180 protein-coding genes, 3 tRNA genes, 2 pseudogenes, 2 CRISPR repeat arrays and 1 riboswitch are annotated in these 206799 nt (G+C 67.9%); of the genes and pseudogenes, 105 read left to right on the top strand and 80 right to left on the bottom strand.

The window, feature by feature from the left end; genetic code table 11:
* Nucleotides 1–269 precede the first annotated feature (269 nt).
* Nucleotides 270–1496 carry an alpha/beta fold hydrolase gene (locus CHC02_RS09660; RefSeq protein WP_089391250.1) on the bottom strand — a complete coding sequence of 409 codons (1227 nt, stop codon included), beginning with the start codon at nucleotides 1494–1496 and terminating at the stop codon, nucleotides 270–272.
* Nucleotides 1497–1824: 328 nt separating this feature from the next.
* Here CHC02_RS09660 and CHC02_RS09655 point away from each other — a divergent pair, with 328 nt between their 5' ends.
* From CHC02_RS09655 to CHC02_RS09580, 16 genes are all read left to right on the top strand, one after another.
* Complete coding sequence (locus CHC02_RS09655) at nucleotides 1825–3090, top strand: glutamate-5-semialdehyde dehydrogenase (protein WP_089391249.1); 1266 nt, start codon at nucleotides 1825–1827, stop codon at nucleotides 3088–3090.
* Nucleotides 3090–3752, top strand: coding sequence for a nicotinate-nucleotide adenylyltransferase (gene nadD / locus CHC02_RS09650; RefSeq protein ID WP_089391248.1), 663 nt, complete (start codon nucleotides 3090–3092; stop codon nucleotides 3750–3752). Before CHC02_RS09655 ends, nadD begins: the two co-directional genes overlap by 1 nt.
* Nucleotides 3753–3763: 11 nt before the next feature.
* Complete coding sequence (rsfS, locus tag CHC02_RS09645; protein ID WP_009617292.1) at nucleotides 3764–4117, top strand: ribosome silencing factor; 354 nt, start codon at nucleotides 3764–3766, stop codon at nucleotides 4115–4117.
* A gap of 6 nt (nucleotides 4118–4123) precedes the next feature.
* On the top strand, nucleotides 4124–4591 hold the full coding sequence (gene rlmH, locus CHC02_RS09640; RefSeq protein ID WP_009617293.1) for a 23S rRNA (pseudouridine(1915)-N(3))-methyltransferase RlmH: 468 nt from the start codon (nucleotides 4124–4126) through the stop codon (nucleotides 4589–4591).
* 9 nt (nucleotides 4592–4600) lie between these two features.
* The gene (gene mrdA / locus CHC02_RS09635; protein ID WP_089391247.1) at nucleotides 4601–6487 is read left to right on the top strand and encodes a penicillin-binding protein 2; all 1887 of its coding nucleotides are present in this window, start codon (nucleotides 4601–4603) and stop codon (nucleotides 6485–6487) included.
* A 50-nt stretch (nucleotides 6488–6537) separates the two neighbouring features.
* Nucleotides 6538–7641, top strand: a complete 1104-nt coding sequence (gene rodA / locus CHC02_RS09630) for a rod shape-determining protein RodA (protein ID WP_089391260.1) — start codon at nucleotides 6538–6540, stop codon at nucleotides 7639–7641.
* Between the two features lie 21 nt (nucleotides 7642–7662).
* Nucleotides 7663–8685, top strand: coding sequence for a lytic murein transglycosylase B (mltB, locus tag CHC02_RS09625; protein WP_089391246.1), 1023 nt, complete (start codon nucleotides 7663–7665; stop codon nucleotides 8683–8685).
* Nucleotides 8682–9713: a septal ring lytic transglycosylase RlpA family protein gene (locus tag CHC02_RS09620; RefSeq protein ID WP_089391245.1), complete on the top strand. Its 1032-nt coding sequence runs from the start codon at nucleotides 8682–8684 to the stop codon at nucleotides 9711–9713. The genes mltB and CHC02_RS09620 overlap by 4 nt, the downstream gene beginning before the upstream one ends.
* Before the next feature lie 89 nt (nucleotides 9714–9802).
* Nucleotides 9803–10963 carry a D-alanyl-D-alanine carboxypeptidase family protein gene (locus CHC02_RS09615; protein ID WP_089391244.1) on the top strand — a complete coding sequence of 387 codons (1161 nt, stop codon included), beginning with the start codon at nucleotides 9803–9805 and terminating at the stop codon, nucleotides 10961–10963.
* Between the two features lie 195 nt (nucleotides 10964–11158).
* Nucleotides 11159–11449 (top strand): DUF493 domain-containing protein, encoded by a 291-nt coding sequence (locus tag CHC02_RS09610; RefSeq protein ID WP_074981961.1) that lies wholly within the window; start codon nucleotides 11159–11161, stop codon nucleotides 11447–11449.
* Nucleotides 11449–12111: a lipoyl(octanoyl) transferase LipB gene (gene lipB / locus CHC02_RS09605; protein ID WP_089391243.1), complete on the top strand. Its 663-nt coding sequence runs from the start codon at nucleotides 11449–11451 to the stop codon at nucleotides 12109–12111. The genes CHC02_RS09610 and lipB overlap by 1 nt, the downstream gene beginning before the upstream one ends.
* On the top strand, nucleotides 12108–13091 hold the full coding sequence (gene lipA / locus CHC02_RS09600; RefSeq protein ID WP_009617302.1) for a lipoyl synthase: 984 nt from the start codon (nucleotides 12108–12110) through the stop codon (nucleotides 13089–13091). Before lipB ends, lipA begins: the two co-directional genes overlap by 4 nt.
* 377 nt (nucleotides 13092–13468) lie before the next feature.
* Nucleotides 13469–14011 (top strand): fimbrial protein, encoded by a 543-nt coding sequence (locus tag CHC02_RS09595; protein ID WP_139210175.1) that lies wholly within the window; start codon nucleotides 13469–13471, stop codon nucleotides 14009–14011.
* 47 nt (nucleotides 14012–14058) lie between these two features.
* Complete coding sequence (locus CHC02_RS09590) at nucleotides 14059–14790, top strand: fimbrial biogenesis chaperone (protein WP_089391241.1); 732 nt, start codon at nucleotides 14059–14061, stop codon at nucleotides 14788–14790.
* Nucleotides 14787–17342: a fimbria/pilus outer membrane usher protein gene (locus CHC02_RS09585; RefSeq protein WP_244160889.1), complete on the top strand. Its 2556-nt coding sequence runs from the start codon at nucleotides 14787–14789 to the stop codon at nucleotides 17340–17342. Before CHC02_RS09590 ends, CHC02_RS09585 begins: the two co-directional genes overlap by 4 nt.
* Nucleotides 17343–17376: 34 nt before the next feature.
* Entirely contained in the window at nucleotides 17377–18381 is a 1005-nt protein-coding gene (locus CHC02_RS09580; RefSeq protein WP_089391240.1) for a fimbrial protein, read from the top strand.
* A 420-nt stretch (nucleotides 18382–18801) separates the two neighbouring features.
* Here CHC02_RS09580 and CHC02_RS09575 read toward each other — a convergent pair whose 3' ends face one another.
* From CHC02_RS09575 to leuS, 11 genes are all read right to left on the bottom strand, one after another.
* Nucleotides 18802–20082 (bottom strand): lytic murein transglycosylase, encoded by a 1281-nt coding sequence (locus CHC02_RS09575; protein WP_089391239.1) that lies wholly within the window; start codon nucleotides 20080–20082, stop codon nucleotides 18802–18804.
* A 101-nt stretch (nucleotides 20083–20183) separates the two neighbouring features.
* Nucleotides 20184–20474, bottom strand: a complete 291-nt coding sequence (locus CHC02_RS09570) for a hypothetical protein (RefSeq protein ID WP_089391238.1) — start codon at nucleotides 20472–20474, stop codon at nucleotides 20184–20186.
* A 179-nt stretch (nucleotides 20475–20653) separates the two neighbouring features.
* Nucleotides 20654–21820: a porin family protein gene (locus CHC02_RS09565; RefSeq protein WP_089391258.1), complete on the bottom strand. Its 1167-nt coding sequence runs from the start codon at nucleotides 21818–21820 to the stop codon at nucleotides 20654–20656.
* Between the two features lie 76 nt (nucleotides 21821–21896).
* Nucleotides 21897–23180 (bottom strand): purine-cytosine permease family protein, encoded by a 1284-nt coding sequence (locus tag CHC02_RS09560; protein ID WP_244160890.1) that lies wholly within the window; start codon nucleotides 23178–23180, stop codon nucleotides 21897–21899.
* Nucleotides 23181–23409: 229 nt separating this feature from the next.
* The gene (gene arfA, locus CHC02_RS09555) at nucleotides 23410–23562 is read right to left on the bottom strand and encodes an alternative ribosome rescue factor ArfA (RefSeq protein ID WP_089391236.1); all 153 of its coding nucleotides are present in this window, start codon (nucleotides 23560–23562) and stop codon (nucleotides 23410–23412) included.
* Nucleotides 23563–23644: 82 nt separating this feature from the next.
* Nucleotides 23645–24601 (bottom strand): AraC-like ligand-binding domain-containing protein, encoded by a 957-nt coding sequence (locus CHC02_RS09550; protein ID WP_089391235.1) that lies wholly within the window; start codon nucleotides 24599–24601, stop codon nucleotides 23645–23647.
* A gap of 109 nt (nucleotides 24602–24710) precedes the next feature.
* The gene (capA, locus tag CHC02_RS09545) at nucleotides 24711–26792 is read right to left on the bottom strand and encodes a caprolactamase subunit alpha (protein WP_089391234.1); all 2082 of its coding nucleotides are present in this window, start codon (nucleotides 26790–26792) and stop codon (nucleotides 24711–24713) included.
* A 10-nt stretch (nucleotides 26793–26802) separates the two neighbouring features.
* Complete coding sequence (gene capB, locus CHC02_RS09540; RefSeq protein ID WP_089391233.1) at nucleotides 26803–28539, bottom strand: caprolactamase subunit beta; 1737 nt, start codon at nucleotides 28537–28539, stop codon at nucleotides 26803–26805.
* A gap of 444 nt (nucleotides 28540–28983) precedes the next feature.
* Complete coding sequence (holA, locus tag CHC02_RS09535) at nucleotides 28984–30021, bottom strand: DNA polymerase III subunit delta (RefSeq protein ID WP_089391232.1); 1038 nt, start codon at nucleotides 30019–30021, stop codon at nucleotides 28984–28986.
* 39 nt (nucleotides 30022–30060) lie between these two features.
* The gene (locus CHC02_RS09530; protein ID WP_089391231.1) at nucleotides 30061–30675 is read right to left on the bottom strand and encodes an LPS-assembly lipoprotein LptE; all 615 of its coding nucleotides are present in this window, start codon (nucleotides 30673–30675) and stop codon (nucleotides 30061–30063) included.
* Nucleotides 30676–30737: 62 nt separating this feature from the next.
* Entirely contained in the window at nucleotides 30738–33359 is a 2622-nt protein-coding gene (gene leuS / locus CHC02_RS09525) for a leucine--tRNA ligase (protein ID WP_089391230.1), read from the bottom strand.
* 237 nt (nucleotides 33360–33596) lie between these two features.
* On the opposite strand from leuS, the gene CHC02_RS09520 reads away from it, so the two are divergent.
* Nucleotides 33597–34025, top strand: coding sequence for a hypothetical protein (locus CHC02_RS09520; protein ID WP_089391229.1), 429 nt, complete (start codon nucleotides 33597–33599; stop codon nucleotides 34023–34025).
* 50 nt (nucleotides 34026–34075) lie between these two features.
* Nucleotides 34076–34837 carry a YdcF family protein gene (locus CHC02_RS09515; RefSeq protein ID WP_089391228.1) on the top strand — a complete coding sequence of 254 codons (762 nt, stop codon included), beginning with the start codon at nucleotides 34076–34078 and terminating at the stop codon, nucleotides 34835–34837.
* A gap of 191 nt (nucleotides 34838–35028) precedes the next feature.
* Here CHC02_RS09515 and lnt read toward each other — a convergent pair whose 3' ends face one another.
* From lnt to miaB, 5 genes are all read right to left on the bottom strand, one after another.
* Nucleotides 35029–36561: an apolipoprotein N-acyltransferase gene (lnt, locus tag CHC02_RS09510; RefSeq protein WP_089391227.1), complete on the bottom strand. Its 1533-nt coding sequence runs from the start codon at nucleotides 36559–36561 to the stop codon at nucleotides 35029–35031.
* A 390-nt stretch (nucleotides 36562–36951) separates the two neighbouring features.
* Nucleotides 36952–37791 carry a CorC family transporter gene (locus tag CHC02_RS09505; protein WP_089391226.1) on the bottom strand — a complete coding sequence of 280 codons (840 nt, stop codon included), beginning with the start codon at nucleotides 37789–37791 and terminating at the stop codon, nucleotides 36952–36954.
* 21 nt (nucleotides 37792–37812) lie between these two features.
* On the bottom strand, nucleotides 37813–38274 hold the full coding sequence (gene ybeY, locus CHC02_RS09500) for an rRNA maturation RNase YbeY (protein WP_089391225.1): 462 nt from the start codon (nucleotides 38272–38274) through the stop codon (nucleotides 37813–37815).
* A complete protein-coding gene (locus tag CHC02_RS09495) occupies nucleotides 38267–39283 on the bottom strand; it encodes a PhoH family protein (RefSeq protein WP_089391224.1) in 1017 nt (338 codons plus the stop codon). Before CHC02_RS09495 ends, ybeY begins: the two co-directional genes overlap by 8 nt.
* Before the next feature lie 88 nt (nucleotides 39284–39371).
* Complete coding sequence (gene miaB, locus CHC02_RS09490) at nucleotides 39372–40712, bottom strand: tRNA (N6-isopentenyl adenosine(37)-C2)-methylthiotransferase MiaB (protein WP_089391223.1); 1341 nt, start codon at nucleotides 40710–40712, stop codon at nucleotides 39372–39374.
* 130 nt (nucleotides 40713–40842) lie between these two features.
* Here miaB and CHC02_RS09485 point away from each other — a divergent pair, with 130 nt between their 5' ends.
* Nucleotides 40843–41175 (top strand): DUF1820 family protein, encoded by a 333-nt coding sequence (locus CHC02_RS09485; protein ID WP_089391222.1) that lies wholly within the window; start codon nucleotides 40843–40845, stop codon nucleotides 41173–41175.
* A gap of 76 nt (nucleotides 41176–41251) precedes the next feature.
* On the opposite strand, the gene CHC02_RS09480 is transcribed toward CHC02_RS09485, so the two are convergent.
* From CHC02_RS09480 to CHC02_RS09465, 4 genes are all read right to left on the bottom strand, one after another.
* Nucleotides 41252–41797, bottom strand: a complete 546-nt coding sequence (locus CHC02_RS09480; RefSeq protein WP_089391221.1) for a tetratricopeptide repeat protein — start codon at nucleotides 41795–41797, stop codon at nucleotides 41252–41254.
* 215 nt (nucleotides 41798–42012) lie between these two features.
* A complete protein-coding gene (gene hemL / locus CHC02_RS09475; RefSeq protein ID WP_089391220.1) occupies nucleotides 42013–43296 on the bottom strand; it encodes a glutamate-1-semialdehyde 2,1-aminomutase in 1284 nt (427 codons plus the stop codon).
* A 61-nt stretch (nucleotides 43297–43357) separates the two neighbouring features.
* Entirely contained in the window at nucleotides 43358–43981 is a 624-nt protein-coding gene (gene thiE, locus CHC02_RS09470) for a thiamine phosphate synthase (protein ID WP_089391219.1), read from the bottom strand.
* A 19-nt stretch (nucleotides 43982–44000) separates the two neighbouring features.
* Entirely contained in the window at nucleotides 44001–44798 is a 798-nt protein-coding gene (locus CHC02_RS09465; RefSeq protein WP_089391218.1) for a hydroxymethylpyrimidine/phosphomethylpyrimidine kinase, read from the bottom strand.
* 180 nt (nucleotides 44799–44978) lie between these two features.
* Here CHC02_RS09465 and CHC02_RS09460 point away from each other — a divergent pair, with 180 nt between their 5' ends.
* The 13 genes from CHC02_RS09460 to deoC all read left to right on the top strand — a co-directional run bounded on the left by CHC02_RS09460 (nucleotide 44979) and on the right by deoC (nucleotide 61935).
* Nucleotides 44979–47366 (top strand): hybrid sensor histidine kinase/response regulator, encoded by a 2388-nt coding sequence (locus CHC02_RS09460; RefSeq protein ID WP_089391217.1) that lies wholly within the window; start codon nucleotides 44979–44981, stop codon nucleotides 47364–47366.
* A gap of 115 nt (nucleotides 47367–47481) precedes the next feature.
* Nucleotides 47482–48129 carry a TetR/AcrR family transcriptional regulator gene (locus tag CHC02_RS09455; protein WP_089391216.1) on the top strand — a complete coding sequence of 216 codons (648 nt, stop codon included), beginning with the start codon at nucleotides 47482–47484 and terminating at the stop codon, nucleotides 48127–48129.
* Nucleotides 48126–49775 carry an acyl-CoA dehydrogenase family protein gene (locus CHC02_RS09450; RefSeq protein WP_089391215.1) on the top strand — a complete coding sequence of 550 codons (1650 nt, stop codon included), beginning with the start codon at nucleotides 48126–48128 and terminating at the stop codon, nucleotides 49773–49775. Before CHC02_RS09455 ends, CHC02_RS09450 begins: the two co-directional genes overlap by 4 nt.
* Nucleotides 49776–49838: 63 nt before the next feature.
* A CRISPR array of direct repeats spans nucleotides 49839–50172; the repeat unit is 29 nt; unit sequence GTGTTCCCCGCGTATGCGGGGATGAACCG.
* 251 nt (nucleotides 50173–50423) lie between these two features.
* On the top strand, nucleotides 50424–53108 hold the full coding sequence (locus CHC02_RS09445) for a CRISPR-associated helicase/endonuclease Cas3 (protein ID WP_089391214.1): 2685 nt from the start codon (nucleotides 50424–50426) through the stop codon (nucleotides 53106–53108).
* On the top strand, nucleotides 53105–54670 hold the full coding sequence (casA, locus tag CHC02_RS09440) for a type I-E CRISPR-associated protein Cse1/CasA (RefSeq protein ID WP_089391213.1): 1566 nt from the start codon (nucleotides 53105–53107) through the stop codon (nucleotides 54668–54670). The genes CHC02_RS09445 and casA overlap by 4 nt, the downstream gene beginning before the upstream one ends.
* Complete coding sequence (gene casB, locus CHC02_RS09435) at nucleotides 54667–55188, top strand: type I-E CRISPR-associated protein Cse2/CasB (protein WP_089391212.1); 522 nt, start codon at nucleotides 54667–54669, stop codon at nucleotides 55186–55188. Before casA ends, casB begins: the two co-directional genes overlap by 4 nt.
* 11 nt (nucleotides 55189–55199) lie before the next feature.
* Nucleotides 55200–56333, top strand: coding sequence for a type I-E CRISPR-associated protein Cas7/Cse4/CasC (gene cas7e / locus CHC02_RS09430; RefSeq protein WP_089391211.1), 1134 nt, complete (start codon nucleotides 55200–55202; stop codon nucleotides 56331–56333).
* 2 nt (nucleotides 56334–56335) lie between these two features.
* A complete protein-coding gene (cas5e, locus tag CHC02_RS09425; protein ID WP_089391210.1) occupies nucleotides 56336–57007 on the top strand; it encodes a type I-E CRISPR-associated protein Cas5/CasD in 672 nt (223 codons plus the stop codon).
* Nucleotides 56982–57593 carry a type I-E CRISPR-associated protein Cas6/Cse3/CasE gene (gene cas6e / locus CHC02_RS09420; protein WP_089391209.1) on the top strand — a complete coding sequence of 204 codons (612 nt, stop codon included), beginning with the start codon at nucleotides 56982–56984 and terminating at the stop codon, nucleotides 57591–57593. The genes cas5e and cas6e overlap by 26 nt, the downstream gene beginning before the upstream one ends.
* A complete protein-coding gene (gene cas1e, locus CHC02_RS09415; RefSeq protein ID WP_176450316.1) occupies nucleotides 57593–58510 on the top strand; it encodes a type I-E CRISPR-associated endonuclease Cas1e in 918 nt (305 codons plus the stop codon). Before cas6e ends, cas1e begins: the two co-directional genes overlap by 1 nt.
* The gene (gene cas2e / locus CHC02_RS09410) at nucleotides 58507–58806 is read left to right on the top strand and encodes a type I-E CRISPR-associated endoribonuclease Cas2e (RefSeq protein ID WP_089391208.1); all 300 of its coding nucleotides are present in this window, start codon (nucleotides 58507–58509) and stop codon (nucleotides 58804–58806) included. Before cas1e ends, cas2e begins: the two co-directional genes overlap by 4 nt.
* A gap of 66 nt (nucleotides 58807–58872) precedes the next feature.
* Nucleotides 58873–59452: direct repeats of the CRISPR family, unit length 29 nt; unit sequence GTGTTCCCCGCAGGTGCGGGGATGAACCG.
* Nucleotides 59453–59616: 164 nt separating this feature from the next.
* Nucleotides 59617–61092 (top strand): AMP nucleosidase, encoded by a 1476-nt coding sequence (gene amn, locus CHC02_RS09405; protein WP_089391207.1) that lies wholly within the window; start codon nucleotides 59617–59619, stop codon nucleotides 61090–61092.
* Between the two features lie 84 nt (nucleotides 61093–61176).
* Complete coding sequence (gene deoC, locus CHC02_RS09400) at nucleotides 61177–61935, top strand: deoxyribose-phosphate aldolase (RefSeq protein WP_089391206.1); 759 nt, start codon at nucleotides 61177–61179, stop codon at nucleotides 61933–61935.
* Nucleotides 61936–62244: 309 nt separating this feature from the next.
* On the opposite strand, the gene CHC02_RS09395 is transcribed toward deoC, so the two are convergent.
* Nucleotides 62245–63291, bottom strand: coding sequence for an MBL fold metallo-hydrolase (locus CHC02_RS09395; RefSeq protein WP_089391205.1), 1047 nt, complete (start codon nucleotides 63289–63291; stop codon nucleotides 62245–62247).
* A gap of 95 nt (nucleotides 63292–63386) precedes the next feature.
* Here CHC02_RS09395 and CHC02_RS09390 point away from each other — a divergent pair, with 95 nt between their 5' ends.
* Nucleotides 63387–63995: a pseudouridine synthase gene (locus CHC02_RS09390; protein ID WP_089391204.1), complete on the top strand. Its 609-nt coding sequence runs from the start codon at nucleotides 63387–63389 to the stop codon at nucleotides 63993–63995.
* A gap of 7 nt (nucleotides 63996–64002) precedes the next feature.
* Here CHC02_RS09390 and CHC02_RS09385 read toward each other — a convergent pair whose 3' ends face one another.
* Both CHC02_RS09385 and CHC02_RS09380 read right to left on the bottom strand, forming a co-directional pair.
* On the bottom strand, nucleotides 64003–64206 hold the full coding sequence (locus CHC02_RS09385) for a DUF2788 domain-containing protein (RefSeq protein ID WP_009617380.1): 204 nt from the start codon (nucleotides 64204–64206) through the stop codon (nucleotides 64003–64005).
* A gap of 421 nt (nucleotides 64207–64627) precedes the next feature.
* Nucleotides 64628–65107: an Lrp/AsnC family transcriptional regulator gene (locus CHC02_RS09380; protein WP_009617381.1), complete on the bottom strand. Its 480-nt coding sequence runs from the start codon at nucleotides 65105–65107 to the stop codon at nucleotides 64628–64630.
* Nucleotides 65108–65550: 443 nt separating this feature from the next.
* On the opposite strand from CHC02_RS09380, the gene CHC02_RS09375 reads away from it, so the two are divergent.
* Nucleotides 65551–66699: a DUF6515 family protein gene (locus CHC02_RS09375; RefSeq protein WP_089391203.1), complete on the top strand. Its 1149-nt coding sequence runs from the start codon at nucleotides 65551–65553 to the stop codon at nucleotides 66697–66699.
* Here CHC02_RS09375 and CHC02_RS09370 read toward each other — a convergent pair.
* Genes CHC02_RS09370 through CHC02_RS09360 form a run of 3 tightly spaced genes read right to left on the bottom strand, consistent with a single transcriptional unit; the run spans nucleotide 66692 to nucleotide 68517 of the window.
* Nucleotides 66692–67582, bottom strand: coding sequence for a cation diffusion facilitator family transporter (locus CHC02_RS09370; RefSeq protein WP_089391202.1), 891 nt, complete (start codon nucleotides 67580–67582; stop codon nucleotides 66692–66694). The two genes, CHC02_RS09375 and CHC02_RS09370, sit on opposite strands and share 8 nt — an antisense overlap.
* 1 nt (nucleotide 67583) lies before the next feature.
* Nucleotides 67584–68099, bottom strand: coding sequence for a DinB family protein (locus CHC02_RS09365; protein ID WP_089391201.1), 516 nt, complete (start codon nucleotides 68097–68099; stop codon nucleotides 67584–67586).
* A gap of 1 nt (nucleotide 68100) precedes the next feature.
* Nucleotides 68101–68517: a hypothetical protein gene (locus tag CHC02_RS09360; RefSeq protein ID WP_009617385.1), complete on the bottom strand. Its 417-nt coding sequence runs from the start codon at nucleotides 68515–68517 to the stop codon at nucleotides 68101–68103.
* 169 nt (nucleotides 68518–68686) lie between these two features.
* On the opposite strand from CHC02_RS09360, the gene hrpB reads away from it, so the two are divergent.
* The 6 genes from hrpB to CHC02_RS09330 all read left to right on the top strand — a co-directional run bounded on the left by hrpB (nucleotide 68687) and on the right by CHC02_RS09330 (nucleotide 76704).
* The gene (gene hrpB, locus CHC02_RS09355) at nucleotides 68687–71203 is read left to right on the top strand and encodes an ATP-dependent helicase HrpB (protein WP_089391200.1); all 2517 of its coding nucleotides are present in this window, start codon (nucleotides 68687–68689) and stop codon (nucleotides 71201–71203) included.
* 122 nt (nucleotides 71204–71325) lie between these two features.
* On the top strand, nucleotides 71326–72642 hold the full coding sequence (locus CHC02_RS09350; RefSeq protein ID WP_089391199.1) for a type II toxin-antitoxin system HipA family toxin: 1317 nt from the start codon (nucleotides 71326–71328) through the stop codon (nucleotides 72640–72642).
* Nucleotides 72639–73028: a helix-turn-helix domain-containing protein gene (locus tag CHC02_RS09345; RefSeq protein ID WP_109936206.1), complete on the top strand. Its 390-nt coding sequence runs from the start codon at nucleotides 72639–72641 to the stop codon at nucleotides 73026–73028. Before CHC02_RS09350 ends, CHC02_RS09345 begins: the two co-directional genes overlap by 4 nt.
* 116 nt (nucleotides 73029–73144) lie before the next feature.
* Nucleotides 73145–73801: a paraquat-inducible protein A gene (locus CHC02_RS09340; RefSeq protein ID WP_089391198.1), complete on the top strand. Its 657-nt coding sequence runs from the start codon at nucleotides 73145–73147 to the stop codon at nucleotides 73799–73801.
* Nucleotides 73788–74408, top strand: a complete 621-nt coding sequence (locus tag CHC02_RS09335; protein ID WP_089391197.1) for a paraquat-inducible protein A — start codon at nucleotides 73788–73790, stop codon at nucleotides 74406–74408. The genes CHC02_RS09340 and CHC02_RS09335 overlap by 14 nt, the downstream gene beginning before the upstream one ends.
* Complete coding sequence (locus CHC02_RS09330) at nucleotides 74401–76704, top strand: PqiB family protein (RefSeq protein WP_089391196.1); 2304 nt, start codon at nucleotides 74401–74403, stop codon at nucleotides 76702–76704. Before CHC02_RS09335 ends, CHC02_RS09330 begins: the two co-directional genes overlap by 8 nt.
* Nucleotides 76705–77081: 377 nt before the next feature.
* Here CHC02_RS09330 and CHC02_RS09325 read toward each other — a convergent pair whose 3' ends face one another.
* The 5 genes from CHC02_RS09325 to mksB all read right to left on the bottom strand — a co-directional run bounded on the left by CHC02_RS09325 (nucleotide 77082) and on the right by mksB (nucleotide 84607).
* Nucleotides 77082–78641, bottom strand: a complete 1560-nt coding sequence (locus tag CHC02_RS09325) for an ABC transporter permease (RefSeq protein WP_089391195.1) — start codon at nucleotides 78639–78641, stop codon at nucleotides 77082–77084.
* Nucleotides 78641–79648, bottom strand: a complete 1008-nt coding sequence (locus CHC02_RS09320) for an iron ABC transporter substrate-binding protein (protein WP_089391194.1) — start codon at nucleotides 79646–79648, stop codon at nucleotides 78641–78643. The genes CHC02_RS09325 and CHC02_RS09320 overlap by 1 nt, the downstream gene beginning before the upstream one ends.
* Nucleotides 79649–79771: 123 nt before the next feature.
* Complete coding sequence (mksF, locus tag CHC02_RS09315) at nucleotides 79772–82609, bottom strand: Mks condensin complex protein MksF (protein ID WP_089391193.1); 2838 nt, start codon at nucleotides 82607–82609, stop codon at nucleotides 79772–79774.
* Nucleotides 82606–83340: an Mks condensin complex protein MksE gene (mksE, locus tag CHC02_RS09310; protein ID WP_089391192.1), complete on the bottom strand. Its 735-nt coding sequence runs from the start codon at nucleotides 83338–83340 to the stop codon at nucleotides 82606–82608. The genes mksF and mksE overlap by 4 nt, the downstream gene beginning before the upstream one ends.
* Nucleotides 83330–84607 carry an Mks condensin complex protein MksB gene (gene mksB, locus CHC02_RS09305; RefSeq protein WP_089391191.1) on the bottom strand — a complete coding sequence of 426 codons (1278 nt, stop codon included), beginning with the start codon at nucleotides 84605–84607 and terminating at the stop codon, nucleotides 83330–83332. The genes mksE and mksB overlap by 11 nt, the downstream gene beginning before the upstream one ends.
* Nucleotides 84608–84798: 191 nt before the next feature.
* Between mksB and CHC02_RS09300 the strand changes: the two genes are divergently transcribed.
* The 9 genes from CHC02_RS09300 to CHC02_RS09260 all read left to right on the top strand — a co-directional run bounded on the left by CHC02_RS09300 (nucleotide 84799) and on the right by CHC02_RS09260 (nucleotide 92820).
* Nucleotides 84799–85404 carry a hypothetical protein gene (locus CHC02_RS09300; RefSeq protein WP_089391190.1) on the top strand — a complete coding sequence of 202 codons (606 nt, stop codon included), beginning with the start codon at nucleotides 84799–84801 and terminating at the stop codon, nucleotides 85402–85404.
* A 160-nt stretch (nucleotides 85405–85564) separates the two neighbouring features.
* Entirely contained in the window at nucleotides 85565–86629 is a 1065-nt protein-coding gene (locus CHC02_RS09295) for a hypothetical protein (RefSeq protein WP_089391189.1), read from the top strand.
* 15 nt (nucleotides 86630–86644) lie between these two features.
* Nucleotides 86645–87190 (top strand): DUF6160 family protein, encoded by a 546-nt coding sequence (locus tag CHC02_RS09290; RefSeq protein WP_089391188.1) that lies wholly within the window; start codon nucleotides 86645–86647, stop codon nucleotides 87188–87190.
* 58 nt (nucleotides 87191–87248) lie between these two features.
* Nucleotides 87249–88253 carry a DUF6160 family protein gene (locus CHC02_RS09285; RefSeq protein WP_089391187.1) on the top strand — a complete coding sequence of 335 codons (1005 nt, stop codon included), beginning with the start codon at nucleotides 87249–87251 and terminating at the stop codon, nucleotides 88251–88253.
* A 106-nt stretch (nucleotides 88254–88359) separates the two neighbouring features.
* Nucleotides 88360–89169, top strand: coding sequence for an energy transducer TonB (locus CHC02_RS09280; protein WP_089391186.1), 810 nt, complete (start codon nucleotides 88360–88362; stop codon nucleotides 89167–89169).
* Nucleotides 89166–89618, top strand: coding sequence for a ribosomal protein S18-alanine N-acetyltransferase (rimI, locus tag CHC02_RS09275; protein ID WP_009617416.1), 453 nt, complete (start codon nucleotides 89166–89168; stop codon nucleotides 89616–89618). Before CHC02_RS09280 ends, rimI begins: the two co-directional genes overlap by 4 nt.
* A gap of 163 nt (nucleotides 89619–89781) precedes the next feature.
* Complete coding sequence (locus CHC02_RS09270) at nucleotides 89782–91026, top strand: C69 family dipeptidase (protein ID WP_089391185.1); 1245 nt, start codon at nucleotides 89782–89784, stop codon at nucleotides 91024–91026.
* Nucleotides 91027–91092: 66 nt separating this feature from the next.
* Complete coding sequence (gene can / locus CHC02_RS09265) at nucleotides 91093–91737, top strand: carbonate dehydratase (protein WP_089391184.1); 645 nt, start codon at nucleotides 91093–91095, stop codon at nucleotides 91735–91737.
* Between the two features lie 87 nt (nucleotides 91738–91824).
* The gene (locus CHC02_RS09260; protein ID WP_089391183.1) at nucleotides 91825–92820 is read left to right on the top strand and encodes an isocitrate/isopropylmalate dehydrogenase family protein; all 996 of its coding nucleotides are present in this window, start codon (nucleotides 91825–91827) and stop codon (nucleotides 92818–92820) included.
* A 2-nt stretch (nucleotides 92821–92822) separates the two neighbouring features.
* On the opposite strand, the gene CHC02_RS09255 is transcribed toward CHC02_RS09260, so the two are convergent.
* The gene (locus tag CHC02_RS09255; protein WP_089391182.1) at nucleotides 92823–93017 is read right to left on the bottom strand and encodes a hypothetical protein; all 195 of its coding nucleotides are present in this window, start codon (nucleotides 93015–93017) and stop codon (nucleotides 92823–92825) included.
* Between the two features lie 604 nt (nucleotides 93018–93621).
* Here CHC02_RS09255 and CHC02_RS30725 point away from each other — a divergent pair.
* From CHC02_RS30725 to CHC02_RS09205, 10 genes and pseudogenes are all read left to right on the top strand, one after another.
* Nucleotides 93622–94056 carry a type IV pilin protein gene (locus CHC02_RS30725; protein ID WP_089391181.1) on the top strand — a complete coding sequence of 145 codons (435 nt, stop codon included), beginning with the start codon at nucleotides 93622–93624 and terminating at the stop codon, nucleotides 94054–94056.
* The gene (locus CHC02_RS09245; protein ID WP_089391180.1) at nucleotides 94053–94523 is read left to right on the top strand and encodes a pilus assembly FimT family protein; all 471 of its coding nucleotides are present in this window, start codon (nucleotides 94053–94055) and stop codon (nucleotides 94521–94523) included. The genes CHC02_RS30725 and CHC02_RS09245 overlap by 4 nt, the downstream gene beginning before the upstream one ends.
* Nucleotides 94489–94899: a type IV pilus modification PilV family protein gene (locus CHC02_RS09240; RefSeq protein WP_141137690.1), complete on the top strand. Its 411-nt coding sequence runs from the start codon at nucleotides 94489–94491 to the stop codon at nucleotides 94897–94899. The genes CHC02_RS09245 and CHC02_RS09240 overlap by 35 nt, the downstream gene beginning before the upstream one ends.
* Nucleotides 94896–95552: a PilW family protein gene (locus CHC02_RS09235; RefSeq protein ID WP_139210176.1), complete on the top strand. Its 657-nt coding sequence runs from the start codon at nucleotides 94896–94898 to the stop codon at nucleotides 95550–95552. The genes CHC02_RS09240 and CHC02_RS09235 overlap by 4 nt, the downstream gene beginning before the upstream one ends.
* A gap of 15 nt (nucleotides 95553–95567) precedes the next feature.
* Complete coding sequence (locus CHC02_RS09230; protein WP_089391177.1) at nucleotides 95568–97544, top strand: bactofilin family protein; 1977 nt, start codon at nucleotides 95568–95570, stop codon at nucleotides 97542–97544.
* Between the two features lie 792 nt (nucleotides 97545–98336).
* Nucleotides 98337–98642, top strand: coding sequence for a HigA family addiction module antitoxin (locus tag CHC02_RS09220; protein ID WP_089391256.1), 306 nt, complete (start codon nucleotides 98337–98339; stop codon nucleotides 98640–98642).
* A gap of 82 nt (nucleotides 98643–98724) precedes the next feature.
* Nucleotides 98725–98873, top strand: a pseudogene (locus tag CHC02_RS30505) (hypothetical protein); the annotation flags it as partial.
* A complete protein-coding gene (locus tag CHC02_RS09215) occupies nucleotides 98870–99958 on the top strand; it encodes a phage integrase (RefSeq protein WP_089391175.1) in 1089 nt (362 codons plus the stop codon). The pseudogene CHC02_RS30505 and the gene CHC02_RS09215, both read left to right, overlap by 4 nt.
* A gap of 80 nt (nucleotides 99959–100038) precedes the next feature.
* Complete coding sequence (locus CHC02_RS09210; RefSeq protein WP_089391255.1) at nucleotides 100039–100284, top strand: FitA-like ribbon-helix-helix domain-containing protein; 246 nt, start codon at nucleotides 100039–100041, stop codon at nucleotides 100282–100284.
* A complete protein-coding gene (locus CHC02_RS09205; protein WP_089391174.1) occupies nucleotides 100281–100700 on the top strand; it encodes a type II toxin-antitoxin system VapC family toxin in 420 nt (139 codons plus the stop codon). Before CHC02_RS09210 ends, CHC02_RS09205 begins: the two co-directional genes overlap by 4 nt.
* Before the next feature lie 81 nt (nucleotides 100701–100781).
* On the opposite strand, the gene CHC02_RS09200 is transcribed toward CHC02_RS09205, so the two are convergent.
* The 10 genes from CHC02_RS09200 to CHC02_RS09155 all read right to left on the bottom strand — a co-directional run bounded on the left by CHC02_RS09200 (nucleotide 100782) and on the right by CHC02_RS09155 (nucleotide 107971).
* Nucleotides 100782–100858: transfer RNA gene (locus tag CHC02_RS09200), tRNA-Met, on the bottom strand.
* A gap of 177 nt (nucleotides 100859–101035) precedes the next feature.
* Nucleotides 101036–102136, bottom strand: a complete 1101-nt coding sequence (ychF, locus tag CHC02_RS09195) for a redox-regulated ATPase YchF (RefSeq protein ID WP_089391173.1) — start codon at nucleotides 102134–102136, stop codon at nucleotides 101036–101038.
* Nucleotides 102137–102160: 24 nt separating this feature from the next.
* Nucleotides 102161–102745 carry an aminoacyl-tRNA hydrolase gene (pth, locus tag CHC02_RS09190; protein WP_089391172.1) on the bottom strand — a complete coding sequence of 195 codons (585 nt, stop codon included), beginning with the start codon at nucleotides 102743–102745 and terminating at the stop codon, nucleotides 102161–102163.
* Nucleotides 102746–102787: 42 nt separating this feature from the next.
* The gene (locus CHC02_RS09185; protein WP_089391171.1) at nucleotides 102788–103396 is read right to left on the bottom strand and encodes a 50S ribosomal protein L25/general stress protein Ctc; all 609 of its coding nucleotides are present in this window, start codon (nucleotides 103394–103396) and stop codon (nucleotides 102788–102790) included.
* 106 nt (nucleotides 103397–103502) lie between these two features.
* Entirely contained in the window at nucleotides 103503–104444 is a 942-nt protein-coding gene (locus CHC02_RS09180; RefSeq protein WP_024128138.1) for a ribose-phosphate pyrophosphokinase, read from the bottom strand.
* An 84-nt stretch (nucleotides 104445–104528) separates the two neighbouring features.
* A tRNA-Gln gene (locus CHC02_RS09175) sits at nucleotides 104529–104603 on the bottom strand.
* A 57-nt stretch (nucleotides 104604–104660) separates the two neighbouring features.
* Nucleotides 104661–104735, bottom strand: a tRNA-Gln gene (locus CHC02_RS09170).
* 32 nt (nucleotides 104736–104767) lie between these two features.
* A complete protein-coding gene (gene ispE, locus CHC02_RS09165) occupies nucleotides 104768–105616 on the bottom strand; it encodes a 4-(cytidine 5'-diphospho)-2-C-methyl-D-erythritol kinase (RefSeq protein ID WP_089391170.1) in 849 nt (282 codons plus the stop codon).
* Between the two features lies 1 nt (nucleotide 105617).
* Complete coding sequence (gene lolB / locus CHC02_RS09160; protein ID WP_089391169.1) at nucleotides 105618–106241, bottom strand: lipoprotein insertase outer membrane protein LolB; 624 nt, start codon at nucleotides 106239–106241, stop codon at nucleotides 105618–105620.
* 8 nt (nucleotides 106242–106249) lie between these two features.
* Nucleotides 106250–107971 carry a tetratricopeptide repeat protein gene (locus CHC02_RS09155; protein WP_089391168.1) on the bottom strand — a complete coding sequence of 574 codons (1722 nt, stop codon included), beginning with the start codon at nucleotides 107969–107971 and terminating at the stop codon, nucleotides 106250–106252.
* Between the two features lie 190 nt (nucleotides 107972–108161).
* Between CHC02_RS09155 and hemA the strand changes: the two genes are divergently transcribed.
* From hemA to CHC02_RS09125, 6 genes are all read left to right on the top strand, one after another.
* Entirely contained in the window at nucleotides 108162–109430 is a 1269-nt protein-coding gene (gene hemA / locus CHC02_RS09150) for a glutamyl-tRNA reductase (protein WP_089391167.1), read from the top strand.
* A complete protein-coding gene (gene prfA, locus CHC02_RS09145; protein WP_089391166.1) occupies nucleotides 109427–110509 on the top strand; it encodes a peptide chain release factor 1 in 1083 nt (360 codons plus the stop codon). Before hemA ends, prfA begins: the two co-directional genes overlap by 4 nt.
* A gap of 6 nt (nucleotides 110510–110515) precedes the next feature.
* Nucleotides 110516–111346: a peptide chain release factor N(5)-glutamine methyltransferase gene (prmC, locus tag CHC02_RS09140; RefSeq protein WP_089391165.1), complete on the top strand. Its 831-nt coding sequence runs from the start codon at nucleotides 110516–110518 to the stop codon at nucleotides 111344–111346.
* A complete protein-coding gene (locus tag CHC02_RS09135) occupies nucleotides 111340–112095 on the top strand; it encodes a molybdopterin-synthase adenylyltransferase MoeB (protein ID WP_089391164.1) in 756 nt (251 codons plus the stop codon). Before prmC ends, CHC02_RS09135 begins: the two co-directional genes overlap by 7 nt.
* A complete protein-coding gene (gene murI, locus CHC02_RS09130; protein WP_089391163.1) occupies nucleotides 112088–112882 on the top strand; it encodes a glutamate racemase in 795 nt (264 codons plus the stop codon). Before CHC02_RS09135 ends, murI begins: the two co-directional genes overlap by 8 nt.
* Nucleotides 112883–113008: 126 nt before the next feature.
* The gene (locus CHC02_RS09125; protein ID WP_089391162.1) at nucleotides 113009–113533 is read left to right on the top strand and encodes an acyloxyacyl hydrolase; all 525 of its coding nucleotides are present in this window, start codon (nucleotides 113009–113011) and stop codon (nucleotides 113531–113533) included.
* A gap of 268 nt (nucleotides 113534–113801) precedes the next feature.
* Here the strand turns inward: CHC02_RS09125 and phrB are convergent, their stop codons facing one another.
* The 4 genes from phrB to CHC02_RS09105 form a co-directional block, all read right to left on the bottom strand.
* Nucleotides 113802–115274, bottom strand: coding sequence for a deoxyribodipyrimidine photo-lyase (gene phrB / locus CHC02_RS09120; protein ID WP_089391161.1), 1473 nt, complete (start codon nucleotides 115272–115274; stop codon nucleotides 113802–113804).
* Nucleotides 115271–116221, bottom strand: a complete 951-nt coding sequence (locus CHC02_RS09115) for a MerR family transcriptional regulator (RefSeq protein WP_089391160.1) — start codon at nucleotides 116219–116221, stop codon at nucleotides 115271–115273. The genes phrB and CHC02_RS09115 overlap by 4 nt, the downstream gene beginning before the upstream one ends.
* Nucleotides 116211–117170, bottom strand: coding sequence for a YbgA family protein (locus CHC02_RS09110; RefSeq protein WP_089391159.1), 960 nt, complete (start codon nucleotides 117168–117170; stop codon nucleotides 116211–116213). The genes CHC02_RS09115 and CHC02_RS09110 overlap by 11 nt, the downstream gene beginning before the upstream one ends.
* Nucleotides 117171–117287: 117 nt before the next feature.
* The gene (locus tag CHC02_RS09105; protein WP_089391158.1) at nucleotides 117288–118271 is read right to left on the bottom strand and encodes an NAD(P)/FAD-dependent oxidoreductase; all 984 of its coding nucleotides are present in this window, start codon (nucleotides 118269–118271) and stop codon (nucleotides 117288–117290) included.
* A gap of 267 nt (nucleotides 118272–118538) precedes the next feature.
* Between CHC02_RS09105 and CHC02_RS09100 the strand changes: the two genes are divergently transcribed.
* Nucleotides 118539–119465, top strand: coding sequence for a TIGR01777 family oxidoreductase (locus tag CHC02_RS09100; protein WP_089391157.1), 927 nt, complete (start codon nucleotides 118539–118541; stop codon nucleotides 119463–119465).
* Nucleotides 119466–119474: 9 nt separating this feature from the next.
* On the top strand, nucleotides 119475–120500 hold the full coding sequence (hemH, locus tag CHC02_RS09095; protein WP_089391156.1) for a ferrochelatase: 1026 nt from the start codon (nucleotides 119475–119477) through the stop codon (nucleotides 120498–120500).
* Between the two features lie 358 nt (nucleotides 120501–120858).
* Here hemH and CHC02_RS09090 read toward each other — a convergent pair whose 3' ends face one another.
* The gene (locus CHC02_RS09090; RefSeq protein ID WP_089391155.1) at nucleotides 120859–123000 is read right to left on the bottom strand and encodes a methyl-accepting chemotaxis protein; all 2142 of its coding nucleotides are present in this window, start codon (nucleotides 122998–123000) and stop codon (nucleotides 120859–120861) included.
* Between the two features lie 193 nt (nucleotides 123001–123193).
* On the opposite strand from CHC02_RS09090, the gene CHC02_RS09085 reads away from it, so the two are divergent.
* Together CHC02_RS09085 and CHC02_RS09080 are read left to right on the top strand one after the other, a co-directional pair.
* On the top strand, nucleotides 123194–124012 hold the full coding sequence (locus CHC02_RS09085) for a M48 family metallopeptidase (RefSeq protein WP_089391154.1): 819 nt from the start codon (nucleotides 123194–123196) through the stop codon (nucleotides 124010–124012).
* A gap of 79 nt (nucleotides 124013–124091) precedes the next feature.
* Nucleotides 124092–125075 (top strand): NAD-dependent epimerase/dehydratase family protein, encoded by a 984-nt coding sequence (locus tag CHC02_RS09080; RefSeq protein ID WP_089391153.1) that lies wholly within the window; start codon nucleotides 124092–124094, stop codon nucleotides 125073–125075.
* A 552-nt stretch (nucleotides 125076–125627) separates the two neighbouring features.
* Here CHC02_RS09080 and CHC02_RS09075 read toward each other — a convergent pair.
* The 5 genes from CHC02_RS09075 to CHC02_RS09055 all read right to left on the bottom strand — a co-directional run bounded on the left by CHC02_RS09075 (nucleotide 125628) and on the right by CHC02_RS09055 (nucleotide 130595).
* Nucleotides 125628–126071, bottom strand: a complete 444-nt coding sequence (locus CHC02_RS09075) for a ketosteroid isomerase-related protein (RefSeq protein ID WP_089391152.1) — start codon at nucleotides 126069–126071, stop codon at nucleotides 125628–125630.
* Nucleotides 126072–126156: 85 nt separating this feature from the next.
* The gene (locus CHC02_RS09070; protein WP_089391151.1) at nucleotides 126157–126738 is read right to left on the bottom strand and encodes a TMEM165/GDT1 family protein; all 582 of its coding nucleotides are present in this window, start codon (nucleotides 126736–126738) and stop codon (nucleotides 126157–126159) included.
* Between the two features lie 77 nt (nucleotides 126739–126815).
* A riboswitch (yybP-ykoY riboswitch) is annotated at nucleotides 126816–126956 on the bottom strand.
* 39 nt (nucleotides 126957–126995) lie between these two features.
* Nucleotides 126996–128462, bottom strand: a complete 1467-nt coding sequence (locus CHC02_RS09065) for an amino acid permease (protein ID WP_089391254.1) — start codon at nucleotides 128460–128462, stop codon at nucleotides 126996–126998.
* A 124-nt stretch (nucleotides 128463–128586) separates the two neighbouring features.
* Entirely contained in the window at nucleotides 128587–129591 is a 1005-nt protein-coding gene (locus tag CHC02_RS09060; protein ID WP_089391150.1) for a methyltransferase, read from the bottom strand.
* 41 nt (nucleotides 129592–129632) lie between these two features.
* Nucleotides 129633–130595: a 2-hydroxyacid dehydrogenase gene (locus CHC02_RS09055; protein WP_425262378.1), complete on the bottom strand. Its 963-nt coding sequence runs from the start codon at nucleotides 130593–130595 to the stop codon at nucleotides 129633–129635.
* A gap of 83 nt (nucleotides 130596–130678) precedes the next feature.
* Here CHC02_RS09055 and CHC02_RS09050 point away from each other — a divergent pair, with 83 nt between their 5' ends.
* The 4 genes from CHC02_RS09050 to CHC02_RS09035 all read left to right on the top strand — a co-directional run bounded on the left by CHC02_RS09050 (nucleotide 130679) and on the right by CHC02_RS09035 (nucleotide 135224).
* Nucleotides 130679–131308, top strand: coding sequence for a LysE family translocator (locus CHC02_RS09050; protein ID WP_089391148.1), 630 nt, complete (start codon nucleotides 130679–130681; stop codon nucleotides 131306–131308).
* A 147-nt stretch (nucleotides 131309–131455) separates the two neighbouring features.
* The gene (locus CHC02_RS09045) at nucleotides 131456–132184 is read left to right on the top strand and encodes a gluconate 2-dehydrogenase subunit 3 family protein (protein WP_089391147.1); all 729 of its coding nucleotides are present in this window, start codon (nucleotides 131456–131458) and stop codon (nucleotides 132182–132184) included.
* A complete protein-coding gene (locus tag CHC02_RS09040) occupies nucleotides 132181–133959 on the top strand; it encodes a GMC family oxidoreductase (protein ID WP_089391146.1) in 1779 nt (592 codons plus the stop codon). Before CHC02_RS09045 ends, CHC02_RS09040 begins: the two co-directional genes overlap by 4 nt.
* Before the next feature lie 11 nt (nucleotides 133960–133970).
* Nucleotides 133971–135224 (top strand): c-type cytochrome, encoded by a 1254-nt coding sequence (locus tag CHC02_RS09035; protein WP_176450315.1) that lies wholly within the window; start codon nucleotides 133971–133973, stop codon nucleotides 135222–135224.
* 40 nt (nucleotides 135225–135264) lie between these two features.
* On the opposite strand, the gene CHC02_RS09030 is transcribed toward CHC02_RS09035, so the two are convergent.
* Entirely contained in the window at nucleotides 135265–136440 is a 1176-nt protein-coding gene (locus CHC02_RS09030) for an acetyl-CoA C-acyltransferase (RefSeq protein WP_089391145.1), read from the bottom strand.
* Between the two features lie 192 nt (nucleotides 136441–136632).
* Here CHC02_RS09030 and CHC02_RS09025 point away from each other — a divergent pair, with 192 nt between their 5' ends.
* The 4 genes from CHC02_RS09025 (at nucleotide 136633) to CHC02_RS09010 (ending at nucleotide 142432) form a co-directional block, all read left to right on the top strand.
* Nucleotides 136633–138315, top strand: a complete 1683-nt coding sequence (locus CHC02_RS09025) for a fatty acid--CoA ligase (RefSeq protein WP_089391144.1) — start codon at nucleotides 136633–136635, stop codon at nucleotides 138313–138315.
* Between the two features lie 199 nt (nucleotides 138316–138514).
* Nucleotides 138515–140383, top strand: coding sequence for a DUF1302 domain-containing protein (locus CHC02_RS09020; RefSeq protein WP_089391143.1), 1869 nt, complete (start codon nucleotides 138515–138517; stop codon nucleotides 140381–140383).
* 112 nt (nucleotides 140384–140495) lie between these two features.
* A complete protein-coding gene (locus CHC02_RS09015) occupies nucleotides 140496–141869 on the top strand; it encodes a DUF1329 domain-containing protein (protein ID WP_089391142.1) in 1374 nt (457 codons plus the stop codon).
* Between the two features lie 110 nt (nucleotides 141870–141979).
* Nucleotides 141980–142432, top strand: coding sequence for a response regulator (locus tag CHC02_RS09010; RefSeq protein ID WP_089391141.1), 453 nt, complete (start codon nucleotides 141980–141982; stop codon nucleotides 142430–142432).
* Nucleotides 142433–142743: 311 nt separating this feature from the next.
* On the opposite strand, the gene ypfJ is transcribed toward CHC02_RS09010, so the two are convergent.
* Together ypfJ and CHC02_RS09000 are read right to left on the bottom strand one after the other, a co-directional pair.
* Nucleotides 142744–143640: a KPN_02809 family neutral zinc metallopeptidase gene (ypfJ, locus tag CHC02_RS09005; RefSeq protein WP_089391140.1), complete on the bottom strand. Its 897-nt coding sequence runs from the start codon at nucleotides 143638–143640 to the stop codon at nucleotides 142744–142746.
* Nucleotides 143641–143707: 67 nt separating this feature from the next.
* The gene (locus tag CHC02_RS09000; RefSeq protein ID WP_089391139.1) at nucleotides 143708–144580 is read right to left on the bottom strand and encodes a PhzF family phenazine biosynthesis protein; all 873 of its coding nucleotides are present in this window, start codon (nucleotides 144578–144580) and stop codon (nucleotides 143708–143710) included.
* A gap of 143 nt (nucleotides 144581–144723) precedes the next feature.
* Here CHC02_RS09000 and alaC point away from each other — a divergent pair, with 143 nt between their 5' ends.
* Nucleotides 144724–145950, top strand: a complete 1227-nt coding sequence (alaC, locus tag CHC02_RS08995) for an alanine transaminase (protein WP_089391138.1) — start codon at nucleotides 144724–144726, stop codon at nucleotides 145948–145950.
* A 278-nt stretch (nucleotides 145951–146228) separates the two neighbouring features.
* Here alaC and CHC02_RS08990 read toward each other — a convergent pair whose 3' ends face one another.
* Complete coding sequence (locus tag CHC02_RS08990) at nucleotides 146229–146663, bottom strand: DUF411 domain-containing protein (protein ID WP_089391137.1); 435 nt, start codon at nucleotides 146661–146663, stop codon at nucleotides 146229–146231.
* A 173-nt stretch (nucleotides 146664–146836) separates the two neighbouring features.
* Between CHC02_RS08990 and CHC02_RS08985 the strand changes: the two genes are divergently transcribed.
* The 3 genes from CHC02_RS08985 (at nucleotide 146837) to CHC02_RS08975 (ending at nucleotide 148198) form a co-directional block, all read left to right on the top strand.
* Nucleotides 146837–147304, top strand: a complete 468-nt coding sequence (locus CHC02_RS08985) for a DUF4345 family protein (protein WP_089391136.1) — start codon at nucleotides 146837–146839, stop codon at nucleotides 147302–147304.
* 155 nt (nucleotides 147305–147459) lie between these two features.
* On the top strand, nucleotides 147460–147810 hold the full coding sequence (locus CHC02_RS08980) for a hypothetical protein (RefSeq protein ID WP_089391135.1): 351 nt from the start codon (nucleotides 147460–147462) through the stop codon (nucleotides 147808–147810).
* An 85-nt stretch (nucleotides 147811–147895) separates the two neighbouring features.
* Nucleotides 147896–148198, top strand: coding sequence for a DUF1883 domain-containing protein (locus CHC02_RS08975; RefSeq protein ID WP_089391134.1), 303 nt, complete (start codon nucleotides 147896–147898; stop codon nucleotides 148196–148198).
* Between the two features lie 6 nt (nucleotides 148199–148204).
* On the opposite strand, the gene CHC02_RS08970 is transcribed toward CHC02_RS08975, so the two are convergent.
* The 3 genes from CHC02_RS08970 to CHC02_RS08960 form a co-directional block, all read right to left on the bottom strand.
* Nucleotides 148205–148699, bottom strand: coding sequence for a DUF4136 domain-containing protein (locus CHC02_RS08970; protein ID WP_089391133.1), 495 nt, complete (start codon nucleotides 148697–148699; stop codon nucleotides 148205–148207).
* Nucleotides 148700–148772: 73 nt separating this feature from the next.
* On the bottom strand, nucleotides 148773–149864 hold the full coding sequence (gene trmA, locus CHC02_RS08965) for a tRNA (uridine(54)-C5)-methyltransferase TrmA (protein ID WP_089391132.1): 1092 nt from the start codon (nucleotides 149862–149864) through the stop codon (nucleotides 148773–148775).
* 117 nt (nucleotides 149865–149981) lie between these two features.
* Entirely contained in the window at nucleotides 149982–151277 is a 1296-nt protein-coding gene (locus CHC02_RS08960; protein WP_089391131.1) for an NCS2 family permease, read from the bottom strand.
* Nucleotides 151278–151606: 329 nt separating this feature from the next.
* On the opposite strand from CHC02_RS08960, the gene CHC02_RS08955 reads away from it, so the two are divergent.
* The 3 genes from CHC02_RS08955 (at nucleotide 151607) to CHC02_RS08945 (ending at nucleotide 155695) form a co-directional block, all read left to right on the top strand.
* Complete coding sequence (locus CHC02_RS08955; protein ID WP_089391130.1) at nucleotides 151607–152074, top strand: SecDF P1 head subdomain-containing protein; 468 nt, start codon at nucleotides 151607–151609, stop codon at nucleotides 152072–152074.
* A gap of 215 nt (nucleotides 152075–152289) precedes the next feature.
* On the top strand, nucleotides 152290–153993 hold the full coding sequence (locus CHC02_RS08950) for a molecular chaperone HscC (protein WP_089391129.1): 1704 nt from the start codon (nucleotides 152290–152292) through the stop codon (nucleotides 153991–153993).
* Between the two features lie 10 nt (nucleotides 153994–154003).
* Complete coding sequence (locus CHC02_RS08945; protein ID WP_089391128.1) at nucleotides 154004–155695, top strand: J domain-containing protein; 1692 nt, start codon at nucleotides 154004–154006, stop codon at nucleotides 155693–155695.
* Between the two features lie 63 nt (nucleotides 155696–155758).
* On the opposite strand, the gene glyA is transcribed toward CHC02_RS08945, so the two are convergent.
* Together glyA and CHC02_RS08930 are read right to left on the bottom strand one after the other, a co-directional pair.
* Nucleotides 155759–157012: a serine hydroxymethyltransferase gene (glyA, locus tag CHC02_RS08940; protein ID WP_089391127.1), complete on the bottom strand. Its 1254-nt coding sequence runs from the start codon at nucleotides 157010–157012 to the stop codon at nucleotides 155759–155761.
* Nucleotides 157013–157358: 346 nt separating this feature from the next.
* On the bottom strand, nucleotides 157359–161630 hold the full coding sequence (locus CHC02_RS08930; RefSeq protein ID WP_425262379.1) for an EAL domain-containing protein: 4272 nt from the start codon (nucleotides 161628–161630) through the stop codon (nucleotides 157359–157361).
* 247 nt (nucleotides 161631–161877) lie between these two features.
* Here CHC02_RS08930 and ettA point away from each other — a divergent pair, with 247 nt between their 5' ends.
* Together ettA and gdhA are read left to right on the top strand one after the other, a co-directional pair.
* Nucleotides 161878–163542: an energy-dependent translational throttle protein EttA gene (gene ettA, locus CHC02_RS08925; RefSeq protein ID WP_089391124.1), complete on the top strand. Its 1665-nt coding sequence runs from the start codon at nucleotides 161878–161880 to the stop codon at nucleotides 163540–163542.
* Between the two features lie 230 nt (nucleotides 163543–163772).
* Nucleotides 163773–165107 carry an NADP-specific glutamate dehydrogenase gene (gene gdhA, locus CHC02_RS08920; RefSeq protein ID WP_089391123.1) on the top strand — a complete coding sequence of 445 codons (1335 nt, stop codon included), beginning with the start codon at nucleotides 163773–163775 and terminating at the stop codon, nucleotides 165105–165107.
* A gap of 319 nt (nucleotides 165108–165426) precedes the next feature.
* Here gdhA and CHC02_RS08915 read toward each other — a convergent pair whose 3' ends face one another.
* The 6 genes and pseudogenes from CHC02_RS08915 to CHC02_RS08890 form a co-directional block, all read right to left on the bottom strand.
* Nucleotides 165427–166449, bottom strand: coding sequence for a cytochrome-c peroxidase (locus CHC02_RS08915; RefSeq protein ID WP_089391122.1), 1023 nt, complete (start codon nucleotides 166447–166449; stop codon nucleotides 165427–165429).
* Nucleotides 166450–166575: 126 nt separating this feature from the next.
* Nucleotides 166576–166940: pseudogene (locus CHC02_RS08910) on the bottom strand (hypothetical protein).
* A gap of 86 nt (nucleotides 166941–167026) precedes the next feature.
* Nucleotides 167027–168052 carry an RNA 3'-terminal phosphate cyclase gene (rtcA, locus tag CHC02_RS08905; protein WP_089391121.1) on the bottom strand — a complete coding sequence of 342 codons (1026 nt, stop codon included), beginning with the start codon at nucleotides 168050–168052 and terminating at the stop codon, nucleotides 167027–167029.
* Nucleotides 168049–168849, bottom strand: coding sequence for a nucleotidyltransferase domain-containing protein (locus CHC02_RS08900; RefSeq protein WP_089391120.1), 801 nt, complete (start codon nucleotides 168847–168849; stop codon nucleotides 168049–168051). Before CHC02_RS08900 ends, rtcA begins: the two co-directional genes overlap by 4 nt.
* Nucleotides 168850–168861: 12 nt before the next feature.
* Nucleotides 168862–170076, bottom strand: a complete 1215-nt coding sequence (locus CHC02_RS08895; protein ID WP_089391252.1) for an RtcB family protein — start codon at nucleotides 170074–170076, stop codon at nucleotides 168862–168864.
* Nucleotides 170077–170813: 737 nt separating this feature from the next.
* Nucleotides 170814–172364 carry a vWA domain-containing protein gene (locus CHC02_RS08890; RefSeq protein WP_089391119.1) on the bottom strand — a complete coding sequence of 517 codons (1551 nt, stop codon included), beginning with the start codon at nucleotides 172362–172364 and terminating at the stop codon, nucleotides 170814–170816.
* A gap of 212 nt (nucleotides 172365–172576) precedes the next feature.
* Here CHC02_RS08890 and rtcR point away from each other — a divergent pair, with 212 nt between their 5' ends.
* A complete protein-coding gene (rtcR, locus tag CHC02_RS08885; protein ID WP_089391251.1) occupies nucleotides 172577–174181 on the top strand; it encodes an RNA repair transcriptional activator RtcR in 1605 nt (534 codons plus the stop codon).
* A gap of 13 nt (nucleotides 174182–174194) precedes the next feature.
* On the opposite strand, the gene CHC02_RS08880 is transcribed toward rtcR, so the two are convergent.
* Nucleotides 174195–176060, bottom strand: coding sequence for an Lnb N-terminal periplasmic domain-containing protein (locus tag CHC02_RS08880; protein ID WP_089391118.1), 1866 nt, complete (start codon nucleotides 176058–176060; stop codon nucleotides 174195–174197).
* A 57-nt stretch (nucleotides 176061–176117) separates the two neighbouring features.
* Complete coding sequence (locus CHC02_RS08875; RefSeq protein ID WP_009617533.1) at nucleotides 176118–176606, bottom strand: DUF3015 domain-containing protein; 489 nt, start codon at nucleotides 176604–176606, stop codon at nucleotides 176118–176120.
* A 231-nt stretch (nucleotides 176607–176837) separates the two neighbouring features.
* Here CHC02_RS08875 and CHC02_RS08870 point away from each other — a divergent pair, with 231 nt between their 5' ends.
* From CHC02_RS08870 to bamJ, 6 genes are all read left to right on the top strand, one after another.
* A complete protein-coding gene (locus CHC02_RS08870; protein WP_089391117.1) occupies nucleotides 176838–177167 on the top strand; it encodes a TraR/DksA family transcriptional regulator in 330 nt (109 codons plus the stop codon).
* 99 nt (nucleotides 177168–177266) lie between these two features.
* The gene (locus CHC02_RS08865; RefSeq protein WP_089391116.1) at nucleotides 177267–179750 is read left to right on the top strand and encodes a Lon protease family protein; all 2484 of its coding nucleotides are present in this window, start codon (nucleotides 177267–177269) and stop codon (nucleotides 179748–179750) included.
* A gap of 179 nt (nucleotides 179751–179929) precedes the next feature.
* Entirely contained in the window at nucleotides 179930–180271 is a 342-nt protein-coding gene (locus tag CHC02_RS08860) for a PA4575 family protein (RefSeq protein ID WP_089391115.1), read from the top strand.
* A gap of 168 nt (nucleotides 180272–180439) precedes the next feature.
* On the top strand, nucleotides 180440–180934 hold the full coding sequence (locus tag CHC02_RS08855) for a TIGR00645 family protein (RefSeq protein WP_064581933.1): 495 nt from the start codon (nucleotides 180440–180442) through the stop codon (nucleotides 180932–180934).
* A gap of 124 nt (nucleotides 180935–181058) precedes the next feature.
* A complete protein-coding gene (locus tag CHC02_RS08850) occupies nucleotides 181059–181358 on the top strand; it encodes a DUF6482 family protein (protein ID WP_089391114.1) in 300 nt (99 codons plus the stop codon).
* A gap of 69 nt (nucleotides 181359–181427) precedes the next feature.
* Nucleotides 181428–182051, top strand: coding sequence for a BamJ family beta-barrel-assembly machinery protein (bamJ, locus tag CHC02_RS08845; RefSeq protein WP_089391113.1), 624 nt, complete (start codon nucleotides 181428–181430; stop codon nucleotides 182049–182051).
* Between the two features lie 629 nt (nucleotides 182052–182680).
* Here the strand turns inward: bamJ and CHC02_RS08840 are convergent.
* Complete coding sequence (locus tag CHC02_RS08840) at nucleotides 182681–182905, bottom strand: PA4570 family protein (protein ID WP_009617547.1); 225 nt, start codon at nucleotides 182903–182905, stop codon at nucleotides 182681–182683.
* A gap of 175 nt (nucleotides 182906–183080) precedes the next feature.
* Entirely contained in the window at nucleotides 183081–184049 is a 969-nt protein-coding gene (locus CHC02_RS08835) for a polyprenyl synthetase family protein (protein ID WP_089391112.1), read from the bottom strand.
* 240 nt (nucleotides 184050–184289) lie between these two features.
* On the opposite strand from CHC02_RS08835, the gene rplU reads away from it, so the two are divergent.
* The 5 genes from rplU (at nucleotide 184290) to CHC02_RS08810 (ending at nucleotide 187908) form a co-directional block, all read left to right on the top strand.
* On the top strand, nucleotides 184290–184601 hold the full coding sequence (gene rplU, locus CHC02_RS08830; protein WP_009617549.1) for a 50S ribosomal protein L21: 312 nt from the start codon (nucleotides 184290–184292) through the stop codon (nucleotides 184599–184601).
* Nucleotides 184602–184625: 24 nt separating this feature from the next.
* Entirely contained in the window at nucleotides 184626–184883 is a 258-nt protein-coding gene (rpmA, locus tag CHC02_RS08825; protein ID WP_089391111.1) for a 50S ribosomal protein L27, read from the top strand.
* Between the two features lie 151 nt (nucleotides 184884–185034).
* On the top strand, nucleotides 185035–186255 hold the full coding sequence (gene cgtA / locus CHC02_RS08820; protein ID WP_089391110.1) for an Obg family GTPase CgtA: 1221 nt from the start codon (nucleotides 185035–185037) through the stop codon (nucleotides 186253–186255).
* 62 nt (nucleotides 186256–186317) lie between these two features.
* Nucleotides 186318–187436 carry a glutamate 5-kinase gene (proB, locus tag CHC02_RS08815; RefSeq protein ID WP_009617553.1) on the top strand — a complete coding sequence of 373 codons (1119 nt, stop codon included), beginning with the start codon at nucleotides 186318–186320 and terminating at the stop codon, nucleotides 187434–187436.
* Between the two features lie 10 nt (nucleotides 187437–187446).
* Complete coding sequence (locus tag CHC02_RS08810; protein WP_089391109.1) at nucleotides 187447–187908, top strand: CreA family protein; 462 nt, start codon at nucleotides 187447–187449, stop codon at nucleotides 187906–187908.
* Between the two features lie 404 nt (nucleotides 187909–188312).
* Here the strand turns inward: CHC02_RS08810 and rpsT are convergent, their stop codons facing one another.
* Nucleotides 188313–188582 (bottom strand): 30S ribosomal protein S20, encoded by a 270-nt coding sequence (rpsT, locus tag CHC02_RS08805; protein ID WP_009617555.1) that lies wholly within the window; start codon nucleotides 188580–188582, stop codon nucleotides 188313–188315.
* 244 nt (nucleotides 188583–188826) lie between these two features.
* On the opposite strand from rpsT, the gene murJ reads away from it, so the two are divergent.
* From murJ to ispH, 6 genes are all read left to right on the top strand, one after another.
* Nucleotides 188827–190365 carry a murein biosynthesis integral membrane protein MurJ gene (murJ, locus tag CHC02_RS08800; RefSeq protein WP_089391108.1) on the top strand — a complete coding sequence of 513 codons (1539 nt, stop codon included), beginning with the start codon at nucleotides 188827–188829 and terminating at the stop codon, nucleotides 190363–190365.
* 106 nt (nucleotides 190366–190471) lie between these two features.
* The gene (ribF, locus tag CHC02_RS08795; RefSeq protein WP_089391107.1) at nucleotides 190472–191410 is read left to right on the top strand and encodes a bifunctional riboflavin kinase/FAD synthetase; all 939 of its coding nucleotides are present in this window, start codon (nucleotides 190472–190474) and stop codon (nucleotides 191408–191410) included.
* A gap of 23 nt (nucleotides 191411–191433) precedes the next feature.
* Nucleotides 191434–194268 (top strand): isoleucine--tRNA ligase, encoded by a 2835-nt coding sequence (ileS, locus tag CHC02_RS08790; RefSeq protein ID WP_089391106.1) that lies wholly within the window; start codon nucleotides 191434–191436, stop codon nucleotides 194266–194268.
* 253 nt (nucleotides 194269–194521) lie between these two features.
* Entirely contained in the window at nucleotides 194522–195028 is a 507-nt protein-coding gene (gene lspA, locus CHC02_RS08785; RefSeq protein WP_089391105.1) for a signal peptidase II, read from the top strand.
* Nucleotides 195021–195473: an FKBP-type peptidyl-prolyl cis-trans isomerase gene (gene fkpB / locus CHC02_RS08780; protein ID WP_089391104.1), complete on the top strand. Its 453-nt coding sequence runs from the start codon at nucleotides 195021–195023 to the stop codon at nucleotides 195471–195473. The genes lspA and fkpB overlap by 8 nt, the downstream gene beginning before the upstream one ends.
* Before the next feature lie 81 nt (nucleotides 195474–195554).
* On the top strand, nucleotides 195555–196499 hold the full coding sequence (gene ispH / locus CHC02_RS08775) for a 4-hydroxy-3-methylbut-2-enyl diphosphate reductase (protein WP_089391103.1): 945 nt from the start codon (nucleotides 195555–195557) through the stop codon (nucleotides 196497–196499).
* Nucleotides 196500–196727: 228 nt separating this feature from the next.
* Here the strand turns inward: ispH and CHC02_RS08770 are convergent, their stop codons facing one another.
* The 7 genes from CHC02_RS08770 to CHC02_RS08740 form a co-directional block, all read right to left on the bottom strand.
* Nucleotides 196728–197159, bottom strand: coding sequence for a type IV pilin protein (locus tag CHC02_RS08770; RefSeq protein ID WP_176450314.1), 432 nt, complete (start codon nucleotides 197157–197159; stop codon nucleotides 196728–196730).
* Between the two features lie 11 nt (nucleotides 197160–197170).
* Entirely contained in the window at nucleotides 197171–202144 is a 4974-nt protein-coding gene (locus tag CHC02_RS08765; protein WP_089391101.1) for a PilC/PilY family type IV pilus protein, read from the bottom strand.
* Between the two features lie 15 nt (nucleotides 202145–202159).
* Nucleotides 202160–202693 (bottom strand): pilus assembly PilX family protein, encoded by a 534-nt coding sequence (locus tag CHC02_RS08760; protein WP_167364777.1) that lies wholly within the window; start codon nucleotides 202691–202693, stop codon nucleotides 202160–202162.
* Nucleotides 202690–203472: a PilW family protein gene (locus CHC02_RS30395; protein ID WP_167364779.1), complete on the bottom strand. Its 783-nt coding sequence runs from the start codon at nucleotides 203470–203472 to the stop codon at nucleotides 202690–202692. Before CHC02_RS30395 ends, CHC02_RS08760 begins: the two co-directional genes overlap by 4 nt.
* Nucleotides 203473–203483: 11 nt before the next feature.
* A complete protein-coding gene (gene pilV, locus CHC02_RS08750; protein ID WP_089391098.1) occupies nucleotides 203484–204038 on the bottom strand; it encodes a type IV pilus modification protein PilV in 555 nt (184 codons plus the stop codon).
* A complete protein-coding gene (locus CHC02_RS30390; RefSeq protein WP_167364780.1) occupies nucleotides 204035–204514 on the bottom strand; it encodes a GspH/FimT family pseudopilin in 480 nt (159 codons plus the stop codon). The genes pilV and CHC02_RS30390 overlap by 4 nt, the downstream gene beginning before the upstream one ends.
* A gap of 149 nt (nucleotides 204515–204663) precedes the next feature.
* The gene (locus tag CHC02_RS08740) at nucleotides 204664–205176 is read right to left on the bottom strand and encodes a GspH/FimT family pseudopilin (protein WP_089391096.1); all 513 of its coding nucleotides are present in this window, start codon (nucleotides 205174–205176) and stop codon (nucleotides 204664–204666) included.
* Between the two features lie 176 nt (nucleotides 205177–205352).
* Here CHC02_RS08740 and thiO point away from each other — a divergent pair, with 176 nt between their 5' ends.
* Nucleotides 205353–206462 (top strand): glycine oxidase ThiO, encoded by a 1110-nt coding sequence (thiO, locus tag CHC02_RS08735; protein WP_089391095.1) that lies wholly within the window; start codon nucleotides 205353–205355, stop codon nucleotides 206460–206462.
* The last annotated feature ends 337 nt before the right edge of the window (nucleotides 206463–206799 follow it).

The following is a 206799-nucleotide window of genomic DNA, read 5'->3' as shown; positions in this document are numbered from 1 at the left end:
ACTTCGAAGCGCTGTTGCCGTGGAACTGCCCGCCGACGAGCGCATCCTGATCACCGCAACTCGTCAAAGGAAGACGGGGTTTATGGAGCGGATACGTTGCAGTGGAGCGCTGTTGTGATTGGTTGGATACTCTCATGGCAGGTCGTTATGAACTCCCGGTCGCTGCGAGAGAGTGCTGTCGCAGAAGCCCTGCGATGGGGTGTCCTATCTTGTATTCAGTTCATGCGTAGGGCGGATAACCGCTCGCGGTTATCCGCCGTTCCGTCGTGTCAGGCTGCGCAGGCGCCTTGCTGCAACGGCACCACCATTCCCGCCAGGCTGGCGCTGGCCTGGGGATCGCCGTGGGGGAAGATGAAGGCCATGCCCTCCGTGGTGCGGCGCAGCGGCAGGATGTCCAGTTCCTCCACGCCCGGGATGGCCAGGCGCCAGCCGCGTTGCGGCAGTTCGGCCGGCAGGTCGGCGTGGACCAGTCCGCCGAAGTAGCCGACTTCCGCCAGTTCGGCGCGCCATTGGCCGCCGTCGGCGTGGCTGAGCAGGGCGCGCGGTTGCGGTGGCGCCAGGCGCGGTTCGAAGCGGCGTTCCAGGTGCGGCAGCTGCGCGCGCTGGAAGCGCTTGCTGCCGGCGGCGTTGCGCGGCAGCGCCTGGCCTTCGAGGAACGGGGCGTACAGCCGGGCGCAGGCGCCGCGGCGTTCGAACTGGGCCAGGTGGTCGGCGTCGTGGATCAGGGCGAACTCGGCGTCCGTGCAGGCCAGGGCGAACTCGGCGTGCTCCCAGGGCTGGGTGAAGTGGTCGTATTCGCCGGCCAGCACCAGGGTCGGGCACTGCGGGTGGCGCTGGAAGCCGCCGAAGGCCAGCAGGCGCCGGCTGTTCTGCCGGTAGCGCTCGACCTCCGCCGGCGTCAGGCGTTGCAACTGGCGCAGCAGGGCCTTGCGGAACACCGGGGAGACGCCGGTATCGGCCAGGCGCAGCGGGTTGACCAGGCCGGTCAGCACGCCGTTGGCGAAGGGTTCGTGCTGGCCCAGGTCCAGGCGCGCCAGGGCTTCCTCCAGCAGGGCGCGGGCGCCGGGGCGGCCGAAGGCGGTGATGCCGGCCAGCAGCAGGCGCGCGCAGCGCCCGGGGTGGCGGGCGGCGAAGAGGGCGGCCAGGGCCGAGCCGTAGGACAGGCCGATGGGCATCAGCGGCGGCAGGCGCAGGGCCTCGGCGAAGGCGGCGATCAGGTCGGCCAGGTCCTCCAGGCTCAGCTCCGGCGCCAGTTGCAGGTTGCCGCCCTGGCTGGGCAGGTCGAGGAGGATCACCGGGTGCCCGGCGAGCAGCTCGCTGACCTCGCTGGCGAAGGAGCGGAAGCTCTGGAAGGCGCCGCCGAGCAGCAGCACCGGTGGACGCGGGTCGTCCGCGCGGTGGGCGAAGGCCTGGTAGTGGAGTTGCCAGCCGTCCAGTTCGAGCACCGCCGGGGCGGCGCTGAGCGTCTGGGCGCTGTAGTCGGTGCGGTAGCGCATGGCGAACCTCCGGCGGTGTTCCGCCTGTTGTCGTTCTTCCCTGGCGTGCCGGATGGCGAAAGGCTGGCGTGGTGCGGCCGGGTGGCTCCAAGGTAGACAGAGGCCGGCCTTTTGTTTACCCAACCTTCGGGCGGGCGAAATCGCAACGGACTGTTGCCGGGCGCCGCGGGTGTCACCGTTCCGCGGCCGGGGCGCGGCCCGCGGCGCCCGGGCGGCGTTACCGGCGTCGTGGCGGGACGCCCTGTCTACCGGCTGGCTGCTGTGGCTGGGCGGGCGCAGGCGGGGCCGCTATAATCGCGCATTTCCCTCACGCAGACGCGTACGAACCATGACCGAGTCCGTCCTCGACTATATGAGCCGCCTGGGCCGCGCCGCCCGCGAAGCCTCGCGCGTCCTCGCGCGGGCTTCCACCGCGCAGAAGAACGCCGCCCTGCTGGCCGCCGCCGATGCCCTGGACGCTGCCCGCGAGCAGCTCGCCCACGCCAACGAGCAGGACCTGGCCGCCGGCCGGGCCAATGGCCTGGAGCCCGCCATGCTCGACCGCCTGGCGCTGAGCCCGGCGCGCATCGACGACATGATCGAGGGCCTGCGCCAGGTGGCCAAGCTGCCGGACCCGATCGGCGAGATCCGCGACATGCGCTTCGTCCCCTCGGGCATCCAGATCGGCAAGATGCGCGTGCCCCTGGGCGTGATCGGCATCATCTACGAGTCGCGGCCGAACGTGACCATCGACGCCGCCAGCCTGTGCCTGAAGTCGGGCAACGCCACCATCCTGCGCGGCGGCTCCGAGGCCATCCACTCCAACCAGGCCATCGCCCGCTGCATCCAGCAGGGCCTGGCCGCGGCCGGCCTGCCGGCGAGCGCCGTGCAGGTGGTCGAGACCACCGACCGCGCCGCCGTGGGCGCGCTGATCAGCATGCCGGAGTACGTCGACGTGATCGTGCCGCGCGGCGGCAAGGGCCTGATCGAGCGCATCAGCCGCGAGGCCAAGGTGCCGGTGATCAAGCACCTGGACGGCGTCTGCCACGTGTTCATCGACGAGTCGGCCGACCTCGGCAAGGCCATCCGCATCGCCGACAACGCCAAGACCCAGCGCTACGCGCCGTGCAACACCATGGAAACCCTGCTGGTGCACAAGGCCATCGCCGAGCGCGTGCTGCCGCCGCTGGCCGCCATCTACCGCGACAAGGGCGTGGAGCTGCGCGGCGACGCCGCCACCCGCGCGCTGCTGGGCGCCGACGTGCTGGAGGCCACCGAGGAAGACTGGCGCACCGAATACAACGCGCCGATCCTGTCGATCCGCATCGTCGACGGCCTGGACAGCGCCATCGAGCACATCAACACCTACGGCTCGCAGCACACAGACGCCATCGTCAGCGAGAACTTCAGCAACGCCCGGCGCTTCCTCGCCGAGGTGGACTCGGCTTCGGTCATGGTCAACGCCTCGACGCGCTTCGCCGACGGCTTCGAGTACGGCCTGGGGGCGGAGATCGGCATCTCCACCGACAAGCTGCACGCCCGCGGCCCGGTCGGCCTGGAAGGCTTGACCAGCGAGAAGTACGTGGTCTTCGGCGACGGGCACGTGCGCACCTGATGGGCAAGCAACGCCCGCGGCGGATCGGCCTCTTCGGCGGCACCTTCGATCCGGTGCACATCGGTCACCTGCGCAGCGCGCTGGAGACCGCCGAGCTGCTGGGGCTGGACGAACTGCGCCTGCTGCCGGCGGCGCGCCCGCCGCACCGCGGGGCGCCGCAGGTCTCGGCGCAGCAGCGCCTGGCCATGGTCGAGCTGGCGGTGGCCGGCGTCGCGCCCCTGACGGTGGACGCCCGCGAGCTGGCCCGGGACAAGCCGTCCTACACCATCGACACCCTGGAATCGCTGCGCGCGGAGCTGGGGAGCGAGGTGCAGCTGTTCCTGATGGTCGGCTGGGATGCCTTCTGCGGCCTGCCCGGCTGGCATCGCTGGGACGAACTGCTGCAGCACTGCCACATGCTGGTGCTGCAGCGCCCGGATGCCGACGTGGAGGCGCCGGAAGCCCTGCGCGACCTGCTGGCGGCGCGCAGCGTGGCCGACCCCAACGCCCTGTCCGGCGCGGCTGGGCAGGTCACTTTCATCTGGCAGACGCCCCTGGCGGTGTCGGCCACCCAGATCCGCGCCCTGCTGGCGCAGGGGCGCTCGCCGCGCTTCCTGGTGCCGGACGCGGTATTGAACTACATCGAGGCGCACGGGCTGTACCGCGCGTCCCTGGCAAACTAGAGAGTCATTCAATGCAAACCGAACAACTGGTCGAGCTGGCCGTCGCCGCTCTGGAAGACATGAAAGCGCAGGACATCACCGTCCTCGACGTGCGCGACAAGACCAGCATCACCGACGTCATGGTCATCGCCTCCGGCTCCTCCAGCCGCCAGGTCAAGTCGCTGGCCGACAACGTCCTGGAGAAGGTCAAGGAACAGGGCGTCAAGCCCATTGGCAGCGAAGGCCAGGAAGGCGGCGAGTGGGTGCTGATCGACCTGGGCAACGTGGTGGTCCACGTCATGCAGCCGGCCACCCGCCAGTTCTACGACCTGGAGCGCCTCTGGCTCGGCGCCGAACAGAGCCGCGCCCACCACAGCGGCGAGTAAGCGCCCTTGCGCCTGCGTCTGATCGCGGTCGGCTCGCGCATGCCGCGCTGGGTCGAGGAGGGCTGGCAGGAGTACGTCAAGCGCCTGCCGTCCGAGCTGTCCCTGGAACTGGTGGAAATCCCGCTGAACACGCGCGGCAAGAACGCCGACGTGGCGCGGCTGATCCGCCAGGAGGGCGAAGCCATGCTGGCCAAGGTGCAGCCCGGTGAGCGGGTGGTGACCCTGGAAGTCGAAGGCAAGCCCTGGAGCACTCCGCAGCTGGCCGCCGAACTGGACCGCTGGCGCCTGGACGCGCGCACCGTCAACCTCATGGTCGGCGGCCCGGAAGGGCTGGCGCCGGAGGTCTGCGCGCGCAGCGAACAGCGCTGGTCGCTGTCGCCGCTGACCTTGCCGCACCCGCTGGTGCGCATCCTGGTGGGCGAGCAGATCTACCGCGCCTGGACGGTGCTGTCCGGGCACCCCTACCACAAGTAGCCGTACTCGATGCCGCAGCCGATACAACTCAAGGACCACGAGAAGGACGCCCGCCTGGTGCGCCGCCGGGTCGTCGTCGGTGCGGTGGCGATCTTCCTCCTGGCCCTGGTGCTGGTGGCGCGCATGTACCACCTGCAGGTCACCCAGTACGAGTACCACTCGACGCTGTCGGAGAACAACCGCGTCCACGTCCAGCCGATCCCGCCGAACCGCGGCCTGATCTACGACCGCAATGGCGTGCTGATCGCCGACAACCGCCCCAGCTTCAGCCTCACGGTCACCCGCGAGCGCACCGAGAACCTGCAGCAGGAGCTGCAGGCGCTGGTGGAGATCCTCGGCCTGACCGAGGAGGACAAGGCGATCTTCGAGAAGCGTATGAAGCAGGGCCGGCGGCCGTTCGAGCCGGTGCCGATCATGTTCGAGCTGTCCGAGGAGCAGATCGCCCGCATCGCCGTGAACCAGTACCGCCTGCCGGGCATCGACGTCACCGCGCAGTTCGTCCGCCACTACCCGCTGGGCGAGCACTTCGCCCACTCGGTGGGCTACGTCGGGCGGATCAACGAGGCCGAGCTGAAGGTGCTCGACCCGGTCAACTATTCCGGCACCCACCACATCGGCAAGACCGGCGTGGAAAAGTTCTACGAGGCCGAGCTGCACGGCACCGTGGGCTACGAGGAGGTCGAGACCAACGCCCGCGGCCGCGTGCTGCGCGTGCTCAAGCGCACCGACCCGGTGCCGGGTAAGGACATCGTCCTGAGCATCGACAGCAAGCTGCAGGCCAAGGCCGAGGAGGCCCTGGGCGGGCGCCGCGGCGCCATCGTGGCGATCCAGCCGGCCACCGGCGAGGTGCTGGCGATGGTCAGCCAGCCGAGCTACGACCCCAACCTGTTCGTCACCGGCATCAGCTTCAAGGACTACTCGGCGCTGCGCGACTCCATCGACCGCCCGCTGTACAACCGCGTGCTGCGCGGCCTGTACCCGCCGGGCTCGACGGTGAAGCCGGCGGTGGCCCTGGCCGGCCTCGACGCCGGGGTGGTCACGCCCGGCTCGCGGGTCTTCGACCCCGGCTACTACCAGTTGCCCAACTACGACCACAAGTACCGCAACTGGAACCGTTCCGGCGAGGGCTGGGTGAACCTGGAGACGGCGATCATGCGTTCCAACGACACCTATTTCTACGACCTCGCCCACAAGCTGGGCATCGACAGGCTGCACGACTACATGAGCCGCTTCGGCTTCGGCCAGCGCGTGTCCCTGGACATGTACGGCGAATCCCCGGGGCTGATGCCCTCGCGCGAGTGGAAGCGCGCCACCCGCCGCCAGGTCTGGTTCCCCGGCGAGACGCTGATCCTCGGCATCGGCCAGGGCTACATGCAGTCCACGCCGCTGCAGCTGGCGCAGATGACCGCGCTGATCGCCAACCACGGCAAGTGGATCCGCCCGCACCTGGCCAGGACCGTCGACGGCCAGCCGCCGGTCGACCCCGAGCCGATGCCGGACATCGACCTGCGCGAGCCGGGCAACTGGGAACTGATCGACTCCGACATGCAGCAAGTGGTGCACAATGCCCGCGGTACCGCGCACAAGGTCGGCGCCGCCTCGGTCTACCGCATCGCCGGCAAGTCCGGTACCGCGCAGGTGGTGGCGATCAAGCAGAACGAGCGCTACGACCGTTCCAAGCTCAACGAGCGCAACCGTGACCACGCGCTGTTCATCGGCTTCGCCCCGGCGGACAACCCGCAGATCGCGGTGTCGGTGATGGTGGAGAACGGCGAGTCCGGCTCAGGCGTCGCGGCGCCGGTGCTCAAGCAGGTGATGGACGCCTGGCTGCTGGACGAGAGCGGCAAGCTCAAGCCCGAGTTCGCGCCACAGGTGGCGGAGGCGCCGAAGCCATGAGCATGAACATGAACCCGAACTTCGACCGCACGCTGTCCAACGAGGACGTGATGAAGCGGCGCGCCAGCCTGCTGCAGCGGCTGCACATCGACGGCCTGTTGCTGCTGCTGTTGCTGGTGCTGGGCGCGGCCGGCCTGTTCGTCCTCTATTCGGCCAGCGGCAAGAGCTGGGACCTGCTGCTCAAGCAGGCCTCGTCCTTCGGCCTGGGCCTGGTGATGATGTTCGTCATCGCCCAGATCGAGCCGCGCTTCCTGGCCCGCTGGGTGCCGCTGGGCTACCTGATCGGGGTGCTGCTGCTGGTGGTGGTGGACGTCATGGGCCACAACGCCATGGGCGCCACGCGCTGGATCAACATCCCCGGGGTGATCCGCTTCCAGCCCGCCGAGTTCATGAAGCTGTTCATGCCCATGACGCTGGCCTGGTACATGTCCAAGCGCAACCTGCCGCCCAACCTCAAGCACCTGGTGATCAGCCTGGCGCTGATCGGCGTGCCCTTCGTGCTGATCCTCAAGCAGCCGGACCTGGGCACCGCCATGCTGGTGCTGGCCTCCGGCGCCTTCGTGCTGTTCGTCGGCGGCCTGCAGTGGCGCTGGATCCTCGGCGCGGTGACCGCGGCGGTGCCGGTGGCGGTGGCCATGTGGTTCTTCGTCATGCACGATTACCAGAAGCAGCGCGTGCTGACCTTCCTCGACCCGGAAAGCGACCCGCTGGGCACCGGCTGGAACATCATCCAGTCAAAAGCAGCCATCGGTTCCGGCGGCGTATTCGGCAAGGGCTGGCTGCTGGGCACCCAGTCGCACCTGGATTTTTTGCCCGAAAGCCATACGGACTTTATCATTGCCGTACTCGGCGAAGAGTTCGGCCTGGTGGGGGTCTGCCTGCTGCTGGCCCTGTACCTGATGGTGATCTACCGCGGACTGGTGATCACGGCGCAGGCCCAGACGCTGTATGGCAAGCTGCTGGCCGGCAGCATCACCATGACCTTCTTCGTGTACGTATTCGTCAACATTGGTATGGTCAGCGGGTTGCTGCCGGTCGTGGGGGTTCCGCTTCCCTTCATCAGCTACGGCGGAACTTCGCTGGTGACGCTGATGTCAGGGTTCGGGGTTTTGATGTCGATTCATACGCACCGGAAATGGATCGCCCAGGTTTGAAGAAGAAACGTTGAGACCAGAGTGAAGAAAGGAATGCAGATACTGCGCGAGTGGGCCGTCAGGGGTGTCCATTGGGTGGGACTGGCCGGGGCCATCGGCTTCGGTGGCGCCGCCCAGGCGGGCGACTACGACGGCTCGCCCCAGGTCGCCCAGTTCGTCGGGGAAATGACCCGCGACTACGGCTTCGCCGACGAACAGCTGCTCTCGCTGTTCCAGGACGTCGAGCGCAAGCAGTCGATCCTCGACGCCATCTCCCGGCCCGCCGAGCGCGTCAAGCCGTGGAAGGACTACCGGCCGATCTTCCTCACCGACGCGCGCATCAAGCGCGGCGTGGAGTTCTGGAACCAGAACGCCGAGGCCCTGGCCCGCGCGGAGAAGGACTACGGCGTGCCGGCCCAGTACATAGTGGCGATCATCGGCGTCGAGACCTTCTTCGGCCGCAACACCGGCAACTACCGGGTGATGGACGCGCTGTCCACCCTGGCCTTCGACTACCCGCCGCGCGCCGACTTCTTCCGCAAGGAACTCAAGCAGTTCCTCCTGCTGGCCCGCGAGCAGCAGGTCGACCCGCTCGGCCTGAACGGCTCCTACGCCGGCGCCATGGGCCTGCCGCAGTTCATGCCCAGCAGCTTCCGCGCCTACGCCGTGGACTTCGACGGCGACGGCCACATCAACATCTGGACCGACCCGACCGACGCCATCGGCAGCGTCGCCAGCTACTTCAAGCAGCACGGCTGGCATGCCGGCGAGCCCGTGGTGTCGCAGGCCGAGCTGAGCATGGACAGCGCCCAGGACGCCATCACCCAGGGCCTGGAGCCGCAGATGAACCTCGGCCAGCTGCGCGCGGCGGGCTGGCGCACCCATGACGTGCTGCGCGACGACCTCAAGGTCACCGCCATCCGCTTCGAAGGCGCCGATGGCCCCGAGTACTGGGTCGGGCTGCCCAACTTCTACGTGATCACCCGCTACAACCGCAGCGCCATGTACGCCATGGCGGTCCATCAGCTGGCCGGCGAGATCGTCCGGGCGCGAGGTGTCCAGTGAACCAGCGACTGAAGCGACCGGGCTTCTGGTCGGCGGCGGCGTGCTTCGGCCTGAGTGCCGTGCTGCTCGCCAGCTGCACCAGCTCCCGGGCTCCGCAACCGGCGAAAAGCGGCGGCCTTTCCGGGCCGATGGACTACAACCGGCCGCACCGCGACGGCGCCCCCTGGTGGGACGTCGACGTGTCGCGCATCCCCGACGCCGTGCCGATGCCGCACAACGGCCCGTTCAAGAACAACCCCTACACCGTGCTGGGCAAGACCTACTACCCGCTGAGCGACGCGCGCGCCTACAGCGTGACCGGCACGGCGTCCTGGTACGGCACCAAGTTCCACGGCCAGGCCACCGCCAACGGCGAGATGTACGACCTCTACGGCATGACCGCGGCGCACAAGACGCTGCCGCTGCCCAGCTACGTGCGGGTGACCAACCTGGACAACGGCAAGAGCGTCATCGTCCGCGTCAACGACCGCGGCCCCTTCTATTCCGACCGCGTCATCGACCTGTCCTTCGCCGCCGCCAAGAAGCTCGGCTACGCCGAGAGCGGCACCGCGCGGGTCAAGGTCGAGGGCATCGACCCGCAGCGCTGGTGGGCCGCCCAGGGCCGCCCGGTGCCCATGGTACTGGCGCAGCCGAAGATGGCGCCGGCGCAAAGCGCGCCGGTTGCCAGTGCGCAGCCGCAGGCGGTGGCCATGGCCCAGCCGATCGAGGTCTACACCCCGCCGCCGGCGCAGCACGCCGCGCCCGTGGCGCCGGTGCAGGTCGACTCAAAAAAAAACGCTTCATTACCAGCCGCTGGCCTGTATCTCCAGGTGGGTGCCTTCGCCAACCCGGACGCTGCGGAACTGCTCAGGGACAAGATCAGCGGCATGACCTCGGCCCAGGTCTTTATCAGCTCGGTCGTGGTCAACAGGCAGACCCTGCACCGGGTACGCCTGGGGCCGATCGGAACGCAGGATGAAGCGGCGCGGATGCAGGACAGCATCCGCCTGGCCAACCTCGGCCAACCCAAGCTGGTGCGCCCGGACTGAACGCGGCGCACCGATGAAGCGGCACGCCAGAGGCCGCCCGGGAATTCCCCCAAGGGATTGTTTGACCATTAGTGAACCCAGAGAGACGGATGAATATCATCACCATCGCCAAACGCCTGTCCATGCTCGTGTTGCTCAGCGCCCCCGTGGCCGGCTGGGCGGCTGAATCCGTTGTCCCCGCCGCGCCGCAACTGGCGGCCAAGGCCTGGGTGCTGATGGACGGCGCCAGCGGCCAGGTCCTGGTGGAGAACAACGCCGACGAGCGCCTGCCCCCGGCCAGCCTGACCAAGCTGATGACCGCCTACATCGCCACCAAGGAGATCGAGGGCGGGCGCATCGCCGAGAGCGACCAGGTCACCGTCAGCGAGCACGCCTGGCGCACCGGCGGTTCGCGCATGTTCATCAAGCTGGGCTCGCAGGTGTCGGTCAGCGACCTGCTGCACGGCATCATCATCCAGTCGGGCAACGACGCCTCCGTCGCCCTCGCCGAGCACATCGCCGGCAGCGAGGACGCCTTCGCCGACATGATGAACAACACCGCGCAGAAGCTGGGCATGACCAACTCCCACTTCATGGACGCCACCGGCCTGCCGAACCCGGAGCACTACTCCTCGGCCCGCGACATGGCGACCCTGGCCCGCGCCATCATCTACGGCGAGCCGACCCACTACGCCATCTACGCCCAGAAGGAATTCCTCTGGAACAACATCAAGCAGCCCAACCGCAACCTGCTGCTGTGGCGCGACAAGACCGTCGACGGCCTGAAGACCGGCCACACCGAGGAAGCCGGCTACTGCCTGGTGGCCTCCGCCGTGCGTGACGGCCAGCGCATGATCGCCGTGGTGTTCGGCACCAACAGCGAGCAGGCCCGCGCCGCCGAGACGCAGAAGCTGCTGACCTACGGCTTCCGCTTCTTCGAATCGCAGACCTTCTACAAGAAGGGCGCCGAGCTGACCAAGGCCATGGTCTGGAAGGGCGCCGAGCATGAAGTGAAGGCCGGCCTGTCCGAAGACCTGACCATGACCGTGCCGCGCGGCCAGCTCAAGCAGCTGCAGGCCAACATGGTGCTGCAGCCGCAGCTGATGGCCCCGATCCAGCAGGGCCAGGTGATCGGCAAGGTGGAAGTGAAGCTGGGCGACAAGGTCGTGCGCACCTCCGACCTGGTGGCCCTGAACGCCGTGGAGGAGGGTGGTATCTTCCGCCGCCTGTGGGATAGCATCCGCCTGTTCTTCTACGGCCTGTTCAACTGACCGACGGTCCCCCGGGCTCGTACTTTTGTATACAAGCCCGGGAATTTCTACGCATGCGCGCGCCCGACTCAGGTAAAATGCGCGCCTGCGCCTGATCGACCTCCCCGTGGCGTCGGCAGCCGTCAGGTCCGATCCATCCGGAACCTCCCGACCCGGGAGCTTCGTACGGAGGCGGGCTACCCGCCCGCGACAGCCATGACTGAAACCACTGATACCAGCACTCCCCCCGCGCCCAAGATCGAGTTCCCCTGCGAACGCTACCCGATCAAGGTGATCGGTGACGCCGGCGACGGCTTCGCCGACCTGGTCGTGGAGATCATCCAGCGCCATGCGCCGGACCTGGACGTCACCACCCTGGTGACCCGCGACAGCCGCAACGGTCGCTTCCTCTCGGTGCAGGTGCTGATCACCGCCACCGGCGTCGACCAGTTGCAGAACATCCACAGCGACCTGCGCGCCAGCGGTCGCGTGCACATGGTGCTGTGATGCCCGGGGCCGGTCCTTCCCTGGGCTTCCGCGAACTCGGCGTGCTGCCCTACGAGCCGACCTGGCACGCCATGCAGCGCTTCACCGCCGAGCGCGACGAGGGCACGCCCGACGAAGTCTGGCTGCTGGAGCACGAGCGGGTGTTCACCCAGGGCCAGGCCGGCAAGGCCGAGCACGTGCTGCTGCCCGGCGACATCCCGGTGGTCCAGGTGGACCGCGGCGGCCAGGTGACCTACCACGGCCCCGGCCAACTGGTGGCCTACCTGCTGCTCGACGTGCGCCGCTCGCACCTGGGCGTGCGCGAACTGGTCACCCGCATCGAACAGAGCCTGATCGGCCTGCTCGAGGGCTTCGGCGTCAACGCCGTGTCCAAACCCGACGCCCCGGGCGTCTACGTGGACGGCGCGAAGATCGCCTCCCTCGGCCTGCGCATCCGCAACGGCCGGTCCTTCCATGGCCTGGCGCTGAACGTCGACATGGACCTGGAGCCTTTCCGTCGTATCAATCCCTGCGGCTACGCAGGCATGGCCATGACCCAGCTGCGCGAGCTGGCCGGCCCCGTCACCCTGGCCGAGGTGCGCGAACGCCTGCGCGGCGAACTCACCGAGCGTCTTGGCTACGCTGAACAGAAGACCCTAACGGGCGGGATCGAACTGAGATGAGCACTGTTGTGGAGACCCCGGGCCAAGGCAAGCCGGGCAAGGTGGAAGTCGGCGTGAAACTGCGCGGCGCCGAGAAGGTGGCGCGCATCCCGGTGAAGATCATCCCCACCGAGGAACTGCCGAAGAAACCCGACTGGATTCGCGTGCGCATCCCGGTCTCCCCGGAGGTCGACCGCATCAAGCAACTGCTGCGCAAGCACAAGCTGCACAGCGTCTGCGAAGAGGCCTCCTGCCCGAACCTGGGCGAGTGCTTCTCCGGCGGCACCGCGACCTTCATGATCATGGGCGACATCTGCACCCGCCGCTGCCCGTTCTGCGACGTCGGCCACGGCCGGCCGAAGCCGCTGGACGTGGACGAGCCGACCAACCTGGCCATCGCCATCGCCGACCTGCGCCTGAAGTACGTGGTGATCACCTCGGTGGACCGCGACGACCTGCGCGACGGCGGCGCCCAGCACTTCGCCGACTGCCTGCGCGAGATCCGCAAGCTGTCCCCCGGCATCCAGCTGGAAACCCTGGTCCCGGACTACCGCGGGCGCATGGACATCGCCCTGGAAATCACCGCCGCCGAGCCGCCGGACGTGTTCAACCACAACCTGGAAACCGTGCCGCGGCTGTACAAGTCCTCGCGTCCGGGTTCGGACTTCGAGTGGTCGCTGGACCTGCTGCAGAAGTTCAAGCAGCTGGTGCCCCACGTACCGACCAAGTCCGGCCTGATGCTCGGCCTGGGCGAAACCGACGACGAAGTCATCGAGGTCATGCAGCGCATGCGCGAGCATGACATCGACATGCTGACCCTCGGCCAGTACCTGCAGCCCTCGCGCAACCACCTGCCGGTGCAGCGCTTCGTGCACCCGGACACCTTCGCCTGGTTCGCCGAGGAAGGCGCGAAGATGGGCTTCAAGAACGTCGCCTCCGGCCCGCTGGTGCGTTCCTCGTACCATGCCGACCAGCAGGCCCACGGCGGCAAGATCGGCTGAGCGCCCCTGTCGCGATGAAAAGGCCGGCCCGGCAACGGGCCGGCCTTTTTCATGGGCGCATGTCTTGGCCCCGTGTCCATCCGTCTCCCGCCGCCATCCCCTCTACCGCGCCCCCTCCGGGGGAGCGCAGCGGCTTGTTGCATGTGCGTGATGGCACTTTGCCAGAAAACCCTCTGGGCCCCGGGCACCCCGGCTGACCGCCGGGGAGGCCGGGTTCGCCGTTCTTAATTGCCATTTCCTACGATTTATAGGGGGTTTCTTACCTTAATCCATTTTCTCATTTGCCCGACCATTTGTTCGGGGCCCCGGAGGCCCCGGACAACCAACGTGTGGAGCCCGGCAAGGGCAGCCACCGCATTGACCTGGAGTTCGAACAAATGAGCAAGAAGCTGATAGCCGCCCTGGCCAGCCTTTCACTCGCCGGCCTGTCCGGTACGGCGCTGGCCGCCGACGGCACCCTCACCTTCGAGGGGGTGATCAATAGCAAGACCTGCATCCTGGACCCCGGCAGCGCCAGCCAGACCGTCAACCTGCCGCCGGTGAGGGCCTCGGAATTCCAGAACGCCGGCCAGGCGGTCGGCGAGCAGACCTTCTCCCTCAAGGCCAGCGGTTGCGACGCCGACGCCATGGTCGCGGCGGTGTTCGCCAGCGGCGGCAACGTCGACCCGGCCACCGGCAACCTGAACAACACCATCCCCACCAGCGCCGGCGGCACCGATGCGCAGGTCGCCCTGTACCAGGGCGACGGCAGCACCAAGCTCGACCTGAGCGACCCGGCCAGCTCCGGCGGCTACCAGACGCAGACCGATGGCTCGGGCAACGCCACCCTGGAGTTCGTCGCCAAGTACATGTCGAAGAACGCCACCACCGCCGCCGGCGTGCTCAAGACCAACCTGCAATACACCATGAGCTACCAGTAAGCCCGCCGCCCCGGGGGCACCTCCCCGGGGATACCATCGAGGTCTTCATGAGCATCCCCAAGCGCGCCGTCGCAATGATGGCAGGGCTGGCCTTTGCCGCCAGCCTGAGTTCCGCCACCTGGGCCGCCGTCAGCGTCCAGGGCACCCGCCTGGTCTATCCGGCCAGCGAGCGCGAGATCACCGTCCGCCTGAGCAACGACGGCCAGGTGCCCGCGTTGATGCAGGTGTGGATCGACCGTGGCGACATCCAGGCCCAGCCCCAGGATGCCGACGCGCCCTTCGTCGTCACCCCGCCGATCTTCCGCCTGGACCCGGCCAAGGGCCAGTCGGTGCGGGTCGCCTTCAGCGGCGAGAACCTGCCCGCCGACCGCGAGTCGCTGTTCTGGTTCAACGCCCTGGAAATCCCGCCGATGCCCGAGGCCAGCGAGCGCAGCTACATGCAGATCGCCGTGCGCTCGCGGCTGAAGCTGTTCTACCGCCCGCCGGCGCTGGCCGGCAGCGCCGCGGCGGCGGCCCGCGCGGTGCGCTGGCAGGTGCTGGAGCAGGGCGGCAAGCGGGTGCTGCGTGGCGACAACCCCTCGCCCTACCACGTCTCCTTCGCCAGCCTGGGGCTGCGGCAGGGCGGGCGTAGCCACGACCTCGGCCCGGGCATGATCGAGCCCTTCGCCAGGGGCGATTTCGCCCTGCCCGCCGGCGTGCGCCCCGACGGGCTCGTGCTGGAGTACCGCTGGATGAGCGACTACGGCGTGGCCAACGAAGAGCGGGTGGAGGTGCCGTGAACGGGCGACGACCCCGCGCCGAGCTGATCCGCTACTGGAGCGGCCGCCGCGGCAGCGCCGTCGCCCTCGGCACGCTCGCCGCCCTGCTGGCCGGCCTGCCGAGCCTGGCCGGCTGGGCGAACGAGCAGCCGCTGCGCTTCGACACCGACTTCCTGCGCAACGCCCCGGGGCAGGACATCGACCTGTCGCGCTTCGAGCAGGGCAACCCGGTGCAGCCCGGCCGCTACACCCTGGACCTGTACCTCAACGGCAACTGGATGGGCCGCCAGCGCCTGGAGATCGACGCGGACGCCGGGGTGTGCTTCAGCCGCGAACAACTGCGCGAACTCGGCCTGGCCGAGGAACGCCTGCCAGCGGCGAGCCGCGCCGCGCTGGAGGCCGCCGAGCCGGGCTGCGTCGACATCCAGCGCCTGCTGCCGGACAGCCGCGCCACCCCCGACCTGGCCGACATGCGCCTGCAGCTGAGCATTCCCCAGGCCTACCTGCGCCGGGTGCGCGCCGACCAGGTCGACCCGGCCGACTGGGACAGCGGCGTGACCGCGGCCTTCGTCGACTACAACGCCAATGCCTACCGCAACGAGGTCAACGGCCGCAGCTCCGAGCAGTACTACGCCGGCCTCAACAGCGGGCTGAACCTGGGCGACTGGCGCCTGCGCCACAACGGCAGCTACAGCCGCGTCGACGGGCGTTCGGACTACAACTCGGTCAGCAGCTACGTCCAGCGCGACATGGCCGGCCTGAAGTCGCAGCTGACCCTGGGCGAGTACTACACTCCGGCGGACCTGTTCGACAGCGTGCCCTTCACCGGCGTGCAGCTGGCTTCCGACGAGCGCATGCTGCCCGACTCGCAGCGCGGCTTCGCCCCGGTCATCCGCGGCGTGGCCGAGAGCAATGCGCGGGTCACGGTGCGCCAGGGCGGCAACATCCTCTACGAAACCACGGTGGCGCCCGGCCCCTTCGTCATCGACGACCTCTACGGCACCGGCTATGCCGGCGACCTGGAGGTCACCGTCAGCGAGGCCGACGGCCGCGAGCGACGCTTCACCGTACCCTTCGCCAGCGTGGCGCAGTTGCTGCGCCCCGGGGTGTCGCGCTACAGCGTCAGTGCCGGCAAGTACCGCGACGAGCGCCTGGACAGCACGCCGAACTTCGTCCAGGGCACCTACCAGCGCGGCCTGTCGAACCTGTGGACCGGCTACACCGGCAGCCTGGTCGCCGACAACTACCTGGCGTTGCAGGGCGGCCTGGCGCTGAGCACCTCGCTGGGCGCCTTCGCCTTCGACGTCACCCGTTCCCGCGCCTCCGGCCTGGACCCGTCGCACGGCCTGGGCGGCAGCGCCAGCGGCGAGAGCTACCGGCTGAGCTACAGCAAGCTGGTGGAAACCACCGGCACCAACTTCATGGTCGCCGCCTACCGCTTCTCCAGCGAGGGATACCTGGGCCTGGGCGAGTTCGCCGAGCTCAGCGAAGGCTCCGGCGGCCTGGGGCGCTTCCGTCAGCGCAACCGCTTCCAGGCCAACATCAGCCAGCCGCTGGGCGAGGGCTGGGGCAACTTCTACCTCAGCGGCTCGGCGCAGAACTACTGGAACGCCGGCGCCGGCAGCGACGTCAGCTACCAGGCCGGGTACACCAATGGCTGGCGCTGGGGCAGCCTGAACCTGTCGGCGAGCCGCACCCGCTCGCTGTCCGGCGAGAGCCAGAACCAGTACCTGCTCAGCCTCTCGCTGCCCCTGGGCTACACGCCCGGCGCGCCCTTCCTGAGCAGTTCGTACAGCCGCACCGACAATGGCACCAGCGACGCCCAGCTGGGCCTGTCCGGCGCCCTGGGCGAGGCGGGCAGCTTCAACTACGGCGTCTACGCCTCGCGCAGCCGCAACGAGGGTGGCAGCAGCGCCAGCAGCGGCGCCAACGCCCAGTATCGCTCCGCAGCCGCCACTCTCTCTGCCAGTGCCAGCGATGGCGATGGCTACCGGCAACTGGGCGTGGGCGCCAGCGGCAGCCTGATGGTGCATGGCGGCGGGGTGAACTTCAGCCCCGACCAGGGCGAGACCAAGGTGCTGGTCGAGGCCAGCGGCGCCGCCGGCGCCCGCCTGCTGAACAGCTATGGCGCGCGGGTGGCCGGCAACGGCTATGCCTTCGCCAGCGGCCTGATGCCCTATCGGCGCAACCAGGTGGCGCTGGACCCACGGGGCCTGGCCGAGGACGTCGAGCTGGAAGCCACCGAGCAGACGGTGGTGCCGACCTTCGGCGCGGTGGCCCTGCTCAGGTACCCGACGCGCAGTGGCCAGCCGTTGCTGCTGACGCTGCGCGATGCGGCCGGCGGCAAGCTGCCGGTGGGCGCCGAGGTACTCGACGTCGCCGGCACCAGCCTGACCCTGGTGGGCCAGGGCAGCCGGGTGTTCCTGCGTGCCGACCAGGCGCAGGGCGAACTGCTGGTGCGCTGGGGCGCCAGCGCCGACCGCCAGTGCCGCGCCAGCTACCAGTTGCCCGAAGGCAAGCCCGAGGGCCAGCCGTTCTTCCTGGTCGAATCGCTATGCCGTTCTTCCACCTGATGCACGGGGCCGCAAGTTGCCCTGGAGGCTCCGTATGCCGAGAGTGATGCTATTGCCACTGCTGTTGCTGTTCCTCGCGCCGTCGGCCTGGGGTTTCAGCTGCTCCTTCGCGGATGGCTACCAGAAATCCAGGTTCCCCATCTCCATCGACAAGGTCGTTTCCTCGCCGCGGGACAAGCCGATCGGCAGCGTTCTGCATGACTTCACCTGGCAAACGGCGACTGGGGTGACCATCGACTGCGGGGGGTGGCCCTGGGAGCGGGGCACCGTGCAGGGGTGGCTCGCCGGCGGGTTTGGCGCGCCGGTGCAGGGCATCCCCGGCTACCCCAATGGCGACCTGATGGAGAGCGGCATCCCGGGCGTGGGCATCCAGGTCTGGTGGTGCAACTATGCATCCGACTGCCCGAGCCCGCCTGCGGCCAACCGCAGCACCTCGCTGGTGCAAAGGTTGAACTGGGGTTTCCGCGGCGGTACCTATGTGCCGCGGAACATCTGGTGGGTGCGGCTGGTGAAGACCGGTGAGATACAGGCCGGGGCCCATGGCTTCAACGGCATGGCCACGGTGCGCTATGCCGACCTGGATATCGCCGAACTGACCGTCCACGGCACCGTCAGCACCGCAGTCCCGGCCTGCCGTATGCAGACGCGCGATCTGGTGGTGCGCATGCCCACGGTCCACGTCGGCGTCTTCCAGCGGCCGGAGGAAACGGGCGCCGTCGAGCGGCCCTTCGACATCGTCCTGGACTGCGACGCGGGCATCCGCCTGAGCTACCGGATCGACCCGCTGCACGGCATGGAAACCCCCTTCATCATGCGCAACCGCCCGGGTGCCGGCATGGCGAACGTCGGCATCCAGATCCTGAAGGCCAACACCGCCACACCCGAGACGGTGCAGCTTGCCGTCAAGCATGCCTACCTGGACGCCACCGAAGTGGGCCTGCTGCGCATGCCGTTCCTGGCCAGGTATGTAGCCATGTCGCCAGGGGCCACGCCGGGGCTGGTCTCCACCTCGGCCATGCTCACCCTGAGCTACGAGTGATGCGCTGCACGATCGAGGCCGCGATGCTCGTCAGGCAGGTGGATGCCGTTTCGGTGGGGTAGGCGTTCCGGCAGGCGCTAGTAGTCCGTAATCCATGGCTGACGCTGCCGGGCACCGCTTCCCACTCTTTCCTCTTGCAGGACTCAGGGGCAATTCGCCTGGGCTGTCAGGGGGCTGTTTATTCGGAGCCATCCTGCGCTTCATCATGGGGGCAGGTGGGAGCCGGGACGATAGGCGAACGCCGTCACTTTCGCCCCAGGATCCGCTGAAGCTCGGGTTGACCGACGATCGTACCTGGTCGGAAGTCTCGGTGCGGCGGTACGGTGAGGGCTTCGGCGTTGTTCACCTTGTTCACCTTGTTCTACGAGTGAGGAGGGGGATGCCGGTGCGAGCCGGCGCCGCCGGCTCGCACGGTGGGCTTCAGTCGCCCTGCTGCAGGTGCGCCAGCAGCGCCGGCGTGGGGTAGCCGTCGGCCGGCAGGCCCTGGCTCTGCTGGAAGGCGCGGATGGCCGCACGGGTATTGGCGCCGATGATGCCGTCCGGGTTGCCCGGCTGGTAGCCGCGGGCGGCCAGGCCTTCCTGCAGGGCGATGCGCTCGCTGCGGCTGAGCGGGCGGTCTTCCACCGGCCAGCCGGCCTCGATGCGGCCCAGGCCCTTGAAGCTGTCCGACAGCAGCCCGACGGCCAGGGCGTAGGCGGTGGAGTTGTTGTACCTGAGGATGGCGCGGAAGTTGTCCAGCACCAGGAAGGCCGGCCCGCGGTAGCCCGCCGGCAGCAGCAGCGAGGCCGTGGCCTGGGGGTTGCCCGGCAGGCGCCCGCCCACCGGCTGCACGCCCAGGCGCAGCCATTCGCTGATCGGCTTGCGGATGCCCATGTCGGCCTGGGCGTAGTCGAAGCCCTGGGCCAGGCGCACCTCGAAGCCCCAGCTCTGGCCGGGCTTCCAGCCCGAGGCCTGGAGGTAGTTGGCGGTGGAGGCCAGGGCATCGTCGGCCGAGCGCCAGATGTCGCGGCGGCCGTCGCCGTCGAAGTCCACCGCGTACTGGTCGTAGGTGGTGGGGACGAACTGCGTCTGGCCCATGGCGCCGGCCCAGGAGCCGACCATGTCGGTGGCCGGCACGTCGCCGTGCTGGATGATCCGCAGGGCGCTCAGCAGTTGGCCGTGGGCGTAGTCCGGGCGGCGCCCCTCGTAGGCCAGGGTGGCCAGGGAGCGGATCACGTTGCGCTCGCCCATGTTGCTGCCGAAGTTGCTTTCCATGCCCCAGATCGCCACCACGGCCTCGGCATCCACCGTGTAGCGGCTGTCGATGCGCTGCAGCACCGCGGCGTTCTGCGTCAGCTTGCCCTGGCCGTTGCGGATGCGCGCCGGCGACACGGCGCCGGCCAGGTACTCCCACACCGGGCGGGTGAACTCCGGCTGGGCGCGGTCGGCGGTGAGCACCGCCGGGTCGGGCTCGAGACCGGCGAAGGCCTGGTCGAAGGTCTGCGGGCTGATGCCGGCGGCCAGGGCCTGCTGGCGGAAGCCGTCGCGCCAGGCCTCGAAGCTGATGGAAGGCAGCGGCTGGCCATCGGCGCCCTGCAGCGCGGTGGCCGCGGACGGCGGCGAGTTCGCCGCCGGCGCGTCGGCGCAGGCGGAGAGCACGCAGGCACTGAGGAGGGTCAGGCAGAGGGGGAACAGGCGGAAGGGTGAAGCGGGTGTGCGCATTGCGCTCCTCGGCGGGTTCTTCAGGCAGCGGCCACCTTAGCATGCGGACGACGGGGCGTCTGCCGCCGGGCCGGGTGCCACGATGACAGGCTGTTGCAGGTTCAGGGGGAGGACTTGGCCTTGGCGGCGCTCTGTTCCAGTTCCTTGAGCATCTGCTCGTAGGCCGCGCAGTCGTCCGGGCGTTCCTTGCTGGAGCGGCTCTTCTTCATGGCGGCGAGCTGTTCGTTGAGGCGCTTGGCGGTCTGCGGGTCGCGCTGGGTGATGGAGGCGACCTTTTCCGCCACCTGGCGCCCCTTGGCCTCGGCTTCCTGGTCGGAACAGAAGGCCCAGGCCGAATTGGCCACGGGCAGCAGGGCCAGCACCAGGCCGGCGGCGAGTGTCCTGGTGTTCATCGTGCATCTCCGGGTATCCTGTCTATTCCATGGAGGCCGCGCGGGGGCAGGAGTTCCATCGATCTTGCCGGAGGGCGGGCAGCGGCCATGCTCGCCTGCACCCCCGGCACCGTTCGCCGGGGAAGCCTCCGTGCTTCCCCTGCGGGTGGATGCCACCTGTCGCGGGGGCAGGCCGGGCCTCAGAAGTAGTAGCCGATGTTGCTGTACAGCTGGTTTTCCCAGTGGCCGGTGCCGCCGGCGCCCAGGCTCTGGGTGTAGTCGCTGCCGCCGATGTACGGGTCGTTCCTGCCGTGCAGCCATTCCAGGGCTATCCACAGCGGGCCGAGGCTGAACGAGCTGCCCAGGATGAGGCGCTGGGAGTCGCTGAAGGCGCTTTCGTCCTTGTCGAACAGGCTGTAGTTGCCGTAGACCTTGATGCCGGAGAGCCAGCCGTAGCGGCCGGGGATGTCGTAGCTGAGGTCGGCGACGTAGAGGTTGCCCCTGGCCGCGACGTTGAAGGTGCCGTCGAAGCTGCCGAAGCTGACCAGTTCGTCGGTTCCCGGGTTCTTCGCATTCATCTGCTGGCGTGTCGCCTGCGCCTGGATGCCCCAGGGGCCGCGCTTGCCGCTGTAGTGCAGGGCGAAGGCGTAGCGGCTGCCGTTGTCGTCGGTGTCCCGGTTGTCCAGGGTCGAGCCCAGCACGGAAGCGCCGATCTCCGAATTCCAGCCGCCGGCTTCGAACTTGCGGGCCAGCCGGCCGACCAGGATGTTGCGTTCATGGTTGTCGCTGCCGCCGGCCACGTAGTCGTCGGCCGTGGCCACGCTGGTGCCGTAGGTGCGCCCGCCGCGGCTGGTGCCGCGCCCCTGTTCCGCCGGGATGGGGTAGTAGGCGGCCTGCAGGTCCCAGCCATCGGTGTTCTGCAGGTATTTCACGCCGATGTCCTGGGTGTCTTCCAGGCCTATCACATTGCCCAGGGTCTCGAAGAAGGTGCTGCCGAAATACGGCAGCAGGCCGAACGGGATGGGCGTCTGGCCGACCTGCACCTGGCGCTGCGCGGAGAACCTGTAGCCGACCCAGGCGTATTCGGCGAAGGCGATGTCGCCGACCCGGTCGGTGTATTCGTAGGGGTAGGCGTCGCCATAGAAGCGGTACTTGGCCGCGGCTATCCAGGTGTCGGAATGGTAGTCGGCGGTGAGGAAGAAGGTGTCGAAGCTGAACTTGGAAATATCCCGGTCAGGGTCGTAGTCCAGGCGGCCGCGCAGGGCGCCGCCGAGGTCGAGGTCGTCGGTGATGGATACCGCGTTGGCCGGGTGGGCCAGCAGGGCCAGCGGCAAAATGCAGGCGATAAGCCGGAGATGCAGTTGCATCATGGACTGCTCCAATGTTTGTCGGTTCTTGTTGTCGGGAGCGGGCGGCGCCGGGCCGCCCGTGGCCTGGGCCCGGTCAGCCGATGTCGCTTCCGGCCAGCGGGCGGCGGGCGAGGGAGGGCGCCCACAGGTAGCCGAGGAAGGCCAGGCAGAAGGAGGCCGGCGCGGAGAAGCTGGACAACTCGGCATGGCCGAGCAGGGCGATGCCCACCGCGGCGGAGAGGAACCAGGCCAGCAGGCCGCGGGTGTTGAAGGCGGGCAGTTGCGCGGGATAGCCGCCCGGCTGGCCGCGCGTCCTGCGGATCTGCGCCAGGGCGATCGCCACCCAGGAGACGATGAAGATGCTCTGGTACGACAGCGCCTGGAGGATGTAGCCGAAGACGTCCAGCAGCATCAGCAGGTAGACCAGCGTCCCGGTCAGCAGCGCCCAGGCCGCGTAGGGCACCCGGCCCAGGCCCAGGCGGGCGAAGAAGGCCTGCATGTTGGTCGCGGCGAGGAAGAAGTTGCCGGTGTTGATGCGCGTCTGGGTGATCCAGACGAACAGCAGGCCGCCCAGCCCCATCAGCTTGATGATCGCCAGCACCACCGAGACCTCGCTCAGGCCGCCGTCGCCGGGGATGGTGGCGGCGAGGAAGATGCCGACCATGCCGTTGAGCAGGAAGGTGACCACGTAGAAGGGCATGCCGAAGTTCACCCGCGCGTGGTAGTCGCTATCCTCGGGCCGGCCGTAGCGGGCGTAGTCCCAGGTGTACATCATCAGCACCCAGACGCCCATGAAGTAGGTGAAGCAGTTCCACCAGCCGTGCGCCACCGGGCCGCCCGGCGGCGTCAGCTCCAGCCAGGCCGTGGAATAGCCGTATTCGGCGATGCTCATGCCGACCAGGGCGAACAGGCCGATGAGGTAGAGCGGCAGCAGCAGGCCGTTGAGCTTGTCCAGCCGGCGCATGGTGTTGCCGAAGATCATCAGCACGCTGTAGATCACGACCACCAGCGCCGAGGCGTGGGTACCCAGGGCGGGGAAGCTGTGCTGCAGCGCCACGGCCATCACCGAGCCCTCGAACACGCTGTAGTAGACCGCCGTGGCGCAGAAGATCAGCGTGGCCAGGGCCGCGCCGGCCTTGCCGAACAGCACCTGGGAGAAGAGCGCCACCGACAGCCCGCTGGCGATGGCGTAGCGGCTGATGATCGCGTTGATTGCCCCGTAGCTGAGTACCGACAGCAGCAGGCCGATGAGTGCGTTGAGGGTGCCGTAGCCCATTGCCAGCGCCGCGGCGACCACCAGGTAGAACATCGCGCTGCAGATGCCCCACCAGGCCATCGTCAGCGAGCCGCGGCCGAGCCGCTGGGCCTCGGGAATCACTCCCGCGGCGAGTTCCGTGGATGAAGCCGAATTCGAGATTGCTCCTGCCATGACCGTCCCCTTGTTGTTGTTGAAATGAGCGGTTGCACGACAGTAGGGGAATGGCCTGGCCGGGTATTTGCCGACAGCGCAGGAAGTTTTGTCGGCCAGCGCAAGCGGGCGGGCAGGGGCTTAGGCAGGGGGAGGGGGAAGGGCGAAGAGGGTGGTGCGGGGGGCTTTGGAGGGGATTTCAGGCTGCCAGAAACAACGAAGCCTCCCAGTTGCGGGAGGCTTCGCGGCGGTAGCTGCCTTTGCCTTTGAGCGGCTGTTCCTGGCGGCTGCGGAACAGCGGTTGGGCTACCAGGGACTTGGCCTTGTTCGGCCGTTTGGCTTTCTTCGCCATGGTCTTCTCCTCGGGACGAACGCCCGCCCATTGCGGGCATCGGCATCATCGGCGCTTTCAGCGGGGATGTCCAGGCCGCAGGTCAGTTGATCCGCGCCGCCCTGCGCAGCTCGCCGGGCGCGATGCCGTAGCGGGCCTTGAAGGCGCGGTTGAAGTGGGCCTGGTCGGCGAAGCCCCAGCGGTAGGCCAGCTCGCCGATGGACGGCGGTGGCGGCGTGGCCAGCAGGGCATCGTGGCACGCCTGCAGGCGCAGTTCGCGGACCCACTCCTGCACGCTGCGGCCGCTGCCCTGGAACAGCCGGTGCAGGTAGCGCACCGAAATGCCGCAGGCCTGGGCGATGCCGGCGGGGTTCAGGCTGCTGTCGTCGAGGTGGCGGTGGATGTGCTGCTCGACGCGGCGCAGGTGGGCCGCGGCGACGGCGCTGGACTGGCTTTCGCCGGGGTGCTGGCGTTCCAGGGCCATGCCCAGCAGTTCGAGCAGCTGGCGGCTCAGGCGCTGGCCGTCGCCGGGTTCGAGCTCGCCCAGGCGGCGCGCGCTGAGGGCCAGGTAGTCGGCGAACAGCGCACCGGCGCCGCGGGTGGCGTCGAAGTTCAGCGCGCAACGCTGGTCGGGCGTGGCCACGTGGCGGCGCAGGGTGCGTTCGGGCAGTTTCAGCACCCACAGGGCGTTGCTCTGGGCGTAGAGGAATTCGTAGGGTTCGCCGCTGCGTTCCAGCACGAAGCTGCCGGGCTGGCAGACGGTACGGCGGCCGCGCTGGGTAAATTCGAAACAGCTGCGCAGGGGCAGGGAGAGCAGAAACGACTCGTCCTCGCACTGGCCGAGATGGTGGTTCTGGCGGCGGTAGCGCAGGGGGGAGGAGTCGAGGTAGGACAGGCTCAGGTCGCCCAGGCTGAAAAGCTCCAGCCGGCCCTGGAAGCTTTCGCCTGCCATGTAGTCCAGTTCCAGCGGGAAATAGGTGTCGCTGACGCAACGCTTCCAGTATTCCTGGCGTTGCGCGCCGGCAATGGCGGTGGTGTCGAAGCTGGTTTGCTTGGTCATGGCAGAAGCGCTTGCAGCGTGTTCGGGTTGTAATGTCCATGCAGCTCTTGTGCCTTGATGGCCGGGCGCCCCGGCGCCGGACCTCCGCGGGAGGTCCGGCGTTCCGGGCTCAGCGCTGGCGGCTCAGACGGTAGCAGCCGGATTCGTGCAGTTCCACCACCCAGCCGGGGCGGATGAGGATGTTGGTGGTGGCTTCCTCGACCACCGCCGGGCCGTGCAGGCGGTCGCCGGCCAGCAGCAGCTCGCCCTGGTACACCGGGGTGTCGGTCCAGATGCCGTCCTCGCCGAAGAGCATCGGTCGGCTGCCGGCCAGGGCCCGTTGGGCGTGGCCGTCGCTGGCCGGCAGGCTGGGGAAGGGCGGGCGCGAGACGCGGCCGATCACCTGGCTTTCCAGGTTGACGATCTCCACCGGGTTGTCCGCCTCGGCGTAGGTGTAGAGCGCCTCGTGGCGGCGGTGGAAGGCCTCGACTATGGCCGGCAGGGTGTCGGCGTTGACCTGCAGGTCGCCGATTTCCACCGTGCATTCGTGGATCTGCCCGACGTAGCGCATCTCCAGGCTGCGCACCACGGCGATGTCCGCGTCGGCGAAGCCGTCGCCGCGCAGGGTGGCGCGGCCCTGCTGTTCCAGCTCGGCGAAGGCCGCCTCCAGGCCGGCCAGGTCGGCGTCCTCGCGGGCCAGGATGGGGTAGGTGGCCAGGTAGTTGTGCTTCACGTCGGAGAGGATCTGCCCCAGCGCGCACAGGCCCGAGGCGACCCTGGGGATGAGCACGGTGTCGATGCCCATGTCCTCGGCCAGCGCGGTCATGTGCACGCCCGCCGCGCCGCCGGCGCCGATCAGGGCGAAGTCCCGCGGGTCGTAGCCGCGCTCGATGGACACGCGGCGGATGCCGTTGACCATGTTGGCGTTGACGATGGCGTGGATGCCCCAGGCCGCCTTGTCCACGTCCATGCCCAGGGGCTCGGCGATCTTCGCGCGGATCGCCGCCAGCGCCGCCTCGCGGTCCAGGCTGATGCGCCCGCCCAGGCGCGCCTCGGGGTTGAGGTAGCCCAGCGCCAGGTTGGCGTCGGTCACCGTCGGCAGCTCGCCGCCCTGGCCGTAGGCCACCGGGCCGGGGCTGGAGCCGGCGCTCTGCGGGCCCACCTCGAGCATGCCGTAGGGGTTGATGTGGGCGATGGAGCCGCCGCCGGCGCCGAGGGTCTCGACCTGGATCATCGGCACGCCGATGCGCTGGCGCAGGAAGTCGGCGTCGCGGCTGAGGTTGGTCTTGCCTTCGCGGGTCAGGGTGATGTCGAAGGAGGTGCCGCCCATGTCCACGGTGATGACGTTGCGGATGCCGAACGGCTGGGCGACGAACAGCCCGGCCTGGGGCGCCGAGGCCGGACCGGAGTTGATCGCGTTCACCGCGCGGCCGCGCATGTGCTCGCCGGTGGCCAGGCCGCCGTTGGACTGGAAGTAGCGCACCGGGCGCTGGGCGCCGAGCTGGCGGAAGTAGTCGTCGATCTTCGCCACGTAGCGCGCCATCACCGGGCTCAGGTAGGCGTTGACCAGGGTGGTGGAGGTGCGGGTGTATTCGCGGATCTGCGGGAACACCTCGGTGCCGCTGCAGACGAACACCCCCGGCAGCATCTCGCGCAGGATGGCCACGGCGCGCTGCTCGTGGGCCGGGTTGCGCACCGACCAGAGGAAGGACACGGCGACCGCCTCCACGCCCTGTTCGGCGAACAGCCGCGCGGCGTCGCGCACGTCGCTCTCGTTCAGTGGCGTGTGCTCGCGGCCGTCGGCGAGGATGCGCCCGCGCACTGGGCGGCGCAGGAAGCGCGGGGCCAGTTGCGGCGCCGGGGGGTAGTCGGGGTCATAGCGGTAGCCTTCTTCCTTGTGGCCCAGGCGGATCTCGATGCTGTCCTCGTGTCCGGCGCTGGCCAGCAGGCCGACCTTGACGCCCTTGAGCTCGATCAGCGCGTTCAGCGCCACCGTGGTGCCGTTGATGCAGAGGTCGCAGTTGGCGACTATCTCTTCCACCGGGCGGCCCAGCGCCTGGCTGATCTGGCGCAGGCCGTCGGCGATGGCCAGGGTGCCGTCCTGCGGGGTGGAGAGCGCCTTGAACAGGTGCACGCGGCCTTCGCGTTCGGCCAGGATGAAGTCGGTGAAGGTGCCCCCGGCGTCGACGCCGAGGCGGTATTGGCTGTGCATGTCGGGTTCCTCAGGCGGTTTGGCGGCGTTGGGCGGTGGCTTTCTGGTCGATCTCGCCGGCGCTGGTCAGCACCACGCCGTAGTCGAGTTCGGCGCCGCGCGGCGAGACCAGGCCGTCGCGCACGTCGCGCGCCACGGCCTCGGGCAGGCGGCGGAAGGCCGGGCCGTAGCCGCCGCCCCCGGGGGTGCGGTTGACCAGGCGCTCGCCGGGCTTGAGCACGGTCATGACGTTGCGGGTGTGCTTCTCGTGCTCGCCGTCGCGGATGATCTCCACGCCGCCCAGCTTGGGCTCGTCCAGGCCGTTGGCCGCGCCGGCGGCGCCCATGGTGGTGCGCTGGCGGCCTTCGCCGAAGGAGATCACGGTCATCTCGTGGTCCAGCGGCTCCACTTCCAGGCAGGTGCCCGAGCCGCCGCGCAGCTGGCCGGCGCCGGCGCTGTCGGCCATCAGCGCGTAGCGGTGGATGAGGATCGGGTAGCTGTACTCCAGCAGCTCGATGTCCCCGGAGTAGAGCGCGCCGAAGCAGCACAGCGGGCCGCAGGCGTGCCAGCCGTCCAGCTCCGAGGTGGCGCCGGCGCCGGAAATGATCGAGGCCAGCACCATGGTCACGTATTCCTCGCCGGTGCGCGGGTCGACGCCGGCGATGTTCACCCCGCTGGTGTGCCCCCAGGAGGCGGTGACGCGTTCCGGCGCGGCCTGCTCGAAGGCCTGGCGCACGGCGTCGGTGAGGGTCTCCATGGGCGTGGTGGTGCAGTTGACGTGGGGCGCCGGTTCCTCGGCGTTGCACAGGGTGCCTTTCGGCCCCAGGTCCACGGTCACGCAGCGATAGAGCCCGGCGTTATAGGGCGGCGGCACCTGGGCGAACATCATCAGCCCGAGGTAGATGCCCGACATCGAGTTGCCGGCGTAGGAGTTGATGAAGTAGGGCACCTGGGGCGGGCTCTGCACGGCGATGTGGCAGCTGTCGTCCCTGATGGTGACGGTGGCGCTGATGGCCAGCTCGCCCAGGCCGTGGCCGGAATCCTCCAGCACCGCGTGGCCGGTGTAGCTGCCGTCGGGCACCGAGCGGATCAGCTCGCGCATCTGCCGGTCGGCCATGTCCTTCAGTTCGGCGATGCACTCGCGCACCGTGGCCACGCCGTACTTGTCGAGCAGGGCGATGAGGTTGCGCTCGCCGACGCGGCAGGCGCCGTACTGGGCGTTGAGGTCGCCCTCCTGGTTGCGCCGGGCGCGCATGTTGGTGAGCAGCAGGTTGATCACGTCCTCGCGGCGGCGGCCTTTTTCCCACAGCTTCACCGGCGGGATGCGCAGGCCCTCGGCGTAGATTTCCTTGGCGTCGGGGTTGTAGCCGGCCGGCACCGGGCCGCCGATGTCGGTGAGGTGGCCCTTGCACACGGTCCAGAACACCAGCTCGCCCTGGTAGAACACCGGCTTGTACATGCAGCAGTCGATGATGTGGCTGCCGGCGTAGGTGGGGTCGTTGTGGTAGATCACGTCGCCTTCGGCGACGTCGTCGCCGAAGTAGCCGGACACGGCCTTCATCGCCGGGATCAGCGAGCCCAGGTGGATGGGGATGTCCTGGCCCTGCAGGATCATTTCCGAATGGTGGTCGAAGAGCGCGTTGGAGTAGTCGTGGGCGAGGTTGAAGACGCTGGAGCGGCTGGTTTTTTCCAGCGTCAGGGTCATCTCGCGCTGGGTCATCTCCAGCGCGCCGCGCACCACGGCCAGGGTGATCGGATCGGCCGGCATCGCTTTGTTCTCCTTATCGGCGGGTCGATGGGGCGACGATAGGGAGCTGCCGACCAGGCGTATTGCGCGGCAGCGCAGTGGTTCTTGTCGTGCAGCGCACAGCTGCCGAACGGGGGCTTTCCGGCATCAACCTGCAGGAGCGCCATGTAGGAGCGAGCTTGCTCGCGAATGGTGTTTGCCGGTGGCGGTTGTGTTTTGGATCGACTCCGCACCCTCTCCCCAGCCCTCTCCCGCAAGCGGGAGAGGGGGCCGTCCGGCGTGGCGGGGAGGTTCGGCATCAACCTGTAGGAGCGGGCCCTGCCCGCGATTCGCGCGCAGGGCGCGCTCCTACAAGGGACTGCCGAGGCTGGCATGGTGTAGGAGCGGATCTTATCCGCGAAACGCGCCGATACGTCCGGCTATCGCGGACAAGGTCCGCTCCTACGGGGGAGACGGCAGGGGAGATCAGCCCGGCGGCAACGGCAGGCGCTGGCCGGCCAGCAGCAGTGCCAGGCGTGCCAGGCCGTTCCAGGCGTCGCCCTGGGCCTGGCCCTTGATCTGCGCGTCGATCAACTGGGCGTCCTGCAGCAGCTGGTTCCAGCGCGAACCGCTGTGCCGTTGCAGGGCGCGGGTGAGCAGGGGGCGGCGCTTGTCCCACACCGGCGGGCGGCACTGGGCGAAGGCCTTGTCCAGGGGCACGCCCTGGCCGAACAGTTGGGCGATGCCGGCCAACTGGCGGATCTCCCGGGCCAGGGCCCAGAGGATCACCGGCGGTTCCACGCCCTCGCCGCGCAGGCCTTCGAGCATGCGCAGGCTGTGCGCGGCTTCGCCGGCCAGGGCGGCGTCGATCAGGCCGAAGACGTCGAAGCGCGCGCTGTCGGCCACCGCCGCCTGCACGGTGGCGGCGTCGAGCTGGTTGCCGTCGGCCAGCAGCTTGAGTTTCTCGATCTCCTGCGCGGCGGCCAGCAGGTTGCCTTCCACCCGCGCTGCGATCAGGTCCACCGCGTCCTGGCTGGCGGCCAGCCCGGCCTGGGACAGGCGCTGGCGGATCCACTGCGGCAACTGGTGCACGTCCACCGGCCAGATCTGGATGAACTGCGCGGCCTCGCCGTCGATCAGCGCCTTGGCCCACTTGGTCTTCTGGGTGGCGCCGTCGAGCTTGGGCAGGGTAACCAGCAGCACCGTGTCTTCCGGCGGCCGCTGCAGGTATTCCTGCAATGCCGCGGCGCCCTTGTCGCCGGGCTTGCCCGAGGGCAGGCGCAGCTCCAGCAGGCGCTTCTCGGCGAACAGCGAGAGGCTGGCGCCGGCCTCCAGCAGCAGGCCCCAGTCGAAGTTGGCCTCGGCGTTGAACACCTGGCGCTCGCTGAAGTCGCGCTGGCGGCAGGCGGCGCGGATGGCGTCGCAGGCTTCCTGGCAGAGCAGCGGTTCGTCGCCGCTGACCACGTAGACGGGGGCCAGGCTGCCCTGCAGGTGCTTGGCGAGTTGGGCGGGATTGAGCTTCATGAAAGTACGGGGGCCGGCATGGCCGGCCCCCTGGTCCTCTTACTGCGCCTTCGGCAGTTCGATCGGCGACTGCTGCGGCTGCTGCCTGGCCGCCTCGTCCGCGGCCTTGAGCGCGTCGGCTTCGGCCTTGGCCTTGGCTTCGGCCTGTTGCTGAAGGTATTCCAGGCGGGCCGGGGTGAGCATCTGCAGGCGCAGGGCGAGCTGCTGCACCAGGTCGCGGCGCATTTCCTTGCGCAGCTGGGCGGCTTCCTGGTCGGAGCCGATCAGGTTGTTCTCGTCGTGCAGGTAGACCTTCTGCACCTCGACCTTGTCGGTCATCAGCAGCAGGTTGTTCGCGCCGCGCACCTCGTAGTCGACCGTGGTGGTCAGCTCGTACTCGGCGCTGCGCGCCGAGCTGCTGTAGCTGGCGGTGCGCTGGGTCTCGGCCTCGCGGGCGAGGAACAGGTGGTAGGGCGCGCTCCTGGTCACCTTCACGCCGCTGTTCTCCAGCAGGCGCTGCAGGTCCTTGACGGTGTCGCCATAGGCGTTGCGCGCGCTCAGGTCGACTTCCTTCAGCGCGAAGTTCGTATCGCCCAGGCCGCGCAGGTGGAAACCGCAGGCGGCCAGCAGCGTGGTCAGGCCGATCAGCGCGATGCCGGTCAGGATACGTTTCATCAAGCTTCCCTCACTCCTGTTGATCCGGGTTGCCCGCGGCAAGGCGCCGCGGGCGAATGCCATCAGTTGGCGACGATGTTGACCAGCTTGCCGGGGACCACGATCACCTTGCGGATGGTCAGGCCGTCGGTGAAGCGCAGCACGTTCTCGTTGGCGCGGGCGGTGGCCTCGACGTCCTCGCGGCTGGCCTGCGCCGGCACCTCGATGTGCCCGCGCAGCTTGCCGTTGACCTGCACCACCAGTTGCAGGGTGTTCTGCACCAGCGCGCTCTCGTCGACCTGCGGCCAGGGCGCGTCGATCACCGCGCCATTGTGGCCCAGTTCGTGCCAGAGCACGTGGCAGATGTGCGGGGTGATCGGCGCCAGCAGCAGGGCGACGGTCTCCAGGCCTTCCTGCAGCAGGGCGCGGTTGCCGGCGTCTTCCTGCGGGACCTTCTCCAGCACGTTCATCAGCGTCATCACCGCGGCGATGGCGGTGTTGAACTTGTGGTTCTGGCCGATATCCTGGCTGGCCTGCTTGATGGCCAGGTGGATGGCGCGGCGGATTTCCTTCTGCGCGTCGTTCAGGGTGTCCTGCGCCACCGCGGCGGCGAAGCCGGCGTTGACGTGGGCCTGGGCCAGGCGCCAGACGCGGCGCAGGAAGCGGCTCGCGCCCTCGACGCCGGAGTCGGACCACTCCAGGCTCATGTCCGGCGGCGAGGCGAACATCATGAACAGGCGGCAGGTGTCGGCGCCGTAGGCGTCGATCATCGCCTGCGGGTCCACGCCGTTGTTCTTCGACTTGGACATCTTCTCGGTGCCGCCGATCTCCACCGGCAGGCCGTCGGTCTTCAGGCGCGCGCCCACGACCTTGGCCTTGGCGTCGCGCTCGACTTCCACGTCGGCCGGGTTGAACCAGTCCTTGCCGCCGTTGGCGGTGGTGCGGTAGTAGGTCTCGGCGACCACCATGCCCTGGGTCAGCAGGTCCTTGAACGGCTCGTCGGAGTCGACCAGGCCTTCGTCGCGCATCAGCTTGTGGAAGAAGCGCGCGTACAGCAGGTGCAGGATGGCGTGCTCGATGCCGCCGATGTACTGGTCCACCGGCAGCCAGTAGTTGGCGGCCTTCCTGTCCAGCATGCCGTCCTCGAACTGCGGGCAGGCGTAGCGGGCGAAGTACCAGGACGACTCGACGAAGGTGTCCATGGTGTCGGTTTCGCGCTTGGCCGGCTGGCCGCATTTCGGGCAACTGCACTCGTAGAATTCCGGCATCTTCGCCAGCGGCGAGCCGGCGCCATCCGGCACCACGTTCTCCGGCAACACCACCGGCAGCTGGTCGGCCGGCACCGGCACGTCGCCGCAGGCGTCGCAGTGGATGATCGGGATCGGGCAGCCCCAGTAGCGCTGGCGGCTGATGCCCCAGTCGCGCAGGCGGAACTGGGTGCGTGCCTGGCCCAGGCCCTTGGCGGCGAGGTCGGCGCCGATGGCGTCGAACGCGGCCTGGTAGCCGAGGCCGTCGTACTTGCCGGAGTTGACGGTGCGCACGCTGTCGTCCTTGGCGCCGTACCACTCCTGCCAGGTGCTGGCGTCGTAGCCGTCGTCGCCGGCGGCCAGGGTGATCACCTGCCGGATCGGCAGGTGGTACTTGTTGGCGAACTCGAAGTCGCGCTCGTCGTGGGCCGGCACGGCCATCACCGCGCCTTCGCCGTAGGTCATCAGCACGTAGTTGGCGATCCACACCGGCAGCTTCTCGCCGGTCAGCGGGTGCTCGACGAACAGGGAAGTGGCGACGCCCTTCTTCTCCTGGGTGGCGATGTCCGCCTCGGCGACGCCGCCGCGCTTGCACTCGTCGATGAACGCCTGCAGGGCCGGCTCGCGCTGGGCGGCCAGGGTGGCCAGCGGGTGCTCGGCGGCCACGGCGACGTAGGTGGCGCCCATCAGGGTGTCCGGACGGGTGGTGAAGACCTTCAGCTGGCCGGCCTCGCCGATCGAGGCCTGGTCATAGGGGAAGGCGATCTCCATGCCGCGGGACTTGCCGATCCAGTTGCGCTGCATGGTCTTGACCTGTTCCGGCCAGCCCGGCAGGTGGTCGAGGCTTTCCAGCAGCTCTTCGGCGTAGGCGGTGATCTTGAAGTAGTACATCGGGATCTCGCGCTTCTCGATCAGCGCGCCCGAACGCCAGCCACGGCCGTCGATGACCTGCTCGTTGGCCAGCACGGTCTGGTCCACCGGGTCCCAGTTCACGGTGCCGTTCTTGCGGTAGATCACGCCCTTCTCGAACAGGCGGGTGAACAGCCACTGCTCCCAGCGGTAGTAGTCGGGCTTGCAGGTGGTGACCTCGCGCGACCAGTCGATGGCCAGGCCCAGGCTGTTCAGCTGGGCCTTCATGTAGGCGATGTTGTCGTAGGTCCAGGCGGCGGGGGCGACGTTGTTCTTCATCGCGGCGTTCTCCGCCGGCATGCCGAAGGCGTCCCAGCCCATCGGCTGCAGGACGTTGCGGCCCCGCATGCGCTGGTAGCGGCTGATCACGTCGCCGATGGTGTAGTTGCGCACGTGCCCCATGTGCAGCTTGCCGCTCGGATACGGGAACATCGACAGGCAGTAGAACTTCTCCTTGCCGGGGACTTCCTCGACACGGAAGGAGTTGTGTTCGTTCCAGTACTTCTGGGCCTGGGATTCGATCTCGAGAGGCTGGTATTGCTCGTGCATGGCGCGACTTGGACCTGTACGGAATAGACGGCGCGGCCGTGGGAGCTGAGCGGGCGCTCCCGTCTTGCCGGGGCACCGCGGCGGCCGGCCGGCAAGGGGCTGCATAAAGCCTCGTAGCATACATGAGCCCTCCCCGAGCCGGTAGCCCGCGCCGTTTGTCGCGCGCTCGGTGGCCCGAGGGCCGGGACGCTAAGCTTGGCCTGAGGGCGGGAGGTTTCCGCCTGCTTGAGGTGACTGATGGCTGAGCTGCATCGTGCGAGTTTGTCGGGTCCCGGTCTTTATGAGCGGTTGCTGCATCGACTTGAACTGGCCCTGGACGAGGCCGAGACCGCGGAACGCCTGCGCGATGAGCATCCCGAGGAGTTGGAGCTGCGCGGCCTGAGCAGTGCCGAGATGCAGCTGATCCGCGCCTATCTCGACCAGGACGTGAACTGGCTGCGCGGCTGGCACGCCGCCGCCGAGGAACTGGCGCTGATCGAACACGCCCCCGCCCGTTCCACGCGGGCGCGCCTGGGCGGCAGCGCCGGCAAGACGCGCCCGTCGCACCGCCACCTGCAGTTGCTCTGCGCGCTGTGCGGCACCCCGGTGGTCTACAACCGCCAGCATGGGGTGATGCCCTGCACCTCCTGCGGCTCGCAGTTGTTCCGCGGTTCCCGCGGGCGTTGAATCCGCGCGTTCATCCGCTAGGCTGTGGCGCTTCCTGAAAGGAGTCGCCGATGCCGCTGCGCTACCTCGTCAAGCAGATCCTGATGCCGCCGGGCATCCTGCTGATCCTCCTGTTGCTGGGCTTTTTCCTGCGCCGCCGCCGGCCGAGGCTGGCGGCGGCCTGCTTCGTCGCCGGGTTCGCCGGCTTCTGGCTGCTCAGCCTGCCGCTGACGGTGGAGTGGGGCGCGCGCCTGCTGGAGCGCCAGCCGGCCCTGGCCCGTGGCGAATGGGCGGCCCTGGCGCAGCGCGCCGAGGCCATCGTCATCCTTGGCGCGGGCCGCGAGCGCGGCGACCCGGCCTGGGGCGACGACCAGCCCGGGCTGATGGCCCGCGAGCGGCTGCGCTACGCCGCGCGCCTGGCCAAGGCCAGCGGCCTGCCGCTGCTGACCTCCGGCGGCCTGCACTACGGCACGCCGCCCAGCGAGGCGCAGCTCATGGCCACCAGCCTGGCGGACGACTACGGGGTGAGCGTGCGCTGGCAGGAAGGGCGCAGCCGCACCACCTGGGAGAACGCCACGATGAGCGCGGAAATCCTCCGCCAGGCGGGCGTGCGCCGGGTGGTGCTGGTCACCCAGGCGCAGCACATGCCCCGCGCGGTCTGGAGTTTCGAGGCCAACGGCCTGGAGGTGGTGCCGGCGCCAATGGGCTTCATCGGCGTGGACAACGCCCGGCCGTTCGGCGGCTGGCTGCCGGAGGCCAAGGCGTTCTGGCAGAGCAACCAGTTGCTCAACGAGGCGCTGGGGTTGCTGGGGTACCGCCTGTTCTACCGCTGAAGGGGGGGCATCGCGGACCTTGTCCGCGATTCGCGCGCAGGGCGCGCTCCTACAGGGGAATGGCGCGTGGCCGGCTATCGCGGATGAATCCTACGATCGTGCTTCCCTGGAGCGTAGGGCGGATAACCGTTCGCGGTTATCCGCCGCCTGACCTTGGCCACACCTTGCTCGGCGTCGAACCGGACTCGATGTCAGCCGAACATCCTGCGCTGCTCGGGCGCGACCTGGCGGCGCGCCACGGCCCAGATCGCCAGGACCACCGCCAGGGTGCCCAGCGGCCACAGGCGCCATTTCAGGTAGGGGGTCAGGCCCTGCATCGGGGTGGCCTCGCCGCGCAGCACGCCCTGCTGGAACTGCGGGATCTCGTGGGCGATGCGGCCCTGCGGGTCGATCAGCGCGGTGACGCCGTTGTTGGTGCCGCGGATCATCCAGCGCCCGGCTTCGAGGGCGCGCATCTGCGCCATCTGCAGGTGCTGCAGCGGGCCGATGGAGGTGCCGAACCAGGCGTCGTTGCTGATGGTCAGCAGCAGCTGGCTCCGGGCCGCGAGGCCCGCGGCGAATTCCGGGTAGACCACTTCGTAGCAGATGTACGGCGCGATGGCGTAGCCCTTGGCCTTGAGCAGCGACTGGTCGGCCGGGCCGCGGGCGAAGTCGGACATGGGCAGGTCGAAGAAGCTGATCAGGCCGCGCAGCAGGTCCTGCAGCGGCACGTACTCGCCGAAGGGCACCAGCTTCTGCTTGAGGTAGTCGCCGCTGCCGTCGCCGACCACGGTGATGCCGTTGTAGTAGTGCACGCCGTCGGCGTCGCGCTGGCGCATGGGCACGCCGGTGATGAGCGCGGCGCGCTTCTGCTTCGCCATCTCGTCGAGCATGCCCAGGTAGCCGCCGGCCTGGTCCTTGAGCAGCGGCACGGCGGTTTCCGGCAGGACGATCAGGTCGACGTCGTGCTGCTCGGCGCTGAGGTCGCGGTACAGCTCCAGCTGCGCGGTGACGTGCTTGGGGTCCCACTTCATGTCCTGGGCGATGTTGCCCTGGATGGCGGCGACGGTCAGCGGCGCGCCGGCGGGGCTGGTCCAGGCATGGCCCTTGAGGACGAGGCCGGCGATCCACGGGGCCAGCAGCAGCACCAGGCCGACGACCAGTTGCGTCGGGCGGAAGGTCAGCTGCGGCAGGTTGATCAGCAGCGCGGCGCACAGGGCGATGCTGAAGGAAATCAGCCAGACGCCGCCGATCGGGGCCAGGCCGGCCAGGGGGCCCTGCAGTTGGCTGTAGCCGGTGTAGAGCCAGGGGAAGCCGGTGAGGAACCAACTGCGGAACACTTCCAGGCCCAGCCACAGCGCGGCGAAGGCCAGGGCATCGCTGACCGGCGCGTTGTTGCGCCGCAGCATGCGCGCCCAGAGCCAGGCCGGCAGGCCGAAGAAGAACGCCACCCCGGCGCTGAAGCCGACCACCAGGAAGCCGGCCAGGGCCGGCGAGGCGCCGCCGAAGTCATGGATGCTGTAGTAGATCCAGCCGGTGCCGGCGAGGAAGGCGCCGAAGCCGTACCACCAGCCGCGCCACAGCGCCGAGCCCGGGGTGACGCCGCGCAGCCCGAGGTAGAAGAGGGCGACGGAGAGCAGTGCCAGCGGCCAGATGCCGTAGGGCGCCAGGGCCAGCGGGGTGATGGCGCCGGCGGCCAGGGCCAGCAGATGGCCCGGCCAGCCGGGACGGGTGATCCAGCGCATCGGTATTCCTTGGAAGCGATTTGGCGATGCGCAAGAGTAATGGAGAGACGAACGGTAGGCTATGGGGCTGCGGCGAAAAGCCATGAGGCGTCTGCGACGCTGTGTTGCAGGACGTCGGAATGGGCTGTAGGAACAACTGTCTTGCGCCGAGGTGCTCTTCGTAGGATGGGTTGAGCTTGCGATACCCATGCTGCCGTGGTGATGGGTATCGCTTCGCTCAACGCCATCCTACGAAAAGCCGTGCTTCCTGGAACCGTAGGAGTGGACCTTGTCCGCGATAACCGGATGTCCCGGCGCGATTCGCGGATAAGATCCGCTCCTACGCTGTCCCACCCACGCCATTCCCCGTAGGGATAACCGTTCGCGGTTATCCGCCGTTGGCCCCCGGTTTCAGTCGCGCAGCGGCGTCAGGCGCAGCAGGTGCAGGCGGCGGCTGTCGGCGTTGAGCACGCGGAAGCGGAAGCCACCCAGCTCGGTGGTCTCGTTGCGCTTGGGCAGGTGGCCGAAGGCGCTCATCACCAGGCCGCCGACGGTGTCGAATTCCTCGTCGGAGAATTCCGCGCCGAAGAAATCGTTGAAGGCCTCCACCGGGGTCAGCGCCTTGACGATGAAATCGCCGCTGGGCAGCGGCTTGATGTAGCTGTCTTCCTCGACGTCGTGCTCGTCCTCGATGTCGCCGACGATCTGCTCCAGCACGTCCTCGATGGTCACCAGGCCCGCCACGCCGCCGTACTCGTCGATGACGATGGCCATGTGGTTGTGGTTGGCGCGGAACTCGCGCAGCAGCACGTTCAGGCGCTTGGACTCGGGCACGAAGGTGGCCGGGCGCAGCAGGTCCTTGATGTTGAAGGCGTGGCTGCCGTCGTGGAGGATCAGCGGCAGCAGGTCCTTGGCCAGCAGCACGCCCATCACGTCGTCGAGGCTTTCGCCCACCACCGGGTAGCGCGAGTGCGCCGCCTCGATGATCGCCGGGAGGAACTCGCGCGGGCTCTGGCTGGCCTTGATGCTGATCATCTGCGAGCGCGGCACCATGATGTCGCGCACCTGCAGGTCGGCGACCTGGATGGCGCCTTCGACGATGGACAGCGCCTCGCTGTCCAGCAGCTTGTTCTCGTGGGCGTCGCGCAGCAGCTCGAGGAGCTCCTGGCGGTTTCTCGGCTCATGGGCAAAAGCCTGGGTGATCTTGTCCAGCCAGGACTTATGCCCGTTGCTCGATCGGTCTTCGCTCATCTTTCCTTTGCTCGTTGGCTTTTATTCTTCATCCGCCGCATACGGGTCGGGGTAGCCCAGTTCGGCCAGCAATTGCCGTTCCAGGGCCTCCATTTCCTCGGCCTCGGCGTCCTCGATATGGTCGTAGCCCAGCAGGTGCAGGCAGCCGTGGATCACCAGGTGGGCCCAGTGCGCCGCCGGCGCCTTGCCCTGTTCGGCGGCTTCGCGCTCGACCACCGGCACGCAGATCACCAGGTCGCCCAGCAGCGGGATGTCCAGCAATTCGTCGGGTACGTCGGCGGGGAAGGACAGCACGTTGGTGGCGTAGTCCTTGTGCCGCCAGGTGCGGTTCAGCTCGCGGCCCTCGGCCTCGTCCACCAGGCGGATGGTCAGCTCGGAGTCGGCCTGGCGCTGGCGCAGGGCCAGTTCGCACCAGCGGCGCAACTGCGCCTCGCCGGGCAGGCCGGCGGCATCGCTTGCGACCTGCAGGTCGAGTTCAAGCATCGCCGGTTTCCCTGGGCGCGCGCTCGCCGTCCAGGCGCACCGGCTGGCGCGCCTCGAAACGTTCGTAGGCCTCGACGATGCGCTGCACCAGCGGGTGGCGCACCACGTCCTTGGGCTTGAAGTGGGTGAAGCTGATGCCGGGGACGTCGCGCAGCACTTCCATCACGTGCTTGAGGCCCGAGCGGGTGCCGCGCGGCAGGTCGACCTGGGTGATGTCGCCGGTGATCACCGCGGTGGAGCCGAAGCCGATGCGGGTGAGGAACATCTTCATCTGCTCGATGGTGGTGTTCTGGCTTTCGTCGAGGATGATGAAGCTGTTGTTCAGCGTGCGGCCGCGCATGTAGGCCAGCGGCGCGACCTCGATCACCTGGCGCTCGATGAGCTTGGCCACGGTCTCGAAGCCGAGCATCTCGTACAGGGCGTCGTACAGCGGGCGCAGGTAGGGGTCGATCTTCTGCGACAGGTCGCCGGGGAGGAAGCCGAGCTTCTCGCCGGCCTCCACCGCCGGGCGCACCAGCAGGATGCGGCGGATCTGCTCGCGCTCCAGGGCGTCCACGGCGCAGGCCACGGCCAGGTAGGTCTTGCCGGTGCCGGCCGGGCCGATGCCGAAGTTGATGTCGTGGTCGAGGATCGCCTTGACGTAGCGCTGCTGGTTGGCGCCGCGCGGGCGGATGTGCGCCTTGCGCGTCTTCAGCGTGATGCTGGGCACCTCGCTGGCGCTGGCCAGGTCTTCCAGGCCGGATTCCTGGAGGAACAGGTGGACCATGTCCGGGGTCAGCTCGGTGCCGCTCTGCGCCTCGCGGTACAGGCGCTGCAGCAGGTGCTCGGCGGCCTGGGTGCGCGCGGCCTCGCCAACCAGTTCGAACTGGTTGCCGCGGTTGCGGATCTCGATGTCCAGGCGTTTCTCGATCTGGTGCAGGTGCTCGTCGAACTGCCCGCAGAGGTTGGCGAAGCTGCGTGCGTCGAAGGGTTCCAGGGTGAAGCGGTGAAGATCCAGGGGGGCGTTCAAGGTGCTGTCGGTATGACCATTGGGAAATAGGGATGTCCGAAGAATAACCCCGGCGGCCCGTGTGGGAAAGTCGGGCGCCGGGATGGCTTCAGTGACGGGTGGGCTCGACCAGGCGGCCACGCAGCGAGTTGGGCAGCGCTTCGTAGATTTCCACCTCGGCGAACTGGCCGATCAGGCGCGGGTTGTCGCAGGCGAAGTTGACCACGCGGTTGTTCGCCGTGCGGCCCTGCAGCTGGCCGGGGTCGCGCTTGGAGTAGTCGGTGACGAGGATGCGCTGGACGCTGCCGACCATGCGTCGGCTGATCTCGAAGCCCTGCTGCTGCAGGCGCGTGTTGAGAATCATCAGGCGCTGCTTCTTCACCTCGTCCGGGGTGTCGTCCGCAAGGTCCGACGCCGGGGTGCCCGGGCGCTGGCTGTAGATGAAGACGAAGGAGTAGTCGAAACCGACTTCTTCCACCAGCTTCATGGTCTGCTCGAAGTCCTTGTCGGTCTCGCCGGGGAAGCCGACGATGAAGTCCGAGCTGATGCAGATGTCCGGCACCGCGGCCTTGAGCTTGCGGATGCGCGACTTGTATTCCAGCGCGGTGTGGTTGCGCTTCATGGCGGCCAGCACGCGGTCCGAGCCGGACTGCACCGGCAGGTGGACGAAGGGCACCAGCTGCGGCAGTTCGGCGTGGGCGGCGATCAGCGCATCGGAAAATTCCAGCGGGTGCGAGGTGGTGTAGCGGATGCGCTCGATGCCGTCGACCTCGGCGACCACCCGCAGCAGCTCGGCGAAGTCGGCGATGCGCCCGTCATGGGTGGCGCCGCGGAAGCCGTTGACGTTCTGCCCCAGCAGGGTGACTTCCTTGACGCCGTTCTCGGCCAGGTGGATGACCTCGGCGAGCACGTCGTCGAACGGCCGGCTGACTTCCTCGCCGCGGGTGTAGGGCACCACGCAGAAGCTGCAGTACTTGCTGCAGCCTTCCATCACCGAGACGAAGGCGGTGGGGCCGTCGACGCGCGGCTCGGGCAGGCGGTCGAACTTCTCGATCTCCGGGAAGGACACGTCCACCTGCGGCCGGCGGGTGGTGCGCGCGGCGTCGATCATTTCCGGCAGGCGGTGCAGGGTCTGCGGGCCGAAGACCACGTCGACGAACGGCGCGCGCTCGCGGATGGCGGCGCCTTCCTGGCTGGCCACGCAGCCGCCGACGCCAATCACCAGCTCCGGCTTCTGTTGCTTCAGGGCCCGCCAGGCACCCAGTTCGGAGAACACCTTCTCCTGGGCCTTTTCGCGGATCGAGCAGGTATTGAGGAGGATCACGTCGGCATCTTCGGCCTTCTCGGTCAACTCCAGGGCATGCTCCTCGCCCAGCAGGTCGGCCATGCGCGAGCTGTCGTACTCGTTCATCTGGCAACCGTGGGTCTGAATGAAAAGCTTCTTGGCCATGCGCGCTTCGTCGGGGGAATCCAAAATGACCGGACATTATAGTGGCGCGAGGGGCCCGTTCCTAGGGTTGCGCGCCAGGCGGCTGTGCTATGATTCGCGCCTCTTTTCGCAGAGCTGTCATCCGCCGTTCATGAACAAGCGCGAGAACCCGATCTACAAAGTGGTCTTCCTCAACCAGGGCCAGGTGTTCGAGATGTACGCCAAGCAGATCTACCAGAGCGAACTGTGGGGCTTTCTGGAGATCGAGGAGTTCGTCTTCGGCGAGCGCACCCAGGTGGTCGTGGACCCCAGCGAAGAGAAGCTCAAGGCCCAGTTCGAGGGCGTGATCCGCAGCTTCGTGCCGCTGCACGCGATCATCCGCATCGACGAGGTGGAGCGCCTGGGCACGCCGAAGATCAGCGAGGCCAAGGGCGGCGGCAACGTCATGCCGTTCCCGATGCCGATGCCGGATAAAAACAGCTAGAAGCTTCAAGCCTCGAGCTGCAAGTAACGCGGGAGAGTGCTTGCAGCTTGCAGCTTGCAGCTGCGGCCTCCGGCCGCTACGGCAACGGCGAAAACGGCGTATTGCCCGCGGTCTGCAGTTCGATCAGGTAGTTGCGGAAGATCTGCCCCAGCACCTTGCTGGCGATGTCCAGTTCGTCCTTGCTCATCTGCTCGGCGACCAGGTCGGCGCTGTCCATGGCGTCTTCGGCGCCGTTCACCGCGGCCATCTTCAGCACTATGTAGGCCTGGATGTTGTTGGCCTTGACCCCTTCGCCGCGGAAGAACATGGTCCCCAGGCGCCACTGGGCCTGGGCGTGGCCCTGCAGCGAGGCTTTTTCGTACCAGCGCAGCGCGGCCGGGAAGTCGCGCGGGGCGCGTTCGCCGGTGTAGTAGTACTCGCCCAGTTCGAACTGCGCCTCGGCGTCGCCGCCGTTGGCGATCTGCTGGCAGCTGGCCAGGGCCTGCTGCAGTTGCTCGGGAACCGTGTTCAGGGTGCAGCGGCCGGTCGCCGGGACCAGCAGCGAGTTGCCTCCCGCCTGCGCGAACAGGGGCGAGATGAACAACAGGCTGCCCAGCAGCAGGGCGCGACCAGAACGGTACATGGGGAGAAACGGCCTCCGGCAACGGGGCGGGCGCGATGCCCGGCCGGCGAAAACGTGCCGGCCTGCACATTATGAAATAAGCCGACGCTTCCTTACAAAGTCTTTACGGTGTTTTTCGCGGTTTCCGTCCGAATGGCCAAGAAACTGGCGTAGGAGGTGCCTGGGAAGCGTAACGACGGAAAATTGGCCGCGGCGAACGCCGCGGCCGGAGGGGCTCACTTGAGGGCGGCGAAGGCGCGCTCGGCGGCGTCCAGGGTCAGCTTCAGCTCGGTGTCGCCGTGGGCGATGGAGGTGAAACCGGCCTCGTAGGCGCTGGGCGCCAGGTACACGCCGCCTTCCAGCATCAGGTGGAAGAAGCGCTTGAAGCGCTCGGCGTCGCTGGCCATCACGTCGGCGAAGGTGACGATGTCGTCGGCGCCGCTGAAGTACAGGCCGAACATGCCGCCGGCCTGGGTGGTGACGAACGGGATGCCGGCTGCATCGGCGCGTTCCTGCAGGCCCTGGAGCATGCGGCTGGTGTAGTCGGTCAGTTCGTCGTGGAAGCCCGGGCGGCTGATCAGCTTCAGGGTGGTCAGGCCGGCGGCCATGGCCAGCGGGTTGCCCGACAGGGTACCGGCCTGGTAGACCGGGCCCAGCGGGGAAATCCGCTGCATGATCTCGCGCTTGCCGCCGAAGGCGCCCACCGGCATGCCGCCGCCGATGATCTTGCCGAAGGTCGACAGGTCCGGGGTCACGCCGTACAGGGCCTGGGCGCTGCCGAGGGCGACGCGGAAGCCGGTCATCACCTCGTCGAAGATCAGCACCACGCCGTGCTTGTCGCAGGCCTTGCGCAGGCCCTGGAGGAAGCCCGGGGCGGGCGGCACGCAGTTCATGTTGCCGGCCACCGGCTCGACGATGATGCAGGCGACCTTCTGGCCGTATTCGTCCAGGGCCTTCTCCACCGCCTCCAGGTCGTTGAACGGCAGGGTCAGGGTGTGCTTGGCGAAGTCCGCCGGCACGCCCGGGGAGTTCGGCACGCCGAAGGTCAGGGCGCCGGAGCCGGCCTTCACCAGCAGGCTGTCGGAGTGGCCGTGGTAGCAGCCCTCGAACTTGATGATGTCGTCGCGGCCGGTATAGCCGCGGGCCAGGCGGATGGCGCTCATGGTCGCCTCGGTGCCGGAGCTGACCATGCGCACCATGTCCATGGACGGCACCAGCGAGCAGACCAGGTCGGCCATTTCCACTTCCAGCGCGGTCGGCGCGCCGTAGGACAGGCCGTGCTCCAGCTGGCGGCGCACCGCATCGAGCACTTCCGGGTGGGCGTGGCCGAGGATCATCGGGCCCCAGGAACCGACGTAGTCGACGTAGCGCTTGTCGTCTTCGTCCACCACGTAGGCGCCTTCCGCGTGCTTGAAGAACAGCGGCGTGCCGCCGACGCTCTTGAAGGCGCGCACCGGCGAGTTGACGCCGCCGGGGATGTGCTTCTGGGCGTTGGCGAAGAGGAGTTCGGAACGGGACATGGCGACCTCTCGTTGGGATCCGTGAAAGCGGGGCGGCGCGCAGCGGCGCCGCGGGAAAAGGTTAGAACAGCGCGGCGAAGGCGCGGGCGCGGCGCTCCACCTCGGCCGGGGTGTCGGCGGCGAAGAGCGCGTTGATCACCGCCAGCAGGTCGGCGCCGCGGCCGATCAGGCCGGGGGCGTTTTCCAGGGTCACGCCGCCGATGGCCACCAGCGGCACGTTGGCGAAGCGCGCGCGGGCCTGCTCCAGCAGCTCGGGGCTGGCTTCGGACGCGCCGGGCTTGGTCAGCGACTGGAAGAAGCGGCCGAAGGCCACGTAGTCGGCGCCCTCGGCGACGGCCTGGTCGGCCAGCTGCAGGCTGCCGTGGCAGGTGGCGCCGATGATCGCCTGGCGGCCCAGCAGGGCGCGGGCGGCGGCCAGGGAGCCGTCGGTCTGGCCCAGGTGCACGCTCACGCCCAGGCGCGCGGCCAGCTCGGCGTCGTCGTTGACGATCAGGGTGGCGCCGTGGCGCTCGCACAGCTCGCGCAGGGCCTCGGCCTCGCGCAGGCGGCGCGACTCGTCGCTGGACTTGTCGCGGTACTGCAGCAGGCGCGCGCCACCGCGCAGCGCGGCCTCGACGTAGGGCAGCAGGCGGCCGTCGGCGAGCAGCTTGCTATCGGTGATGGCGTAGAGTCCGCGGAGTTTCATGAAGGCCTCGGCAGGTGAATCAGGAGCAGAAGTCCAGCGGCAGCCGGCGCGGGACGTACTGGCCGCGGCCGGGGGCCTCGGCGTCGCGCAGGGTGCGCCAGGTGTAGTCGAGGGCGCTGCGCACGGCGCTGGCCAGTTCCTCGCCCAGGGCCAGGCGGCCGGACAGGGCGCTGGCCAGGGTGCAGCCGGAGCCGTGGTAGCTGCCCGGCAGGCGCTGGCAGGTGAAGGTGTGCTGGCTGCCGTCGCGGCCGTACAGGCGGTTGTGCACCTCGGACTCGTCGCCGTGGCCGCCGGTGATCAGCAGGTTGCGGATGTATGGCAGCAGCTTCTCGGCGCACTCGTCGGCGCTGCCCTCGGGCAGCTCGGCGAGGATGCGCGCCTCCGGCAGGTTCGGCGTGGCGATGGCGGCCACCGGGAACAGCCGCTCGCGGATCGCGTAGCCCACCTCGTCCTTGCCCAGGGCGCCGCCGCCGCCGGCGCGCAGCACCGGGTCGCAGACCAGCGGCACGCCGGGCAGCGACTGCATGATCTCGACCACGGTGTCGACCATCTCCACCGAGCCGAGCATGCCCAGCTTGACCGCGGCCACCGGCAGGTCGGCGATCACGGCGTTGGCCTGGGCCAGCACCCACTCGCGGTCGAGCACGCGGAAGTCGGAAACGTTGACGGTGTCCTGAACGGTCAGCGCGGTGACGGCGGGCGCCGCATGGCAGCCTTGGGCGATCAGGGCTTCGATGTCGGCCTGCAGGCCGGCGCCGCCACTGGGGTCGTGGCCGGACAGGCAGAGCACTACGGGACGGGAGGTTGGCGTTTTCATGGCGCGGGAGCTTACCACTAAACCCGGCAGGCGTCGTTTGCCCCGATCCCCGGCCCGGCGCTCCTTGCTCCCCCCGCCGGCGTGCTAAAGTTGGCCGATTCGAAAATCACGCCCACAGGGCGCGTCAACCGCGGGAGAAGGGGCTCCCGGGCGCCGTCCGGAGGGGCACTGCGGGGTAGCATGCAGCGCTGGCTGATCCTCTTCCTTCTCCTTCTTTCGCCGCTGGTCGGCGCGGTCAGCTTCGACGAGCACACCAGCCGCCTGCCGCTGGGCCACGCGATCGACGTCTTCGAGGACGTGCGCGGCACCGCCGACATCGCCGACATCACCTCCGCCGCCCTGGCCGACAGCTTCCGCCGCCACGACCGCGACGTGCTCAACGCCGGCTACTCGCGCTCGGTGTTCTGGATCCGCCTGGACCTGGACTACCGCCCGCAGGAGTCCCAGGACCCGGCGCACTGGCTGCTGGAGCTGGCCTACCCGCCGCTGGACCGCCTGGACCTCTACCTGCCCGGCGCCGACGGCAGGTACCAGCTGGCCCAGCGCACCGGCGACACCCTGCCGTTCGCCAGCCGGCCGATCAGCCTGACCAACTACCTGTTCGACCTCAAGCTCGCCCCGGGCAAGCCGCTGCGCGTCTACCTGCGCCTGGAGAGCCAGGGCTCGATCCAGGCGCCGCTGACGCTCTGGTCGCCCAAGGCCTACATGGAGAACCTGCCGGGCAACGTCTACGTGCTGGGCATCATCTACGGCGTGCTGCTGGTGATGCTGGTGTACAACCTGTTCATCTTCGTCAGCGTGCGCGACACCAGCTACCTCTACTACATCCTCTACATCGCCTCCTTCGGCCTCTACCAGGTCTCGGTCAACGGCGCCGGCATCGAGTACTTCTGGCCCAACAGCCCCTGGTGGGCCAACGCCGCCACGCCCTTCCTGATCGGCTCCGCCAGCCTGTTCGGCTGCCAGTTCGCCCGCAGCTTCCTGCACACCCGCGAGCACAGCCCGTGGGTCGACCGCACCCTGCTGGCGCTGATGGCCGTGGGCGCGCTGGTGATGCTGCTGGCGTTCTCGGCCAGCTACGCGCTGTCGCTGCGCCTGGCCACCTACCTGGCGCTGGCGTTCGTGGTGGTCATCTTCAGCGCCGGCATCCTCGCCTGGCTGCGCGGCATGCGCGTGGCGCGCTACTTCATCTTCGCCTGGACCGCCTTCCTCCTCGGCGGGACCATCAACACCCTGATGGTGCTGGGCTTCCTGCCCAACGTGTTCTTCACCATGTACGCCAGCCAGATCGGCTCGGCCCTGGAAGTGGGCCTGCTGTCGCTGGCGCTGGCCGACCGCATCAACGCCATGAAGGAGGAGCGCACGCGCATCCTCCAGGAGTCCAGCCGCAAGCTGGAGCAGCTCAACCTCGAGCTGGCCAACAGCAACCGCCTGAAGGACGAGTTCCTGGCCACCGTCACCCACGAGCTGCGCACGCCCATGAGCGGGGTGATCGGCTCGCTGGAGCTGATGCAGACGGTGCCCATGGACGTGGAGCTGGCGCAGTACCAGAAGACCGCCACCGGCTCGGCGCGCGACATGATGCGCATGGTCAACGACATCCTCGCGCTGATCGAGCTGCAGGCCGGCAAGCTCTACCCGCGGCGCGAGCCCTTCAGCCTGCGCGGCCTGTTCGACAGCCTGCGCGCCCAGTACGCGCCGCGCGCCGAGGCCAAGGGCCTGCGCTTCGACCTGCAGCTGGACGAGAGCCTGCCCGACACCCTGGAAGGCGACGCCGGCAAGCTGGCCCAGACCCTGGGCTACCTGCTGGACAACGCCATCAAGTTCACCCACCAGGGCGGCGTGGGCCTGCGCGTGGACGGCCAGCGGCAGAGCGACGGCGTCGCCCTGCGGGTGGCGGTGCAGGACTCCGGCATCGGCTTCGAGACGCCGGCCAACGATGCGCTGTACCAGCGCTTCCACCAGCTCGACGGCTCGCTGACCCGCGAGTACGGCGGCCTGGGCATCGGCCTGGCGCTGTGCCGCCAGCTCACCGGGCTGCTCGGTGGGCAGCTGCAGCACCATTCCACCCCCGGGCGCGGCAGCCGCTTCGTCCTCGAACTGAACCTCGGCCAGCCGGCGCAGGGCTTCAGCGTGCCGCCGCGCCGCGCCGGCGGCCAGGCCCTGCGCCGCCCGGACCAGTGCACGGTGCTGGTGGTGGAGGACAACGCCATCAACCAACTGGTGATCCGCGGCATGCTGCTCAAGCTGGGCTACCGGGTGCGCACCGCCGACAACGGCTCGGAGGCCATCGACCTGCTGCGCCGCGAGGGCGTCGACGCCGTGCTGCTGGATTGCCAGATGCCGATCATGGACGGCTTCGCCACCTGCCGGGCGATCCGCGCGCTGCCCCAGGGCGGCGAGCTGCCGGTGCTGGCCATCACCGCTCACAGCCACAGCGGCGACCGCGAACGCTGCCTGGCTGCGGGGATGAGCGACTACCTGGCCAAGCCGGTGAAGTTCGAGGAACTGCAGACCCTGCTGCACGACTGGCTGCTGTGCCAGCCGGCGCTGCCCAGCCACGCCTGATCCGCCACGCGCAGCGGCCGCTGGCCGGAACGCCCGCACCGCTGGCGCAATTCCCCCTATGGCCAAGCCCTGAACCGTGATTCACTGCTTGAAACAGTGAATCCGGATTCAGAACATGGTCTACCGTCTCACCGAAGCCCGCCTGCAGAAAGATGTGGAGCTGCGCGAGCGCATCCTCCAGCTGGCCCTGGCGCGGGTCGCCGAGGGCGGCTTCGCGGCGCTGACCATGCAGGGCCTGGCCGAAGAGGCCGGCATCGCCACCGGCAGCCTGTACCGGCATTTCCGCGGCAAGGGCGAACTGGCCGCCGAGGTCTTCGCCCGCGCCAGCCAGCGCGAGGTGGACGCCCTGGCCGTCGTCCTGCGCGGCACCGGCGGGCCCGCCGGGCGCCTGGCCCGCGGCCTGCGCCAGTTCGCCCGGCGCGCCTGGGACAGCCGGCGCCTGGCCTTCGCCCTGATCGCCGAGCCGGTGGACCCCGAGGTGGACGAGCAGCGCCTGCTCTACCGCGAGGCCTACGCCGAACTGTTCGGCGAACTGCTGGAAGAGGGCGTGCGCAGCGGCCACTTCCACTGCGGCCCCACATCATTGATCGCCGCCTGCCTGGTGGGGGCGATCGCCGAATCCCTGGTCGGCCCGCTGTCGCCGCCGGCCCGTGCCGCCCGCGATGCCGGGCAACCCAGCCCGGGCCTGGAGCAAGTCAGCCAGGCCCTCGTCGATTTCTGCCTGCGCGCCGTCGGCGCGCCCCAGCCGGAGGAACCGCGATGAACCTGCACCAGTACGCCGAGACCCACGAAGTCAGCAACCAGGTACCGCCGCTGGATGGCGCCAACCTCTACCGCGTCGACCTGCCGCTGCAGGAGTGGCTGCGCCGCTACGACGGCGGCTGGGCCGAAGCGCGCCTGGACGCCTATGGCGCGCTGGCCGGCGGCCCGCTGATGGCCGCCGGCTTCCTGGCCAACGAGAACAAGCCGGTGTTCAAGAGCCACGACCGCTACGGCCACCGCATCGACCTGGTGGAATTCCACCCGGCCTACCACGAGCTGATGCGCACGGCCATCGAGCACGGCATCCCGTCCATGCCCTGGACCGACCCGCGCGCCGGCGCCCACGTCGCCCGCGCCGGCCTGAGCTACCTGCACAGCCAGGCCGAGGCCGGCACCGGCTGCCCGCTGACCATGACCTTCGCCAGCGTGCCGGCGATCCGCCTGCAGCCGGACATCGCCGAGAAATGGCTGCCGAAGATCCTCGCCACCGAGTACGACCCGCGCAACCTGCCGATCGAGCAGAAGGCCGGCGCCACCATCGGCATGGCCATGACCGAGAAGCAGGGCGGCACCGACGTGCGCGCCAACACCACCCGCGCCTACCCGGTGGGCATCCCCGGCCCGGGCCAGGCCTACGAACTGGTCGGGCACAAGTGGTTCTGCTCGGCGCCCATGTGCGACGCCTTCCTCACCCTGGCCTACACCGACAAGGGCCTGACCTGCTTCCTGCTGCCGCGCCACCGCCCGGACGGCACCCGCAACGAGTTCTACGTGCAGCGCCTGAAGAACAAGCTGGGCAACTGGTCCAACGCCTCCAGCGAGGTGGAGTACCGCGGCGCCCTGGCCTGGATGGTGGGCGAGGAGGGCCGCGGCGTGCCGACCATCATCGAGATGGTGGCCATGACCCGCTTCGACTGCATGGTCGGCTCCAGCGCGCTGATGCGCCAGGCGCTGACCCAGGCCGCGCACCACTGCGCCTACCGCCAGGTCGGCGGCCGCGTGCTGGCCGAACAGCCGCTGATGCAGAACGTGCTGGCCGACCTGGCCCTGGAAAGCGAGGCCGCGCTGGCCCTGACCATGCGCATGGGCCGGGCCCTGGACCACCTGCACGACGAGCAGGAAGACAAGTTCGCCCGCCTGGTCACCGCGGTGGGCAAGTACTGGATCTGCAAGCGCGCCCCGGCGATGATCAACGAGGCCGCCGAATGCCTGGGCGGCGCCGGCTACGTCGAGGACACCATCCTCCCGCGGCTGTACCGCGAGGCCCCGGTGAACTCCACCTGGGAAGGCTCGGGCAACGTCCAGTGCCTGGACGTGCTGCGCGCCCTGTCGAAGGAGCCGGGCGTGCTCGACGCGCTCTTCGCCGAACTCGGCGACGGCCACGGCGACGCCCGCCTGGCCGCCTTCATCGGCAACCTCAAGGCCTCCTTCGCCGACACCGCCGACATCCAGTTCCGCGCCCGCCAGCTCACCGAGGACGTGGCCGTGGCCCTGCAGGCCAAGCTGCTGCTGGAAGCCGGCAACGCCACCGTCGCCGACGCCTTCATCGGCAGCCGCCTGGGCAACGGCGGCCGCGTCTACGGCACCCTGCCGCGCGGCACGGACGTCGAAGCGCTGGTGGCGCGGGCCACGCCGCATCTGGCGTGAGGAAAGGTCGGTAGAAAAGAGAGTCTTGAAAAAACGGCGCTGGATCAATAGGTTGCGGGAAGTGTGTTCCCCGCGTATGCGGGGATGAACCGACTCCTTGCGGGTGCGCTCTTGCTTGCGCTTAGTGTTCCCCGCGTATGCGGGGATGAACCGTTAGCGGCGGGACGATCTACTCTTCGAATAACGTGTTCCCCGCGTATGCGGGGATGAACCGGTTTTCTTCGGAGCTTCCATGTCGGTCGTGGCGTGTTCCCCGCGTATGCGGGGATGAACCGGCCTGGAACACCGGGGCGCCGAACTGGACGGAGTGTTCCCCGCGTATGCGGGGATGAACCGTTCTGCAGCTCGGCACGCCCCTGCTGGGCATCGTGTTCCCCGCGTATGCGGGGATGAACCGTCATAATCAGCTTCCTCCTAAGTGAGCAGGTTGTGTTCCCCGCGCGCTTGGGCGTGGGGGTGAACCGTACGTGAACAAGCGCTCCGAGATATGGGGTGAATGTTCCCCGCATATGCGGGGATGCCTCGATGGCGCTTCGTTCGCCTTCAAGGGCTATCGTCGCCCTCTGTGTGTCATTGACGCAGATGCTGGCGAATGCTGGCATTTTGCAATAATGTCGAACGCCATTGGTGGACAGTGGAGGTTCCCGGATGGGCGAAGGCAGGCTGTCGTTTTCCGGTCTCAGCGCTGCTGGTCGTGCAGTCTGGGCGAAGAGCGGCGACGAGGGCGGCCATGGGCTGCTGGCGCACCTGCTGGATGTGGCGGCGGTGGCCGAAACGCTGCTGGAAATCGAGCCCGCCTCGACTCGACGTTGGGCCTCCCGTGCCCTTGGCGTCGACGAGGCCGAAGTCGGGCGCTGGGTAGCCGCCATCGCCGGGTTGCACGATTTCGGCAAAGCCATTCCCGGCTTCCAGGCGAAGTGGCCGGATGGCATGGCGGCCGACCAGGCCCATGGGCTGGCCTTCCCTGCCAGTGCCTGCAACCAGGGCCGACACGACCTCGCGACAGCCAGCCTGCTGGGTAGGGCCTTGCTGGGTGTGGTCGCCATCGAGGCAGGTTGGCTGCGGGATGCGGTCCAGGCGGTCAGCGCCCACCACGGCTATCACTTTCTTCCCGACGAAACGAACCAGGGCAGGCCTTTGGCTGAGCCCGCCACCTGGCCGGCCGTGCGCGACGAGATTCTGCGTGGCTACTGGCAGGTCCTGGCGCCCAATGGGGCTCCAGCGCTCGATGAGCTTTCCCTCCCGGCGGTGAACTGGCTGGCCGGGCTGACCAGCGCGGCGGACTGGATCGCCTCCAATCCGGAATGGTTCGTGCCCGACCAGCGTGGGTTCGACGACCTGGCCGACTATTTCCGGAATGCCTGCCGACTGGCCCGCCTGGCCTTCAGCCAGATCGGCTGGCGGCCCTACCGGCCCCTGCTGGCCGGGCCGGCGGATACCGACGCCGTGCTGGCCCGTATCGTCGGGCGTCCCGGGCTGTCCGCACGTCCTCTCCAGCGGGTTGGCGACCAACTGTTACAAGGCGTCCGCGGGCCCGCGCTCGTCGTGGTGGAGGCTCCGATGGGCGAGGGCAAGACCGAGTTCGCCTTTCTTGCCCACCTGCGCCTGCAGGCCGCCAATGGCCATCGCGGTCTGTACGTGGCGCTGCCGACCCAGGCCACCGGCAACGCGCTGTTCGACCGGGCCTTGACCTTTCTGGAGCAGTTCACGACTGGCCCGCTGGATGTGCAGTTGGTCCATGGCGGGGCTGGAATGAACGAGCAGGTCCGCCATCTGCGCGGCATCGACCATTCCTCCGCCGAGAGCCTCTCGGCTTCGGCCTGGTTTTCCCAACGCAAGCGTCCTCTGTTGTCGGCTTATGGCGTCGGCACCATCGATCAGGCGCTGTTCGCTGCGCTGAACGTCAAGCACCACTTCGTCCGCCTGTGGGGGCTGGCCAATCGCGTCGTGGTGCTGGATGAGGTCCATGCCTACGACACCTACACCTCCGGCCTGATCGCTGCCTTGCTGCGCTGGCTGAAAGCGCTGGGCTGCTCGGTGGTGCTGATGAGCGCGACCTTGCCGCTGGGACGGCGCGCCGAACTGTTGCGAGCCTGGGGCGTGTCGCCGGACCAGGTGCCGGAGCTGGACTATCCGCGCCTGCTGGTCGCCGACGAGGGCGGCATACAGGGCGAGCACTTCGGCGCCCGGCCGCAGTCGTCGATCCGCCTGGCTGGGCTGGACGAAAGCCTGGACACGCTGGCCGATACGGCGGTCGAACTGCTCGCAGGCGGCGGCTGCGGGGCACTGATCGTCAATACCGTGGAACGGGCGCAGAAGCTCTACATCGGCTTGCGCCAGCGTCTCGGCGATGAGGTCCCGCTGCTGTTGTTCCATGCCCGTTTTCCTGCGGATGAGCGCGCCGAACGCGAGCGCGAGGTGCTTGCCGCCTTCGGCACCCAGGGGGACCGCCCGCGGCGGGCATTGCTGGTCGCCACCCAGGTGGCAGAGCAATCCCTCGATATCGATTTCGACTTCATGCTCAGCGACCTGGCGCCGGTCGACCTGTTGCTGCAGCGTGCCGGGCGGCTGCACCGCCATGACCGTGAGCGTCCCGCTAAGCACGTGCAGGCCTGCCTGTGGGTGGCCGGCCTGCGGAACGGCGAATTGCCCGAACTCGAGAACACCGCCTGGCGCCATGTCTACGATGCCTACATCCTGCTGCGTACCTGGGCGCTGTTGCGGGACGGGGAAAGCCTGAGCCTGCCTGCGGATATCGATCGCCTGGTCCAGGCGGTATATGGCGACGATCCCTTGCCCGATGGTCTGGAAGAGAAGGCCAGGGCACTGATCGAGATCGAATCCTATGGCGAATACCTGGCGCGGGTGCAGAAGGAGCGGCGCGAATCCTTCAACATCGCTATCGATCCTGCGGAGGAGCCGCGCAGCGCCTACAACGGAAAACCGCGAGGCAGCGAGGAGGGCGAAGGTGTCGGGCTGGAGAACAGGACGCGCCTGGGACCAGAGTCGATCACCCTGATCCCGGTCGAGGAAGTGGAGGGCGGCTGGTGCGTGCGCCCCGGCGAGCCGTCATTCGACCCGGCACGACCGCTGGACGATGCCCAGGCCCGCCGCTTGTACGAGCGCCAATTGAAAGTGTCTCGCCGGGCATTGGTCGCGCACTTCAAGCGTATCGACCTGCCCGCCGCGTTCGAGCATCCGCTGCTGCGGAACTGCTATCCATTGCCGTTGCGGCAGGGGCAATACCCTGGGGAAGGCCTGAGCCTGCGGCTGGATAGCGTGCTTGGGTTGGTGTATGGACCTGTCGATGGAGCGAATGAGGGAATGGCATGAACAAGGACTTCTGCCTGCTGGACGAACCCTGGCTACTGGTGCGCTTTGCCGACGGGCGCGTCGAGGAGTTGGGGCTGCTTGAGGTATTCGCCCGCAGCGGCGAGATCGTCGCCCTGGCGGACACCGCGCCGCCCAACCTGGTGGCGCACTACCGGCTGCTGCTGGCCATCACCCACCGGGCGCTGAGCGAGGCGTTCGGCCGCTGGCGGGAAAAGGACCGTGCCCGCTGGTTCCGCGAAGGGCTGCCGCAGGCCGAGATCCGCGGCTACCTGGAAACCTGGCGCGAGCGCTTCTGGCTGTTCCACCCCGAGCAGCCTTTCATGCAGGTGGCCGCACTGGCGACAGCCGAGGAAACCCGCGACAAGTACAAGCCCTGGACGCAGATCGCCCTTGCCAGCGCCAGTGGCAATGCACCAATGGTGTTCGATCATGCCTGCGACCTGACGCCGACGGCCATTCGGCCTGCGCTGGCCCTCGCCACCCTGCTCGGTTTCCTGCAGTTCACGCCCGGCGGCCTGGTCAAGAGCCTGCGCGACTCGGACAAGGCCGGTGCCTTGGCCAATACGGCGGCGGTGCTGCCGTTGGGGGAAAACCTGGCGCAAACGCTCTGCCTCGCATTGCACCCTGCGCCTCGCAACGACGCCGAGCCCGATCTGCCGACCTGGGAGCGTGAGTCGCCAAGCATTGCCGCCTTGCGCGGGGAGCCGCTTCTGGCCACAGGCCCCAATGATCGCTACACCCGCTTGAGCCGTGCAGTACTGCTGCGCCGCGAGGCGGACGGCAACGTGCGCTGGCTGCACTATGCTGCCGGCCTGGCCTTGGGTGAGGACCCGAACGCGCCGGACCCGATGGCCAGCTTCCGGGCCGGCAGTAACGGCCTGGTGCGGCTGACCTTCAGCGAAGGGCGCGCCCTGTGGCGAGACCTGCCGGCGCTGGTGCCCCATGCGGGCGCGGGCAGCCAGGCCGCCGCGGTGGTGCAGAACGCGATCGGGTTGCATGGCAACCTGGCGCACTTCGAGCCGGTGCACCAGCCATTACTGGTCGCCGGCCTGGCCAGCGACCAGGCCAAGCTGCTGCGCTGGCGCCTGGAGCGGATTTCCCTGCCGTCGGCCCTGCTTCTGGAGCCGGACAAGGCCCTCTACCTACGCGGGCGCCTGGAACTGGCCGAGACGCTGTTCCTGGAACTGAGGCGCCTGGCCAGCGGCATGCTCGCCGAGACCCTGCCTGACCCCGCCAGCAAGGACACCCGGGCCCGGGCGCGCAGCCTGGTGGACGCCGGGCCGCTGGCCGCCAGCTACTTCGCGGCAGCGGAGCGGGCCCTGCCCGAGTTGCTCGACGGCATCGGCGCCGGGGCGCTGGACGAAGCGGAGTCTCTCTGGCGCGGTGTTCTGCATCGCTCTGCCGAGGCGGCCTGGCAGCAGGTCCTGGCCGGGCTGGGGTACTCCTCCCGTGCCTTGCGCGCCGACGCCCGCTATTGGCCCCGCTTCCGTGGCCTGCTGAAGGCGCAGTTGGCGATTTCCGACGATCCCACCATAGACGTAGACAAGGAGGCCATGTCGTGAGTGACCACGCCGAAAAGTTCATCGAGTACCTGGCCGCGCTCAAGGACTGGGACCGCGGGGCCATGGCCGCATTGCGCCATAGCCTGGCCTTCGAGCCGGGCGCCTACCCCAGGGCCTTTCCCTATGTCGAGCGCTTCGCCGGTGCTGCCGCCCATGAGCGCGATGCCCATCGGCTGGCGCTGTATGCCGTGGCGGGGTTGTTCGCGCGCCACCCGCTGCGGCGGCCGCAGAGTTTCGCCGCGGCCTTGGGTGAGCTGCTGCGCCTGCGGCAGAGCCCGAGCATCGAAAGCCGCTTCGTTGCCCTGCTCGGCGCCGATGCCGAGAACATCGTCGAGTACCTGCGCCAGGCCGTCAGCCTGCTGGCCGCCGATGGCATCGGTTTTGATCATGCCCGCCTGCTGGTGGACCTGTCGCAGTGGCTGAACCCCGGCACCGACCCGAGCCGTCTGCGCCAGCGCTGGGCCCGCGACTTCTACCGGGCCGCCCAGCCCGTCAGCGAATACACCGATAGCGAGTAAAGGAAGACTTCATGAGCCTGTTCCTCGAATTCCACCTGATCCAGAACTTCGCACCCTCCAACCTCAACCGCGACGACACCGGGGCCCCGAAGGACGCCATTTTCGGTGGCCAGCGCCGTGCACGGGTGAGCAGCCAGTGCTTCAAGCGGGCCGTGCGCCTTGCCGCGAAACAACACGAACTGCTGCCCGAGGCCAACCGCGGCATTCGTACCAAGAAACTCAAGGCCCTGCTGCTCGAACGCCTGGCCGGACGTGATGCCGAGGAAGCCGGCGCCAAGGTCGAGGCTGCCCTGGGCGCCGCCGGCCTCAAGCTCAAGGACGACGGCAAGACCGAGTACCTGCTGTTCCTCGGTGAGGGCGAGGTGGCGGCCTTTGCCGCGTTGATCGAACAGCACTGGGACGAACTGCCGGTCGGCGGCGACAAGAAGAGCAAGAAGGACGCCAAGGCGAGCCTGCCAGCGGAAATCATCAAGAAGGCCAAGGCCCTGCTGGACGGCGGCAAGGCCGTCGACGTCGCGCTGTTCGGCCGTATGCTGGCGGACATGCCGGCGGTCAACCAGGACGCCGCCTGCCAGGTGGCCCATGCCATCAGCACCCATCGGGTGGAGCGCGAGTTCGACTACTTCACCGCGGTGGACGACAAGGGCGATGAAGGCGAGACCGGTGCCGGGATGATCGGCCAGGTGGAATTCAACTCCGCCACCCTCTACCGCTATGCCGTGCTCGACCTGCGCAAGTTGCTGGGCAACCTGCAGGAGGACCGGGAGCTGGCGCTTTCGGCGGTGGAGGCCTTTACCCGGGCCCTGGCGCTGGCCATCCCCACCGGCAAGCAGAACAGCTTCGCCGCGCACAACCCGCCCGAATTCATCGGCGTATGCCTGCGTCATGCCAGCCCCCTGAGCCTGGCCAATGCCTTCGAGCGGCCGGTGTCGCCGCGTGCCGACCAGGCGCTCACCGAGCAGTCGGTCGAGCGCCTGACTGCCTACGAAGACAAGCTGGCGCCTGTCTATGGGGCGCCGCAGGACCGTTGGCTCAGCCTCGACCTCACCGACCGCTGGCCGGCGGACAAGGGGGAACGGCTGGCCAGCCTGGCCGCCCTGGCCCAACGCGCGCGCGAACTGGCGGCCGATGCGCTGGGGGCTTGAGCATGGCCACCTTGCTGTTGCGCCTGCAGGGGCCGATGCAATCCTGGGGCACCACCAGCCGCTTCGACGAACGCGATACCCAACTGGAGCCCTCCAAATCCGGGGTGCTCGGCCTGGTCTGCGCCGCGCTCGGCCGTGACCGCCGCGAGCCGGTGGATGACCTGGCGGCCTTGCGCATGGGCGTGCGTGTCGAACGCGAAGGCGTGCCGATGCGCGACTACCAGACCGCCACCGGCGTGGTGATCGCCTCCAGCGGCAAGCCCGACCTCGATCGCACTGTCGTCAGCCCTCGCTACTACCTGGCGGACGCGGTGTTCCTGGTCGGCCTGGAGGGTGAGCGTGCGCTGCTGGCCGACGTCCATGCCGCCCTGGCCCGTCCGGTCTGGCCGTTGGCGCTGGGGCGCAAGAGCTTTGTCCCGACATCGCCTGTCCATTTGCCCGAGGGACTACGCGACCAGTCGCTGGAGTATGCGTTGGCGAACTGTTTCTGCCTGCTGGAAGGTGGTACGCCGCGAACGCCCAGGCGGCTACTGCTCGAGCACCCCAACGAAGGCAGTGTGCGCCTGGACCAACCGGTTGCCCCCTTCGCCGAGCGGCGTTTCGGCCCGCGCTTCGTCAAATCCGCACTGTTCACCCCCGGAGGCGCGCATGCACCTGACCCGACTGCGGCTTGACCCGCGTAGCGCCCAGGCGCGGCGCGACCTCGGCGATGCCTACGAGATGCACCGTACCCTGGTGCGCGCCTTTGTCCGCGATGAGCAGCACTCGCCGCCACGCATCCTCTGGCGAGCGGAACCGACCTCCGCCTGGAGCGATCCGGTGGTGCTGGTCCAGGCACAGGAGGTGGCCGACTGGTCGGTGCTCCAGGCCCTGCCGAACTACCTCAAGGGGCCGGTGGAAACCCGCCCACTGGCGCCGGAGCAATGGCTGCAGGAGGGGGAGCGCTTCCGTTTCCGGCTGTTCGCCAACCCGACGGTGACGCGCGAAGGCAAGCGTCTGGGACTGGTGGCGGAGGACGCCCAACTGGCCTGGCTCGCTCGACAGGGCGAACGGCTCGGTTTCTCGGTGGAGGCCGCCTTGGTGACCGGCAGCGAATTGCTGCGCAGCCGCAAGAGCGAGCATCGCATCAGCCTGCTGAGGGTGTGCTTCGAGGGGCGCCTGCAAGTCCGCGACCCGGCTGCGCTGGCCCAGGCGCTGCGTGCCGGTATCGGGCCGGGCAAGGCCTTCGGTTGCGGCCTGCTCAGCCTGGGGCGGGGTTGATGCTGCCGCCGCTCAAGCCTCTGCCGATGAAGGATCGCGTTTCGATGATCTTCATCCAGTACGGGCAGATCGACGTGCTGGACGGCGCCTTCGTCGTCATCGACAAGAGCGGCGTGCGCACCCACATACCGGTGGGCTCGGTGGCCTGCATCATGCTCGAGCCGGGCACGCGGGTATCCCACGCCGCGGTGCACCTGGCGTCGACGGTCGGCACCTTGCTGGTGTGGGTGGGGGAGTCGGGCGTGCGCCTGTACGCCAGCGGCCAGCCCGGCGGCGCCCGGGCTGACCGCCTGCTCTACCAGGCCAGGCTGGCGCTGGACGACGAGTTGCGCCTGAAGGTCGTGCGCAAGATGTACGAGCTGCGCTTCCAGGAGCCCGCGCCGGCCCGGCGTAGCGTGGAGCAATTGCGCGGCATCGAAGGCGCGCGGGTGCGCGGAACCTACAAGCTGCTGGCGCGCCAGTATGGCGTCGACTGGCGCTCGCGTAACTATGATCACCAGCAATGGGATGCCGCCGATATTCCCAACCGCTGCCTGTCCGCCGCTACCGCGTGCCTGTACGGCATCACCGAGGCGGCAGTGCTGGCGGCTGGTTATGCACCGGCGATCGGCTTCATTCATACCGGCAAGCCGCTGTCCTTCGTCTACGACGTGGCCGATCTGTTCAAGTTCGAAACCGTGGTGCCCCTGGCGTTCCGCATCGCTGCCCAGTCTCCGCCGGAGCCCGAGCGCGCCGTGCGCCTGGCCTGTCGCGATCTGTTCCGCAGCAGCAAGCTGCTGGGGCGGATCATCCCGAGCATCGAGGAAGTGCTCGCGGCCGGCGGAATTTCTCCCCCCGAAGCACCACCGGAATCGGTGCCCCCGGCGATTCCCAACCCCGAGGGCATCGGCGAGGCCGGTCACAGGTCGCAGGGATGAGCTTTCTCGTCGTGGTGACCGAAAACGTCCCGCCGCGCCTGCGCGGCCGGCTGGCCATCTGGCTACTGGAGGTGCGCGCGGGCGTCTACATCGGCGACGTGTCCCGACGCACGCGGGAAATGATCTGGCAGCAACTGAGCGAAGGCCATGGGGATGGCAACGTCGTGATGGCCTGGGCAAGCGCCCATGAGTCCGGCTATGAGTTCCAGACCTTGGGGCCGAACAGGCGTTTGCCCGTGGAGTTCGATGGCTTGCGATTGGTGGCTTTTCAGCCGCTGGATAGCCCTGATCTTTAAGGAGAAAAATTCGGTAGATTTTTAGCGGCTGATTTTCTCTTTGTAGAACAGTTGGTTACGCTAAGAGTGTTCCCCGCAGGTGCGGGGATGAACCGTTCCCGCCAGGAGCCCCCTGATGTCCACTATCGTGTTCCCCGCAGGTGCGGGGATGAACCGACGGCATTCACAACCGTAGCGTCAGGCAACTTGTGTTCCCCGCAGGTGCGGGGATGAACCGGTCAGGACGCTGATGACGGTCCAGCCGATGATGTGTTCCCCGCAGGTGCGGGGATGAACCGGAAACCCCATGAGCGATTTCAAGAAAGGCCGGGTGTTCCCCGCAGGTGCGGGGATGAACCGGACCCGCACTATGCGGCTGTCCTGGGCACCCGGTATTCCCCGCAGGTGCGGGGATGAACCGAACGCCAGCAGATGGCCGCCGGGCTTCAGTACGGTGTTCCCCGCAGATGCGGGGATGAACCGGCGACGAGTCCGGATGTCTTGGCCTAGTCGCGGTGTTCCCCGCAGGTGCGGGGATGAACCGTCGCGGCGGGCCGCCAGCCAGGCCTTGTAGGCGTGTTCCCCGCAGGTGCGGGGATGAACCGATTGATCTCGCGGGTCTCGTAGTCCACGGCCCCGTGTTCCCCGCAGGTGTGGAGATGAACCGAACAACAAGTTGCTCGTTCGCCCCGTCCGTAGGTATTCCCCGCGTATGCGGGGATGTGCCGCCGGAGCAACTGGTCGGCTCACCGTTCAGGCACAAAATCCGTCATCCCCTTCCTGCAAATAAGCAGGCAAGATGGAGCTGATCGCTCAGACAGGAAGCCCACCATGAATGCCGAGCTCGGCGACGCCTTCGTCGTCGCCCATACCGCAGAAGAGGCGGTCGACCGCCTTGCCGCCCTGCACCAGCGCGCCACCGGGGCGCTCAGCCAGGCCCTGCGGCGCTACCTGAAGACCCGCGAGCAGCCGGCAGCCGAAGAGCGTGCGCTGTTCCGCTACCCGCTGCTGCGCCTGTCCTACCTGTGCCAGGGCGAAGTGCCCTCGACCACCCGCGCCTATGCCAAGGTGCAGACGCCGGGCAACTACGCCGTCACCATCACCCACCCCGAGGCCTTCCGTAAGTACCTGCTGGAGCAACTGCGGCCGCTGATGGAAGACTTCACCGTGCGCGTCGAGGTCGGCCCCAGCGAGCAGAACATCCCCTATCCCTACGTGGTGGAGCAGGGCGACGAGCTGGCCGGCTCGGGGGTGACCGCCGCCGAGCTGGCGCGGGTGTTCCCCAGCACCGACCTGTCGGCCACTTCCGACGGCATCGCCGACGGCCTGTACCAGTGGGAGGGCGCCGACCCCATGCCGCTGGCGCTGTTCGACGCCGCGCGCACCGACTTCTCGCTGCGCCGCCTGGTGCACTACACCGGCAGCGACTGGCGCTGCGTGCAGCCGTGGATCCTGCTGACCAACTACCACCGCTACGTCGACCAGTTCATCCACATGGGCCTGGAGCGCCTGCACGAGGACCCGCGCTTCGTGCGCATGGTGCTGCCGGGCAACGTGGTGATCGAGCGCGACATGGACCGGGGCGAGGCCAACGCCATCATCGCCGGCGTCGAGTGGCACCGCTTCCAGATGCCGGCCTACCACCTGATCGCCAGCGACGGCGATGGCGTCACCCTGATCAACATCGGCGTCGGCCCGTCCAACGCCAAGAACATCACCGACCACCTGGCCGTGCTGCGCCCGCACTGCTGGCTGATGATCGGCCACTGCGGCGGCCTGCGGCAGTCGCAGACCATCGGCGACTACGTGCTGGCCCATGCCTACATGCGCCGCGACGGTATCCTCGACCGGGTGCTGCCGCCGCACATCCCGATCCCGGCGCTGGCCGAGGTGCAGGTGGCGCTGCAGGAGGCCGCGGCGCTGGTCACCGGCGAGCGCGGCGAGGCGCTGAAGCGGCGCCTGCGCACCGGCACCGTGCTCACCTACGACGACCGCAACTGGGAGCTGCACTGGGCCCAGGAGCGCCCGCTGATCAACCTGGCGCGGGCGGTGGCGGTGGACATGGAGAGCGGCACCATCGCCGCCCAGGGCTATCGCCTGCGGGTGCCCTACGGCACGCTGCTGTGCGTCTCGGACAAGCCGCTGCACAGCGAGATCAAGCTGCCCGGCGCCGCCAGCGCCTTCTACCAGCGCGCGGTGAGCCAGCACCTGGCGATCGGCATCGCCGCCGTCGACCTGCTGCGCACCCAGCTCAACTCGCTGCACTCGCGCAAGCTGCGCAGCTTCGACGAACCGCCGTTCCGTTGACCCCGCGCATGGCCACGGGCCTTTCCCGCCCGCGCGGGGAAGGCCCGTGGCAGGATGGCGCAAAGGCCGCCACCGGAGGACGCCATGGCTGAACCCCTGCAACCGACCCGCGCCGAGCGCGCCGCTCGGCTACTGTCGCTGCTCGATTTGACCTCGCTGAACGCCGACGACGACATGCCGCGCATCGTCCAGCTCTGCCGCCGGGCGTTGACGCCCTACGGCGAGGTGGCGGCGGTGTGTGTCTACCCGCGCTTCGTGCATGTGGCGCGGCGTACGCTCAATGGTTTTGGTGCGCGGGCGGTGAAGGTCGCGAGCGTGTGCAACTTTCCCGCCGGTGATGCGCCTTTGGCCGAGGTGGTGGAGGAGGTGCGGCGCACCCTCGCCGAGGGCGCCGACGAGATCGACCTGGTCTATCCCTGGCAGGCGCTCAAGGCTGGACGGGCAGATGGGGCGGTGGAGCTGATCCGGGCCTGCAAGGCGCTTTGCGGGCCTTACCATCGGCTCAAGGTGATTATCGAAAGTGGCGAGCTGGCTGAACCCGAGTTGATTCGCACGGCCTGTCGCGAGGCCATCGCCGGTGGCGCCGACTTCCTCAAGAGCAGTACTGGGAAGGTGGCCGTGAACGCCACGCCGGAGGCTGCGCGGGTGATGCTGGAATGCATCGTCGAGACTGGTGGCAAGGTGGGCTTCAAGGTGGCTGGTGGTATCCGCAGTCTGGATGATGCCGAGGTCTATCTGGCTATTGCGCAAGAGATGCTTGGGGATGATTGGATTACGTCCGAGCACCTGCGCTTCGGGGCTTCTGCGTTGCTCGATGAGCTGTTGCGCGAAATGGAGGCGTGACTTTTGTAGGAGCGAGCTTGCTCGCGAATTGGGGGTTATTTCTGGCTACGGTGCTTTGGGGGGACTCCGCTCCCTCTCCCCAGCCCTCTCCCTGAAGGGAGAGGGAGCCGTTCGGCGTGCGCTGGCATTTCAGCACTCCCTGATGCTTCGCATAGCGCCTGATATTTCCATGAGGCACGTCTTCCACGTCGGCACGGACTAGCCCCCTCTCCCTTCAGGGAGAGGGCTGGGGAGAGGGGCGGCGTTCGGATTGGCACCAATGGTTCCGGGAGACTCCGGTCGAGAGCCCCCCACACACGAAGCTGAGCCCTACCCACCCATCCGCCCCACCAACCACTGCTCCCCCGGCTTTGGCGCCCGAAACGCCTGGCTGTCCACGCCTTGTTCATCCAGCGCCCGGGCCAAGTCGTGGACGGGGGCGAACTGGCCTTCGTCGCTGAGGCGGAAGGTGCCGAAGTGGATGGCCATGCTGCACTGCGACTCCAGGGTGCGGTGGGCCTGCACGGCGTCGTCCGGGTTCATGTGGTGGTGGCGCATGAACCAGCGTGGCTCGTAGGCGCCGATGGGCAGCGCGGCGAAGCGCATCGGCCCGAAGCGTTCGCGGATCAGCCCGAACTCCGGGCCCAGGCCGGTATCGCCGGGGAACAGCACGGGGCCGTCCGCCGATTCCAGCACGAAGCCCAGCCACAGGGTTCGGTTGGTGTCGTAGCGCGAGCGCGCCGACCAGTGCTGCGCCGGCACGCCGGTGAGCCGCATGCCCTCGTGCAGCGGCAGGCTCTGCCACCAGTCCAGCTCGTGCACCTCGACGAAGCCGCAGGCGCGGATCAGTTCGGCGTTGCCCAGGCCGGTCACCACCTTCGCTTGCGGGAAGCGCCGGGCCAGCTCGCCCAGGCTGCCGACGTCCAGGTGGTCGTAGTGGTTGTGGCTGACCAGGATCAGGTTGATCGGCGGCAGTTCGTCCAGGGCCAGGCCCGGCGGATGGTGGCGCTTGGGGCCGACGAAGCTGAAGGGGCTGGTGCGCTCGCACCACAGCGGGTCGGTGAGGATGTTCAGGCCGCGGTGCTGGATCAGCAGGGTGGCGTGGTTGACGTAGGTGACGCGCAGTTCCTCGCCGCTGACCCGCGCCGGAGTTTCCGGGCGGCGCTCGGGGCCGGGCTGTTCGATCCAGGCCAGTTGCCTGTCGCGCTCCAGCTGCCACTTGAGGAACTCGCGGAAACCATGGTGCGGCTTGGCGTCCAGGTTACGGAAGCGCAGGCCGTCGAAGTTCGTGTTCTGCGGGCCGCGGTAGCCGCCGCCGAGGCGGCCGGCGAGGTTGAGCAGGGTGATCAGCCAGGGGGAGCGACGGGCCTTGGGCATGGTGGATGCTCTGCGTGCTCTTGCAGGGGGTGTTGGCACAACCTAGCATGCCGGCCCATGCTTGTGCTCCGCCGACCTGTTGCCGTTTCCTGCCCATGCCCCGTCCGCCTCGTCCCGCCCCCCGTCGTCCCGCGCCACGCCGTGTAGCCAAGGCTCCGCCGGCGCAGCCGCGGCTGATCCTGCTGAACAAGCCGTTCGACGTGCTGACGCAGTTCAGCGATGGCGAGGGCCGGGCGACGCTCAAGGACTACGTACCGGTGCCCGGCGTCTATCCCGCCGGGCGCCTGGACCACGACAGCGAGGGCCTGCTGCTGCTGACCAACGATGGCCGCCTGCAGGCGCGCATCGCCGACCCCAGGCACAAGCTGCCGAAGACCTACTGGGTGCAGGTGGAGGGTGAGCCGGACGAGGAACAGTTGCAGCGCCTGCGCGAAGGCGTGCAGCTCAACGACGGCCCGACGCTGCCGGCCGAGGCGCGGCGCATCGACGAGCCGCGGTTGTGGGAGCGGGTGCCGCCGGTGCGTTTCCGCAAGTCGGTGCCCACCGCCTGGCTGGAGCTGGTGATCCGCGAGGGGCGCAACCGCCAGGTGCGGCGCATGACGGCGGCGGTCGGCCTGCCGACCCTGCGCCTGGTGCGGGTGCGCATCGGCCCCTGGGGCCTGGACGGGCTGCAGCCGGGGGAATGGCGCGAGGTGCAGCCCTAGGGCTGGATCAGAAACCGCCTTCCAGGCCGGCGACCACGAAGGACTTGACCAGGAAGCCGAACACGCCGAGGCCGAGGGCGAAGAACAGCACCATGGTGCCCATGCGCCCGGCCTTGGACTTCTTGGCCAGGTCCCAGACGATGAAGGCCATGAACAGGACCAGGGCGCTGACCAGCCCGTACATCATCCAGTCTTCGAAACTCTCGTTCATTGCTGCTCCTGCCCGGCGCGGGCGCTTGAGTGGGGGCCGGAAGGTCCGGCGGTCGCGAGGACGGGCGGCATTATAAGGGCTTGGTCGCTTGGTGATCAGCGCTGCTCAGAAAGTGAGCAGAAACTCCTGCGCGAGGGCGGCGATGGCCGAGGAAGTCCCGCCGCAGCGGGCCTGGCGGGAAATAGTCGAGCGCCGAGCGCCATCGGCAGGACGCGGGGTGCGCGCATTTGTCGCAGGTCGCGCCGGGTTGCTTTTCGTAGGAGCGGGCCCTGCCCGCGATTCGCGCGCAGGGCCCGCTCCTGCAGGGGAACCGCTCCGCCGATGCGCCGGGGCCACGGCCAACGCCAAGGTCAACCCCGGAGCCGCCGAGGATCAAGGTCAAACGGCGGATAACGCCGTAGGCGTTATTCGCCCTACGGCTTCAGCTGCGCAGGTGTTCCAGCGGCAGTTCGGTGCTGGCCATGATGTTGCGCAGCACGAAGCTGGAGCGCACGCTGGTCACGCCCTCGATGCGCGTCAGGGTGCCGAGCAGGAAGTGCTGGTAGTGCTCCATGTCCGGCACCATCACCTTCAGCTGGTAGTCCGCGTCCATCCCGGTGACCAGGCTGCATTCCAGCACTTCCGGGCACTGCGCGATGATCGACTGGAAGTGCTCGAAGCGCTCCGGGGTGTGCCTGTCCATGCCGATCAGGACGAAGGCGGTGAGGCTCAGGCCGAGCTTCTTGCTGTCCAGCAGGGCGACCTGGCGCAGGATGTAGCCGTCGTCCTCCAGTTGCTTGACGCGCCGCGAGCAGGGCGAGGGCGACAGGCCGATGCGCTCGGCCAGTTCCTGGTTGGAGATGCGCGCGTCGCGCTGCAATTCGGCGAGAATTCGCAGGTCGTAGCGGTCCAGTTTGTTCATTGTGGCCTCGAAAATTTATCGGCTTGCACGTTCTTATACATTTTTGGTGATTTATTGCGCAACGGATAGTTTGACGCGCAATCTTCGCAATCCCCTGCCGCTTCGCTCCCCGTAACATGGCTCCAGAAATCACGGCCCGGACCCACACGTCCACGGCGATCCGCCCAATCAGGCGCATCGCGGCCTGCCGACCCGATCGGGTCGCCCAGGCCACCGGGCTACGCACCGCCCAGAAGGTGGAGCGAGGTGAGCCGGCGCCAGAAGCGACGAGCCAGGACGAGTTTCCCGAGGGGAGGTCAGTGACCTCCCCTTTTTCTTGCCCGCGATTCGCCCGCCGACCTTTACCTTGACTTTACCCTGGCACCCGCGATGCGCGGCCTGCGCGGTTGTCTATCTGTCATGCAAATGAGCGAGGTCGGCCGGCAGGCCGCTGCGAGGCATTCATGAAGTCGGGCATCTGGTGTCTGGCATCCGTTGGGCTGCTGTCACTGGCGATCGCCGGCCAGGCCTTCGCCGAAGGGCAGGGGCCCGGCCATGGCGGACAGGGTGGGCATGGTGGCGGCAATGGGGGCGGCCAGTGGCAAGGCCGGCCGCAAGGCAATCAGGGCGGCCAATGGCAGGGCCGGCCGCAGGGCAACCAGGGCGGCCAATGGCAGGGCCGGCCGCAGGGCAACCAGGGCGGCCAATGGCAGGGCCGGCCGCAGGGTAACCAGGGCGGCCAGTGGCAAGGCCGACCCCAGGGCAGCCAGGCCAGCCAGGGCCAAGGCCGACCCCAGAACAACTGGAACGGCCAATGGCAGGGCCGCCCTTCCCATGACGACCGTGGCCCCGACCACCGTCCGGGGAATTGGACCACCCAGTGGTCCAGCCCCAGCCAGGGCGGCGGCAATGGTCGTGGCTCCGATCGTCGCCCCGGCGACTGGACCACGCAATGGCCGGGCCTCAACCATGGCGACCGTGACGACCACGGCCCTGGCCGGCCTTCCGCCGGGGGCGGCTCCTGGCAGGGCCGGCCGCCGTCCGCGCCCGGCAATGCCTGGCATGGTCGCCCGGGCGGCAACTGGGGGCCGCATCCGTCGAACTGGCGGCCGGGCTATGTGGTGGACCGCGTGCCCTCGGGTTATTACCGGGTGCCCTGGCGCGGCAGCGACTACTTCTTCAACGACGGCTACTGGTACCGCCCCCATGGCGCGCGCTACGTGGTGGTGACGCCGCCCTACGGCGTGCGGGTGAGCTACCTGCCGTCCTACGCCGAGCAGCTGTGGTTCGGCAGCATGCTGTACTTCCTCGCCGCCGGCACCTACTACCTGTTCGACAATTCCTCGCAGACCTACGAGGTGGTACCGCCCCCGCCGCAGGTGGCGCAGGCCCCGCTGCCGACGGGCAATCCCTACGACGTGATCGCCTATCCGATGTACGGGCAGAGCCCGCAGCAGCAGGCCCAGGACCACTACGAGTGCCACACCTGGGCGGTCGGGCAGAGCGGCTTCGACCCGGCCATGGCCGGCTATGCGCCTTCGCAGCAGGCGGTGGATGCCTACCGCGGGGCGCTGGGCAGCTGCATGCAGGGGCGTGGCTACAGCGTCAACTGATGGTCTCGCGGCCTACCACTTCCAGCGGGTCGGCGTGCACCAGCACCTCGGCGCGGGGGAACTCGGCGCGGATCGCCAGCACGGCCTGGTCGCACAGCGCATGGGCCTGGGACAGGCGCATGTCGCCGGGCAGCTCCAGGTGCAACTGGACGAACCAGCGGTCGCCGGAAATGCGCGTGCGCAGGTCGTGGGCGCCGGCCACCCCGGGCACCTGGCGCACCAGTTCGAGCATGCGCTCGCTGACGTCCGCCGGCAGCTCCTCGTCCATCAGCACCGCCACCGACTCGCGGGCGATGCGCACCGCGCTCCAGAGGATGTAGGCGGCGATGCCCAGGCCGAACACCGCATCCATCCGCGGGAAGCCGTAGTGCGCCAGGAGCAGGGCGACCAGGATGCTGCCGTTGAGCAGCAGGTCGGAGCGGTAGTGCAGCGAGTCGGCCTGCACCGCCAGCGAGCCGGTGCGCTTGATCACCCGGCGCTGCAGCGCCAGCAGGGCCACGGTCAGCGCCAGGGACAGCAGCATGACCAGGATGCCCCAGCCGGTGGCGCCCAGCGGTTCGGGGTGCTGCAGGCGATCCAGCGCCTGGGTGCCGATGAGCACGGCGCTGACCGAGATGAACAGCGCCTGGCCCATGCCCGACAGGGATTCCGCCTTGCCGTGGCCGTAGCGGTGGTCCTCGTCGGCCGGGCGCAATGCATAGCGCACCGCCAGCAGGTTGAGCAGCGAGGCGGCGCCGTCCAGCAGCGAGTCGGTCAGGCCGGCGAGCAGGCTCACCGAGCCGCTGTACCACCAGGCCAGGGCCTTGGTCACCACCAGGATGACGGCCACCGCCAGGGAGGCGCTGGTGGCCAGGCGCAGCAGGCGGGCGCGGTCCTTGTCCAAGTCAGCGGGTGTCCTGGCGTTGCGGCAGGAAGTAGATGTAGTCGAGCAGCGGCGCCGGTTGGCCGAGGGCGGTGAGCGCGGCGCTCATCTGCCCGCGGTGGTGGGTGCCGTGGTTGACCAGGTGCTGGACGATGTCGGCCAGGCTCTGACGGTGCTCCTGGCCGGCCATGTTGCGGTATTCCAGCTGCTTGCCGAGGTCACGCTCGTCCTGCCGGGCCAGCCACTGCTTCCAGCCCTGCACGCCTTCGCGGAGGAAGTCGGCCAGGGCGGCGCGGTCGGGCGCCGCCTCGGTGTCCAGGCGGGTGAACTGCCAGGGCCGGCCGGCGACGCGGTCGAGCCAGATGCGGTCGACCACCGCGAGGTGGTTGAGGGTGCCGTGCAGGCTGCCGAAGAACAGCCCGCGCGGCTCGCGGTAGGCGGCTTCGTCCAGGGGCGCGACGGCCTCGAGGATGCGCTCGTGGGCCCAGAGATGGTAGTCGAGGAGTTTTTCCAGGTGGCGCCCCAGTACCGCGTGCATGTCAGCCCTCCAGCTTGAGCCCCAGGCTGGCCAGCTGCTGCGGGTTGCCGACGCGCTGGATCAGGCGTGGGTCGTCCAGCGGCAGGGCACGGCCGGTCTCGCGTTCGATGATTGCCTTGAGTTTGGTCCGGTCCACCTGGCCGTCGGCGCCGACCGCCTCGTGCAGTTTCTCGGGGGCGACGGAGTACTTCTCGTCCGGCAGGTAGATGGCTCCGGTGGCGAAGTCTACGCCGAAGGCGATCAGCCCCGGGATGATGTAGAACAACAGTCCGATGGCGTCGAACACGGCGATGGCCGGGTCGATGCGGCCGTCGATCTGGCCGCGGCGGTCGGGGTAGAACAGGGTGCCGCAGGCGGCCAGCTGGCTCAGCAGGGCTGCGCTGAGAACCGCGCAGGAAACTCGGGTGGCAAGACGCATGGAGGACCTCCTGGAGGATACTTCCGGCAACTATATCAACGAGGCGCGGGGCGCCTCCATCGGCAGGCCGTGCTACCTGTAACTGGGACTGCGGCGGAGTGGCTGCGGTTCGCCGTTATAATCGCCGGTTCGTCATTTCCGTCTGCTTAAGGGTGGATGAAATATAGCCATGAACGCCCTCCCCATCGATGCCGTCCTGCCGGCCCTGCGCCAGGCCCTGAGCGCGCGCCACGAGGCCGTGCTGGAGGCGCCGCCCGGCGCCGGCAAGACCACCCGGGTGCCGCTGGCGCTGCTCGACGAGCCCTGGCTGGCCGGGCAGGGCATCCTCATGCTCGAACCGCGCCGCCTGGCCGCCCGCGCCGCGGCCGAGCGCCTGGCCGCCGAACTGGGGGAGCGGGTCGGCGAGACGGTCGGCTACCGCATCCGCCTGGACAGCAAGGTGGGGCCGAAGACGCGCATCGAGGTGGTCACCGAGGGCATCCTCACCCGCCGCCTGCAGGATGACCCGGCGCTGGAAGGCGTGGGGCTGGTGATCTTCGACGAGTTCCACGAGCGCAGCCTGGACGCCGACCTGGCCCTGGCGCTGACCCTCAATGGCCGCGAGCTGCTGCGCGACACCCCGCTGAAGGTGCTGGTGATGTCCGCCACCCTGGAGGGCGAGCGGCTTGCCGCGCTGCTGGACGACGCGCCCGTGGTGCGCAGCGAGGGGCGGATGTTCCCGGTGGACCTGCGCTGGGGCCGGCCTTTCCAGCCCGGCGAGTTCGTCGAGCCGCGGGTGCTGCAGACGGTGCTCCAGGCCCTGGCCGACGGGCCCGGCAGCCTGCTGGTGTTCCTCCCGGGCCAGGCCGAGATCCGCCGCGTCGCCGAGCAACTGGGCGAGGCCCTGGCCGGCCGCGACGAGGTGCTGCTGTGCCCGCTGCACGGCGAGTTGGAGCTGTCCGCCCAGCGCGCCGCCATCGAGCCGGCGCCGCCAGGCAGGCGCAAGGTGGTGCTGGCCACCAATATCGCCGAGACCAGCCTGACCATCGACGGCGTGCGCGTGGTGGTGGACGCCGGGCTGGCGCGGGTGCCGCGCTTCGACCCGGGCAGCGGCATGACGCGCCTGGAGACCCAGCGCATCTCCCGCGCCTCGGCCACCCAGCGCGCCGGCCGCGCCGGGCGCCTGGAGCCGGGCGTGTGCTACCGGCTGTGGTCCGAGGCGCAGCACGAGCAACTGCCGGCCTACGGCACGGCGGAAATCCTCCAGGCCGACCTCGCCGGCCTGGCCCTGCAACTGGGCCGCTGGGGCGTGGAGCCCGGGGAGCTGGCCTGGCTCGACGTGCCGCCGGCTGCCGCCTATGCACAGGCGCGCGACCTGCTCGATCGCCTCGGCGCGCTGAACGACAAGGGCGCGCTCAACGCCCATGGCCAGGCCATGGCCGAACTGCCGGCGCACCCGCGCATCGCCCACCTGCTGCTGCGCGGCCAGGCGCTGGGCCTGGGCAGCCTGGCCTGCGACGTCGCCGCGCTGCTGGGCGAGCGCGACATCCTGCGCGGCGCCGGCGCCGACCTGCACGAGCGCACCGCCCTGCTGGCCGGGGAGTCGGCCGGCAACCGCGCCAGCCGCGGCGCGGTGCAGCGCGCGCGGCAGCTGGCCCGGCAATTCCGCGGCTACCTGCGCGGCCAGCCGGCCGAGGCGGTGGCCGACCCCGATCACCCGCGCTGGCTCGGCGCGCTGCTGGCCTTCGCCTATCCCGACCGCGTGGCCCGCCAGCGCCGCGGGGGCGGTGGCGAATACCGCCTGGCCAATGGCCGCGCCGCGCAGTTCGGCGAGCCGGACGCGCTGATGAAGGAGCCCTGGCTGGTGGTCGCCGACCTGGGCAGCCGCCAGGGCCAGCGCGAAGAGCGCATCTACCTGGCCGCCGCCCTGGACGCGGCGCTGTTCGACTCGGTGCTGGCCGAGCAGGTGAGGGTGCACGACGAGCTGGACTGGGACGAGCGCGAAGGCGTGCTGCGCGCCGAGCGCCAGCGCAAGGTCGGCGAGCTGGTGCTGTCCAGCGAGGCGCTGCCCAACCTCGACGCCGAGGCCCGCAGCCGCGCGCTGCTCGGCCTGGTGCGGCGCAAGGGCCTGGAGCTGCTGCCCTGGACCCCGGAGCTGCGCCAGTGGCAGGCGCGGATCGCTTTGCTGCGCCGGCTCGACCTGGAAAGCAGGGGCGAGAGCGAGTGGCCCGACGTCGGCGACCCGGCCCTGCTGGCGAGCCTGGAGGCCTGGCTGCTGCCCTACCTGGGCAAGGTCTCGCGCCTGGCCCACTTCGCCAGCCTGGAGCTGTCCGGCATCCTCCACGGCCTGCTGCCCTGGCCGCTGCCGCAGCGCCTGGACGAACTGGCGCCGCGCACCCTGCAGGTGCCGTCCGGCTCGAACATCCGCCTGGACTACAGCGAATTCCCGCCAGTGCTGGCGGTGCGCCTGCAGGAGCTGTTCGGCCTGGCCGACACCCCGCGCATCGCCGGCGGCCGCCTGGCGGTGAAACTGCACCTGCTGTCGCCGGCGCAGCGCCCGGTGCAGGTGACCCAGGACCTGGCCAACTTCTGGCGCAGCACCTACGCCGAGGTGAAGAAGGACCTCAAGGGCCGCTACCCCAAGCACTACTGGCCGGACGACCCGCTGATCGCCGAGCCGACCACGCGGGCCAAGCCGCGCAGATGAGCATGAGTCGGAATTAAAATACTGGTTCACTGTCTGCTCACTACTTGAACCGGAATTGTATTGCCGGAAAATGCGGGTATAGCTAAATTGGTCGGTATTAGAGTTCCGATTCAGGCGCCCACATGTCCGAGCAACTCACGCTCCAGACCTACGTCGACGGCCAGTGGCACGATGCCCTGGTGCTGACGGTCGAGAACCCCGAGAAGGTTTCGCTCGGAGCGACCTCGGCCGGCTATGCCACGGACTACCTCGTGACGTTCATCGAGCGGATGGACTCGGTGATGGAGCCGGCGGTGAGCGTGAACTTGCCGCTGGGCTGGAATTCGGTGCGAGGTACCGGGTACCCGGCCTTCGTCTACGACATCATTCCCGCGGGCGCGGCATACCGTTCCCTGCTCAAGCGGTTCGGCGGCGACAAACCCGAGGGGATGGACGTGGGGCTCTTCCTCTTCAAGCGCTGCACGCCGTCGCCCATCGGGCATCTGCGGGTGAAGGAGTCGTTCGACTATCTCGATACCACGCGCAAAGAGGCCTTCGCGCGCCAGGAGGTGGAGGACAGGACGAACGAGTTCCTCGAATACGCCTACGAGACGGGGGCCGCGCTGGGCGGCGCCACGGGGGCGCAAGGCGAGGCGCCGAAGCTGCTCATGGCCGAGGACGACCAGGGGCAGCTTCATGCCGACGCCATGCTCGCGGACGACCAGGTGCGCCGGCACTGGCTGATCAAGTTCGCCCGCAACCGGGTGAGCGAGACCGACAAGGCCATTCTTCGGGCCGAATACCACTACTACCGGGCCATCGCCGAGCTGGGGCTAGACACCGTTCCCATCGATGGGCTGGCGCTTTGCGAGGGGACGCGGCCGAGTCTGTGGATGCCCCGCTTCGACCGCCGCATAGTCGATGGACGGGTCGAGCGCATTCCCATGGAATCGATCTACTCGGTCTGTCAGGTGACCGAACAGGGGCAGAGGATGGCCCACGAGGACGTTCTCCAGCGCCTAGCTGCCCTCTGGACTGCCAATGGCCAGGGCGCGGAAGTGGAGAACCTGGTATTCGAATATGTCCGGCGCGACCTGCTGAACAAGATCCTCGGCAATTCGGACAACCATGGTCGGAACACTGCGATCTTCCGCAGCGCCGGTCGGTTCCAGTTGGCGCCTGTCTATGACCTGGCGCCGATGGTGCTCGATGCCGAGGGCATAACGCGCGCGACGAAGTGGGAGAGCGAACGCAGGGGGAATCCGGATTGGGCCGAGGTCTGCGCCGCCCTGAAGGGCATTGCCGAGCCGAACGCCCTGATGGCTCGCCTGAAGAAGGCCGCGCAGGCATTCAGGGCCCTTCCCGAATTGCTCGCGGACCTGCCCGACGAGGTGAAGCGCTCGGCGAACATCCCACTCAACCATCTGGACAGACGCCTGGGCGAATGGGGGCTGCTATGAGAGACATCACCGTCGAGGAGCGCCAACGGCTGATCGACGACATCCTCCGGGCGAACGTGCAGGGCCGGGAGTCGCTCGGTGTTTCCATCCGTCGGCTGCGTGTCGAGGTCACCGGGTTGGACCAGGACACCTTCGCCGCCATGTGCAGGATGTCGACGAAGGCGCTCTACCAGCTGGAGAACGACAAGGGGAATCCCACCCTCGGAACGCTCAACGGCATCCTCAACAAGTTCGGCATGAGGATGGCGCTGGCTTCGATCGTGGCCGATGCGGCGTTCCCGGCGCGGTCCGGCAAGGCCGAGGGCCGGCCCCTTCCTCGCGGTACCAGCCCCTCCATGGCGAAGCGCCGGGCAGCGGCCGGGCCTGCCGGGAAGAGCAAGGCCTGAAGGCGCACCCATGGCCAGCGCCGCGGGTGCGTTTCGCAGGCTTTCGAGGGCGGCCGGACGCAGCGCCAGAGCGGCCGCCTCGGCTACAATAGGCACAAATCGCCGCGAGTCCCCCCATGTCCGAAACCGATAGCCGAGCGCTGCAAGACCTGCCGCTGGAGCAGCTGATCGCCTGCCATGAATGCGACCTGCTGATGCGCCGCGAGCCGGTCCCCACGGGTAGCCGCTCGGTCTGCCCGCGCTGCGGCTACGAGCTGGAGATCCACCGCCCGCACATGGTGCGCCGCGCCCTGGCGCTGGTGATTACCGCGCTGATCCTGTACGTGCCGGCCAACTTCCTGCCGATCATGAAGATCAGCATCCTCGGCCAGACCGGCGTCGACACCGTCTGGAGCGGGGTGCTGGGGCTGTACAACTCGAACATGCAAGGCGTCGGTATCGTGGTGTTCCTGTGCAGCATGGTGATCCCCCTGGCCAAGCTGCTGTGCCAGCTGTTCGTGCTCTGCAGCCTGCGTTTCGACGTGGCGCGCGCGCAGGCCATGCAGCTGCTGCGCTGGTACCAGCACCTGCGCGAGTGGGGCATGCTGGAGGTCTACCTGATGGGCATCCTGGTGGCCATCGTCAAGCTGATCGACATGGCCGAGCTGCACATCGGCGTGGGCCTGGCCTGCTTCATCGGCCTGCTGTTCAGCCAGATATGGCTGGAGGTGACCATGTCGCGCCACCAGGTGTGGGAAGAACTGGCCGGGGAGTTCGACGATGAGGGCCATTGACGCCGGCATCCTCACCTGCGGCGAATGCCACCAGCTCAACCGCGCCACCGGCGAGGAGCCGCAGCACTGTTCGCGCTGCGGCTCGGCGCTGCACGCGCGGCGGCCGAACAGCCTCACCCGCACCTGGGCGCTGCTGATCACCGCGGCCATCCTCTACATCCCGGCGAACCTGCTGCCGATCATGACCGTCAACTTCCTCGGCAGCGGCACCCCGGCGACCATCATGGAAGGGGTGGTGGAGCTGATCCACGCGGACATGATCCCGGTGGCCGCGGTGGTGTTCGTCGCCAGCATCCTGGTGCCGACCTTCAAGCTGGTCGGCATCGCCCTGCTGCTTTACTCGGTGCAGCGCCACCAGCCGATGTCGGCGCGGCAACGCATCCTGATGTACCGCTTCATCGAATGGATAGGTCGCTGGTCGATGCTCGATATCTTCGTCATCGCCATCCTCGTGACCCTGGTGAACTTCGGCAACCTGGCCAGCATCGAGGCGAACCTCGGCGCGGCCGCCTTCGCCAGCGTGGTGGTGCTGACCATGCTGGCCGCAGTGACTTTCGATCCCAGGCTGATCTGGGATAACACGGACGCGGAAAACGACGATGAGTGAACTCCCCACCCCCAAGCTGCGCAAGACCACCAACTGGTCGGCGATCTGGATCCTGCCGCTGATCGCTCTGGCGATCGGCGCCTGGCTGGCCTGGCGGGCCTACGATCAGGCCGGGGTGACGATCAACATCCAGTTCGAGAGCGGCGACGGCATCCAGGCGAACAAGACCGAGGTGATCTTCAAGGGCATCGCCGTGGGCAAGGTGATCGACCTGCACGTGAACAGGCCGACCCTGGGCGTGACCGCCACGGTGGAGATGCGCAAGGAGGCCATCGAGTACCTGAGCGAGCGCACGCGCTTCTGGCTGGTCAAGCCGCGGGTCTCGCTGGCCGGGGTGACCGGGCTGGAGACCCTGGTGTCGGGCAACTACATCGCCATCGACCCGGTGAAGGGCGAGCTCAACCACGACTTCGTCGCGCTCAAGGAGCCGCCGCCGCTGTCCGACAGCCTGCCCGGCCTGCACCTGGTGCTCAAGGCCGAGCGCCTGGGCTCGCTGGAGCAGGGCAGCCCCATCTACTACCGGCAGATCCAGGTCGGCCAGGTGAAGAGCTACCAGTTGGCCGAGGACCAGAAGACCATCGAGGTGAAGGTCCACATCGAGCCGGCCTACGCCAACCTGGTGCGCAAGCACACGCGCTTCTGGAACGCCAGCGGCATCACCCTGTCCGGCAGCCTCAGCGGCCTGAAGCTGCGCACCGAGTCGCTGGCCAGCATCGCCGCCGGCGGCATCGCCTTCGCCACCCCGGACAGCTACCCGGACAGCCCGCCCACCGACCCGACCAAGCCGTTCCGCCTCTACGAGGACTACGACGCCGCCCAGGCGGGCCTGGCGGTGCGCCTGAAGGTCGACGACGTCAGCGGCCTTTCCGCCGGCAGCACCCCGGTGATGTACAACGGCGTGCAGGTCGGCACGGTCAAGACCATCGACATGAACAAGGACTTCAACGGCGCCACCGCGACCCTGTCGATGGACCCACGCACCGAAGACTTCCTCAACACCAAGGCCGAGTTCTGGCTGGTCAAGCCGAGCATCTCGCTGGCCGGCATCACCGGCCTGGAGGCGCTGGTGAAGGGCAACTACATCGCCGTGCGCTTCGCCAAGGACGGTGAGCCCACCCGCGACTTCACCATCCGCCCGAAGGCGCCGCCGCTGAACCTCGACGCGCCGGGCCTGCACCTGGTGCTGACCAGCGACCGCCTGGGCTCGCTGGAGGTGGGCACGCCCATCCTCTACCGGCAGATGAAGGTCGGCACCGTGCAGAGCTACCAGCTGTCCCGCGACCGCCAGCGGGTGGTGGTGGGCGTGCACATCGAGCCTGAATACGCGGCCCTGGTGAACACTTCCACGCGCTTCTGGAACGTCAGCGGCGTGACCCTGAGCGGCGACCTCAACGGCATCAAGTTCAAGAGCGAGTCGCTGCAGACGCTGATCAGCGGCGGCATCGCCTTCGACACCCCGGACCCCAAGGCCGCGCCCATCACCAAGGTGCGCCGCTTCGCCCTCTACGACAGCGAGGAAAGCGCCCACGCCAAGGGCCAGGTGATCGAGCTGCGCGCCGATTCGGCCGACGGCCTGCGCGAGGGCACCGTGATCCGCTACCGCGGCCTGGAAGTGGGCCACGTGGAGCAGGTGGACCTCAGCCGCGACCTCGCCGGCGTGGTGCTCAAGGCCCGCCTGGTCAAGGCCCGGGACAGCATCGCCCGCCAGGGCAGCCGCTTCTGGGTGGTCTCGGCGCAGCTCGGCCTGGGCGGCGCGGAGAACCTCGGCACCCTGGTCAGCGGCCCCTACATCGAGGTGCTGCCGGCGGCCAAGCCGGGCCCGGCGCAGAACAGCTTCAGCCTGCTGGCGCAGCAGCCCAACCGCCTGCTCGACGCCGACGGCCTGCGCCTGACCCTCAGCGCCGCCCGCCGCGGCTCGCTGAAGCCGGGCGTGCCGGTGACCTACCGCGAGGTGCAGGTGGGCAAGGTCACCTCCTTCGAGCTGGGCGAGCAGGGCGACCGGGTGCTCGTCCACATCCTCATCGAGCCGCGCTACGCGCCCCTGGTACGCACCGGCAGCCGCTTCTGGAACACCAGCGGGGTAGGGGTGGACGCCGGCCTGTTCAAGGGCGTGAAGGTGCGCACCGAGTCCTTCGAGACCATCCTCGCCGGCGGCGTGGCCTTCGCCACCCCGGACAACGCCCAGATGGGCGCCGCGGCGCGGCCGGGGCAGACCTTCGCGCTGTTCGACGAGTACCAGGACGAATGGCTGCAGTGGGCGCCGAAGATTCCGCTGGGGAAGGCGGTGGGCGAGTAGGGCGTATAACCGTTCGCGGTTATACGCCGCTTATCCAAGGCCAAGCGCCCCGCCGGGAGACCGGGCGGGGCGTTTTCCTTTTGAGAGCTTTTCGTAGGAGCGAGCTTGCTCGCGAATCGTGTTCACCGGTGGCTTCGGTGCTTGGGTCTGGCTCCTTTCCCTCTCCCTAAAGGGAGAGGGGACCGTTGGGCAGACGCTGGTGTTCTGGAGTCAGCCGGCAACACCCAAAACTGCCGGCTGGAACCGGATCTTCTCTCGGCACGGACAAGCCCCCTCTCCCTTCAGGGAGAGGGCTGGGGAGAGGGTGCTCTTCGGGATGATACCTTTCGCGAGCAAGAGCCAGGCGCCCCCCTCGCTCCTACGAAAAGCCTGGCGCCTCAGCGGCTGCTGCGCGCCGCCCGGGTGGTCAGCAGGTACACCGGCACCCCCGAGATCAGGATCAGCAGCGCCGCATAGGGCGCCGCCGCCGCGTACTCTAGCGTCGAGGTATGCACCCACACCGCCGTGGCCAGTGTCGTCAGCCCGGTGGGCCCGAGCACCAGGGTCGCGGTCAGTTCCTTCATGCTGTCGAGGAACACCAGCACGAAGCCCGCGCCCATGGCCGGGGAGATGATCGGCAGGGTGATGCGCAGGAAGGCGCGCAGCGGCGTCTGGCCCAGCGTGCGGGCGGCTTCCTCCAGTTGCGGCGAGGCCTTTTCCAGGGCCACGCGGATCGGCGCCTGGGCCAGGGGCAGGAACAGCAGGGCGTAGGCGATCAGCAGCAGGGCGCTGGTCTGGTACAGGTCCGGGACGTAGTGCAGGGCGAAGTACACCAGCGACAGGGCGATCACCAGCCCCGGCAGGGCCTGCAGCAGGTAGGGCAGGCGTTGCGCCCAGCGCGCCAGCGGCCCGGGGTAGCGCACCACCAGGATGCTCACCGGCAGCGCCAGCAGGCAGCCGAGCAGGGCGCCGCCGAAGGACAGCGACAGCGACGACAGCAGCGCCTGGCCGATCTCCAGCAGCGGGAAGGCCGCCGAGGCGCCGGTGAGCAGCCAGTAGCCGAGCATGGCCATGGGGATGCCGGTGCCGATCACCACCAGCGCCACCAGTAGCAGTTGCAGCGGCCATTTCCAGGCGTGCAGGCGCACCCGCTCGGCCTGGCGTGCGCTGCCCTGGCCGGTGCGCACCAGGCGGCCGCGGCCGCGCATGCGCAGTTCCAGCCACAGCAGCAGGAAGCACAGCGCCAGCAGCACCGAGGAGAGCATGGCCGCGGTGGCGTTGCTGAATTCCAGTTCGAATTCCTGGTAGATCGCCGTGGTGAAGGTCTGGAAGCGCAGGATCGACAGGGCGCCGAACTCCACCAGCATGTGCAGCGCCACCAGCAGGCTGGTGGCGGCCAGGGTCGGGCGCAGCAGCGGCAGAGTCACCCGCCGGAACACCTGGCGGCGCGACACGCCGAGCATGCGCGCGCTTTCCTCCAGCGACGGGTCGAGGTTGCGCAGGGTGGCCGCCAGCGGCAGGTACACCAGCGGGTACTTGGACATGGCCATGACCAGCACCGCGCCGCCCAGGCCTTCGTAGGCCGGGCTCAGCGACACCCAGGTGAAGCTGCTGACGAAGGAGGGGATGGCGAACGGCAGGCACAGCAGCACGTTCCAGTAGCGCCGCCCGGGCAGGTCGCTGCGCTCCACCAGCCAGGCGCAGGCCAGGCCGAGCAGGGCGCTGAGCACGGTGACCAGCACCAGCAGCTTGAGGGTGTTGCCGAACAGGCGGAACACGTAGGGCCGCCAGAGCAGTTCCCAGGCCACGTGCCAGCCCGAGTCCCAGGCCTTGGCCGCGACGTAGAACAGCGGCAGCGCCGCCAGCAGGGCGAGCAGGACGACCGGCGGCAGCAGCCACAGCGGCGCCTTGCGCCCGTGGCCGCCGCGGGCCTGGACCACGGGCGCGGCGATGGACATCAGTTCAGGCCGACGTCGCGTTCGAGGTCCAGCGCGTCCTTGGCCTCACCCATGTCGGCGGGGCTGAGTTGCGGCGGGTTCAGCTCGGCGAACGGCTTGAGCTGCGGGTCGGCCTGCATGCCCTTGCGCAGCGGGTACTCGGCGGACTGGCTGAGAATGGCCTTCTGGCCCTCTTCGCTGAGCATGAAGGCGACGAACTGCTGGGCTTCCTTCGGGTGCTGGCTGGACTTGAGCACGGCGGCGCCGGAGACGGTGACCAGCGCGCCCGGGTCCTGGTTGCCGAAGAAGTACAGGCGCGAGTTCAGTTCGCCCTTCTCCTTCTTCAGGGTGTACCAGTAGTAGTTGTTGATCAGCGCCATGTCGACCTCGCCGTTCTCCACGGCTTTCATGGCGGTGACATTGTTGGTGTAGATGGCGCCGAAGGCCTTCAGCCCGGTCAGCCAGTCCTCGGCGGCGTCGCGGCCCTTGAGCTTGATCACGGCCGAGACCTGCTCGAGGAAGGCGCCGCTGGTGGGGACGAAGCCGAAGCGCCCGGACCACTGCGGGTCGGACAGGTCCATCAGGCTCCTGGGCAGGTCCTTCTCGTCGATCTTCTTCGGGTTGTAGGCCAGCACCCGGGCGCGCGCGGTGATGCCCACCCAGTCGCCCTTGCCGCCGGCGTTCTGCGCCTCGACCAGGGCCAGGGTGGCGGCGTCCAGCGGGGCCAGCAGGCCGGCGCCGGACAGGCGCATCAGCGGCGGCGATTCCTCGGTGTAGATGACGTCGGCCGGCGAGCGCGCGCCTTCCTCGGTGATCTGGCTGGCCAGCTGGCCATCGCCGCCCTTGCGGATCTTGACCTGGATGCCGGTCTTGTCGGTGAAGGCCTTGGCGATGGCGATGCCGGTGGCGGCGTGCTGGCCGTTGTACAGGGTGAGGGTGACCGGATCGGCCGCGGCATGCAGAGACAGGCCGCCGAGCAGGCAGGCCAGGACAGCGCCCTTGACGCCGGCGAGCAGACGAACAGACATGGAAACTCCCGTGGTGTCGCCAATGAGAATGCAAGCCATTATATGTAACCTGGCCTTTCCGGCCAAACTCCATAGCCTGCTCATGAACACCGCCGCCGGTTGCGTGCCGGCGGCGGCGGGCGGTCAGGCCGGTTCCGCGGCCTCCTCGGCCTCGGCGGCGGGGCGGTCGACGGCGAGTTCGCGGCGGCGGATGAACTTCCAGTCCGCCTCGTCGATGTAGATGCCGCTGGGCCCGCTGCCGCCTTCCAGGTCGATGGCCACCTGCGCCGACACCTGCGGCTTGACGCTCGCCAGGATGGGCACGAAGCCCAGCTGCAGGCTGGTCTCCAGCAGCGCGGCCTGGTTGCGCTCGTCGATGTCGGCGGCCTCGTCGAGGTAGTAGGGCAGGCGGATGCGCCCGGCCTGCTCGCGGTCCATCAGGTGCAGCAACAGGTACATGTTGGTCAGCGCCTTGATGGTCATGGTGGTGCCGTTGGAGGCGGCGCCGTCGATGTCGGTGTGGACGATCGGCTGGCCGCCGACCTTGGTGATCTCGAACGCCAGCTCGAACAGGTCCTTCAGGCCCAGCTGATTGTTGTTCGCCGCCACCAGGCGCGACAGGTAGTCCTTGGCTTCCTCGTTCTTCGCATCCTGCTCGGCGCTCTGGGTCAGGTCGAACACCGAGAGGTTCTCGCCTTCCTCGTACTGGCCGGCGCTGTGGATGATCTGGTCGATGTGCTTGAGCGCCTCCTTGTTCGGCGCCAGCACGATGCGGAAGCTCTGCAGGTTGGAGACCTGGCGCCTGTTGATCTCGCGGTTGAACAGGGCCAGCTGGTGTTCCAGGTTGTCGTAGTCGCTGCGGATGTTGCGCAGGGTGCGGGCGATGTCCGTCACGGCCGCACGGCGCGCCTTGGCCAGGGTCAGGGCCTCGTCGGTGCGGTGCGCATAGGCGTTGATCAGCAGCTGCAGGCGGCGCTCGGGGTCGTCCTCGCTGTCGAACTTGGCCACGCCCTTCAGGCGCACCTGGGCGTACAGCGCCTCGATCTGGCCGTCGATGCGCTGCAGTTGCTGCCAGGTGTCCTGGTAGTCGTTGAGCAGCGGCAGCAGGTTGTCCAGGGAGTCGTCCACCGGCTCCATGAACGGCGTGCCGAAGGGCAGGTCGGCGGGCAGCAGCTGGCGGCGGCGCAGGGCGTCGTCGAGGGTGCGCTGCTTGGCTTCCAGGTCGGCCAGTTGGCGGCCCACCAGCTGCAGCTTGGCGGACAGCTGCTGGACGCGCTCGGTGAAGGCGTCGGCCGAGCGCTTGAGTTCGTCCTGGGTGGCTTCCAGCTGCGCCAGCTTCTCCAGCTTGGCCGGTTCCTCGGCGCTCAGGGTCTGGCTGCGGCGGAAGTCTTCCAGGGCCTTCTGCGCGTCGAGCACGTCCTGGTACAGCTTGTCGGCCTGGGCCTTGCTGGCGTTACGGTCGGCGGCCACGGCCTGCTGCGTCCTGAGCTGCTTGAGCTCCTTCTCCAGGCGCTCCTTCTGGTCGCGCAGGGCGGCGCGGTCGGCCAGGGCCTGCAGCGCCGGCGGCTCGATGTGCGACAGGTCGATGGCAAGGCCGGGCACTTCGAAGCGCTCGCCCTTGAAGGCGTCGAGGATCTTCTCGACGCTGCCGACCCACTGGCCGTCCTCGTCCAGGCTCACGCCCTTGTCGCCCAGCGGCAGGCTGAACAGCGCGCCGTTGAACAGGCGCATCAGGCGTTCCACGTCCTGCTGCGAGAACTCTTCGCGCAGGCGGGCGTAGCTGTTGTTGTCGGCGTGTTCGAGCTGCTGGCGCACGCTTTTCACGCGCTTCTCCAGGTCGCGCACGCGCTCGTCCAGGTCTTCGCTGGTGAACTGCCGCGAGTGCGCCAGGGCGCCGGCCAGCTCGTCGTGGGCGTCCTTGGCGGCGAGCAGTTGCTGCTCCAGGACCTTGGCGTCCTCCACCAGGGCGAAGCGGTTCTTCAGCACCGCCAGCTCGCCCATCCAGCGCTGGATTTCGCTGATCTCGCGCTCCAGGCGCATCAGTTCGGCGGTGCCGCCGCGCTGTTCGTTCTGCAGGCCGTCCTGCTCGTTGCGGTAGTGCTCGGCCTGGATCACCAGCTCTTCCTTGCGCGCCCCGGCGTAGTCTTCCCAGGTGCCCAGCAGGTTGTCGAGCAGCGGCGAGAGGCGGTGCATCTTGCCGCGCAGGAATTCGCGCTGCTGCACGCCGTTGGCCAGCGCCTCGACCAGCGGGCCGGCGGCCACCAGGGCCTGGTAGTCGCCCTCCATGCGGCGCACGTCGCGGAAGGCTTCCTCGCAGGCGGCGATGTAGTCGACGCTGCCCGAGCGCAGGCTGTGCTCGAAGGCGTCGAGGAACAGCTGCTTGAGCTTGGCCGCGGTGATCTCGCGCATGTGCAGCAGGTTGATGAACAGCGAGCGGAAGGTCTTCAGGCTCTGCTCGCTGGTGGAGCGCAGCGGGATCAGCGTCAGGTCCAGCGGCACCGAGGTGTGCCCGCCGACCAGCAGCCGGCGCAGTTCGTCGGGCTTGAGTTCGTAGGCCTTCAGCCCTGCGCGCTCGAGGCTGGCGTACAGCTCGCGCAGGCGCAGGCAGGTGCCGTTCTTCTGGTAGTGCTCCAGGTCCAGCTCGCCCTGGTAGGCGAAGAACTGGTGGCCGAAGCCGCCGCCCGGGCCGCGCCCGCCGCAGCCGATGACGTGGCGGCCGTGGGGCAGTTCCAGCTCGATGAGGATGTAGCTGGTGTCGGTGGCGAAGTAGAACTTGCGCGAGGCTTCCAGGCTGTACTTGCCGAAGCTCATGTCCGACATGCGCGCCAGGATCGGGAACTGCAGCGCGTTGATCGACGCCGACTTGCCCAGGTTGTTGGCGCCGTACACCGACAGCGGCTGCTCCAGGGGGAAGATGCCGAGGCTGTAGCCGGCGGTGTTGAGCAGGGCGAAGCGGCGAATGCCGTAGCGTTCCTGGGTCATGCCTGGGCCTCCATGTCGGCTTGTTCTTCGGCGATGGCGCGGGCGAGGGCGTCTTCCTCGCTTTCTTCAATGGCTGGCGCGGCTTCGCTCGCCACGGGCGCCGGCGGCTGGTACGGCTCTTCCAGGCTGACGATGGGCTCCTCGTCCTCCTCGGCCAGGGCCGGGGCGACGTAGGCCAGGTCCTTGGCGTGCAGGCTGGCGGCCAGGTCGCGGTCCTGCTGCACCGACAGGCAGACGTCGAGGAAGCGGTGGATCGGCGGCAGGAAGCGGTACACGCCGTTGTCCTCGGCGGCGAAGCCGAGCTGGGTGAGGCGGCGCATGACCTTTTCTTCCAGTTCTTCCTGGGTGGTCACTTCGGCCTGCAGGAACAGGTCGCGGTACTTCTCCAGCAGCGGCGGCAGCTCGTCGCGGCCGATGCTGCCGCCGTCGAGCACGGCCAGCGGGTCGCGGCCCTGGTCGGCCAGGTGCTCCACCAGGATGAAGGTGAACAGCGCCAGGCGCTGGGCGGTCTTGTTGACCTGGGCGCCGACCTGCTCGGGCACGAAGTAGTAGAAGCCGCGGGTGTCGCAGACCAGCTCGAAGCCCAGCGAGCGGAACAGCGCGCGGTACTGGTCCTGCTGGTTGGACAGCTGGCTGTACAGCTCGGGGTCGCGGCGGCTGATGTGGAAGCCCTTGAACAGCTCGCGGAAGATGGGCCCGAGCTGGGTCAGTTCGGAAAGATTAATCTGCATGGGTATCGCTCGCTTTGCCGCCCTGGCCGGCCGGTGCGGCGAGCAGGGCGAAGGAGCACAGGCTGACGCTGTGCTGGGCGGTATCGTAGTCGCGGCGCTCCAGGCGCTCGCGCTGGAAGCGGCCGTCGCGCGACAGGCGCGAGAACCAGTAGAGCAGCTCGTCGGTGGCGCCCTCGGGCTCCTGCTCCAGCAGCCAGACCATCAGGTCCGGCAGCGGCAGGGCGGCCTGGCAGCGCTCGAGCATCTCCCGCGCGGTGCGCGGCGCCGTGCGCGGGCCGTCGCCGCCACGCTTGCCGCTGGCCTTGGGGAAGTGCGCGGGCTTGGGCTCGAAGCGGGCCAGGGCGAAGACGTAGCTTTCCACCTGCGAGGCGCTGCCGAGGAAGGTGCTCTGCGGCCGGGTGAACAGCGGCAGCGCGGCCTGCGGCACGGCTTCGATGCCCTTGCGGCGGATCACCGACAGGGCCAGGGCGGCGCCGCGGGTAATGGCGTTGTGCCTGCGGGCTTCCTCGCGCAGCGGCAGCAGCAGTTCGCGGGCGCGGCGCAGGGTGAGCTGGGCGGTGGTCTGCATCTCCAGGATGCGCGCGTGGGTGCGCAGCAACTGGTCGTCGTCCACCAGTTGGCCCAGGCGCTGCTGTTCGCCCAGCAGGCGCAGCAGCACCTGCTCGACGCGGCGCACGCCCTGCTCGAAGGCGCCGTCGGCGGAGACCAGCTGGATCATCGGCTCGACGTATTCGTCCCAGGTCGCCAGGACCTCGGCGTAGCGCTGGCGCAGGGGAATCTGCCGGTCGCTGGTCTTGGCCCGCTCGGCCACGGCGATCAGCGCCTGTTCGTCGTTGGCCAGCTTCTTCAGCACGTCGCGCACGCGCATGTCGAGCAGCCGCAGCTGGCGCGCCAGGTCGTTGCCGTCGCGCACCTCGAAGGCGTCGCGGATGTAGCCGGCCAGGCGTTCCAGATGGCGCAGGTAGGCCTCGATCTCCAGGCACAGGCCCAGGCGGTGCTCGTGGCGCAGGTAGGCGAGGAAGTCGTGGATCTGGGCGTTCAGCTCGAAGCGGTTGGGGCTCTTGGCCACCGGCACCAGGATGTCCAGGCGGATCCACTGGTCGAGCAGGGCGGTGACGTCCGCCGGGCTGCCTTCGGGCAGCTGCGCCGTGAGTTGCAGGCGCAGCTCGGCCAGGCTCAGGGTGCCGCTGTCGAAGCGCTCGCAGAGCGGCTCCAGCAGGGCCCAGTGTTCGGCGAGGGCGCGCAGTACGCGTCGGGGGTCGATCATCGGGTAACCGCAGGTGACGGGTAAAGGGGGCGATTGTACTGCAAAGGTCCGCCCGCGGCGGAAGGGGTGACGAAACGCGGCAGTTTACGCCGTGCGGGATGTCGCCACGGCCCTGAAAAGCGGCCTTAACCCCCTGAAATTCCTGGCATGTTTTCTGCCAGTTGGCTCTCAGCCAATAGCTAATTGCCGCCATGACTTACGACGCCGCACTCGCCAAGGCCCGCTGGGCCGAACTGGAGCGCCAGGACGACCTGGACTGGGACCTGGACGCCATCACCGACCGCAGCGAGGCCATCGATTTCCTCAGGCGCTTCGAGAACCGCCTGTGCATCTATTCCTCCTACGTGGAGAAGCTCTACAGCAACTACAGCTTCGTGATCCCGGAGAGCCAGGAGGGCGGCATCACCATCCTGCCCAACGAGCAGGCCTGGTTCGACACCTTCCACGACATCCCCGCCGCCGCCGTGGAGCCCACCGGCATCCACATCCTGCCCGGCGAGACCATGGGCCACAGCGGCCTGTACCTGAAGATCCCCGGCGAACACCGCCTGGTGGGCTCCGCCGAGCTGCCGTTCCAGGACGGCCTGAAGCTGCTGATCCGCCGCTACCGCATGCGCGACGAGCCCTTCCTGCCGGTGCTGGTCAAGGGCGACCTGCGCGAGTACGAGGCGCGCATGCCCTCGCTGCACCTGCACCGGCTGAACAGCGCGAAGCTGCAGGCGCAGTCGCGGCTGAACCTGGAGGCCATCAAGGGCGCCATCGCCGAGCACCTGATCGGGCTGTTCCGCCACGGCTGACGGGGTTGTTACGCCAGTGTGACCTTGGGTAACACGGCGGCCACCTGCCAGCAGCCGATTCTCGACTATGGGTCGGGCCGCAAGGGCCGACGGCTCCCTATAGTGGCAGACAGGGCTTTTGTCCCTGGGTCGGCGAACGAGAAAAGAACAAGAGGTGGCCATGGCCAGCAGCCGTATCAGCCTTCCGCGCCCCACCCGTCTTGCGTTGGCGACGGGCGCCTGCCTTGCCTGGATGGCCCTGGCGGCGCATGCCGACATGGTCGCCCTGGACGACGACCAGCTCTCCGACGTGCAGGGCGCCGGCATCGGCTTCGTGGTGGACAACGCCCTGATCGACGGCAGCAAGGCCACCACCACCGTCACCGGGCTGAAGGACCCCAACGGCAAGGACGTGTCCATCGCGGTGCGCAACCTCTACCTGGGGGCCACCGGCAGCAACCACGGCAGCAACCTGCAGCCGGTCACCATCGGCCGCCTGACCTATCCCTTCAAGCTCAACCTGGCCAAGGGCTCGGTGCTCACCACCCAGCTCGCCGACGGCCGCGTGGTCAACACCCTGCCCAGCGACGCTGACGTGCTCGAACTGGCCTTCCCGCCGCTGATCGCCAACAACGCCGGGCAGCCCTGCATCAGCGGCTTCGCCGGCGCCGGCAACGGCTGTTCGAGCCGCGCCAGCGAGAAGGTCGACCTGGGGGCGCGCTTCGACTTCACCGTGCCGGTCAGCGGCGGCACCCGCACCGACGTGCTGGCCCTGGACTTCCAGGACCTGGCGATGGACGGCAGCTACCTGCGCCTGTGGGGCTCCAGCGCGCGCAGCCAACTGGTCGGCGAGCTGCGCCTGAACCTCTATGCCAAGACCCTCGACATCCTCTCCTGCGCCGCGGGCAACGCCAGCTGCGCCAGCGCGGCGGAGAAGGCCGCGCGCAGCGTCTACCTGACCAACGCCTACGCCAGCGTCGCCCTGGGCTACGGCAAGTCCCAGCCGCTGCTGCTGTCGGTGACCGCCGACGGCAACTTCATCCTGGAGCTGCCCACGCTGACCGCGGCGGCCGCGGCGGACTTCTACGCCAACGCGCCGCGCACCAGCCTGGTGATCGACAACCTGAACATCGGCGGCACCCGGGCCTCCTACGGCGCGGTGCCGACCGGCGGGGTCAACCTGGGGCGCAGCGAGTTGTCCGGGCTGAGCTTCAACTACCTCAAAGTCACGTCCCACAACCTCTGAGCGGAGCACGGCACGATGAACCTTCCACCGCTGCTGCCGACCAGGCGCCTGTCACGGGCCGGCGCCGTCGCGCTGCTGGCGCTGCTGGCCGGCACCGCCGCGCAGGCCGAGCTGCGCACCCTGCCGGACGACGACCTCGGCCGGGTGGTCGGTCAGGACGGCCTGAGCCTGGGCGTCACGGTCAACGTCCAGAAGACCCCCAGCATCACCCGCTGCCCGGGCGGCTGCGGCGCGCGCGTGGCGATCCAGCCGGCGGGCAGCGGCAACAACTTCCTGGTGCTGGACAACATCAGCGGGACCTTCAGCTTCGACGAGGTCACGGTCGACATCCTGTCCATCAACAGCGGCTTCGGTGGCGACGGCGCCGCCTTCAACCGCCAGGTCTTGCGGGTGGGCCTGAAGGACGTCAACTTCAACGGCGTCAGCATGACCCTGGCCGGCGCCAACAAGGCCCGCAGCACCGATGCGGGCCTGGTGCAGACCGACCTGCTCAGCGCCCGCGTCGACGGCGTGCTGCACGTGCAGGGCAACCTCAACCTGTTCCAGGTGCCGGCACGATGAGGGGAGCTCGCATGGCCGGGACCAAGCTCCAGGGGGAAAACCAATGAGGCTCTTTTCCATGCGGCGCCTGCTGCTGACTGGCCTGCTGCTGTGCCTGGGCGGCGGCGCTAATGCCGAGCTGCGGGCGCTGAGCGACAGCCAGCTGTCCGACGTCACCGGCCAGGCCTTCATCAACCTGGCCACCGACGCCGCCGCGGGGATCAACTACACCCGGCTGAACATCGGCGCCACGGTGGAGACGCAGCTGAACATGAACAAGCTGCAGCTCGGCCTGTACGACCGGGCCGGCGAGGCCGCCAACAGCGCGGACATCTCCATCAACAACTTCGCCCTGGGCACGGTCAACAACAAGACCGGGCAGATCAACCCCTTCACCATCGTCGACCCCTACGTGGAGTTCGCCTACGACGGCAACAAGATGGTCGGCGTGCGCATCGGCTTCAACCAGGCCAAGGGCGTGCTGTCCGGCGATATCCAGAGTCTCACCGGGAACATCCCGGTGCACATCAAGGGCACCGCCCAGGCCATCTACGACAAGGCCTCGGTGGGGCAGCAGCTGTTGCTCGGCCTCGCCGGCATCTACCCCAGCAGCACCGTGGAGGCGGATGCCGGCCTGGTCACCTCCGGCGGCGCCAGCGACCCGGTGCGCGGCACCTACGCCGGCATGACCAACGGCTCGCGGCTGGACTGCACCAATGGTTGCGTGCCGCTGTGGACGGACATCGTCACCGGCCTGTTCACTTCCAACAGCTGCGCCATCCTCGGCATCACCACCTGCTTCAAGCTCAGCCAGTTCCAGTCGCTGCCGGTGGGCGACCTGAGCCAGGCCGGCCTGGCCGGCGCCGCCAAGGGCTTCTTCATCTCCCTGCAGAGCCAGGACGTGCAGTGGCGCGACATGGACACCGGGCAGATGATCACCGCGCTCAAGGGCGCCTTCATGAACATGCCCAAGTACCGCGACGCCAACGGCAACCTGGTCTCGCCGATCAACATCGACTTCAACCAGGCCTTCAACGGCATTCCCCGTCAGGACACCTGCGTCGGCATGAACAAGGGCTGCTGAGCGGCCCATCCGCCGGCCGGCCTTTCCGTCGGGCGCGTTTCACGCGACAATTCCGCTCCGTTGCGTTTAGCCCTGCGCCCGCAGGATGCCCACAGGTACAGGACTCTTGATCGAAGAAGCCCGCCGCCGCGCCTATCTTGGCGCCATGCAGGTCGCCTCCTGGCTGCCGCGCGTGGTGCTGCCCTTCGCCGCGCCTTCGCGCCCGCAGCTGCTGGAAGCGCCGGAGCCCGTCCAGGCCCCGGCGCCGAGCGTTGCGCCCGAAGTCGCCAGCACGCCGGCCGCCGCGCCGGAGAGGCCGGCGCCCACCCCCGAGGCCCGGCCGTCGATCCCGGTGGTGGTGCCGCGCCCCGCCGCCCAGGCCCGCACGCCGGTGGCCGCCGAGGCGCCTGCCGAAGCCGAGCCGGCCGCGCCGCGCGCCCCTGCGGAGCCGCCGCCGCGCTTCACGCTGCAGCTGCTACGCGCCGGCGCCTGCGTGCTGCTGGTCGAGCTGCCCACCGGCGAGCCCCTGGCCAGCCGCGACCCGGCCTACCTGCTGCTCAAGGACCTGCTGCGCGCCGCCGGCCTGCCGGACAGCCCGCAGTTGCTCGGCGAGCCGGTGCGCTGGCCGCTGCTCTCCGGCGGCAACATGGACCAGGGCCCGCAGGCGGCCCGCGAGTTCGTCCAGGGCTTCGTCGCCGCGCGCCTGGAAGACAGCGGCCCGTGCCGCTGCCTGTGGCTGGTCGGCCGGCCCGCCGTGCGCTTCGCCGGCGAGGCGGACGACGAGGCGTTGCTGCGCGAGCTGCCGATCGAGGAACTCGGCGTGGCCTGGGCCATCCCGGGCCTGGAGCGGCTGAGCGACGAACCCGCCCTCAAGGGCGAGCTGTGGCGCGCCATGCGCCGGGTGCGCCAGCGCTGGCTGGACCAGGACGCAGAATGACCGACGCGATTTCCTTCCGCCCGATGACCGAGGCGGACCTCGATGCCGTGCTCAAGATCGAGTACGCCGCCTTCAGCCACCCCTGGACCCGCGGCATCTTCACCGACGGCCTGAAGAGCTACGACTGCTGGCTGATGTTCGAAGGCACCCAGCAGGTCGGCCACGGCGTCATCCAGATCATCCTCGACGAGGCGCACCTGCTGAACATTACGGTGAAGCCGGAGAGCCAGGGCCGCGGCCTCGGCCTGCGCCTGCTCGAGCACCTGATGGCGCGGGCCGGCGAGCTGGGCGCGCGGGAGTGCTTCCTGGAGGTGCGCGAGACCAACCAGAGCGCCTACCGCCTGTACGAGCGCTTCGGCTTCAACGAGATCGGCCGCCGGCGCGGCTACTACCCGGCGGTGGGCGGGCGCGAGGATGCCCTGGTGATGGCCTGCACGCTGCTCGACTGACCGGCATCCCGGCCATATCCGGCCGCCGCGCACAGGCGTAGGCTGGGCGATCAATAACAAGAACAAGGTCGCGACATGAAGCCAACCGCTGCAGCGGCGGCGCCTGCCCGTCGTCATCCGCTTCCCGCCTCACATGCCGCCGGCGCGCGGCAGGGGGGCGTCCATGTGTGACACCCTCGTCCTGCGCGCCGACGGCTGCACCTGGTTCGCCAAGAACAGCGACCGCGAGCCCTCCGAGCCGCAGCGCCTGCTGCGCCTGCCGGCTGTGCATGGCGATACGGCCAGGCAACTGCGCACCACCTACCTGGAGATCCCCCAGGTGCCCGACCGCCATGCCGTCATCCTCAGCCAGCCCGCTTGGCTGTGGGGCGCGGAAATGGGCGTCAACGAGCACGGCGTGGCCATCGGCAACGAAGCGGTCTTCACCCGCCTGGTGGACCAGGGCGGCGAGGCGCTGCTGGGCATGGACCTGGTGCGCCTGGGCCTGGAACGCGGCGCCAGCGCGCGCGAGGCCCTGGAAGTGATCACCGGCCTGCTGGAGCGCCACGGCCAGGGCGGGCCGGCGGGCTTTCGCAACAAGCGCCTGCGCTACGACAACAGCTTCGTCATCGCCGACGCCGGCGAGGCCTGGGTGCTGGAGACCGCCGGCCGCCTGTGGGCCGCCCGGCGGGTGCAGCGCTGGGCCGTCTCCAACGCCCTGAGCATCGGCCACGAGTACGACCTGTGCAGCCACGACCTGCCGGCCCACGCGCGCCGCCTGGGTTGCTGGAACGGCCGCGGCGACTTCCACTTCGCCCGCGCCTTCGATGGCCGCCTGCTGCCCTGGGTGGCCGGGGCGCACCAGCGCCGGCGGCTGAACCAGGAGTTCCTCGCCAGCTGCCCGCGCGAGCCCGGCTGGGAAGCCCTGGTGGTGGCCCTGCGCAACCATGGCCGGCGCGACCACAACTTCACCCGCCACGACAACCGCCAGGTGTGCATGCACGCCGGCAGCTTCTGGCGCCCCTCGCAGACCACCGCCAGCCTCATCGCCCGCCTGGGCCCGGACGGCCCGCGCCTGGCCGCCACCGGCACCTCGGCGCCGTGCCTGTCGCTGTTCCAGCCGCTGGGCTTCGAGGCGGCCGCCGGCGCCAGCCTGCTCAGCAAGGCCGACGACCCGCTGGAGCAGGCGCTGTGGTGCCGCTTCGAGGCGGTGCATCGGCGCGCCCTGGTGGACCCCGAGTTCGCCGCGGCCCTGCGCGCCGGGCACGCCTGGCTCGAGGCCGAGCAGCTCGCCGCGCTGGACCGCCGCAACCCCGACTGGGCGCGCCTGGCCGCCGAGGCCGAGGCCTGGCACGCCGCCTGGCAGCAGCTCGCCGGGCAACTGGAGCCGCGCCTGCCGCGCTGGTGGCGGCAGCACGCCACGCCCTGAGCGGTAGCGCTTGTCAAAGGCCGCCGGCGTTACGTAAGGTGCGCCAGCCGAAGAGGAGGAGCCACCATGAGCGACCTGGAACAGCTGTTCGAGAACAATGCCCGCTGGGCCGAGGCGATCAACCGAGAAGACCCGGATTTCTTCGCCAAGCTGGCGCGCCAGCAGGCCCCCGAGTACCTGTGGATCGGTTGCTCCGATGCCCGGGTGCCGGCCAACGAGATCGTCGGCATGCTGCCCGGCGACCTGTTCGTCCACCGCAACGTCGCCAACGTGGTGCTGCACACCGACCTCAACTGCCTGTCGGTGATCCAGTACGCGGTGGACGTGCTCAAGGTGAAGCACATCCTGGTCACCGGCCACTACGGCTGCGGCGGCGTGCGCGCCTCGCTGCAGGACCAGCAGTTCGGCCTGATCGACGGCTGGCTGCGGACCATCCGCGACCTCGCCTACGAGTACCGCGAGCACCTGGCGCAGTTCGCCACCGAGGAAGAGCGCGTCGACCGCCTGTGCGAGCTGAACGTCATCCAGCAGGTGGCCAACGTCAGCCACACCAACATCGTGCAGAACGCCTGGCACCGCGGCCAGCCGCTGTCGGTGCACGGCTGCATCTACGGCATCAAGGACGGCCGCTGGAAGAACCTCAACGTCACCGTCAGCGGCCTGGACCAGTTGCCGCCGCAGTACCGCCTGCGCCCCATCGGCCAGCTCTGAGCCGTCCCTGCCGGTCGTCCGGCCTGCCTCGCCGGGCGGGCCGGCTGGCCCGAAGATAGTGGGTAGGTTGTCCACGACGAGACGAGCATGCGTGAACTCTGCGTGATCCCCGGCGACGGCATCGGCCGCGAGGTGCTGCCGGCGGCGGTGGCCGTGCTGCAGAAGCTGCTGCCCGGGCTGCGCCTGCGCGAGGCTGAGGCGGGCTGGGACTGCTTCCAGCGCCATGGCACCTCGGTGCCGGAAGCCACCCTGGAGGCCCTGCGGGCATGCGGGGCCGGGTTGTTCGGCGCGGTGTCCTCGCCCAGCCACAAGGTGGAAGGCTACCGCAGCGCCATCCTGCGCCTGCGCCAGGAACTGGGCCTGTACCTCAACCTGCGCCCGGTGCGCACCTGGCCGGTGGTGTCGCCCCGCGCCGGTGTCGACCTGCTGGTCCTGCGCGAGAACAGCGAAGGCCTGTACAGCGGCCGCGAGCACTGGGAAGCCGACGGCGTGGCCATCGCCGAGCGGGTGATCAGCCGCGCCGCCTGCACCCGCCTGGCCCAGGCCGCCTCGGGCATCGCCCGGCAGCGCCAGGCGCGGCGCATCACCCTGGTGCACAAGGCCAACGTGTTGCCGCTGACCTGCGGCCTGTTCCGCGACACCTGCCGCGACCTGCTGGTGACCGAAGGCTGGGGCGACGTGCTCGACGAGCGTCTGGTGGACGTGGCCGCCCTGCAACTGGTGGAGCGCCCGGAAGCCTTCGACCTGATCGTCACCAGCAACCTGTTCGGCGACATCCTCTCCGACCTCGCCAGCCACTGGGGCGGCGGCCTGGCCCTGGCGCCGTCGCTGAACCTGGGCGAGCGGCTGGCCCTGGCCGAGCCGGTGCACGGCAGCGCCCCGGACATCGCCGGCAGCGGCCGCGCCAACCCGCTGGCGGCCATCCTCAGCGCCGCCATGCTGTTGCGCTTCCACTGGCACGACGAAACCGGCGCCGCGCGCATCGAGCGTGCGGTGGAAGGCTTCCTGCGCGACGAAGGCCACCTCGACCATGGCCTGGAAACCACCCGCGTGGTGGGCGAGGGCGTGCTGCAGCGGCTCTAGGGCTACCCCTGCTCGGGGTGGGCGGCCAGCCAGGTCGCGCTGCCGCTGCCCACGGCCAGCAGCGGCAGCACCGCGAGCATCGCGCGCAGGCCACCGCCCATGGGCAGCGCCTGGACGAACAAGGTCCATTCCCGGGCCGCCAGCCCCAGGAACAGGGAAAGACAAACCACAACCAGTGTGCGGACGAGATAACGCATGGCGACGTCCTGAACGAGCGGGAAAAAGAGACCATTGCCCGCTCGGAGCGGGGGCGGGCAATGGCCATGCGGGAGTGCAGGAAATGGAAGAACCTGCCGGGACAAAGGTAGCGTCCGGGGATGCCGTTAGCTAGCTAACGAGCGTGCGAAGGAGTTTTTCCCTGGGTGAAACAATCGTTACTTTCCAGGAAGTCTTGTTCCCGAAAGTTTGTAGGAAATATATGGGGAAGTTGATAGTCGTGATTTCTGCCTGGTGAGTTTGGAGCGATATCCAGGTCGCCCGGTAATTTACGGTTTTCAGATTGTACTTTTCATCCGGCTGATACTTTTTCGTGATCCCATGGATATATGCCTCGTCGATTCAGGGTGTCCGTATTACAGAAAATTCCTAGGAAATATAACGTTTTGAGAAGCAAGCTGGATTTTTTGATTGACGGGGTTTGCAGCGTGAGTGCGGACTTATTCCGTTCGGCCGCTTAAATGTGAGTCCTTCCGTTGTTTTGCTTTCTCCTGGTGGCTTTTCCCCGCTCCGTGACTTTAAGTGGAAAAAGACGCGCAACGCCGCGCGGCACCGTTTTTCCACTCTTCCAGAGCAAGTCCAGACATGCGTCATCGTCCACTCGACTGTCGACAGCGCGGTTTTTCGCTGATCGAGCTGCTCGTCGCCGTTGCGGTGGTCGGCATCCTCTCCGCCATCGCATTACCGGCGTACGACCACTACATCAACAAGTCGCGGATCCGCTCCGCGCAGGTGGACCTCGTCGCCCTGAGCATGGTCATCGAGGCCGGCTACCAGCGCTCGATGGCCTTTCCCGAGGGCGAGTTCAAGGGCACCTCCGCGGTCATGCGGCAGTTCGACGGCTGGCGCCCGTCCGAGCGGGCCTTCAGCTATTCGGTGAGCTCGCTGCCCGGCGGCTACCGGGCCAAGGCCAGGGGCGCCGGCCTCAGCGGCTCGGCGAAGAACTGCAACATGAGCATCGACGAAAAGGGCGTGCGCCGGGGCGATTGCCCCCATGGCGGCGGCAGGGACTGGAAATGAGCCCGAAGCACGCCGGCTACACGCTGATCGAGATGATGGTGGTGGTGGGGCTGGTGGGGCTGCTGGCGATGCTCGCGTCCCCCTTCACCACGACCTGGGTCGAGCACGCCAGGCTGAACACCGCCGAAGGCATCTGGCGCGAGGCCTATGGCCGGGCCAAGGCCGCCGCGCTGCGCAACCCGCACGGCATCGGCGGGGACCGGGCGGCCAGCTTCGTCTGCCTGGGCAAGGGCCAACTGACCGTGCGCTCGGCCAGGGACGCCGACACCCCCGCCAGCTGTACCTCGCCAGTGCTCTGGCAGGCCCGCCTGCCCGAGAAGCTGACCACCCGTCCCAAGGCCGGGAGCCACGCCCTGGTCTGCATGTCCTTCAACAACCGCGGGAGCTCCAGCACGGATGCCACCTGCGCCGGCAACGAGCTCGAACTTGTCTATGGACGCTCCAGTCTTTCCGTCTCCCTCCACTGAGGCCCGCGGCCAGCAGGGCTACGTGCTGCTGGATGCCCTGATCGGCGTGGTGCTGATGTCGATCCTCTGCCTGGGGCTGGCCCTGGGCATGGCCATGACCCTGGCCAACCAGCGCAACGGCAACCTGCAGGCCCTGGCGGTGGCGCAGATGCGCGACCTGCTGCAGCGCAATGGCCAGGACGGCGTCGACCTGTGCGCCCGCGAAGGGGCCGTCATCCAGTTGCCCGGCTCCGCCCGGCCGATCCCGGTGACGGTCACGGGCTGCGCCGCCACCACCGTGCAGGTGGCCGGCACCACCCTCGGGAAGATCAGCCCGCCGCTGCTGCTCAAGGTGTCCCTGGATGGCGACGAAATCGCCGTGGGAGGCGGGGCATGAGGGGCCGGCAAGGGGGCATGAGCCTGGTCGGCCTGATGGTGGGCCTGCTGATCTCGGTGCTGGTGATGCTGGTGCTGATGACCAGCCTGAGGACCTTCTCGTCCATCGGCACCCAGGCCAGGCGCGAGGCCAACCAGGACGGCGAGCTGGCCACGGCCCTGGTCTCGCTGCAGATGGACATCCAGGGGGCGGGCTACGGCATGGCGGCAGGCGCGGGCGAGGCCCTGGCCGTGGCCCGGCTCGCCCTGGACGGCCAGGCGGAGCCCCGGGAGGCCTTGCTCTGGCGCTTCCGGGACGGCGCGCTGCCCACCTGCGGCGGCCTCGTCGAGCGGGCGGGGCGCGATGCGGAAAGCGGCCAGCCCCTGCGCATCCTCTCGCGCCTGCGGGCGCCCGACTGCTCGCTGGGTACCGGCCTGGCGAGCCTCGCCTGGGCGCCGGCCGAGGACCTGCTGCTGTTCCGCAACCGCAGCGAAAGCCAGCTGCGCATCGAACTGGCGGAGGAGGTGTGCTCGCCGTTCGGCGCGATAGGCGAGGCCCGGAGGCACCCCACGGTCACCCTTTCCGCGCCCAGCTCGACGCAGCAGGCCGGGGCCGACGTGCCTCCGGTCAGCTACCGCATCTGCCTCCTCAACCTTCCTGCATCCGACGCCTGACGGGGATCGTCCACCATGAATGCACCTTCTCGCCAACGCGGCGCGGCAACCATCCTCACCGTCCTGGTCAGCGCCCTGGCGCTGGGCGTCATCGCCCTGTCGCTGATCTTCAGCGTGCGCGGCAACCAGGACCGGCAAGTGGCGGCGCAGGCCGCCAGCCAGTCCCAGGCCGGCGTCTGGACCGGCGTGGAGGTCTTCCGCCGGTACTTCCTGAAGCTGGCGGAGGAGGACTCGCAACTGCCCGAGGACGAGTCGCGGCTGGCCCGGCTGGCCGTGGGCGACGAGCGGGAGGCCAGCCTGGGAAGCAATGCGCTGACGCTGAAGATCATCGACGTCGAGCCGCCCGGGGAGGCGGAGGAGGACAGGGCGTACAGCATCACCGCCGACCTGCGCAACCGGCATGCGGTGGCGCAGGCGGCGACGCTGCTGCGGGTCGTCTACCAGGTGACGCCCGGCAGCGCCCCCGGCCCGGAGCACGACGGCGTCATCGACATCCACGGCGATCTCAACGCCTCCGGCGACATCGACATCCAGGGCGAGGAAAACGCCAAGCTCAACGTCGATGGCTCGGCGACCCTCAAGGGCTCGGTCAACGGCGTGGAGTCGCTGCGCGCGACCAAGGACATCACCCTCGAAGGCAGCGCCAGCGTCGGCGAGGCCTACGCCAACGGCACCCTGACGCTGAAAGGCTCGGCCTCCGTGCTCAAGGGCTCGGCGCTGGGCGGCATCGCCATGCAGAGCGGGGCGCAGAGCGGAGAACTGAACACCAACGGCAACCTGCTCATCGACAACGGCCGCGTGGAGACCGGCAACGCCCTGGGCGAGATCCGCGCCGGCGGCGCCGGCTACGGCAGCCTGACTGCCGGCAGGACGCTCACCCTGCGCAACGGCATGGCCGAAACGGCCAATGCGGTGGGGAACATCGCCATCAACGCCTGGCTCGACGTGCGGAGCATCAACAGCCGGGCGACCGTCACTTGCCCGGCGGTAGGCTGGACCACGTTCGACAGCATCAGGGCGCTGGCTGTCAGCAACTGCCCGGCCATCGACAAGGTCCAGGCGCCGGCGGAAGTCAGCTTCGAACTGATGGCCAGGCTCGAGCCCTACGTCATGCCGCAGAAACCGACGGTGGACGCCTACACCCTCAAGGCGGGGGCCAACTACGTCTTCGAATTCGTGGCGGGGCAGCGCCGGGTGACCGTGCGCAACGTCAACGGCCTCGCCGATGGCGAGTACTTCCTGGGCAACTACTCCCACGACGGCAGGGGCTGGAGGGACTTCCTCTGCCTGCAGGTCGACGCCAGCGCCAACTGCCTCGACCCGGCCCCGGCCGATCGCCGGCAGGCCCGGACGATCTGCCAGGGCCACGCGAGCGAGCAGGGCTGCCTGTCCTACGACAGCCGGAACAGGAAGTGGACCCTGGCGGGCAAGAGCCTGGCGCCCGGCGTCCTGTGGTTCGAAGGGGACCTGCACATCTCCAACGGTAACTACCACAACAGCTTCCTGTCGACCCGCTCGATCAGCACCGGCGGCCAGGTGGTCGTCTCGGCGGTCAACTACAGCGGCTTCAAGTTCATCTGCAGCATCCAGTACCCCCACATCGACTTCACGGGGCTCTACCCCAGCAACCTGTGCGACATGGCGATGGGCAAGCTGAAGAGCAACTCCATCGGCAACATAGGACTGCTGGCCGGCGGCGTGGTCGACGGCCAGTTCCGGGGCGGCGACATCACCCTCGGCAGCCAGAGCGAAATCAACGGCAGCGTCATCGCCGGCAACCGCCTGTCCGCCACGGGCGACAGCAAGATCCGCGGCTACATCACCGCCGCCGGCTGGGGAGAGGGCAGCAGCGACTTCCTGAACGACCTCGAACTCGACCTGGCGGACCTCCCGCCGGACTACAGGCCGGAGGATATTCCGGGCATGGGCTCGTGCTTGTCCAACTGCGACGTGAAGGCCAGCGCCAGGGCGAAGTGGGTGAGGTACCTGTGAGGGGAAGACGATATCCGCATAGGGAGCAAAGACAGATGCGGCTTATGGACAGGCTCGATGACTTCAACAGCCTGGTGGAAACCTTCCACTTGCTGAGGTCCCCGGCTAACGCCGCTCACCTGGCACGCTCGCTGGCTCAGATGGAGGCCGGCAAGCCGAGTCGTCGCAAAAGGACGCGTAAGGGGGATAAGGGAAGTAGATGACATCAACCGCCTGGTCATCGGCGGACGGGGAGGTGTTGGAGGCTCCAGGTCGACGGTTCACGTCCTACGGCACATCTTCGCCAGGCATTACAGGATGCAAGGAAGGGACCCCCTAATCTTGCAGAGCATTCCGGGACGCTCCTTGAACATCATGAGCATGTCACCTGAGCACTTGGAGCCCTTCATGCCTCTATCTACGTTAATGCAGTCGACCGAGATATCCGACGTTACTGAAACGGCTGACGACGACGATGTCGAGTTGTGCCTGATCGTGGAGCAGCGTCGCGAAGAGCCTTCCAGGGATGTTTCGTTGGATGAGCTTTGATCCCGATTGCATTGGAGGTTCCTATGGTCACCATCAGAAGCGAGTTGGACATCGAGCCTCCTGTTAGCAAGTGCAAGGCCCGTGCGGCGGACTTCGACGAATGATCTTGCTCGATACCCGTGTTCTTTCAGTATTGAGACGGGCTGAGCTGGAATCGGCCGTTATGCTCTGGATCGATGCGCAGCCCGTGCTCGATCCCTGGAAGAAATAGCCCGCATCGCTAACTCAGTCAGGCCATTAGTGGGCTACCACGAGGGGGAGATCATGAAAACCAACGGAATGCGCCCCGTCCATCCAGGGGAAGTCCTCCGTGAAGAGTTCCTGCTGGAGCTGGGGATAACTCCGACGACCTTGGCACGAGCCCTCAAGGTGTCGGTTCCGACCGTCAACGACATCATTCGCGAGCGTCGAGATGTCTCCGCGGATATGGCTATCCGCTTGGCTCGCTACTTCGGCACGTCGGCTGATTTCTGGATGAACCTGCAGAGCGCGTGCGCGCTGGCCACTGCCTATGCGGCAAATGGTGAGCAAATCGTGCACGAAGTTGAGCCACTGGCCGGTCGTGGCTAGAGCTAGCTACCGAGGGAATGCAAGGGCCTCGCGAATGGCGATGCGGGCGGAAGAGGGGAGATAGGTTGTAGTCTGCCGCCCCAAAAAGGCCATCGAGTCCGCCCGTAAGCTGGAGTTCTGGCACGTGATCGAGGATCACTACTTCGCCAAGGGGTGACTCGGAAGGAGTTCGAGAAGCACATACACCGGCTGATGTGTGATCGCTACTTGAAGAAGGGCTATGCGATATGACGGCCCGCAAGGATGGGAAGACGTGGACCGCTGACTTCTACGACAACGGCCGTTCTGGTCGGCGTATCCGTAAGAAGGGCTTCGCCACTAGGTCAGCAGCCATCCGCTATGAGCAGGACTATTTCGCTGTGAAGGGGGAGACGAGACGCCCGTTGGATGACCGCCTCTCCGATCTGGTGAAGGTCTGGCATGACCTCCATGGCTGCACCCTGAAAGATGGTGAACAGCGCCTGGCGCGATGCTATGCCTTGGCCAAGCGCCTTGGTGATCCGCTCGCCTTCGAATTCGACTCCCTGGCCTGGGCGCGTTATCGACAGCATCGACTGACCGAGGTGAAGCCCGAGACGGTCAACCATGAGCAGCGCTACCTGTCGGCGATCTTCTCGGAGCTGATTCGTCTCGGCTCATGGCACAAGGTGAACCCACTGGCCAAGGTCCGCCAGATCAAGACCGATCAGGTGGAGCTGACCTTCCTGACACTGGACCAGGTGTCGCTGCTGCTGGCGGAGTGCAAGGCCAGCACCAACACGCATACGTACCCCGTTGCTATGTTGTGCCTCGCCACAGGTGCCCGTTGGGATGAAGCCGAAAGCCTTTCCCGAGGCGCCGTCCAGGGTGGGAAGGTCCACTATCACCGAACCAAGAACCGGCAGAGTAGGGCGGTGCCCATTCCCAAGGACCTGGAGAGGCTGATTCTCAATCGAGGCATGCCTGGCACCGGTCGTCTGTTCATGTCCTGCCGTGCCGCCTTTCGCGGTGCTTACCGCCGTTGTGGATTCCATACGCCGGGCCAGATGACGCATATCCTACGGCACACCTTCGCAAGTCATTACATGATGGGCGGAGGCGACATACTGACGTTGCAGCGCATTCTCGGGCATTCCTCCATCACCATGACCATGCGTTATGCACACCTGTCGCCGGAGCATCTGGAGTCCGCCATGCGTCTATCACCCCTTGTGCAGTCGGAGCATCAACTGGATTCAGCAGACATCGACGAAGCTGAAGACGATATGGAGCTATGCCGAATCGTTGAGAAGCGAGTGAACGAGCCGTCTCGGGAGGTTTCTCTGGATGAGCTGTGAACGTTGTCAGGAACCGTTGGTGTAATGGGAGGAGCCCTAGTATGCTATCAGTGATTTCATTGATTGCGTCGGAGGCGATTATGGCCAGCATCACTATTAGAAACCTGGATGAAGATCTCAAAGCCAAGCTTCGCGTGGTTGCCGCCAGCCACGGCCGCTCGATGGAAGAGGAGGTGAGGGTCATCCTCGCTCAAGCGCTCTCCAAGGGAGAGAAGGGTGGGGGCTTGGGTAGCCGAATCCATGCCCGCTTTGCGTCGTTGGGAGGGGGTGAACTGGAACTGCCGGAGCGTAAAACCAAGGCCCGCGCAGCGGATTTTGACGAATGATTCTGATCGACACCAATGTGCTTTCGGAGCTGATGCGAGCCAAGCCTGATCCGGCAGTTGTGGCTTGGCTTGATGCGCAGTCTGTGAGTGATTTGCACATCAGCGCGATCACCGTGGCAGAGATTCTCTACGGCGTAGCCAAGCTGCCCGACGGGAAGCGTAAACAGGCGCTCCACACCATGGCTCTTGCAATGTTCGGGGAATACTTTGCCGGTAACATCCTGCCGTTCGATGCCGATGCAGCGGTGCACTATGCCGAACTGGTGGCTGCGAGCGAAGCGCGGGGCGAGGTTGCCGATATGGCGGATGGGCAGATTGCGGCGATCGCCAGGTTGAATGGCGCGCAGATCGCCACACGGAATGTCCGGCACTTCGAAAGCTTTGGTGTTCCGCTGATTGATCCCTGGAAGGGCTAGGCGGTAGACACGCTGTAGTCACTTTGTAGTCACTACAGGCAAAAGAAAAGGGGCTAGCTTTCGCTAACCCCTTGAAAATAATGGTGGCTACACCGGGACTTGAACCTGGGACATCAGCATTATGAATGCTGCGCTCTAACCGACTGAGCTATGTAGCCGAGTGGCGCGCATTTTCCGGATCTTTCGGGGGGCTGTCAACCCCCTTTGGCTAGATATTTTTCTGTTCTTTCAAGCGTTTAGCGGGACGAGCGGTAGGGCGGGAACGAAAAAGGCCCCGCGGGGTGCTCGGGGCCTTTTCTCGTCCTGGGCTGGCGCTTTGGGCGCCTGCGAAGGGCTTAGACGTTGAAGCGGAAGTGCATCACGTCGCCGTCCTTGACGATGTAGTCCTTGCCTTCCAGGCGCCATTTGCCGGCTTCTTTCGCGCCCTGTTCGCCCTTGAACTGGATGAAGTCGTCGTAGGCGACCACTTCGGCGCGGATGAAACCTTTTTCGAAGTCGGTGTGGATCACCGCCGCGGCCTGCGGGGCGGTGGCGCCGACGCGGACGGTCCAGGCGCGGACTTCCTTTACTCCGGCGGTGAAGTAGGTCTGCAGGTGCAGCAGTTCGTAACCGGCGCGGATCACGCGGTTCAGGCCGGGTTCTTCGAGGCCGAGGGACTCGAGGAACATGTCCTTCTCCTCGCCGTCGTCCAGTTCGGCGATCTCGGCCTCGATCTTGTTGCACACCGGCACCACCATGGCGCCTTCTTCCTCGGCTATGGCTTTCACCACGTCCAGGTGCGGGTTGTTCTCGAAGCCGTCTTCGGCGACGTTGGCGATGTACATCACCGGCTTGCTGGTCAGCAGATGGAAGCCGCGCACCAGGCGCTTCTCTTCGTCACCGAGGTTCTTCATCAGCGAGCGCGCCGGCTTGCCTTCGCTGAAGTGCGGGATCAGCTTCTCCAGCAGGGATTTCTGCGCGATCGCATCCTTGTCGCCGCCCTTGGCGTTGCGCGCGACCTTCTGCAGCTGCTTCTCGCAGCTTTCCAGGTCGGCGAAGATCAGTTCCAGTTCGATGATCTCGATGTCGCGCTTGGGGTCGACGCTGTTGGCCACGTGGATGACGTTGTCGTCCTCGAAGCAGCGCACCACGTGGGCGATGGCGTCGGTCTCGCGGATGTTGGCGAGGAACTTGTTGCCCAGGCCTTCACCCTTGGAGGCGCCTTCCACCAGGCCGGCGATGTCGACGAATTCCATGGTGGTGGGGATCACCCGCTCGGGCTTGACGATCGCCGCCAGGGCGTCGAGGCGCGCGTCGGGCATGGGGACGATGCCGCTGTTCGGCTCGATGGTGCAGAAGGGGAAGTTCTCTGCCGCGATACCCGATTTGGTCAGGGCGTTGAACAGGGTGGATTTGCCGACGTTGGGCAAGCCGACGATGCCGCAGTTGAAGCCCATGCTGTGTACCTCTGGCGAGACGTGTCAGGCCTTCGGGCTGTGCAGCTTCTGCATCGCGCGGGTCCAGTCGCCTGCGAGCATTTCCGGCAGCACGCCGAGGGCGGAATCGATGCTGGCGTCCAGCAGCTCCTGCTCGCTGCGCGGGGCGCGGCCGAGGACGAAGCCGGAGACCAGGCTGCTGTGCCCCGGATGGCCGATGCCAAGCCGCAGGCGATGGAAGCCGTTCTGGTTGCCGAGCTGGGCGATGATGTCGCGCAGCCCGTTGTGCCCGCCGTGGCCGCCGCCCTTCTTGAGCCTGGCGGTGCCGGGGGGCATGTCGAGTTCGTCGTGGGCCACCAGGATGGCTTCGACCGGGATGCGGAAGAACCCGGCGAGCGCCGCCACGGCCTGGCCGCTGCGGTTCATGTAGGTGGTGGGGATGAGCAGACGAACGTCGCGGCCCTGGTGGCTGAACTTGCCGACCAGGCCGAAATACTTCCTGTCGGGGCTCAGGCTGACGCGTTCGCGGTCGGCCAGGCGCTCGACGAAAAGGGCCCCCGCGTTATGCCGGGTCTGTTCGTATTCCGGGCCTGGGTTGCCCAGGCCAACGATCAGTTGCACGGCGGTCACGACGGGGGCCCTTTCCTTGGAGGCTAAGAGGCTGGCGAGTGATTACTCGGCAGCGCCTTCACCTTCTTCCTTGACTACGCGCGAAGCGTGGATGTTGGCCACGGCCAGGTCGTTGCCATGGGCCAGCTGAACCAGTTCCACGCCTTTCGGCAGCTTGAGGTCGGACAGGTGAACGATCTGGCCGACTTCGACTTTCGCCAGGTCGACTTCGATGAATTCCGGCAGGTCTTTCGGCAGGCAGGAAACTTCGACTTCGGAGATGACGTGGGAAACTTCACCGCCGCCTTGCTTGACGCCAACTGCGGTTTCCTCGTTGAGGAAGTGCAGCGGAACGTGAGCGGTCAGCTTGTGGTCGGCGACGACGCGCAGGAAGTCGGCGTGCATGACGAAGCCTTTGGCCGGGTGGCGCTGCAGGGCCTTGATCAGCACGGTTTCCTTGGCGCCATCGACGTTCAGGGCGATGACGTGGCTGAAGGCAGCCTCGTTTTCCAGCAGCTTGGCGATTTCACGCAGTTCCAGGGTCACGGAAACCGGGGCTTTCTCGCCGCCGTAGATGACCGCGGGAACCAGACCGGCATTACGACGCAGGCGGCGGCTCGCACCTTTCCCCAGGTCGGAACGCGCTTGGGCATTCAGAACAAAGTCAACCATTACACTATCTCCAAAATGACAAGATCGCCCGAGCGCTTGCGACCAGCGTTCGGGCGACTCTTCAAATGCCCCGCCGCGGCGGGGCGCTTTCGTCAGGCCCTGTTCCTCAGCGGAACATGGCGCTGATCGATTCTTCGTTGCTGATCCGGCGCATGGCTTCGGCGACGACCGGCGCGATGTCCAGTTGACGGATGCGGCCACAGGCCTGGGCAGCGGCGGACAGCGGGATGGTGTTGGTCACCACCAGCTCGTCCAGTACGGAACCCTCGATGTTCTCGATGGCACGGCCCGACAGCACCGGGTGGGTGCAGTAGGCGATGACCTTGGCGGCGCCGTGCTCTTTCAGAGCCTTGGCGGCGTGGCCGAGGGTGCCGGCGGTATCGACCATGTCGTCGACCAGTACGCAGGTACGGCCTTCGACATCACCGATGATGTGCATGACTTCGGACTGGTTGGCCTTCGGGCGACGCTTGTCGATGATGGCCAGGTCCACGCCCAGGGACTTGGCGACGGCGCGGGCGCGCACCACGCCACCGATGTCCGGGGAGACGATCATCAGGTTCTCGAAGCGCTGGTCCTCGATGTCGTCGACCAGCACGGGCGAGCCGTAGATGTTGTCGACGGGGATATCGAAGAAGCCCTGGATCTGGTCGGCGTGCAGGTCGACGGTGAGGACGCGGTTGACGCCCACGACGGTCAGCATGTCGGCCACGACCTTGGCGCTGATGGCCACGCGGGCGGAACGCGGACGGCGATCCTGGCGGGCATAGCCGAAGTAGGGGATGACCGCGGTGATGCGAGTGGCCGAGGAGCGGCGGAAGGCATCGGCCATCACCACCAGTTCCATCAGGTTGTCGTTGGTCGGCGCGCAGGTCGGCTGGATCAGGAAGACGTCCTTGCCGCGGACGTTCTCGTTGATTTCGACACTGATTTCGCCATCGGAGAACTTGCCGACGGAAACATCACCGAGGGGAATGTGCAGTTGACGCACGACTCGGCGTGCCAGGTCGGGGTTGGCGTTCCCCGTGAAGACCATCATCTTGGACACGCGCAGTACCTGCCGGCTGAGGGTGGGCCTGATGAACCAAAAAGCTGTTCAAAGGCCGTGGCTTTTGAACAGCTTTTTTGTATATGGCAGGGGCGGCTGGATTCGAACCAACGCATGGCAGGATCAAAACCTGCTGCCTTACCGCTTGGCGACGCCCCTATGAATTTTGCTGTGCAGCGCTTCGGTTACCGTCGTACGCAACCCCCGTGGGGTTAATGGCAGGGGCGGCTGGATTCGAACCAACGCATGGCAGGATCAAAACCTGCTGCCTTACCGCTTGGCGACGCCCCTGTATCGTACAACCGAATGCTCTGCATCCCTTCTCAGGTCAGTTCTTGAAGCTTGCGATGCAGCAGGGAGGTGTTGCGACCCCGTGCGACGAAGCTTGGCAGAGTGGCCGGAAGTTGGCGGCGAACTTTATCAGCATCGCCCTGGTTTGGGAAGCTCCCAAACACACAAGCTCCGGTTCCGGTCAATCTGGCCGATGTGAATTTGTTCAACAACATCAGCGCGTTACGTACAGCTGGGTAACGTTTCTCGACGACCGTCTGACAGTCGTTTCGACCGTCCACCCCGAGAAGGCTGCGAACTTTAATGGGCGGAGTATCCCGTGTCAACTCGGGATCGGAGAAAACTTCTGCTGTGCTGACAAAGACTTGCGGCACGACGACGAGGAACCAGGGCTCCTCCAGTTCGACCGGCGTGAGCCGCTCGCCCACCCCTTCGGCGAAGGCCGCGCGGCCGCGCACGAACACCGGCACGTCGGCGCCCAGGCCCAGGCCCAGGGCCGCCAGGCGGTCCTCGTCCCAGCCCAGTTGCCAGAGGTGGTTGAGGCCGACCAGGGTGGTGGCCGCGTCGGAGCTGCCGCCGCCGATGCCGCCGCCCATGGGCAGGCGCTTGTCCAGCCAGATGTCGGCGCCCAGCCTGGTGCCGGACTGCTCCTGCAACTGGCGCGCGGCGCGGACGATCAGGTTGCTGTCGTGGGGCACGCCGGGGATGTCGGTGTGCAGGCGGACCTGCCCGTCCTCGCGGGGGGCGAAGTGCAGTTCGTCGGCGTGGTCGAGGAACTGGAACAGCGTCTGCAGCTCGTGGTAGCCGTCGGCGCGGCGGCCGAGGACGTGCAGGAACAGGTTGAGCTTGGCCGGGGCCGGCAGGGTCAGGCGCGCTTGCATGTCAGCGGGCCTGGCCGAGCAGGCGCGGCTGCCAGCTCTTGATCACCAGGGTGACGTCCAGGTCCTTGCCGTGCAGCTTCAGGCGCTCGGGCAGCCAGTAGCCGTCCTGCTGGGCGTAGCTGCTGTATTCCACGTCCCAGCCGTCCTGCTCCAGGCGCGCCAGGCGGCTGTCGCTGTCGAGGGTCAGGCGGCTCTTGCTGTCCGGCGCCGGCAGGCCGCGTACCCACCAGAGCAGGTGCGACACCGGCAGGCGCCAGCCCATCTGCTGCTCCAGCAGGGCCTCGGGGGACTCGGCCTGGTAGCGGCCCTGCCCGGCGACTTCCAGTGTCACCGCGCCCTCGCGCCCGGTCAGGCGCGCGGCGCCGCGGCCCAGCGGGCCGGACAGGCGGATGTCGTAGTAGCCCTGGCGTTGCAGCCAGAACAGGGTGCCGCTGCCGGAGTCCTTCGGGGCGCGGATGCCGACCTTGCCGTCGATCTGCCAGCCGTCGAGGGCGGCGACGCGTTCCTTGTGGGTCTTCCAGCTGTCGGCGTTGCCCTGGCCTTGCAGGGCTTCCTGGGTGGTGAAGCCGGCGCAGCCGCTGAGCAGGAGCAGGGCGGCGGCGCCAAGGACGTGAATCAGACGCATGGGAAATCTCAGGGGGTCTTGGACCCGGTCAGGCGCAGCAGGGTGTCGCGCAGCACCGGGCTATCGGGCTGGTTCTGCAGGGCGGCGCTCCAGACTTCGCGGGCCTCGCGCTGCTTGCCGCGGGCCCAGAGCACTTCGCCCAGGTGCGCGGCCACTTCGTGGTCGGGGAATTTCTCCAGGGCCTGGCGCAGGTAGGTCTCGGCCTGGTCCAGGTTGCCCAGGCGGTAGTTGACCCAGCCCAGGCTGTCGAGGATGGCCGGGTCGTCCGGGTTCAACTGGTGGGCCTTCTGGATCAGCTCGCGGGCCTCGTCGTAGCGCGTGGTGCGGTCGGCCAGGGTGTAGCCCAGGGCGTTGAGCGCCATGGCGTTGTCCGGCTCGCGCTGGATGATCAGGCGCAGGTCCTTCTCCATCTGCACCAGGTCGTCGCGCTTCTCCGCCAGCATGGAGCGGGTGTAGAGCAGGTTGAGGTCGTCGGGGAACTGCTTGGTGCCCTGCTCGATGACCTGCCAGGCGCGGTCGGCCTGGTTGCGGTTGGACAGGCCCTCGGCCTCGATCAGGTACAGCTGGATGGCGTAGTCGGGCTGGCGCTCGCGGGCCTCGGCCAGGCGCCGCGAGGCTTCCGCGCTGCGCCCGGAGTCCATGAGGATCTCGCTCTGGCGAAGCTGCGCCGGGAGGAAGTCGTTGCCCGGGCCGACCTGGGCGTATTCCTTGAGCGCGGTCTCCGGGTCCTTCTGCTCCTCGGCGAGGCGGCCGAGGTTGAAGTGCGCGGCGTCGGTGTGGCTGTCGCGCTCGACCAGTTCCTGCAGGTAGACCTTGGCCTCGTTCCAGGCCTGGGCTTCCAGGCACACCAGGGCCAGGGAGAAGCGCAGGTCGTCGTCGTCGGGGAACTGCTGCACCAGGGCGGAGAACTCGGCCTTGGCGTCGTCCAGGCGGTTCTGCTCCACCAGCAGGCGGGCGTAGGCCAGGCGTACGCGCTTGTCGTCCGGGTGCTCCTTGATGCCGGCCTTGAGCAGCGGCAGGGCCTCGTCGCTGCGCTTCATGCTCTGCAGCAGGCGCGCGCGCAGCAGCATGGGGGCCACGTCATGGCGGCTGGCCGGCTTGCTCTCCAGCAGGCCCAGGGCCTCCTGCGGGCGGCCGTCCTGCTGCAGCAGCAGGGCCTTGCCGAACAGCAGCTGGCCGTTGTCGGGGTACTTCTTCAGCAGGCGGTCGAAGCTCTGCAGCAGGCCGGCGCGGGTGTCGGCGTCGGTTTCCGCGGCGGACAGGGCGAGGAAGTCGAAGTGGGTGTCGCCCTGGCCGTTGAGGACCTTCTCCATGTACACCATGGATTCGTCGTACTGGCCGGTGCGCGCCAGCTGCAGGGCGGCGGCGCGCTGCGCGTCGAGGTCGTCGGGGGCGGCCTTGGCCCAAATCAGCGAGGTGTCCAGGGCTTCCTGGTCGGCGCCCAGGTACTCGGCGATGCGGAAGGCGCGCTCGGCCACGCCCGGGTCCTGGGTCTGCCTGGCCTGGTCGACGTAGTTGGCCAGGGCGATGTCGAAGCGGTTGCGCTGGCCGGCGATCTCCGCCACCAGCAGGGAATACAGGGTGTCCTCGCTGAAGGAACCGTACTTGCGGCCCTTCTCCGCGCTGGCCGCACTGTCCTTGGCCGGCTTCGGCGCCGGTTCCTTGTGCAGCATGGATTGGCAGCCACCGAGCAGCAACAGGGCGGTCAGCAGCGCTAGGGATTTGTTCATAGACGAAAGAGAGGGACCTGGACGGCGGGTTGTGCCCCATCATGACATAAGCCATTCGGCAAGCCCATGGGGTGGGGGCAGCCAAAACCCAGCATAGACGCACAGATCGACTGCTTGTATTGCGGTGGTTGTCCTCTACCGGTCGACGTAGGACAATTGCGGGCTTCCCGAATTACCTCAGCGATCCCGCATGGCCTTCATTGCCCTTGGCATCAACCACAAGACAGCTTCGGTGGCCGTCCGTGAGCGCGTGGCGTTCACGCCCGGGCAGATGGTCGAGGCCCTGCAGTTGCTCTGCCGGCTGACCGCCAGCCGCGAGGCGGCGATCCTTTCCACCTGCAACCGCAGCGAACTCTACCTGGAGCTGGAGCACCCGGAGGCCGAGGACGTGCTGGCCTGGCTGGCCGACTACCACCGCCTGAGCCTGGACGAGCTGCGCAGCTGCGCCTACGTGCACGAGGACGAGGACGCGGTGCGCCACATGATGCGCGTGGCCGCCGGCCTGGACTCCATGGTGCTGGGCGAGCCGCAGATCCTCGGCCAGATGAAGTCCGCCTACGCCGTGGCCCGCGAGGCCGGCACCATAGGCCCGATGCTCGGTCGCCTGTTCCAGGCCACCTTCAGCACCGCCAAGACCGTGCGCACCGACACCGCCATCGGCGAGAACCCGGTGTCGGTGGCCTTCGCCGCGGTCAGCCTGGCGCGGCAGATCTTCAGCGACCTGCACCGCAGCCAGGCGCTGCTGATCGGCGCCGGCGAGACCATCACCCTGGTCGCCCGCCACCTGCACGAGCAGGGCGTGAAGCGCATCGTGGTGGCCAACCGCACCCTCGAACGCGCCAGCCTGCTGGCCCAGGAGCTGGGCGCCGAGGCCATCCTGCTGGCGGACATGCCCGAGCACCTGGCGCACAGCGACATCGTCATCAGCTCCACCGCCAGCCAGTTGCCGATCCTCGGCAAGGGCGCGGTGGAGCGGGCGCTCAAGCAGCGCCGGCACAAGCCGATGTTCATGGTCGACATCGCCGTGCCGCGCGATATCGAGCCGGAAGTCGGCGAGCTGGACGACGTCTACCTCTATAGCGTCGACGACCTCCACGAAGTGGTCGCCGAGAACCTCAAGAGCCGCCAGGGCGCGGCCCAGGCCGCCGAGGAACTGGTCGGCGAGGGCGTCGTCGAGTTCATGCAGCGCCTGCGCGAGCTGGCCGCGGTGGACGTGCTGCGCGCCTACCGCCAGCAGGCCGAGCGCCTGCGCGACGAGGAACTGCAGAAGGCCCAGCGCCTGCTGGCCAACGGCGGCGACCCCGGCGACATCCTCGCCCAGCTGGCCCGCGGCCTGACCAACAAGCTGCTGCACGCGCCCAGCGTGCAGATGAAGAAACTCTCCGCCGAGGGCCGCATCGATGCGCTGGCCCTGGCGCAGGAACTGTTCGCCCTCGAGGAGGGCACTGAGAAGCGATGAAAGCCTCCCTGCTGACCAAGCTGGACAACCTCAGCGACCGCTACGAGGAGCTCACCGCTCTGCTCGGCGACGCCGAGGTGATCAGCGACCAGACCAAGTTCCGCGCCTATTCCCGCGAGTTCGCCGAAGTCGAACCGGTGATCCTGGCGTTCCGCGACTTCCGCAAGACCCAGGCCGACCTCGAGGGCGCCCAGGCGCTGCTCAAGGACAGTGACCCGGACCTGCGCGAGATGGCCGAGGAAGAGGTCGCCAGCGCCAGGGCCTCCCTGGCCGAGCTGGAAGACCGCCTGCAGCGCATGCTGCTGCCCAGGGACCCGAACGACGGGCGCAACGTGTTCCTGGAAATCCGCGCCGGCACCGGCGGCGACGAGGCGGCGATCTTCTCCGGCGACCTGTTCCGCATGTACTCGCGCTATGCCGAGCGCCAGGGCTGGCGCGTCGAGGTGCTCTCGGAGAACGAGGGCGAGCACGGCGGCTACAAGGAAGTGATCGCCCGCGTCGAGGGCGACAGCGTCTACGCCAAGCTCAAGTTCGAATCCGGCGCGCACCGCGTGCAGCGCGTGCCGGCGACCGAGTCCCAGGGTCGCATCCACACCTCCGCCTGCACCGTGGCGGTGCTGCCGGAACCCGACGAGCAGGCGGCCATCGAGATCAACCCGGCCGACCTGCGGGTAGACACCTACCGCTCCTCCGGCGCCGGCGGCCAGCACGTGAACAAGACCGACTCGGCCGTGCGCATCACCCACATCCCCTCGGGCATCGTGGTGGAGTGCCAGGAAGAGCGTTCGCAGCACAAGAACCGCGCCAAGGCCATGGCCTGGCTGGCGGCCAAGCTCAACGACCAGCAGCAGGCCGCGGCGCAGCAGGCCATCGCCAGCACCCGCAAGCTGCTGGTGGGCTCGGGCGACCGCTCCGAGCGCATTCGCACCTACAATTTCCCGCAGGGGCGGGTCACCGACCACCGCATCAACCTCACCCTGTACTCCCTGGGCGAAGTCATGGAGGGCGAAGTGGAACAGGTGATCGAGCCGCTGTTGCAGGAATACCAGGCCGACCAGTTGGCCGCCCTGGGAGATTGAGGCGCCATGGCCACCATCATGACCCTGCTCGCCGAAGCGCAATTGCCCGACTCGCCCAGCGCGCGCCTGGACGCCGAGCTGCTGCTGGCCGCCGCCCTGGGCAAGCCGCGCAGCTTCCTGCGCACCTGGCCGGAGCGGGTGGTCGACCGCGAGGTGCGTGAGCGCTTCGAAGGCTGGCTGGCGCGCCGCCGCGCCGGCGAACCGGTGGCCTACATCCTTGGCCGCCAGGGCTTCTGGAGCCTGGACCTGGAAGTGGCGCCGCACACCCTGATCCCGCGGCCGGACACCGAGCTGCTGGTGGAAGCCGCCCTGCAACTGGTGCCGGCCAGCCCGGCGCGGGTGCTCGACCTGGGCACCGGCACCGGCGCCATCGCCCTGGCCCTGGCCTGCGAGCGCCTGAGCTGGCAGGTCACCGGCGTCGACCGCATTCCCGAGGCCGTGGCCCTGGCCGAGCGCAACCGCGAGCGCCTGCGCCTGGCCAACGTCGGCTTCCGCCAGAGCCACTGGTTCTCCGCCCTGGAAGGCGAGCGCTTCGCCCTGATCGTCGGCAACCCGCCGTACATCCCCGGCAGCGACCCGCACCTGCAGCAGGGCGACGTGCGCTTCGAGCCGAAGAGCGCGCTGGTGGCCGGCGCCGACGGCCTCGACGACATCCGCCTGATCGTCGGCCAGGCCCCGCGCTTCCTGGAACCGGGCGGCTGGCTGCTGCTGGAGCACGGCTACGACCAGGGCCCGGCGGTGCGCGACCTGCTGCTGGGCAACGGTTTCCGCGAGGTGGAAAGCCGCCGCGACCTCGGCGGCCATGAACGCATCAGCCTGGGGCGCCTGCCATGTTGAACGACGAAGAACTGCTGCGCTACAGCCGGCAGATCCTCCTGCCGCAGATCGACATCGACGGCCAGCTGCGCCTGAAGAACGCCCGCGCGCTGATCGTCGGCCTCGGCGGCCTGGGCTCGCCGGTGGCGCTGTACCTGGCCGCGGCCGGCGTCGGCGAGCTGCACCTGGCCGACTTCGACAGCGTCGACGTGACCAACCTGCAGCGCCAGGTGGTGCACGACAGCACCCAGGTCGGGCGCAGCAAGGTGGACTCGGCCATGGCCCGCCTGGCCGCCATCAACCCGCAGGTGAAGCTGGTGCCGCACCGCCAGGCGCTGGACGGGGATTCCCTGGCCGCGGTGCTGGCCCAGGTCGACCTGGTGCTGGACTGCTGCGACAACTTCTCCACCCGCGAGGCGGTCAACGCCGCCTGCGTCGCCGCCGGCAAGCCGCTGGTCAGCGGCGCGGCCATCCGCCTGGAAGGCCAGCTCTCGGTGTTCGACCCGCGCCGCGACGACAGCCCCTGCTACCACTGCCTCTACGGCCATGGCAGCGAAGCCGAGCTGACCTGCAGCGAGGCCGGCGTGGCCGGGCCGCTGGTGGGCCTGGTGGGCAGCCTGCAGGCGCTGGAGGCGCTGAAGCTGCTGGCCGGCTTCGGCGAGCCGCTGGTGGGCCGCCTGCTGCTGGTGGATGCCTTGGGCACGCGCTTCCGCGAGCTGCGCGTGAAGCGCGACCCGCAGTGCTCGGTCTGCGGCGTAACGCATGGCTGACGAGCGGCCGATAGGCGTCTTCGACTCCGGCGTCGGCGGCCTTTCGGTGCTGCGCGAGATCCGCGCGCGGCTGCCCGGCGAATCGCTGGTGTACCTGGCCGACTGCGGCCACGTGCCCTACGGCGAGAAAACCCCGGAATACATCCGCGAGCGCTGCCGGCGCATCGCCGAATTCCTCATCGCCCAGGACTGCAAGGCCCTGGTGCTGGCCTGCAACACCGCCACCGCGGCGGCCGCCTCCGACCTGCGGGAGCGTTATCCACAACTGCCGATCCTGGCCATGGAACCGGCGGTGAAGCCGGCCGCGGCGGCGACCCGCAGCGGCGTGGTCGGCGTGCTGGCCACCACCGGCACCTTGAAGAGCGCGCGCTTCGCCGCGCTGCTCGACCGCTTCGCCAGCGACGTGCGGGTAATCACCCAGCCCTGCCCGGGGCTGGTCGAGCGCATCGAGGCCGGCGACCTGGACGGGCCGCAGACCCGCGAACTGCTCCAGGGCTTCGTCGAGCCGCTGCTGGCCGAGGGCTGCGACACCCTGATCCTCGGCTGCACCCATTACCCCTTCCTGCGCCCGCTGCTGGGCCGGATGCTGCCCAGCGGGGTATCGCTGATCGACACCGGCGCCGCCGTGGCCCGCCACCTGCAGGCATCGCTGGCCAGCCGTGGCCTGCAGGCACTGGGGCCGGCAAAAAAAACGCACTTCTTCACCAGCGGGGCGGTCGAGATGTTCGAAAGGGTGTTGCCGGTGTTGTGGGGCCTTGATGGATCGGTCAGATTTTTTGCCGATTGAGCAAAGCAGATTCTGAAGAGGCGTAACAATCTGCTGACAATTCCCAGGCCTGATCTGGCAATTCGCCTTATAATCGTTAGCTATTCGCGGGGATTTTTCATTCAGCTTATCCATAAGGATCTTTCGATGAAGAAGCTACTCTCGCAGGCCGCCTTGGCCGCAATCATGATGGTGGGTGCAGCCGGCGCAGCGCAGGCGGCGAATCTGACCGCCGCGGCAGGTGCCACCGGCCAGGGTGACATGACCCTGCGCCTGGGCGCGAGTTTCGATTGGGACAAGACCTGGTGGCAAAGCAGTACCGGCCACCTGACCGGCTACTGGGACACCGGCGTCACCTACTGGGGCGCCGGCGACCGCGCGGGTGCCCGTTATTCGCTGTCCTTCTCGCCGGTGTTCGTCTACCAGTTCAACGGCGACAGCGTGAAGCCCTTCATCGAGGCCGGCATCGGCGTCGCCGGCTTCAGCGGCTCCGAGGTCGGCGACCATGACCTGGGCAGCGCCTTCGCCTTCGAGGACCGCCTGGGCTTCGGCCTGAAGTTCGTCGGCGGCCAGTCGGTGGGCATCCGCGCCATCCACTACTCGAATGCCGGGCTGTCGATGCCCAACGACGGCATCGAGTCCTACAGCCTGTTCTACAGCCATCCGCTGTAAGAGTTTTGCTGTACGAAAAAACCGGCCCAGGTGGCCGGTTTTTTCATGCCCTGGGTTTACGAGCCATTCTCCGGAAATCCGTAGGGCGGACATTAGTGTTCCGGCCGACGGCGGATAACCCGGCACGATTCGCGGATGAGATCCGCTCCGACGTCTCGCCCACGTCGTTCCCATGTAGGAGCGGGTAGCACCGCATCCGGGGTGCTCTTCGTAGGAGCGAGCTTGCTCGCGAACAGACTCCGCTGCGGGGCTCATTCGCGAGCAAGAACTAGGCGTCTCCCTCGCTCCTACGAGAAGCCGTGCTCGCCTGGGCGGATTCAGCCCCCGGCAGATTGCGGAAAGCCTCCAGCACCCGCTCGCGGCTGGCTGCCAGGTCGAGCATCGGCGCTGGGTATCCGGGGGCGCCGAACAGTCCCAGGCGCGATGGTTCGTGCAGGCTTTCGCCGTCCAGTTGCGCCAGCTCCGGCAGCCACTGGCGCAGGAAGCGCCCGTGGGGATCGAAGCGGCGCGACTGTGCCAGCGGGTTGAACAGGCGGAAGTAGGGCGCGGCGTCGGTGCCGGTGGAGGCGCTCCATTGCCAGCCGCCGTTGTTCGCCGCCAGGTCGCCGTCGACCAGGTGGCGCATGAACCAGCGTTCGCCTTCGCGCCAGTCGATCAGCAGGTTCTTGCTGAGGAACATGGCCGTGAGCATGCGCAGGCGGTTGTGCATCCAGCCGGTGGCCAGCAACTGGCGCATCGCCGCATCGATGATGGGGAAGCCGGTACGCCCCTGCTGCCAGGCCTCCAGGTCCGCCGGCGCGTGGCGCCAGGGCAGCGCCTCGGTCTGCGCGCGGAAGGCGCGGCCGCGGCTGACCTGCGGGAAGCCGACCAGGATGTGCTTGTAGAACTCGCGCCAGAGCAGCTCGTTGATCCAGGCCACGGGGCCCGGGCCGCCGCTCTCGAACTCGCCGCGGTTGTTCGCCAGTGCCGCGTGCAGGCACTGGCGCGGCGAGAGCACGCCGGCGGCCAGGTAGGCGGAGAGCTGGCTGGTGCCGTCCAGGTCCGGGCGGTCGCGTCGTTCGTGGTAGTGCGCCAGGTCGTCCTCGGCGAAGCCGGCCAGGCGCTCGCCGGCGGCCTTTTCCCCGGCGGGCCAGAACTCCCGTGCCTGGGCGGCGCTGGGCGCGAAGCCGGGCAGTTCCTCGGGCACGGGGTCGCTGGCCACGTCCAGTGGCGCCTGCGCTGGCGGCGCCGGCAGGCAGGCGGGCAGGGCGCTGGCCAGGCGCTGGTAGCAGAGCTTGCGGAACTGGCTGAAGACCTGGAAGTAGGTGCCGCCGCGGGTGAGCAGGCTGCCGGGGGCGAAGAACAACTGGTCCAGGTGGCTGTGGAAGCCCACCCCGGCTTCGGCCAGGCGCCGCTTCACCGCCTCGTCGCGGCGGCTTTCGTGGAGGCCGTATTCCTCGTTCACCCGTACCGCGGCGATGCCCAGCGTTTGGCACAGCTGCAGCAGGACTTCGGAAGCCTGGCCCCAGGTATCCGCCTCGCGCAACAGCAGCGGGATGTTCAGCCGCGCCAGGTCGTGCCGCAGCGCCTGCAGGTTGCGCAACCAGAAGTCGACCTTGTTCGGCGAGTCGTCGTGGGCGCGCCACTGGCCGGGGCTTAGCAGGTAGCAGGCGATGACCGGGCCGGCCTGCGCCGCGGCGGCCAGGGCGGTGTTGTCGTGCACGCGCAGGTCGCTGCGCAGCCAGAGCAGTTGGCGCCTCATTCGCCGCCCCCGCCGTTGAGCAGGCCCAGCGCCTGCAGGGTGGCGCGCGCCTGCAGCGGGTCCTGCGCCAGGTGCAGCCCCGGGTGGCTGCCGCGCTGCAGGTCGGCCAGCTCCCGCGCGTGGATGTTCACGCTGGCGCCCACCAGCAGGGTGGGGCAGATGCAGCCGTCGAGCAGGCGCGCCAGGTGCGTCGGGCTCAGGCTCTGGTCGGAGTAGAGGAGCAGGGCGCGCGGGTTCAGGCGCTGTTCGACCAGGGCGATCTCGGCGCAGGACAGCGGGCCGTCGAACACCTGCACCGGGCAGCCGGCGGCGCTGGCCAGCCAGGCGCACAGCCAGTGGCCGGTCTCCCGCGGGTGCTCCGACTGGTTCGCCAGCAGCAGTGGCCGCCCCTGCTGCTGGCGGTTGTAGTGGTACAGGCGGCCGCCGAGCTTGCTGCGCAGCCAGGAATGGTAGAGCAGGCGCTCCAGGCCGCTGCCGAACTGGCCCTGCCAGCGCTGCTGGAGGTCGCGCTGCAGCGGCAGCATCAGGTGCTCGCACAGCGTCTGCGCCGGGTAGATCGACAGGGCGCCGTTGAACAGCTCGTCCAGGCGCTGTTCGTCGAGCCGGGCGATGGCGCCCAGCGCCTGCTGGCGCAGGTCGTCCCAGGGCGAATGGGTTGCGGCCGCCGCCCGTGGCGGTTCGTCGAGCAGGTCGCGCACCTTGCCCACCGCCACGCCGCGCTCCAGCCAGGTGAGGACGTGGCGGATGCGCTCCAACTGCTCGGTGGAGTACAGGCGGTGACCCTTGGCGGTGCGCTGGGGGACGACCAGCCCGTAGCGGCGCTCCCAGGCGCGCAGCGTCACCGGGTTCACCCCGGTGCGCCGCGCCACTTCGCTGATGGGCAGCCAGCCGGCGGCCAGCGCCTGGCGATAATCGTCGGGAAGGGTGTCGCTTCGTTCAGATGGCATTGCGTAGACCCAGGGACTCGGGGTGGGGTTGCAGGTACGCCTGGCGGGCGATGTAGGGGTGCGGGTGGCGGCGGAAGTGGTGCTTGAGCAGCGCCAGGGGCTCCACCAGCGGCACGTCGCCGTGGCGGTACTGCTCGATCAGCCGCTGCAGTTCGGCGCGGTCGTCCGCCGCCAGGGCGCGCTTGAGGTAGCCGGCCAGGTGCTGCAGCACGTTGCTGTGGCTGCCGCGGCTGGCGCAGTGGCCCAGCGCCTGGCTGAAGGTGCGGTAGTACAGCGGGCCGAAATGCTCCGCCGGGTGCCGGCCGATATCCGCCAGATGGCGGCCCAGCTCGGCGTACAGGCGCGGGTGGTGGGCGAGCAGCTGGTACTTGTAGCGCGAGTGGAAATCGAGGATCGCCTTGTGCGTCAGCCCGGCGCGGCACAGGGCGAGCCAGTCGAGATGGGCGTAGACGCGGGTGACGAAGTTCTCGCGCAGGCGGGGATCGTGCAGGCGGCCTTCCTCTTCCACCGGCAGCTCGGGGCGGGCGGCGCAGAAGGCTTCGGCGAACAGGCCGCGGGCAATCGCCAGGGGCGGCTGGCCGTCGTCGGGGTAGAGCTTGACGCGGTGCAGGCCGCAGGAGGGGGACTTCTGCATGAAGATGAAGCCGCCCAGTTCGTCCAACTGGCCGGCCTGCTCCGCGCCATGGCGACGCAATGCCGCACTGTGGTCCAGGGTCGCATCGCGGCTGTCCACGGCGCGCGGCCGGGCGGCTTCGCCGACCAGGCGCAGGGTCGGGCGCGGCACGCCCAGGCCGATGGCGACTTCCGGGCACAGCGGGACGAAATCGAAATGCCGGGCAAGGTCCTCCAGGCACAGGCGCGAAGCCTTGTGCCCGCCGTCGTAGCGGACGTTCGCGCCGAGCAGGCAGGCGCTGATGCCGAGCCTGGGCCGGGGAGGGGAAGTGGACATGGTCTGGCCCTGTACAAGTAGGCTTCACGTGTACAACTATTTTTCAGCATAGGCCGGGAGTTGTACAGCGGCAAATTGCTTGTACAGGGTGCGGCGCCCTGGCGGGCGCCGTCGGGCTCAGAGGTGCTGCAGCAGCCGGCGGGCCGCTTCCAGGCCGCTCAGCCAGGCGCCCTCGACGCGGCCGGAAAGGCACCAGTCGCCGCAGGCGTAGATGCCCAGGTCGGCGTCGGCCAGCGCGCCCAGCTGGTGTGCTTCCAGCGGCCGGGCATAGAGCCAGCGGTGGGCCAGGGCGAACACTGGCGCCGGCACCGCGCAGCCGATCATTTCGGCGAAGGTGCCCAGCAGGTGCTCGATGACCGTTTCCTTGGGCTTGTCGATGTTCTGCCGGCTCCAGCTGCTGCTGGCGTGCAGTACCCAGGTGTCCATGTGCTCGTCGCGGCCGGGCTTGCAGCGGTTGCTGGCCATCCAGGTCAGCGGGCCTTCCTGGACGAAGCAGCCCTGCACCGGCGTCTGCAGGGGTTCGGCAAAGCCCAGGGCCACGGCCCAGGTCGGCTCCATGGCGATGCTCGCCGCCGCCGCCGCCAGCTTGGGCGCGCCGGCCAGCAGCGCCGCGGCCTGGGGCGCCGGGGTGGCGACCAGGACGTGGCTGAACGGGCCGTGGTTGCAGCCTTCGGAGTCCTGCAGGTGCCAGTGCTGCTCGCCGCGGAAGACTTCGGTGATGCGGCAGGAGAAGGTGACCTGCAGGCCCTGCAGCAGCGCACGGGTGATGGCGCTCATGCGCGGCGTGCCGACCCAGCGCGGCTGCTCGTCCGGCGACGGGCTGAGCATGCCGTCGCGGTACTGGTACAGGGCCGGGTCCCACTCGGCGACCCAGCCGGCGTCGCGCCAGTGCTGGATGGCGTCGAGGAAGCGGCGGTCGCGGGCGGTGAAGTACTGGGCGCCGAGGTCGAGCGCGCCAGCGTCGCTGCGCTTGCTCGCCATGCGGCCGCCGCTGCCGTGGCCCTTGTCGAAGAGCTGGACTTCCTGTCCCGCGTCGAGCAGGGCGTGGGCGGCTGAGAGTCCGGCGATTCCGGTGCCAATGATGGCAATGGGGGCGCTCATGACATGCCTCGTAGGTTGTTGTGTTCAGGTTAGCGAGTCGAACAACCTTGTACAATCGGTTTTATTTGTATAGTTGTTCGGTCGCCGTTCGAACGGTCGGGCGGAATTCCGTCCACGCTTCGTGGCCATTCCTTCGGGGACGTCGCGTATCGGTTCCGGCATTTACAGCGTAGACGTTCGCCACACTCGGACGGGTGCGGCAATGCAAGCGCCGTTCCCTCGTCCAGACTGATGGTAGGTGTGGGAGTTCAGCGCAAGGAGGTTCAGATGCACATCTTCATTACCGGCGGTACCGGCCTGATCGGCCGCCGCCTGTGCCGCCACTGGAGCGCCGCCGGCCATCGGCTGACGGTGCTGAGCCGCCGCCCGGAGCGCGTCGCCGACCTCTGCGGCAGCGAGGTGCGGGGCGTTTCCAGCTTCGAGGCGGTGGGCGACGAGCCGGTCGACGCGGTGGTCAACCTGGCCGGCGAGCCCATCGCCGAGCGGCCCTGGACGGCAAGGCGCAAGGCGCTGCTGTGGGACAGCAGGGTACGCCTCAGCGAGCGCCTGGTGGAGTGGCTGGAGGGGCGCAAGCAGCGGCCGTCGGTGCTGATCAGCGGCTCGGCGGTGGGCTGGTACGGCGATGCCGGCGAGCGGCCGCTGGACGAGGGCAGCGCGGCGGCCGGCGAGGATTTCGCCAGCGAGCTGTGCCTGGCCTGGGAGCAGATCGCCCTGCAGGCCGAGGGCCTCGGCATCCGCGTGGTGCGCCTGCGCACCGGGCTGGTGCTGGCGCCGGAGGGGGGCTTCCTCGCCCGCCTGCTGCCGGCCTTCCGCTTCGGCCTGGGCGGCCAACTGGGCAACGGCCGGCAATGGATGTCCTGGGTGCACATCGAGGACATGATCGGCCTGATCGATTTTCTCTTGCAGCGAAGCGATGCCAGCGGTCCGTATAATGCCTGCGCGCCGCAGCCGGTGCGCAACCGCGATTTCACCCGGGCGCTGGGGCAGGCCCTGCACCGCCCGACCCTGCTGGGCGTGCCGGCCTTCGCCCTGCGCACCCTGCTCGGCGAGCTGTCGCTGCTGTTGCTCGGCGGCCAGCGCGTGGAGCCCCGGCGCCTGCTGGAAGCCGGCTTCGTGTTCCGCTACAACGATCTGCCGGCCGCCCTCGCCGATGTCCTCGCGCATCGCCCGGCGGCCGCCGCCCACCGTCACTAAGGATGCTGCATGACCCTCAACGCCCTGCTGCTGGTCAACCTGGGCTCGCCGGCCTCGACGGAGGTGGCCGATGTGCGCCGCTACCTGGACCAGTTCCTCATGGACCCGTACGTCGTCGACCTGCCCTGGCCGGCGCGGCGCCTGCTGGTGTCGCTGATCCTGCGCAAGCGCCCGGAGGAGTCGGCGCATGCCTATGCCTCCATCTGGTGGGACCAGGGCTCGCCGCTGGTGGTGATCAGCCGCCGCCTGCAGCAGGTCATGCGCAAGTACTGGCCGCACGGCCCGGTGGCGCTGGCCATGCGCTACGGCCAGCCGTCCATCGAGAACGCCCTGCTGGACCTCTACGAGCAGGGCGTGCGCCGGGTGACCCTGGCGCCGCTGTACCCGCAGTTCGCCGACAGCACCACCACCACCGTCATCGAGGAGACCCGCCGGCTGATCCGCCAGCTCGGCCTGCACGGCATGCACCTGCTGGTGTTGCCGCCGTTCTATGCCGAGCCGGAATACCAGCAGGCGCTGCTGACCAGCGTGCAGCCCTACCTGGAGCAGCCCTACGACCACCTGCTGCTGAGCTTCCACGGCCTGCCCGAGCGGCACATCCGCAAGCTGGTGGGCGACCGCAACCATGACCTCGACGCCGCCGACAGCCGCCACGTGCGCCCGGAAGTCCTGGCGCTGTGCTACCGCAGCCAGTGCCTGCGCACCGCGGAGCTGTTCGCCGAGAACGCGGGCCTGGAGAAGGGCCGCTGGTCGGTGTCGTTCCAGTCGCGCCTGGGCCGCGCCAAGTGGATCGGCCCCTACACCGATGCGCAGCTGGAGGTCCTGGCGAAGCAGGGCGTGAAGCGCCTGCTGGTGATGTGCCCGGCCTTCGTCGCCGACTGCATCGAGACCCTGGAGGAAATCGGCCAGCGCGGCCGCGAACAGTTCATCGCCGCCGGCGGCGAGGAGCTGGTGCTGATCCCCTGCCTGAACGACCAGCAGGCCTGGGCGCTGGCGCTGGCGCGGTTGTGCGAGCGGCTGCCGGAGCCGTTGTGAGGCAAAAAACGGCGGATAACGCCGTAGGCGTTATGCGCCCTACGCGCATGCCGTTAGCGCGTGCGTGGTGTGAGGACGATGCCTGGCTTCCAGGCCACTCGGGACAGCCCCTCTCCCGCTTGCGGGAGAGGGGTTCTTGGGCCCGGCACCTGGTTCGTAGGGCGAATAACCGTTCGCGGTTATCCGCCGTTGGCCCGGAATGCCGGTGCCCGGCGAAAATGGCGGATAACGCCGTAGGCGTTATGCGCCCTACGCGCATGCCGTTAGCGCGTGCGTGGTGTGAGGACGATGCCTGGCCTCCAGGCCACTCGGGACAGCCCCCTCTCCCGCTTGCGGGAGAGGGTTGGCGTGAGGGGCTCTAGACCTTGAACTGATTCACCAGCCGCCGCTGCTGCTCGGCCAGCCTGGTCAGCTCGGCGCTGGCCTGGGAGGCCTCGTCGGCGCCGCCGGCCACCTGGTTGGCGACCAGGCCGATGTTGGCGACGTTGCGGTTGATGTCCTCGGCCACCGCGCTCTGTTCCTCGGCGGCGCTGGCGATCTGGGTGTTCATGTCGTTGATCACCGATACCGCCTGGGTGATCGACTCCAGCGCCTGGGCGGCCTCGTGGGCGTGGCGCACGCTGTCGTCGGTCTTCTCCTGGCTCTGCTGCATCACCTGCACCACTTCGCGGGTGCCGTTCTGCAGTTGCTGGATCATCGTCTGGATTTCCTGGGTGGCCTGCTGGGTCTTCTGCGCCAGGTTGCGCACCTCGTCGGCCACCACGGCGAAGCCGCGGCCCTGCTCGCCAGCCCGCGCCGCCTCGATGGCGGCGTTGAGCGCCAGCAGGTTGGTCTGCTCGGCGATGCCGCGGATGGCCACCAGGATGGCGTTGATGTTCTCGCTGTCGCGGGCCAGCGACTGCACCACGCCGACCGCGCGGCCGATCTCGGTGGCCAGGGCCTGGATGGCCGCGGAGCTGCTTTCGACGATCTGCCTGCCCTGGTGCGCGGCCTGGTCGGCGTGGCTGGCCGCTTCCGCCGCGTGGGTGGCGTTGCGCGCCACGTCCTGGGCGGTGGCGGTCATCTCGTGGACGGCGGTGGCCACCAGCTCGATCTCCGCCAGCTGCTTCTGCACGCCCTGGTTGGTGCGGATGGCGATGTCCGCGGTGTGCTCGGAGGAGTCGCTGACGTGCTGCACCGAGGTCACCACCTGGCCGATCATGCCCTGCAGCTTGCCGAGGAAGGTGTTGAAGCCGCGGGCGATGGCGCCCAGTTCGTCGGCGCGCTCGCTGGCGAGGCGGCGGGTGAGGTCGCCTTCGCCCTGGGCGATGTCGTCGAGCATGCCCACCAGTTGGCGCAGCGGGCGGGCGATGCCGTGGCCCACCAGCCAGATCACCAGCAGGCCGCCGGCGGCGATGAGCAGGCCGACCAGGGTCATGCCCAGGGTGTCGGAATCGCTCTGCGCCTTGAGCGCGCCCTGCAGTTGCTTGAGTTCGCCGAACACGGCCTGCCGCGGGATTTCCAGCATCAGCGTCCAGCGCGTGCCGGTGTCGCCGATGGCGAAGGGCAGGAACACGGCGATGGTATCGCGGGCTTCGTCCTGCTGGTACAGCGGCTGCTCGCCCTGCAGCTTGCCGAGGCTGGCGGCCTGGGAGGCGTCGAGTACCTTGTCGGCCGGTTCGCCGAGCTTGCCGGCGTCCTTGGTGTAGGCCACCAGGCGGCCGTTGGCGGATATCAGCGCCAGCTCGCCGGCGCCGTCGTAGAGGGTGGCGTCGGCGGCCTTGAGCAGGTCCTGGATGAAGTCCAGGGACAGGTCGGCGCCCACCGCGCCGCGGAACTGGCCGTCGACCAGGATGGGCGCGTTGAACGACGACATCAGCACCATCCTGCCGCCCATCTCATAGGGCGCCGGGTCGATCACGCAGGGCTTGTGGCGTTCCTTCGGGCACAGGTAGTACTCGCCCTCGCGCACGCCGGTGGGCAGCACCTTCTGGCTTTCCAGGGTGTCGCCCATGGCTTCCACGGTGAGGCTGCCGTCGGCCTTGCGGTACCACCAGGGCATGAAGCGCCCGCTGGCGTCGTAGCCGGCGCCGGTCTGCCCGGCGTAGAGGCTGTCGGGGCCGGCGAAGGCGCCGGGTTCCCAGCCGGCGAAGGCGTCCAGCAGCTTGGGGTTCTGCTGCACCGTCTGGCGCAGCAGGTTGGACATCTCGCCACGGCTGATGCCCAGCAGCGGCTTGCCTTCGGCGTCCTTGCCGTCCATCAGCATGTTGGCCTGGGCCAGGCCCTTGACCACCGTCAGCGGGTATTCCAGTTCGCGCTGGATCTGGCTGGCCTGGGCGCGCGCCAGGGCCACCAGGCGTTCGTTGATGACCTTCTCCAGCAGCGCCTGGGTGCGTTCCTGCACCAGCGTCTGGGTGCGCCCGCCGGCGAACAGGGCATACAGCACCAGCGCCGCCACCACAGCCAGCACGCTGGCCCCCGCCAGCGCCACCACGGAAAACTGGATCGACTTGAACTTCATGACGAAATACCCGCGTACCAGGGACAGCCTGTTCCGCTGTATCGGCAGGACTTCAGCGTTTCCTTAGGAAATGCCTTGTAATGGGTTGTAACGCCCTTGTGTCGTCTCCCTCGCACAGCGGTTGCCGGCCATCGGGGGGCGGCCTACCATTGCGCGCTGTCCAAGGGAGAATGCAATGCTTCAGGAGAGCATCATGTCCAGCGTATTCCGTTTCGCCGGCCTGGCCGCGGCCCTGCTGCTGGCCGGCTGCCAACAGGTGAACACCACCAGCGGCGGCGCCGTCGGCGTCGAGCGCAAGCAGTACATGTTCAGCATGCTGTCGAGCCAGCAGGTCGACCAGATGTACTCGCAGTCGTACCAGAAGACCCTCACCGACGCGACTTCCGCGGGCAAGCTGGATAACGACAGCAGCGACGCCAAGCGCGTCAAGGCCATCGCCGCGCGGCTGATCCCGCAGACCGGCGCGTTCCGCCAGGACGCCCCGGGCTGGGACTGGCAGGTCAACGTGATCAAGAGCGACGAGCTCAACGCCAACTGCGGCCCCGGCGGCAAGATCATCTTCTACAGCGGCCTGATCGACCAGCTGAAGCTCACCGACGACGAGATCGCCGCGGTGATGGGCCACGAGATCGCCCACGCCCTGCGCGAGCATGGCCGCGAGGCGATGTCCAAGGCCTATGGCGTGCAGATGGCTACCCAGCTGGGGGGGCTGGCGGGCCTGGGCCAGGACAGCCTGCAACTGGCCAATACCGGCGTCGAGTACCTGATGACCCTGCCCAACAGCCGGCAGAACGAGAACGAGGCCGACCTCATCGGCCTGGAGCTGGCGGCCCGTGGCGGCTATAACCCCAATGCCGCGCTGACCCTGTGGGAGAAGATGGGCCAGGCCGGCGGCGAGAAGCCGCCGGAGCTGCTCAGCACCCACCCGGCGGACGCCACCCGCATGGCTAACCTGCAGGCCGCGATTCCCAAGGTGATGCCGCTGTACGAGCAGGCCAAGGCCGGCAAGTGAAGCGCGGGAGGATCGGCCTGCCCGATCCGTTGCAGGCGGCCCGGTCGCGGGCCGGTTCGACCATCACCAGGGAGCGCCAGTGAAAATCGCAGTACTCGGAGCCACCGGGCTCCTCGGCCATCATGCCGCGCGCGCCATCAAGGCCGCCGGCCACCAACTGGTGCTGATCCACCGTCCGTCCTCGCAGATCCAGCGCCTGGCCTACCTGGAGCCGGAATGCCGGGTCGCCGAACTGTTCGACTACAAGGGGCTGGAGCGCGCCCTGAGCGGGCTGGACGCGGTGATCTTCAGCGCCGGCTACTACCCGCAGCGGCCGCGCCGCTGGCAGGAGGAGGTGGCCAGCGCCCTGGACCAGACCAACCACTTCTACGCGGCCTGCCAGCACAACAAGGTGCCGCGCATCCTCTACGTCGGCTCGGCCTTCGCCATGCCCATGCACCCTCAGGGGCTGCCCGGCCACGAGGGGCTGTTCTACGAGAGCCTGCCCACCGGCAAGAGTGCCTACGTGATGTGCAAGTGGGCGCTGGACGAACAGGCCCGCGAACAGGCCCGCGGCGGCCTGCCGGTGGTGATCGGGATTCCCGGCATGGTGCTCGGCGAGCTGGACATGGGGCCGACCACCGGGCGCCTGATCACCGCCATCGGCCGCGGCGAGATGTCCCACTACGTGCCGGGCCGGCGCAACGTGATCGACGCCGGCGAGGCGGGGCGCGGCCTGCTGATGACCCTGGAGCGCGGGCGCATCGGCGAACGCTACCTGCTCACCGGGCACAACGTGGAGATGGCCGAGCTCACCGCCACCATCGCCCGCCTGCTGGGCCGCCCGGCGCCGCAGCCGATGCCGCTGCACCGCGCCCGCGCGCTGGCCACCCTGGGCCGCTGGCGCTATCGCCTGACCGGCAAGCTGCCGCTGCTGGACGACACCGCCATCGAGGTGATGGCCGGCGGGCAATTCCTCGACGGCCGCAAGGCCCGCGAGGAAATCGGCTTCGAAAGCCACGTGCCGCTGGAAGACACCCTGCACCGCGCCATCGACTGGTTCCACGCCAACGGGTACCTGTAGGCGCAACAGTCTTGCCGACTGCGCCATGTCCGCACGGGAAATGCCGTGCCTTACCGCAAACTGTAGGAGCGGGCCTTGCCCGCGATTCGCGCGCAGGGCGCGCTCCTACATTGGAATGGCGTGGGTGGGGGGTGTAGGCACGGATCCTATCCGCGAAACGCGCCGATACGTCCGGCTATCGTGGACAAGGTCCGCTCCTACGGGGAGACTCCGTGCCTTACCGCAAACTGTAGGAGCGGGCCCTGCCCGCGATTCGCGCGCAGGGCGCGCTCCTACATTGGAATGGCGTGGGTGGGGCGGCGTAGGAGCGGATCCTATCCGCGAAACGCGCCGATACGTCCGGCTATCGCGGACAAGGTCCGCTCCTACGGGGAGACTCCGTGCCTTACCGCAAACTGTAGGAGCGGGCCCTGCCCGCGATTCGCGCGCAGGGCGCGCTCCTACATTGGAATGGCGTGGGTGGGGGGGTAGGCACGGATCCTATCCGCGAAACGCGCCGATACGTCCGGCTATCGTGGACAAGGTCCGCTCCTACAAGAGAAGGGCGCTGCCTCAGGGCAACGCCTGCTCCGCCAGCGGGCGGTTCTGCAGGCCCATCTGGCTGCGGAAGCTTTCCATGTCGATCAGGGTGCACAGCTCCTGCAGCTTGCCGTGGCGGTTGAATACCCACAGGGCCATGCCGGGGATGCTGACCACCTTGTCGCTGGCCGGGTAGCCGAAGGCGGGGCGGCCGATGGTGCCGACCAGGGTGCTCCAGGTGAACACCTTGTGGCCCTCGCCGATGCATTCCTCGACCACCACCTCCAGGTCGTCCATGGACGCGCGGATGCCCTCGATCAACTGCCGGTAGCCGGCGCTGTCCAGGGGCTGGGCGGAGAAGCTGCTCTTGTAGAGGAAGTCCGGGCTGTGCAGCTGGGTGGCCAGGGCGAGGCGGCCCTTGTTCCAGCTCAGGTCGATGTGCTGGCGGGCGAGGCGTTTCAGGTCCTTGTCAGTCATGGCTGCTTCCTTCAGCTAGGGCCTACTGCTCTCACTGTAGGTTAGGGGCGTGGCGGCGGCATTGGCCGCCACGCCGAAGCGGCTGTCAGAACAGCCCTGACAGCTTGGCGGCGTGCCAGGCCGCGGCCAGGCCCAGCACGGCGAAGGCGCAGGCGGCCAGGCGGCGGATCAGCGCCAGCGGCAGGCGTTCGGCGGCGAAGTTGCCGGCCAGCACCACCGGCACGTTGGCCAGCAGCATGCCGATGGTGGTGCCCAGCACCACCAGCCAGAAGTGCGGGTACTGCGCGGCCAGCATCACGGTGGCCACCTGGGTCTTGTCGCCCATCTCGGCGAGGAAGAAGGCGATCAGCGTGGTGAGGAAGGGGCCGAACCTCTTCAGGCCGCCCTCTTCGTCGTCGTCCAGCTTGTCCGGCACCAGGGTCCAGGCCGCCACGGCCAGGAAGGAGGCGGCCAGCAGCCAGCTCAGGGCGGCTTCGGAGAAGAAGGTGGAGACCCATTTGCCCACGGCGCCGGCGGCGAAGTGGTTGACCAGGGTGGCGGCGACGATGCCGGCGATGATCGGCCAGGGCTTGCGGAAGCGGGCGGCGAGGACGAGCGCCAGCAGTTGCGTCTTGTCGCCGATTTCGGCGAGGGCAACCACCAGGATAGGGACGAACAGGGATTCCATCAGGCTTTCCTAAGGGGGCGGGTCGACTAATCACCGATGACACGCGCCATCCGCCCACCCCGGGTCGGATCGCTCGTGCCATAGGTCTTGTCAAACCCGGGCCCGACTGCTGCGGGCCTTGGGGCCGCACGCGCCATGGTCTGCGGACCAAGTGTGTTGACGCGTGCCGGGCGAGGGTGGGAACCGCTCGCGGGAGACTACTCCCCTAGGACGGGGCGCATTCTGCCCAAGTCGTCCGGCTTGGGCAAGCCTGGCTTTCAGTCGACGTCGCGGCCGGAGGTGACGTCCATCTCCTCGTAGCGGACGAAGCGGCTGCCGTTCTTCAGGCGGTAGCCCCACCAGATGGCGAGGAACAGCGGCAGGCTGACGTAGGTGGCGACCAGCCCGGTCCAGTCGATGTGCTCGCCGACGAACGCCTGGTAGTTCTGCCCGAGGGTGATCGCCAGGCACAGGGCGAAGGCGAACAGCGGGCCGAAGGGGAACCACTTGGCGCGGTAGGGCAGCTCGTCGAGCCTGCCGCCCTGCAGCAGGTAGCCCTTGCGGAAGCGATAGTGGGAAATGGCGATGCCCAGCCAGACGATGAAGCCGCACATGCCCGAGGTGTTGAGCAGCCAGGTGTAGACGGTCTTGTCGCCGATGAAGCTGGTGAGGAAGCACAGGCCGCCGATCAGCGTGGTGGCGTAGAGCGCATAGCGCGGCACGCCGCTCTGCGAGATCTGCCGGAACAGGCGCGGCGCCTGGCCATGCAGGGCCATGGTGTAGAGCATGCGGGTGGAGGCGTACATCCCCGAGTTGCCGGCGGAGAGGATCGCCGAGAGGATCACCGCGTTCATCACCCCGGCGGCCGCGGCCAGGCCGGCGCGCTCGAAGAGCAGGGTGAAGGGCGAGGTGCTGATGTCGCTGCTGTCGGTCTTGAGCAGGTTCGGATCGGTGTAGGGGATCAGCATGCCGATGACGAAGATCGACAGGATGTAGAACATCAGGATCCGCCAGAACACCTGGCGGATGGCGATGGGGATCGACTTGTGCGGGTGCTCCGACTCGCCGGCGGCGACGCCGATCAGCTCGGTGCCCTGGAACGAGAAGCCGGCGATCATCGCCACCCCGACCATGGCCTGCAGGCCGCCGACGAAGGGCGCATCGCCGGTGGTGAAGTTGCTGAAGCCGGGGGAGTCGATGCCGTGCATGATGCCGAAGATGCTCGCCAGGCCGATGCCGATGAAGATCACCACGGCCACCACCTTGATCAGCGCGAACCAGAACTCGCTCTCGCCGAAGCCCTTCACCGAGAAGAAGTTGAGGCCGAACATGATGGCCAGGAAGATCGCGCTCCAGTACAGGCCGGGCACGTCGGGGAACCAGAAGTGCATCACCAGCTGCGCGGCCACCAGTTCCGCGGCGATGGTCACCGCCCAGTTGTACCAGTAGTTCCAGCCCATGGCGAAGCCGAAGCCTTCGTCGATGAAGCGGCTGCCGTAGGTGGAGAAGGAGCCGGAGTCGGGGATGTAGGCGGCCATCTCGCCCAGGCTGGTCATCAGGAAGAACACCATCAGGCCGATCAGCGCGTAGGCCAGCAGCGCGCCGCCGGGGCCGGCGGTGGCGACGGTGCTGCCGGAGGCGACGAACAGCCCGGTGCCGATCGAGCCGCCGATGGCGATCATGTTCAGGTGCCTGGGCTTGAGCGAGCGCTTCAGGTGCGCGGGGGTCTTTTCCGGCGACTTCACGAAGGTCAGCTCGGCTTCTTTCACGGTGCTTTTCACGGCGATCCTCGGCTCGTGAGGCGCGCCGGCCGGGCGCGCCCTTTTCGGTCTGGTGGAGTGTAGTGGGCCTGCGACGAGGCGCCCGGGCTCAGGGGCGGCGGGCGCTGTAGATGCGGAAACCGTCGCCCTCGGCGAGGCTGCGGCAGGGGCCCAGGTGCTGTTCGATCAGCGGCGGGTACTTGAGGAAGCTGTTGGCCACCAGGCGCAGTTCGCCGCCCGGCCGCAGGTGCTGCGCGGCTTCGCGCAGCAGGCGTTCGCTGGCCTGGTAGTCGGTGTGCACGCCCTGGTGGAAGGGCGGGTTGCTGACGATGGCGGCCAGGCCGGCCGGCGCCGCGTCGATGCCGTCGCCGCCGATCACCTCGCCTTCCAGGCCGTTGGCGGCGAGGGTCAGGCGGCTGCTTTCCAGGGCGAAGGCGTCGACGTCGAGCAGGCTCAGGCGGCTGGCCGGGTAGCGGCGCTTGAGCGCCGCGCCGAGCACGCCGGCGCCGCAGCCGAAGTCCAGCACCTGGCCTTCGGGCAGGCCGTCCAGGTGCTCCAGCAGCAGGGCGCTGCCGCGGTCCAGGCGGCCGTGGCTGAACACCCCGGGCAGGGTGACCACCTGCAGTTCGCCGTCGGCCAGTTCCAGGCTGTAGCGCTGGGCCAGGGCGTGCAGGTCGGGGCAGGGCAGGGCGCCATCGACGCTGGCGTGCCACAGTTGGCAGTGCCGCGCGCTGTCGAGCTTGGCGGCCTTGGCCAGGGCGCCGAGCTGTTTGGCGGCGCGTTCGACGCCGGCGCGTTTCTCGCCCACCAGGTACAGCTGGCCGCCGGGCACGCGGCTGGCCAGGGCGGCCAGCAGGTAGTCGGTCAGCTCGCGGGACTTGGGCAGGAACAGCACGGCGGCGTCGAACCCGCCGCCTGGCGGCGTCACGCCGAAATGGCAGCGCCCCGGGTAGCGGCCGTCCAGCAGCCGCTGCTCGCCGGCGTGCCAGCTCCAGCCCAGGGCCCGGGGCAGCTCGCCGAGCAGGCCGTCGGCGGGCAGGCCGGCCAGCAGCACGCGGCCGGCGAAACGTTCGATCTGGCGCAGCAGCACCTCGCTGGTGGGGGCGTAGGACATGCGGCCTCCTGAAAAAGGGCGCGAGTTTAGCACTTCGCGCTTCAGTCGACCCGCCGCAGCCTGTCGCCGCGGAAGAAGGCCGCGGCGTTGTCCGTCACCTGGCCGACGATGCGCTGCCGCGCCTCGCGGCTGCCCCAGGCGTTGTGCGGGGTGACGATCAGCCGCGGGATGTCGCCGGCCAGCAGCGGGTTGCCGTCCTTGGGCGGCTCGACGCCGAGCACGTCGGTGGCGGCGCCGCCCAGGTGGCCGCGGCGCAGGGTGTCGGCCAGGGCCTGCTCGTTGATCAGGCCGCCGCGGGCGGTGTTGACGATGAATGCGTCGGGCTTCATCAGGTCCAGCTCGCGCTGGCCGATCATCCCGCGGGTCTGGTCGGTCAGCGGGCAGTGCAGGCTGATGGCGTCGACCTGCGGCAGCAGCTCGTCCAGCGCCAGGCGGTCGGCGCGCGGCGGCCGGCCGGGCAACTGGCCGAGCAGCACGCGCATGCCGAAGGCCTCGGCCAGGCGGCCCACCGCGCCGCCCAGCTCGCCATGGCCGAGCAGGCCGAGGGTCTTGCCCTCCAGCTCGACGATGGGGTAGTCCAGCAGGCAGAACTGGGTGGCCTGTTGCCAGCGCCCGGCGCGCACCGCCGCCTGGTAGTCGGGCAGCCGGGTGGCCAGGGCGAGCAGCAGGCCGATGGCGTGCTGGGCCACCGAGGCGGTGCCGTAGCCCTGGCAGTTGCACACGGCGATGCCGCGTTCGCGGGCGGCGGCCAGGTCGATGTTGTTGGTGCCGGTGGCGGTGACCAGGATCAGCTTGAGGTCCGGGTTGCTGGCCAGGGCCCGGGCATCGATCGGCGCCTTGTTGGTGATGGCGACCTGGGCGCCGCGCAGGCGCCCGGCGATCTCGCCCGGGGCGCTGGCGGCGTGCAGGAGCAGTTCGCCGAAGGCCTGGTGCAGGGGCTGCAGGTCGAGGTCGCCGAGGTCGAGGGAGGCGGTGTCGAGGAACACGGCGCGGGAGCTGTTCATCACTGGCTGTACCTTTTGCGGGAAGCGGGGCTGGCGTAAGGTTGCCAGCCTGACGGCGTTAATCACACCCCTGCGGAGGTTGCATGTACTGGACGGAATTCCTCACCGTGGCATTGATCCACCTGCTCGCGGTGGCCAGCCCCGGCCCGGACTTCGCCGTGGTGGTGCGCGAGAGCGTGACCCACGGCCGCCGCGCCGGCACCTGGACGGCGCTGGGGGTGGGCTGCGCCATCTCCATCCACGTGACCTACTCGCTGCTGGGCATCGGCCTGATCGTTTCGCAGTCGATCATGCTGTTCAACACCCTCAAGTGGCTGGCCGCGGCCTACCTGTTCTACATCGGCATCAAGGCCCTGCGGGCCAAACCGAGCGGCGGCGACGGCAGCGTGGCCGCCGCCGCGCCGAGCGAACGCACCCCGCGCGGTGCCTTCGTCAGCGGCTTCGTCACCAACGGCCTGAATCCCAAGGCGACGCTGTTCTTCCTCTCGTTGTTCACCGTGGTCATCAACCCGCACACCCCGGTGCTGGTGCAGGCCGGCTACGGCGTCTACCTGGCCTGCGCCACCGCGGCCTGGTTCAGCTTCGTGGCCCTGCTGTTCAGCCAGCAGCGCGTGCGCGCCGGCTTCGCCCGCATGGGACACTGGTTCGACCGGATGATGGGGGTGGTGCTGGTGGGGCTGGGGGTCAAGCTGGCGTTCACCGAGTTGCGCTGAGCCTTGCCCGCCTGGAATGCCCGGAGCCGTCTGGCACGGGCATTCTTGCGGATCCGGCAGAGGTTTGTTGTGATAATTAGCCTGCTAACTGTGTGGTCTTTGTGACTAGTATCGGGGCGTCTATCGCTTCGAGAGGGTCAAGCCAGCATGTCCAGCAAAGCCGTTGCCGAGGGGGCGTCGCGCCGCCGTTTTCTCAAGGGGTCGCTGACCCTGATTCCCGCCGTGGCGGTGCTGGGCGCTGGCCTGGTGGAGACGCGCGACGCCGCGGCCGGCCCGCAGTCGGCGGGCCAGCAGTACCAGCCGCTGTACTTCAATGCCGCGGAGTGGCAGTTCCTCCTCGCCGCCTGCGATCGCCTGATCCCCGACGATGAGAATGGCCCCGGCGCGGTGGCCGAGGGTGTGCCCGAGTTCATCGACCGGCAGATGGAGACCGGCTATGGCCATGGCGGCCTCTGGTACCTGCAAGGGCCCTTCCTCGAGGGCCCCGCGGAACTGGGCCCGCAGAGCCGCCTGAGCCCGCGGGAGATCTACCGCCTGGGCATCGCCGAGGTGCAGCGCCATTGCCAGCGGCAGTTCGCCGGCAAGCGCTTCGAGGCGCTGCCGCGGGAGGCCCAGGAAGCGGTGCTGACGCAGCTGGAGCGCGGCGAGCCGGCGTTCGAGGCGTGCCCGGCGGCGTTGTTCTTCGGGCAGATCTGGCAGAACACCCGCGAGGGCTACCTGGCCGACCCGGTGCACGGCGGCAACCGCAGCATGGCGTCCTGGCGGATGATCGGCTTCCCCGGCGCGCGCGCCGACTTCACCGACTGGGTCGACCGGCCGAACCAGGCCTACCCGCAGGGGCCGGTGAGCATCGCCGGCAAGCGGGGTGGGCTATGAGCGCGGCACGCCGGGGCACGGTGGACGTGGTGGTGGTCGGCCTCGGCTGGACCGGCTCGATCATGGCCAAGGAGCTGGCCGACGCCGGCCTGAGGGTGCTGGCGCTGGAGCGCGGCGAGCCACGCGATACCTACCCGGACTTCGCCTACCCGAAGATCGCCGACGAGCTGACCTACGGCATCCGCTACAAGCTGTTCCAGAACCTCTCGCGGGAGACCGTGACCCTGCGCCATGGCCTCGGCGACCGCGCGGTGCCCTACCGGCGCCTGGGCGCCTTCCTGCCCGGCAACGGCGTGGGCGGCGCCGGCGTGCACTGGAACGGCATGCACTGGCGCATGCAGCCCTACGACCTGAAGCTGCGCAGCAATACCCTGGAGCGCCACGGCAAGGCGGCCATTCCCGAGGGCATGAGCATCCAGGACTGGGGCATCAGCTACGAGGAGCTGGAACCCTGCTTCGAGCGTTTCGAGAAGGTCTGCGGCACCGCCGGCCTGGCTGGCAACCTGGCGGGGCGGATCATGCCCGGCGGCAACCCCTTCGAGGCGCCGCGGCGCTCGCCCTATCCGACCGCGCCCTTGAAGACCTTCCATTCCGGCGCGCTCTTGCGCGATGCCGCGCTGCAACTGGGGCTGCACCCCTTCGTCTCGCCGGCGGCCAATTGCAGCGAGCCCTACACCAACCCCTACGGCGTGCAGATGGGGCCGTGCAACTACTGCGGCTACTGCGAGCGCTTCGGCTGCTACATGTACTCCAAGGCCTCGCCGCAATCGACCATCCTGCCGGTGCTGCTGCGCCAGCCCAACTTCGAGTTGCGCACCCAGGCCCAGGTCATCCGCGTCAACACCGACGCCAGCGGCCGCAAGGCCACCGGGGTCACCTACATCGACGGCCAGGGCCGCGAGGTGGAGCAGCCGGCGGACCTGGTGATCCTCAGCGCCTACCAGTTGCACAACGTGCGCCTGCTGTTGCTCTCGAAGATCGGCAAACCCTACGACCCGCGCAGCGGCGAGGGCGTGGTGGGAAAGAACTACGCCTACCAGATGAACGCCGGCGCCACGCTGTTCTTCGACCGCGACACCCACTTCAATCCCTTCATCGGCGCCGGCGGCGGCACCATCGCGCTGGACGACTTCAACAGCGAGGCCTTCCAGTCCGCGCAGCGGGACTTCATCGGCGGCGCCTATCTCTCGGTGGGCAGCTCCGGCGGCCGGCCGATCCAGCAGGCGCCGCTGCCCGACGACGCGCCGCGCTGGGGCAGCGGCTGGAAGCAGGCGCTGCGCGACAGCTACGGGCACAGCATGTCGCTCGGCGCGGAAGGCTCGAACATGGCCTATCGCGACTGCTACCTGGACCTGGATCCCACCTACCGCGACGTGCACGGCCAGCCGCTGCTGCGCATGACCTTCGACTGGAAGGACAACGACATCCGCCAGGGGCGCTTCATGGCCGAGCGCCTGGGCGAGATCGCCCGGGTGCTGAACCCGCGCAAGCTGGTGCTCAATGCCCCGGCCTTCGGCCAGCACTTCAACGCCATCGACTACCAGAGCACCCACAACACCGGCGGCGCCATCATGGGCGAGAACCCCCGGCAGAGCGTGCTGAACAAGTACCTGCAGTGCTGGGACGTGCCCAACCTGTTCGTCCTCGGCGCCAGCGCCTTCCCGCAGAACATGGCCTACAACCCCACCGGCATGGTCGGTGCGCTGGCCTACTGGGCGGCCCAGGCGATCCGCGAGCGCTACCTGCGCGACCCCGGCCCGCTGGTGGACGCATGAGGAGCCCAGCCATGAAGTTCGCGATCAGACTGTTGCTGCCGCTGCTGGCGACCCTCGCGCTGGCCGACCTGGCCCGGGCCGAGGACACGGCAGCGGTCGACCGCGGCCGCTACCTGGCCCGCCTGGGCGACTGCGCCGCCTGCCACACCAGCGACCCGGCCCGGCCTTTCGCCGGCGGGCTGCGGATGAACACGCCGATCGGCGCCATCTACTCCACCAACATCACCCCCGACCCGCTCAGCGGCATCGGCGGCTATTCCCTGGCCGACTTCGCCCGGGCCCTGCGCGAGGGGCGCGCGGCGGACGGGCACTGGCTGTACCCGGCGATGCCCTATCCGTCGTTCGCCAAGCTCAGCGACGCCGATGTCGCCGACCTCTACCAGTACTTCCAGCAGGGCGTCCAGCCGCAGCAGCAGGCCAACCGCAAGGCGGATATCCCCTGGCCGCTGAACCTGCGCTGGCCGCTGGGCCTGTGGAGCGCGCTCTTCGCCGGCGGCGAGCGCTACCGCGACGATCCGCAGCGCTCCGCGCAGTGGAACCGCGGTGCCTACCTGGTGCAGGGCCTGGGCCATTGCGGCAGTTGCCACAGCCCGCGCGGCTGGGCGTTCCAGGAGCTGGCGCAGGACCAGGGCGATGCGCGCTACCTGGGCGGCGGCACCCTAGACGGCTGGCATGCGCCGGAGCTGCGCAGCGCCACCGCGAGCGGCCTGCAGCAGTGGAGCGAGGCGGAACTGGTGGCCTTCCTCAAGACCGGGCACAACGAGCGCACGGCGGCCTTCGGCGCCATGGTCGGGGCGGTGCAGAACAGCACCCAGTACTTCACCGACGAAGACCTGCGCGCGGTGGCCGGCTACCTCAAGTCGCTGGGCGAGGGCAGCGGCGCCCCGGACCTGGCCCGGGACGACGGCCTCAGCTACCGGGCCCTGGCCGCCGGGCAGCCGGCGAGCACGGGCGCGGCGCTGTACCTGGACAACTGCGCGGCCTGCCACCGCAGCGACGGCCGCGGCTACCGCAACACCTTCCCGCAGCTGCTGGGCAATTCGGCGGTACTCGGCAACGACCCCTCGTCGCTGATCAGCATCATCCTCAAGGGTTCGCGCATGGCGGTCACCGAGGGGGCGCCCACGGGGCTGCGGATGCCGGACTTCGGCTGGCGGCTGGACGACGTGCAGGTCGCCGAACTGGCGAACTTCCTGCGCCAGGCCTGGGGCCAGCGGGCGCCGCGGGTCAGCGCCGCGCAGGTGGCGGCGCTGCGTGGGCGCTAGGGCAGGGCGGCGCCACCCGGGGCGGGCGGCGCCGGAGGGTTCAGAGCAACTCGATGGCCACCGCGGTGGCCTCGCCGCCGCCGATGCACAGCGAGGCCACGCCGCGCTTGCCGCCCTTCTTCTGCAGGGCGTTGATCAGGGTGACGATGATCCGCGAGCCGGTGGAGCCCACCGGGTGGCCCTGGGCGCAGGCGCCGCCGTAGACGTTGACCTTGGCGTGGTCCAGGCCGTGTTCGCGCATGGCCAGCATGGTGACCATGGCGAAGGCTTCGTTGATCTCGAACAGGTCGACGTCGTCCTTGCTCCAGCCGGTCTTCCTGAACAGGTTGGTCATGGCGCCGATGGGGGCCAGGGTGAATTCGCTCGGGTCCTGGCTCTGGGTGGCGTGGCCGACGATTTTCGCCAGCGGCTTCAGGCCGCGGCGGGCGGCTTCCTCGGCGGTCATCAGGACCAGGGCGCTGGCGCCGTCGGAGATGGAGCTGGCGTTGGCCGCGGTGATGGTGCCGTCCTTCTTGAAGGCGGGCTTCAGGCCGGGGATCTTGTCCAGGTTGGCGGTCAGCGGCTGCTCGTCGTCCTTGACCAGCACTTCGCCCTTGCGGGTGGCGACGGTCACCGGGACGATCTCGCTGGCCAGGGAGCCATCGTGGATCGCGGCCTGGGCGCGCTTGAGCGACTCGATGGCGTAGGCGTCCATCGCCTCGCGGGTGATGCCGTTGCTGTCCGCCGTCTCCTGGGCGAAGGAGCCCATCAGGCGGCCGCTGCGGGCGTCTTCCAGGCCGTCGAGGAACATGTGGTCCTTGATCTCGGCGTGGCCCATGCGCAGGCCGCTGCGGGCCTTCTCCAGCACGTAGGGGGCGTTGGACATGCTCTCCATGCCGCCGGCGACCATGATCCTGTTGGTTCCGGCCTTGAGCAGGTCGTGGGCCAGCATCACCGCCTTCATGCCCGAGCCGCACAGCTTGTTGATGGTGGTGCAGCCGGTGGCGGCGGGCAGGCCGGCGTTGAGCGCCGCCTGTCGGGCCGGGCCCTGCTTCAGGCCGGCCGGCAGCACGCAGCCCATGATCACTTCCTCGACATCGGCGGCGTCGATGCCGGCGCGGGCGACCGCCTCGCGGATGGCGATGGCACCCAGTTCCACCGCGGGGACCGCGGCCAGGCTGCCCTGGAAGCCGCCCATGGGGGTGCGGGCGCCGCTGACGATGACGATTTCGGACATGGAAAACTACCTCGTGGCTCTTGTTCTTGGGGGGGGCGGTCGTGAACGACCGGGTGGCGGCGATTCTAGCGCGTGACCGGATCAGGCCAAAGAGTCACCCGCAAATCACTCTTTGGATGGATGATTGGTCAGGGTGGCGCCTCTACAGTCACCGGCATCGACTCCCATGAAGGTCCCACAGGTAAGCCGAACATGCTCAAGACCCGTCTCCTCCCCGCTGCGAGCAATGCCTACCAGTACCCGTTGCTGGTCAAGAGCCTGCTGTTGTCCGGCGCGCGCTACGAAAAAAGCCGCGAGATCGTCTACCGCGACCTGGTGCGCTACAACTACGCCACCTTCAACGAGCGCGTCGCGCGCCTGGCCAACGTCCTCACCGAGGCCGGCGTGCAGGCCGGCGACACCGTGGCGGTGATGGACTGGGACAGCCACCGCTACCTGGAGGCGATGTTCGCCATCCCGATGATCGGCGCGGTGCTGCACACCATCAACATCCGCCTCTCGCCGGAGCAGATCCTCTACACCATGAACCACGCCGAGGACCGCTTCGTGCTGGTCAACAGCGAGTTCGTGCCGCTCTACCAGGGCATCGCCGGGCAGCTGACCACGGTGCAGAAGACCCTGTTGCTGACCGACGGCGCCGACAAGAGCTGCGCGCTGCCCGACTGCATCGGCGAATACGAGACGCTGATGGCCGCGGCCAGCCCGCGCTACGCCTTCCCCGACTTCGACGAGAACTCGGTGGCCACCACCTTCTACACCACCGGCACCACCGGCAACCCCAAGGGCGTGTACTTCACCCACCGCCAACTGGTGCTGCACACCCTGGCCATGGCCTCGACCATCGCCAGCCTGGACAGCATCCGCCTGATGGGCAACAGCGACGTGTACATGCCGATCACGCCGATGTTCCACGTGCATGCCTGGGGCACCCCCTACGTGGCCACCATGCTCGGCATCAAGCAGGTGTACCCGGGGCGTTACGACCCGGAACTGCTGGTGGAGCTGTGGAGGCGCGAGAAGGTCACCTTCTCCCACTGCGTGCCGACCATCCTGCAGATGGTGATGAACGCCAAGGCCGCCCAGGGCCTGGACTTCAACGGCTGGAAGATCATCATCGGCGGCAGCGCGCTGACCCGCTCGCTGTACGAGGCGGCCCAGGCCCGCGGCATCCAGCTGACCGCCGCCTACGGCATGTCCGAGACCTGCCCGCTGATCTCCTGTGCCTACCTCAACGAGGAGCTCAAGGCCGGCAGCGAGGACGAGCGCACCACCTACCGCATCAAGGCCGGCGTGCCGGTGCCGCTGGTGGACGCGGCGATCATGGACGAGCACGGCCAGCTGCTGCCGGCCGACGGCGAGTCCCAGGGCGAGCTGGTGCTGCGTTCGCCCTGGCTGACCCAGGGTTACTTCCGCGAGCCGCAGAAGGGCGAGGAGCTCTGGGCCGGCGGCTGGATGCACACCGGCGACGTGGCCACCCTCGACGGCATGGGCTTCATCGACATCCGCGACCGCATCAAGGACGTGATCAAGACCGGTGGCGAATGGCTGTCCTCGCTGGAGCTGGAAGACCTCATCAGCCGTCACCCGGCGGTGCGCGAGGTGGCCGTGGTGGGGGTGCCGGACCCGCAATGGGGCGAGCGCCCGTTCGCCCTGCTGGTGCTCTTCGAGGGCCAGCAACTGGACGCCAAGGGGCTGAAGGAACACCTCAAGCCTTTCGTCGAGCAGGGCCACATCAACAAGTGGGCGATTCCCTCGCAGATCGCCGTTGTTACTGAAGTTCCCAAGACCAGCGTGGGCAAGCTGGACAAGAAGCGCATCCGTGTGGATATCGCTCGTTGGCAGGAATCCGGCAGCGAATTCCTCTCCGCCCTGTAATCCCTTCCCTCCGGCTGCGTCCCCCAAGCAAGCGCTTGGCACGGGGCGCAGCCTCTGCTAATCCTTTCTGCGAGCCGTCTAGCTTGCGGCTCGTTGCCGCAGCGACGCGCTAAATCACACTTTCGAGGGATCAAGCCCGACGGGGGGCTGGCTATAGTCGCTGCCACTCATAACAAAAATCACACATGGAGTAGCGTCGATGACACAAATGAAGAAGATCTGGCGCCTGGCGCGTTTGCCGCTGGCCGTCAGCCTGGCTTCCACGCTTGCCACTCCCGCTTCGGCGGTCACCTTCAACATCGGCGAGATCGAGGGCTCCTTCGATTCCAGCCTGTCGGTCGGCGCCAGCTGGTCGACGCAGAATCCGGACAAGAACCTGATCGGCGTGAACAACGGCGGCAAGGGGCTGTCGCAGACCTCCGACGACGGCCACCTGAACTACAAGGCCGGCAAGACCTTCTCGAAGATCTTCAAGGGCATCCACGACCTGGAGCTGAAGTACGGCGACACCGGCGTGTTCCTGCGCGGCAAGTACTGGTACGACTTCGAGCAGAAGGACGAGAGCACCGAGTTCAAGCCGCTCAGCGACAGCGGCCGCAAGGAAGCCGCCCAGGCCTCCGGCGCCGAACTGCTCGACGCCTTCATCTACCACAAGTACAGCATCGCCGACCTGCCGGGCAACGTGCGCCTGGGCAAGCAGGTGGTGAACTGGGGCGAGAGCACCTTCATCCAGGGCGGCATCAACTCGATCAACCCGTTCGACGTCACCGCGTTGCGCCGCCCGGGCTCCGAGATCAAGGAAGCCCTGGTGCCGGTGAACATGTTCTACCTGTCGCAGAACCTCACCGACAACCTCTCCGCCGAAGGTTTCTACCAACTGGAGTGGGACCAGACGGTGGTCGACAACTGCGGCACCTTCTTCTCCCAGCCCGACGTGATCGCCGACGGCTGCACCGACAACCTGCGCGTGCTGACCAACGCCCAGGCGCTGGGGGCGGGGAACGTGGCGCTGGCCAAGCAGTTCGGCGTGGACGTCAACAACGAGGGCGCCCTGGTGCGCCGCGGGCCGGACCGTGACGCCCGCGACAGCGGGCAGTACGGCCTGTCGCTGAAGTACTACGCCGATGCCCTGAACACCGAGTTCGGCGGCTACTACATGAACTACCACAGCCGCCTGCCGATCTTCAGCGGCCGCGGCGCCTCGCAAAGCACCTACAACCTGGCCCGCAGCCTCACCGGCCAGCTCGCCGCCTTCGCCCCGCTGCTGGTGGCCGGCAACTCCTCGTACTTCGTCGAGTACCCGGAAGACATCCACCTGTACGGCCTGAGCTTCTCCACCACGCTGCCCACCGGCACGGCCTGGCAGGGCGAGATCAGCTACCGGCCCAACGCCCCGGTGCAACTGAACACCACCGACATCCTGTTCGCCGGCGTGGTGCCGCTGGGCGGCCCGGTGTTCGGCAACGCCTCGGTGCTCGAGGGGGCCCCGGACACCGACCTGCACGGCTACACCCGCAAGGAAATCACCCAGCTGCAGACCACCTTCACCCACTTCTTCGACCAGGTCATGGGCGCCGAGCGCCTGACCCTGGTGGGCGAGGTGGGCTGGACCCACGTCGGCGGCCTGGAGAGCACCTCCAAGGCCCGCTATGGCCGCGACCCGGTGTTCGGTCCCGGCCCGCTGCCGGGGGGGATCTGCCAGGTGCTCAACGCCTCGACGCTTGGGGCCAACGGGCCGAAGAACAACCTGTCGCGCAACTGCGAGAACGACGGCTTCACCACCGCCGACTCCTGGGGCTACCGCATGCGGGCGATCTGGGACTACAACGACGTGTTCGCCGGTGTGAACCTCAAGCCCAACGTGGCCTGGTCCCACGACGTCGACGGCTACTCCCCCGGCCCGGGCGGCAACTTCGAGGAAGGCCGCAAGGCGGTCAGCCTGGGCGTGGACGCCGACTACCTGAACACCTACACCGCGAGCCTTTCCTACACCAACTACTTCGACGGCAAGTACTCCACCCTGGTCGACCGCGACTTCGTCGCGCTCAGCTTCGGCGTGAACTTCTAAGCGGCACCCGCGCTCCGCCCGCTGCCGGGCGGGGCGCCAGCAGACAGAGATCGCGAGCGCGGCGGCGCGGCCGCTGCGCGAGCAGTAACGACTCATCGAGGACGACGCGATAATGAGAACAACAAAGAGACTGCTGCAAACCGGCGCGCTGGCCCTGGGCCTGAGCCTGCTGGCCACCCAGGTGATGGCCGCGGTATCCGCCGCCGACGCTGCCAAGCTGGGCTCCACCCTGACCCCGGTCGGCGCCGAGAAGGCCGGCAACGCCGACGGCAGCATCCCCGCCTGGACCGGCGGCCTGCCGAAGAACGCCGGCGCCGTGGACGCCAAGGGCTTCCTCGCCGACCCCTTCGCCAGCGAGAAGCCGCTGTTCACCATCACCGCGCAGAACGTCGAGCAGTACAAGGACAAGCTGACCCCCGGCCAGCTGGCCATGTTCAAGCGCTACCCCGACACCTACAAGATGCCGGTGTACCCGTCGCACCGCACCGCCACCCTGCCTGACTCGGTGCTGGAAGCGACGAAAAAGAATGCCACCGCCACCAACCTGGTGCAGGGCGGCAACGGCCTGCAGAACTTCCAGACCGCCAACCCCTTCCCGATCCCGCAGAACGGCCTGGAAGTCATCTGGAACCACATCACCCGCTACCGCGGCGGCCACGTGCGCCGCCTGGTGACCCAGGCCACCCCGCAGGTCAACGGCAGCTACTCGCTGGTGTACTTCCAGGACGAGTTCGTGTTCCGCACCGACCTGAAGGACTACGACCCGAGCAAGCCGAGCAACGTGCTGTTCTACTTCAAGCAGCAGGTCACCGCCCCGGCCCGCCTGGCCGGCAACGTGCTGCTGGTGCACGAGACCCTCGACCAGGTCAAGGAACCGCGCCTGGCCTGGCTCTACAACGCCGGCCAGCGCCGCGTGCGCCGCGCCCCGCAGGTGTCCTACGACGGCCCCGGCACCGCCGCCGACGGCCTGCGCACCTCGGACAACCTGGACATGTACAACGGCGCGCCGGACCGCTACGACTGGAAACTGGTGGGCAAGCAGGAGCTGTACATCCCGTACAACAACTACAAGCTCGACGATCCCAAGCTGAAGTACGCGGACATCATCAAGCCCGGCCACCTCAACCAGGACCTGACCCGCTACGAACTGCACCGCGTCTGGCACGTGGTCGCCACCCTGAAGCCGGGCGAGCGCCACATCTACGCCAAGCGCGACTTCTACATCGACGAGGACACCTGGCAAGCCGCCGAGATCGACCACTACGACGGCCGCGGCACCCTGTGGCGCGTGGCCGAGGCCTTCTCGCAGTACTACTACAACAACCAGGTGCCCTGGTACACCGCGGAAACCCTGTACGACCTGCTCTCCAGCCGTTACCTGGTGCTGGGCCTGAAGAACGAGGAGAAATCCGCCTACGACTTCAACTACAGCGCTTCGGAAAGCGACTTCACCCCCGCGGCGCTGCGCCAGGAAGGCGTGCGCTAAGGTCGGTTGCCCTTGCTGACAGAGCCGGCCTTCGGGCCGGCTTTTTCTTGGGCCGGGGGAGGCTACGGCGATGTGGCGAAATGCCGCTATACTCCCGGCAAAACGCCGCCATGGGTGAGCCCTTGCCTCACGCGTACCGCAACCTGCTCGACGACGAAGAGATCGAGGCGCTGCTGGAGATCACCGTCCGCCCCGAGCGCCCCCCGACGGTGCTGCTGGTGGATGACGACCCGCAGGTGCTCGCCGAGATGCGCGAACTGATCGAAAGCGCCGACCTGCACTGCCTGACCGCCCGCAACAGCGCCCAGGCCCTGCGCCGCATCGGCCGCGACGAATCGGCCATCGACCTGCTGGTCACCGACCTGTGCATGGAAGGCGAGGGCGCGGGCCTGGAACTGATCCGCCAGCTTCACGCCCAGGGCACCTTCCTGCCGATCATCGTGCTCTCCGGCACCACCCGCGCCCGCGACGTGGTCGAGGCGATGCGCCTGAACGTGCTGGACTTCCTGCTCAAGCCGGTGGAGCCGGCGGAATTCCTGCAGACGCTCAGGCGTTACCTGTAAAGCGCCTGGCCAGCCTATTCGTAGGAGCGGGCCCTGCCCGCGATTCGCGCGCAGGGCGCGCTCCTACAGGGGGATGGCGCGGGCGGGGCGGCGGAGCGGATCTCATCCGCGAATCGCGCCGATACTTCCGGCTATCGCGGACAAGGTCCGCTCCTACGGGGGAGGACCGTGCTTCCCGGCTACCTGTAGGAGCGGGCCCTGCCCGCGATATCGCGCGCAGGGCGCGCTCCTACATTGCAGATGAGCACGGCTTTTCGTAGGAGCGAGCTTGCTCGCGAACATATCCCCGCGGCGGAATCCCTTCGTACTGCTCACAACGCCTGCGCCTTGAAGGTATCGCACTTGCCCGGCGAGCCCGAGTCGAAGCCGAGCTTGAACCAGCGCATGCGCTGCGCCGAGGTGCCGTGGGTGAAGGAGTCCGGCACCACGGTGCCGCGGGACTGCTTCTGCAGGCGGTCGTCGCCGATGGCGTTGGCGGCGTTCAGCGCGCTCTCGATGTCGCCCGGCTCCAGCCACTGCAGGCGTTGCTGGGCCTTGTTGGCCCAGACCCCGGCGAAGCAGTCGGCCTGCAGCTCCAGGCGCACCGAGAGGCCGTTGGCGCCCTCCATGGGCGCGCCGCGGCGGCGGGCGGCCTCGACCTTGGCCGAGATGCCCAGCAGGTTCTGCACGTGGTGGCCGACCTCGTGGGCGATCACGTAGGCGCGGGCGAAGTCGCCGGCGGCGGCGAAGCGCTGCTCCATCTCGCGGAAGAAGCCCAGGTCCAGGTACACCCGGTGGTCGCCGGGGCAGTAGAAGGGCCCCACCGCCGAGGAGGCGAAGCCGCAGGCCGAGTTCACCCCGCCGTTGAACAGGATCAGCTTGGGCTGCTCGTACTGGGCGTTGCCGTGGGCGAAGATCTGCCCCCAGGTGTCCTCGGTGTCGCCGAGCACGGCGCGGACGAAGTCCACCTGCGGGTCGGCGCCGGTCGCCGGGCGGCCCTGCACCTGCGGGCGCGCCGGGGCCTGGCCGGTGTCCATCTGGCCGAGCAGGCTGCCGAGGATCTGCATCGGGTCCTGGCCCATCAGCAGGCCGACCACCACCACGATGGCCACCCCGCCCAGGCTCAGGCCGCGGCCGCCGATGCGCATGCCGCCACCGCCGATGCCGCCGCCGCTGTCGTCGCGGGCATCCACCACGTTGTCGCTGCGTCGTCCTTTGCGCCAGAGCATGGCGTCTTCTCCTGAATGTGCGTGGGTTGAGTGTCGTCGGCGCCCGCGCGGTGCGCCAGTCCGGCCGTCAGTCGAGGCGGCAGAGCAGCTCGGCGCGGGCCAGCAGCTGCACCTTGCCGCCCACCTGCACCTGGTCGTCGTCGCCGACGCGTACTTCCAGCAGGCTCGGGCGGCCGAGGAAGCGGCCCTGGTGCAGCTCGAAGGTCTCGCCGCGGCGGGCCTTGCCCAGTTCCACCAGGTAGGCGGCGACCGGGCCGGCGGCGCTGCCGGTGGCGATGTCCTCCACCAGCCCGGCGCTGTCCCAGGTGCGGCCTTCGCGGCCATCCACGTCCAGCAGGAAGACGAAGGCCGCGCCCAGGGCGGCCAGGCGCTCGCCCATCGGCGTGGATAGCTCGGCGCGCTGGCGGATGCGCCCCAGCGCCTCGCCGCGCACCGGCAGCAGCAGGTAGGGCAGGCCGGTGCTGACCACGCTGGCGGGGTAGCCGGCGAGGTCGCTGGCCTGCAGCGAGAAGGCCTCGGCGAACCAGCGGCGGGCTTCGTCGTCGAGCACGGCGCCGAACTGCGCCTGGCCCTGGTTCATCTGCGCGATGAAGCCCTGGCCGTGGCGGCGGGTGGTCAGGTTCACGTCCTTGGCGGCCAGTTGCAGCGTCCAGTGTTCCTGCTCGCCACGCTGGTGGATGTGGTGCAGCAGCGCGGCGGCGCCCAGCAGCGGGTGGCCGGCGAAGGGCAGCTCTTCCTCCAGGGTGAAGATGCGCGCGCCGTAGGTGTCCAGCTGCGCGGTGGGGTAGAGGAAGAGCGTCTCGAACTGGCGCAGCTCCTGGGTCAGGGCCTGCAGGGTGGCGTCGGCCAGGCCGCGGGCGTCGGCGAACACCGCCAGGCCGTTGCCGCCGAGGGGGCGTTCGGCGAAGACGTCGAGCTGCCAGTAATGCTGAGGGGACATGGGGCTCCCTGGCTGAAAGTAGAACTCGACAGCGAGCCTAACGGCGGATATGTTCGCCGACAAGAAAAGCCCAGCTTTTCAGGCCACCGCAGTGGCCGGCGTCGCTCGGACGGTTCCGGGCGCTTACGTTCACCGAGGAAATCATGACTGAACCCCGTTCAGCACGCCGCTTCGCGCGTATCGATCGTCTCCCGCCCTACGTCTTCAACATCACCGCCGAACTGAAGATGGCCGCCCGCCGCCGCGGCGAGGACATCATCGACCTGTCCATGGGCAACCCCGACGGCGCCACCCCGCCGCACATCGTCGAAAAGCTGGTGCAGGTCGCCCAGCGCGAGGACACCCACGGCTACTCCACCTCCCGCGGCATTCCGCGCCTGCGCCGGGCCATCTCGCGCTGGTACCAGGAGCGCTACGCGGTGGACATCGACCCGGAAACCGAGGCCATCGTCACCATCGGTTCCAAGGAGGGCCTGGCGCACCTGATGCTGGCCACCCTGGACCACGGCGACAACATCCTGGTGCCCAATCCCAGCTACCCCATCCACATCTACGGCGCGGTGATCGCCGGCGCCCAGGTGCGCTCGGTGCCGCTGGTGCCGGGCATCGACTTCTTCAACGAGCTGGAACGGGCGATCCGCGAGTCGATCCCCAAGCCGAAGATGATGATCCTCGGCTTCCCCTCCAACCCCACCGCGCAGTGCGTGGAGCTTGACTTCTTCGAGCGCGTGGTGGCCCTGGCCAGGCAGTACGACGTGCTGGTGGTGCACGACCTGGCCTACGCCGACATCGTCTACGACGGCTGGAAAGCGCCGTCGATCATGCAGGTGCCCGGCGCCAAGGACATCGCGGTGGAGTTCTTCACCCTGTCCAAGAGCTACAACATGGCCGGCTGGCGCATCGGCTTCATGGTCGGCAACCCGGAGCTGGTCTCGGCCCTGGCGCGGATCAAGAGCTACCACGACTACGGCACCTTCACCCCGCTGCAGGTGGCCGCCATCGCCGCCCTGGAAGGCGACCAGCAGTGCGTGCGCGACATCGCCAGCCAGTACCAGGCGCGCCGCGACGTATTGGTGAAGGGCCTGCACGAGGCCGGCTGGAGGGTCGAGAACCCCAAGGCCTCGATGTACGTCTGGGCGAAGATCCCCGAACCCTACGCGCACCTGGGCTCGCTGGAGTTCGCCAAGAAGCTGCTGAAGGACGCCAAGGTCTCCGTCTCGCCGGGTATCGGCTTTGGTGACTATGGCGACGACCACGTGCGCTTTGCGTTGATCGAGAACCGTGATCGCTTGCGCCAGGCGGTGCGGGGGATCAAGGCGATGTTCCGGGCCGATGGGTTGTTGCCGAAGGGGGCGAAGGTGGGGGAGTAAGCGAAAGGCGTATGGGAAAGGGAGCTCTCCGGATGCATTGGTGCTTCGCGGGGGCTTCTTTCCCTCTCCCCAGCCCTCTCCCTGAAGGGAGAGGGGGCTTGTCCGTGCCGAGATAAGGCTTGATTTTAGCCGGCAATTTCTATGCTAGCCGGCTGACTCCAGAACATCAGTGCCTGCCCAACGGTCCCCTCTCCCTTCAGGGAGAGGGTTAGGGAGAGGGGCGGAGCCGATCCCACGTCCCAGAACAGCAGAATGGCTCCAAGCCCCCAAGAAAAACCTCAACGCCGCGGATAATCCGCCAACACCACCGCTTTCCCATCCTTGCCCAACCCCAGCACCTGGTAGGCATCGTAACGCCCACCCATCTCCATGCCCGGCGAGCCCATGGGCATGCCTGGCACGGCGGCGCCCACCAGGTCGGCGCGTTCGCGCAGCGCGAGCACATCACGGGCCGGTACGTGGCCCTCGACGAACTTGCCGTCGATCACCCCGGTATGGCACGAGCCCATGGCGTAGGGCACGCCCAGGCGCGTCTTGACCGCCGACATGTCCGCCTCGACGTGGTCGTTGACCGTGAAGCCGTTGGCCTGCAGGTGTTTGATCCAGTCCTTGCAGCAGCCGCAATTGGCGTCGCGGTGCACGTCGATGGTCAACGGCTGGGCGGCCTGGGCGGTGCCGGCGAGGAGGGCGGCGAGAAGGAGGATGCGGCGCATGGGAAGCTCCTGTCAGAACGAAATCCGTGGAGCATACTCTCAGGGACGGCGGCGCCCGTCCCTGCTCTGTATCAGCTTATGACGCCGCCGCCGAACTCGGCGCGCCGAGCAAGGTCTGTGTCCTTTATCCATCTTCATTATGCCGAGGGCTGACGGGCCCCAGGAGGAACAGGATGCTCTTCGCCCGCTTCGTCTTGCTGCTACAGGCCCTGGTATGGGCCGGCCTGGGCCTGCTGTACTGGGTGCGCCCCTACGAGATGGCCAACCTCAGCGGCATGTTGCTGATGGAACCGGAATCGGTCAGCGACGCCCAGGTGTTCTACGGCGGCCACCAGTTCGCCCTGGCGCTGTTCCTGCTGTTCGCCCTGCGCCGCCGCGAGCTGCTGCGCGCCGGGCTGATCCTGGTGGTGCTGGTGCAGCTCACCCTGACCCTGTCGCGGCTGCTCATCGCCTGGTCCTCGGGCCTGGGCATCGATACCGACGCCACCCTCTACGGCCTGGTCTACCGCGGCAGCGTGTCGCTGCTGGCGATCTTCGCCCTGTACTGGCTGGAGCGCGGCCGGCGCGAGCCGGAGCCGGCCGAACCGCTGCCGGAGACGCCGGTGGAGAAGGTGCGCGACGCCGACTTCGAAGGGCTCTGAGTCAGGTCCGAAAGACTTCGCGGCGAGTCAGGATGACTCCGCCGCTGCTGGTCATTTTGACTTCGATCTCGCGCCAGCCCATGATCCATGGGCCCTCGGGGGCTGGCACGTTTGCTGTAATGGCTTGGCTACCTTCAAACGCCAATGGAGCGATCATGAAAGTAGCGAGCCTGTGTGCAATGGGTGTGGTGCTGTTGTCCTGCGCGGTGGCGCAGGCGGACCAGGTGGTGGCTGAACGGCCGGACAACACGGTCGGCGGCGGTTTCGGCGCGGGCAGCGGGCTGCTGGTCGGCGGCGCCCTGGGCGGGCCCTTCGGCGCGCTGGCGGGGGCCGGCATCGGCTGGCTGGCCGGCAGCGGCGTGCAGCAGGCCAGCGGCGCCAGCCAGAAGGCCTACGTGGTGCAGGCGGCGGATGGCAGCGAGCGCACCGTGCGTTCGCCCAACGCCGCGTTCCAGGTGGGCCAGCGCGTGGAGGCCGACGGCATCCGCCTGCGCGCCGCGGACTGAGCCTGTCGGACCGGCGCCGCTGGGGCGGCGCCGGCTTCCGTGCTATCGTTGCGCCCCGTTCGACCGTCACCCGCAGGCCCGCAACATGAAATTCATCCACAAGCGCGAACACCTCAACGAGGGCGACCTCGTGGTCATCGAATGCTCGCGCACCTGCAACATCCGCCTGATGAACGACGCCAACTTCCGCAGCTTCAAGAACGGCGGCCGCCACAGCTACCACGGCGGCGCCTTCGAGCGCTTCCCGGCGCGCATCCGCGTGCCCAGCACCGGGTTCTGGAACCTCACCCTGGACACCGTCACCCGCCGCGCCATCAGCGTCACCCGCAAGCCGGACTTCAGCTACAGCATCAAGTTCGTGCGCAAGACGCCCTCCAGCTACAGCTGAGCCGCCTCAGGGGCGGTGCGCCGGGAAATCCTCCAGCAGCTTCGCCAGCGCCTTGTCGAAAGCCTCCTGGCTCAGGTTCGGGTCCTGTAGCTGGCTGCTCAACTGCGCTTCGTAGAGCACTTCGCGACTCCCCTCGTCGACGATGCGCATGACCAGCCGCGCCAGGTCGGAATCGGCGATCTGCGTCTGGTTCACCACGCCTTCCTGGGTCGCTACCGGGCGCTGGATCACCCCGGTCTGGCGCTCCAGCCCCAGCGCATAGAGCACCCGCAAATCGCCATTGCGCGCCTGGAAGCGGTAGCCCTTGGCTTCCAGGGCGCGGCGCAGGGCGGCGTCGAAGCGGTCCTCGAGGTCCAGGCGGTGGCCGGGGGCGCGTACCGCCTGGATGGAGAAGCTGCCCTGGTGGCCATCGGCGGCCGGCGAGACCGTCACCTTGGCCGGGTCGCTGCCGGCGCAGGCGGCCAGCAGCAGGGCGAGCAGGGGAAGCAGGAAGCGGTGCATGGCGAGGCTCTCTTGTGGTTATCCACAGCAGCCTAGCCGGCGGCGCGGGAAGCGCCGCCCAACCCAGGTTGGGTTAGCCGCGGCGACGCTCGAGCAGCACGCCCGCTTCCATGTGGTGGGTGTAGGGGAACTGGTCGAACAATGCGCAGCGCGTCACCGCGTGGGTGTCGTGCAGTTGGGCGATGTTCTGCGCCAGCGTCTCCGGGTTGCAGGAGATGTAGAGGATGCGCTCGAAGCGGCGGGTCAGCTCGCAGGTGTCCGCGTCCATGCCGGCGCGCGGCGGGTCGACGAAGACGCTGCCGAAGTCGTAGCCCTTCAGGTCCACGTCGGCCAGGCGGCGGAACGGGCGCACCTCGTTCAGCGCCTGGGTCAGCTCCTCGGCGGAGAGGCGCACCAGGGTGACGTTATCCACAGCGTTGCCGGCCAGGTTCGCCAGGGCGGCGTTCACCGAGGTCTTGCTGATCTCGGTGGCGAGCACCTTGCGCACCCGGGTGGCCAGCGGCAGGGTGAAGTTGCCGTTGCCGCAGTACAGCTCCAGCAGGTCGTCGTCGCGCTGGCCGAGGGCCTCGAAGGCCCAGTTGAGCATCTTCTGGCAGACCACGCCGTTGGGCTGGGTGAAGGCGCCCTCCGGCTGGCGGTAGCGGAAGGTCCGCCCGGCCACCTGCAGGGCTTCCTCGACATAGTCGCGGCCGACCACCAGGCGCTTGCCGCGCGAGCGCCCGACGATGCTCACGCCCAGCTCGGCGGCCAGCGTCGCCGCCGCGGCCTGCCAGGCTTCGTCCACCGGGCGGTGGTAGCAGAGGGTGACCAGCGCATCGCCCGCCAGGGTGGTGAGGAACTCCACCTGGAACAGCTTGTGGCCCAGGGCGCGCTCGGCCCAGGCGGCCTTCAGGCGCGGCATCAGTTCGTTGACGCGCTGGCTGGCGATGGGGAAGTCGTCGATCAGGATCGGCGTGTGCTTGTCGCCCTGCTCGAACATCGCGTAGTGGCGCTGCTCGCCCTCGCGCCACAGGCGGAACTCGGCGCGCAGGCGGTAGTGCTCGCGGGGCGAGTCGAACACCTGCGGCTCGGGCGCGGCGAAGGGCGCCAGCAGCTCGCGCAGGCGCGCGGCCTTGTCGGCCAGTTGGGTGTCGTAGGCGGCGGGGTCGAAGCGGGGGCTGCTCATGGGGAACTCTTGGTGCGTGGTGGCGGCGATGGGTTTCGTTGCACTCGACCCATCTTGCAGGTGACTCGCGGGATGGGTCGAGCGAAGCGATACCCATGCAGCATGGGTAAAGATGACTCAGGCGTTGTACCAGCCCAGCTTGATGACGAACAGCACCGAGAGGATCACCAGCGCCCAGTTCAGCTCGCGGAAGCGGCCGGCCAGCAGCTTGCAGGCGGTCCAGGTGATGAAGCCGAAGGCGATGCCGTTGGCGATGGAGAAGGTCAGCGGCATGGCCAGGGCGGTGACCACCACGGGCGCGGCCACGGTCAGGTCGTCCCAGTCGATCTCGGCCAGGCCCGAGGCCATCAGCACGGCGACGAAGAACAGCGCCGGCGCCGTGGCGAAGGCCGGCACGTTGCCCGCCAGCGGGGCGAAGAACAGCGCCAGCAGGAACAGCACGGCGACCACGATGGCGGTCAGGCCTGTGCGGCCACCGGCGGAGACGCCCGCGGCGGACTCGATGTAGCTGGTGGTGGTGGAGGTGCCCAGCAGCGAGCCGAACATGGCCGCGGTGCTGTCGGCGATCAGCGCGCGGCCCATCTTCGGCATGTGCCCGTCCTTGCCCATCAGGCCGGCGCGCTTGGCCACGCCGATCAGGGTGCCGGAGTTGTCGAACAGGTCGACGAAGAGGAAGGCGAAGATCACGCTGGTCAGGCCGATGTCCAGGGCGCCCTTGATGTCCAGCTGGAGGAAGGTCGGCGCCAGCGACGGCGGCATCGACACCACGCCGCCGAACTGCGACACGCCCAGGGCGATGGCGATGAAGGTCACGGCGAGGATGCCGATCATCACCGCGCCGGTCACGCGGCGGGCTTCCAGGGCGACGATGAGGATGAAGCCGAGGATCGCCAGCAGCGGCTCGGGCCTGGCCAGGTCGCCCATGCCCACCAGGGTGGCCGGGTTGGCGACGACGATGCCGGATTCCTTGAGCGCGATCAGCGCCAGGAACAGGCCGATGCCGGCGGCGATGGCCGAGCGCAGGGCCAGCGGGATGCTGTTGATGATCCATTCGCGGATGCGGAAGATCGAGATGACGAAGAACATGCAGGCCGAGAGGAACACCGCGCCCAGCGCCACCTGCCAGGTGTGGCCCATGTGCAGCACCACGGTGTAGGTGAAGAAGGCGTTCAGGCCCATGCCCGGCGCGAGGGCGATGGGGTAGTTGGCGATCAGCCCCATGATCGCCGAGCCGATGGCCGCGGCCAGGCAGGTGGCGACGAACACCGCGCCCTTGTCCATGCCGGTCTCGCCGAGGATGCTCGGGTTGACGAAGAGAATGTAGGCCATGGTCAGGAAGGTGGTGACCCCCGCCAGTATCTCGGTGCGTACGTTGGTGTTGTGCGCCTTGAGTTGGAACAGCTTTTCCAGCATGTCGTGCTCCCCGTGTTTGGGCGTCCTGCGGCTCGACCGGTCGGTCAACAATGGCCGTCTCGCGCGGCCTGGGCAAAAAAGGCGGGCATCATAGCAGCTCGCCGGAAACGCGGGTATCGAGCCCGTCGCCCGCTTCCCCGACGAGCCTAGCCGGCCTCGGCCGCGACTGCCAACGCAAGGCCCGTGCCAGCCCCTTCGTTGACCTCTGCCACGCCTGCCGGGCCGCCATCGGCGTTATCATGTGCCGGCCGGTACGCAATGACCGGCGCGCGCCGTTGTCCAACTGGCATCCGGCCCGATTCCACTGTTGCCTGACCCGTCGTCGACCCATGAAACGCCTGATCCCGCTTTGCCTCCTCGCCCTGCTGGGCGCCTGCGCCGGCACGCCGCCGGTCCTGCCGCAGCACAGCTTCGACATCCACGCCACCGCCGACAAGGCCACGGCCAGCACCCGCACCCTGGCCGACCCGCAAGGCCAGGCGGTGCTGGTCATCGCCCGCGCCGAACTCACCCAGCGCGACGTGCAGCGCGCCGAAGTGGTGCTGGGCAACGGCGGCCGCCCCGGCGTGCTGGTGACCTTCGCCCCCGACGCCAGCCGGCGCCTGGCGCGCCTGACCGAAAAGCAGCAGGGCAAGGCCCTGGCGGTGGTGATCGACGGCCAGCTGCGCATGCTGCCGCCGGTGTCCGAGCCGGTGCGCGACGGCCGGGTGATGCTGGAGGGGTTCGACAGCCAGGTGGAAGCGGAGGCGCTGGCGCGGCAGCTCAACGAACTGCGGGATGTGCTGGTGCAGCCCTGAGCGGCGGCAAGCAGGAAGGAAAGTCCGAATCCCCCGGATTTCCGGCGGCAGGATCTGGTCGGCGGAGCCGAATTCTTCCGAGGCCAACCGGCTCACTCTGATACTGCTTCCGGGGGCTTTACCGGATACTGGCATCTCGCTGTAATAGTGTTCTTTCCCTTCCATGGATGGGCCTGGCCTGCAGAGCCCGCCAAGCTCGCAAGGAGAGCGCCAGCATGATAGTCGGCATTGATCTGGGCACGACCAACAGCCTCGTCGCCGTGTGGCGCGACGATGCCCCGCAACTGGTGCCCAATGCGCTGGGCAGCGTGATCACCCCCAGTGTGGTCGGCCTCGACGACCAGGGCCTGATCCTGGTCGGCCAGGCTGCCCGTGAGCGCCTGCAGACCCACCCCCAGCTCACCACCGCCTTGTTCAAGCGCCATATGGGCAGCGGCCACGAGACTACCCTGGGTCAACGGCGCTTCCGCCCCGAAGAGCTCTCCGCGCTGCTGTTGCGCAGCCTGAAGGAGGACGTCGAGCGTGCCTACGGCGAGCCGGTGGAAGAAGCGGTCATCAGCGTGCCGGCCTACTTCAGCGATGCGCAGCGCAAGGCGACGCGAATCGCCGGCGAACTGGCCGGCCTGAAGGTCGAGAAACTCGTCAACGAACCTACCGCGGCGGCCCTGGCCTACGGCCTGCACCACAAGGACCGGGAGACTTCCTTCCTGGTCTTCGACCTCGGCGGTGGCACTTTCGATGTCTCCATCCTCGAGCTCTTCGAGGGGGTGATGGAGGTCCGCGCCAGCGCCGGCGACAACTTCCTTGGCGGCGAGGACTTCGATACCGCCCTGTTGCAGCACTTCGTCGCCAGCCAGCGGGAGGACGCGCAGTTCCCCGACATCAACGGCAGCGGCATCCTCCATCGCCTTCGCTGCGAGGCCGAGCGCGTGCGCCAGGCGCTGGGGCAACAGGCGAGCGAGACCTTCGTCTTCAGCCATGGTGGGCGCAGGTGGGAACTGGAAGTGACCCAGGACGACCTGCAGAAGGTCAGCGCCGCGCTGCTGGAGCGTCTACGCGGGCCGATCGAACGCGCGCTGCGCGATGCGCGCATCCGTGTCGCCGACCTCGACGAGGTGCTGCTGGTAGGCGGGACCACGCGCATGCCGTTGGTGCGCAAGCTGGCCGCCGGACTGTTCGGTCGCTTCCCGGCCCTGCACATCAACCCCGATGAGGCGGTGGCCTTGGGCGCCGCTGTGCAGGCCGCGCTGAAAAGCCGCGCCGCCGCGCTAGAGGAAGTGGTGCTGACCGATGTGTGCCCCTATACCTTGGGCATCGAGACCACCATGCAATTCGGTCGCCAGTATGAAAGTGGGCACTACCTGCCGATCATCGAGCGCAACAGCGTGGTGCCGGTGAGCCGGGTGAAGACGGTGCAGACCCTGCAGGATGGCCAGGCCCGGGTGCTGCTGCAGATCTTCCAGGGTGAAAGCCGCCTGGTGAAGGACAACATCCCGCTCGGCGAGCTGGATATCCCGGTACCGCCGCGCAAGGCGGGCGAGGTCAAGCTGGACGTACGCTTCACCTACGACAACAACGGCATCCTCGAAGCAGAGGTGACCCTGCCGGACAGCGGCGAGCGGCATAGCCTGGTCATCGAGAAGAACCCCGGTGTGCTGAGCCCCGAGGAGGTTCGCCAGCGCTTGGCCGAATTGGCCTCGCTGAAGGTGCACCCGCGTAACCAGCAGGTGAATACCCTGCTCCTGGCCCGTCTCGAACGTTTGTACCAGGAGAGCCTGGGAGAGGCGCGCAGCCAGCTCGCCCAATTGGCCGGAGCTTTCCAGCAGGTCCTGGCCGAGCAGGACCCGGCGCGGATCGAGGCGATGCGCGAGGCCGTTCAGGTGCGCCTGGACGAGATCGAACAGTCGGTGTGGCAGTGAGGCACGCGCCATGAGTTGTTGGGAAACCCTGGGCCTGGAGCCCGGCACCGACGAGCGCACCATCAAGCGGCAATATGCGCGTTTGCTCAAGGTCACCCGCCCTGACGAGGATGCCCAGGCTTTCCAGGCGCTACGGGAGGCCTACGAGCAGGCATTGAGCTGGGTGGAGTGGGAAGGCGAGGACGAGATCGCCGAGGTAGAGCCGCAGCGAGCCGAACACGTAGCGTCGGCCGTTGTGCCCCCCGCCGCGCAGCCCCTCGACACCGACCTGCAGCTGCACCTTCCATCGCTGCTTGCGGACATCTCGCCTGCCACACTGACCGAGTGCAGGCTGCGGGCGGAAGAGGCCGGGCTGGCCACTTCTTTCGAGCACGCTCTCCTGCAGCATTGTCTCGAGGTGCCCGGCAACCACCTTCTGCTGGATGCCGCTTGCGTCGAGTATGGTTGGCTGGATCCTGATCGGCGCTCCTCGCTGACAGAGGGCGAGCGCCTGCAGGTGCGTTCCAGGGTGTTGCGTGGGTTGCTGCTGCAATTGCGTCGTTCGCTCGATAAGGGCGAAGTGGCGGAATTCCAGGACGGCTTGGCGACGCTGCGCCGCCAGCCCTGGTTGCAAAGCTACGATGCGCGCGGCCTGCTGGACGAGGCGGTGGTGGAGCTGTTGCTGGAGGTTCCGCACTGGCCGGCCGGGCTCTTCGAGGGCGTCGCCAGCCTCTTCGAGTGGCAGGAGGGACGGCGCGTACCCAATTGCGCCGAGTATCTCTGGGGCGCACTGCTGCGGCGCCGGGACGCGGAGAGCTACTTCGAGACCCTGCAGCGGGATGCGCAGACCTGGGACCTGCGCCCCGAGATGCGGGCGGCCCGACTGATGCTGACACCGTTCGACATTTACCAGCAGCGTCGTTTCAGCGCCGATTTCGGCGCCGCTGACTGGAACAGTTGCCAGCGTATCGCCGACACCTTGCAGTACCGCTATCCGAATCTGCTCGAGCGTTTGCCTGAGGGCAACCGAAGCCTGGAGTTCTGGCAGGACTTGCCGCGCAATGAAGGTAAGTTCGATCCCAGGCATTTCCTCCTCTGGGTGGCTGTTGTGGTCGTCCTTGGCGTGTTCTGGCTACCCGGCAAGGTACGGAGCCTGCCGGAGCTGCTGCCCAATCTGTTGGTACTGGTGGCGTTCTCCACCATCCCCTACTACGTGAGCGCATTGGTGATGCGGGTTTTCCGAGCGCTTACGCACGACCGGCTGAACCGTTTCGACTATTGGCTCGGCGGTGAGATCCTGCCGGTCCAGTGGCATGGGCAGGGGGCGGGGATGCGGCCGCTACGGCATGGCGCGCTGGCGTTCGGAGTCGCCTGGCTGATTGCGCTGGCTTCCGGTCTGAAGGGGGGAGGGTTGTGGTTGGCGAGCGTCCCGCTGGCGGTCGCCGTGTTGCTGCTGATGCAGTTGGCAATACGTACACATGTGCTGGCTCGTGCTGCCGAGATTATCCTCGGGCCCTTGCGTCGCCACCTTGCAGTGTTGCTGCCGCTCTCGTTCATAGCGATAGTCCTGGCGGTGATTGGCATTCAGGTCTACCTGCAGCAGCAACAACTGATCCGCAGCCAGTACTACCAGGGACGGAGCGGACAGGAGCGCTGCCAGGATCCGGAGCACCGCCGTGAGCTGACGTGCATTCTGAGCTGGCGTCCGCACGGCGCCCATTGAGGCCCATGGAAACGAAAAAGCCCGGCGGTGAATGCCGGGCTTTTTGTCGTTCGCGGGTAAGGCTTACTTGCCGTACACCGGGAACTTGGCGCACAGGGCCTTGACCTGCTCGCGCACGCGGCCTTCCACGGCCTCGTCGCCCAGGTTGGCGAGGATCTCGCAGATCCAGCCGGCCAGCTGGCGGCACTCGTCTTCCTTGAAGCCGCGGGTGGTCACGGCCGGGGTGCCGATGCGCAGGCCCGAGGTGACGAAGGGCGAGCGCGGATCGTTCGGCACGCTGTTCTTGTTCACGGTGATGAAGGCGCGGCCCAGGGCGGCGTCCGCGTCCTTGCCGGTGATGTCCTGCTTGATCAGGCTGAGCAGGAACAGGTGGTTCCGGGTGCCGCCGGAAACCACGTCGTAGCCGTTCTCGATGAACACCTGGGCCATGGTCTGGGCGTTCTTCACCACTTGTTCCTGATAGGCCTTGAACTCGGGCTGCAGGGCTTCCTTGAAGCACACGGCCTTGGCGGCGATGACGTGCTCCAGCGGGCCGCCCTGGCCGCCCGGGAAGACGGCGGAGTTCAGCTTCTTCTCCAGCTCTTCGTTCCTGCGCGCCAGGATCAGGCCGCCGCGCGGGCCGCGCAGGGTCTTGTGGGTGGTGGTGGTGACGACGTCGGCGAAGGGCACCGGGTTCGGGTAGATGCCGGCGGCGACCAGGCCGGCCACGTGGGCCATGTCGACGAACAGGTAGGCGCCCACCTTGTCGGCGATGGCGCGGAAGCGCGGGAAGTCGAGGATCTGCGAGTAGGCGGAGAAGCCGGCGATGATCATCTTCGGCTTGTGTTCCACGGCCAGGCGCTCGACTTCGTCGTAGTCGATCAGGCCGTTGCCGTCGATGCCGTACTGCACGGCGTTGTAGATCTTGCCGGAGAAGCTGACGCTGGCGCCGTGGGTCAGGTGGCCGCCGTGGGCCAGGCTCATGCCCAGCACGGTGTCGCCGGCGTTCAGCAGGGCCATGTAGACCGCGGCGTTGGCCTGGGAGCCGGAGTGCGGCTGGACGTTGGCGTAGTCGGCGCCGAACAGCTGCTTGGCGCGGTCGATGGCCAGCTGCTCGACCACGTCGACGTACTCGCAACCGCCGTAGTAGCGCTTGCCCGGGTAGCCTTCGGCGTACTTGTTGGTCAGCACGCTACCCTGGGCTTCCATCACCGCCGGGCTGGTGTAGTTCTCGGAGGCGATGAGCTCGATGTGCTCTTCCTGGCGCAGGGCTTCCTGCTCCATCGCGGCGAAGAGTTCGGCATCGTAGCGGGCGAGGGTCAAATCACGGCTGAACATGGCGGTCCTCATAAGGATCGGTGCTGGGAAAGGGGCGCATTCTAACCCAGGGCGCGCGCGCTGGCATATGAAAGGCGGTCATGTGGCGGATAAGCGGGGTTCACGCGGGGGGAGCGCTGTTGGAGCGGGCCCTGCCCGCGATTCGCGCGCAGGGCGCGCTCCTACAGGCGCCGCCGGGGGCATGGCGTAGGAGCAACTGTCTTGCCGACTACGCCGAAGTGCTCTTCGTAGGAGCGAGCTTGCTCGCGAACAGATTCCGCAGCGGGGGGCTCATTCGCGAGCAAGCTCGCTCCTACGAGAAGCCGTGCCTGCCCGTACGATAGGCTCCTACAGGGGAATCCTGACGCTAGCCGAGCAGGAACAACGCATTGCTGGAGAACAGCGCCGCAAACTGCTCCGCCGTCATCGGCCGGCCGAACAGGAAGCCCTGCACCTCGTCGCAGCCGTGTTCGCGCAGGAAGTCCAGCTGCGCCTGGCTCTCCACGCCCTCGGCGATCACCATCAGGTTCAGGCTGTGGGCCATGGCGATGATGGCGCGGGCGATCTGCGCGTCCTGCTCGCCGTGGGGCAGGCCGTCGACGAAGCTGCGGTCGATCTTCAGCACGTCGATGGGGAACTGCTTGAGGTAGTTCAGCGACGAGTAGCCGGTGCCGAAGTCGTCCACCGCGATGGCCAGGCCCAGCCGCTTGAGCCCGGAGAGGATGTGCATGGCCTCGGACACGTCGCTCATCAGGATGCTTTCGGTCAGCTCCAGCTCCAGGCAGGCCGGCGGGATGCCGGTCTCCATGAGGATGCCGGCGATGCGCGTGCCCAGCTGGCCGTCGGCGAACTGCCGCGCGGACAGGTTCACCGCCACCTTGGGCACCCGCACCTTGTCGCGGTGCCAGATGCGGATCTGCCGGCAGGCCTCGGCCAGCAGCCAGTCGCCGACCTGGGCGATCAGCCCCAGTTCCTCCAGCACCGGGATGAACTCGGTGGGCGGCACCAGGCCGCGGCGCGGGTGCTGCCAGCGCAGCAGCGCCTCGGCACCGGTGAGGCGGCGGCCGTCGCCGGTGAACTGCGGCTGGTAGTGCAGGACGAACTCGCCCTGCTCGATGGCCCGGCGCAGGTCGCTTTCCAGCTCCAGGCGCTCCAGGGCGCGGGCGTTCATCTCGGCCTGGTAGAACTGGAAGTTGTTCTTGCCCACTTCCTTGGCGTGGTACATGGCGGTGTCGGCGTTCTTCATCAACTGGCTCAGCTCGGCGCCGTCCTGGGGCGACAGGGCCACGCCGATGCTGGCGGTGACGAAGAACTCGCGGCCTTCCAGGGTGAAGGGCCGGGCCAGGCTGGCGAGGATGCGCTCGGCCACCTGGATGGCGCGCTTGAGCGCGCGCTCGCGGTCTTCCAGCGCGGGCAGCAGCAGGGTGAACTCGTCGCCGCCCATGCGCGCCACGGTGTCGTTGTCGCCGACGCAGCGGTTCAGGCGCTCGGCCACTTCCTTGAGCATGCGGTCGCCCGCGGCGTGGCCGAGGGAGTCGTTGATCGGCTTGAAGCGGTCGAGGTCGAGGAACATCAGCACCACCCACTGGCGGTGCCGCTCGGCCTGCATCAGCGCGGTGTGCAGGCGGTCCTGGAACAGGGTGCGGTTGGGCAGGTGGGTGAGGGCGTCGTAGTAGGCCAGGCGGTGGATGCGCCGCTCGCTGGCCTTGCGCTCGCTGATGTCGCTGAAGAAGCAGACGAAGCTGACCAGGTCGCCTTCCTCGTCCTGCACCGCGGTGATGCCCACCCAGGACGGGTACAGCTCGCCGCTCTTGCGCTTCTGCAGGATCTCGCCTTCCCAGCTGCCGCTGCGCTGCAGGCTGTCGAGCACGTGCTTGAGCTGGTTGGCCTCCTGCTGGTCGGCGGTGAGCAGGCGCGGCTGCTGGTCGAGCACCTCGGCGGCGGCGTAGCCGGTCAGGCGCGAGAAGGAGTCGTTGACCTGGACGATGTAGCCGGCCGGGTCGGTGACCATGATGGCCGCCGTGGAATGCTCGAACACGGTCGCGGCCATGCGCATCTCGCGCTCGGCGCGGCGCTGCTGGCTGATGTCGCGGGCCACGCCGAGCAGGCCGACGAAGCGCCCGGAGTCGTCCCACATCAGGGCGATGCGCAGCTCCACCGGGACCTTGCGGCCGTCGGCGCGCAGGCAGTCGAAGGTGAACAGGTGCACCGCGCTGGACTCGCGCAGGGCGGCCAGCCGGCGCGGCGCGCCTATGGCGTCGCGCACGCGCTCCAGCAGGTCGTGCAGGCGCCCCAGCTGCGCCGGGTTGGCGGCGATCTGCTGCAGGTCGTTGTGCAGCAGCCAGTCGGGGCTGTAGCCGAAGGTCTGCTCGATGGACGGGCTGATGTAGTCGATGTTCAGTTGGGCGTCGGTGGTGAGGATCACGTCGCTGATGCTCTCGGCCAGCATCTGGTAGCGGCGGCTGCTCTCGCGCAGCGAGTTGTTCGCCTCCACCGTGTCGGTGATGTCCTTGGCCACGCCGATCAGGCGCGCCACGCGGCCGTCGGGGGCGCGGCTGAAGGCCTGCTCGCGGATGTCGAACCAGTGCCAGCTGCCGTCGCGGTGGCGCCAGCGCAACTGGCTGTCCAGCAGCAGGTTGTCGCCGACCACCTGTTGCAGGTTGCGTATGCGCCAGTAGTACTCGACGTCGTCCGGGTGCAGCAGGCATTCCCAGAAGCGCTCGCCCATCTGCTCCAGCTCTTCCTTGCCGTAGCCCAGCTGGCTGCCCAGGTGATGGTTGCTGAAGATCACCCGGCGCGCGGTGATGTCGTGGATGTACAGGGTGTCGGGCACCGCGCGCACGGCATCGGACCAGAACTTCTCGCGTTCGATCAGCGACAGCTCGACCTGCTTGCGGCTGCTGATGTCGGACAGGCTCAGGGTGACCGCGCGGTAGTCCGGCAGGTGCTCGGGGATGCGCAGCTGCAGCCAGAAGTGGCGCAGCTCGCCCTGGCCGGTGCGGATGGCGACTTCCTGCTCGATGAGGCCGGTGCCGCAGAGGATCGCCTCGATGATGCGCGCGCGGGCGCTGCCGGGGCGCCGCGGGCTGTCGCCGATCAGCTGCCGCCAGGCCTGCTCGCCGCTCTCCACGCCGAGCAGGCGCCGCGCCACCTCGTTGACCTCGCTGATGCGGATCAGCCGCAGCAGCTGCGGCCAGTGTTCCTCGCGGCGCTCCAGCCAGGCCTGCAGGCGGCCGGCCTCGCGCAGGCCGTTGTCGGCGAAGAAGCGCTGCAGGTCCGAGAGGTCGAGCACGCAGAGGGCCACGCCGACGCCGTCGAAGATGTCCTGGTAGCGCCGCCGCGTCTCTTCCAGCACCTGCAGCGAGCGCTGCTCCTCGGTGACGTCGCGCAGCACCCAGACGTGCCCGCCCGGCGCCTGCTGGCCGCGCAGCACCCAGTCGGGCGCCTCGCCGGGCGGGGATTCCTCCAGCGGGTGGCGGCTGACGGCGTAGCGCCGGCGGCGGCCGTTGCGCTCCAGGGTGACGTACTGCCTGCCCGGCGGCGTGCCCTCGCTGGGCGGCTGCGCCAGCTCCGGCAGCAGGCGCGCGAGATGGTGCAGGGGCGCGTCTTCGGCGCGGATGCCCAGCAGCTGCTCCGCCGGCGGGTTGAGGTAGACCAGGCGGCCGTCGGCGCGCGTCACCAGCACCCGCTCGTCCACCGCCGCCAGGGCCTGGGCGGCCTGGCGCAGGCGCGATTGCGAGTCGGCGGTCTGCGCGCGCAGGCTCTGCTGCTCGCGTTGCAGGCGCAGCAGGGCGGCGCAGCTGATGCCGGCCAGCAACAGCAGCAGGCCCAGCTCGCCGAGCAGGCGCGGCGGCACCCTGGGCTGCGTAGCGAGCGCGTCGACCAGCGGGCGGATATGCCAGTCGCTGTTGGCGACCTGCAGCGCCGGCGATTCGACGGCTTCCGGCGCGATGGCCGCCGGCGTGTCCGCCGGCGCGTCGGGCGCGGCCAGCACCGGGTGGCCGGCCTGGTCTTCCAGCACCCAGGCGCGGCCGCCGGCCAGGACCCGCCCGGACCATTGCCGGCGCGCCTCGGCTGCGTCCAGGCGGAGCACGGCGAAGGGGCCGCTGGCGTCCTGCGGGCGCAGCAGCAGGTAGAAATGGCCGCCATCGGCGTCGTTGTAGGCGTAATGGAAGGGGCTGGCGGCGGCGCGTTGCCGCAGGCCGGCGACGAAGGCGTCGTCGCCGCTGGCCGGCGCGGTGTCCAGTTGCCTGCCGCCGTCGGGGGCGTACCAGGCCAGGCTGCGCAGGGCGGGATAGAGCTGGCGCAGGTCGTCGAGCAGCAGCGCCGGCTCCTCGCCGCGGCCCAGGCGTTGCCGGGCCAGGGTGCGCGCAGCCTGGGCCTTGAGCTCCAGGGCCAGGGACAACTGGTGGGCCAGCTCCTGGCTCTGGTGCAGGATGCGCTCGCGCTCGAACCGCGCCTGGCTGAAATACTCCTGGCCCAGTTGCCAGAGCAGCAGGCCGAGCATCAGCGGCACCAGCAGCAGGGCGCTCCTGATGGCCAGCCGTTCAGGCCGGGCCAGGCTGGCCGGAGGGCGGGGAGGTCTGGACAAGGAGCGGCTACCTGGAACGGGGCGACGGGGTTCGGCGCGCAGTAGCATGCCCGGAAGCAGGGCCAAGTGCCAGTATCGCCGACGAGCGTCGTTTGCCCTTCACGGTCCATTCCGGTAGCTTTGCCGCACGCGCGCGTTGATCGCTGCGTCCTGTTTCCGCGAGTCCGGCCCTGCCGTCGCCCGCCTCGCCCGTCGCCCGCGGCCAATGGTCGCGCCCCTCGTACCGGGGCACACCGGCCCGCCGGCCGCGACAGCCATGACGGCCATTCACTTTCATCCCAGAAGCTAGGTATCCATGGCTCAATACGTCTATACCATGCACCGGGTCGGCAAGGTCGTGCCGCCCAAGCGTGAAATCCTCAAGGACATCTCCCTGTCGTTCTTCCCCGGCGCCAAGATCGGTGTGCTGGGCCTGAACGGCGCGGGTAAATCCACCCTGCTGCGCATCATGGCCGGCGTCGACACCGAGATCGAGGGCGAAGCCCGCCCGATGCCGGGCATCAAGGTCGGCTACCTGCCGCAGGAGCCGCAGCTCGACCCGCAGAAGACCGTGCGCGAGGTGGTCGAGGAAGCGGTGGACGAGGTCAAGCAGGCCCAGGCCCGCCTGGACGAGGTCTACGCCGCCTACGCCGAGCCGGATGCCGACTTCGACGCCCTGGCCGCCGAGCAGGCCAAGCTGGAAGCCATCATCCACTCCTCCGACGGCCACAACCTGGAGCGCCAGCTGGAAGTCGCCGCCGACGCCCTGCGCCTGCCGCCGTGGGAGGCGAAGATCGAGCACCTCTCCGGTGGCGAGAAGCGCCGCGTGGCGCTGTGCCGCCTGCTGCTGTCGGCCCCGGACATGCTGCTGCTGGACGAACCGACCAACCACCTGGACGCCGACTCCGTCGCCTGGCTGGAGCACTTCCTCCACGACTTCCCCGGCACCGTGGTGGCGATCACCCACGACCGCTACTTCCTCGACAACGTCGCCGGCTGGATCCTCGAACTGGACCGTGGCCACGGCATCCCGTTCGAAGGCAACTACTCCGGCTGGCTGGAATCCAAGGCCAGCCGCCTGGCCCAGGAAGCCAAGCAGGAAGCCTCCCACGCCAAGGCCATGAAGGCCGAGCTGGAGTGGGTGCGCCAGGGCGCCAAGGGCCGCCAGGCCAAGTCCAAGGCGCGCCTGCAGCGCTTCGAGGAAATGCAGTCGCAGGAATTCCAGAAGCGCAGCGAGACCAACGAGATCTACATCCCGGCCGGCCCGCGCCTGGGCGACAAGGTCATCGAGCTGCACAACGTGTGCAAGGGCTATGGCGACCGCGTGCTGATCGACGACCTGTCGCTGAGCATTCCCAAGGGCGCCATCGTCGGCGTGATCGGCGGCAACGGCGCGGGCAAGTCGACCCTGTTCCGCATGCTGACCGGCAAGGAGCAACCGGACTCGGGCAGCATCGAGATCGGCGACACCGTGCAGATCGCCAGCGTCGACCAGAGCCGCGACAGCCTGGAAGGCACCAAGACCGTGTGGGAGCAGGTTTCCGACGGCTTCGAGCAGATCAGGATCGGCAACTACGAGGTCCCCTCGCGCAGCTACGTCGGCCGCTTCAACTTCAAGGGCGCCGACCAGCAGAAGTTCGTCAAGGACCTCTCCGGTGGTGAGCGCGGCCGCCTGCACCTGGCCCTGACCCTGAAGCAGGGCGGCAACGTGCTGCTGCTCGACGAACCGTCCAACGACCTCGACGTGGAAACCCTGCGCGCCCTGGAAGAGGCGCTGCTGGACTTCCCCGGCGCCGCCATCGTGATTTCCCACGATCGCTGGTTCCTCGACCGGATCGCCACCCACATCCTGTCCTACGAGGACGACGGCAAGGTGGTGTTCTTCGAAGGCAACTACACCGAGTTCGAAGCCGACCGCAAGAAGCGCCTGGGCGAGGCTGCCGCGCAGCCGCACCGGGTGCGCTACAAGAAGCTGGCGTAAGCCGCTTCTCACGACAGACGGGGCCTTCGGGCCCCGTTTTCGTAGGTGTACGAAGCTATTTGAAATATTTTGAAATACTTGCTGCAGCCCAGTCTCTGAAAGGGCTTTCTTACAGATTTGCACCAAAAAGATTCATAAAGGCGTCATGTCGCACTGTCTCGGTGCGGTATCGGTTGTTAGAGTCTCGCCGCAAAAGGGCCCCGCCCATAATCAGAAAGACCGGTGTAGACATGACGCAATCCGTTGACTCGTTCCTCGAGCGCCTCAAGCGGCGCGATCCCGATCAGCCCGAATTCCACCAGGCGGTGGAGGAGGTGCTGCGTTCCCTCTGGCCGTTCCTCGAAGCCCACCCGCATTACCTGCAGGCCGGCATCGTCGAGCGCATCGTCGAGCCCGAACGCGCCATCCTGTTCCGCGTGCCCTGGGTCGACGACCAGGGCCGGGTACGGGTCAACCGCGGCTTCCGCGTACAGATGAGCAGCGCCATCGGCCCCTACAAGGGCGGCCTGCGCTTCCACCCCTCGGTGAACCTGGGCGTGCTCAAGTTCCTGGCCTTCGAGCAGGTGTTCAAGAACTCCCTGACCTCGCTGCCCATGGGCGGCGGCAAGGGCGGCTCGGACTTCGACCCCAAGGGCAAGAGCGACGCCGAGGTGATGCGCTTCTGCCAGTCGTTCATGAGCGAGCTGTACCGCCACGTCGGCGCCGACCTGGACGTGCCGGCCGGTGACATCGGCGTCGGCGCCCGCGAGATCGGTTACCTGTTCGGCCAGTACAAGCGCCTGGCCAACGAATTCAGCTCGGTGCTCACCGGCAAGGGCCTGGCCTACGGCGGCAGCCTGATCCGCCCGGAAGCCACCGGCTACGGCTGCGTGTACTTCGCCCAGGAGATGCTCAAGGCCCGCGAAAGCGGCTTCGACGGCCAGCGCGTGGCCATCTCCGGCTCCGGCAACGTGGCCCAGTACGCGGCGCAGAAGGTGATGGAGCTGGGCGGCAAGGTGATCTCGCTGTCCGACTCCGAAGGCACCCTGTTCACCGAAGGCGGCCTGAGCCTGGAACAGTGGGAAGAAGTGATGGAGCTGAAGAACGTCCGCCGCGGCCGTCTCAGCGAAATGACCGGCCCCGGCCTGCGCTTCCTGGCCGGCCAGCGCCCCTGGTCGCTGCCCTGCGACATCGCGCTGCCCTGCGCGACGCAGAACGAACTGGACGCCGAGGACGCCCGCATCCTGCTGGCCAACGGCTGCATCTGCGTGGCCGAAGGCGCCAACATGCCGTCGACCCTGGAGGCCGTGGATATCTTCCTCGAAGCCGGCATCCTCTACGCGCCGGGCAAGGCCTCCAACGCCGGCGGCGTCGCCACCAGCGGCCTGGAGATGAGCCAGAACGCCATGCGCCTGCACTGGAGCGCCGGCGAGGTGGACCAGCGCCTGCACGGCATCATGCAGAACATCCACCACGCCTGCGTCGCCCACGGCGAGGAGAACGGCCGGATCAACTACGTGAAGGGCGCCAACATCGCCGGCTTCGTCAAGGTCGCCGACGCCATGCTGGCGCAAGGGGTGGTCTGACCGGCCGAAGCACGGCGGGGCGTAGGGCGTATAACGCTCCGCGTTATACGCCGCCTGGCCTTGGTCCCAGGCGCGCTCGGATTCGGTCTCGGAGCACCTGTTCCCGGGGGCTTCGATCTCGGCCAATAAGCCGGGCATGAGATAGGTGTAGCGGCGTATAACCGCGAACGGTTATACGCCCTACGTACCGGTCAGCCATGGCGATGGGTATCGCTTCGCTCCACCCATCCTACGACGGCGTATCGAGCGCACCCGTAGGACTCTGTCCGCGATTTCGCGCGCAGGGCGCGCTCCTACAGGTGAATGCCCGGGCGGGTCGTCAATCCACCGGACGCGGCGTGGTGGCGGTGCTCGGCGGCAGCAGCGGGTACTGCACCTGGGGCTGCTTGCCGGTGACGGTCTTGAGGAAGGCGACTATGTCGCCCACTTCGCCGGCATCCAGCTGCTTGCCCAGTTGCGCGGTGCCCATGATCGTCACCGCTTCCTCCAGGTCCCACACCTGCCCGCTGTGGAAGTAGGGCGCGGTGAGGGCCACGTTGCGCAGCGGCGCGGCGCGGAACACGTATTCGTCGTTCTGCGTCTTGGTCACCGCGAAGCGGCCCTTGTCGCCGCTGGGCAGGATGCTGGCATCGGGTTTCTTCACCAGGCCGAACGGGAAGTAGGCCTGGCCGCCGAGGTTCACGCCGTTGTGGCAGCTGATGCAGCCGGCGCTCATGAAGGCCTGCAGCCCTTTCTTCTCCTTGGCGTCCAGGGCCTTGTCGTCGCCCTTGAGGTACTGGTCGAAGCGCGAGTCGGGGGTGATCAGCGTCGATTCGAAGGCCTGCAGCGCGCGGGCCATGTTGTCGAAGCTCACCGCCTGCTTGTCGCCGGGGAAGGCCTTCCCGAAGGCCGCCACGTACTCGGGCATGCTCTTGAGCGTGGCCTCGACGTTGTTCGGCGTGTTGTGCATCTCCACCGGGTTCTGCACCGGCCCCTTGGCCTGTTCCTCCAGGTCCTTGGCGCGGCCGTCCCAGAACTGCGCGATGTTGAACACGGCGTTGAACACCGTCGGCGAGTTGCGCGCCCCTTTCTGCCAGGCGTGGCCGCTGGAGGCGGGCACGTTGTCGGCGCCGCCGGTGCCGATGTTGTGGCAGGTGTTGCAGCTGATCACGTGGCTGGCCGACAGGCGTGGCTCGAAGAACAACTGGCGGCCCAGCTCCACCTGGGCCGCATCCAGCCCGGCCACCTGTTCGGGGATGGGCTTGAAGATGGCGTTGGCCTGGTCGCGCAGGGCGTCGGCGTGTGCGGCGGTACTGCTGGCGGCCAACAACAGGCCGCCCAGGGCCAGTTTCAGGGGCTGCATGGAGTGATCTCCTCGTTATCAGGCTATTGGTTTTTCCTGATTCAAGGAGAGGCCAGGCGACGAGGGCGGGAATTGACCGGGATCAAGCCCGCGGCATGCGGTGGGGTGCGGAGCTTTGCCGCAGGCTCATTCACCGCGCAGCGCCTGGCCCAGGGCGCGGTCCTTCTGTTGCCGCCAGTCATGCTCGTGGTGGTTGCCGCGGGCGTCCTCGTAGCGCTGGCGCTCTTCGCTCTCGGCCGGGCGCCGGCATTGCTCGTAGCCATCACCCCAGCCCTGGGCGTAGGTCGCCTCCTTCAGGTAGCGCAGCACGTCCTTGCGGAAAGCCCCGGTTGTGATGGTGCCGGCGGCCTGGCGGCCGCTGTCGCAGCCGGCGTTGTAGCCGTCGGCATAGGCGGGCAGGGGTAGCCCTGGGCGATAAGTAAGTCGTGGGTGGTTTCGCAGCCCGCTAGCAGCATGGCGCAAAGCAGGTCAAGGGCGGCGCGCAGCGCCATGGAGACTCCCGTGTGCCAAGGGGCGGGCTCACGTGCCGGATAGGGTGACTGGGCGGCACTCTAGCCGGCGTTTCGTGAGGAAAGCGTCAAACTGGCGTGATGTGGATGTACTGGCCGCCCTTCGCGCGCGCTTCGCAATCGATGCGTGCCGGCAGGAAGGCTTCGATCACCGCCCGGTTGCTCAGCAGATGGTCGCTCAGCGCCGGAGTGGTGAAGCTTCCGCCGCCGGCCAGCGCCATGGGCAGCAACAATTGGTCGGCCAGGTGTTCCTCGGTGCTGGTGCCGCTGTCGCACCAGTCGGCGGCCTGGCGCAGCGCCTGACTGGCGACCCGCTCCGCGCTCACGCCGGACTGGCCGAAAGCGCAGAACACCAGATTCAGGTGCTCGCATTCGATCTCCAGCAGCAGTGCGTTGCCTGGCCCCTGGTCGTCCGGCAGGCGCACGACCTGCGTGGCCGCTGTGTGCCAATCCGCATGGCGGCGCACCCGCTCCAGTTCGCGGTCCGCCACATGGCCGGGAATGGCCGCGAGCAAGGCGCGGGCCGAACGTGAACGTTCGGTTCCGGCTTCCGGCAGATGCAACGGCTGCAACTCGCCCGGCTCCACTCGCATTGCCAGTTCGCCGCCGCCCGCGGGCATGAAGCCGTGGCGTAGCAGTTCGAAGTCGACCTTTGCCCCCATGCGTCGCAGCAGCGGCAACCAGCTGTGCTCGATGAAGTCCGCCGGCGGCGCCAGCGGATTGTGCGTGCCGCCGCTGATCGACAGGCTGCTTGGGCCGTCGGCGTACAGCAGCGCAGGCAACACTGCCTGCAAAACCAGCACGGCGCTACCCGCGCTGCCGATGGAAAAATGGTAATCACCGCCGCGAATCGCACCCGGTCGGAAGGTCAGGTTGAGGGAGCCCAGCTCCGCGCCCTCCACCGTCGCACCACAGATTTTCGCCGCCGCTCGTACCGCCGTCAGGTGCTGGCGCAACAGTCCCGGCCGCGAGCGCCGGCCACGGATGTTGACGATGCGCAGCGTCTTGCCGGTGATCATCGCCAGGCTCAGCGCGCTGCGCAGTATCTGTCCACCGCCTTCGGCACCGTCGAGTTCGATCATGTTCTTGTTCATCTTGCGTACTTCCTTACCTGTTCGCGCAGAAAGCGATCCAGGCGCTCCGTACCGTGGCAGCCACCACGGGGTGCGCCAAGGGTTTCCGCGCGTTGCAGTTCTGCCTCGATCAGCCGATGCAGGGCTGGGCGCGCGGGACCGTATTCGGCCTCGACGGCCTGACGCTTGAGTACCAGCAGCTCTTCGACTTCAGCGCGCTCGGCGGCGTCCTTCAGCGTCGCTTCCATCAGCGTCTCGAATACCATTGGCGGCATGCCGAGGCCCAGGTCTATCCAGCGGACGGCCAGCAGTGGACGCAGCACGTAGAGGTATTTCTTGTAGCGAACCTCGTCGCCCTGCAGGTAGCCACGGAAGTTCTTCCGCGCCATCGACAGATAGTGGGCGCGGGCGGCAGCGGGTGAGTAGAAGGCTTGCGCCAGTTGGCGAAGTCCGTCGGTCGCCTCGGTTTCGCTGCGGTAAACCAATGGCGAATCCAGCCACTCCAGCAGCGTCGGGTTGGATTTGCGTAGCAGCCGTAGTGTCTTGCGCAGCTCCCAGCCGCTGAGATCCAGCTCGTCGGTCAGTGGGCGCTCCAGCACGTCGCGCGGCTCTTCCACGCGCAGATACCAGTCTGGCTGATGCACGTAGACGAAGCGCACATCATAGTCGCTGTCCGGCGAGGCGAATCCCCAGGCACGGCTGCCGGATTCGCAGGCATAGAGCACGCTTACGTCGCGCTCCTGCTCCAGTTTCTTCAGTTCCTCCAGTACCCGCTCGCGCATGGCGGCGGGGAGTGGATGACGTTCTTCCCTGTTCATGGGTAATTCCTTTCATCCTTTCACGCACACCACTTGGCGCAGGGTGTGCAGCACTTCCACCAGCTCGCGCTGGGCCTCCATCACTGCGTCGATGTCCTTGTAGGCCATGGGGATCTCGTCGATTACGTCCTTGTCCTTCCTGCATTCGACATGGGCGGTGGCGCGCACCTGGTCTTCCACGCTGAACAGCTTCTTGGCCTTGGTCCGGCTCATGGTGCGGCCGGCGCCGTGGCTGCAGGAGCAGAAGGCTTCCTCGTTGCCCAGGCCGCGGACGATGAAGCTCTTGGCGCCCATCGAGCCGGGAATGATGCCGAGCTGGCCTTTCTGCGCGGATACCGCGCCCTTGCGCGTCACCAACACCTCTTCGCCGAAGTGGCGTTCCCTCTGCACGTAGTTGTGGTGGCAGTTCACCGCTTCCAGGCTGGCCTCGAACGGTTTGCGGATGACCTGCCGCGCGGCGGCGATCACCGCGCGCATCATCAGCTCGCGGTTCTGCCGGGCAAAGTCCTGGGCCCAGCCCACGGCTTCCACGTAGTCATCGAAGTGCTGGCTGCCTTCTTCGAAGTAGGCCAGGTTACGGTCTGGCAGGTTGGCGATGTGCTGGCGCATGTCGGCCTGGGCCAGTTCGATGAACAGGTTGCCGATGGCGTTACCCACGCCGCGCGATCCGCTGTGCAGCATGAACCAGACGCGGTCGGCCTCGTCGAGGCAGACTTCGATGAAGTGGTTGCCGGTGCCGAGGGTTCCCAGGTGCTTGCGGTTGTTGGTCTTCTCCAGCTTCGGGTGCTTGTCGGTGATCGCCTTGAAGCGTCCGGCCAATGCACGCCACGCGTCGTCGGCGTGTGCGGGCACGTCTTCCCAGGCGCCCTGGTCGCGGCGGCCGAAGGTCTTGCCGTGGGGCACGGCCTTCTCGATGGCTGTCCGCAGGTGATGCAGGTTGTCCGGCAGGTCCGAAGCTACCAGCGAGGTACGCGCGGCGATCATCCCACAGCCGATATCTACGCCCACGGCAGCCGGAATGATGGCGCCCTTGGTAGGGATCACGCTGCCTATCGTCGAACCCTTGCCCAGGTGCACATCCGGCATCACGGCCAGGTGCTTGAAGATGAAGGGCATCTTCGCGGTGTTCATCAGCTGTTGCCTGGCGTCTTCTTCCACCGGTACGCCCTGGGTCCAGAGCTTGATCGGTTTGCCGTTGGCGACCTCCAGTAGCTGGAAGGTTTTCATGTTCATCTCTCTCGTTCCTGTGTCACTGGCCTTGCATGGCGACAAGTTTCTGGTGAAACGTGCAGAGCGCTCTATCCGATTGAGCTACGGCTCCAGGAGCCGGCGGGATTCGAACCCACAACCTTTCCGTCCATGTAGTTCCACCGGCATTCGCCAAGGCAATGCCGAAGATTCGTGTGTGGCCGGGGCAGCGACGAGATGAGGGACAGATCTGCTCTACCGACTGAGCTACCCGTTTGAGCGGAGCGGGGGTCGAACCCGCGACCCGATGTACTGCCCCAGGCATTCGTTGCCTGTCCGCCGGCCTGGCGGGGTGAAAAGGTGCGACGACAAGGGGGGTGAAACGTATTTTCGTGTTCTGCCATTGAACTACGGCCCCCCTGATATTGGAGCCGACGGGACTCGAACCCGCATCTCGACCGTGGAAGGGTGTAGTTCCACCGGCATTCGTCGCATAACGTTGCAACAAGGATGGCACGACAAGGTGCGCGAGTGATCCGCATCGCTGCGGGCCGGAGTCGAACCGGCTGGACCATGTACACCCGTGCGCATTCGTGCCTCGCTTCGTCATGACCAGGTTCGCCGGGACTTTATCGCGCAAGCGCGCCGCAGGGCTCGAACCTGCTCGCTCGTACCGGCAGGGCCGGCCTGGCTTCACCTGTAGTCCCGACGGCATTCATGACGCCGCGAAATTCATTCTGTCGCGTGCTCCGCCCTCATTGGCGGAGCACGGCTTTTCAAATCTCCATCGACTCGATCATCCGTACCCAGTGCCGTGCGTCGTAGCGACCGTCGGCGAACTGCGTCATCACATCGAACACCGCATCGCCGAAACCACCGACGTTGAGGATGTCCTGGCGATCCTTCGCCTGCGTAGTACCGTAGGGCTGGATGTCGATGCAGATCATCCGGGCCTGCGAGTTGACGCGCTTGATACGTTCCCACTGGTGCAGCGTTTGCGTTGCGCCGTGGCGTTTTCCATCAATCCAGGATTCGTTGTCCGAAACCAGGATCAGCGTATCCACCCTGGCGCGCTCGTCGGCCAGCCGTGCCAGCGGTGCGGAGCAGTTGGTGCCTCCGCCGCCGATGGCTGCCAGTTTGCCGGCGTTGCTCATCACGCTGTCACGCGGGTTGAGCTGCACGTTCACCACATCGCGCTCGAACGGCATCACCCGAGCCAGTGGCTGCTGACGCAGGATCGCCGCGGCGACCAGCGCTGCGATATCGATGCAGCGCACCGCTGTCGTCGCGCCCTGGCGGTAACCCGTCACCGGGCTGCCCATGGAGCCGGACACGTCCGGGCAAACCACCACCGAGCCTTTCAGCGCCGGTACGTTCTGCAGCGAATGTTCCAGCGCGCTCTGCAGGGCATTGCGGATGACTTGCGGCACATCTGCGCCGGCCATGCGATAGGCCGTCAGCAACTGGTACGGGTAGACCCGCGCCTTCGCCACTGCCTGCGCATCGGCCAACCGGTCCGCCAGCTCTTCTGCCACGCCCGGCAACGCCAGTGCGCCGTGGCGGGCCAGGGTATTCAGGTTCATCCGCAACGCCTGCCAGCCCATGCGCCGGCCCAACTCGGCCCATTGCTGTGCCGATAACTGACGGTTGCCCAACAGCAGGTGCGGCACATCCGGCAGCTCATCGCTGGCTCCGCTGCGGAAGGCCAGCAGGTCCCGCGTCAGCGGCGGCAAAGCGTCGGCAGCCACCGGTTTGCCGAGCAGCCAGGCGAAGAAGGCTGCGCGCCAGGCCGTATTCGGCTTCGGGTGAACCATCTTCACCAAGTCGGCCAGCGAAGGCTGGCGTCCCACCGCGGCCTGCAGCAACTGACGCTCGCTGGCGTTGTTGAGCCAGTCCTGCACCAGTCGCTTGGGCTGCGAGCCCAGCGATTTACGGCCAGTCGCGCCGCTGCGCAGAATCTGCACGAAGGTGCGCAGCATCCTGCCGTTGTCGATCACCTTGGCGAACGCGCTCGGCAGCAGGGACGAGCGCTGTGCCGCCAAAGCCGCTACCAGCAGCGCAGGCATGTCCTTCATGTGGCCCTGCTGACGGGCATAGATCGCCGTGCGGGTGACGAAGGCGGCGTCCAGCTCGCTGGCCAGGGCCAGTACGCGATCCAGTTGGTCCTGGGCATCGGCGTAATAGGTCTGGTTCAGGCAACCGGTGACTGCCAACTGCGCCAGTTGATGACGTGCGCCGTAGGCATAGGCACCCGCTCCGTTCTGGTTGCAGGTGTCGATGGCCGGCAGGCGGGCATCGAGAGTATTGAACAGTCGGGTGTTGGCCATCTTGCCGTCTCGCTCTGTTTCGTTGGTGTTGCCAGAGATAGAGCAGGCAGCGTGCCAGGTTTGATTTTTGAGCCGTGAATTATTTTTAACTTATTGATTTTTAAAATTAATTTTATTTTCGAGTGACATGGGTGGATTTTTCGGTGATCGAGATCTATCGATATTTAGATCTATTGGGATAGGATTTTATCAAATTGGATAGAGGGATGTTCATGTCCGCAGGACGCAAGACCGTCGCCATCGGTTTCCTCGGCTCCACTCTGGACCGCGTCGGCAAGGGCGCAGCGCGCTGGCAGAAGTGGCGGCCCACGGTTGGCCTGTGCCAGCAGCAGGACCTGCTGATCGATCGCCTGGAGCTGATCCACGGCCTGGATGCGCGGGACGTCAGCCTGGCCGAGCGCATCGCCGCCGACGTGCGGCACGTCTCGCCGGAGACCGAGGTGCGCCTGCAACCCATGGCCTTGCGCAACCCTTGGGACTTCGAAGAGGTCTACGGCGCGCTGCACGATTTCGTCGGCGGCTACACCTTCGATACCGAGAGCGAGGACTACCTGGTACACATCACCACCGGGACTCACGTCGCGCAGATCTGCTGGTTCCTCCTGACCGAGGCGCGCTACCTGCCGGCGCGGCTGGTGCAGGCCTCGCCGTCGCGGCGCAAGGACGAGGCTCGGCACCCGGAAGGGACGGTGACGCTGATCGACCTCGACCTGTCGCGTTACGACCGCATCGCCACGCGGTTCCGCCGCGAACAGGAAGAGAGCCTGGCCTTTCTCAAGTCTGGCATCGCCACGCGCAATGCCGAGTTCAACCGCTCCATCGAGCAGATCGAGCGGGTCGCCGGGCGCTCCTGTGCGCCGATGCTGCTGATCGGTCCGACCGGAGCCGGCAAGTCGTTCCTCGCCCGCCGCGTGTACGAACTCAAACGCGCCCGGCACCAGTTCCAGGGCCGCTTCGTCGAAGTGAACTGCGCGACGCTGCGTGGTGATGGCGCCATGTCCGCGTTGTTTGGCCACGTCAAGGGCGCCTTCACCGGCGCGCAGAACTCCCGGGAAGGCCTGTTACGCGGGGCTAATGGCGGCATGCTGTTCCTCGACGAGATCGGCGAGCTGGGACTGGACGAGCAGGCCATGCTGCTCAAGGCCATCGAGGAAAAGCGCTTCTTCCCGCTTGGCTCGGACCGCGAGGTCAGCAGCGACTTCCAACTGATTGCCGGCACTCACCGCGACTTGCGAGAGCGTGTGGCCGAAGGATTGTTCCGCGAGGACCTGTTCGCCCGTATCAACCTCTGGACCTTCGACCTGCCGGGCCTGGCCGGGCGTCGTGAAGACATCGAGCCGAACATTGATTTCGAGTTGGAGCGCCATGCCCGCGAGCAGGGCCGCCTGGTGCGCTTCAACCGCGAGGCGCGCACGCGCTACCTGGCTTTCGCCAACTCGGCGCAGGCGCTATGGAGCGGCAACTTCCGCGAGCTGTCGGCCTCCATCACGCGCATGGCGACCTTGGCCGACAGCGGGCGCATCGACGAAGCGTTGGTGGAGGAAGAGATCGGCCGCCTGCGCCGCTCCTGGGGTATCGCGCAAGCGGAAGGTGCCGTGCGGCAGCTGTTGGGGGAGGGCGCCGAGGCACTGGACCTGTTCGACCGCCTGCAACTGGAGGCGGTGATCGACGTCTGCCGGCAGGCGCGCAGCCTGTCCGACGCCGGCCGCCAATTGTTCGCGGTGTCGCGCCAGGAGAAGCATAACCCCAATGACGCCGATCGTCTGCGCAAGTACCTGGCGCGCTTCCGGCTGGATTGGGCGGCCGTGAAGGGCTGAGGCGCCGCACGCCTCAGTAATGGTACCAGCGCAGTTCCAGCATGACCTCGCCGACCGGCCCGGCCTGGTGGCTGAACTGGCGTTCGGCGGACAGGCGCAGGCCGAGGTTGCGGCTCAGTTCCACCTGCTGGCCGAGGCTCAGGCTGCGGCGCACTTCGCCGTTGTGGAAGTAGTCGCCCTTGGCCTCCAGGGCCAGGTTGCCCAGCGGGTTGCGCCAGAGCACGCCGGTGTCGAAGCCCAGCGCCGGCGCCACTGTGGCGGCGAAGTCGGGGTTGTTTTCGATCCGTGCGGTGCCCAGGGCGTAGGCCTGCAGGTCGTCGGCGAGCTTCCAGCTGCCGCCGGCGCCGCCGTTGACGTGGCCGGCCAGGGTGTCGTGGCCGTCGTCGCTGTGCTTGCCCGGCACCCGCTCCCAGCCGCCGGTGACCTGCCAGGACAGCGGTTGCAACAGGGCGTTGCGCGGGGTCATGGAGCGGATGCTGACCAGGTCCAGGCGCTGCAGCTGCCAGCGGTTGCCCTCGTACTGGCGCAGGCGCAGGTCGCCCAGCTCCAGCTGCGCGCCCTGGGGGAAGCCGTAGCTGTTGTCCAGCAGGTCGTGGTAGGCCATGCGCAGGCCGTAGTCGGCGAAGGCCTGGCCGTCGCGGCTGCCGGCGCCGAGCTGCCAGGTCAGCGACTGGTGGCCTTCCTCCGGTTGCCCGGGGCGCTCCACCCGGGCCGGCGGCGGCGGGTTCTGGTTGATCGCCCGCAGCAACTGGTAGCTGCGCGCGGCATCGGCCTCGTCGCGCGCCTTGCCGGTGGCGCGGTAGCGCAGCAGGCGGAAGGCGGTGTCCTGCACCAGCGCCTGGCGCGGCGCGGGCAGGGCCTTGAATTCGGGGCTGTCGAGCAGGCGGTCGTCGTCGGCCAGGCGCCGGGCCAGCTGTTTCTCGCCGGTGTCCAGCGGCTCGGCGCGGGCCAGCAGTTCCTTCTCCCGCGAGGGGCGGTAGTCGATCCTGTCGATCATCCCGGCCTGCTTCACCGCGCGCACGGTGTCGGTGGGGATGGCGTAGAGCGGGAATCCGTCGGTCAGCTTCACCCCGGGGCGGGCGATCTCCAGCAGTTCGAGCAGGCGGAAGGAGCAGTTCTCGTCGAAGAAGAAGTACTTGAAGCGGACCTGCTTGAGCTCCCAGACGTGCTCGACCATGCGCCCGGTCTCTTCGGGCGTGAGGTTCAGGCGGTACTCCCAGAGGTCGCGGTTCTCCAGGCGGCTGTATTCGGAGAGCTTCTCGCGGTAGGGCACCAGGGCGAACAGGCCGGGGTAGCCGCCCATCAGGCCCTTCCAGGCGTAGAGGATGCTGTTGTCCATGCCCTCGATGAAGGCGCCGAAGTTCAGCGCGTAGCTGAGCAGGGCGGTGTTGTTGCTGTCGACGTCGGCCTGGTCGATGCGCAGCAGGGTGTGGCCGAACATCGACGAGGGGCTGTTCAGGTAGGCGGCGGGGAACACCAGCACCGCGCTGTGCGGGTTGATGTCGCCGTACCAGGTGTCGTACTCCTGGCACGCGGGGCGCGGCAGGTCGGTCAGCTGCAGTTGCTGCTTCAGCCAGCGGGTGCGCGCCGGGTAGACGCACTGGGCATGCTTGTCGCCCAGGTCGGGGGCGGCGTAGAGGGCGTCCAGGGTGGCCTTGAGCTCGTGCTCGGGCGAGCGCTCGCCGTCGTCGGCGAGGAAGAACCGGTCGTCGTCGACGAAGCTGCGCCAGCCGCCCAGCTTGCTCGGCGTGTAGTGCCCCAGGGCCAGCCAGTAGGGCTGCGCGGCCAGGGCCTGGAGGCGGGATTCGGGGAATTGGGGGCTCGCGTGCAGGGATGCGCAGGCGCACAGCGCCAGCCATGGCAACAGGCGTTTGGGCATGGGGACCTTAGCGGGTCGGGGTAGGGGAGCCCGCCCCGGTGGGGCGGGCCGTCAGGCTCAGGCCTGTTCCGCGTACTTGGCCAGGCGGGTGTCCTGTTTCAGCACGGCCTGGGTGTTGGCGTAGACGTCCTCGGCGGTGACGTCGGACTTGTTGAAGATCTGCGCGAAGTGCTCGTGGGTCACTTCGGCGAAGTGCGCGCGGTCTTCGGGCTTCACGCCCAGGACCACGGCGTAGGTGGTCAGGGCTTCGCCGTCACCCTTGGCCATGTCTTCGGACAGCTCGTCCATCATGCTGCTCAGCACGATCATCGGCTTGCCGCCGTAGGTCAGCGCGCCATTGGTGTGGCAACCGTTGGTGCCGGTGGTCATGCCGAAGGTGTTGTTGCCCGAGGAGCCGTTGGTGGTGGCCGCCAGCACGTGGGTGGCGGTGCCGCGCTGGCCCTTGAAGAGCATCTGGCCCCAGCCGCAGCCATCGCTGCCGGGGGCGTCGGCGAAGGCACCGATGGAAACGGTGGCGAGGAGGGTACCGAGTAGAATCCTTTTCATCTGCGTATCTCTCTTTGTTCGTATGCATGGCTGTACGTAGCCGCTGACAGCAAACAGCGCCAGGCAGAGCTTTGTAGGAATATCCTGGGGGTGTCAAGGCGCGATGTCTCCCAACCCACGGCGGGGCGAACTGCGTCATGCTCCGCACAACAGGCTATTGATCGGTATCAGCGGCGATTCCCTTGGAACCGGCCACACTTGAAACAGTTCCTTGCCCGTCGGAGAGGCGTCATGGCCGTAGATGATTTCGACCCCCGTTCTGCCCTGGATGCGCTGGCCAGCGAATATTCCCAGCGTGCCGCCGCGATCCGCCGCGACCTGGCGCGCGCCCACTCGCCGGACTTCGCCGAGCAGGCCCAGCAGCGGGAGAACGATGACGTGCTGCGGGCCCTGCTGGCCGAAGCCGATGCCGGCATGCGCCTGGTGGGCCTGGCCCGCCTGCGCCTGGCAGACGGAACCTACGGACAATGCGTACGCTGCGGCGAAGCCATCGAGCCCCGCCGCCTGCGCGCCCTGCCGGCCACGGAATACTGCCTGCGCTGCGCCGACCTGCAGCACTGATCGACCCGCCCTTGCGCGCGCCTTGCCAGTGGCGCGCGGCCGGCGCGAGAATGCGGGCAACTCTCCGCGGCCTTGCGCCGCCCGATGCAAGGACTTCCGATGCCCCAATCCGTTGCCGCCGGCCTGCGCCTGGCGCCCGATGAACTGACCCGTCCCTTCTCGCCCGAGCAGTTTGCCTTCGCCACCACCGACGACCTGGACCCCTTCCTCGGCGTCCTCGGCCAGGAGCGTGCGGTGGAGGCCCTGCAGTTCGGCGTGGCCATGCCGCGGCCGGGTTACAACGTGTTCGTCATGGGCGAGCCGGGGACCGGGCGCTTCTCCTTCGTGCAGCGCTACCTGAAGGCCGAGGCCAAGCGCCTGCCGACGCCGGCCGACTGGGTCTACGTCAACCACTTCGAGGAGGGCCGCGAGCCGCGCGCCATCGAGTTGCCGCCGGGCAGCGCCGCCGACTTCGGCGCGGACATCGACCAGCTGATCGACAACCTGCTGTCGACCTTCCCCTCGGTGTTCGAGAACCCGGCCTACCAGCAGAAGAAGAGCGCCATCGACCGCGCCTTCAACCAGCGCTACGACAAGGCCCTGGACACCGTCGAGCGCCTCGCCCTGGAGAAGGACGTGGCGCTGTACCGCGACAGCGCGAACATCGCCTTCACCCCGATGAAGGACGGCAAGGCCCTCGACGAGGCCGAGTTCGCCCAGCTGCCGGAGGCCGAGCGCGAGCGTTTCCACGCCGACATCGCCGAGCTCGAGGAACAGCTCAACGAGGAGCTGGCCAGCCTGCCGCAGTGGAAGCGCGAGTCCAGCAACCAGCTGCGCCAGCTCAACGAGGAGACCATCACCCTCGCGCTGCAGCCGCTGCTGGCGCCGCTGGTGGAGAAGTACAACAACAACAGCGGGGTCTGCACCTACCTGCAGGCCATGCAACTGAACCTGCTGAAGACCGTGGTCGACCAACTGGTGGATACCGAGCGCAGCGACGCCCAGCGCAAGCTGATGCTGCAGGAGCTGTACGCGCCCAACCAGGTGATCGGCCACCACGCCACCAGCGGCGCGCCGGTGGTGCTCGAGTCGCACCCGACCTACGACAACCTGTTCGGCCGCATCGAGTACGCCTCCGACCAGGGCGCCCTCTACACCAGCTACCGGCAGCTGCGCCCGGGCGCGCTGCACCGCGCCAATGGCGGCTTCCTGGTGCTGGAGGCGGAGAAGCTGCTGGGCGAGCCCTTCGTCTGGGACGCGCTCAAGCGCGCCCTGCAAACGCGCCAGCTGAAAATGGAGTCGCCGCTGGCCGAACTCGGCCGCCTGGCCGCCATGAGCCTGACGCCGCAGGTGATCCCGCTGCAGCTGAAGGTCATCATCATCGGCTCGCGGCAGATCTACTACACCCTGCAGGACCTGGACCCGGACTTCCAGGAGATGTTCCGCGTGCTGGTCGACTTCGACGAGGACATCCCGCTGGGCGAGGACAGCCTCGAACAGTTCGCCCAGCTGCTCAAGACGCGCACCTCGGAAGAGGGCATGGCGCCGCTGACCGCCACCGCGGTGGCGCGCCTGGCCACCTACAGCGCGCGCCTGGCCGAGCACCAGGGGCGCCTGTCGGCGCGCATCGGCGACCTGTTCCAGCTGGTCAGCGAGGCGGACTTCATCCGCCAGCTGGCCAACGAGCCGGTCACCGACCTGGGGCACATCGAGCGCGCCCTCAAGGCCAAGGAAACCCGCACCGGCCGCGTCTCGGCGCGGATCCTCGACGACATGCTGGCCGGCATCGTGCTGATCGACACCGAAGGCGCCGCCGTGGGCAAGTGCAACGGCCTCACCGTGCTGGAGGTGGGCGACTCGGTGTTCGGCGTGCCGGCGCGCATCTCCGCCACCGTCTACCCGGGCGGCAGCGGCATCGTCGACATCGAGCGCGAGGTCAGCCTGGGCCAGCCGATCCACTCCAAGGGCGTGATGATCCTCACCGGCTACCTGGGCAGCCGCTATGCCCAGGAGTACCCGCTGGAAATCTCCGCGAGCATCGCGCTCGAGCAGTCCTACGGCTACGTCGACGGCGACAGCGCCTCGCTCGGCGAGGTCTGCACGCTGATCTCGGCGCTGTCGCGCACGCCGCTGCGGCAGTGCTTCGCCATCACCGGCTCGATCAACCAGTTCGGCGAAGTGCAGGCGGTCGGCGGCGTCAACGAGAAGATCGAGGGCTTCTTCCGCCTCTGCGAGGCCCGCGGCCTGACCGGCGAGCAGGGGGTGATCATCCCGCGCTCCAACGTCAGCACCCTGATGCTCGACGAGCGCGTGCTGCAGGCGGTGCGCAACGGCCTGTTCAACGTCTACGCGGTGCGCCACGTCGACGAGGCGCTGGGCCTGCTGGTCGGCGAGCCGGCCGGCGCGCCGGACGCCAAGGGCCAGTTCCCGGCCGGCAGCGTCAACGCGCGGGTGGTCGAGCGCCTCAAGGAGATCGATGCCATGGGCATGGACGAGGAGGACAAGGAGAAGCTCGCCAAGGAGGCCGCGCCGGCCGCGGCCAAGGCCGCCAAGGCGCCGCAGGTGGAGAAGGAGCGGGCGCGCAAGAAGAAGGACAGCGACTGAGCCCGCTGCCGCTGGCCAGTCCTTGACCAGCGGCGGGGCCCCCAGCGATGGCGCTCGTCGGGCGCCGTTGCCCCCGTGGTGTCCACAACGATATCCACAACTATCGTGGATAAAACGGGCTTTCCCGAGGTCAACCCCGGGTGTAGGCTCGAAAACAGGACAACCGCGAGGGTGCCGCCATGCCGCGTAACCTCTGCCTTATCCGCCCCTGTCTGGGGTTGACCACGCGCATCGAGTGCGTGATCAGGCCGCTGGCCGGAGAGAATGGACTCTGGACACTGCTCTGCGCTGCGGGCATGGCGGGGGCGCAGCCCACCGCCATCAAGGCCCAGGGCCCGTTCTACGGGCCTTTCGTGGCCGAGGGCGTGCTCGAAGCCATCGCCGACTGCCTGGCCCAGCAGGGCTACGTGCCCGCCGACGACCTGCCCATCTGGCAGCTGCACCTGCAGGCCGAGCTGCGACGAATCAATGGCGAGCGCGTGCGCAACTTCGGGGACTACCAGTCCCACCCCGAGTCCTGAAGGCGCATTGTGCAGTCTCTGAGCGACCGCCGCCAACCCCCGGCGGGCGGGGGCTGGCGCGTTTCTTCCCGGCTTCCTGCACATATTTATCCACAGAATAACTGGATAACTCGCCGCGGGCCTTCAGCTATAATCCTCCGCCATTTCTGAACTCCCTTTGCGAAGGCCATGGAACGTTTCATCGAAAACAGCATGTACGCCGCCCGCTGGCTGCTGGCGCCGGTCTATATCGGTCTGTCGCTGGCGCTGCTGGCACTGACCATCAAGTTCTTCCAGGAGATCTTCCACATCCTCCCGGACATCTTCTCGATCGCCGAGGCCGACCTGATCCTGGTGCTGCTGTCGCTGATCGACATGGCCCTGGTCGGCGGCCTGCTGGTGATGGTGATGTTCTCCGGCTACGAGAACTTCGTCTCGCAGCTGGACATTTCCGAAGGCAAGGAGAAGCTCAGCTGGCTGGGCAAGATGGACGCCAGCTCGCTGAAGAACAAGGTGGCGGCCTCCATCGTGGCGATCTCCTCGATCCACCTGCTGCGCATCTTCATGGATGCGAAGAACGTCGATGACAACAAGCTGATGTGGTACGTGATCATCCACCTCACCTTCGTCCTCTCCGCGTTCGCCATGGGTTACCTGGACAAGGCCACGCGCCACGACCACTGATCGTTTTTGCCGCCTCCGGCGTACCGCCCGTCAGCCGCAGGCGACGGGCGGTGTCGTTTGCGCTGGGCGCAGCCGGCTCGCTGTACCAGACTGGCTGCGTTGGACCCTACCCTGGAGGTGCGCAATGAACCTGCAAGAGCTGACCAACCGTTCACTCGCCGGGGATATCGACGAGCTCAACCTGGTATCCCTGGAGGGCGGCATCTACGTGCTGGAGGCGCGCATGGGCCAGCGCTTCATCCCGATCCAGGACGCCAAGGGGCATGTACTGGGCGTGCGTTCGCTGGAGCATGCCCGCCAACTGCTGACGGCGTTGCCGCCGATTCCCTTCCAGCTGGTCCACGCCGCGGTGCAGGACGAGATGTGCGGCTCCCCGGGCGGCAGCGCGCAGAACGACGAAGGCGTGGCCATGCCGCTGCATTGAGGCCGAGGTGGGGCGGGGCGGTTGACTGTGCTAGGCTGGCCGCCCTTTTTCACCCAGCGGAGCCCCGCCATGAGCGAACTCAACCTTTCCACCGACGAAGCCCGTGTCAGCTACGGCGTCGGCCGCCAGCTGGGCGACCAGCTGCGTGAGAACCCGGTTCCGGGCATGAGCCTGGACGCGGTGCTGGCCGGCCTCGCCGACGCCTTCGCCGGCGCCGGCGCCGACAGCCGGGTGCCCGCCGAGCAACTGTCCGCCAGCTTCCAGGTGATCCGCCAGCGCATGCAGGCCGAAGCCCAGGCCAAGGCCGAGGCGGCCGCCGCCGAAGGCAAGGCCTACCTGGTGGAGAACGCCAAGCGCGAGGGCGTCACCGTGCTGCCGTCCGGCCTGCAATACGAAGTGCTGGTCGCCGGCGAGGGCGCCAAGCCGTCCCGCGACGACACCGTGCGCACCCACTACCACGGCACCCTGGTCGACGGCAGCGTGTTCGACAGCTCCTACCAGCGCGGCCAGCCGGCCGAGTTCCCGGTGGGCGGCGTGATCGCCGGCTGGGTCGAGGCCCTGCAACTGATGAACACCGGCAGCAAGTGGCGCCTGCACGTACCGGCCGAGCTGGCCTACGGCGGCCAGGCGGTGGGCAGCATCCCGCCGCACAGCACCCTGGTGTTCGACGTCGAGCTGCTCGACATCCTCTGACGAGTGCAACCCGCGGCGGCCATCCCTGGCCGCCGCGGCATGCGGGGGGCTCCACGCGGCTCCCGGTGTGCAGCCGCCTCCCGGGCGGCGACCGCACGGATGGCGCGTCCTGCGCCATCGCAAAACCCTGTACGTCCGGCTCCCGCTCTTCGTAGGCGCGGGCTTGCTCGCGAACGGCCCTACGGGTCGTTATGTTTGCCGGATGAGATGTCGGAGCGGATTTATCCGCGATTCCGCCGGCAGGGCCGGCTCTCATCCCGCCGTCGCGGACAAGGTCCGCTCCTACGCCCGTGCTTCCCCGGAACCGTAGGAGCGGGCCCTGCCCGCGATTCGCGCGCAGGGCGCGCTCCTACAGGGGAATGGCGTGGGTGGGGTAGCGTAGGAGCGGATCTCATCCGCGCCGATACATCCGGCTATCGCGGACAAGGTCCGCTCCTACGCCCGTGCTTCCCCGGAACTGTAGGAGCGGGCCCTGCCCGCGATTCGCGCGCAGGGCGCGCTCCTACAGGGGAATGGCGTGGGTGGGGCAGCGTAGGATCTCATCCGCGATCCGCGCCGATACGTCCGGCTATCGCGGACAAGGTCCGCTCCTACGAAAGCCCCGTCGTTCCCGCGAACAGCGGTGGCATTCAACGCAGCGCACGGGCGTAGCAGAACAGGAACAGGTTGCGCACCAGCTCCTTGAGCACCTGCGGTTCGCTGGTGCCCAGTTCGTGCAGGTCCAGGCCGCCCTGCTCGCGCAGCTCGTCCAGGGCGTCTTCCTGCAACAGGGCGCAGACTTCCCCGGTATCGCGATTGAGGATGCGCAGATAGGGATGGGGGCGGTCCAGCCAGGCATCGATCATGTAGGTCATCTCTGCATCTCCTTGGTTGCCGAGTTAATGAGAATAATTCTTATTATCTCGATAGCAAGCCCCTATGCAGAATTTTTTTCGCCAAACGCCCCATGCCATGGCCTGGATCAATGGCGCATAACGCAGAACGCCCGCACGGCTGGGCCGGGCGGGCGTTCGTCGGATCGCGTGGGGATCAGTGGGTGCGGGCGACGGCGAATTCGCTCAGCTCGACCAGCGCATCGCGGTACTCGTTGTCCGGCAGCGCCTTGAGGCAGTCGATGGCGCGGGCGGCGTATTCGCGCGCCAGCTTCGCGGTGTAGTCCAGGGCGCCGGCGGCTTCCACGGCGGCGCGGATGCCTTCCAGGTCCTGGCTGCCGCCCTGCTGGATGGCCTTGCGCACCAGCAGCGCCTGCTCCGGGGTGCCGTCGCGCATGGTGGCGATCAGCGGCAGGGTGGGCTTGCCCTCGGCGAGGTCGTCGCCGACGTTCTTGCCCAGGGTGCCGGCGTCGCCGCGGTAGTCCAGCAGGTCGTCCACCAGCTGGAAGGCGATGCCCAGGGCGTCGCCGAACTGGCGCAGGGCCTCGGCCTGTTCCGGGCTGGCGCCGGCGATGGCGGCGGCGCTGTGGGTGGAGGCCTCGAAGAGCATCGCGGTCTTGCCGCGGATGACTTCCATGTAGGTCTCTTCGGTGGTGCTGGCGTCGCGCACCTTGGTCAGCTGCAGCACCTCGCCCTCGGCGATCACCCGGGTGGCCTGGGAAATGATCTGCATCACCGGCATGGAGCCGAGTTCGACCATCATTTCGAAGGAGCGGGCATAGAGGAAGTCGCCGACCAGCACGCTGGGCGCGTTGCCCCACTGCGCGTTGGCGGTGGCGCGGCCGCGGCGCAGGCCGGAGGCGTCGACCACGTCGTCGTGCAGCAGGGTGGAGGTGTGGAGGAATTCGATGGTGGCGGCCAGCAGGCGCAGGTCGTCCCCGGAATGGCCCAGGGCCTTGCCGCTGAGCAGCACCAGCAGCGGGCGAAGACGCTTGCCGCCGGCGGAGATGATATAGTCGCCGATCTTCTCGACCAGGGGAACGCGGGAGCTGAGCTGGCGGCGAATGATGCCGTCGACGGCGGTGAAATCGTCCGCCACCACCCGATAGAAAGCCTGGGGTTGCATATTACGAAGGCGCTCCTCGAAGAATGCGCGGCATGCTAGGTGCCGGGGTGGGGGCTGTCAAGGAAAGCGCCGCAAGGCTTGTATCGGCCGGGGGCTTTGCGTACAATTGCGGCCCCGAACTTCCCTGGCATACCCTGCCTTACGCAATTGCACGGGCGTCCTTCCGGCCCCATGCAGCCATGCCGACCGATACCTCTTCCTATAAAGCGTCGGGTGAGCAGGTCTAACGGAGACATCCAGATGTACGCAGTTATTGTTACCGGCGGCAAGCAATACAAAGTCGCCGAAGGCGAATTCCTCAAGGTCGAGAAACTCGACGTCGCCACCGGCGAAGCGATCAACCTGGATCGCGTTCTGCTGGTCGCCAATGGCGATGACGTCAAGATCGGCCTGCCGGTGGTAGAAGGCGCGAAAGTGACCGCTGAAGTGGTTTCCCACGGTCGTCACGACAAAGTGCGCATCATCAAGTTCCGCCGCCGCAAGCACCACATGAAGCGTCAGGGCCACCGCCAGTGGTTCACTGAAATCAAGATCACCGGCATCCAGGCCTAATTCCTTTTTTGGAGGATATGACTCATGGCACACAAGAAAGCTGGCGGTAGTACCCGCAACGGTCGCGATTCCGAAAGTAAACGCCTTGGCGTGAAGCTGTTCGGCAGCCAGGTCGTCAAGGCAGGCAACATCATCGTGCGTCAGCGCGGCACCCAGTTCCACGCCGGCTACGGCGTTGGCATGGGCAAGGATCACACCCTGTTCGCGAAAATCGACGGCGTGATCAAGTTCGAAGTGAAAGGCGCCTTTGGCCGTCGCTATGTAAGCGTCGTCGCTGCCTAAGCGAGCCTTCACTGAAAAAGCCCTGTCTCGCGACGGGGCTTTTTTGTTTCTGGCGTTTCCTGCATGGGGCGGCCTGCGCGTTTGCGCGGACTTGGCTGTATCCTATGCTCCTTTTCTTATTCAACCCGCCGCGCTGGCGGGAGGCGTTCCCATGAAATTCGTCGACGAAGTATCCATCCACGTGAAAGCCGGTGACGGCGGTAATGGCCTCATGAGCTTTCGCCGCGAGAAGTTCATCGAGAAGGGCGGTCCCAACGGCGGTGACGGTGGCGACGGCGGCTCGGTGTTCCTCGAGGCCGACGAGAGCCTGAACACCCTGGTGGACTACCGCTACACCCGCCGCTTCGATGCCCAGCGCGGGCAGAACGGCGGCAGCAAGGACTGCACCGGCGCCAAGGGCGACGACCTGGTCCTGCCGGTGCCGGTGGGCACCACCGTGATCGATGCCGCTACCCACGAGGTCATCGGCGACCTGACCGAGCCCGGCCAGCGCCTGATGGTCGCCCAGGGCGGCTGGCATGGCCTGGGCAACACCCGCTTCAAGTCCAGCACCAACCGCGCGCCGCGGCAGACCACCCCGGGCAAGCCCGGCGAGGCCCGCGACCTCAAGCTGGAGCTGAAGGTCCTGGCCGACGTCGGCCTGCTGGGCCTGCCGAACGCCGGCAAGAGCACCTTCATCCGCGCCGTGTCCGCGGCCAAGCCGAAGGTCGCCGACTACCCCTTCACCACCCTGGTGCCGAACCTGGGCGTGGTCAGCGTCGGCCGCTTCAAGAGCTTCGTGGTCGCCGACATCCCCGGCCTGATCGAGGGCGCCGCCGAGGGCGCCGGACTGGGCATCCGCTTCCTCAAGCACCTGGCGCGCACCCGCCTGCTGCTGCACATCGTCGACATGGCGCCGCTGGACGAGAGCGACCCGGCCGATGCCGCCGAGACCATCGTCAACGAACTGGCCAAGTTCAGCCCGGCGCTCACCGAGCGTGACCGCTGGCTGGTGCTGAACAAGATGGACCAGATCCTCGAGCCGGAGGAGCAGGAGCGGCGCAAGCAGGACGTGGTCGCGCGGCTGGGCTGGGAAGGCCCGGTCTACGTGATCTCCGCCCTGGAGCGCGAAGGCACCGAGGCGCTCAGCCAGGACATCATGAAGTACCTCGACGAGCGCAGCCTGCGCATCGAGGAAGACCCGGCCTACGGCGAAGCCCTGGCCGAGCTCGACCAGCGCATCGAGGACGAGGCGCGCTCCCGTCTGCAGGCCATGGATGACGCGCGCGCGCTGCGCCGCGCCGGCCTGAAGAATGCCGACGACCTCGACGACGACGATGATTTCGACGACGAGGACGACGGCGACGGGCCGGAAATCTTCTACGTGCCCTGACCGGCGCCGCGTGCGCCGGTCCCCAAGCAACCTGGTGAAACCTGACTTCGTAAGGTTGATGTATGCGTGAGAAAGTGACCGGCGCGCGGCGCTGGGTGGTGAAGATCGGCAGCGCCCTGCTCACGGCTGATGGCCGCGGGCTGGACCGCGACGCCATGGCGGTGTGGGTCGAGCAGATGGTCGCGCTGCACTGCGCGGGCGTCGAGCTGGTGCTGGTGTCCTCCGGCGCCGTGGCGGCGGGCATGAGCCGCCTGGGCTGGGTCTCCCGCCCGAGCGACATGCACGAACTGCAGGCCGCGGCGGCCGTCGGCCAGATGGGCCTGGTGCAGGCCTGGGAGTCCAGCTTCGGCCAGCATGGCCTGCAGACCGCCCAGGTGCTGCTGACCCATGACGACCTGTCCGACCGCAAGCGCTACCTGAACGCCCGCAACACCCTGCGCACCCTGGTCGACCTCGGCGTGATCCCGGTGATCAACGAGAACGACACCGTGGTCACCGACGAGATCCGCTTCGGCGACAACGACACCCTGGCGGCCCTGGTGGCCAACCTGGTGGAGGCCGACCTGCTGGTGATCCTCACCGACCGCGACGGCATGTTCGATGCCGACCCGCGCAACAACCCCGAAGCCCAGCTGATCTACGAAGCCCGCGCCGACGACGCCCAGCTCGACCTGGTGGCCGGCGGCAGCGCTGGCGCCCTCGGCCGCGGCGGCATGCAGACCAAGCTGCGCGCGGCGCGCCTGGCGGCGCGCTCCGGTGCGCACACGGTGATCGTCGGCGGGCGCATCGAGCGCGTGCTCGACCGCCTGCGCTCCGGCGAGCGCCTGGGCACCCTGCTGACCCCCGAGCAAAGCCGCAAGGCCGCTCGCAAGCAATGGCTGGCGGGCCACCTGCAGATGCGCGGCACCCTGGTGCTGGACGCGGGGGCGGTGAAGGCCATCGCGGAAGACCACAAGAGCCTGTTGCCGGTGGGCGTGAAGCAGGTGCAAGGCAGCTTCCGCCGCGGCGAGATGGTGGTCTGCGTGGACCCGCAGGGCCGCGAGATCGCCCGCGGCCTGGCCAACTACAGCGCCCTGGAGGCGCAGAAGATCATCGGTCAGCCGACCGACGCCATCGAGGGCCTGCTGGGCTACGTCGACGGGCCGGAGCTGGTGCACCGCGACAACCTCGTGCTGGTCTGAAGGAGTACCCATGAAGCTATGGAAGGGCGTGTGCGCCGGCCTGCTGATGTTGCCGGCGCTGGCGGGGGCGGAGGAGATCGGCGAGGTCTCCACGGTGTTCAAGTGGGTGGGGCCCAACGACAAGATCGTGGTCGAGGCCTTCGACGACCCCAGGGTGGAAGGGGTGACCTGCTACCTGTCGCGGGCCAAGACCGGCGGCGTCAAGGGCGGCCTGGGCCTGGCCGAGGACCGCGCCGAGGCGTCCATCGCCTGCCGCCAGGTCGGGCCGATCCGCTTCGCCGGCGAGCTCAGGGATGGCGAGGAGGTGTTCAAGCAGCGCACCTCGCTGGTGTTCAAGTCCATGCAGGTGGTGCGTTTCTTCGACAGGAAGCGCAACGCGCTGGTCTACCTCGTCTACAGCGACCGCATCATCGAAGGCAGCCCGCAGAACGCGGTGACCGCCATCCCGATCATGCCCTGGCCGACGAAATAGAAGGCTTCCGCTTTTCGTAGGGGCGGGCCCTGCCCGCGATTCGCGCGCAGGGCGCGCTCCTACAGGGAGTGCGCGGGTGGGGCAGCGTAGGAGCGGATCTCATCCGCGATCCCGCCGGCAAGGCCGGCGTTCATGCGAGGCATCTTTCGCTTTTTCTTTTCGTAGGAGCGGGCCCTGCCCGCGATTCGCGCGCAGGGCGCGCTCCTACAGGGGGTGCGTGGGTGGGGCAGCGTAGGAGCGGATCTCATCCGCGATCCCGCCGGCAGGGCCGGCGTTCGCGCGAGGCATCGCCGCAGCGGGGCGTTCGCGAGCAAGCTAGCTCCTACAGGTCCGGGGCCGGGTTTGGGTTCTTCGCGGGCAATAAAAAACCGGCCACTGGGGCCGGTTTTTCAAGAACGGAACGCTTACGCGGTGGCCAGGGCCTTCACGTGGGCGTTCAGGCGGCTCTTGTGGCGAGCGGCCTTGTTCTTGTGGATGATGCCTTTGTCGGCCATGCGGTCGATGACCGGTACGGCGGCAACCAGGGCGGCCTGGGCCTTGGGCAGGTCCTTGGCGTCGACTGCCTTGACTACGTTCTTGATGTAGGTACGAACCATGGAACGCAGGCTGGCGTTGTGGCTGCGACGCTTCTCAGCCTGTTTGGCGCGTTTTTTGGCGGAAGGTGTGTTGGCCACCGTCGAGCTCCTCGAGAAAAACTTGGGATGTAGCGAATAAATTAAGGCCGCGAATGATGCCGTCGAGTCCGTGCCTTGTCAAGGGTATGAGCGGCGGCCGACGAGCGGCGTGCCCGGGGGTTCGCGGACTGGGTGGGTGATTTATTCGACCGGCGGCCATACACTCGACGCCCTTTACTGGCCGCCGGGCGATCCGGCCGCCCCGCGGGCAGGGCCCGCCCTGCGCTGACAAGTCCCGGATGCAATGAATCTACTCAAATCGCTGGCCGCGGTCAGCTCCATGACCATGATCTCGCGGGTGCTCGGCTTCGTTCGGGACACCATAGTGGCGCGCATGTTCGGCGCCGGCATGGCCACCGACGCCTTCTTCGTCGCCTTCAAGCTGCCCAACCTGCTGCGCCGCATCTTCGCCGAGGGCGCCTTCTCCCAGGCCTTCGTGCCGATCCTGGCGGAATACAAGACGCAGCAGGGCGAGGAGGCCACCCGCACCTTCATCGCCTACGTCTCCGGCCTGCTGACCCTGGTGCTGGCCGTGGTCACGCTGCTCGGCATCCTCGCCGCGCCCTGGGTGATCTGGATCACCGCGCCGGGCTTCGCCGACACCCCGGAGAAGTTCGAACTGACCACCGCGCTGCTGCGGGTGACCTTCCCCTACATCCTGCTGATCTCCCTGGCCTCCCTGGCCGGGGCCATCCTCAATACCTGGAACCGCTTCTCGGTGCCGGCCTTCGTGCCGACCCTGCTGAACGTCAGCATGATCGTCTTCTCGCTGTTCCTCACGCCGTACTTCGACCCGCCGGTGATGGCCCTGGGCTGGGCGGTGCTGGCCGGCGGCCTGGCGCAGCTGCTGTACCAGCTGCCGCACCTGAGGAAGATCGGCATGCTGGTACTGCCGCGCCTGAACCTGCGCGACACCGGCGTGTGGCGCGTGCTCAAGCAGATGGGCCCGGCGATCCTCGGCGTCTCGGTGAGCCAGATCTCGCTGATCATCAACACCATCTTCGCTTCCTTCCTGGCCGCGGGCTCGGTGTCCTGGATGTACTACGCCGACCGCCTGATGGAGCTGCCCTCCGGCGTGCTGGGCGTGGCCCTGGGCACCATCCTGCTGCCGTCCCTGGCCAAGACCTACGCCAGCGACGACCGCCATGAATACTCGCGGCTGCTCGACTGGGGCCTGCGCCTGTGCTTCCTGCTGGTGCTGCCCTGCGCCCTGGCCCTGGCGCTGATCGCCGAGCCGCTGACCGTGTCGCTGTTCCAGTACGGCAAGTTCAGCGCCAACGACGCGCTGATGACCCAGCGCGCGCTCATCGCCTATGCCGTGGGCCTGCTCGGCATCATCCTGGTCAAGGTGCTGGCGCCGGGCTTCTATGCCCGGCAGAACATCCGCACGCCGGTGAAGATCGCGCTGTTCACCCTGGTTTCCACCCAGGCGATGAACCTGGTCTTCATCGGCCCGCTCAAGCACGCGGGCCTGGCCCTGGCCATCAGCCTGGCGGCCTGCCTCAACGCCGGCCTGCTGTACTGGCAACTGCGCAAGCACGACCTGTTCGAGCCGCAGCCGGGCTGGGCGAAGTTCCTCGGCAAGCTGGTGCTGGCGGTGCTGGTGATGTCCGCCGTGCTGCTGGGCGCGATGCACTTCATGCCGGCCTGGGACCTGGGCGGCATGCCGCTGCGCCTGGCGCGCCTGGGCGCGCTGGTGGCGGCCGGCGTGGTGGCCTATTTCGGTATGCTGGCGCTGCTGGGCTTCCGCCTGCGCGACTTCTCGCGGCGGGCGGTGAGCTAGCCCGGCGCGGGCACTTGGGTGCATCCGTGACGCACGGCGGCTTTGTGCCTGTCGCGCGGCGGCGGGTGCAGGTATAATCGACCACTTTCTGAGCAATACGCGCGCTATGCAGCTGCTTCGAGGCCTCCACAACCTGCGGCCCCTGTCCGGGGGCTGCGTTGCCACCATCGGCAATTTCGACGGCGTCCACCTTGGCCACCAGGCGATCCTGGCGCGTCTGCGCGAGCGCTCGCAGGAGCTGGGCGTGCCCAGCTGCGTGGTCATCTTCGAGCCGCAGCCGCGCGAGTACTTCGCCCCGGATGCCGCGCCGGTGCGCCTGACGCGCCTGCGCGAGAAGCTCGAGCTGCTGCGCGAGCAGGGCGTCGACTTCGTCCTCTGCCTGACCTTCAACCGCCGCCTGCGCGAACTGTCTGCCGCCGAGTTCGTCCGCCAGGTGCTGGTGGACGGCCTGGCGGTGCGCCACCTAGAAGTGGGCGACGACTTCCGCTTCGGCTGCGACCGCTCCGGCGACTTCGCCTTCCTGGTCCGGGCCAGCGCCGAGCAGGGCTTCACCGTCGAGGCTGCCACCACGGTGGAGGTCGACGGCATGCGGGTGAGCAGCTCGCGCATCCGCAAGGTGCTCGCCGACGGCGACCTGCACCAGGCCGAGCGCCTGCTGGGCCGGCCGTTCCGCCTGAGCGGGCGGGTGCTGCACGGGCAGAAGCTCGGCCGCACCCTGGGTTCGCCCACCGCCAACATCCAGCTCAAGCGCCGCAAGGCGCCGCTGAACGGCGTCTATCTGGTCAGCACCCTCGTGGCTGGCCAGCGTGTCAACGGGGTGGCCAACATCGGCACGCGGCCGTCGGTCAACGGCGACGGCCGGCCCCACCTGGAAGTGCATCTGCTGGACTTCGCGGGCGACCTCTACGGCCTGCACCTGGATGTGACCTTCCACCAGAAGCTGCGTGATGAGCAGCGTTTTGCCTCCCTGGAGGCACTGAAGGCGGCGATCCTCGCCGACATAGCCGCCGCCCGGGCCTACTGGCTGGGCCAACCGCTTGATTGAAGAAATTCCGAACAGGCCCTGAGATGACCGACTACAAAGCCACGCTGAACCTTCCCGATACCCAGTTCCCGATGAAAGCCGGCCTGCCCCAGCGCGAGCCGGAGACGCTGAAGTTCTGGAACGACATCGGCCTGTACCAGAAGCTGCGGAAGATCGGCGAAGGTCGTCCGAAATTCATCCTGCACGATGGCCCGCCCTACGCCAACGGCAGCATCCACATCGGCCACGCGGTCAACAAGATCCTCAAGGACCTGATCGTCCGCTCGCGCACCCTGGCCGGCTACGACGCCCCCTACGTGCCGGGCTGGGACTGCCATGGCCTGCCCATCGAGCACAAGGTCGAGACCACCCACGGCAAGAACCTGCCGGCGGACAAGACCCGCGAGCTGTGCCGCGCCTACGCCGCCGAGCAGATCGAAGGGCAGAAGGCCGACTTCATCCGCCTGGGCGTGCTGGGCGAGTGGGACAACCCCTACAAGACCATGAACTTCGCCAACGAGGCCGGCGAGATCCGCGCCCTGGCCGAGATGGTCAGGCAGGGCTTCGTGTTCAAGGGCCTGAAGCCGGTGAACTGGTGCTTCGACTGCGGTTCGGCCCTGGCCGAGGCGGAAGTCGAGTACGCCGACAAGAAGTCCGACGCCATCGACGTCGCCTTCCCGGTGGAAGACGCCGACAAGCTGGCCGCCGCCTTCGGCCTGCCGAGCCTGGCCAAGCCCGCCGCCATCGTCATCTGGACCACCACCCCCTGGACCATCCCGGCCAACCAGGCGCTGAACGTCCACCCCGAATTCACCTACGCCCTGGTCGACACCGGCGAGCGCCTGCTGGTGCTGGCCGAGGAACTGGTCGAGTCCTGCCTGCAGCGCTACGGCCTGGAAGGCCAGGTCATCGCCACCGCCAAGGGCGAGGCGCTGGACCTGATCCGCTTCCGCCACCCGTTCTACGAGCGCTTCTCGCCGGTCTACCTGGCCGAGTACGTGGCCCTGGACGCCGGCACCGGCATCGTCCACTCCTCGCCGGCCTACGGCGAGGACGACTTCCGTACCTGCAAGCAGTACGGCATGAGCAACGACGACATCCTCAGCCCGGTGCAGAGCAACGGCGTGTACGTGTCCGACCTGCCGTTCTTCGGCGGCCAGTTCATCTGGAAGGCCAACCCGAACATCGTCGCCAAGCTCGACGAAGTGGGCGCGCTGCTCAAGCACGCCAGCATCAACCACAGCTACATGCACTGCTGGCGCCACAAGACGCCGCTGATCTACCGCGCCACCGCGCAGTGGTTCGTCGGCATGGACAAGCAGCCGGAAAGCGGCGCCACCCTGCGCGAGCGCGCCCTGGAAGCCATCACCCAGACCGAATTCGTGCCCAGCTGGGGCCAGGCGCGCCTGCACGGCATGATCGCCGGCCGTCCGGACTGGTGCATCTCGCGCCAGCGCAACTGGGGCGTGCCCATCCCGTTCTTCCTGCACAAGGCCACCGGCGAGCTGCACCCGCGCACCGTCGAGCTGATGGAAGCAGTCGCCCAGCGCGTGGAGAAGGAAGGCATCGAGGCCTGGTTCAAGCTCGACGCCGCCGAACTGCTGGGCGATGAAGCCGCGCAGTACGACAAGATCAACGACACCCTGGACGTCTGGTTCGACTCCGGCACCACCCACTGGCACGTGCTGCGCGGCTCCCACGCCGAGCTCGGCCACGCCAGCGGCCCGGCCGCCGACCTCTACCTGGAAGGCTCCGACCAGCACCGCGGCTGGTTCCACTCATCCTTGCTGACCGGCTGCGCCATCGACGGCCACGCGCCGTACCGCCAGTTGCTGACCCACGGCTTCACCGTGGACGAGTCCGGCCGCAAGATGTCCAAGTCCCTGGGCAACACCGTGGTGCCGCAGACCGTGATCGACACCCTGGGCGCCGACATCCTGCGCCTGTGGGTGGCCTCCACCGACTACTCCGGCGAGATCGCGGTCTCCCAGACCATCCTGCAGCGCAGCGCCGACGCCTACCGGCGCATCCGCAACACCACGCGCTTCCTGCTCTCCAACCTGACCGGCTTCGACCCGGCCAGGGACCTGCTGCCCAACGACCAGCTGCTGGCCCTGGACCGCTGGGCCGTGGACCGCGCCCTGCTGCTGCAGCGCGAACTGGAAGAGGCCTACCGCGACTACCGCTTCTGGAACGTCTACTCCAAGGTGCACAACTTCTGCGTGCAGGAGCTGGGCGGCTTCTACCTGGACATCATCAAGGACCGCCAGTACACCACCCAGGCCGACAGCGTCGCCCGCCGCTCCTGCCAGACCGCGCTGTTCCACATCGCCGAGGCGCTGGTGCGCTGGGTCGCGCCCATCCTGGCCTTCACCGCCGAGGAAGTGTGGAAGTTCCTGCCCGGCGAGCGTGCCGAGTCGGTGATGCTGACCACCTGGTACGAGGGCCTGTCCGAGCTGCCGGCCGACGCCGAGCTGGGCCGCGCCTACTGGGACCAGGTCATGGCCGTGAAGGCCGCGGTGAACAAGGAACTGGAGAACCAGCGCGCGGCCAAGGCCGTGGGCGGCAACCTGCAGGCCGAGGTCACCCTGTTCGCCGAGGACGCCCTGGCCGCCGACCTGGCCAGGCTGGGCAACGAACTGCGCTTCGTGCTGATCACCTCCACCGCCACCCTCGCGCCACTGGCCGATGCCCCGGCCGATGCCGTGCAGAGCGAACTGCCCGGCCTGAAACTGAAGGTGGTGAAGTCGGCCCACGCCAAGTGCGCCCGCTGCTGGCACCACCGCGAAGATGTCGGCAGCCACGCCGCGCACCCGGAAATTTGCGGCCGTTGCGTGGAGAACATCGAAGGCGCCGGCGAGGTTCGCCACTATGCCTAAGGACGCGCCATTGGCTATTTCTCTCTTTGCGCCGGAGCCTGTATTTGCGCAGGGCAAGGCGCGAGGAGAGAGGTTTGGTCGTCCAAATGAACGACGAGTAACGCAGGCCTGCGCAAATACAGGCCCGGCCCTTCGGGTTGCGCCGGAAATCGCGCCATGCTGCGTTGCCGGCCTTGATAAGGGAACGCCATTATCGGCAGCCAGCGCCTTGCCTGGCGCGATTTCCGGCGGCAACGCAAAGGAGAAATAGTCAATGGCGCGTCCTAACTTCGGCCGCCTCGGCCTGCTGTGGATAACCGTGCTGGTCCTGGTCCTCGACCAGGCCAGCAAGGCCTATTTCGAAGGCACGCTGAGCCTGTACCAGCAGATCGTGGTCATCCCCGACCTGTTCAGCTGGACCCTGGCCTACAACACCGGCGCGGCCTTCAGCTTCCTGGCCGACAGCTCGGGCTGGCAGCGCTGGCTGTTCGCCCTGATCGCCGTGGTGGTCAGCGCCGTGCTGCTGGTCTGGCTCAAGCGCCTGAAGCCCAGCGACACCTGGCTGGCCATCGCCCTGGCCCTGGTGCTGGGCGGCGCGCTGGGCAACCTGTACGACCGCATCGTGCTCGGCCACGTGATCGATTTCATCCTGGTGCACTGGCAGAACCGCTGGTACTTCCCGGCGTTCAACCTGGCCGACAGCGCCATCACCGTAGGCGCCATCATGCTGGCGCTGGACATGTTCAAGACGAAGAAATCCGGAGAGACCGCCCATGGCTGACAGCAACAGTGATATCCAGCGCATCGGAGCGGATACCCAGGTCACCCTGCACTTCGCCCTCAAGCTGGAAGACGGCAACGTCGTCGACAGCACCTTCGACAAGCAGCCGGCCACCTTCAAGGTCGGCGACGGCAACCTGCTGCCCGGCTTCGAGCAGGCGCTGTTCGGCCTCAAGGCCGGCGACAAGCGCACCCTGGCCATCGAGCCGGAGCAGGGCTTCGGCCAGCCGAACCCGGCCAACGTGCAGGTCATGCCGCGCGAGCAGTTCCAGGACATGGAGCTGGCCGAAGGCCTGCTGGTGATCTTCAACGACGCCGCCAAGACCGAGCTGCCCGGCGTGGTCAAAAGCTTCGACGAGCAGCAGGTGACCATCGATTTCAACCACCCGCTGGCCGGCAAGAGCCTGACCTTCGAAGTGGAAATCATCGACGTAAGGGCGCTCTGAGGGCCCTTCGCAGGCGTAGGATGGGTATCGCGAAGCGATAGCCATCGCGCCATCCCCTCTGCGCGCCGAGACAGACCGACCATGCAAATCAAACTCGCCAACCCCCGCGGCTTCTGCGCCGGCGTCGACCGGGCGATCGAAATCGTCAACCGCGCCCTGGACGTGTTCGGCCCGCCGATCTACGTGCGCCACGAAGTGGTGCACAACAAGTTCGTGGTGGAGAACCTGCGCAACCGCGGCGCGGTGTTCGTCGAGGAACTCGACCAGGTGCCCGACGACACCATCGTCATCTTCAGCGCCCACGGCGTTTCCCAGGCTGTGCGCAAGGAGGCCGAGAACCGCGGCCTGAAGGTCTTCGACGCGACCTGCCCGCTGGTCACCAAGGTGCACATGGAAGTGGTGCGCTACAGCCGCGACGGCCAGGAGTGCATCCTCATCGGCCACGAAGGCCACCCCGAGGTGGAAGGCACCATGGGCCAGTACAACCGCGACAACGGCGGCGACATCTACCTGGTGGAGGACGAGGAAGACGTGGCCGCGCTGCAAGTGCGCAACCCCGAGGCCCTGCACTTCGTCACCCAGACCACCCTGTCGATGGACGACACCTCCAGGGTGATCGACGCCCTGCGCGCCAAGTTCCCGCACATCAAGGGGCCGCGCAAGAACGACATCTGCTACGCCACCCAGAACCGCCAGGACGCGGTCAAGGAACTCGCCGACCAGTGCGACCTGGTGCTGGTGGTGGGCAGCCCCAACAGCTCCAACTCCAACCGCCTGCGCGAACTCGCCGAACGCATGGGCACCCCCGGCTACCTGATCGACGGCGCCGAGGACCTCAAGCGCGAATGGTTCGAAGGCAAGCAGCGCATCGGCATCACCGCCGGCGCCTCCGCCCCGGAAGTGCTGGTGCGCGGGGTGATCGAGCAACTGCGCAAATGGGGCGCGGAACCCGAGGTGGAGCTGGATGGGCGGGAGGAGAACATCACCTTCTCGATGCCCAAGGAACTGCGGGTGAAGGCGGTTTGACCCATTCCCACCAGACGGCATCGTCCGCGATGCCGTAGGCGTTCCGCGTAGGATGAGTGGAGCGAAGCGATACCCATCGCGATGCTCGACCGAGCGCCGGCCTTGCCGGCGGAATCGCGGATGAATCCGCTCCTACGTTGTGTTCCGTCCCTTCCTGTAGGAGCGGACTCTGTCCGCGATTCGGCGGATAACGCCGTAGGCGTTATGCGCCCTACGTGCCGCAGCGCTTCACTTCCAGCAGTCGTTCACACTGGTGCTGCCGCTGACGCCGCGGGTGCCCATGGCATTGAGCGTCAGGTTGCCGCACTTGGTGTCCTTGGCCTGTGCGCCTTGCGGAGTCGCCGTGAGCAGGTAGCCACCGCTGTTGTTGGGGTTACTGATGGTGAGGGCGTACTTGCCGGTATCCGAGGTCACGGTCGTGCCGCTGGTATTGCGCATGCCCAGCCTGGCGATATTGGCCTGGGCGGTGACATAGGCATTGTTCTGGGCGAAGTAGCGCTCCTGGCGCGCGGCCGCGTCATTCAGCAATGCCTGGCCCTCGCTGCGGTTGCCGCGCAGGACGTATTCCTGGTAGCTGGGGTAGGCGATGGCTGCCAGGATGCCGATGATGGCCACCACGATCATCATCTCGATCAGGGTGAAACCCGCTGTCTTCTTCACGTACTGGTTCCTCATTGCGGTGCCACGCGCCAGGTCTGGCGACCGGTGGACTCGGGGCCGAAGCTGATGTTCATCGGGGCGCCGTCGGCGGTGAAGCGCGTATTGCCGGAAAGGGCCGCGCCACCGGCAGGGGTCTTGTAGCCGGAAACCACGTTGCTGGTATCGCCGGAAACATAGGCGTCGCCCTGGTCCACCACGAAGTTCTGGCTGAAGTCGAAGATATTGAAGTTGGCGCGACCGCCGGTATAGGGGTCGAGACCGTATGACCAGCCTTCCACGCCGGCCTGGCAGACGTCCAGGCTGGGCGTGCGGGTGTTGATCAGCAGCGCCTGCCCGCGGGCGGCCATCTCGTCGACGATCCGCTCGCCCACCAGGCTGCCGCCGGTGACCTGGAGGTTCAGGTACCAACCGCTTTTCGTCGTCCAGTCCACGGTGTTCTGGCTGAGCAGGCGGATGTCGAAGGTGTTGGCGGTATTGTCGGCGAAGGTCGCGCCGTTCACCTGGGACGAGATGGTCTGCCCCTGCAGGCTTGCCCGCGACAGATCCGGGGTGGTGGTGGCCACTTCGCCCTTGGTCTGCTTGTCCCAGATGCCATAGAGCGTCTGCAACTGGAACGGGCTGGTCTTGTCCACGGTGCCCAGGTAGCGGCCGGTACCGAAGATTACCAGGTAACCGGTGGTCGAGGGATGGCGGACCAGCGACGGCGGGGCGGTGATCGGCTGGCGCACGCCGCCGCTGCCGTCGGCATCCTTGGCCACGTACAGCGGGGTGCCTTTGAAGGATGTCTTGAATTTCGAAGCTGCGATGGTGGTACTGGAGAACGGCGCGGTATTGGTGGCGCTGTTGTCTATCAGGTCGAAGCGCCACAGGTTGCCCTGCAGGTCGCCGGCATAGGCGTAGTCGATGATGCCATCGCTGTTGTTGTCGGCGCCGCGGATGCTGGACAGGCCGTTGGTACCGCTGGCACCCTGTGCCTCCAGTGTGTTGAGGACGGTGCCGGTCTTGATGTCCAGCACGTACATCACTGCCTTGCCGCTGCTGTTGTTGGCGCTGTTGTAGCCATTGGGCAGCAGCACGCCCCACTGTCCGCTGTGCAGGCGGGCGACCACCGGGGTGGGGATGGTGAAGCCGAGGTTGCTCAGCGTCGTGTTGGTGCCGTCCTTGCTGCTGGTGTTGTCGTCGTCGAACTCCCAGAGCAGGGCGATGTTGTCCGGGTCGGTCACGTCCAGGGCGAAGGCGGACTTGCCACCGGCGCCGAGGGTGCCCACCAGCACGGTATGCCAGGCGTCGTCGTAGTAGACGTCGCGCACGGTCAGGCTGCCGTCGACGAACCAGCGGTGCTGGGCGGCGGTGTAGTCCTTGCTGCTCAGGTACTGCAGGTTCGGGATGACGGCGCGGGGCACGAAGGCGAACTTCTCCACGCCGGTGGCACCGTCGAAGGCGTGCAGCATGCCGTCGTTGGCGCCGACGTAGACCTGGGTGCGGCGAGTCTTCTTGGCTTCGATGAAGTCGGCGTACTTCTGGTAGCCACCATCGATGGCGCCTGCCAGGTAGGCCAGGTACTGGGCGCCGGACACCACCACCGGGTTGGAGTTGATGATGTCGCCCAGCAGGGTGCTGCGCCGGCGGAAGCTGCTGCCTTCGCCGCTGCGGTCGCCCAGCACGTAGCCGAGCTGCGCGGAGGTCAGGGTGGTCTGCAGGTCGACGCCGTTGTAGGTCACGCCCGACAGGTTGCTGTGGGTGAGGGTGGTCAGGCTGCCGTCGCTGCCCTTGAACTTGATGTTGCGGGTGCTCGGGAACTGGTCCTTGGCGTGCCAGACCACGGTGCGGGCGAAGGTGGCCGGGTTGATGGTCTCCTTGATCAGGTCGCCCGACCAGTCGTCCACCAGGAAGTTGGAGCGATATACCGAGCGCGCGTCGGTGATCGAGGCGCCGGGTTGCAGGCGTTCCACCGACGGCGTGGAGACGGAGCTGTTGCGCTGGTAGATGTCGTTGAATGCCTTGTTCAACTGGTCCTTCAGCGTCAGGGCGTTGGTGACCAGGAAGTAGTTGTCCGGTACGCCGTTGCCGTCGGTGTCATTGTTGGTCGCGTTGGTGCCGTACTTGGCGGCGTACCACAATGGGTTCTCCAGGAAGGTGGCCGCCGGGGTGCCCGACAGGGTGAAGGTGCGCGAGGAGCTGAGCCGGCTCAGGGTGCAGTCGTTGGGTTTGGTGGTCGCGTTGCAGTAGTTGGGATCGCGACCATCGGGAGTATCCAGCTTGTAGGCGACGTTGTTGCCGCCCTGGTCCTTGACCTCCAGGTAGATACCGTCCTTGGTGGTGCCGGAGATCACGTAGCCCATGTGCTGGTCGATGCCGCCGGCGGCGTATTCGGAGGTCATGTTGATGACCAGCTTGCCCTGGTCGTTGACCAGCAATTCATACAGGGCGATGGCGTCCATGTCATGGTCGGCGCCCTGTTCCACGTCTTCGTAGTTGATGCGGAACTTGGCGTAGGGACGGCCGCCGTTGAGGGTGGCGTCGCAGTCGCTGACCAGGCTGGGCGTGCCGCCATTGCAGGCTGGCGAAGTATTGGCGAACTTCTCCACGTAGTAATCGACGATCTGGTCGGTGGGCTGGAAGCTGCCGTTCGCGTCGATGCTGCTGCCACCGACGGACTTGGCGAAGGGCACCACTGTCACCACGCTGGTGACGCCATTGCTGGTGACGGGGAACTTGATGGTCGGCAGGGGCGAGGCCAGTGCCACCGAGTAGGTCAACAGGGCCTTGTCGCCGCCGATCTTGTTGTTCGCGCCATAGCGCGCCACGGCAGCGGAGTAGTAGGTGCCCTGTTTGCTGGGCTCCTCCGGCGCCAAGCCGCGGACGGTGGACAGGTTGCTGACGGTCTTGGCCGTGGGCGCACTGTCGGCGACACCGTTGGATTCGCCGATGAAGATGGACTTGCTGCCACCCCCTTCGGCTGCCCAGATCTTGTCCGCCTCGGTGGAGACGTTCAGGCCCGCCAGCGATCCTGAGGAGGGCGCCGAAACGGCGGTGGACCATTTGCTGCCCGGCAGCTTGAAGTCATAGGACGGGTTGATGTCGCTGATGACCGTCATGGCCGGGACCGAGCACACGGGGTAGCCGTTGGGGTTGGCAGTCGACTTGTAGGGCGGGGTCCAGGTGCCGATCCGCGGAAGACCCAGCACGTCCTTGTCCTTGCTGTTGCCGGAGCCATAGTCATAGGTGCCAGTGGGTGCTGTTTCGCCGGAGAAATAGCGCATCGTCTCGTACATCATCTCGCCGATCGGGTTGCCCCACATGTAGCAGGTGTCGTCCTGGGTGATCGGGCGCGTGGTGATCCAACCGCAGCCGTAGGTATGGTCGCCGTAGTTGAAGTCGATTATGCGCAGCTTGTTGATGGTCGCCACGATGCCGTTGCTCACGCCGTCGGAGCCGCACACGTTGGTGCCGGCGAAGCAGTATTGCCCGGTGGTCGAGCTGTACTCCTTGGAGAAGCTCTGCAACTGGCTGCGCAGCACGCCGCCGCTGATGTTCTTCTGGAACGAGCCGGTGAGCAGGCCGAAGTACATCTTGTTGGTGGCGCCGTAGTCGTGAAGGATGCCGGTCGGCTTGAAGTTGTTGCCATAGGCGATGCAGTTGCTTTCGCGCAGGCCGGCGTTGTCGGCGCCGCTGGGGCAGACCGAGACCTTGACGTTCCTGTCGGTCATCTCGCTGGTGCCGGTGGCCGGGGTCTTCCAGTACAGGTAGAAGTTGGCGTCGCCGCCGTTTTCTTCGTGACGGAACTTGAAGGTGTAGGCGGTACCCGCGGTGAGCGTTACCGAGGCGGTGGTGCCATTGCCGCCGCTGCCGGCCTTGCCGTGGTCGCCATAGTAGGACGCGGTAACGCCATTGACCTGGAATTCGACCGCGTCGTCACCGTCCACCGAGAACTGATAGACGCCCGTCAGCGCCGGGGTCAGGGTGCCGGTGATCAGCGTGTGATAGCCATCCTGGCCACAACCGTTGGCGGAGTAGGGGTTGGTGAAGTTCTGGCCGGTGCTTATGTTGGTGAATGATGGCGTTCCGCTGCCGCATTTTGCAGAGTTGCCGCTGTAGTTGTTGAACAGGTCGTCCATCTGCGACTTGTTGGTGGAGGTCGAGCGCGAGTCCTTCCAGGTGGTGAGCGTCAGGCCCGACATCTGGTCGGCGGGCACTATGGTCCAGTTGCCGCCACTGGGGCCGCCACTGGTGCAGTTGACCTCCGAGCCGGAACTGTTCACGCAGGTGCTGCCGGCTACCGGCCGCTCCTTCGACACCCAGTTCCAGATGCGGAAGCTGGTGTTGGTCAGGGTGCGCAACTGCGGCACGCCGGTATCCTGGGTCAGCGACACCACGGCGAACAGGTGGCGGTAGCCGCCGGCCGCCGGCTGGCTCAGCGGGGTGTAGTCGGAAATGCGGTAACCGTCGTAGGCCTCGCTCAGGTATTCCTTGCCCCAGGCGTGGTCGTCCTGGGGAACGTAGGAGCCTTGCAGCACGGTGGAGGTGGTGGTGTCCTCCACCCGGTAGCCGCCGTAGAGCACCTTGCGCAGGGCGTCCATGCGCGAGGTGGCGAGGTAGTTGAGGAAGTCGCCGCTCCAGTGGCCGGGGCACTTCTTGTCGGTGGTGGCGCTGACGGGGCTGAAGCGGCCGTCGCTGTAGTCGTAGCAGGCGAACGAGTTGAAGTAGCCGTAGTAGTCGATGCCGCCGTGGTCCTTGTCCAGGTGCCCCTTGTAGCCCACGTCGAGGATGCCGTCGCCATTGAGGTCGGAGGCGTCGTTGTAGGCCTCGTAGTAGAGCTTGTGGTCGCGGCCCATGACCAGCATGTTCAGGGGGGGCACCGAGTCGTTGACGAAGACCGGGGTGCGCGAGATGTCGATGTCTGCCCAGGCGCTGGCGCACGGGAGCAGGAGTGCGCAGAGCAGGCTGGCGCTGGCGTTGATCGCGATTTGACGGAGAGTCTTCATGTCAGTGCCTGGGGGTCAATTGTTGTATACCCGGGCCACCACGGAACGCAGTGGGGCCTCGCGGTTGTTGCTGGCGGCGCGGCTGTTCACTTCATAGAAGAAGGTGCCGTTGCCCAGCATCATCGAGCCGTACTCGGGGTTGATCGACTGGCCGCCGACGTTGCCGCTGGGGGCTGCGATCATGTAGCGACTGACACTGGTGGTCTGCGAGGAGGGGGTAACGCCGTTGCCGGTGTAGCCCAGGGCGTCGGAGAAGTCCTGGGAATAGTCGTTGGGTGTCTTGTTCCAGATACAGGGCAGGTTATCGGCGGTGGTATCCGCCGGGCAGCGGTCGGGCGGCAGCAGCGACTCGCTGAGGCTTTCCTCGGTGTTGCGTAGCGCCGACTCGGCGCTGTTGAACAGGCGCTTCTCCTCGGCCACGCTGCCGGTGATGCGGGCCTCCAGGGCCGATTGGCGGACGCTGGAAATGGCCAGCACGGAGATGACCAGCAGGATGATCAGCGAGACGAACAGGATCGCGCCCTGCTGCGACTGGCGGGATGCATTCATGGCATGAGGTTCCTGAGGGTGATCGAGCCTTGGGCGATCTGGTAGAGCTGCCCGTTGTCGGTGCCGATGCTGGAGTCGGGATAGCGGGCCTTCCATTGCGTCAGGGTGGCGCTGTCCATACCCTGGCGGGCATTGACCGAACTCATCATCAGGGCTGCATAGCGCACCGCCCGGATCGGCTGGGTACCCGGATCGGTCGTGTAGGTATCGACCTGGCGTTCATCGGTCTGGGGGCCGACGCCGTATTCGAACTGTATGTCGGCGACGCCTCGCAGAATGACCTCCTCATCGCCACCAACTGCACACTTGAGCTCGTTGTCGTCAACGTAGAACCTTTCCATCACGGTCAGTGTGCTGGTGGTATAGGGCTCGTCGGGAACGGTTCCGTCGGCGGGCTTCGCCCCTAGGCAATTGCGCTCGTCAGGGTCGCGGGGCTCATAGCGGATACAGATACCGCCGCCGTTCGCCAGAGAGACGGTCCGACCTTCCAGGAAACTGCAACCGGCTGGCGGAGCAGGAGTGCTTTGCGAGGTGACTGCAGGGAAGCTGGTATCGAAGCCCCTGTCCGGCTGCCGCCGATAACCGGTCTTGCTCAGTTCCTGGTCGAGCAGCAGGAAGGTGTAGCGGCTGTTTTCCTGGTTCTCCGTCTGGGCCTGCTGGAAGACGAAGGTGTTCTTGTTGTCGATGAATATCTGCACTATCCCGATGATCAGGAAACTGCTGACGGTCAGGGCGACCATCAACTCGATCAGGGACAGGCCTTGCTGGCGCTTCTGCATGCTGGTCCGCCTCAGATTTCCGCTCTTACCCGATAGCGGCAGATGGTCTTGTCGTCGCCACTGTCCGCCGCATCCAGGCATTCGCCGTTCTTCACCCGCCAGGCCACCTGGATTTCGATGGCGCGGCCTGCGTTTCCACAAGTGCCGGCGGTGTTCCCCGCCCGGCAGACGTGCACCTCGGCCGCAAGGCCAGCGGCACCGGGCAGGGTCTCCTGCACGCGGGTCAGCCAGCAGTTGAGCTGCTCGGCGGGGTTGGCGTTGGCGGGGAGCGGCTGGCAGCTTCCCTCCTCAGGCGCCTCCGGGTAGCCGTCGCTGCCGGTGAAATACGCCGAGTTCGGGTTGAGGTTGCCGCTGGCGGTATAGACCTGGTCGCGGTTGCTGCGCATGGTCTCCAGCATCTCGTTGGCGAGCATGGCGGCGCTGCTGCGCTGCACCGAGTCCTGGGTGTACTGCACCGTGCGCCCCTGCATGGCGACCATGCCCAGCACGCCGATGCAGATCAGCAGCAGAGCAACCAGCACTTCGATCAGGCTGAAGCCAGAGGATTGCCTGCGAACGTCATTCATGATCCGCAACTCCCAAGTGCTTCACCTTCGTCCGACGTGCCCCGGGGCCAGACTCTGACCTGCCCAGCCACGCTGACGGTCAGTTGATAGCCGGTGGCGGCGTCACCGTCCTGGCAGATGTAGATACTGGTGTTGGCGGAGGCGGTGCCGTTCGGATAGAAGGTCACCGAGGCAGTGGCCGGCAGGATGCTGAGGGCGCTTTGCTGGCTATCCAGTTGGCGAAGGGCGGTATTGCCCTGGCTGACTGTCCAGGCTCCGCTGCTGGCTGCCGCAGTGATGTCGACATTGCGCGTCACCGCCTCGGCGCGGGCGTATTGCAGCAGGGAGGCGAGTTCGCTGGCGGCGCTCTGAGTCCGGTTGGTCTTGATCAGGTAGCTGAAACTGGGCAACGCGATGCTGACGAATATCACCAGCAGCGCTACCACGATCATCAACTCGATCAAAGTGAACCCCGCCATTTTCTGGGGGCGCGACATGGCGCATTCCTCCTGTTTACCTTGAGGGAAATGCTGCCTATTTGTGTGGGAAATGTCCCTTTTTGTTGGATGGCCGATACAAATCGCGCGATGTCCGGTCATGCCCGGCGGTCATCTGTGACCTCGGTCGCAGAGCGGTTGTGCGCGGGTCAGCGTGGGCAGAGGCTGGCGCTGGGGGCGCTTTCGGTGCGGATGCGGCCGCTGCGGTTGATCACGATCCGGTGGCTGGTGGCGTGCCGGGAGCAGACCTTCAGGTGGCCGGCGTGGAAGGCGCCGTTGGGGCGGATGGCGTGGCCCTGGGGGCGGTAGTGGATGTAGTGGCGGGAGGTGCTGTCCGGGCGTATTTCCACGTCTTCCAGGGCCGGGTGCAGGCGCAGCGGGGGCTCGCCGGGTTGCGGCCGGCCGTCGTTGTCGTCGTCGTGGAACAGCGCCCAGCCTTTGGCCCAGTCGCCTTCGCGGGCCGCGACGCTGACCGGGCGGCCGGTGAAGACCGCGGTTTGCCGGGCATGGCTCAGGGCGCCGCGCAGGCTGTGCAGGGCGACCAGGCTGCGCTGGGACTGGAGCAGGTTGTCGAAGGCCGGTACGGCCAGGCTGGCCACCAGCCAGAGCAGGAGGATCGAGAGCAGTGCTTCCAGTAGGCTGAATCCGCGATTCTTTTGCATGGTGCCGTCCCTGGCGTTATCCCACCGCCGCAGTATCGGGCCTTGGGCGCTCTGCCTGGGCCCAGGGTGTTGCGCGTCGCTTCCGGCGAAGGTGTAGGGCGCTTCGCTTTGGCGGGGTTGGTATAGTGGCGCGCCGGATGACCGTCCGGTTTCCTGTCGGTTCGAGGTGCAGCGGTATGTCGGATGTTCTGCTTGTCGGTGGTGGCGTTGTCGGGCTGTTGAGTGCCTGGACCTTGGGGCGCGAAGGGTTGCGGGTGACCCTCGTCGAGCGTGGCGAGACCGGGCGCGAGGCCTCCTGGGCCGGCGGCGGCATCGTTTCCCCGCTCTACCCCTGGCGCTACGGCCGGGCGGTGGCGAACCTGGCGCACTGGTCGCAGGACTTCTACCCGGCGCTGGGCCAGCAGCTCCTGGAGGACACCGGCGTCGACCCCGAGGTGCACGTCACCGGCCTCTACTGGCTGGACCTGGACGACCAGGCCGAGGCCCTGGCTTGGGCCCGCGCCAACGCTCGTCCGCTGCGGGAGGTGGATATCTCGGCGGTCCACGATGCCGTTCCCGCGCTGGGGGCCGGTTTCCGGAAAGCGGTCCACATGCCGGGCGTGGCCAACGTGCGCAACCCGCGGCTGGCGCGTTCGCTGCGCGAGGCGTTGCGGCGCATGCCGAACGTCGAGGTGCGGGAAGGCTGCGAGGTCGGCGGCTTCGTCCATGAGCAGGGTGCCATTCGCGGTGTGCGTTGCGCCGCCGGCGAACTGCGGGCCGAGGCGACCGTGCTGGCGGCCGGCGCCTGGAGCGGCGAGCTACTGGCCAGCCTGGGCCTGGAGCTGCCGGTGGCGCCGGTGAAGGGGCAGATGATCCTCTACAAGTGCGCGGCGGATTTCCTGTCCAGCATGGTGCTGGCCAAGGGGCGCTACGCCATTCCCCGGCGCGACGGCCATATCCTGGTGGGCAGCACCCTGGAGCACGCCGGGTTCGACAAGACGCCCACGGACGAGGCCCTGGCCAGCCTGCGCGCTTCCGCCGAGGAACTGCTGCCGGCCCTTGCCGGGCAGGCGCCGGTGGGGCACTGGGCGGGGTTGCGGCCGGGCTCGCCCGAGGGCATTCCCTTCATCGGCCAGGTGCCCGGGCACGAGGGGCTGTGGCTGAACACCGGGCATTACCGCAACGGCCTGGTGCTGGCGCCGGCCTCCTGCCGGCTGCTGGCGGACCTGATGCTGAAGCGCGAGCCGATCATCGAGGCGCAGCCCTATGCGCCGGAAGGGCGGTTGGTAGCGGCGCCGCTGGCCTGAAGCGTGGGGTACGCCTTACGTCATGGGTGGGATTTGCGTAGGGCGAATAACCGTTCGCGGTTATCCGTCGTTTATCCCATGTGATAGCCAGCGCCAAGGTCAAGCTTGGAGCCGCCTGGGGTCAGCGCCCACGCCAGGGTCGAATCCCGAACCGGCCGGGGAGCGAGGCTAAACGGCGGATAACGTGGAACGTTATCCGTATATGGACTCCTCCCGTTTTGCCAGCGACCGACGTGCTTTTCCGAACTTGGGTACGACTGCTGCCGTATATCCGGCTTCATGGAGCGATACATCCGCTCCCGAGCCCTGATGAAAATCCGCTCATGTGCGCCTGATC

Origin of the sequence: Pseudomonas delhiensis, assembly GCF_900187975.1 — a bacterium.
Classification (GTDB): domain Bacteria; phylum Pseudomonadota; class Gammaproteobacteria; order Pseudomonadales; family Pseudomonadaceae; genus Pseudomonas; species Pseudomonas delhiensis.
This window is presented reverse-complemented; position numbering and strand designations above follow the sequence as displayed.

Bases quoted from the DNA above. Each gene is read 5' to 3' on its own strand.
- CHC02_RS08875 (WP_009617533.1), bottom strand. From the start codon at position 176,606: ATGAAAAGGATTCTACTCGGTACCCTCCTCGCCACCGTTTCCATCGGT.
- CHC02_RS09050 (WP_089391148.1), top strand. From the start codon at position 130,679: ATGTACTGGACGGAATTCCTCACCGTGGCATTGATCCACCTGCTCGCG.
- CHC02_RS09135 (WP_089391164.1), top strand. From the start codon at position 111,340: ATGTTGAACGACGAAGAACTGCTGCGCTACAGCCGGCAGATCCTCCTG.
- prfA (WP_089391166.1), top strand. From the start codon at position 109,427: ATGAAAGCCTCCCTGCTGACCAAGCTGGACAACCTCAGCGACCGCTAC.
- CHC02_RS08850 (WP_089391114.1), top strand. From the start codon at position 181,059: ATGAACCTGCAAGAGCTGACCAACCGTTCACTCGCCGGGGATATCGAC.
- CHC02_RS09155 (WP_089391168.1), bottom strand. From the start codon at position 107,971: ATGAACAAATCCCTAGCGCTGCTGACCGCCCTGTTGCTGCTCGGTGGC.
- thiO (WP_089391095.1), top strand. From the start codon at position 205,353: ATGTCGGATGTTCTGCTTGTCGGTGGTGGCGTTGTCGGGCTGTTGAGT.
- CHC02_RS09460 (WP_089391217.1), top strand. From the start codon at position 44,979: ATGCAGCGCTGGCTGATCCTCTTCCTTCTCCTTCTTTCGCCGCTGGTC.
- CHC02_RS09485 (WP_089391222.1), top strand. From the start codon at position 40,843: ATGAACAAGCGCGAGAACCCGATCTACAAAGTGGTCTTCCTCAACCAG.
- gdhA (WP_089391123.1), top strand. From the start codon at position 163,773: ATGACGCAATCCGTTGACTCGTTCCTCGAGCGCCTCAAGCGGCGCGAT.
- CHC02_RS08990 (WP_089391137.1), bottom strand. From the start codon at position 146,663: ATGCGCCGCATCCTCCTTCTCGCCGCCCTCCTCGCCGGCACCGCCCAG.
- rpmA (WP_089391111.1), top strand. From the start codon at position 184,626: ATGGCACACAAGAAAGCTGGCGGTAGTACCCGCAACGGTCGCGATTCC.
- CHC02_RS08765 (WP_089391101.1), bottom strand. From the start codon at position 202,144: ATGAAGACTCTCCGTCAAATCGCGATCAACGCCAGCGCCAGCCTGCTC.
- CHC02_RS09300 (WP_089391190.1), top strand. From the start codon at position 84,799: ATGACTTACGACGCCGCACTCGCCAAGGCCCGCTGGGCCGAACTGGAG.
- CHC02_RS08985 (WP_089391136.1), top strand. From the start codon at position 146,837: ATGCTCTTCGCCCGCTTCGTCTTGCTGCTACAGGCCCTGGTATGGGCC.
- CHC02_RS09505 (WP_089391226.1), bottom strand. From the start codon at position 37,791: ATGAGCGAAGACCGATCGAGCAACGGGCATAAGTCCTGGCTGGACAAG.
- CHC02_RS09590 (WP_089391241.1), top strand. From the start codon at position 14,059: ATGAGCATCCCCAAGCGCGCCGTCGCAATGATGGCAGGGCTGGCCTTT.
- amn (WP_089391207.1), top strand. From the start codon at position 59,617: ATGAATGCCGAGCTCGGCGACGCCTTCGTCGTCGCCCATACCGCAGAA.
- CHC02_RS09025 (WP_089391144.1), top strand. From the start codon at position 136,633: ATGCTCAAGACCCGTCTCCTCCCCGCTGCGAGCAATGCCTACCAGTAC.
- CHC02_RS09345 (WP_109936206.1), top strand. From the start codon at position 72,639: ATGAGAGACATCACCGTCGAGGAGCGCCAACGGCTGATCGACGACATC.
- phrB (WP_089391161.1), bottom strand. From the start codon at position 115,274: ATGAGGCGCCAACTGCTCTGGCTGCGCAGCGACCTGCGCGTGCACGAC.
- murJ (WP_089391108.1), top strand. From the start codon at position 188,827: ATGAATCTACTCAAATCGCTGGCCGCGGTCAGCTCCATGACCATGATC.
- CHC02_RS30725 (WP_089391181.1), top strand. From the start codon at position 93,622: ATGCGTCATCGTCCACTCGACTGTCGACAGCGCGGTTTTTCGCTGATC.
- CHC02_RS09010 (WP_089391141.1), top strand. From the start codon at position 141,980: ATGGGTGAGCCCTTGCCTCACGCGTACCGCAACCTGCTCGACGACGAA.
- CHC02_RS09210 (WP_089391255.1), top strand. From the start codon at position 100,039: ATGGCCAGCATCACTATTAGAAACCTGGATGAAGATCTCAAAGCCAAG.
- CHC02_RS08930 (WP_425262379.1), bottom strand. From the start codon at position 161,630: ATGCTACTGCGCGCCGAACCCCGTCGCCCCGTTCCAGGTAGCCGCTCC.
- lnt (WP_089391227.1), bottom strand. From the start codon at position 36,561: ATGCGCTGGATCACCCGTCCCGGCTGGCCGGGCCATCTGCTGGCCCTG.
- CHC02_RS09020 (WP_089391143.1), top strand. From the start codon at position 138,515: ATGACACAAATGAAGAAGATCTGGCGCCTGGCGCGTTTGCCGCTGGCC.
- CHC02_RS08840 (WP_009617547.1), bottom strand. From the start codon at position 182,905: ATGACCTACATGATCGATGCCTGGCTGGACCGCCCCCATCCCTATCTG.
- CHC02_RS09290 (WP_089391188.1), top strand. From the start codon at position 86,645: ATGAACCTTCCACCGCTGCTGCCGACCAGGCGCCTGTCACGGGCCGGC.
- rsfS (WP_009617292.1), top strand. From the start codon at position 3,764: ATGCAAACCGAACAACTGGTCGAGCTGGCCGTCGCCGCTCTGGAAGAC.
- murI (WP_089391163.1), top strand. From the start codon at position 112,088: ATGGCTGACGAGCGGCCGATAGGCGTCTTCGACTCCGGCGTCGGCGGC.
- CHC02_RS09070 (WP_089391151.1), bottom strand. From the start codon at position 126,738: ATGGAATCCCTGTTCGTCCCTATCCTGGTGGTTGCCCTCGCCGAAATC.
- CHC02_RS09655 (WP_089391249.1), top strand. From the start codon at position 1,825: ATGACCGAGTCCGTCCTCGACTATATGAGCCGCCTGGGCCGCGCCGCC.
- CHC02_RS08900 (WP_089391120.1), bottom strand. From the start codon at position 168,849: ATGAACAGGGAAGAACGTCATCCACTCCCCGCCGCCATGCGCGAGCGG.
- hemL (WP_089391220.1), bottom strand. From the start codon at position 43,296: ATGTCCCGTTCCGAACTCCTCTTCGCCAACGCCCAGAAGCACATCCCC.
- CHC02_RS09465 (WP_089391218.1), bottom strand. From the start codon at position 44,798: ATGAAAACGCCAACCTCCCGTCCCGTAGTGCTCTGCCTGTCCGGCCAC.
- CHC02_RS09610 (WP_074981961.1), top strand. From the start codon at position 11,159: ATGACTGAAACCACTGATACCAGCACTCCCCCCGCGCCCAAGATCGAG.
- lipA (WP_009617302.1), top strand. From the start codon at position 12,108: ATGAGCACTGTTGTGGAGACCCCGGGCCAAGGCAAGCCGGGCAAGGTG.
- CHC02_RS08865 (WP_089391116.1), top strand. From the start codon at position 177,267: ATGCCCCAATCCGTTGCCGCCGGCCTGCGCCTGGCGCCCGATGAACTG.
- CHC02_RS08970 (WP_089391133.1), bottom strand. From the start codon at position 148,699: ATGCACCGCTTCCTGCTTCCCCTGCTCGCCCTGCTGCTGGCCGCCTGC.
- mksB (WP_089391191.1), bottom strand. From the start codon at position 84,607: ATGATCGACCCCCGACGCGTACTGCGCGCCCTCGCCGAACACTGGGCC.
- can (WP_089391184.1), top strand. From the start codon at position 91,093: ATGAGCGACCTGGAACAGCTGTTCGAGAACAATGCCCGCTGGGCCGAG.
- CHC02_RS09395 (WP_089391205.1), bottom strand. From the start codon at position 63,291: ATGCCCAAGGCCCGTCGCTCCCCCTGGCTGATCACCCTGCTCAACCTC.
- CHC02_RS30390 (WP_167364780.1), bottom strand. From the start codon at position 204,514: ATGTCGCGCCCCCAGAAAATGGCGGGGTTCACTTTGATCGAGTTGATG.
- rtcR (WP_089391251.1), top strand. From the start codon at position 172,577: ATGTCCGCAGGACGCAAGACCGTCGCCATCGGTTTCCTCGGCTCCACT.
- CHC02_RS08870 (WP_089391117.1), top strand. From the start codon at position 176,838: ATGGCCGTAGATGATTTCGACCCCCGTTCTGCCCTGGATGCGCTGGCC.
- CHC02_RS08835 (WP_089391112.1), bottom strand. From the start codon at position 184,049: ATGCAACCCCAGGCTTTCTATCGGGTGGTGGCGGACGATTTCACCGCC.
- cas5e (WP_089391210.1), top strand. From the start codon at position 56,336: ATGGCCACCTTGCTGTTGCGCCTGCAGGGGCCGATGCAATCCTGGGGC.
- hrpB (WP_089391200.1), top strand. From the start codon at position 68,687: ATGAACGCCCTCCCCATCGATGCCGTCCTGCCGGCCCTGCGCCAGGCC.
- bamJ (WP_089391113.1), top strand. From the start codon at position 181,428: ATGAGCGAACTCAACCTTTCCACCGACGAAGCCCGTGTCAGCTACGGC.
- CHC02_RS09085 (WP_089391154.1), top strand. From the start codon at position 123,194: ATGTCCAGCGTATTCCGTTTCGCCGGCCTGGCCGCGGCCCTGCTGCTG.
- CHC02_RS09660 (WP_089391250.1), bottom strand. From the start codon at position 1,496: ATGCGCTACCGCACCGACTACAGCGCCCAGACGCTCAGCGCCGCCCCG.
- cas1e (WP_176450316.1), top strand. From the start codon at position 57,593: ATGCTGCCGCCGCTCAAGCCTCTGCCGATGAAGGATCGCGTTTCGATG.
- CHC02_RS09105 (WP_089391158.1), bottom strand. From the start codon at position 118,271: ATGAGCGCCCCCATTGCCATCATTGGCACCGGAATCGCCGGACTCTCA.
- CHC02_RS09340 (WP_089391198.1), top strand. From the start codon at position 73,145: ATGTCCGAAACCGATAGCCGAGCGCTGCAAGACCTGCCGCTGGAGCAG.
- CHC02_RS09220 (WP_089391256.1), top strand. From the start codon at position 98,337: ATGAAAACCAACGGAATGCGCCCCGTCCATCCAGGGGAAGTCCTCCGT.
- mksF (WP_089391193.1), bottom strand. From the start codon at position 82,609: ATGACCCAGGAACGCTACGGCATTCGCCGCTTCGCCCTGCTCAACACC.
- ispH (WP_089391103.1), top strand. From the start codon at position 195,555: ATGCAAATCAAACTCGCCAACCCCCGCGGCTTCTGCGCCGGCGTCGAC.
- CHC02_RS09015 (WP_089391142.1), top strand. From the start codon at position 140,496: ATGAGAACAACAAAGAGACTGCTGCAAACCGGCGCGCTGGCCCTGGGC.
- CHC02_RS09185 (WP_089391171.1), bottom strand. From the start codon at position 103,396: ATGGTTGACTTTGTTCTGAATGCCCAAGCGCGTTCCGACCTGGGGAAA.
- ettA (WP_089391124.1), top strand. From the start codon at position 161,878: ATGGCTCAATACGTCTATACCATGCACCGGGTCGGCAAGGTCGTGCCG.
- CHC02_RS09580 (WP_089391240.1), top strand. From the start codon at position 17,377: ATGCCGAGAGTGATGCTATTGCCACTGCTGTTGCTGTTCCTCGCGCCG.
- mksE (WP_089391192.1), bottom strand. From the start codon at position 83,340: ATGCAGATTAATCTTTCCGAACTGACCCAGCTCGGGCCCATCTTCCGC.
- proB (WP_009617553.1), top strand. From the start codon at position 186,318: ATGCGTGAGAAAGTGACCGGCGCGCGGCGCTGGGTGGTGAAGATCGGC.
- cas6e (WP_089391209.1), top strand. From the start codon at position 56,982: ATGCACCTGACCCGACTGCGGCTTGACCCGCGTAGCGCCCAGGCGCGG.
- CHC02_RS09575 (WP_089391239.1), bottom strand. From the start codon at position 20,082: ATGCGCACACCCGCTTCACCCTTCCGCCTGTTCCCCCTCTGCCTGACC.
- arfA (WP_089391236.1), bottom strand. From the start codon at position 23,562: ATGGCGAAGAAAGCCAAACGGCCGAACAAGGCCAAGTCCCTGGTAGCC.
- ispE (WP_089391170.1), bottom strand. From the start codon at position 105,616: ATGCAAGCGCGCCTGACCCTGCCGGCCCCGGCCAAGCTCAACCTGTTC.
- CHC02_RS09075 (WP_089391152.1), bottom strand. From the start codon at position 126,071: ATGACTGACAAGGACCTGAAACGCCTCGCCCGCCAGCACATCGACCTG.
- CHC02_RS08890 (WP_089391119.1), bottom strand. From the start codon at position 172,364: ATGGCCAACACCCGACTGTTCAATACTCTCGATGCCCGCCTGCCGGCC.
- CHC02_RS09445 (WP_089391214.1), top strand. From the start codon at position 50,424: ATGGGCGAAGGCAGGCTGTCGTTTTCCGGTCTCAGCGCTGCTGGTCGT.
- mrdA (WP_089391247.1), top strand. From the start codon at position 4,601: ATGCCGCAGCCGATACAACTCAAGGACCACGAGAAGGACGCCCGCCTG.
- CHC02_RS09255 (WP_089391182.1), bottom strand. From the start codon at position 93,017: ATGCGTTATCTCGTCCGCACACTGGTTGTGGTTTGTCTTTCCCTGTTC.
- CHC02_RS09260 (WP_089391183.1), top strand. From the start codon at position 91,825: ATGCGTGAACTCTGCGTGATCCCCGGCGACGGCATCGGCCGCGAGGTG.
- CHC02_RS09115 (WP_089391160.1), bottom strand. From the start codon at position 116,221: ATGCCATCTGAACGAAGCGACACCCTTCCCGACGATTATCGCCAGGCG.
- rimI (WP_009617416.1), top strand. From the start codon at position 89,166: ATGACCGACGCGATTTCCTTCCGCCCGATGACCGAGGCGGACCTCGAT.
- prmC (WP_089391165.1), top strand. From the start codon at position 110,516: ATGGCCACCATCATGACCCTGCTCGCCGAAGCGCAATTGCCCGACTCG.
- CHC02_RS08810 (WP_089391109.1), top strand. From the start codon at position 187,447: ATGAAGCTATGGAAGGGCGTGTGCGCCGGCCTGCTGATGTTGCCGGCG.
- hemA (WP_089391167.1), top strand. From the start codon at position 108,162: ATGGCCTTCATTGCCCTTGGCATCAACCACAAGACAGCTTCGGTGGCC.
- CHC02_RS09565 (WP_089391258.1), bottom strand. From the start codon at position 21,820: ATGCAACTGCATCTCCGGCTTATCGCCTGCATTTTGCCGCTGGCCCTG.
- rodA (WP_089391260.1), top strand. From the start codon at position 6,538: ATGAAGCGGCGCGCCAGCCTGCTGCAGCGGCTGCACATCGACGGCCTG.
- CHC02_RS30395 (WP_167364779.1), bottom strand. From the start codon at position 203,472: ATGCAGAAGCGCCAGCAAGGCCTGTCCCTGATCGAGTTGATGGTCGCC.
- hemH (WP_089391156.1), top strand. From the start codon at position 119,475: ATGACCCTCAACGCCCTGCTGCTGGTCAACCTGGGCTCGCCGGCCTCG.
- CHC02_RS09325 (WP_089391195.1), bottom strand. From the start codon at position 78,641: ATGTCCATCGCCGCGCCCGTGGTCCAGGCCCGCGGCGGCCACGGGCGC.
- holA (WP_089391232.1), bottom strand. From the start codon at position 30,021: ATGAAGCTCAATCCCGCCCAACTCGCCAAGCACCTGCAGGGCAGCCTG.
- CHC02_RS09390 (WP_089391204.1), top strand. From the start codon at position 63,387: ATGCCCCGTCCGCCTCGTCCCGCCCCCCGTCGTCCCGCGCCACGCCGT.
- CHC02_RS08975 (WP_089391134.1), top strand. From the start codon at position 147,896: ATGAAATTCATCCACAAGCGCGAACACCTCAACGAGGGCGACCTCGTG.
- CHC02_RS09230 (WP_089391177.1), top strand. From the start codon at position 95,568: ATGAATGCACCTTCTCGCCAACGCGGCGCGGCAACCATCCTCACCGTC.
- CHC02_RS09550 (WP_089391235.1), bottom strand. From the start codon at position 24,601: ATGACCAAGCAAACCAGCTTCGACACCACCGCCATTGCCGGCGCGCAA.
- thiE (WP_089391219.1), bottom strand. From the start codon at position 43,981: ATGAAACTCCGCGGACTCTACGCCATCACCGATAGCAAGCTGCTCGCC.
- CHC02_RS09240 (WP_141137690.1), top strand. From the start codon at position 94,489: ATGGACGCTCCAGTCTTTCCGTCTCCCTCCACTGAGGCCCGCGGCCAG.
- glyA (WP_089391127.1), bottom strand. From the start codon at position 157,012: ATGTTCAGCCGTGATTTGACCCTCGCCCGCTACGATGCCGAACTCTTC.
- CHC02_RS09335 (WP_089391197.1), top strand. From the start codon at position 73,788: ATGAGGGCCATTGACGCCGGCATCCTCACCTGCGGCGAATGCCACCAG.
- CHC02_RS08980 (WP_089391135.1), top strand. From the start codon at position 147,460: ATGAAAGTAGCGAGCCTGTGTGCAATGGGTGTGGTGCTGTTGTCCTGC.
- ileS (WP_089391106.1), top strand. From the start codon at position 191,434: ATGACCGACTACAAAGCCACGCTGAACCTTCCCGATACCCAGTTCCCG.
- CHC02_RS09330 (WP_089391196.1), top strand. From the start codon at position 74,401: ATGAGTGAACTCCCCACCCCCAAGCTGCGCAAGACCACCAACTGGTCG.
- CHC02_RS09385 (WP_009617380.1), bottom strand. From the start codon at position 64,206: ATGAACGAGAGTTTCGAAGACTGGATGATGTACGGGCTGGTCAGCGCC.
- CHC02_RS09270 (WP_089391185.1), top strand. From the start codon at position 89,782: ATGTGTGACACCCTCGTCCTGCGCGCCGACGGCTGCACCTGGTTCGCC.
- ypfJ (WP_089391140.1), bottom strand. From the start codon at position 143,640: ATGCTCTGGCGCAAAGGACGACGCAGCGACAACGTGGTGGATGCCCGC.
- nadD (WP_089391248.1), top strand. From the start codon at position 3,090: ATGGGCAAGCAACGCCCGCGGCGGATCGGCCTCTTCGGCGGCACCTTC.
- CHC02_RS09350 (WP_089391199.1), top strand. From the start codon at position 71,326: ATGTCCGAGCAACTCACGCTCCAGACCTACGTCGACGGCCAGTGGCAC.
- CHC02_RS09000 (WP_089391139.1), bottom strand. From the start codon at position 144,580: ATGTCCCCTCAGCATTACTGGCAGCTCGACGTCTTCGCCGAACGCCCC.
- CHC02_RS08950 (WP_089391129.1), top strand. From the start codon at position 152,290: ATGATAGTCGGCATTGATCTGGGCACGACCAACAGCCTCGTCGCCGTG.
- CHC02_RS08855 (WP_064581933.1), top strand. From the start codon at position 180,440: ATGGAACGTTTCATCGAAAACAGCATGTACGCCGCCCGCTGGCTGCTG.
- CHC02_RS09245 (WP_089391180.1), top strand. From the start codon at position 94,053: ATGAGCCCGAAGCACGCCGGCTACACGCTGATCGAGATGATGGTGGTG.
- CHC02_RS08740 (WP_089391096.1), bottom strand. From the start codon at position 205,176: ATGCAAAAGAATCGCGGATTCAGCCTACTGGAAGCACTGCTCTCGATC.
- CHC02_RS08880 (WP_089391118.1), bottom strand. From the start codon at position 176,060: ATGCCCAAACGCCTGTTGCCATGGCTGGCGCTGTGCGCCTGCGCATCC.
- rtcA (WP_089391121.1), bottom strand. From the start codon at position 168,052: ATGAACAAGAACATGATCGAACTCGACGGTGCCGAAGGCGGTGGACAG.
- trmA (WP_089391132.1), bottom strand. From the start codon at position 149,864: ATGAGCAGCCCCCGCTTCGACCCCGCCGCCTACGACACCCAACTGGCC.
- CHC02_RS08760 (WP_167364777.1), bottom strand. From the start codon at position 202,693: ATGAATGCATCCCGCCAGTCGCAGCAGGGCGCGATCCTGTTCGTCTCG.
- CHC02_RS09375 (WP_089391203.1), top strand. From the start codon at position 65,551: ATGAAGTCGGGCATCTGGTGTCTGGCATCCGTTGGGCTGCTGTCACTG.
- CHC02_RS09360 (WP_009617385.1), bottom strand. From the start codon at position 68,517: ATGCGTCTTGCCACCCGAGTTTCCTGCGCGGTTCTCAGCGCAGCCCTG.
- lolB (WP_089391169.1), bottom strand. From the start codon at position 106,241: ATGCGTCTGATTCACGTCCTTGGCGCCGCCGCCCTGCTCCTGCTCAGC.
- lspA (WP_089391105.1), top strand. From the start codon at position 194,522: ATGGCGCGTCCTAACTTCGGCCGCCTCGGCCTGCTGTGGATAACCGTG.
- CHC02_RS09455 (WP_089391216.1), top strand. From the start codon at position 47,482: ATGGTCTACCGTCTCACCGAAGCCCGCCTGCAGAAAGATGTGGAGCTG.
- CHC02_RS09030 (WP_089391145.1), bottom strand. From the start codon at position 136,440: ATGTCCGAAATCGTCATCGTCAGCGGCGCCCGCACCCCCATGGGCGGC.
- CHC02_RS08945 (WP_089391128.1), top strand. From the start codon at position 154,004: ATGAGTTGTTGGGAAACCCTGGGCCTGGAGCCCGGCACCGACGAGCGC.
- CHC02_RS09295 (WP_089391189.1), top strand. From the start codon at position 85,565: ATGGCCAGCAGCCGTATCAGCCTTCCGCGCCCCACCCGTCTTGCGTTG.
- alaC (WP_089391138.1), top strand. From the start codon at position 144,724: ATGACTGAACCCCGTTCAGCACGCCGCTTCGCGCGTATCGATCGTCTC.
- CHC02_RS09380 (WP_009617381.1), bottom strand. From the start codon at position 65,107: ATGAACAAACTGGACCGCTACGACCTGCGAATTCTCGCCGAATTGCAG.
- CHC02_RS08915 (WP_089391122.1), bottom strand. From the start codon at position 166,449: ATGCAGCCCCTGAAACTGGCCCTGGGCGGCCTGTTGTTGGCCGCCAGC.
- fkpB (WP_089391104.1), top strand. From the start codon at position 195,021: ATGGCTGACAGCAACAGTGATATCCAGCGCATCGGAGCGGATACCCAG.
- CHC02_RS09235 (WP_139210176.1), top strand. From the start codon at position 94,896: ATGAGGGGCCGGCAAGGGGGCATGAGCCTGGTCGGCCTGATGGTGGGC.
- CHC02_RS09090 (WP_089391155.1), bottom strand. From the start codon at position 123,000: ATGAAGTTCAAGTCGATCCAGTTTTCCGTGGTGGCGCTGGCGGGGGCC.
- CHC02_RS09480 (WP_089391221.1), bottom strand. From the start codon at position 41,797: ATGTACCGTTCTGGTCGCGCCCTGCTGCTGGGCAGCCTGTTGTTCATC.
- cas2e (WP_089391208.1), top strand. From the start codon at position 58,507: ATGAGCTTTCTCGTCGTGGTGACCGAAAACGTCCCGCCGCGCCTGCGC.
- CHC02_RS09205 (WP_089391174.1), top strand. From the start codon at position 100,281: ATGATTCTGATCGACACCAATGTGCTTTCGGAGCTGATGCGAGCCAAG.
- CHC02_RS09365 (WP_089391201.1), bottom strand. From the start codon at position 68,099: ATGCACGCGGTACTGGGGCGCCACCTGGAAAAACTCCTCGACTACCAT.
- cgtA (WP_089391110.1), top strand. From the start codon at position 185,035: ATGAAATTCGTCGACGAAGTATCCATCCACGTGAAAGCCGGTGACGGC.
- CHC02_RS09450 (WP_089391215.1), top strand. From the start codon at position 48,126: ATGAACCTGCACCAGTACGCCGAGACCCACGAAGTCAGCAACCAGGTA.
- casA (WP_089391213.1), top strand. From the start codon at position 53,105: ATGAACAAGGACTTCTGCCTGCTGGACGAACCCTGGCTACTGGTGCGC.
- deoC (WP_089391206.1), top strand. From the start codon at position 61,177: ATGGCTGAACCCCTGCAACCGACCCGCGCCGAGCGCGCCGCTCGGCTA.
- CHC02_RS09055 (WP_425262378.1), bottom strand. From the start codon at position 130,595: ATGAACAGCTCCCGCGCCGTGTTCCTCGACACCGCCTCCCTCGACCTC.
- ribF (WP_089391107.1), top strand. From the start codon at position 190,472: ATGCAGCTGCTTCGAGGCCTCCACAACCTGCGGCCCCTGTCCGGGGGC.
- CHC02_RS09215 (WP_089391175.1), top strand. From the start codon at position 98,870: ATGACGGCCCGCAAGGATGGGAAGACGTGGACCGCTGACTTCTACGAC.
- miaB (WP_089391223.1), bottom strand. From the start codon at position 40,712: ATGGCCAAGAAGCTTTTCATTCAGACCCACGGTTGCCAGATGAACGAG.
- CHC02_RS09040 (WP_089391146.1), top strand. From the start codon at position 132,181: ATGAGCGCGGCACGCCGGGGCACGGTGGACGTGGTGGTGGTCGGCCTC.
- CHC02_RS09320 (WP_089391194.1), bottom strand. From the start codon at position 79,648: ATGTCTGTTCGTCTGCTCGCCGGCGTCAAGGGCGCTGTCCTGGCCTGC.
- CHC02_RS09570 (WP_089391238.1), bottom strand. From the start codon at position 20,474: ATGAACACCAGGACACTCGCCGCCGGCCTGGTGCTGGCCCTGCTGCCC.
- ychF (WP_089391173.1), bottom strand. From the start codon at position 102,136: ATGGGCTTCAACTGCGGCATCGTCGGCTTGCCCAACGTCGGCAAATCC.
- CHC02_RS08955 (WP_089391130.1), top strand. From the start codon at position 151,607: ATGAAACGCCTGATCCCGCTTTGCCTCCTCGCCCTGCTGGGCGCCTGC.
- capB (WP_089391233.1), bottom strand. From the start codon at position 28,539: ATGCCGGCCGATCCGATCACCCTGGCCGTGGTGCGCGGCGCGCTGGAG.
- CHC02_RS09615 (WP_089391244.1), top strand. From the start codon at position 9,803: ATGAATATCATCACCATCGCCAAACGCCTGTCCATGCTCGTGTTGCTC.
- capA (WP_089391234.1), bottom strand. From the start codon at position 26,792: ATGCACAGCCAATACCGCCTCGGCGTCGACGCCGGGGGCACCTTCACC.
- CHC02_RS08895 (WP_089391252.1), bottom strand. From the start codon at position 170,076: ATGAAAACCTTCCAGCTACTGGAGGTCGCCAACGGCAAACCGATCAAG.
- CHC02_RS09285 (WP_089391187.1), top strand. From the start codon at position 87,249: ATGCGGCGCCTGCTGCTGACTGGCCTGCTGCTGTGCCTGGGCGGCGGC.
- CHC02_RS09125 (WP_089391162.1), top strand. From the start codon at position 113,009: ATGAAGAAGCTACTCTCGCAGGCCGCCTTGGCCGCAATCATGATGGTG.
- CHC02_RS09060 (WP_089391150.1), bottom strand. From the start codon at position 129,591: ATGTCCTACGCCCCCACCAGCGAGGTGCTGCTGCGCCAGATCGAACGT.
- CHC02_RS09035 (WP_176450315.1), top strand. From the start codon at position 133,971: ATGAAGTTCGCGATCAGACTGTTGCTGCCGCTGCTGGCGACCCTCGCG.
- CHC02_RS08860 (WP_089391115.1), top strand. From the start codon at position 179,930: ATGCCGCGTAACCTCTGCCTTATCCGCCCCTGTCTGGGGTTGACCACG.
- CHC02_RS09595 (WP_139210175.1), top strand. From the start codon at position 13,469: ATGAGCAAGAAGCTGATAGCCGCCCTGGCCAGCCTTTCACTCGCCGGC.
- CHC02_RS08960 (WP_089391131.1), bottom strand. From the start codon at position 151,277: ATGCTGGAAAAGCTGTTCCAACTCAAGGCGCACAACACCAACGTACGC.
- CHC02_RS09515 (WP_089391228.1), top strand. From the start codon at position 34,076: ATGCCGCTGCGCTACCTCGTCAAGCAGATCCTGATGCCGCCGGGCATC.
- CHC02_RS09520 (WP_089391229.1), top strand. From the start codon at position 33,597: ATGGCTGAGCTGCATCGTGCGAGTTTGTCGGGTCCCGGTCTTTATGAG.
- CHC02_RS09100 (WP_089391157.1), top strand. From the start codon at position 118,539: ATGCACATCTTCATTACCGGCGGTACCGGCCTGATCGGCCGCCGCCTG.
- lipB (WP_089391243.1), top strand. From the start codon at position 11,449: ATGCCCGGGGCCGGTCCTTCCCTGGGCTTCCGCGAACTCGGCGTGCTG.
- CHC02_RS09110 (WP_089391159.1), bottom strand. From the start codon at position 117,170: ATGTCCACTTCCCCTCCCCGGCCCAGGCTCGGCATCAGCGCCTGCCTG.
- rplU (WP_009617549.1), top strand. From the start codon at position 184,290: ATGTACGCAGTTATTGTTACCGGCGGCAAGCAATACAAAGTCGCCGAA.
- leuS (WP_089391230.1), bottom strand. From the start codon at position 33,359: ATGCACGAGCAATACCAGCCTCTCGAGATCGAATCCCAGGCCCAGAAG.
- ybeY (WP_089391225.1), bottom strand. From the start codon at position 38,274: ATGCTTGAACTCGACCTGCAGGTCGCAAGCGATGCCGCCGGCCTGCCC.
- CHC02_RS09045 (WP_089391147.1), top strand. From the start codon at position 131,456: ATGTCCAGCAAAGCCGTTGCCGAGGGGGCGTCGCGCCGCCGTTTTCTC.
- pilV (WP_089391098.1), bottom strand. From the start codon at position 204,038: ATGAATGACGTTCGCAGGCAATCCTCTGGCTTCAGCCTGATCGAAGTG.
- CHC02_RS09530 (WP_089391231.1), bottom strand. From the start codon at position 30,675: ATGAAACGTATCCTGACCGGCATCGCGCTGATCGGCCTGACCACGCTG.
- cas7e (WP_089391211.1), top strand. From the start codon at position 55,200: ATGAGCCTGTTCCTCGAATTCCACCTGATCCAGAACTTCGCACCCTCC.